The organism is Kibdelosporangium philippinense, assembly GCF_021390435.2.
In the GTDB taxonomy this organism is placed as follows: Bacteria; Actinomycetota; Actinomycetes; order Mycobacteriales; family Pseudonocardiaceae; genus Kibdelosporangium; species Kibdelosporangium philippinense.
The window spans coordinates 1,137,804-1,368,489 of record NZ_JAJVCN010000002.1 but is presented as its reverse complement, the minus strand read 5'-3'; the positions used below and the strand labels follow the sequence as shown (position 1 = coordinate 1,368,489).

The 230,686-nt window shown below is 65.8% G+C and carries 207 protein-coding genes (2 of these 207 only partly in view); 97 read left to right on the top strand and 110 right to left on the bottom strand.

Going from position 1 to position 230,686, the window contains the following annotated elements; genetic code table 11:
* On the bottom strand, positions 1-1,199 hold the 5' portion of the coding sequence (locus LWC34_RS25455; protein WP_233727665.1) for a carboxyl transferase domain-containing protein. The gene continues 415 nt to the left of window position 1, outside the view; only the first 1,199 of its 1,614 coding nucleotides appear in the window; the start codon lies at positions 1,197-1,199; its stop codon lies beyond the left edge, outside the window.
* A gap of 137 nt (positions 1,200-1,336) precedes the next feature.
* Positions 1,337-2,131, bottom strand: a complete 795-nt coding sequence (locus LWC34_RS25450; RefSeq protein ID WP_233727664.1) for an SGNH/GDSL hydrolase family protein — start codon at positions 2,129-2,131, stop codon at positions 1,337-1,339.
* A 151-nt stretch (positions 2,132-2,282) separates the two neighbouring features.
* Between LWC34_RS25450 and LWC34_RS25445 the strand changes: the two genes are divergently transcribed.
* The 4 genes from LWC34_RS25445 to LWC34_RS25430 all read left to right on the top strand — a co-directional run bounded on the left by LWC34_RS25445 (position 2,283) and on the right by LWC34_RS25430 (position 6,848).
* Positions 2,283-2,879 carry an SACE_7040 family transcriptional regulator gene (locus tag LWC34_RS25445; protein ID WP_372496581.1) on the top strand — a complete coding sequence of 199 codons (597 nt, stop codon included), beginning with the start codon at positions 2,283-2,285 and terminating at the stop codon, positions 2,877-2,879.
* 30 nt (positions 2,880-2,909) lie between these two features.
* On the top strand, positions 2,910-3,776 hold the full coding sequence (locus LWC34_RS25440; protein WP_233727662.1) for an SAM-dependent methyltransferase: 867 nt from the start codon (positions 2,910-2,912) through the stop codon (positions 3,774-3,776).
* A gap of 357 nt (positions 3,777-4,133) precedes the next feature.
* Positions 4,134-6,272 (top strand): EAL domain-containing protein, encoded by a 2,139-nt coding sequence (locus tag LWC34_RS25435; RefSeq protein WP_233727661.1) that lies wholly within the window; start codon positions 4,134-4,136, stop codon positions 6,270-6,272.
* A 90-nt stretch (positions 6,273-6,362) separates the two neighbouring features.
* Positions 6,363-6,848: a hypothetical protein gene (locus LWC34_RS25430; protein WP_233727660.1), complete on the top strand. Its 486-nt coding sequence runs from the start codon at positions 6,363-6,365 to the stop codon at positions 6,846-6,848.
* Positions 6,849-7,401: 553 nt separating this feature from the next.
* On the opposite strand, the gene metX is transcribed toward LWC34_RS25430, so the two are convergent.
* Together metX and LWC34_RS25420 are read right to left on the bottom strand one after the other, a co-directional pair.
* Positions 7,402-8,463 carry a homoserine O-acetyltransferase MetX gene (gene metX, locus LWC34_RS25425; protein ID WP_233727659.1) on the bottom strand — a complete coding sequence of 354 codons (1,062 nt, stop codon included), beginning with the start codon at positions 8,461-8,463 and terminating at the stop codon, positions 7,402-7,404.
* A complete protein-coding gene (locus LWC34_RS25420) occupies positions 8,460-9,761 on the bottom strand; it encodes a bifunctional o-acetylhomoserine/o-acetylserine sulfhydrylase (protein WP_233727658.1) in 1,302 nt (433 codons plus the stop codon). Before LWC34_RS25420 ends, metX begins: the two co-directional genes overlap by 4 nt.
* Before the next feature lie 111 nt (positions 9,762-9,872).
* Here LWC34_RS25420 and rdmE point away from each other — a divergent pair, with 111 nt between their 5' ends.
* Both rdmE and LWC34_RS25410 read left to right on the top strand, forming a co-directional pair.
* Positions 9,873-11,390 carry an aklavinone 12-hydroxylase RdmE gene (gene rdmE, locus LWC34_RS25415; protein WP_233727657.1) on the top strand — a complete coding sequence of 506 codons (1,518 nt, stop codon included), beginning with the start codon at positions 9,873-9,875 and terminating at the stop codon, positions 11,388-11,390.
* Positions 11,391-11,399: 9 nt separating this feature from the next.
* Complete coding sequence (locus tag LWC34_RS25410) at positions 11,400-12,275, top strand: SGNH/GDSL hydrolase family protein (protein ID WP_233727656.1); 876 nt, start codon at positions 11,400-11,402, stop codon at positions 12,273-12,275.
* On the opposite strand, the gene LWC34_RS25405 is transcribed toward LWC34_RS25410, so the two are convergent.
* The gene (locus LWC34_RS25405) at positions 12,266-13,384 is read right to left on the bottom strand and encodes a DUF5925 domain-containing protein (RefSeq protein ID WP_233727655.1); all 1,119 of its coding nucleotides are present in this window, start codon (positions 13,382-13,384) and stop codon (positions 12,266-12,268) included. The genes LWC34_RS25410 and LWC34_RS25405 overlap by 10 nt on opposite strands.
* 29 nt (positions 13,385-13,413) lie before the next feature.
* The gene (locus LWC34_RS25400; protein ID WP_233727654.1) at positions 13,414-13,815 is read right to left on the bottom strand and encodes a VOC family protein; all 402 of its coding nucleotides are present in this window, start codon (positions 13,813-13,815) and stop codon (positions 13,414-13,416) included.
* Between the two features lie 61 nt (positions 13,816-13,876).
* Here LWC34_RS25400 and LWC34_RS25395 point away from each other — a divergent pair, with 61 nt between their 5' ends.
* The 12 genes from LWC34_RS25395 to LWC34_RS25340 all read left to right on the top strand — a co-directional run bounded on the left by LWC34_RS25395 (position 13,877) and on the right by LWC34_RS25340 (position 30,393).
* The gene (locus tag LWC34_RS25395; protein ID WP_233727653.1) at positions 13,877-14,227 is read left to right on the top strand and encodes a PadR family transcriptional regulator; all 351 of its coding nucleotides are present in this window, start codon (positions 13,877-13,879) and stop codon (positions 14,225-14,227) included.
* Entirely contained in the window at positions 14,224-14,667 is a 444-nt protein-coding gene (locus LWC34_RS25390) for a VOC family protein (protein WP_233727652.1), read from the top strand. Before LWC34_RS25395 ends, LWC34_RS25390 begins: the two co-directional genes overlap by 4 nt.
* A gap of 246 nt (positions 14,668-14,913) precedes the next feature.
* Positions 14,914-16,446, top strand: coding sequence for a PucR family transcriptional regulator (locus LWC34_RS25385; protein WP_233727651.1), 1,533 nt, complete (start codon positions 14,914-14,916; stop codon positions 16,444-16,446).
* 113 nt (positions 16,447-16,559) lie between these two features.
* Positions 16,560-17,672: an alanine dehydrogenase gene (gene ald, locus LWC34_RS25380; RefSeq protein ID WP_233727650.1), complete on the top strand. Its 1,113-nt coding sequence runs from the start codon at positions 16,560-16,562 to the stop codon at positions 17,670-17,672.
* A 490-nt stretch (positions 17,673-18,162) separates the two neighbouring features.
* Positions 18,163-18,354, top strand: coding sequence for a hypothetical protein (locus LWC34_RS25375; RefSeq protein ID WP_233727649.1), 192 nt, complete (start codon positions 18,163-18,165; stop codon positions 18,352-18,354).
* Positions 18,351-18,761: a hypothetical protein gene (locus tag LWC34_RS25370; RefSeq protein WP_233727648.1), complete on the top strand. Its 411-nt coding sequence runs from the start codon at positions 18,351-18,353 to the stop codon at positions 18,759-18,761. The genes LWC34_RS25375 and LWC34_RS25370 overlap by 4 nt, the downstream gene beginning before the upstream one ends.
* A gap of 39 nt (positions 18,762-18,800) precedes the next feature.
* Positions 18,801-19,790, top strand: a complete 990-nt coding sequence (locus LWC34_RS25365) for an ABC transporter ATP-binding protein (protein WP_233727647.1) — start codon at positions 18,801-18,803, stop codon at positions 19,788-19,790.
* A complete protein-coding gene (locus LWC34_RS25360; RefSeq protein WP_233727646.1) occupies positions 19,790-20,623 on the top strand; it encodes an ABC transporter permease subunit in 834 nt (277 codons plus the stop codon). The genes LWC34_RS25365 and LWC34_RS25360 overlap by 1 nt, the downstream gene beginning before the upstream one ends.
* 106 nt (positions 20,624-20,729) lie before the next feature.
* Positions 20,730-24,461: an ABC transporter ATP-binding protein gene (locus LWC34_RS25355; RefSeq protein WP_233727645.1), complete on the top strand. Its 3,732-nt coding sequence runs from the start codon at positions 20,730-20,732 to the stop codon at positions 24,459-24,461.
* A 516-nt stretch (positions 24,462-24,977) separates the two neighbouring features.
* Positions 24,978-28,682: a multifunctional oxoglutarate decarboxylase/oxoglutarate dehydrogenase thiamine pyrophosphate-binding subunit/dihydrolipoyllysine-residue succinyltransferase subunit gene (locus tag LWC34_RS25350; RefSeq protein WP_233727644.1), complete on the top strand. Its 3,705-nt coding sequence runs from the start codon at positions 24,978-24,980 to the stop codon at positions 28,680-28,682.
* A gap of 63 nt (positions 28,683-28,745) precedes the next feature.
* The gene (locus tag LWC34_RS25345) at positions 28,746-28,925 is read left to right on the top strand and encodes a DUF6104 family protein (RefSeq protein WP_233727643.1); all 180 of its coding nucleotides are present in this window, start codon (positions 28,746-28,748) and stop codon (positions 28,923-28,925) included.
* 82 nt (positions 28,926-29,007) lie between these two features.
* On the top strand, positions 29,008-30,393 hold the full coding sequence (locus LWC34_RS25340) for a PhoX family protein (protein WP_233727642.1): 1,386 nt from the start codon (positions 29,008-29,010) through the stop codon (positions 30,391-30,393).
* A gap of 56 nt (positions 30,394-30,449) precedes the next feature.
* Here the strand turns inward: LWC34_RS25340 and LWC34_RS25335 are convergent, their stop codons facing one another.
* The 4 genes from LWC34_RS25335 to LWC34_RS25320 form a co-directional block, all read right to left on the bottom strand.
* Complete coding sequence (locus LWC34_RS25335; protein WP_233727641.1) at positions 30,450-31,220, bottom strand: ABC transporter permease; 771 nt, start codon at positions 31,218-31,220, stop codon at positions 30,450-30,452.
* A complete protein-coding gene (locus tag LWC34_RS25330; RefSeq protein WP_233727640.1) occupies positions 31,192-32,142 on the bottom strand; it encodes an ATP-binding cassette domain-containing protein in 951 nt (316 codons plus the stop codon). Before LWC34_RS25330 ends, LWC34_RS25335 begins: the two co-directional genes overlap by 29 nt.
* Positions 32,143-32,302: 160 nt before the next feature.
* Complete coding sequence (locus LWC34_RS25325) at positions 32,303-33,142, bottom strand: DUF4097 family beta strand repeat-containing protein (protein WP_233727639.1); 840 nt, start codon at positions 33,140-33,142, stop codon at positions 32,303-32,305.
* Positions 33,143-33,169: 27 nt separating this feature from the next.
* Positions 33,170-33,664 (bottom strand): hypothetical protein, encoded by a 495-nt coding sequence (locus LWC34_RS25320; protein ID WP_233727638.1) that lies wholly within the window; start codon positions 33,662-33,664, stop codon positions 33,170-33,172.
* Positions 33,665-33,993: 329 nt separating this feature from the next.
* On the opposite strand from LWC34_RS25320, the gene LWC34_RS25315 reads away from it, so the two are divergent.
* Positions 33,994-35,214 carry a chymotrypsin family serine protease gene (locus LWC34_RS25315; RefSeq protein WP_233727637.1) on the top strand — a complete coding sequence of 407 codons (1,221 nt, stop codon included), beginning with the start codon at positions 33,994-33,996 and terminating at the stop codon, positions 35,212-35,214.
* 156 nt (positions 35,215-35,370) lie between these two features.
* On the opposite strand, the gene LWC34_RS25310 is transcribed toward LWC34_RS25315, so the two are convergent.
* The 8 genes from LWC34_RS25310 to LWC34_RS25275 form a co-directional block, all read right to left on the bottom strand.
* Positions 35,371-36,267, bottom strand: coding sequence for a DUF559 domain-containing protein (locus tag LWC34_RS25310; protein ID WP_233727636.1), 897 nt, complete (start codon positions 36,265-36,267; stop codon positions 35,371-35,373).
* Positions 36,268-36,470: 203 nt separating this feature from the next.
* Complete coding sequence (hutI, locus tag LWC34_RS25305; protein WP_233727635.1) at positions 36,471-37,619, bottom strand: imidazolonepropionase; 1,149 nt, start codon at positions 37,617-37,619, stop codon at positions 36,471-36,473.
* Complete coding sequence (locus tag LWC34_RS25300; RefSeq protein WP_233727634.1) at positions 37,616-38,896, bottom strand: formimidoylglutamate deiminase; 1,281 nt, start codon at positions 38,894-38,896, stop codon at positions 37,616-37,618. Before LWC34_RS25300 ends, hutI begins: the two co-directional genes overlap by 4 nt.
* The gene (locus LWC34_RS25295; protein WP_233727633.1) at positions 38,893-40,098 is read right to left on the bottom strand and encodes an allantoate amidohydrolase; all 1,206 of its coding nucleotides are present in this window, start codon (positions 40,096-40,098) and stop codon (positions 38,893-38,895) included. Before LWC34_RS25295 ends, LWC34_RS25300 begins: the two co-directional genes overlap by 4 nt.
* 7 nt (positions 40,099-40,105) lie before the next feature.
* A complete protein-coding gene (hutU, locus tag LWC34_RS25290; protein WP_233727632.1) occupies positions 40,106-41,749 on the bottom strand; it encodes a urocanate hydratase in 1,644 nt (547 codons plus the stop codon).
* A complete protein-coding gene (hutH, locus tag LWC34_RS25285) occupies positions 41,746-43,251 on the bottom strand; it encodes a histidine ammonia-lyase (RefSeq protein ID WP_233727631.1) in 1,506 nt (501 codons plus the stop codon). The genes hutU and hutH overlap by 4 nt, the downstream gene beginning before the upstream one ends.
* 126 nt (positions 43,252-43,377) lie before the next feature.
* Entirely contained in the window at positions 43,378-44,337 is a 960-nt protein-coding gene (locus tag LWC34_RS25280; RefSeq protein WP_233727630.1) for a hypothetical protein, read from the bottom strand.
* Positions 44,334-44,813, bottom strand: coding sequence for a SigE family RNA polymerase sigma factor (locus LWC34_RS25275; protein ID WP_233727629.1), 480 nt, complete (start codon positions 44,811-44,813; stop codon positions 44,334-44,336). Before LWC34_RS25275 ends, LWC34_RS25280 begins: the two co-directional genes overlap by 4 nt.
* A gap of 54 nt (positions 44,814-44,867) precedes the next feature.
* Here LWC34_RS25275 and LWC34_RS25270 point away from each other — a divergent pair, with 54 nt between their 5' ends.
* From LWC34_RS25270 to LWC34_RS25260, 3 genes are all read left to right on the top strand, one after another.
* Positions 44,868-45,644: an IclR family transcriptional regulator gene (locus LWC34_RS25270; protein ID WP_233727628.1), complete on the top strand. Its 777-nt coding sequence runs from the start codon at positions 44,868-44,870 to the stop codon at positions 45,642-45,644.
* A gap of 233 nt (positions 45,645-45,877) precedes the next feature.
* Positions 45,878-46,819 (top strand): S1 family peptidase, encoded by a 942-nt coding sequence (locus tag LWC34_RS25265; protein ID WP_233727627.1) that lies wholly within the window; start codon positions 45,878-45,880, stop codon positions 46,817-46,819.
* 33 nt (positions 46,820-46,852) lie between these two features.
* A complete protein-coding gene (locus LWC34_RS25260) occupies positions 46,853-47,632 on the top strand; it encodes a Rossmann-fold NAD(P)-binding domain-containing protein (RefSeq protein ID WP_233727626.1) in 780 nt (259 codons plus the stop codon).
* A gap of 54 nt (positions 47,633-47,686) precedes the next feature.
* Here LWC34_RS25260 and LWC34_RS25255 read toward each other — a convergent pair whose 3' ends face one another.
* From LWC34_RS25255 to LWC34_RS25230, 6 genes are all read right to left on the bottom strand, one after another.
* Entirely contained in the window at positions 47,687-48,604 is a 918-nt protein-coding gene (locus LWC34_RS25255) for an ABC transporter substrate-binding protein (RefSeq protein ID WP_233727625.1), read from the bottom strand.
* 13 nt (positions 48,605-48,617) lie between these two features.
* Positions 48,618-49,337: an ABC transporter permease gene (locus tag LWC34_RS25250; protein ID WP_233727624.1), complete on the bottom strand. Its 720-nt coding sequence runs from the start codon at positions 49,335-49,337 to the stop codon at positions 48,618-48,620.
* On the bottom strand, positions 49,334-49,990 hold the full coding sequence (locus LWC34_RS25245; RefSeq protein WP_233727623.1) for an ABC transporter permease: 657 nt from the start codon (positions 49,988-49,990) through the stop codon (positions 49,334-49,336). The genes LWC34_RS25250 and LWC34_RS25245 overlap by 4 nt, the downstream gene beginning before the upstream one ends.
* Positions 49,987-51,081 carry an ABC transporter ATP-binding protein gene (locus LWC34_RS25240; protein WP_233727622.1) on the bottom strand — a complete coding sequence of 365 codons (1,095 nt, stop codon included), beginning with the start codon at positions 51,079-51,081 and terminating at the stop codon, positions 49,987-49,989. The genes LWC34_RS25245 and LWC34_RS25240 overlap by 4 nt, the downstream gene beginning before the upstream one ends.
* Positions 51,082-51,810: 729 nt before the next feature.
* The gene (locus LWC34_RS25235; protein ID WP_233727621.1) at positions 51,811-54,522 is read right to left on the bottom strand and encodes a bifunctional diguanylate cyclase/phosphodiesterase; all 2,712 of its coding nucleotides are present in this window, start codon (positions 54,520-54,522) and stop codon (positions 51,811-51,813) included.
* 136 nt (positions 54,523-54,658) lie between these two features.
* Positions 54,659-55,834: an NAD(P)-dependent malic enzyme gene (locus tag LWC34_RS25230; protein ID WP_233728878.1), complete on the bottom strand. Its 1,176-nt coding sequence runs from the start codon at positions 55,832-55,834 to the stop codon at positions 54,659-54,661.
* Positions 55,835-56,150: 316 nt separating this feature from the next.
* Between LWC34_RS25230 and rfbC the strand changes: the two genes are divergently transcribed.
* Positions 56,151-56,744 (top strand): dTDP-4-dehydrorhamnose 3,5-epimerase, encoded by a 594-nt coding sequence (gene rfbC / locus LWC34_RS25225; RefSeq protein WP_233727620.1) that lies wholly within the window; start codon positions 56,151-56,153, stop codon positions 56,742-56,744.
* Here rfbC and LWC34_RS25220 read toward each other — a convergent pair.
* Entirely contained in the window at positions 56,729-57,016 is a 288-nt protein-coding gene (locus LWC34_RS25220) for a S26 family signal peptidase (RefSeq protein WP_308200133.1), read from the bottom strand. The two genes, rfbC and LWC34_RS25220, sit on opposite strands and share 16 nt — an antisense overlap.
* Before the next feature lie 109 nt (positions 57,017-57,125).
* On the opposite strand from LWC34_RS25220, the gene sodN reads away from it, so the two are divergent.
* The gene (sodN, locus tag LWC34_RS25215) at positions 57,126-57,539 is read left to right on the top strand and encodes a superoxide dismutase, Ni (protein WP_233727618.1); all 414 of its coding nucleotides are present in this window, start codon (positions 57,126-57,128) and stop codon (positions 57,537-57,539) included.
* A 54-nt stretch (positions 57,540-57,593) separates the two neighbouring features.
* Here sodN and LWC34_RS25210 read toward each other — a convergent pair whose 3' ends face one another.
* On the bottom strand, positions 57,594-58,121 hold the full coding sequence (locus tag LWC34_RS25210) for a GNAT family N-acetyltransferase (protein ID WP_233727617.1): 528 nt from the start codon (positions 58,119-58,121) through the stop codon (positions 57,594-57,596).
* A 70-nt stretch (positions 58,122-58,191) separates the two neighbouring features.
* Entirely contained in the window at positions 58,192-59,244 is a 1,053-nt protein-coding gene (locus LWC34_RS25205; protein WP_233727616.1) for a glycoside hydrolase family 19 protein, read from the bottom strand.
* A gap of 288 nt (positions 59,245-59,532) precedes the next feature.
* Between LWC34_RS25205 and LWC34_RS25200 the strand changes: the two genes are divergently transcribed.
* Together LWC34_RS25200 and LWC34_RS25195 are read left to right on the top strand one after the other, a co-directional pair.
* On the top strand, positions 59,533-60,150 hold the full coding sequence (locus LWC34_RS25200; protein ID WP_233727615.1) for a histidine phosphatase family protein: 618 nt from the start codon (positions 59,533-59,535) through the stop codon (positions 60,148-60,150).
* 54 nt (positions 60,151-60,204) lie between these two features.
* Positions 60,205-60,615: a DUF4259 domain-containing protein gene (locus LWC34_RS25195; protein WP_233727614.1), complete on the top strand. Its 411-nt coding sequence runs from the start codon at positions 60,205-60,207 to the stop codon at positions 60,613-60,615.
* Here LWC34_RS25195 and LWC34_RS25190 read toward each other — a convergent pair.
* The 3 genes from LWC34_RS25190 to LWC34_RS25180 form a co-directional block, all read right to left on the bottom strand.
* On the bottom strand, positions 60,605-61,267 hold the full coding sequence (locus tag LWC34_RS25190) for a tRNA-dependent cyclodipeptide synthase (RefSeq protein WP_233727613.1): 663 nt from the start codon (positions 61,265-61,267) through the stop codon (positions 60,605-60,607). The two genes, LWC34_RS25195 and LWC34_RS25190, sit on opposite strands and share 11 nt — an antisense overlap.
* A gap of 104 nt (positions 61,268-61,371) precedes the next feature.
* Positions 61,372-62,097: a S1 family peptidase gene (locus LWC34_RS25185; protein ID WP_233727612.1), complete on the bottom strand. Its 726-nt coding sequence runs from the start codon at positions 62,095-62,097 to the stop codon at positions 61,372-61,374.
* A gap of 120 nt (positions 62,098-62,217) precedes the next feature.
* Positions 62,218-62,616 (bottom strand): hypothetical protein, encoded by a 399-nt coding sequence (locus tag LWC34_RS25180; protein WP_233727611.1) that lies wholly within the window; start codon positions 62,614-62,616, stop codon positions 62,218-62,220.
* A gap of 287 nt (positions 62,617-62,903) precedes the next feature.
* Here LWC34_RS25180 and LWC34_RS25175 point away from each other — a divergent pair, with 287 nt between their 5' ends.
* Positions 62,904-63,824 carry a diacylglycerol/lipid kinase family protein gene (locus LWC34_RS25175; protein WP_233727610.1) on the top strand — a complete coding sequence of 307 codons (921 nt, stop codon included), beginning with the start codon at positions 62,904-62,906 and terminating at the stop codon, positions 63,822-63,824.
* Positions 63,825-64,038: 214 nt separating this feature from the next.
* Positions 64,039-64,293 (top strand): WhiB family transcriptional regulator, encoded by a 255-nt coding sequence (locus tag LWC34_RS25170; RefSeq protein WP_033381942.1) that lies wholly within the window; start codon positions 64,039-64,041, stop codon positions 64,291-64,293.
* A 144-nt stretch (positions 64,294-64,437) separates the two neighbouring features.
* Here the strand turns inward: LWC34_RS25170 and LWC34_RS25165 are convergent, their stop codons facing one another.
* Positions 64,438-65,949, bottom strand: a complete 1,512-nt coding sequence (locus LWC34_RS25165) for a sensor histidine kinase (protein ID WP_233727609.1) — start codon at positions 65,947-65,949, stop codon at positions 64,438-64,440.
* An 86-nt stretch (positions 65,950-66,035) separates the two neighbouring features.
* Here LWC34_RS25165 and LWC34_RS58865 point away from each other — a divergent pair, with 86 nt between their 5' ends.
* A complete protein-coding gene (locus LWC34_RS58865; RefSeq protein WP_370591786.1) occupies positions 66,036-66,110 on the top strand; it encodes a 50S ribosomal protein bL37 in 75 nt (24 codons plus the stop codon).
* 35 nt (positions 66,111-66,145) lie between these two features.
* On the opposite strand, the gene rsrA is transcribed toward LWC34_RS58865, so the two are convergent.
* Both rsrA and LWC34_RS25155 read right to left on the bottom strand, forming a co-directional pair.
* Entirely contained in the window at positions 66,146-66,460 is a 315-nt protein-coding gene (gene rsrA, locus LWC34_RS25160) for a mycothiol system anti-sigma-R factor (protein WP_233727608.1), read from the bottom strand.
* On the bottom strand, positions 66,457-67,047 hold the full coding sequence (locus LWC34_RS25155) for a sigma-70 family RNA polymerase sigma factor (protein ID WP_233728877.1): 591 nt from the start codon (positions 67,045-67,047) through the stop codon (positions 66,457-66,459). The genes rsrA and LWC34_RS25155 overlap by 4 nt, the downstream gene beginning before the upstream one ends.
* Before the next feature lie 198 nt (positions 67,048-67,245).
* Between LWC34_RS25155 and ybaK the strand changes: the two genes are divergently transcribed.
* Positions 67,246-67,728, top strand: coding sequence for a Cys-tRNA(Pro) deacylase (ybaK, locus tag LWC34_RS25150; protein WP_233727607.1), 483 nt, complete (start codon positions 67,246-67,248; stop codon positions 67,726-67,728).
* A 47-nt stretch (positions 67,729-67,775) separates the two neighbouring features.
* Here the strand turns inward: ybaK and LWC34_RS25145 are convergent, their stop codons facing one another.
* The 3 genes from LWC34_RS25145 to LWC34_RS25135 all read right to left on the bottom strand — a co-directional run bounded on the left by LWC34_RS25145 (position 67,776) and on the right by LWC34_RS25135 (position 69,605).
* Positions 67,776-68,180 carry an Asp23/Gls24 family envelope stress response protein gene (locus tag LWC34_RS25145; protein ID WP_233727606.1) on the bottom strand — a complete coding sequence of 135 codons (405 nt, stop codon included), beginning with the start codon at positions 68,178-68,180 and terminating at the stop codon, positions 67,776-67,778.
* A gap of 61 nt (positions 68,181-68,241) precedes the next feature.
* Positions 68,242-68,853: an alpha/beta hydrolase family protein gene (locus LWC34_RS25140; RefSeq protein WP_233727605.1), complete on the bottom strand. Its 612-nt coding sequence runs from the start codon at positions 68,851-68,853 to the stop codon at positions 68,242-68,244.
* Positions 68,850-69,605 carry an SOS response-associated peptidase gene (locus LWC34_RS25135; RefSeq protein ID WP_233727604.1) on the bottom strand — a complete coding sequence of 252 codons (756 nt, stop codon included), beginning with the start codon at positions 69,603-69,605 and terminating at the stop codon, positions 68,850-68,852. Before LWC34_RS25135 ends, LWC34_RS25140 begins: the two co-directional genes overlap by 4 nt.
* Before the next feature lie 72 nt (positions 69,606-69,677).
* Here LWC34_RS25135 and aroA point away from each other — a divergent pair, with 72 nt between their 5' ends.
* Together aroA and rsgA are read left to right on the top strand one after the other, a co-directional pair.
* Positions 69,678-70,943 (top strand): 3-phosphoshikimate 1-carboxyvinyltransferase, encoded by a 1,266-nt coding sequence (gene aroA / locus LWC34_RS25130; protein WP_233727603.1) that lies wholly within the window; start codon positions 69,678-69,680, stop codon positions 70,941-70,943.
* A gap of 1 nt (position 70,944) precedes the next feature.
* Positions 70,945-71,982, top strand: coding sequence for a ribosome small subunit-dependent GTPase A (gene rsgA / locus LWC34_RS25125; RefSeq protein ID WP_233727602.1), 1,038 nt, complete (start codon positions 70,945-70,947; stop codon positions 71,980-71,982).
* 213 nt (positions 71,983-72,195) lie between these two features.
* Here the strand turns inward: rsgA and LWC34_RS25120 are convergent, their stop codons facing one another.
* The 4 genes from LWC34_RS25120 to LWC34_RS25105 all read right to left on the bottom strand — a co-directional run bounded on the left by LWC34_RS25120 (position 72,196) and on the right by LWC34_RS25105 (position 76,844).
* The gene (locus tag LWC34_RS25120) at positions 72,196-73,065 is read right to left on the bottom strand and encodes a 1-aminocyclopropane-1-carboxylate deaminase/D-cysteine desulfhydrase (protein WP_233727601.1); all 870 of its coding nucleotides are present in this window, start codon (positions 73,063-73,065) and stop codon (positions 72,196-72,198) included.
* Positions 73,066-73,313: 248 nt separating this feature from the next.
* Positions 73,314-74,942 (bottom strand): L-glutamate gamma-semialdehyde dehydrogenase, encoded by a 1,629-nt coding sequence (pruA, locus tag LWC34_RS25115; RefSeq protein WP_233727600.1) that lies wholly within the window; start codon positions 74,940-74,942, stop codon positions 73,314-73,316.
* 11 nt (positions 74,943-74,953) lie between these two features.
* A complete protein-coding gene (locus LWC34_RS25110) occupies positions 74,954-75,445 on the bottom strand; it encodes a DUF6912 family protein (protein WP_233727599.1) in 492 nt (163 codons plus the stop codon).
* 4 nt (positions 75,446-75,449) lie between these two features.
* Positions 75,450-76,844 (bottom strand): WS/DGAT/MGAT family O-acyltransferase, encoded by a 1,395-nt coding sequence (locus LWC34_RS25105; protein WP_233727598.1) that lies wholly within the window; start codon positions 76,842-76,844, stop codon positions 75,450-75,452.
* A 228-nt stretch (positions 76,845-77,072) separates the two neighbouring features.
* On the opposite strand from LWC34_RS25105, the gene LWC34_RS25100 reads away from it, so the two are divergent.
* Positions 77,073-77,828, top strand: a complete 756-nt coding sequence (locus LWC34_RS25100; protein WP_233727597.1) for a TrmH family RNA methyltransferase — start codon at positions 77,073-77,075, stop codon at positions 77,826-77,828.
* 562 nt (positions 77,829-78,390) lie between these two features.
* Positions 78,391-78,837 carry an Rv3235 family protein gene (locus LWC34_RS25095; protein WP_233727596.1) on the top strand — a complete coding sequence of 149 codons (447 nt, stop codon included), beginning with the start codon at positions 78,391-78,393 and terminating at the stop codon, positions 78,835-78,837.
* Between the two features lie 466 nt (positions 78,838-79,303).
* Here the strand turns inward: LWC34_RS25095 and secA are convergent, their stop codons facing one another.
* The 11 genes from secA to LWC34_RS25040 form a co-directional block, all read right to left on the bottom strand.
* Complete coding sequence (gene secA, locus LWC34_RS25090; RefSeq protein WP_233727595.1) at positions 79,304-82,660, bottom strand: preprotein translocase subunit SecA; 3,357 nt, start codon at positions 82,658-82,660, stop codon at positions 79,304-79,306.
* A 376-nt stretch (positions 82,661-83,036) separates the two neighbouring features.
* Positions 83,037-83,717, bottom strand: coding sequence for a ribosome hibernation-promoting factor, HPF/YfiA family (hpf, locus tag LWC34_RS25085; RefSeq protein WP_233727594.1), 681 nt, complete (start codon positions 83,715-83,717; stop codon positions 83,037-83,039).
* A 640-nt stretch (positions 83,718-84,357) separates the two neighbouring features.
* Positions 84,358-84,945: a ComF family protein gene (locus LWC34_RS25080; RefSeq protein WP_233727593.1), complete on the bottom strand. Its 588-nt coding sequence runs from the start codon at positions 84,943-84,945 to the stop codon at positions 84,358-84,360.
* Positions 84,946-85,305: 360 nt separating this feature from the next.
* Positions 85,306-87,027 carry an LpqB family beta-propeller domain-containing protein gene (locus LWC34_RS25075; RefSeq protein ID WP_233727592.1) on the bottom strand — a complete coding sequence of 574 codons (1,722 nt, stop codon included), beginning with the start codon at positions 87,025-87,027 and terminating at the stop codon, positions 85,306-85,308.
* Positions 87,024-88,676, bottom strand: a complete 1,653-nt coding sequence (gene mtrB / locus LWC34_RS25070) for an MtrAB system histidine kinase MtrB (protein ID WP_233727591.1) — start codon at positions 88,674-88,676, stop codon at positions 87,024-87,026. The genes LWC34_RS25075 and mtrB overlap by 4 nt, the downstream gene beginning before the upstream one ends.
* 10 nt (positions 88,677-88,686) lie before the next feature.
* Entirely contained in the window at positions 88,687-89,364 is a 678-nt protein-coding gene (gene mtrA / locus LWC34_RS25065; RefSeq protein WP_033392556.1) for an MtrAB system response regulator MtrA, read from the bottom strand.
* 145 nt (positions 89,365-89,509) lie between these two features.
* Entirely contained in the window at positions 89,510-90,142 is a 633-nt protein-coding gene (locus LWC34_RS25060; protein ID WP_233727590.1) for a dTMP kinase, read from the bottom strand.
* 57 nt (positions 90,143-90,199) lie between these two features.
* Positions 90,200-90,856 carry a M15 family metallopeptidase domain-containing protein gene (locus tag LWC34_RS25055; RefSeq protein WP_233727589.1) on the bottom strand — a complete coding sequence of 219 codons (657 nt, stop codon included), beginning with the start codon at positions 90,854-90,856 and terminating at the stop codon, positions 90,200-90,202.
* 5 nt (positions 90,857-90,861) lie between these two features.
* On the bottom strand, positions 90,862-91,269 hold the full coding sequence (locus LWC34_RS25050; RefSeq protein ID WP_233727588.1) for a hypothetical protein: 408 nt from the start codon (positions 91,267-91,269) through the stop codon (positions 90,862-90,864).
* A gap of 22 nt (positions 91,270-91,291) precedes the next feature.
* Positions 91,292-93,646 (bottom strand): glycoside hydrolase domain-containing protein, encoded by a 2,355-nt coding sequence (locus LWC34_RS25045; protein WP_233727587.1) that lies wholly within the window; start codon positions 93,644-93,646, stop codon positions 91,292-91,294.
* Positions 93,647-93,929: 283 nt separating this feature from the next.
* A complete protein-coding gene (locus LWC34_RS25040) occupies positions 93,930-94,178 on the bottom strand; it encodes a hypothetical protein (RefSeq protein WP_233727586.1) in 249 nt (82 codons plus the stop codon).
* Positions 94,179-94,395: 217 nt separating this feature from the next.
* Between LWC34_RS25040 and LWC34_RS25035 the strand changes: the two genes are divergently transcribed.
* Positions 94,396-95,361, top strand: a complete 966-nt coding sequence (locus tag LWC34_RS25035) for a helix-turn-helix domain-containing protein (protein WP_233727585.1) — start codon at positions 94,396-94,398, stop codon at positions 95,359-95,361.
* A 56-nt stretch (positions 95,362-95,417) separates the two neighbouring features.
* Here LWC34_RS25035 and ahcY read toward each other — a convergent pair whose 3' ends face one another.
* Positions 95,418-96,908, bottom strand: coding sequence for an adenosylhomocysteinase (ahcY, locus tag LWC34_RS25030; protein WP_233727584.1), 1,491 nt, complete (start codon positions 96,906-96,908; stop codon positions 95,418-95,420).
* Between the two features lie 86 nt (positions 96,909-96,994).
* Between ahcY and LWC34_RS25025 the strand changes: the two genes are divergently transcribed.
* Positions 96,995-99,271: a lipase family protein gene (locus tag LWC34_RS25025; protein WP_233727583.1), complete on the top strand. Its 2,277-nt coding sequence runs from the start codon at positions 96,995-96,997 to the stop codon at positions 99,269-99,271.
* On the opposite strand, the gene LWC34_RS25020 is transcribed toward LWC34_RS25025, so the two are convergent.
* The 9 genes from LWC34_RS25020 to LWC34_RS24980 all read right to left on the bottom strand — a co-directional run bounded on the left by LWC34_RS25020 (position 99,264) and on the right by LWC34_RS24980 (position 108,558).
* On the bottom strand, positions 99,264-100,046 hold the full coding sequence (locus tag LWC34_RS25020) for a class I SAM-dependent methyltransferase (RefSeq protein WP_233727582.1): 783 nt from the start codon (positions 100,044-100,046) through the stop codon (positions 99,264-99,266). The two genes, LWC34_RS25025 and LWC34_RS25020, sit on opposite strands and share 8 nt — an antisense overlap.
* An 11-nt stretch (positions 100,047-100,057) precedes the next feature.
* On the bottom strand, positions 100,058-101,320 hold the full coding sequence (locus tag LWC34_RS25015) for a glutamate mutase L (protein WP_233727581.1): 1,263 nt from the start codon (positions 101,318-101,320) through the stop codon (positions 100,058-100,060).
* Positions 101,298-102,815 (bottom strand): amino acid permease, encoded by a 1,518-nt coding sequence (locus tag LWC34_RS25010; protein WP_233727580.1) that lies wholly within the window; start codon positions 102,813-102,815, stop codon positions 101,298-101,300. The genes LWC34_RS25015 and LWC34_RS25010 overlap by 23 nt, the downstream gene beginning before the upstream one ends.
* A gap of 360 nt (positions 102,816-103,175) precedes the next feature.
* Positions 103,176-104,099, bottom strand: a complete 924-nt coding sequence (locus tag LWC34_RS25005) for a cation diffusion facilitator family transporter (RefSeq protein WP_233727579.1) — start codon at positions 104,097-104,099, stop codon at positions 103,176-103,178.
* Positions 104,100-104,190: 91 nt separating this feature from the next.
* Complete coding sequence (gene manA, locus LWC34_RS25000; RefSeq protein ID WP_233728876.1) at positions 104,191-105,414, bottom strand: mannose-6-phosphate isomerase, class I; 1,224 nt, start codon at positions 105,412-105,414, stop codon at positions 104,191-104,193.
* Between the two features lie 17 nt (positions 105,415-105,431).
* Positions 105,432-106,523 carry a phosphoheptose isomerase family protein gene (locus LWC34_RS24995; RefSeq protein WP_233727578.1) on the bottom strand — a complete coding sequence of 364 codons (1,092 nt, stop codon included), beginning with the start codon at positions 106,521-106,523 and terminating at the stop codon, positions 105,432-105,434.
* Positions 106,524-106,528: 5 nt separating this feature from the next.
* A complete protein-coding gene (locus LWC34_RS24990) occupies positions 106,529-106,738 on the bottom strand; it encodes a Trm112 family protein (RefSeq protein ID WP_233727577.1) in 210 nt (69 codons plus the stop codon).
* A gap of 30 nt (positions 106,739-106,768) precedes the next feature.
* Complete coding sequence (locus LWC34_RS24985) at positions 106,769-108,118, bottom strand: phosphomannomutase/phosphoglucomutase (RefSeq protein WP_233727576.1); 1,350 nt, start codon at positions 108,116-108,118, stop codon at positions 106,769-106,771.
* 80 nt (positions 108,119-108,198) lie between these two features.
* Positions 108,199-108,558, bottom strand: coding sequence for a DUF3499 domain-containing protein (locus tag LWC34_RS24980; protein WP_233727575.1), 360 nt, complete (start codon positions 108,556-108,558; stop codon positions 108,199-108,201).
* Between the two features lie 164 nt (positions 108,559-108,722).
* Here LWC34_RS24980 and LWC34_RS24975 point away from each other — a divergent pair, with 164 nt between their 5' ends.
* Positions 108,723-109,127 (top strand): metallopeptidase family protein, encoded by a 405-nt coding sequence (locus LWC34_RS24975; protein WP_233727574.1) that lies wholly within the window; start codon positions 108,723-108,725, stop codon positions 109,125-109,127.
* On the opposite strand, the gene LWC34_RS24970 is transcribed toward LWC34_RS24975, so the two are convergent.
* Both LWC34_RS24970 and LWC34_RS24965 read right to left on the bottom strand, forming a co-directional pair.
* Positions 109,085-112,231, bottom strand: a complete 3,147-nt coding sequence (locus LWC34_RS24970) for a glycosyltransferase family 2 protein (protein WP_233727573.1) — start codon at positions 112,229-112,231, stop codon at positions 109,085-109,087. The two genes, LWC34_RS24975 and LWC34_RS24970, sit on opposite strands and share 43 nt — an antisense overlap.
* 259 nt (positions 112,232-112,490) lie before the next feature.
* The gene (locus LWC34_RS24965) at positions 112,491-112,805 is read right to left on the bottom strand and encodes a WhiB family transcriptional regulator (RefSeq protein ID WP_233727572.1); all 315 of its coding nucleotides are present in this window, start codon (positions 112,803-112,805) and stop codon (positions 112,491-112,493) included.
* Between the two features lie 231 nt (positions 112,806-113,036).
* On the opposite strand from LWC34_RS24965, the gene LWC34_RS24960 reads away from it, so the two are divergent.
* Positions 113,037-113,792, top strand: coding sequence for a site-2 protease family protein (locus LWC34_RS24960; RefSeq protein WP_233727571.1), 756 nt, complete (start codon positions 113,037-113,039; stop codon positions 113,790-113,792).
* Here LWC34_RS24960 and LWC34_RS24955 read toward each other — a convergent pair.
* Entirely contained in the window at positions 113,718-114,602 is an 885-nt protein-coding gene (locus LWC34_RS24955; protein WP_233727570.1) for a helix-turn-helix transcriptional regulator, read from the bottom strand. The genes LWC34_RS24960 and LWC34_RS24955 overlap by 75 nt on opposite strands.
* Positions 114,603-114,704: 102 nt before the next feature.
* On the opposite strand from LWC34_RS24955, the gene LWC34_RS24950 reads away from it, so the two are divergent.
* From LWC34_RS24950 to LWC34_RS24940, 3 genes are all read left to right on the top strand, one after another.
* Positions 114,705-115,439, top strand: a complete 735-nt coding sequence (locus LWC34_RS24950) for an SDR family oxidoreductase (RefSeq protein WP_233727569.1) — start codon at positions 114,705-114,707, stop codon at positions 115,437-115,439.
* Between the two features lie 73 nt (positions 115,440-115,512).
* Positions 115,513-116,499: a 2-phospho-L-lactate transferase gene (gene cofD, locus LWC34_RS24945; RefSeq protein ID WP_233727568.1), complete on the top strand. Its 987-nt coding sequence runs from the start codon at positions 115,513-115,515 to the stop codon at positions 116,497-116,499.
* On the top strand, positions 116,496-117,833 hold the full coding sequence (locus tag LWC34_RS24940; protein WP_233727567.1) for a coenzyme F420-0:L-glutamate ligase: 1,338 nt from the start codon (positions 116,496-116,498) through the stop codon (positions 117,831-117,833). Before cofD ends, LWC34_RS24940 begins: the two co-directional genes overlap by 4 nt.
* On the opposite strand, the gene LWC34_RS24935 is transcribed toward LWC34_RS24940, so the two are convergent.
* On the bottom strand, positions 117,820-118,146 hold the full coding sequence (locus LWC34_RS24935; protein WP_233727566.1) for a hypothetical protein: 327 nt from the start codon (positions 118,144-118,146) through the stop codon (positions 117,820-117,822). The two genes, LWC34_RS24940 and LWC34_RS24935, sit on opposite strands and share 14 nt — an antisense overlap.
* Positions 118,147-118,192: 46 nt before the next feature.
* Here LWC34_RS24935 and LWC34_RS24930 point away from each other — a divergent pair, with 46 nt between their 5' ends.
* Positions 118,193-118,756 (top strand): NUDIX hydrolase, encoded by a 564-nt coding sequence (locus tag LWC34_RS24930; protein WP_233727565.1) that lies wholly within the window; start codon positions 118,193-118,195, stop codon positions 118,754-118,756.
* Here the strand turns inward: LWC34_RS24930 and LWC34_RS24925 are convergent.
* Positions 118,701-119,597: a DNA-3-methyladenine glycosylase family protein gene (locus LWC34_RS24925; RefSeq protein ID WP_233727564.1), complete on the bottom strand. Its 897-nt coding sequence runs from the start codon at positions 119,595-119,597 to the stop codon at positions 118,701-118,703. The two genes, LWC34_RS24930 and LWC34_RS24925, sit on opposite strands and share 56 nt — an antisense overlap.
* A gap of 86 nt (positions 119,598-119,683) precedes the next feature.
* Between LWC34_RS24925 and LWC34_RS24920 the strand changes: the two genes are divergently transcribed.
* Both LWC34_RS24920 and LWC34_RS24915 read left to right on the top strand, forming a co-directional pair.
* The gene (locus LWC34_RS24920) at positions 119,684-120,778 is read left to right on the top strand and encodes a mannose-1-phosphate guanylyltransferase (protein ID WP_233727563.1); all 1,095 of its coding nucleotides are present in this window, start codon (positions 119,684-119,686) and stop codon (positions 120,776-120,778) included.
* A gap of 116 nt (positions 120,779-120,894) precedes the next feature.
* The gene (locus LWC34_RS24915; protein WP_233727562.1) at positions 120,895-121,308 is read left to right on the top strand and encodes a hypothetical protein; all 414 of its coding nucleotides are present in this window, start codon (positions 120,895-120,897) and stop codon (positions 121,306-121,308) included.
* Positions 121,309-121,370: 62 nt separating this feature from the next.
* On the opposite strand, the gene LWC34_RS24910 is transcribed toward LWC34_RS24915, so the two are convergent.
* The 3 genes from LWC34_RS24910 to LWC34_RS24900 all read right to left on the bottom strand — a co-directional run bounded on the left by LWC34_RS24910 (position 121,371) and on the right by LWC34_RS24900 (position 124,584).
* On the bottom strand, positions 121,371-122,231 hold the full coding sequence (locus LWC34_RS24910) for a glycosyltransferase family 2 protein (protein WP_233727561.1): 861 nt from the start codon (positions 122,229-122,231) through the stop codon (positions 121,371-121,373).
* Between the two features lie 14 nt (positions 122,232-122,245).
* Positions 122,246-123,376, bottom strand: a complete 1,131-nt coding sequence (locus tag LWC34_RS24905) for a glycosyltransferase family 4 protein (RefSeq protein WP_233728874.1) — start codon at positions 123,374-123,376, stop codon at positions 122,246-122,248.
* Between the two features lie 71 nt (positions 123,377-123,447).
* Positions 123,448-124,584 carry a glycosyltransferase family 4 protein gene (locus tag LWC34_RS24900; RefSeq protein ID WP_233727560.1) on the bottom strand — a complete coding sequence of 379 codons (1,137 nt, stop codon included), beginning with the start codon at positions 124,582-124,584 and terminating at the stop codon, positions 123,448-123,450.
* Positions 124,585-124,622: 38 nt separating this feature from the next.
* On the opposite strand from LWC34_RS24900, the gene LWC34_RS24895 reads away from it, so the two are divergent.
* Entirely contained in the window at positions 124,623-125,477 is an 855-nt protein-coding gene (locus LWC34_RS24895) for a glycosyltransferase family 2 protein (RefSeq protein WP_233727559.1), read from the top strand.
* A gap of 111 nt (positions 125,478-125,588) precedes the next feature.
* Here the strand turns inward: LWC34_RS24895 and LWC34_RS24890 are convergent, their stop codons facing one another.
* Positions 125,589-126,179, bottom strand: a complete 591-nt coding sequence (locus LWC34_RS24890) for a DUF7850 domain-containing protein (RefSeq protein WP_233727558.1) — start codon at positions 126,177-126,179, stop codon at positions 125,589-125,591.
* A 49-nt stretch (positions 126,180-126,228) separates the two neighbouring features.
* Here LWC34_RS24890 and LWC34_RS24885 point away from each other — a divergent pair, with 49 nt between their 5' ends.
* Genes LWC34_RS24885 through LWC34_RS24870 form a run of 4 tightly spaced genes read left to right on the top strand, consistent with a single transcriptional unit; the run spans position 126,229 to position 134,245 of the window.
* Positions 126,229-128,745: a glycosyltransferase gene (locus LWC34_RS24885; RefSeq protein ID WP_233727557.1), complete on the top strand. Its 2,517-nt coding sequence runs from the start codon at positions 126,229-126,231 to the stop codon at positions 128,743-128,745.
* Positions 128,746-128,751: 6 nt separating this feature from the next.
* Positions 128,752-129,834 carry a glycosyltransferase family 4 protein gene (locus LWC34_RS24880; RefSeq protein WP_233727556.1) on the top strand — a complete coding sequence of 361 codons (1,083 nt, stop codon included), beginning with the start codon at positions 128,752-128,754 and terminating at the stop codon, positions 129,832-129,834.
* 20 nt (positions 129,835-129,854) lie between these two features.
* On the top strand, positions 129,855-130,322 hold the full coding sequence (locus LWC34_RS24875; RefSeq protein WP_233727555.1) for an SLATT domain-containing protein: 468 nt from the start codon (positions 129,855-129,857) through the stop codon (positions 130,320-130,322).
* On the top strand, positions 130,319-134,245 hold the full coding sequence (locus LWC34_RS24870; protein ID WP_233727554.1) for a phosphorylase family protein: 3,927 nt from the start codon (positions 130,319-130,321) through the stop codon (positions 134,243-134,245). Before LWC34_RS24875 ends, LWC34_RS24870 begins: the two co-directional genes overlap by 4 nt.
* On the opposite strand, the gene rfbD is transcribed toward LWC34_RS24870, so the two are convergent.
* Together rfbD and rfbB are read right to left on the bottom strand one after the other, a co-directional pair.
* Entirely contained in the window at positions 134,177-135,070 is an 894-nt protein-coding gene (gene rfbD, locus LWC34_RS24865) for a dTDP-4-dehydrorhamnose reductase (protein WP_233727553.1), read from the bottom strand. The two genes, LWC34_RS24870 and rfbD, sit on opposite strands and share 69 nt — an antisense overlap.
* Positions 135,067-136,062 (bottom strand): dTDP-glucose 4,6-dehydratase, encoded by a 996-nt coding sequence (gene rfbB / locus LWC34_RS24860; protein ID WP_233727552.1) that lies wholly within the window; start codon positions 136,060-136,062, stop codon positions 135,067-135,069. Before rfbB ends, rfbD begins: the two co-directional genes overlap by 4 nt.
* Before the next feature lie 220 nt (positions 136,063-136,282).
* On the opposite strand from rfbB, the gene LWC34_RS24855 reads away from it, so the two are divergent.
* Genes LWC34_RS24855 through LWC34_RS24845 form a run of 3 tightly spaced genes read left to right on the top strand, consistent with a single transcriptional unit; the run spans position 136,283 to position 139,677 of the window.
* Positions 136,283-137,761, top strand: a complete 1,479-nt coding sequence (locus LWC34_RS24855; RefSeq protein WP_233727551.1) for an LCP family protein — start codon at positions 136,283-136,285, stop codon at positions 137,759-137,761.
* A gap of 51 nt (positions 137,762-137,812) precedes the next feature.
* A complete protein-coding gene (locus LWC34_RS24850; RefSeq protein WP_233727550.1) occupies positions 137,813-139,000 on the top strand; it encodes an LCP family protein in 1,188 nt (395 codons plus the stop codon).
* Complete coding sequence (locus LWC34_RS24845) at positions 139,000-139,677, top strand: TIGR03089 family protein (RefSeq protein ID WP_233727549.1); 678 nt, start codon at positions 139,000-139,002, stop codon at positions 139,675-139,677. The genes LWC34_RS24850 and LWC34_RS24845 overlap by 1 nt, the downstream gene beginning before the upstream one ends.
* Here the strand turns inward: LWC34_RS24845 and LWC34_RS24840 are convergent.
* Positions 139,664-140,683: an META domain-containing protein gene (locus tag LWC34_RS24840; protein ID WP_233727548.1), complete on the bottom strand. Its 1,020-nt coding sequence runs from the start codon at positions 140,681-140,683 to the stop codon at positions 139,664-139,666. The genes LWC34_RS24845 and LWC34_RS24840 overlap by 14 nt on opposite strands.
* A 75-nt stretch (positions 140,684-140,758) precedes the next feature.
* On the opposite strand from LWC34_RS24840, the gene LWC34_RS24835 reads away from it, so the two are divergent.
* Positions 140,759-141,208 carry a hypothetical protein gene (locus LWC34_RS24835; RefSeq protein ID WP_233727547.1) on the top strand — a complete coding sequence of 150 codons (450 nt, stop codon included), beginning with the start codon at positions 140,759-140,761 and terminating at the stop codon, positions 141,206-141,208.
* Between the two features lie 78 nt (positions 141,209-141,286).
* On the opposite strand, the gene LWC34_RS24830 is transcribed toward LWC34_RS24835, so the two are convergent.
* Positions 141,287-142,846 (bottom strand): class I adenylate-forming enzyme family protein, encoded by a 1,560-nt coding sequence (locus LWC34_RS24830; RefSeq protein ID WP_233727546.1) that lies wholly within the window; start codon positions 142,844-142,846, stop codon positions 141,287-141,289.
* Between the two features lie 103 nt (positions 142,847-142,949).
* On the opposite strand from LWC34_RS24830, the gene LWC34_RS24825 reads away from it, so the two are divergent.
* A complete protein-coding gene (locus LWC34_RS24825; RefSeq protein ID WP_233727545.1) occupies positions 142,950-144,107 on the top strand; it encodes an acyl-CoA dehydrogenase family protein in 1,158 nt (385 codons plus the stop codon).
* 139 nt (positions 144,108-144,246) lie between these two features.
* Here the strand turns inward: LWC34_RS24825 and LWC34_RS24820 are convergent, their stop codons facing one another.
* From LWC34_RS24820 to LWC34_RS24795, 6 genes are all read right to left on the bottom strand, one after another.
* Positions 144,247-144,522, bottom strand: coding sequence for a hypothetical protein (locus LWC34_RS24820; protein ID WP_233727544.1), 276 nt, complete (start codon positions 144,520-144,522; stop codon positions 144,247-144,249).
* Positions 144,523-144,641: 119 nt separating this feature from the next.
* Positions 144,642-145,121, bottom strand: coding sequence for a 5-(carboxyamino)imidazole ribonucleotide mutase (purE, locus tag LWC34_RS24815; RefSeq protein WP_233728872.1), 480 nt, complete (start codon positions 145,119-145,121; stop codon positions 144,642-144,644).
* 23 nt (positions 145,122-145,144) lie between these two features.
* A complete protein-coding gene (locus tag LWC34_RS24810) occupies positions 145,145-146,332 on the bottom strand; it encodes a 5-(carboxyamino)imidazole ribonucleotide synthase (RefSeq protein WP_233727543.1) in 1,188 nt (395 codons plus the stop codon).
* A 7-nt stretch (positions 146,333-146,339) separates the two neighbouring features.
* Positions 146,340-147,533, bottom strand: a complete 1,194-nt coding sequence (locus tag LWC34_RS24805; protein WP_233727542.1) for a glycosyltransferase family 87 protein — start codon at positions 147,531-147,533, stop codon at positions 146,340-146,342.
* A complete protein-coding gene (locus LWC34_RS24800) occupies positions 147,530-148,885 on the bottom strand; it encodes a glycosyltransferase 87 family protein (protein WP_233727541.1) in 1,356 nt (451 codons plus the stop codon). Before LWC34_RS24800 ends, LWC34_RS24805 begins: the two co-directional genes overlap by 4 nt.
* A gap of 121 nt (positions 148,886-149,006) precedes the next feature.
* Positions 149,007-149,825: a GGDEF domain-containing protein gene (locus LWC34_RS24795; RefSeq protein ID WP_233727540.1), complete on the bottom strand. Its 819-nt coding sequence runs from the start codon at positions 149,823-149,825 to the stop codon at positions 149,007-149,009.
* A gap of 205 nt (positions 149,826-150,030) precedes the next feature.
* Here LWC34_RS24795 and LWC34_RS24790 point away from each other — a divergent pair, with 205 nt between their 5' ends.
* The 3 genes from LWC34_RS24790 to LWC34_RS24780 all read left to right on the top strand — a co-directional run bounded on the left by LWC34_RS24790 (position 150,031) and on the right by LWC34_RS24780 (position 153,684).
* Positions 150,031-152,283 carry a sigma-70 family RNA polymerase sigma factor gene (locus LWC34_RS24790; RefSeq protein WP_233727539.1) on the top strand — a complete coding sequence of 751 codons (2,253 nt, stop codon included), beginning with the start codon at positions 150,031-150,033 and terminating at the stop codon, positions 152,281-152,283.
* Between the two features lie 306 nt (positions 152,284-152,589).
* Positions 152,590-153,144 (top strand): GtrA family protein, encoded by a 555-nt coding sequence (locus LWC34_RS24785; RefSeq protein WP_233727538.1) that lies wholly within the window; start codon positions 152,590-152,592, stop codon positions 153,142-153,144.
* Between the two features lie 9 nt (positions 153,145-153,153).
* Positions 153,154-153,684 carry a GtrA family protein gene (locus LWC34_RS24780; protein ID WP_233727537.1) on the top strand — a complete coding sequence of 177 codons (531 nt, stop codon included), beginning with the start codon at positions 153,154-153,156 and terminating at the stop codon, positions 153,682-153,684.
* Here the strand turns inward: LWC34_RS24780 and LWC34_RS24775 are convergent.
* The 3 genes from LWC34_RS24775 to LWC34_RS24765 form a co-directional block, all read right to left on the bottom strand.
* The gene (locus LWC34_RS24775; protein ID WP_233727536.1) at positions 153,681-156,791 is read right to left on the bottom strand and encodes a hypothetical protein; all 3,111 of its coding nucleotides are present in this window, start codon (positions 156,789-156,791) and stop codon (positions 153,681-153,683) included. The genes LWC34_RS24780 and LWC34_RS24775 overlap by 4 nt on opposite strands.
* 171 nt (positions 156,792-156,962) lie before the next feature.
* Positions 156,963-158,237: a sensor histidine kinase gene (locus LWC34_RS24770; protein ID WP_233727535.1), complete on the bottom strand. Its 1,275-nt coding sequence runs from the start codon at positions 158,235-158,237 to the stop codon at positions 156,963-156,965.
* A gap of 8 nt (positions 158,238-158,245) precedes the next feature.
* Complete coding sequence (locus tag LWC34_RS24765; protein ID WP_233727534.1) at positions 158,246-158,926, bottom strand: response regulator transcription factor; 681 nt, start codon at positions 158,924-158,926, stop codon at positions 158,246-158,248.
* A 12-nt stretch (positions 158,927-158,938) separates the two neighbouring features.
* On the opposite strand from LWC34_RS24765, the gene hisN reads away from it, so the two are divergent.
* Positions 158,939-159,724: a histidinol-phosphatase gene (gene hisN / locus LWC34_RS24760; RefSeq protein ID WP_233727533.1), complete on the top strand. Its 786-nt coding sequence runs from the start codon at positions 158,939-158,941 to the stop codon at positions 159,722-159,724.
* Positions 159,725-159,876: 152 nt separating this feature from the next.
* Positions 159,877-160,617: a hypothetical protein gene (locus tag LWC34_RS24755; RefSeq protein ID WP_233727532.1), complete on the top strand. Its 741-nt coding sequence runs from the start codon at positions 159,877-159,879 to the stop codon at positions 160,615-160,617.
* On the opposite strand, the gene LWC34_RS24750 is transcribed toward LWC34_RS24755, so the two are convergent.
* The 7 genes from LWC34_RS24750 to LWC34_RS24720 form a co-directional block, all read right to left on the bottom strand.
* Positions 160,614-160,892 carry a hypothetical protein gene (locus LWC34_RS24750; protein ID WP_233727531.1) on the bottom strand — a complete coding sequence of 93 codons (279 nt, stop codon included), beginning with the start codon at positions 160,890-160,892 and terminating at the stop codon, positions 160,614-160,616. The genes LWC34_RS24755 and LWC34_RS24750 overlap by 4 nt on opposite strands.
* Positions 160,882-162,987 (bottom strand): TNT domain-containing protein, encoded by a 2,106-nt coding sequence (locus LWC34_RS24745; RefSeq protein ID WP_233727530.1) that lies wholly within the window; start codon positions 162,985-162,987, stop codon positions 160,882-160,884. The genes LWC34_RS24750 and LWC34_RS24745 overlap by 11 nt, the downstream gene beginning before the upstream one ends.
* A 1-nt stretch (position 162,988) precedes the next feature.
* Positions 162,989-163,300, bottom strand: a complete 312-nt coding sequence (locus tag LWC34_RS24740) for a WXG100 family type VII secretion target (protein ID WP_233727529.1) — start codon at positions 163,298-163,300, stop codon at positions 162,989-162,991.
* Positions 163,297-163,731, bottom strand: coding sequence for a YbaB/EbfC family nucleoid-associated protein (locus LWC34_RS24735; protein ID WP_233727528.1), 435 nt, complete (start codon positions 163,729-163,731; stop codon positions 163,297-163,299). The genes LWC34_RS24740 and LWC34_RS24735 overlap by 4 nt, the downstream gene beginning before the upstream one ends.
* A 160-nt stretch (positions 163,732-163,891) precedes the next feature.
* The gene (locus LWC34_RS24730; protein WP_233727527.1) at positions 163,892-164,818 is read right to left on the bottom strand and encodes a hydroxymethylglutaryl-CoA lyase; all 927 of its coding nucleotides are present in this window, start codon (positions 164,816-164,818) and stop codon (positions 163,892-163,894) included.
* On the bottom strand, positions 164,819-165,355 hold the full coding sequence (locus LWC34_RS24725; protein WP_233727526.1) for a PH domain-containing protein: 537 nt from the start codon (positions 165,353-165,355) through the stop codon (positions 164,819-164,821).
* A gap of 81 nt (positions 165,356-165,436) precedes the next feature.
* Positions 165,437-166,198 carry a biotin--[acetyl-CoA-carboxylase] ligase gene (locus LWC34_RS24720; RefSeq protein ID WP_233727525.1) on the bottom strand — a complete coding sequence of 254 codons (762 nt, stop codon included), beginning with the start codon at positions 166,196-166,198 and terminating at the stop codon, positions 165,437-165,439.
* A 75-nt stretch (positions 166,199-166,273) separates the two neighbouring features.
* Between LWC34_RS24720 and LWC34_RS24715 the strand changes: the two genes are divergently transcribed.
* Entirely contained in the window at positions 166,274-167,920 is a 1,647-nt protein-coding gene (locus tag LWC34_RS24715; protein WP_233727524.1) for an acyl-CoA carboxylase subunit beta, read from the top strand.
* Positions 167,917-168,135, top strand: a complete 219-nt coding sequence (locus LWC34_RS24710; protein WP_233727523.1) for an acyl-CoA carboxylase subunit epsilon — start codon at positions 167,917-167,919, stop codon at positions 168,133-168,135. Before LWC34_RS24715 ends, LWC34_RS24710 begins: the two co-directional genes overlap by 4 nt.
* Positions 168,136-168,220: 85 nt before the next feature.
* On the opposite strand, the gene LWC34_RS24705 is transcribed toward LWC34_RS24710, so the two are convergent.
* On the bottom strand, positions 168,221-169,039 hold the full coding sequence (locus tag LWC34_RS24705; RefSeq protein ID WP_233727522.1) for an NAD(P)H-binding protein: 819 nt from the start codon (positions 169,037-169,039) through the stop codon (positions 168,221-168,223).
* A gap of 82 nt (positions 169,040-169,121) precedes the next feature.
* On the opposite strand from LWC34_RS24705, the gene LWC34_RS24700 reads away from it, so the two are divergent.
* From LWC34_RS24700 to LWC34_RS24685, 4 genes are all read left to right on the top strand, one after another.
* Positions 169,122-169,832 (top strand): helix-turn-helix transcriptional regulator, encoded by a 711-nt coding sequence (locus LWC34_RS24700; protein ID WP_233727521.1) that lies wholly within the window; start codon positions 169,122-169,124, stop codon positions 169,830-169,832.
* A 63-nt stretch (positions 169,833-169,895) separates the two neighbouring features.
* The gene (locus tag LWC34_RS24695; RefSeq protein ID WP_233727520.1) at positions 169,896-171,794 is read left to right on the top strand and encodes a Xaa-Pro dipeptidyl-peptidase; all 1,899 of its coding nucleotides are present in this window, start codon (positions 169,896-169,898) and stop codon (positions 171,792-171,794) included.
* A gap of 73 nt (positions 171,795-171,867) precedes the next feature.
* Positions 171,868-173,772 carry a Xaa-Pro dipeptidyl-peptidase gene (locus tag LWC34_RS24690; RefSeq protein ID WP_233727519.1) on the top strand — a complete coding sequence of 635 codons (1,905 nt, stop codon included), beginning with the start codon at positions 171,868-171,870 and terminating at the stop codon, positions 173,770-173,772.
* Positions 173,773-173,876: 104 nt separating this feature from the next.
* Positions 173,877-175,235 carry a DHA2 family efflux MFS transporter permease subunit gene (locus LWC34_RS24685; protein WP_233727518.1) on the top strand — a complete coding sequence of 453 codons (1,359 nt, stop codon included), beginning with the start codon at positions 173,877-173,879 and terminating at the stop codon, positions 175,233-175,235.
* On the opposite strand, the gene LWC34_RS24680 is transcribed toward LWC34_RS24685, so the two are convergent.
* Complete coding sequence (locus LWC34_RS24680; protein ID WP_233727517.1) at positions 175,216-176,031, bottom strand: serine hydrolase; 816 nt, start codon at positions 176,029-176,031, stop codon at positions 175,216-175,218. The genes LWC34_RS24685 and LWC34_RS24680 overlap by 20 nt on opposite strands.
* Before the next feature lie 63 nt (positions 176,032-176,094).
* On the opposite strand from LWC34_RS24680, the gene LWC34_RS24675 reads away from it, so the two are divergent.
* Together LWC34_RS24675 and LWC34_RS24670 are read left to right on the top strand one after the other, a co-directional pair.
* Positions 176,095-176,703 carry a Maf family protein gene (locus tag LWC34_RS24675; RefSeq protein ID WP_233727516.1) on the top strand — a complete coding sequence of 203 codons (609 nt, stop codon included), beginning with the start codon at positions 176,095-176,097 and terminating at the stop codon, positions 176,701-176,703.
* 199 nt (positions 176,704-176,902) lie between these two features.
* A complete protein-coding gene (locus LWC34_RS24670) occupies positions 176,903-178,177 on the top strand; it encodes a dicarboxylate/amino acid:cation symporter (RefSeq protein ID WP_233727515.1) in 1,275 nt (424 codons plus the stop codon).
* On the opposite strand, the gene LWC34_RS24665 is transcribed toward LWC34_RS24670, so the two are convergent.
* Entirely contained in the window at positions 178,174-178,818 is a 645-nt protein-coding gene (locus tag LWC34_RS24665; protein ID WP_233727514.1) for a hypothetical protein, read from the bottom strand. The genes LWC34_RS24670 and LWC34_RS24665 overlap by 4 nt on opposite strands.
* Before the next feature lie 103 nt (positions 178,819-178,921).
* Between LWC34_RS24665 and LWC34_RS24660 the strand changes: the two genes are divergently transcribed.
* The 7 genes from LWC34_RS24660 (at position 178,922) to LWC34_RS24630 (ending at position 184,912) form a co-directional block, all read left to right on the top strand.
* Positions 178,922-180,700, top strand: coding sequence for an acetyl/propionyl/methylcrotonyl-CoA carboxylase subunit alpha (locus tag LWC34_RS24660; protein WP_233727513.1), 1,779 nt, complete (start codon positions 178,922-178,924; stop codon positions 180,698-180,700).
* 18 nt (positions 180,701-180,718) lie between these two features.
* Positions 180,719-181,111: a DUF1707 SHOCT-like domain-containing protein gene (locus tag LWC34_RS24655; RefSeq protein WP_233727512.1), complete on the top strand. Its 393-nt coding sequence runs from the start codon at positions 180,719-180,721 to the stop codon at positions 181,109-181,111.
* Between the two features lie 458 nt (positions 181,112-181,569).
* Positions 181,570-182,046, top strand: coding sequence for a DUF1707 SHOCT-like domain-containing protein (locus LWC34_RS24650; RefSeq protein ID WP_233727511.1), 477 nt, complete (start codon positions 181,570-181,572; stop codon positions 182,044-182,046).
* Positions 182,047-182,262: 216 nt separating this feature from the next.
* Entirely contained in the window at positions 182,263-182,787 is a 525-nt protein-coding gene (locus LWC34_RS24645) for a GNAT family N-acetyltransferase (protein ID WP_233727510.1), read from the top strand.
* Between the two features lie 54 nt (positions 182,788-182,841).
* Positions 182,842-183,129, top strand: a complete 288-nt coding sequence (locus LWC34_RS24640; RefSeq protein WP_233727509.1) for a PE domain-containing protein — start codon at positions 182,842-182,844, stop codon at positions 183,127-183,129.
* Positions 183,126-184,103: a PPE domain-containing protein gene (locus LWC34_RS24635; RefSeq protein ID WP_233727508.1), complete on the top strand. Its 978-nt coding sequence runs from the start codon at positions 183,126-183,128 to the stop codon at positions 184,101-184,103. Before LWC34_RS24640 ends, LWC34_RS24635 begins: the two co-directional genes overlap by 4 nt.
* 2 nt (positions 184,104-184,105) lie before the next feature.
* On the top strand, positions 184,106-184,912 hold the full coding sequence (locus LWC34_RS24630) for an ESX secretion-associated protein EspG (RefSeq protein WP_308200131.1): 807 nt from the start codon (positions 184,106-184,108) through the stop codon (positions 184,910-184,912).
* Positions 184,913-185,110: 198 nt separating this feature from the next.
* On the opposite strand, the gene LWC34_RS24625 is transcribed toward LWC34_RS24630, so the two are convergent.
* Positions 185,111-185,785, bottom strand: a complete 675-nt coding sequence (locus tag LWC34_RS24625; protein WP_233727506.1) for a response regulator — start codon at positions 185,783-185,785, stop codon at positions 185,111-185,113.
* Positions 185,782-186,969 carry an ATP-binding protein gene (locus LWC34_RS24620; RefSeq protein WP_233728870.1) on the bottom strand — a complete coding sequence of 396 codons (1,188 nt, stop codon included), beginning with the start codon at positions 186,967-186,969 and terminating at the stop codon, positions 185,782-185,784. Before LWC34_RS24620 ends, LWC34_RS24625 begins: the two co-directional genes overlap by 4 nt.
* A gap of 168 nt (positions 186,970-187,137) precedes the next feature.
* Between LWC34_RS24620 and LWC34_RS24615 the strand changes: the two genes are divergently transcribed.
* A complete protein-coding gene (locus LWC34_RS24615; protein WP_233727505.1) occupies positions 187,138-188,409 on the top strand; it encodes a PspC domain-containing protein in 1,272 nt (423 codons plus the stop codon).
* Entirely contained in the window at positions 188,402-188,611 is a 210-nt protein-coding gene (locus tag LWC34_RS24610) for a hypothetical protein (protein WP_233727504.1), read from the top strand. The genes LWC34_RS24615 and LWC34_RS24610 overlap by 8 nt, the downstream gene beginning before the upstream one ends.
* Here LWC34_RS24610 and LWC34_RS24605 read toward each other — a convergent pair.
* The gene (locus LWC34_RS24605; protein WP_233727503.1) at positions 188,576-189,496 is read right to left on the bottom strand and encodes a DMT family transporter; all 921 of its coding nucleotides are present in this window, start codon (positions 189,494-189,496) and stop codon (positions 188,576-188,578) included. The two genes, LWC34_RS24610 and LWC34_RS24605, sit on opposite strands and share 36 nt — an antisense overlap.
* A gap of 132 nt (positions 189,497-189,628) precedes the next feature.
* Between LWC34_RS24605 and LWC34_RS24600 the strand changes: the two genes are divergently transcribed.
* The gene (locus tag LWC34_RS24600; protein WP_233727502.1) at positions 189,629-190,534 is read left to right on the top strand and encodes a LysR family transcriptional regulator; all 906 of its coding nucleotides are present in this window, start codon (positions 189,629-189,631) and stop codon (positions 190,532-190,534) included.
* Here the strand turns inward: LWC34_RS24600 and LWC34_RS24595 are convergent, their stop codons facing one another.
* The 4 genes from LWC34_RS24595 to LWC34_RS24580 form a co-directional block, all read right to left on the bottom strand.
* Positions 190,535-192,196: a serine/threonine-protein kinase gene (locus LWC34_RS24595; RefSeq protein WP_233727501.1), complete on the bottom strand. Its 1,662-nt coding sequence runs from the start codon at positions 192,194-192,196 to the stop codon at positions 190,535-190,537.
* A gap of 85 nt (positions 192,197-192,281) precedes the next feature.
* Positions 192,282-193,595 carry a serine/threonine-protein kinase gene (locus LWC34_RS24590; protein ID WP_233727500.1) on the bottom strand — a complete coding sequence of 438 codons (1,314 nt, stop codon included), beginning with the start codon at positions 193,593-193,595 and terminating at the stop codon, positions 192,282-192,284.
* Between the two features lie 283 nt (positions 193,596-193,878).
* The gene (locus tag LWC34_RS24585) at positions 193,879-194,739 is read right to left on the bottom strand and encodes a hypothetical protein (RefSeq protein ID WP_233727499.1); all 861 of its coding nucleotides are present in this window, start codon (positions 194,737-194,739) and stop codon (positions 193,879-193,881) included.
* A gap of 162 nt (positions 194,740-194,901) precedes the next feature.
* Positions 194,902-195,822: a hypothetical protein gene (locus tag LWC34_RS24580; RefSeq protein WP_233727498.1), complete on the bottom strand. Its 921-nt coding sequence runs from the start codon at positions 195,820-195,822 to the stop codon at positions 194,902-194,904.
* 331 nt (positions 195,823-196,153) lie between these two features.
* Between LWC34_RS24580 and LWC34_RS24575 the strand changes: the two genes are divergently transcribed.
* Complete coding sequence (locus LWC34_RS24575; protein WP_233727497.1) at positions 196,154-196,303, top strand: hypothetical protein; 150 nt, start codon at positions 196,154-196,156, stop codon at positions 196,301-196,303.
* Positions 196,304-196,519: 216 nt separating this feature from the next.
* Here the strand turns inward: LWC34_RS24575 and LWC34_RS24570 are convergent, their stop codons facing one another.
* The 3 genes from LWC34_RS24570 to LWC34_RS24560 form a co-directional block, all read right to left on the bottom strand.
* Entirely contained in the window at positions 196,520-196,828 is a 309-nt protein-coding gene (locus LWC34_RS24570) for a hypothetical protein (protein WP_233727496.1), read from the bottom strand.
* Between the two features lie 74 nt (positions 196,829-196,902).
* Positions 196,903-197,175: a chorismate mutase gene (locus tag LWC34_RS24565; protein ID WP_233727495.1), complete on the bottom strand. Its 273-nt coding sequence runs from the start codon at positions 197,173-197,175 to the stop codon at positions 196,903-196,905.
* A 156-nt stretch (positions 197,176-197,331) separates the two neighbouring features.
* The gene (locus LWC34_RS24560) at positions 197,332-198,000 is read right to left on the bottom strand and encodes a DedA family protein (RefSeq protein ID WP_233727494.1); all 669 of its coding nucleotides are present in this window, start codon (positions 197,998-198,000) and stop codon (positions 197,332-197,334) included.
* A gap of 712 nt (positions 198,001-198,712) precedes the next feature.
* On the opposite strand from LWC34_RS24560, the gene pcrA reads away from it, so the two are divergent.
* The 3 genes from pcrA to LWC34_RS24545 all read left to right on the top strand — a co-directional run bounded on the left by pcrA (position 198,713) and on the right by LWC34_RS24545 (position 202,363).
* Positions 198,713-201,046, top strand: a complete 2,334-nt coding sequence (pcrA, locus tag LWC34_RS24555; protein WP_233727493.1) for a DNA helicase PcrA — start codon at positions 198,713-198,715, stop codon at positions 201,044-201,046.
* 149 nt (positions 201,047-201,195) lie between these two features.
* Positions 201,196-201,909 carry an aspartyl/asparaginyl beta-hydroxylase domain-containing protein gene (locus tag LWC34_RS24550; protein WP_233727492.1) on the top strand — a complete coding sequence of 238 codons (714 nt, stop codon included), beginning with the start codon at positions 201,196-201,198 and terminating at the stop codon, positions 201,907-201,909.
* A 199-nt stretch (positions 201,910-202,108) separates the two neighbouring features.
* On the top strand, positions 202,109-202,363 hold the full coding sequence (locus LWC34_RS24545; protein ID WP_233727491.1) for a hypothetical protein: 255 nt from the start codon (positions 202,109-202,111) through the stop codon (positions 202,361-202,363).
* Here LWC34_RS24545 and LWC34_RS24540 read toward each other — a convergent pair.
* Complete coding sequence (locus LWC34_RS24540; RefSeq protein WP_233727490.1) at positions 202,353-203,135, bottom strand: M23 family metallopeptidase; 783 nt, start codon at positions 203,133-203,135, stop codon at positions 202,353-202,355. The two genes, LWC34_RS24545 and LWC34_RS24540, sit on opposite strands and share 11 nt — an antisense overlap.
* A 1,223-nt stretch (positions 203,136-204,358) precedes the next feature.
* On the opposite strand from LWC34_RS24540, the gene LWC34_RS24535 reads away from it, so the two are divergent.
* From LWC34_RS24535 to purH, 8 genes are all read left to right on the top strand, one after another.
* Complete coding sequence (locus LWC34_RS24535; RefSeq protein ID WP_233727489.1) at positions 204,359-206,164, top strand: hypothetical protein; 1,806 nt, start codon at positions 204,359-204,361, stop codon at positions 206,162-206,164.
* The gene (locus LWC34_RS24530) at positions 206,161-206,511 is read left to right on the top strand and encodes a hypothetical protein (protein WP_233727488.1); all 351 of its coding nucleotides are present in this window, start codon (positions 206,161-206,163) and stop codon (positions 206,509-206,511) included. The genes LWC34_RS24535 and LWC34_RS24530 overlap by 4 nt, the downstream gene beginning before the upstream one ends.
* Before the next feature lie 135 nt (positions 206,512-206,646).
* Positions 206,647-207,825 (top strand): ADP-forming succinate--CoA ligase subunit beta, encoded by a 1,179-nt coding sequence (gene sucC, locus LWC34_RS24525; RefSeq protein WP_233727487.1) that lies wholly within the window; start codon positions 206,647-206,649, stop codon positions 207,823-207,825.
* A gap of 5 nt (positions 207,826-207,830) precedes the next feature.
* Positions 207,831-208,715: a succinate--CoA ligase subunit alpha gene (sucD, locus tag LWC34_RS24520; RefSeq protein ID WP_233728869.1), complete on the top strand. Its 885-nt coding sequence runs from the start codon at positions 207,831-207,833 to the stop codon at positions 208,713-208,715.
* Between the two features lie 284 nt (positions 208,716-208,999).
* Entirely contained in the window at positions 209,000-209,620 is a 621-nt protein-coding gene (locus LWC34_RS24515) for a DUF5336 domain-containing protein (RefSeq protein WP_233727486.1), read from the top strand.
* 153 nt (positions 209,621-209,773) lie between these two features.
* On the top strand, positions 209,774-211,279 hold the full coding sequence (locus LWC34_RS24510; RefSeq protein ID WP_233727485.1) for a cell division protein PerM: 1,506 nt from the start codon (positions 209,774-209,776) through the stop codon (positions 211,277-211,279).
* Between the two features lie 41 nt (positions 211,280-211,320).
* Positions 211,321-211,953, top strand: coding sequence for a phosphoribosylglycinamide formyltransferase (gene purN, locus LWC34_RS24505; protein WP_235729935.1), 633 nt, complete (start codon positions 211,321-211,323; stop codon positions 211,951-211,953).
* On the top strand, positions 211,950-213,515 hold the full coding sequence (gene purH, locus LWC34_RS24500) for a bifunctional phosphoribosylaminoimidazolecarboxamide formyltransferase/IMP cyclohydrolase (protein ID WP_233727483.1): 1,566 nt from the start codon (positions 211,950-211,952) through the stop codon (positions 213,513-213,515). The genes purN and purH overlap by 4 nt, the downstream gene beginning before the upstream one ends.
* A gap of 52 nt (positions 213,516-213,567) precedes the next feature.
* Here purH and LWC34_RS24495 read toward each other — a convergent pair whose 3' ends face one another.
* Complete coding sequence (locus tag LWC34_RS24495; RefSeq protein WP_233727482.1) at positions 213,568-216,297, bottom strand: S8 family serine peptidase; 2,730 nt, start codon at positions 216,295-216,297, stop codon at positions 213,568-213,570.
* A gap of 22 nt (positions 216,298-216,319) precedes the next feature.
* On the opposite strand from LWC34_RS24495, the gene LWC34_RS57080 reads away from it, so the two are divergent.
* Together LWC34_RS57080 and LWC34_RS24490 are read left to right on the top strand one after the other, a co-directional pair.
* On the top strand, positions 216,320-216,451 hold the full coding sequence (locus LWC34_RS57080) for a hypothetical protein (protein WP_284051642.1): 132 nt from the start codon (positions 216,320-216,322) through the stop codon (positions 216,449-216,451).
* Positions 216,452-216,829: 378 nt separating this feature from the next.
* Complete coding sequence (locus LWC34_RS24490) at positions 216,830-218,002, top strand: phytase (RefSeq protein ID WP_233727481.1); 1,173 nt, start codon at positions 216,830-216,832, stop codon at positions 218,000-218,002.
* 95 nt (positions 218,003-218,097) lie between these two features.
* Here the strand turns inward: LWC34_RS24490 and LWC34_RS24485 are convergent, their stop codons facing one another.
* The 3 genes from LWC34_RS24485 to LWC34_RS24475 form a co-directional block, all read right to left on the bottom strand.
* Entirely contained in the window at positions 218,098-219,366 is a 1,269-nt protein-coding gene (locus tag LWC34_RS24485) for an IS110 family RNA-guided transposase (protein ID WP_233723845.1), read from the bottom strand.
* 268 nt (positions 219,367-219,634) lie between these two features.
* Positions 219,635-220,402 carry a putative hydro-lyase gene (locus LWC34_RS24480; RefSeq protein ID WP_233727480.1) on the bottom strand — a complete coding sequence of 256 codons (768 nt, stop codon included), beginning with the start codon at positions 220,400-220,402 and terminating at the stop codon, positions 219,635-219,637.
* Entirely contained in the window at positions 220,399-221,652 is a 1,254-nt protein-coding gene (locus LWC34_RS24475) for an MFS transporter (RefSeq protein WP_233727479.1), read from the bottom strand. Before LWC34_RS24475 ends, LWC34_RS24480 begins: the two co-directional genes overlap by 4 nt.
* A gap of 77 nt (positions 221,653-221,729) precedes the next feature.
* Between LWC34_RS24475 and LWC34_RS24470 the strand changes: the two genes are divergently transcribed.
* The 6 genes from LWC34_RS24470 to LWC34_RS24450 all read left to right on the top strand — a co-directional run bounded on the left by LWC34_RS24470 (position 221,730) and on the right by LWC34_RS24450 (position 229,136).
* Positions 221,730-222,422: a GntR family transcriptional regulator gene (locus tag LWC34_RS24470; protein ID WP_233727478.1), complete on the top strand. Its 693-nt coding sequence runs from the start codon at positions 221,730-221,732 to the stop codon at positions 222,420-222,422.
* A gap of 112 nt (positions 222,423-222,534) precedes the next feature.
* Positions 222,535-223,302, top strand: coding sequence for a DnaE2-dependent mutagenesis accessory factor ImuA' (gene imuA', locus LWC34_RS24465; protein WP_372496578.1), 768 nt, complete (start codon positions 222,535-222,537; stop codon positions 223,300-223,302).
* A 712-nt stretch (positions 223,303-224,014) separates the two neighbouring features.
* Positions 224,015-224,212 (top strand): hypothetical protein, encoded by a 198-nt coding sequence (locus LWC34_RS24460; RefSeq protein ID WP_233727477.1) that lies wholly within the window; start codon positions 224,015-224,017, stop codon positions 224,210-224,212.
* A gap of 438 nt (positions 224,213-224,650) precedes the next feature.
* Positions 224,651-226,195: a DNA polymerase Y family protein gene (locus LWC34_RS24455; RefSeq protein WP_233728866.1), complete on the top strand. Its 1,545-nt coding sequence runs from the start codon at positions 224,651-224,653 to the stop codon at positions 226,193-226,195.
* A 362-nt stretch (positions 226,196-226,557) separates the two neighbouring features.
* Entirely contained in the window at positions 226,558-226,680 is a 123-nt protein-coding gene (locus LWC34_RS57075; RefSeq protein WP_284051641.1) for a hypothetical protein, read from the top strand.
* A gap of 65 nt (positions 226,681-226,745) precedes the next feature.
* A complete protein-coding gene (locus tag LWC34_RS24450) occupies positions 226,746-229,136 on the top strand; it encodes a YcaO-like family protein (RefSeq protein WP_233727476.1) in 2,391 nt (796 codons plus the stop codon).
* A gap of 175 nt (positions 229,137-229,311) precedes the next feature.
* Here LWC34_RS24450 and LWC34_RS24445 read toward each other — a convergent pair whose 3' ends face one another.
* Both LWC34_RS24445 and LWC34_RS24440 read right to left on the bottom strand, forming a co-directional pair.
* Positions 229,312-230,091 carry a helix-turn-helix domain-containing protein gene (locus LWC34_RS24445; RefSeq protein WP_233727475.1) on the bottom strand — a complete coding sequence of 260 codons (780 nt, stop codon included), beginning with the start codon at positions 230,089-230,091 and terminating at the stop codon, positions 229,312-229,314.
* Positions 230,092-230,287: 196 nt separating this feature from the next.
* Positions 230,288-230,686 carry the 3' portion of a hypothetical protein gene (locus LWC34_RS24440; RefSeq protein WP_233727474.1) on the bottom strand. 345 nt of this gene lie beyond the right edge of the window, so only the last 399 of its 744 coding nucleotides appear in the window; its start codon lies off the right edge, out of view; it ends in the stop codon at positions 230,288-230,290.

Genomic DNA, 230,686 nt, shown 5'->3' with positions numbered 1-230,686 from the left:
ACCATCTTGGCGCCGTGCTTGGCGATGCCACCGGCCTCGTAGTCCTTGCCGACCATGAAGCCGGTGATGTTCTGCAGGAACACCAACGGAATCCGGCGCTTGTCGCACAGCTCGATGAAGTGCGCGCCCTTCAGCGCCGACTCTCCGAAAAGGACACCGTTGTTGGCGATGATCCCGACCGGGTGCCCGTGGATCCGGGCGAAGCCGGTGACCAAAGTCGTGCCGTACTCCCGTTTGAACTCACGGAACCGGCTGCCGTCGACCACACGCGCGATGACTTCCCTGACGTCATAAGGAGTCCGCGAATCGGTCGGCACGACACCGTACAACTCGGACGGATCGACGACGGGTTCTTCGACCGGCGCGACGTCCCACGGTTTGGGAACACGCGGCCCTGCCGTGGACACGATCGACCGCACGATACGCAACGCGTGCGCATCGTCCTCGGCCAGGTGATCGGTCACGCCGGAAACCCGCGAGTGCACGTCACCGCCGCCGAGCTCCTCCGCCGTGACGACCTCGCCGGTCGCGGCCTTCACCAAGGGCGGCCCGCCAAGGAAGATCGTGCCCTGGTTACGCACGATCACGGCCTCGTCGCTCATCGCCGGGACGTACGCGCCACCGGCCGTGCAGGAGCCAAGGACAGCGGCGATCTGCGGGATGCCGCGGGCGGACATCGTGGCCTGGTTGAAGAAGATCCGGCCGAAGTGCTCGCGGTCCGGGAAGACCTCGTCCTGCCGAGGCAGGAACGCGCCACCCGAGTCGACGAGGTACACGCACGGAAGGTTGTTGTGCAGCGCTACTTCCTGCGCGCGCAGGTGCTTCTTGACGGTTACCGGGTAGTACGCGCCGCCCTTGACCGTGGCGTCGTTGGCGACGATCACGCACTCACGGCCGGACACCCGGCCGACGCCGGTGATGATCCCGGCGGCTGGCGCCTCGTCGGAGTACATCCCGTTGGCAGCCAACGGGGACAGCTCAACGAACGGCGAACCGGGGTCGAGCAGCGAATCCACCCGGTCGCGCGGCAGCAGCTTGCCGCGCTCGACGTGCCGCTTGCGCGCCTTCTCCGGGCCGCCTTCACGGGCTTTGGCGAGACGTTCACGCAGGTCATCGACCAGTTCGGCATGCTCTTTGACGTAGCGCTGGTAGGCCGGATCCGACGGGTCCGCCTGGCTGCGCAGCACGGGCGCGTCCATCTCGGCTCCCTGTTAGTCAGCGTTAACCTCTCCGGCAATGTTAGCGCTGACTAACGTCGGAGTCCAGCTGGCGGGCCCTGCGGGCAGCCTGGTCAGCCCTCGTGAGTGGTTAGCAGGGTTAGAACACGGCTAACCACTCACGAGAGTGAGAGGGCTGCGTTGAGTGCGGGCAGGTAGCCGCCGGATTGGCCGTTGCGGTTCGGGTGGTATGACTCGTCTACTGGCCATGTCAGGCTGTTGAGCCACCTGTCGCTGGCGCAGATCTCGTGGCCGGTCCATATGGGGCGGATGTCCACGAAACGGAATCCGGCGGCAGCCGCGCGCTGCGCGGTCACCTCCGCGAGCGCGTCCGCTCCGCTGTTTATTGCCGCGCGCTTGGTGTCCGACAGCCCGACACTGCAGGACCCAGGCACCTTGTAGAACCTTGGGTAGCCGAGCACGACCACGCGTGCGGAGGGCGACCGCTGCTTGATGGCGTTGTAGGTGTTGTCCAATCTGGCCGGCAGGGTGTCGCGGACGAACGTTTTGCCTTGCTCGACCCGGTTGACGCACGCCGAATCGCCGTTGAGCGTGCAGGTGGTGATCACGTCGACGAAACCGGCGTCGTTGCCGCCGATCGAGATGGTCACCAGTGTCGTACTCGCCGACAGCGAGTTGACCTGACTGTTCAGCACGTCCGACGTGGTCGCGCCGGAGCATGCGGCGAAGGAGAAGGACGCGGGCGAGTGGCTGTTCGCCCACAGTTGCGGGTACGCGCCGGTGCTGCGCTTGCAGTTGCCGCCGCTGTACGGGCCGCCGGTACCGAGGCCGGATGAGTAGGAATCACCCAGTGCCACATAGTTCTCGGCTGCCGCGTTGGCAGGTACCGACAGGACAGTCAAGCCCACGGCGGTAGCCGCGAGAGATAACAGGACACGGAACGGTCGCCTCATTGAGCCCTCCGCGATTCACATGTGCCCGATGGCAGGGATCGGACTCTCATCATCAGCGCAGGTAGGCCCGCTAGGGAAGAATCTGGTGAATTGTTAACCCGACCGTATGTACGAGTCAGGTGTTAGTACTCGCTAACGTCACCCGGCTAGCATGACTCCCGTGTCGTCACAACCGGTGCCAGCGCCAGCACCGCCGAGCCGCCGCGAGCAGATCCTCGCCGCGGCGGCGGAACTGTTCGCACGGCATGGCTTCCACGGTGTCGGTATCGATGACATCGGTGCCGCGGTCGGCATCTCCGGCCCCGCCTTGTACCGGCATTTCCGCAGCAAGGACGCGATGCTCGGGGAGATGCTGACGTCCATAAGCGAGGAGCTGCTCGACGGCGGCCAAGCCCGCGCGCAGCGTCACCGCGACCCGGCCGAGCTGCTGGTCGAACTCGTTCGCTTCCACGTGGACTTCGCACTGGACAATCCGGCGCTGATCACGGTCCAGGAACGCAACCTCGGCAACCTGACCGACCCGGACCGCCGCCGGGTGCGCGCGTTGCAGCGCAGGTACGTGGAAGTCTGGGTACAGGCCATCCAGGACGTTGTGGACGGCGCCGACGAACCGTCCGCGCGTGCCGCCGCGCACGCGGTGTTCGGCCTGATCAACTCGACGCCGCACAGCCGTCACCTCGATCGCGGGCAAATGGCCGGATTGCTGCGCAAGATGGCTATCTCAGCGCTTCGCGGGCACCAGGAGTAAGATTTCGCCGCTTTCGCCAAATTCAGACGAATGGGTTCTTCCATGGCCAGCGGCACCGGTTGGATTCCAGAGAACCTCGACCCAGCGCGCCCTTCACCGGCGCGGATCTACGACTACGCGCTTGGCGGTGGCCACAATCTGGCCAGTGACCGGGCGGTGTTCGACCAGCTGATCAAGATCCAGCCGAACGCGCGGCAGATCGCGTGGAGCAATCGCGCCTTCATGCGCCGAGCCGTGCTTTTCATGATCGACTCGGGAATCCGGCAGTTCCTCGATCTCGGCTCGGGTATCCCGACCGTCGGCAATGTCCACGAGATCGCGCAGAAAGCCGCGCCGGAATGCCGGGTCGTCTACGTGGACATCGAAGAGGTCGCGATCGCGCACAGCAGGTTACTGCTCGACGGCGAGGAGAAAGCTGCGATCGTGGAGGCCGACTTCACCCGTCCGGACGACGTCCTCAAGCACCCCGAAACGCGCAGGTTGATCGACTTCAGCGCGCCGGTCGGCGTGCTCGCGATCGCCAGCGTGCACCACGTGGCCGCGGAGATCGACGTGTACAGCGCGTTCGACCGCTACCGGGAGAAGGTCGTGCCCGGCAGCGCGCTGGCGATCAGCCACTTCACCGCGGACTTCGAGAACGTGCACGCCAAGGAGATTATCGAGACAGTGCAGGCAAGCGCGCACAATCCGGCCTGCCTGCGCACCCGCAGCGAGATCGTCGACCTGTTCGGCGACTTCGAACTGGCCGAGCCCGGTGTGGTCGCCGTGTCGAACTGGCGCCCGGACATCACGCCACCAACCGGCGTGCAGCCGGAGGAGGACGGCATCTGGGCCGGGGTGGCTGTCAAGTGCCCGTCAAGAATCTCATCGACGACTGCGGAACGAACAGATTCTTAGCCGTTTGAATCGGAAGTGTCGGCCTCGGTTCATTCGATCGGCGTAACACACGCTACGGTGAGCAACTGTTTGCTGGCGCCTACTCGCCTGAATGGGCCGGGAGGGTGCGCCCGTCTACCGGATGAGTACTCCGCTGAGTAGCCTGGCCATCACCAGAACGGACCGAGAGGTGTGCTGCAGTCGTGAATCCTTCGATCGTCACGTCCCGACCGTGCCGATTCAGCGGTCGATTGCCCGGACGGCGGTAATCCCACGACTGTTCCAGTCCGATATCTGCACTAGATCACTGAGAGTTCCAGGATTGCCCGTTGCCCCGACCGCAAGAGGACGCGTCGTGACACCGCAGGACAACGGCCGGTGAACCCACCGGGCCCACTCGACCCCGAGCGCGCTCGCAGGCGTGCCGAGGTCGCCAAGGCATGGGCGCATGTGATCGGCAGGACCGCCTACGTCCCGATGACCGCGGACGAGATGGAACTGTTCCTGCTTGAACAGGTGCATACCCTCGCGGACACCCTCAACGCCGAACTGTTCGACCCCTCGTCGGCGATCAACGTCGGCGCCTCGTTGGTACGCAACGACTTCACCGGCCCGGACAGCCTCCAGGTCACCGTGGAGATCCTGGCCGCGGCACTGCTGCTGGACTCGGAGAAGCGGGCGGAACGCCGTCTCGCCGAGAGAGTCGTCGGCCTACTGTCCAACCTGGCCACCGGCTACTCCAACGCGATCCGCCACCGCACGCTTGATCAGCAGGAACACATCAAGCAGGCGCTGCTGAAGTCCAAGCGGGAAGCCGAGCGGCGCGAGCGCGCCGCGACCGAGCGGTTCGAAGAGGTCTTCCACGCCTCGGCGATCGGTATGGCGCTGACCGACATGTCCGGCAACTTCGTGCAGACCAACTCCGCGCTGGCACACATTCTCGAGTGCCCGGAGTCCGAGCTGGCCGGTCGTAACGTGCGCGAGCTCTTCCCGCCGGAAGACGCCGACGACGTGGTGATCTCGTACCGCGAGGTGACCGAGGGCCTGATGCCGCGAGTGCGGGAACGCAGGCGAATGGTCCGCCACGACGGCACCATCGCGTGGGTCTACCTGGTGATCTCGTTGCTGCGGGACGTCAACGGCGTGCCCGCGTACCACGTCACGATGGTCGAGAACCTCAGCGAGCTGCAGGCGCTGCAGAACCAGCTTGGCCAGCAGTCTGTCCGTGACATGCTCACCGGCGTGGCGAACCGCCAGCACTTCCAGTCCAAATTGGACGCTGTACTGGAAGGAGCGGGCCCGGAGACATCGATCACGCTGTTGCACGTCGGCATCGACTCGTTCTCGGTGATCAACAATGGTCTCGGACACCTTGCCGGTGACCGGATGCTGCAGGTGGTGGCGAACGAACTGCGCGGGATCGTCGCGGACTACAACGCGGTGATCGGCCGCGTCGGCGGTGACGAGTTCGCGATCCTGATCGAGAACACCCCGGAAGTCCCGCACTACCAGGTCCTGATCGACAAAATCAACGAACGCCTCGCCGAACCGACGTTCATCGGCGACACCGGCGTCGCAGTCTGCGTGAGCGTCGGCGTCGCGAAGCACGTCGGCCGCGCGTACGGCAGGCTGGACCTGTTGCGCGCCGCGAACTCCACGATGCGCCGCGCGAAGGCCGTCGGAAAGCGCCAATGGGAAGCCCACAACGTCCACGAAGACGCGGAGCAGAAGGAACTCTTCGCGCTGACCGCGGCGATGCCCGGTGCGTGGGAAATGGGCGAACTCGACTGCGAGTACCAACCAGTCGTTGACTTGGCCGACGGCAGCGTCGTCGCACTGGAAGTCCTGCTGCGCTGGAACCACCCCACCGAGGGCGTGATCGGCCACTACCGATGCCGTGACATGGCCGAAAGCACAGGCATGTCGCTCACAATCGGACCGTGGGCAGCGCTGCGCGCCGTCCAGGAAGCCGCCGAACACGGTGACAGCGACGTACGCCTGCGCTTCCGTCTCACCCAAATGCAGTCCGCCGACGGCAACCTCGCCGCGGTGGTCAACCGGATGCTCGCCGTGAGCAAGCTGCCCGCATCGCGGCTGGAAATCGCGCTCGACACCCGTGCGGTGATCGCGAACCGCGGTGAAGCCCAGTCGAACCTGCAGGCACTGCACGACAACGGCGTTGTGACCGGACTGCACGAATTCACCGGCAGCCAGACAGAGTTCGCACTGGTGGAAGACGAAGCGATCCAGTCGGTGATCCTCGCGGGCTCGTTGGTGACGAACCGGCCAGACCGCCGCAAACCGGACTCGATGCTGACGAAGGTGACCCGGGGGATGGTCAAGAACCTCCGGCAGACGGGCGCGGTGGTGAGTGTGGTCGACGTGCCGACGTCACAGGACGCGGCATGGTGGCACGCACTCGGCGTAGCCCGCGGGCAAGGTGACTTCGCCGGAGTTCCGGGGGATTTGGAGAGTGTGCTCCCTGAACGCTCGGCCCCGTCAGTGAACGGGGCCTGAGGTTACCGGCAATCGTAGATCATCCAACCGGGTGACGGATCACATGCCCGGTCTTGTCATCCGGCAGCCAGGCTGTTGGAAGATGTCCTAGTGGACCCGAACTCCGAGCAACCGCAACGCATCATCGAAGCGGCCAGCCAAGCGCTGGCGTCGATGCACGCCGGTGAAGACACGGCAGCAGTCGAACGAATGACTGCCTTCGCCGAGGACAGGGGCCGCGACGAAGCCACCGAGCTGATGCTGATGCTGTTCAGAGAATGCAGCGCGATGGTGGCGACCCTGGGCTCAGGCGGAACAGCGCCGGTGAAGATGCAGGTCTACGACGACGACGGAAAAGAAGTCCCGATAGACGAAGCAGACCCACCAGTCAGAACAGCGGTGCGAACCCTGCTGGCCGAGGTGCACGGGGACACCGAAGCCGCGAAGGACCAGATAGAGATCGCACTGGTCAACGCGGCGCCAGCAGAAGTAGCCATGGTGATGATGCAGGCCTTGCGCTGGACGATAAAACTGGCGGCCGAGTGCACGAGCCGGGACTTGCCCGTGGCCGAGTGGATCACCGAGGCACTGTCTTAGGTTGCGGTGTGGTGGTGCCAGGGGGTTGCTTCGGGAGGATCCGTTGGCTGGGGTGCGGTGGCGGCTTGCGGGCAATCCATTGCAGAGCCGTAGAGCTTGCGGTGACCCGTTGGCCGGGACGGTAGGCCACACACTGCATTCGCCGGGTGATGCCTGACTGAGTGCGGTAGCGATCCGGTTGGCTGGGCATCAGTGCTTGAGGCCGGTCGGTTGCCCGGGGGCGTGAGCCCAAAGGGGTGCTTCGTGGGTGTTTCCCTCCGGTTCGGCCTGGGCTTGTCTAACCACAGGGTGTCAAGGGGACGGCCAGCGCAGCCCAGCCAGCCACCCAGGCCCTACCGACTCCGTGACGCTCCGTGGTTCCGTGAGGCAGGCCGGACCAGGGGCACGCCCGCGCCACCCAAAACCGAAGAATGCAAGCTGAAAGGACAACATCCCCTCTGGGCGGTCTGCCGTCCAGCGAGGACAAGTCGTTGAACACTCCAGAACGACAAACCCCGCCACCAGGGGAGCCCCTGATTTCCACGTTACCGAAGGGGTACGACAGTTCCGGACCTCAACCCCGCAGCAACTCCTTGACCAACGCCGAAACCTGTCCCGTTTCGATCAGAAAAGCGTCATGTCCATAAGGCGAGTTGACGACCCGGACGTCCCTAGAGCCCGGAATCCCCTCAGCCAGCTCAACCTGCTGAGCTAGCGGATACAACCGATCACTGTCAACCCCAGCAACAAGAGTCCGCGCCTGAACCTCCCCCAAAGCGGCCGAAACCCCACCGCGCCCCCGACCCACGTCATGCGAATTCATCGCCTCCGTGAGCACGACATAACTGCCCGCATCGAACCGCCGGACCAGTTTGGCCGCATGGTGATCCAAATAGGACTCAACGGCAAACCGCCCATCGCCCTGAGGAAATCGGCCAAAACGCGCCGCGAGCTCCGACTCCGTCCGATACGTGACCTGAGCAATCTGACGAGCGATCCCCAACCCAGCCACAGGACCAGCGGAACCATGGTAATCCCCACCCAGCCAACCAGGATCAGCCCGAATCGCACGCAACTGAGGCGCGGCCCAGGCGATCTGGTCGGCCGAAGCCGCAGCGGGACAAGCCAGCAGCAACAAGGAAGAAACCCGAGAAGGATGCATCACGGCCCATTCCAAAGCCCGCATCCCACCCATCGAGCCACCGACCACGGCAGCCCACGAAGAAATCCCCAAAGCATCAGCAAACAGCGCCTCAGCCGCCACCTGATCCCGCACGGTCAGCGAAGGAAACCTACTACCCCAAGGCTTTCCATCCGCACAAGGTGAAGAAGGCCCAGTACTCCCCTGACACCCACCAAGCACATTCGGTGCCACCACAAAGTACTCATTCGTGTCAATCGCCTTGCCCGGTCCAACGAGTCCCTCCCACCACCCCGGCGACGAAGTCCCCGCGACATGACTATCCCCAGTAAGCGCGTGCAGGATCAGAACCGCGGGCGCCGAAGGCGAACCCCAAGTCTCATAGGCAATCCGCACATCCGGCAGCACAGACCCGGACTCCAGAACCAACGGCCGCGGAAGGTGGACCCAGCGACGACCTTCCGCCGGGTCCCCTTCTCGCCAGCCTCCACTCACGTGTCGGCCTTTGCCGCGCGGAAGCCGGCCTCCAGGTCCGCCTTGAGGTCCTCGATCCCCTCAATCCCCACCGACAGCCGGACCAAGCCCGGAGTCACGCCCGTGATCAGCTGCTCCGATGGCGTCAGCTGACTGTGGGTCGTACTCGCCGGGTGCACGATCAGGCTTCGGACATCGCCGATGTTCACAAGCTGTGAGAATAGCTCGGTACCGTCCACAAAGGCCCGTCCAGCTTCAACGCCACCGCGAAGCTCGAACGAAACCACGGCACCGGCGCCACGAGGCAAGTACTTCTGTGCCGCCGAATACCACTTGCTGCCAGGCAGGCCCGCGTAGTGCACTGCCAGAACCTCGTCCCGCGAAGAGAGCCATTCGGCCAGCGCCTGCGCGTTCGCCACGTGCCGCTCAATCCGCAGCGACAATGTTTCGATTCCCTGTATCACAAGGAAACTTGTCAGTGGCGCGATCGCGGCACCGGTATCCCGCAAGAGCTGGACACGTAGTTTCGCCGCAAACGCGCCATGCCCAAGCGCAGGCCAGTACTGCAAGCCGTGGTAGCTCGGGTCAGGCGAGTGGAAGTCCGGGAACCGTGCCGCGTTGGCGCCGAAGTCGAACGTGCCGCCGTCGACCACCACGCCCGCGATCGCGGTTCCATGCCCGCCAAGGTATTTCGTGGCCGAGTGGATCACGATGTCAGCGCCATGCTCAATGGGACGCAGCAAATACGGTGTCGGAACGGTGTTGTCGACCACCAAAGGCACGCCGACTTCATGCGCGACATCCGAAACCGCGGCGATGTCCAGCACGTTGCTACGCGGATTGCCCAATGTCTCACCGAAGAAAAGCTTGGTGTTGGGCCGAACCGCGGCCCGCCATTCGTCGAGGTTGTCCGGGTCTTCGACGAAGCTGACCTCGATCCCCAGCTTCGGCAGGGTGTAGTGAAACAGGTTGTACGTGCCGCCGTACAAGGACGCGCTGGACACCAGGTGGTCGCCGAATTGGGCCAGGGTAAGGATTGTGGCCGTCTCAGCGGCCTGCCCCGAGGCCAGCGCGACCGCCGCGACACCGCCTTCGAGCGCCGCTACCCGCTGCTCGAGGACATCCTGCGTCGGGTTGTTGATTCGCGTGTAGATGTGGCCGGGCTCCGCGAGGCTGAACAGGTCCGCCCCGTGCTGTGTGTCGCGGAAGACGTACGAAGTCGTTTGATAGATCGGAGTCGCGCGCGCACCTGTGGCCGGATCGGGTGCGGCACCGGAGTGGATCTGCTTGGTCTCAAAGGACCAGCCGTCGGTTGCCATGCCTCAAGAAGCTAGCCACGGCCACCTACCCCCACCACAGCGTCCACCTGCTGGAACCTTCACAAAAAATAAGTCTTGCAATCCAACTCTCTTAGTTTCTAAGATGCTCTCATGACTGATGCAATCGTGGTGGGAGCTGGTCTCGGTGGGTCGTCGACAGCGATGTTCCTGGCCAGACGTGGGGTGGACGTACTCGTCGTCGAGCGGCACGAGAGCACGTCGCCGCACCCGAGGGCCGCCGGGCAACAACCGCGGACCATGGAGTTCCTCAAGATCGGCGGCGTGGCCGACGATGTGCTCGCGGTCAGCCATCCGCCGTCCGCATTCAAGATCAAAGTCGCGGAAAGCCTGCGCGGCACGGTGATCCATTCGATCATCGAGAACTACGGCGAACTGCTCGACCAGGTCAGCGTGCTCAGCCCGGCCGGATGGGGATCGGCCACACAGGACCAGACCGAGCCGCTTATGCTGGCACAGGCCAGAAAGCATGGCGCCGACGTCCGGTTCGCCACCGAACTGGTGTCCTTCGAACAGGATGGCGACGGGGTCACCGCGCAGCTGCTCGACCTTACTTCCGGCCGCACACAGCGAGTAAGAGCGAAATACCTGATCGGTGCGGACGGAAACCGCAGTCCGGTAAGGGAAAGACTGGGCATCCCCAGATCAGGGTTCGGCCGGTTGTCCAACCACATCGGGATCGTGTTCGACGCCGACCTGTCCGATGTCCTGCCCAAGGGCGAGCAATGGCTGTACTACTTGCAGAATCCGGCTTTCACGGGTGCGTACATCAACCTCAATCTGCCCAACCGGCACATCTTCTCGATCGAGTACCACCCGGAGAACGGCGAATCCTTCGACGACTACCCGGAAAGCCGGATCGCCGAGCTGATGCGGATCGGCCTTGACTCGCCAGACCTCGAACTCGAGATCATCTGGAAAGGTCCGTGGGAGATGGCCGCGCGCATCGCGGACCGGTGGCGCGACGGCCGCGTCTTCCTGGTCGGTGACGCAGCCAAAGTCACGCCACCAACCGGCGGGCTCGGCGGAAATGCCGCTGTATGCGACGGTTTCGACATCGCATGGAAGCTCGCGGCGGTCCTGCACGGCGAAGCAGGCCCTGGCCTGCTGGACTCCTACGAACCGGAACGCAAGCTGGCCGCGCAGATGATCGTCAACGAATCACTGTTCAACTACGTCCACCGGATGGCGCCGCACCTGGCAGGCCCGGACATCCCTGAGCCAGTCGGGCCGATCGAGGCCGTGCTGGGGGTACGGCACACGTCCAACGCGGTGATTCCCGAAGACAACGACGGTTCGCCGACGATGAATCCCTTCGAAATCGCCGGAGAGCCAGGTTTCCGTGCGCCACACGTAATTCTGCCGTCCGGTGAGTCCACACTGGACGTATGGGGCGCGGGCTGGGCACTGCTCGGCGGTCCAGACGGAAACTGGGACAAGATCGATGCGGGAATCCAGTACCGGTCGCTCGGCGAGCAGTACGACCGGTTCGGCGTCGGCCGCGAAGGTGCGAGCCTGCTCCGGCCGGACGGCGTCGTAGCCTGGCGGACCAGGTCGAATGCCGACGAGGACACCCTCAAGAACGTGCTGCGCGAGGTGTTGTGTTGTTAGATTGTCGGCATGCGAGTCTTCGTGCTGGTGGTGACGCTGCTCAGTCTGCTCGTGGCTCCGGCGTCAGCACAGCCGAAACCCGGTGGTCTGTACCGCACGTATGTGGCATTGGGTGACTCATACGCGTCCGGTCCCGGTATCCCGCAACAAGTAGGGCAGCCAGCCGGATGCGCGCGCTCGGACCACAACTACCCCGCGCTGATCGCCAAATGGCTGCGCATTCCCGGTCTCACCGACGTCACCTGTGGTGGCGCCAGGACGGTCGACATGACCAGGCCGCAGCAGGTCTCCGGCGGGACGAACCCGCCGCAGCTCAACGCCGTGAAAGCCGACACCCAGCTGGTCACGCTGATGATCGGCGGGAACGACATCGGGTTCGGCGAGATCCTGGCGACCTGTGGCCGTCTCGCAGCCAAGGACACGCAGGGAAATCCGTGCGAACGGCAGTACACCGCGGGCGGCAAGGACCAGTTGGCGGCCAGGATCACCGCGGTCGGCCCGAAGATCTCCGCTGTGCTTGGCGGGATCCGCAAGCGCGCACCACGCGCCCACATCGTCGTGGTGAGCTACTTGCGGATCCTGCCCGCGAGCGGGACCTGCTTCCCGCAGGTCCCGTTCGCCGCGGGTGACGTGCCGTACTTCGACCGCACCTCGCGCATGCTCAACACGGAGCTCGGCGCACAGGCCGCGAAGCACAAGGCCTCGTTCGTCAACCCGTATCCATATTCGTATGGGCACGACGCATGCCAGCCCACCGACCGCAAATGGGTCGAGGGCCTGTTCCCCTCTTCACCGGCCGCCCAGATGCACCCGAACGCCAAAGGCATGCAGGCGGTTGCCGCGCTGAGCGTTCCGGCTGTCCTGTTCGGACGGTTTCAGAGGTAGAGACCACCGTGGTCGTCGGTCGTCTCTGCGGTCATCGGCGCCGATCCCGCCACCATCGCGTAGAGCTCGGCGAGGGTCGCACCGTGACCGGGCGCGGTGGCCTTGCCGTCCAGCCAGGTGTTCGCCTCGGCCTGTGACAGTGGACCAACCTCGATCTGGGCAAGGCACCGGCCAGGTCGAGTGACTGCGGGGTGCAGTCGCGCCAGGTTCTCGTTGGTGGTGATGCCGATGATCGTCTGGCAGCCCTGCCCGAGCAGACCGTCGGTGAGGTTGAGCAACCGGGACAACGCCTGCCCGGTCGACGCCTTCGCCTCGCCACGGATCAGCTCGTCACAGTCCTCCAGCAACAGCAGCCGCCACGGCTTGTCGTCGTCCTGGTTGTTCTCCAGCGCGACATGCAACAGATACGACGGCTTGTCGAACAGCCGCTCCGGGTCGAGAACGCAGTCGACCTCACACCATTCCCGCCACGACTGCGCGATCGCCCGCAGCGCGGTGGTCTTTCCCGTGCCAGGTGGACCGTGTAACAGCAACAACCGTCCGCTGAGATCGTCGGATGTGGTCGCCATCAGCTTGTCGAACGCCGTGCCAACGCTCGCCGTGTAGTTGCGACGGATCTCCGCCCAGTTCGGCGCCGTGATGTCACGGTTGCGGCGGTGCGGACCGTGGCCGCTCAGGTACCAGAATCCAATCCTGACAACGTCAGCGTCGTCCGACGGCTCCGCTTTCACACCCTCGACCGCTTCGGCGAGCACCTTTTCGGCGATCTCGTCAGTGACCGCGGTGACGGACACGGTCACACTGTCATCCCAGCGATGTGACAGCAGCATCCAGCCTTCACCGGTTGCCAGCACATAAGTTCGCGCGTCACCGCGTGCCTCCCGCAGAACTGTTGCCCCGGAAGGCAGAAACGTCGCATCCTCCTTGATGGGATCGATCCTCGTGGTACGGGACGCCGTGTGCTCGCCTGTGGTGTAGAGGCTGATGAACAAAGCGTCCAAGACGTCGAACGAGCTGTCGTCCGAGTCGAGGGACATGCGCGTCGGCACAACGGACACCGGCTCTGGCGCGGTGACCGTCTTCACGACATGCAGCTGCTGCTTGGACACCCCGATATGATCTCGCGATTTCCCGTCTGCTACAACGGATTATTCGTACCCCACTGTTCGCCGAGCGCGTACCGGGTGCCTTCGTCGTCTTCGAACACCGACCACCAGCCGAAGAACATTTTGCTTGGCGCAGTGGGAAAATTGACGCCCTTCGCGGTCAGTTCCGCGTATGTGCGCTGGACATCATCGCTGTAGAACATGATGTTCGAAGTCGGCATGCCGTCGGGCGCTTTGGGCTCCTCGTAGCCGGGTTGCCTGAGCGACAACACCATTCGCATGTTGCCGTCGGGCGACGCGACCGCGATCCACCGTTCCTTCTCGCCGTACGGCGAATCCTCGGCGACGGTGAAGCCCATCTTCTCCACCCAGAACTGCTTGGCTCGTTGCTGGTCGGACACGTAGAGCACGACCTGGTTGACACCGCGGATCATCTCTATCACTCCCGGATATAACCATCATGGATATAACGGGGCTGGACTGTATACTCCGGACATGGCGGACCGCAATGCCCCACCGCTGACCCCCGCCGGGTTTCAGGTCCTGCTGGCGCTGGCGGGAGGCGCGGCGCATGGCTACGCGGTCATGCGCTTCGTGGAGGACGTCTCGGACGGCACCGTCCGGCTCGGACCCGGCACGCTCTATCGGACGTTGCAACGGCTCGTAGCCGACGGCCTTGTGGTCGAAGTGGCCAGCGAGAGCCCGGATCCGCACGACGCACGCCGTCGTTACTACGAGCTGACCGAACTCGGCCGGATCGCCGCCAGCCGTGAAGCCGAACTGCTCTCACGTCTCGTGGCCGTCGCGTCCGACGCGGGTCTGCTGGGAAGGCGGCGATCAGCGTGACTCCCAGCCGGGCTATCAGCCTGACGCCGCACATCTTCGTCCGCGACGTACCCGCCGCGCTGGAGTTCTACCGCAAGGCGTTCGGCGCCGTGGTGGTCTTCGTCAATCGCCTGCCGGACGGCACGCTGCTGTTCGCTGACGTGGCGATCGGCGGCGGCAGGCTGCTCGTCAGCGAGGAGACGCCGAATCTCAACGCACTGAGCCCGCAGACCATAGGCGACTCGCCCGTCCTGCTGTCGCTGGATGTCGAGGACGTCGACGACCTCGCGAGGCGGGCGGTCTTCGCGGGCGCGACCGTCGAGTTGCCCGTCCAGGAGGCGTTCTGGGGCGAGCGCTACGGCATCGTGCGCGACCCGTTCGGACACCGCTGGGCGCTTTGCTCGGTCCGCGACGAGATCTCACTCGATGAGGTACTTCGTAATTCACCCGAAGAGGTGTAGGGGCTTTGGTGCGGTGGTGTGGCCGCCCCCGATGACGACCACACCACCGCTCGAATACCCGGCAGGCCGGGTGTGCGAGCCCCAGACGGTCACCCTGAGCTGTGGACCGCTTACGCAGTACCCCAAGGTGCGCGTTACTAAACCCTCTGACCGAAAGACGACGCAACACTGTTAAAGGTTGCGTGTCGCGAGGACCAACTTTCCCGGCAAACGGCCCACACTGGAGTCCAAAGACGGGAGGGATCTGTGATCACGGTGCAAGGGGTGGCCGACCGGGTCGGCCCCACGCTCCTGCGCACCGTGCTGCCGAGCGACCGGGGCGTCACCGACGTGGTGATCGCTGAGCTGGGCAGACGCACGCATGTGGCCGACGGCGACCTCGTTCTCGGAGTCACCGTGAACTCCGCGGGCAAGGCCGCTGAGCTTGTCGAATACTGCGGATCTCACGGCGCCGCCGCAGTGCTGCTCAAGCCACCGCTGGCGAGTTCAGCTGGCGTGCTCACAGCGGCCCGTGACACCGGAACGGCCGTCATCGAAGTACACAACGCGACCGCGTGGGCCCAGTTGGTATGGCTGCTACGCACGGTCCTCGACGCGGCCGCCGACGACGAACATGCGACCGAACCGGGCAATCAGGGCCTCGGCGACTTGTTCCGGCTCGCGGACGCGGCCGCCGCGGTCGTCGACGCGCCAGTGACCATTGAGGACGCCAACTCGCGGGTGCTGGCGTATTCGGCTCGCCAGGACAGGACCGACCCCGCCCGCGTGTCGACGATCATGGGCAGGCGCGTCCCCGATGACGTACTTGCCCGATTCCGGTCCCGCGGCGTGTTCCGTGACCTCAGCCGTGGCCGGACCACGATTTTCGTTCCCGCCCAACGAGATGGGACGCTGCCGCGGCTGATCGTGCCGATCCGGATGGGCGGTGAGCTGCTCGGTTCAATGTGGGCGGTCGTGGCCGGTCCGGTGTCCGACGAGCGCGCCGCCGCGTTCGCGGACACGGCTCCCGTCGTCGCGTTGCACCTGCTGCGACGCCGCGCGCTGGCCGACGCGGAACGGCGCCGGTCAGCTGAGCTCGTGCGAACGGTCTTGCAAGGCAAGGGAAGCGTCCGGTTGGCGGCAGCCGAGCTGGACCTCGACGAGGAACCCCATCGGGTGGTCGCGATCGACGTGCAGACCACGGACGCCCTCGATGCCGAGGGCCTGCGGCTCGCGTTGTGGGAGCGGATCACCGCGGGCGTCGGCCGTCGGCCCGCGGTCACCGAACTGCACGGCATCCTTTACGCGATCGTGCCTGATCAAGCGGGGTGGCCCGCGTTGAGCGAGGCTCTACGCAACGAGACCGGTGCCTTCGTGGGCGTCGGATCGCCCGCGGAGATCACGGACCTCGCCGAGTCACGGGCCCAGGCTGAGGAAGCGCTCGGTCTCGTACGAGCCCGGTTGGTCGACGGTCCCGTAGCAACGCACGACGAGGCATGGCCAGTTGTTGCCTTGCACAGGGTTGCCGCGGCCGCGTCGCCGACGGGAGCGGCGGAGCTGGGTCCGCTGGCGATCCTGCGCACCCACGATGAGCAGTCCGGATCTTCGTACGTCGACACGTTGTACGAGTGGCTGCGGCATCCCGGCGACCCGAAAGCCGCTGCTCGGGCGCTACGAATCCACGCCAACACGCTTCGGTACCGGATGACCCGGCTGATCGAGCTGACCGGCCTGAACCTGGACGATCCGGACATCCGGCTCGCGGTGACCGTCCAGCTCGCCACGACTCGATGGGCCTAGCGACTTGTGCTCGTAAAACAACGCTTAGGGGCCGCACTAGTGCTGTGAGAACGATGACAGGGCGGAATGTGTGCCGCACCGTGGGATAAGACACCCGGATGGAGGAGCACGCCGTGAAGATCGCAGTCCCTCGCGAGGTCAAGAACCACGAGTATCGAGTCGCCCTCACCCCAGCAGGCGCGCACGAGCTGACCTCACGCGGTCACGACGTGTTCGTGCAGGCCGACGCGGGCGCGGGCTCGGCGATCCCGGACGAGGAGTTCCTCGCGGCAGGCGCCAAGATCCTCGCCACGGCCGAAGAGGTCTGGGCCGAGGGCGAAATGGTCATGAAGGTCAAGGAGCCGATCGCCTCCGAGTACCAGTTCCTGCGCAAGGACCAGGTCCTCTTCACCTACTTGCACCTCGCCGCGGACAAGCCGCTGACCGACGCGCTGCTCGCGGCGGGCACGACGGCGATCGCGTACGAGACCGTGCAAACCCCGAACGGCGCCCTTCCGCTGCTCGCTCCGATGTCCGAAGTCGCAGGCCGCCTCGCCCCGCAGGTCGGCGCGTACTCCCTGATGCGCCCGTCCGGCGGCCGCGGCGTGCTGCCCGGTGGTGTCCCGGGCGTGCACCCCGCGCGGGTTGTCGTGATCGGCGGTGGAGTCGCCGGTATCAACGCCGCCCGGATCGCCCATGGCATGGGCGCTGACGTGGAAATCCTGGACACGAACGTGGACCGGCTGCGTCAGATCGACGTGGACTTCAACGGCCGGATCCGCACGGTCACGTCCAACCGCCTCACCCTCGAACAGGCAGTGCTTGAAGCCGACCTGGTCATCGGCGCGGTGCTCGTGCCAGGCGCGAAGGCCCCGAAGCTGGTGACAAACCAGCTGGTCGAGCGGATGAAGCCAGGTTCGGTGCTCGTGGACATCTCGATCGACCAGGGCGGCTGCTTCGCCGACTCCCGGCCGACGACGCACGCAGACCCGACGTACATGGTCCACCAGTCGGTGTTCTACTGCGTCGCCAACATGCCCGGCGCCGTGCCGCGGACCTCGACCTACGCCCTGACCAACGTCACGCTGCCGTACGCGGTCGCGTTGGCTGACAAGGGATGGCACACCGCGCTTCGTGACGACCCGTCGCTCGCACTGGGTCTGAACATGCACGGAGGCGCGCTCACGAACGGCCCGGTGGCAGCCGCTCACGATCTTGCACACACGCCACTGGCCGAGATCGTTTGAGATCTCGATCACGTTTACCAGGGCATATTGGCTTTTCACCACTGGTAGCGGGGTTCTGTCAAAAAATACCGACCACCCCGATGCAGCGGAGACGAGCTTTATTGCTTAAGCTGTAGAAGACGGTCCGCTCCCGGTGACCCCCAGGCTGGTTGAGCGGACCGTCCTCGACTCAGGGCGATCCTGCTCGTTGCTTCGCAACTCGCCGGGTCGCCTCGAATTATGTTGGGGGGCCGAGCCCCCAGACCCCCCACGGTGCGAGCTCCTCGCCTTCCAGCGCTGGGCACGTTGGACTTGGAACCAGCGCCTCTTTGTTGGGGCCGATTCCTCTCGCCGTTCGTGCCGCTTGCCGCTTGTCTTCACAGTCTTCTCGCTGCCTTACTCGCGAGTTGGTGTACCAATCCTTGTCTAACTTGTTCCGGTCGGGCTGGTGGCGCCCTTCAGTCCGGGGGGTGACTTGTCGATGGATTCAGGGTGATGTTTCGAGGCTTTCGTGGCTGAGCCGCGATGGGACGTCCAGTGCCATGATCCGTTCGGTCGGGACCGGGCACTGACGGTGATCGTGGAGCGCGGCAAGGTGGTGCTCGTACCGCCTCCCGGCGCGTCAGCCGTGCTGTCCGCGCAGCAGACCCGGAGACTCCGGCAAGCCCTTGACCAAGCGGCAGGACGGGCGACCGAGCCATGAGCCATCCTTTGGACGACATGCTCCGGGCCGCGGTACTGCGTCGGCTCGACCTGCTCGACCAGGTCGCCGACCAAGGCGACCCGGCGACCCTGCTGCCGCTGGCACGCTCGGAGATCAGCCGTCTCGCGGACGGCTGGCGGCTCCTGCTGACCGTGCACCAACCCGGCCCTGACCGCCGCTGCAACGCCTGCCCACGCGGCTGGCGAGGCAAGAAATGGCCATGTCAGGTGTGGCGGATGGCGCACGAACACCTGATCGGCGAAGGCGTGCCGCACCGGCAACGCCGTCGGCCGCTGCGCAACTCGGTCCGCCGGGCGCTGCGTAAATCCAAACACCCGGGCACATCCACGCACCCGGAGACACCCGCCGAGCAGACCATGGAGATCCCGCCCGTCCCACGCACCTGATGGCAGGATGTCGCCCACCAGTCGAGTGGGAGGACACGCGTGCACGACGGAAGCGGGCGGGTCGTAGTCCAGAACCTGACCAAGACGTTCGGCCAAGTTGTCGCCGTCCAGAACCTCAGCTTCACGGTGGAACCCGGTTCGGTGACCGGCTTCCTCGGCCCGAACGGCGCCGGTAAGACCACCACGCTGCGAATGTTGCTCGGGCTCGTCACACCGACAGCCGGTTACGCGACGATCAACGGGCAGCCGTTCCACAACCTCGGCAACCCAGGGCGCGTCGTCGGTGCCGTGCTGGAAGCACAGAGTTTTCACCCGAACAGGACCGCACGTAACCATCTGCGCGTGTACGCGGCCGCGATCGGCGTGCCTGACGAGCGCGTGGACACAGTGCTGCAACTGGTCGGGCTGGCATCGGCGGCCGACCGTGGTGCGGGCGGATTTTCCATGGGTATGCGGCAAAGACTCGCGCTGGCGACCGCGCTACTGGGTGATCCGCAGGTGCTCGTGCTCGACGAACCCGCCAACGGCCTTGACCCGGAAGGCATTGTGTGGCTGCGAACGTTCATGCAGAACTTCGCGCGAACCGGCCGAACCGTCCTGGTCTCCAGCCACCAGCTCGCCGAGGTCGAGCAGACCGTCGAGCAGGTCGTCATCCTCAGCCGCGGCCAGGCCATGTACTACGGCCCGCTCGACCAGCTGCGGAAATCCCAGCAGGGCAGGGTGATCGTGCGACCGTCCGACCCGCAACGGCTGATCACGGCGTTGCAAGAGGCCGGGCACACGGCCATCGAACACCTGCCGGACGGCATGATCGCGGTGACCGGCGCCGAACCGGAGCAGGTCGGTGACCTCGCGCTGGCGGCGAGCGTGGCGATCTACGGCATGTACTCGCAGCACGCCGACCTTGAACAGATCTTCTTCCAGCTCACCAGCGGCCAGTTCGCGGGCAACCACTACAACGCGACCCAGCAGCAACCACCGCCGGAATGGCATCAACAGTGGCAACGGCCGCAGGACGGTGGTCAGTGATGAAACAGTTGATCACCGCCGAGTACCGCAAGATCTTCTCGGTACAGCTGTGGTGGGCGCTGCTCATCCCGGCTGCCGCGATCAGCCTGCTGTTCACGTGGGGCGGCGCGCTGCTGGACAACATCGGCCTCTTCGGGCGCGCAACCGGCGAGAACAGCCTGTTCGCGCTGCCCGCGTTCGCACAGGGCATCAACCTCGCGTCCGTCTTCGGCCTGATCCTCGGCGCGACCGCGGTGACCGGCGAGATGCGGCACAAAACGATCACCACCAGCTACCTGACCGGGCCGACTCGTGGTGCCGTACTGGCCGCGAAGCTGTTCACATACTCCACAATCGGCGCCGTCTACGGGGTCGTGTGCATGCTCGCCGCGACCCTCGGGGCCTTGCTGGGCGACAACTTCCCTGACGGCGCCGGGTGGTTCACGCTGGCGTCCGCCGGTGTCGTCGCGATGATCATGTGGACGCTGCTGGGTGTCGGCGTCGGCGCGCTGATCGGCAACCAGGTCGGTGCCGTGGTCGGCGTGCTGGTCTACGTCCTGGTCGTCGAGCCGATCATCGGCGTGGTGCTGCGGACCAACGACGCCCCAGAGATCCCGCCGTACCTGCTGAACACCGCGGGCAGCAACATGACGCTGCACCTCGCGTTCGAACTGTTCCTCGCCGATGTGCCCGCCCGGGCAAGGCGATTCGACCCGAACCTCGACGAGGTCCGTTCCATCCTGGGCATGACCTACGCGCCGCCGTGGTGGGGCAGCGGGCTGATCTTCGTGGTCTACGCGCTCGCGCTCGGCATGGCGGGCTGGCTGGTCGCGCGCCGCCGAGACATAACCTGAGGTCAGCCCTCGTGAGTGGTTACGCCGGTTAGAACCGGCGTAACCACTCACGAGGGCTGACCTGCTGAAACGCGGTTTTGTCGTAGGGTGCGCATAACCTGGTCGAGTGCCCGAAAACTCACCAGGCTGGATCCGGCGTCTGACGCGCGCGTGCTGGCAGCACCGCCGTCTCGTCCTGCTGTCCATACTCGCCTCCCTGATCGGAGTCGGGTTCCAGGCGGTCGGCCCGATCCTGGTGAAGATCGCGGTCGACGGCGCGGTGGCCGGGCACACGAACGGCCTCGCGGTCATCGTCGCGGTGCTGATCGCGTTGGAGCTGCTGACGTTCGGCTCCGCGTTCCTGCGCCGTTACCTTGGCGGACGGCTCGCCCTCGACGTCCAGCACGATCTGCGGCAGCAGGTTTTCCAAGCGGTACAACGACTTGACGGCGCCAAGCAGGACGCGTTGCGCACCGGCCAGGTCGTTTCCCGCTCGATCACCGACCTCCAGTTGGTGCAGGGCCTGCTGTCGATGGTTCCGCTGTCGATCGGCACCCTTTTCTTCGGGCTCATCGCGATCGGCGCGATGATCTGGCTGTCGCCGCTGCTGACCGTGGTCGCGCTCATCGTGGCGCCGCTGGTTGTCGTGGTCGGCGTCCGTACTCGCCGCAGGTTGTTCCCGGCGACGTGGTCGGCGCAGCAGCGGGCCGCCGATCTGGCGCAGCACGTCGAGGAAACCGTCACTGGCGTGCGGGTTGTGAAGGGATTCGGCCAGGAGTTCCGCGAGGTCTCGCGGCTGGAAAAGGCGGCGCGCAAGCTGTTCGCCGAACGAATGCGTGCCGCGTCGCTGACGGCCAAACCGGCGGCGACGTTGGTCGCGTTGCCTGCGTTCGGCCAGGTTGGCGTGCTCGCGCTCGGCGGTTGGATGGCGCTGAACGGCCAGGTCACGCTGGGCACCTTCCTCGCGTTCACCAGCTATGTCGCCAACTTGGTCGGTCCTGCGCGGCTGTTGTCGAACCTGGTGATCAACGCGCAACTGGCCAGGGCAGGCGTGGACCGCGTGTACGACCTGATCGACTCGCAGCCCGAGGTCAAGGAATCGCCGGACGCGCGCGCCGTTCCAGACGGCCCACTGGATGTCTCCCTTGAGGACGTGGAATTCGGGTACACGCGCAGCGAGCCGGTGCTAGACGGCTTGTCGTTGCACGTGGCCCCAGGCGAGACGTTGGCGCTCGTGGGCACGGCCGGATCCGGCAAATCGACGATTTCCATGCTGCTGCCTCGGTTCTACGACGTGCACGCAGGCGCGATCAAGGTCGGCGGCGTGGATGTCCGTGACCTGAAGCTGCGGTCGTTGCGGCACGCGGTCGGCGTCGTGTTCGAGGAGGCATTCCTCTTCTCCGACACACTCAGGGCAAACATCGCCTACGGCCGCCCGGAAGCCAGCGAGGAAGAAGTGATCGCCGCCGCCAAGGCCGCGCAGGCGCACGACTTCATCACAGAACTGCCCGAGGGCTACGACACCATCGTCGGTGAACGCGGCCTGACGTTGTCGGGCGGGCAACGTCAACGCGTCGCTTTGGCTCGCGCGTTGCTGACCGATCCGCGTGTGCTGGTGCTCGACGACGCAACGTCCGCAGTGGACACAGCAACGGAAGCCGCGATCCATGACACCCTGCGGGAAATCACCGCGACCCGGACGACTCTGCTCGTCGCCCACCGCCGGTCAAGCCTGCAACTGGCCGACCGGATCGCCGTGCTCGACGGCGGCAAGGTGGTGGACGTCGGCACGCACGACGAGCTGACCGCGCGCTGCGCGCTCTACCGCAACCTGCTTGCCAGCCAAACCGAGGCGATCGAAGACGAGTGCTGTTGCTCGCCGGACGAACTCAGCCCGGACGGCGTGACCGGTGCACTCTGGCCAGACGACGCACCGGAAGCCGAGCACGCGACGGCCACCGCGTCGAGCGTGCGAATGGCAGGCGCACGAGGTGGCCCAGGTGCGGCCGCGGTCGCGATTCCCGCGACGCCTGAGTTGTTGGCGCAGATCGAAGCCCTGCCGCCAGCGACCGAAAAACCCGACATACCAGGCGAAGACCCAACCACACCGGACCCACAGTTCTCGTTGCGCAGGCTGTTGCGCCCGGTCCGGTGGGCGCTGGTGCTGGTGGGCGGGCTCGTCATCGCCGACGCCATCCTGTCGATGGCGCTGCCTTCGCTGGTCCGGGTCGGCATCGACGACGGTGTCGTGACCGGATCGCCCAACGGTCTCTGGTTCGCGGCCGGACTGGGTGCCCTGTTGGTCATCCTCGGCTGGGCATCCAGCGCGGCAGCCACAGTATGGGCCGCCCGCGTCGGCGAACGGCTGCTGTTCCTGTTGCGGGTCAGGAGTTACGCGCACCTGCAGCGACTCGGGCTTGACTACTACGAGCGCGAGATGGCCGGCCGGATCATGACCCGGATGACCACGGACGTCGACGCTTTGTCGACGTTCCTGCAGACCGGCCTGGTGACGGCGGTAGCCAGCCTGCTGACCGTCGTCGCCGTGACAGTGGCGTTGCTGGTAACCGACGTCTCACTGGCGCTGGTCGCATTGGCCGTGCTGCCGATCGTGATCATCGCGACCGTGATCTTCCAGCGACTGTCCTCAGTGGCCTACGCGGAAGCCCGCGAGCGAGTCAGCGCGGTGAACGCGGACATGCAGGAGAACGTGTCCGGCCTCCGGGTCGCGCAGGCTTACACCCGCGAAGGTGTTTCAGCCCAGGCATTCGCGGAGCGCAGTGACGCGTACCGCCGCTCCCGCGTCCGAGCGCAGCGATACATCGCGACGTACTTCCCGTTCGTGGACATGCTTTCCGGGGTTGCCAGAGCCGCGGTGCTGGTGGTCGGCGCGACGCGGGTCGCCGAAGGTTCGTTGAGCCCAGGCGTACTGCTGGCGTTCCTGCTGTACCTCGGGTTGTTCTTCGCCCCCGTACAGCAGCTCAGCGGCGTGTTCGACGGATACCAGCAGGCGCGCGTCGGTTTGCGCCGAATCGGCGACCTGCTGCGCACGCCAAGCTCCCTGCGCCCCACCCCAGACCCAGTGCCCACGCCCGCCCACCTTCGCGGGGAGGTCGAGCTGCGGGACGTGTCCTTCCACTACCTCGGCGTCGAAGAACCCGCACTGGCGAACGTGACCTTACGCGTGACCCCAGGTGAAACCATCGCACTCGTCGGCGCGACCGGCGCGGGCAAATCCACACTGGTCAAACTGGTCGCCCGCTTCTACGACGTCACGTCAGGCACAGTCCTGATCGACGGCGTGGACATACGCGACTACGACCTGACCTCGTTCCGCCAACGCCTCGGCGTCGTCCCACAGGAAGCGCACCTGTTCACCGGCGACGTCGCGCACAACATCGCGTACGCCCGCCCCGACGCCTCCCGCGCCGAAATCGAGGACGCCGCCCGGTCAGTCGGCGCCCTCCCCATGGTCGCCTCCCTGCACGACGGCTTCCGCCAACAGGTCGGCGAACGCGGCCAGGGCCTGTCCGCAGGCCAACGCCAACTCGTCGCCCTGGCCCGCGCCGAACTCGCCCAACCCGACGTCCTCCTCCTCGACGAGGCAACCGCGGCCCTCGACCCCTCAACCGAAGCCCAAGTCCTCGCCGCCAGCGAGCACCTCACCCGCTCCCGCACAACATTCGTCGTCGCCCACCGCCTCGCCACAGCCGCCCAAGCAGACCGAATCGTGGTCCTCGACGGAGGCCGCATCGCCGAACAAGGCACCCACACCGAACTGCTGAACGCCAACGGCCACTACGCCCGCCTCTGGCAATTCGGCACAACCGAATCCCCAGCGGACATGCTCGTGGACTAACCCCAAGCCCCAGCCCAAGCCCAGCCCAAAGCACGCGCGTGTCCACCATTCCGTCACACCGTGTCCACCGTTCCTGAAGGCCGTGTCCACCGTTCCGGCACACCGTGTTGCACGTTGCTTGCGACCGTGTCCACCTTTGCGGCACACCGTGTTGACCGTTCCTTGCGCACTTTTGCCTCAGGGCATCTTGCATTGCACCGCCCTTGGCGCGGGAGCCGGTGGACGCGCGTAAGTCGCGCCCTCGCCCGAACCCGGCCGTTCTTTTGTTCACTTGGCGTACGAACTTCGGGTGGGCGGGTAGGGGCTAGACCAGTCGGGTCGTCGTCCGACGAACGTCTGGCGATGGGTCAGATCTCCTGGGAGAATCGATTCATTGATCGATTCAGTGAGCAATACCCCATCATTGGCATGCGCACAAGGTTCAATCGGGTCACACACAGCCCGAGCGGGGTACTAGCCTTGGTTGGCGAGTGTGTTCAATATCGAGAACGAGATGGATAGAGGCGAGTGCCAGCCGTGTCCAGCAGCAGCCCTGCGTCACAGTTCGGCCCCAATGAGTGGCTCGTCGAAGAGATGTACGAGCAGTTCCTCGCGGATCCCGCGTCAGTAGACCCCGCGTGGCACGACTTCTTCGCCGACTACAAGCCCACGCAGCAGCGGACTCAGGGTGTGTCGAGCAGCAGCGCCACAGGTGCGACCAAGACGGTCACCAAGATCGAGCCGCCTGCTCCCGACACCAACGGCCAGGCGCCAGCCGCACCCAAGGCCGCGACGACCCCCAAGGCGACAGCGCCGGCTCCCCCGAAGCCGGCGGTGAAGCCGACAACGACCCCAGCGCCGAAGCCAGCAGCCGCGAAAAAGGCCGACGACGGCGACACCAGCAAGCCGATCCGCGGCGCCGCCGCCGCGATCGCCAAGAACATGGAACAGTCGCTGACGGTCCCCACCGCGACGAGCGTCCGTGCTGTCCCGGCCAAGCTGCTGTTCGACAACCGGGTTGTGATCAACAACCGGTTGCGCCGGACCCGCGGCGGCAAGATCTCCTTCACGCACCTGATCGGGTACGCCCTGGTACGTGCGCTGAAGGACTACCCGAACATGAACCGGCATTACGCCAACGTGGACGGGAAGCCACAGCTGGTCACGCCGGAGCACGTCAACCTCGGCCTGGCGATCGACCTTCCTGCCAAGGACGGCGGGCGCACCCTCGTGGTCGCGTCCATCAAGAACTGCGAGGAGATGACCTTCGCGCAGTTCTGGCAGGCCTATGAGGACCTGATCCGCAAGGCCCGTGGCGGTCACCTGACCACTGAGGACTTCTCGGGCACCACGATCTCGCTGACCAACCCGGGCACCATCGGCACCAACCACTCGGTGCCACGGTTGACCGCCGGTCAGGGCGCGATCATCGGTGTCGGCGCGATGGAGTACCCCGCGCAGTACCAGGGCACCAGCGAGAAGGCCCTGGTCGAGATGGGCATCAGCAAGATCATGACGCTGACGTCCACCTACGACCACCGGATCATCCAGGGCGCGGAGTCCGGCGAGTTCCTCCGCCGGATCCACCAGCTGCTGCTGGGTGAGGACAAGTTCTTCGACGACGTCTTCACCTCGCTGCGCATCCCGTACGAGCCGATCCGCTGGGTGCAGGACATCCCGGAGGGCACGCTCGACAAGGCCGCGCGCGTCATTGAGCTGATCGACGCGTTCCGCAACCGCGGTCACCTGATGGCCGACACGGACCCGCTGAACTACCGCCAGCGCAGGCACGACGACCTGGACATCCTGTCGCACGGTCTGACCCTGTGGGACCTGGACCGCGAGTTCGCCGTCGGTGGCTTCGCTGGCCAGGAGCGGATGAAGCTGCGGGACGTGCTGAGCGTGCTGCGTGACTCGTACTGCCGGACGGTCGGCATCGAGTACACGCACATCCTCGACCCGGCCGAGCGTACGTGGATCCAGGAGCGCGTCGAGATCCCGCACGAGAAGCCCGACGCGGCCGTGCAGAAGTACATCCTGTCCAAGCTCAACGCCGCCGAGGCGTTCGAGACGTTCCTGCAGACCAAGTACGTCGGCCAGAAGCGGTTCTCGCTCGAGGGCGGCGAGAGCGTCATCCCGCTGCTGGACACGGTCCTGGACAAGGCCGCCGAGTACGAGCTGGACGAGGTCGTCATCGGCATGCCGCACCGCGGCCGCCTGAACGTGCTCGCCAACATCGTCGGCAAGCCGATCTCGCAGATCTTCCGTGAGTTCGAGGGCAACCTCGACCCCGGCCAGGCGCACGGCTCCGGTGACGTGAAGTACCACCTCGGTGCCGAAGGCAAGTACTTCCGGATGTTCGGCGACGGCGAGACCAAGGTGTCGCTGACCGCCAACCCGTCGCACCTGGAGACGGTCGACCCGGTGCTGGAAGGCATCGTGCGGGCCAAGCAGGACATCCTGGACAAGGGTGGCGACGTCGGCGGCTTCTCCGTCCTGCCGGTCGCGCTGCACGGTGATGCCGCGTTCGCTGGCCAGGGTGTCGTCGCCGAGACGCTGAACCTGGCGCTGCTGCGTGGTTACCGCACTGGCGGCACGGTGCACGTGATCATCAACAACCAGGTCGGTTTCACCACCGCGCCGGAGCACTCGCGCTCCAGCCAGTACGCGACCGACGTGGCCAAGATGATCCAGGCGCCCGTCTTCCACGTGAACGGTGACGACCCGGAGGCCTGCCACTGGGTGGCAAGGCTGGCGATGGACTACCGCCAGGCGTTCAACAAGGACGTCGTGATCGACATGCTGTGCTACCGGCGCCGTGGCCACAACGAGGGCGACGACCCCTCGATGACCCAGCCGGCGATGTACGACATCATCGACACCAAGCGCAGCGTGCGTAAGACGTACACCGAGGCCCTGATCGGCCGCGGCGACATCTCGGTCGACGAGGCCGAGAAGGCACTGCGTGACTTCTCCTCGCAGCTCGAGCACGTCTTCAACGAGGTGCGTGAGCTCGAGAAACACCCACCGGTGCCGAGCCCGTCGGTCGAGGAAGAGCAGCAGGTCCCGGCCCGCGTGCCGACCGCGGTGGCGCGCGAGGTGATCGAGATCATCGCGGACGCGCACATCAACCTGCCGGAGGGCTTCACCCCGCACCCGAGGGTCAAGCCGGTGCTCGAGCGGCGCGCCAAGATGGCTCGCGAGGGCGACATCGACTGGGCGTTCGGCGAGCTGCTGGCGTTCGGGTCGCTCAACCTCGAAGGCAAGATGGTCCGCCTCGCGGGTCAGGACTCCCGTCGCGGCACGTTCGTGCAGCGGCACTCGGTGGTCGTGGACCGCAAGACCGGCCAGGAGTACACGCCGCTGCAGAACCTGAGCGACGACCAGGGCAAGTTCCTGGTGTACGACTCGGCGCTGTCGGAGTACGCGGCGGTCGGCTTCGAGTACGGCTACTCGGTGGCTAACGGCGACGCGCTGGTGTTGTGGGAAGCCCAGTTCGGTGACTTCGTCAACGGCGCGCAGTCGGTGATCGACGAGTTCATCTCGTCGTCGGAGGCCAAGTGGGGCCAGCTGTCCGACGTCGTGCTGCTGCTGCCACACGGCCACGAAGGCCAGGGCCCTGACCACACCTCTGGCCGCATCGAGCGGTTCCTGCAGCTGTGCGCAGAGGGCTCGATGACCGTGGCGGTGCCGTCCACGCCGGCGAACTACTTCCACCTGCTGCGCAGGCACGCGCTGGACGGCGTGACCCGTCCGCTGATCGTCTTCACGCCGAAGTCGATGCTGCGCAACAAGGCGGCGGTGAGCGCGGTGGAGGACTTCACCTCCGGCCGGTTCATGTCGGTGCTCGACGACCCGACGCAGCCGGACCCGGCGAGCGTGCGCAAGATCCTGTTCGTGTCCGGCAAGCTCTACTACGAGCTGGCGGCCGAGCAGGCCAAGCGCGGCGTGACCGACACGGCGATCGTGCGTGTCGAGCAGCTCTACCCGGTGCCGGTGAAGAAGCTCGGCCAGATCTTCGACAAGTACCCGAACGCGACGGACGTGCGCTGGGTGCAGGAAGAGCCGGCCAACCAGGGCTCGTGGCCGTTCTACGGCTTGTTCGTGCGCGAGAAGTTCCCGGAGCGCATGGGCAACATGAAGCGCGTCTCGCGGCGCCCGATGTCGGCCCCGTCGGTTGGTTCGTCGAAGGTGCACGAGGTCGAGCAGCGAAGCCTGATCGACCAGGCCTTCGCCGACTGACGTCTTGTATAAAGATGGCTCCCGGGGCGCGTGCCCCGGGAGCCGTTTGTGTATGGAGAACCTATGTACTTCACTGACCGGGGAATCGAAGAGCTCGAAGGGCGCCGCGGCGACGAGGAAGTCACCCTCGGCTGGCTCGCGGAGAAACTGCGCGCCTTCGTCGACGCCAACCCCGACTACGAAGAGGCCGTCGAGCGCCTCGCCACGTACCTCGCGCGCGACGACGAAGACATCGACGACTAGAAACGTGGTTATCGGGCACATTCATTGAACCGTTGGGCTGATGTTGCTTAACGGCCATGGTGTGCGACAAGAGTCTCGCTTTGTGACCGAGCACACAGAACCACCACGTCCTGATGTTGGCCGTCGTGCATTGCTTGGCGGGGCGGCTGTTCTGGCCGGTGCCACCGCGTTGGACGCGCTGGCCACGAGATCAGCGATGGCCGCCACAGAGCGGAACACCAGACGCCCGCACAGCCCGGACTATGGCCCACTGGCGCCGGTTCGGGACCACACCACCGGACTTCCCTTACTACTTCTGCCTCGCGGGTTCGAATACATCAGCTACGGCTGGACCGGCGACCTGATGGACGACGGGATCCCGACGCCGTCGTTGCATGACGGGATGGCGGCGTTCCGCGCCGGGCGACGGGGTGGCGTGCATCTCGTCCGCAATCACGAAGTTGGCGGCTTCAACGGCAAATTCACTGATCCCGCTTACGATTCCGACGCGGGCGGCGGCACGAGCACGATCGTGTTCGACCCTGATGACGGCAAGTTCGAACACAGTTTCGCCAGCCTGTCCGGCACTGTGCGCAACTGCGCGGGCGGGCCGACGCCGTGGGGCACCTGGTTGACGTGCGAGGAGACGCTGGACGTCAACCCGACCACCGGTCGTCAGCACGGCTACATCTTCGAAGTTCCCGCGACCGGCAAGGGCGATCCGAAGCCGCTCAAAGAGATGGGCCGGTTCGAGCACGAAGCTGTCGCGATCGATCCGGACACCGGCTACGTCTACGAAACCGAGGACGACGGCACGGCGGGCCTGTTCCGCTTCCGCCCCAAGGTTCGTGGGCATCTGCGGGCCGGTGGTGTGCTGGAGATGCTCAAGATCGGCGACGCCACCTACAGCACCAGCGCCGACCCGGCGGGAACGGTCTACCACGAGACCAGTTGGGTCCGGATCGACGAACCGGACCCAGGCCCTGACGTGCCTCGGCCAACGGACCAAGGAATTGCCAAGGGTGGCGCGACATTCTCCCGGCTCGAAGGCGCGTGGTACGGCAACGGCCGCATCTACATCGTGTCCACCAGCGGCGGACCGACCGGCCTTGGCCAGGTCTTCGAGTTCCATCCGCGCAATGGCCGGTTGCGGGTGTTGTTCGCGTCGCCTGGGCAGGATGTTCTGTCCAATCCGGACAACATCGCGGTCAGCCCGCGCGGCGGGATCGTCCTGTGCGAAGACGGCAGCGGTGTGCAGTTCATGCACGGACTAACCGGCAAGGGAGAGATTTTCCCGTTCGCTGCCAACAATGTCGTCATCCCGAACGGTGTGCCTGGCAAGCCGGCGATCCGGCCGGGTGACTACTCGACCAGGGAATGGTGCGGATCCACATTCGACCCCATTCGTGGCAAGTGGTTGTTCGCCAACATCCAGACTCCGGGGATCACGTTCGCGATCACCGGTCCGTGGCGCGACGGCTCGCTGTGACACAGACGAGCACCTCACTGTCCGGTGTGGACAGTGAGGTGCTCGTACCCCAGCTTCTATTTGGCTTTGGGACGGTTGTAGAGCTTGCGGGCCCAGAGGTAGCCGACGGCACTGATCACGACCGCCCAGATGACCGCGATCAAGGCGTTGTTGCCGATCGGGCCGCCGGTGAGCAGGCCGCGGATGGTTTCGATGGCCGGGTTGAACGGCTGGTTCTCGGCGAACCAGCGGACTGGCGCGGACATCGTCGCCGGGTTGACGAACGCGCTGCTGATGAACGGCAGGAACTGCACGATCAGCGTCAGGCTGTTGGCGCCAGCCGGTGTGGCCGCCTTGAGTCCGAATGCGACGGCCAGCCAGGTGAGAGCGAATGTCAGCAGGACGTAGATGCCCAGCACCGCCAGCCATTCACCGACACTGGCCGTCGGACTGAAGCCAAGCAACAGCGCCACTCCGACGACGAGCACCGCGCTCAGCACTGTCCTGATCACACTGCCGACCACCTGTCCGATCAGGACGGACGAACGGGCGATGTCCATCGTCCGGAAGCGGTCGATGATTCCTTCCGCCATGTCCTGGCAGACTTTTACGGCTGTCGCCGCCGAGCCGGTGCCTGCCGACATGATGATGATTCCTGGGGCTAAGAAGTCGATGTAGTCGATTCCTTGTGGCCCTATCGCGCCGCCGAACACCCCGGCGAACAGCAGCATCATGAACACCGGCGTCGCGATTCCGCTGATGGTCATCATCAGGTTGCGTTTGGAGTGCGTGAAGTCGCGGCGCAGCATGGAGCTCGAGTCACGCACCGCGAGTGCCAGTGTGCTCATCGGCGGTTTCCTTTGCGGTCATGGCGAAGAACACATCGTCAAGGTCTGGCAGGTGCACCGACAGGCTGTCGACCTCGACCAGATCGATGGCCAGCTGGTCCAAAAGAGACCGTAGGGATTGGACTCCGCCGTCGGACGGCACGCTCAGCGTCAGCGCGTCGTCGTCACGGGTTCCGCCCAGCACATGCGCGGCGTGGTTGAGGCGTGGGATGTCCGCGAACTGCAGTCGGACGTGACCGCCGGGGATCAGCCGCTTGAGTTGGTCCGCGGTGCCTTCGGCGACCAGCTTGCCGCCGTTCAACACCGCGATTCGGTCCGCGAGTTGATCGGCTTCCTCCAGGTATTGTGTCGTAAGGAAAATCGTCACGCCGTCCTTGACCAGCTGGCGAATGATGTCCCACATCGTGCGGCGGCTGCGGGGGTCCAGCCCGGTGGTCGGCTCGTCGAGGAAGATGATCCTCGGGTTGCCGACCAAGGTCATCGCCAGGTCGAGCCTGCGGCGCATGCCACCGGAGTAGGTCATCGGTGTTTTGCTGGCCGCGTCGACCAGATCGAACTGTGCCAACAGTTCCGCAGCACGCGTGCGTCCCTCTGCTTTGGACAGGTGGTGCAGATCTGCCATCAGCAGCAGGTTTTCCTCGCCGGTGAGCATGTTGTCCACTGCGGAGAACTGACCCGTCACTCCGATCGAACCGCGCACGCCGCTCGGGTTAGCGGCTAGATCATGGCCTGCCACAACGACTTTGCCGTCGTCCGCGGTCAGCAGGGTGGACAGGATCTGCACGGTGGTGGTCTTGCCGGCGCCGTTCGGGCCGAGCAGGGAGAAGATCGTTCCTTCGGCGACTGTGAGGTCGATGCCGTCAAGCACCACCTTGTCGCCGTAGGACTTCCGCAGTCCCGCCACATTGATCGCAAGCGTCATGGTTCCTTCCTTGGCTGATGAAGGGCATAGCTCCGCCCCGGCATGAATTCAGAGAATGAGAAAGAAAAGATTAAATAGGCTGCAGCCACAAGCTCGATTCAGGCACCACAGGCCATGCCGAGAGTCACTGCCTGGTTCGAGGGATCATGCGTGCCCATACTCAGGCCGCGCGGTGCACCTTGATGTTGCCGAATCCCGTGTGGACACGAACTTCCACGGTCTCTTCGGTGTTCCCCGGCGCCTCGGTCGTCTCAAGGTTGTTGCGAACCGTGCCGTGCTTGGTCTTGAGCTCCAGCCAGGCCGCGGTTCCTTCGCGTACGCCGAATTCCACGCCGCCGTGGTTGGTGGTCAGCGAAACCGTGCCACGGACGACCTCGCCGATCCGGATGTCACCGTGCGAGTTCTTCACGGTCAAGCCAGCCGCGGCCGACTCGACCTCGACCTCACCGTTGGCCGACGTCACCTTCAGCTCGCCGGAGACCTCGCCGATGCTGATCCGGCCGTTGCTGTTCTTGACGTTCGCGGTGCCGTCCACCCGGCCGACCTTCACGTCGCCGGACCCGGTGCGCAGCTCGGCGTGTCCGGTGACCTGACCGACGACCACCTTGCCGTGCCCGCTGGTCACCGTCAGCACTCCGGTCTGCTCGAACTTGACGCCGCCGTGATCGGTCTCGTAGTGCACGTCGCCGAGCCGGCCCTCGGCGTAGAGCTCGGCCACCTGCCCGTCGGCCCTGAGCCTGCTGCCGGCGGGCAGCTCGATCGTGATGTCGAGCGTGCCGCCCTTGCCGACCATCGGCCATTTCGGTGTTTTGACGACCAGCTTGCCGTCGGAATACTCGACGATTGTTTTTTCGGCCGCCTTCCGGTCGTTACTACTGGAATCATCCCGTGGCCGGACGTCCACAACAGTGTCAACGCGATCGCTGGCGAAGATCCGCGCTTCGCCGACAGCGAGATCGAGCGTGACGAAGATCGGTTCCGGGGTCTGGAAAACAGTCATGACAGCATTTCCTTTCGGGGTGATTGATCAGCGGACCCAGCCGGAGAAGGATTGTCCTTCCCAGGTTCCGCCACGTTTCTTGGTGGCACCATCGCCGTCGACCATGGCCGCGACGGCGCGCACGAGCCAGGTGTTGATCGACACGCCGTCCCGGTTGGCCGCCTGCTCGACTCGTTGTTTGAGCTGGTCAGGGAGCCGGAAGTTGATCCGCGCGGTGGCCGCCTCGTCCGCGAGTGGCGCCATCACCGGCGCGGGCTCCGGCTCGGCGGGGCCTGGTGTCACCGGTGGCACCACGACGAAAGTGGGGTCCATCCCGCGCAGCCGGACGTCAACCGAACCGGGAGCGAGATCGCGGGTGATCTCCTCCGCGGCCGCCGAGAGGGCGCTCAGCAGGGTCAACCGCACTGCCGAGTCCAGCGGCGCGGTGAGCCGCTCAGCCAGTGCCTTTGCCTCCTCGCCGCCAGCTTCGGCAGCGACGGCCAGCTCGGCTCGGAGGTTCTCGACGTATGGGGTGAGGTCCATGGCGCTAACCATGGCACCACGATGGCACCACTGCAACCCCAAACTGATGCCACTCAGAGTTTTCACAGGTCAGGGCATCGAAATTCGTGGTGCCACGCGTGATGCCACGTGATGCCACCGCCGCGCCTTCGGGCCGCCCGATCGGGCGAGGGGAAAATACCTGATTGCAGCCGTTTGCATTATGCCCGGTAGCGCGTTGACATTCATCGAGCAATCGCCGTACCGTCGCGATCCGCGTCGTTGAAGCACGGTGATGACCGGTTCGAAAAGCACCGAAATTCCGACATACGTCGGTGTTGTTGTCATGCCTTTTTTCAAAGGGAGGATTTATGTTCCGAAAAAACGCTGTTCTGGCAGTGGCAGGTATTTCCATTCTCGGAGTACTCGCCGCGCCTGCGACCGCGGCGCCGGCGAAGGTGGCGTACGACTCGGGCACCGATGCCGTCGCGACGATCGCGCAGGCCTATCTGAAGTCCCACCCTGACCTGTCACCAGCCAAGGCACGCGCCGCGGCGCAGGCCCAGTCGGCCGGTGAGGACCTCAAGGCCGAGGTCAGCAGACAGTGGAAGTCGTTCGGCGGTGGCTGGTTCGACCCCTACACGGCGACCTACCACCTGGCCGTGACCTTGGCGTCGACCGGAAAGTCCCTCGCCGCGATCGGCGCGAGCAAGGGCGTGAAGGTCGACACCCCATTAGTGGCCCGCAGCTTCGACCAGCTCAACGCCGAAGCCGAGGCACTGCGCACCGGCACCTCCGCGCTCGCTAAAGCAGCCGCGGGCAACATCGGCGTGGACGTGCAGAACAACCAGGTTGTGGCCGCTGTCCCTGCTGCTGCCCGGCGAGCAGAGCTGAGCCAAGCCGGTGTCGCCGTCACGAACAACCAGAACCCGGCCGTCGAAGCCGACGCCTGCACCGACCGTGCGAACTGCGACGACTTCCTCGCCGCAGGCCTGATCATGCGCAACGGCACAGGCCAGCACTGGTGTTCGATCGGTTACACCGCACGCAACTCAGCCAACCAGCGGATCACCCTCACCGCGGGCCACTGCAGCACCGGCATCGGCGAGAACTGGTCCAACGGCACGGCCGTCATCCGTGGCGTCGGCTCGGTGAGCGGCCGGATCGACTCAGGCGTCTCGGACGTGACCCGAATCGTGTCCACGAACGCGTTCTACGGCAACGTGAACAGCGGCCGAATCTACATCGGAGCAGGGTCGAACACCTCCCCGGTGAAGGGCAAGTCGTTCTTCCTGGTCAACGACGTCGCCTGCCTGTCGGCCAGCTACACCAACCCGGCCCGAGCCGGAAACCCCTGCGCCACAGTCACAAGCACAAGTGACGCGGGAACCCGCGGCATGGTCCGGATCTCCGGCTACGACGCCTGCGGCGGAGACAGCGGCGGCGGCTGGTACTGGCTGGCAGCAAGCGGAAACCGCTACGCCACAGCCCTGCACAGCCGCAGCAACACCGGCTGCAACGTCGCCAACGGAACCTCATGGGCAAGCCCATTGACCGCGTTCTACTCGGACCTGACCTACGAAATCAGCTAACCACCCAAACAAGCGCGCCCGCTGAGGCCCCTCACTCAGCGGGCGCGCACCCCTCCCACCCGTGTCCACCGTTCCTGAAGCCTGTGTCCACCGTTCCAGAACACCGTGTCCACCATTCCGGCACACCGAAATACACGTTGCCGCACACCGAAATCCCTAGACCGCGACGCGTCGACGGAGGAACGCCTGCCGAATCTCCGCGATGAGCCTGATGGGGTCCTTCAGGTCAGCAACCGTCGCGCGAACCACGATCCAGCCACGCCGAACAAGGTCCTGCTCCCGCTCCAGATCGCGCGACTCCCGCCCCTCATGGGCCGCATACCCGTCGTATTCCAGTGCGACGCGCAAGTCCGGCCACGCGAAGTCCAGTCGATACCGTTCACGCCCGTCTATTCCGACGACGGCGAACTGCGGCACTGGCTCAGGGATGCCAGCGTCCGCCAGCTGCACCAGCAACCAGCCCTCCGCCGGCGACTCGGTCAAGCCGGTCGCGAGCTCAAGGAGCATCTTGGCGCGCCGATATCCGCGTTTGTCGAGTCTGGCCAGGACGCATTCCGCCACCAGATCCCGGAACCGCTCACGAGCTTCGTCCTTCTGCATCGCAAGCGCTTGCTCAAGACAGGCGAACGCGCCAGCGGGTCGCGCCCGGCACAGCATCTCAGCCAGCGAATACTCGAGGGCCAGAACTGGCAGTCCGTGCACTGTCTCAACCCGCCACGCTGCCATTCCACTGTGGTGCACGGCCATACCTTCGCGAGAACGCAGCCGACGTCTGTACGGGAGCAAAACGTGGATGGGGGCGTCATCGGCTGCCTCGCAACCGTAGAGACGCGCCGAGGTATGGCTGCTCAGGGCAGCTGGCGGGCCAGCGTGCAGGATGGCGGCGGCGGCGCGAGTCAGGAAATCAGCCGCCCGATGCCGTTCGACCAGTACTTCCTTGCTGAAGTGAACGAAAAACCCGTTGTTGAGCTTCGCCCGGATCTCGTACACACCGAACGCCTCAACCAGTACGTGCTTGAGGTGGGCGCCGTGCAGACCGCTGTTGATGTGCATACGGCCACGGTGGCCGGTCAGGTGTCACCGTGGCCAGACTGCCCGGCGCCAGGCTGTGGACAACTCCTCACCTGTGGACAACTCGCCGGAATCGCGCGGTGTGGATTTGACTGTTCAGCAACGTGCATTTCGGTGTGCCGGAACGGTGGACACGGTGTGTCGGAACGGTGGACACACTCTTCAGGAACGGTGGACACGGTGTTTTAGCGGGCGCGAGTTCCTTTGCGCCATACGGCGTGGGTTAGGGGGACGCCTGGGCGGTAGGCGAGGTGGGTGATTGAGGGGGCGTCGAGGACGTGGATGTCCGCGCGGGCGCCTTGGCGGAGGATGCCGATCTCGTGCTCGCGGCGTAGGGCTCGGGCGCCGCCCCAGGTGGCTGCGCGGACGGCTTCGGAGACGCTCATTCGCATCTGGAGTACGGCGATGGCGACACAAAAGGCCATTGAGGTTGTGTACGAGGAGCCCGGGTTGCAGTTCGAGGCCAAGGCAACTGTGGCGCCAGCGTTCAGCAGGGATTGCGCGTCTGGCAAGGGTTGGCGGGTCGACAGGTCGCAAGCGGGCAACAAGGTCGCCACGGTTTCCGAGCTGGCAAGGTCGTCCACATCGGACTTTGTGAGGTACGTGCAATGGTCGACCGAAGCGGCATTCAGCTCGACGGCAAGACGCACGCCCGGGCCATAGTCGAGTTGGTTGCCGTGGACACGAAGGCCGAGGCCGTGTTTCGCGCCTGCCTGCAACACCGCGCGTGACTGCTGGCCATCGAATGCTCCGGTTTCGCAGAAGACGTCAATCCACCGGACGTGGGGCGCGACTGCGGCAAGCATTTCGCCGCAGACAAGGTCCACATAGGAATCCGCGTCCCAGCCCTGCGGCACCAGGTGTGCGCCGAGGAACGTGACTTCGTCCACTTCGGACGAGGCCAAAACCGCGGAACGCAGTTCGTTCGGGACATCGAGGCCGTAGCCGGTCTTGGTCTCGATGTACGTCGTGCCCTGGGACACGGCTTCGGCGACGTGCTTACGGATCACCGCGGTCAGTTCTTCGTCTGATGCCGAACGGGTTGCGCCGACCGTAACGGCGATTCCGCCCGCACGGTAGGCTTGTCCGGCCATTCGGGCAGCGAATTCTGTTGTCCTGTCTCCTGCGAAGACCAGGTGGGTGTGGCTGTCGACCCAGCCGGGCAGGACCGCGCGGCCTTCCAGGTCCACCGCGTCGTCGGCCGCGGGTGCTGAGGATGCCGGGCCTGTCCAGACCACCGAGTCACCGTCGATCACCAACGCCGCGTCGTGCAGTGTGCCCAGTTCGTCGTCGTTCGTGGTCAGCTCGCCGATACCGGTGAGCAGCAAACTCATCGCCACAACTCCTCAATCGCCGCGGCCAGCAGCCGACCGACGTCGCCGACGCGATGGTGCCCGTCCTCGACTATCACCTTGCCACTGGCGATGACCGTATGCACGTCTGCCCCGGTCGCCACGAGCATCGCCTGCTCGGGCAGGCACCCCGCGGTTCGCGGGGTGTCCAACGAGATCGCCACCAGGTCGGCGAATCCCGGTTGCCAGCCGAGGCTGGCGTGTGCCGTCAGCGCCGAGAACAGCTCCGCGGGCGTGAACCGGCCGCGCTGACCCGTACGCAGCCGTTCGCCGTGTTCCAGGGCACGGGCTTCCAGCAAAGGATCGATCACCGCGTGCTGGTCGCTGCCGAGCGACAACGGTGAACCCGCGTCAACGAGTTCACGCGCTGGCCCGATCCCGTCGGCCAGGTCAGCCTCTGTCGTCGGGCAGAAGCACGCGCCGGTCCCTGAAGATCCAAGCAGCGAGATGTCCTTGGTGGACAAATGCGTCGCGTGAACTGCGGTCGTACGCGGTGACAGCGCGCCAGCCTCCGCCAGCAACTCGGTTGGACTCAGACCGTAAGCCGAAAGACACGCTTCGTTCTCCGCTGGCTGCTCAGACAAATGCACATGCAGCGGGCCAGTAGGCCACGCGGAAACCAAAGCAGACAAGGACGATCGCGGCACCGCACGGACCGAGTGGATCGCAGCGCCCGCAAGCAACGTCGAGTCGGACCGCAACGAGGAAACCCGAGACGTCCAAGCATCCACTGAGCCATCCGAAAAGCGCAGCTGCGAAGGATCAAGCGGCTGGTCGATTCCGCCTGCCAGATAACACGTGTCCAGCAGCGTCACGCGGATTCCGGCCAGCGAAGCCGCTTCCCGCAACGCCTCGGACATCGCATTAGGATCGGCGTAGCGGGATCCGCCGGGCGCGTGGTGTACATAGTGGAACTCGCCGACACATGTCACCCCGGCCAACGCCATCTCGGCGTACACGGCCGTCGCCAGCTTCAGATAGCTGTCCGGATCGAGCTTCGAAGCCAGTGAATACATGCCGGTGCGCCAGGTCCAAAATGTACCGCCGTCCGCGTGTGTACGGCCGCGCAATGCGCGATGGAAAGCGTGCGAATGCGCGTTCGCGAAACCCGGCAGCACCAAGCCAGTGAGCCGGTGCGCGTCGGGCGGGCACGGCGAATCGGGCACGACAGCAGTGATCCTGCCGTCGGCGACGTCGACAACAACGCTGGAACGCACGCCTGACGAGTCCAGCCAGGCGTGCTCACACCAATATCTCATTCGGCAGCTAGCTTCTCGAGAACCTTCGCGAGCGCTTCGACACCCGCCTCACAGTCGTCGGGCTCGGCATGTTCCTCTGGCGCGTGACTGATGCCAGTCGGGTTACGCACGAACAACATCGCGGTCGGCACATGAGCAGCCAGAATCCCGGCGTCATGACCGGCGCCAGTCGGCAGCGCGGGCACTGTGCCAAGGATCTCGGAAAGCTCGTCCCGCAACGAAGCATCAAAGTGGACGGTGTCCCCATAGGACTCTTCGGTCACGGTCAGCTCGCAGCCCTCGTCTCGGGCTGCCTGCGTGGCGGCCGCGGTGATCCGCTCGACGACCGATCGCGTCCGGCCGTCGTTGGGAGCGCGCGCGTCGAGCCAGACATCCACCGCCGAGGCGATCACGTTCGTACCACCAGGTGTGGGCACAATGCGGCCGACCGTGGCCCGTGCTCCGTCCACACTGGACGCGGCCCACCGTGCGGAAAGGATCAGCTGGGACGCTGGGAGCATCGGGTCACGCCGGATGCCCATCGGAGTGGCGCCAGCGTGGTTGCCCTCGCCGGTGAACCGGAACCGCCAGCGACCGTGCGCGAGGATGGACGTGGCCACGGCGACTGGCGCGTCCAGATCGATCAGCGCACGGCCCTGTTCGACGTGCAGTTCGACAAAGCGCCCGATCCGGGACAACGCCTCGGAGTCTTTACCGATCCGGGAAGGATCGAGCCCGGCGGCCTTCACGGCGTCCGCGAACGTGTTTCCGGCATTGTCTTTCAGATTCAACGCGACGTCAGCGGGAGTCGCACCGCTGAGCAGCCGGGAACCGAGGCATGGCACGCCGAAGCGGCCGCCCTCCTCCTCAGCGAACACCATCAGCGCGAGCGGCCGTGACGGCTGGAAACCCTTGGCCTGCAACACGTCCACCGCGGCGAGACTGGACACGACGCCGAGCGGGCCGTCGAAGGCGCCGCCACCGGGCACGGAATCCAGGTGGCTGCCGGTGACCAGGGCGTCTGGGCCTGGTGTGCCCCACCAGGCCCAGATGTTGCCGTTCCGGTCGACTTCGACCTCAAGGCCGCGTTTGCCCGCTTCGGCGGTGAACCACTCCCGTAATTCCAGCTCCGAGGTGTCGAAGCCGTGCCGGGAATACCCGCCGCGCGCCGGGTCAGTCCCGACGTCTTTGATGGCGGTCAGCAGCTCGGTCGCCGTGCTCATAGCAAGATCATGCCCGGGTCATCGGAATATGCACACCCCGTGATTGGGCAATTTCCCCCGCACGGTCGTATCCAGCGTCCACATGGCGTAGTACGCCCATCCCGGGATCATTGGTCAGCACGCGCTCGATCTTCTGCGCGGACAGGTCCGTTCCATCTGCGACAGTCACCTGTCCGGCGTGGATGGACCGGCCGATGCCGACGCCGCCACCGTGGTGAATGGACACCCACGTCGCACCGGACGCGGTGTTCACCATGGCGTTGAGCAGCGGCCAGTCGGCAATTGCGTCCGAGCCGTCAGCCATTGCCTCGGTCTCGCGGTAAGGCGAAGCCACCGAACCACAGTCGAGGTGGTCACGGCCGATCACGACCGGCGCGGACAATTCCCCGCTGGCCACCATTTCGTTGAAGCGCAGGCCGGCGAGGTGCCGTTCGCCGTAACCGAGCCAGCAGATCCGGGCGGGAAGGCCTTGGAACTCAACACGTTCCTGAGCCATCTTGATCCATCTGGCCAGCGACTCGTTCTCCGGGAACAACTCCAGGATCGCCTGGTCAGTAGCAGCGATGTCCTTGGGGTCGCCGGACAGTGCCGCCCAGCGGAACGGACCCTTGCCCTCGCAGAACAGCGGTCGGATGTACGCGGGCACGAAGCCGGGGAAGTCGAAAGCCCGTTCGCAGCCACCGAGTTTGGCCTCGCCACGCAGGGAGTTGCCGTAGTCGAACACCTCGGCGCCCTTGTCGAGGAAGCCAAGCATGGCGTCGACGTGCTCGGCCATCGAGTCGCGTGCGCGGTCGGTGAACTCGTCCGGCTTCTTGGCCGCGTAATCCGACCAGTCCTCAAGCGCTACGCCCTTTGGCAGGTACATCAAGGGATCGTGCGCGGACGTCTGGTCGGTGACGATGTCGACCTCGACCCCGCGACGAAGCAGTTCCGGCAGGATCTCGGCGGCATTTCCTACCACACCGACGGAAAGTGCCCGTCCTTCCCGCTTCGCGGCTTCGACCCGCGCGATCGCACGGTCCAAATCGGACGCGAGCTCGTCCAGGTACCGCGTCTCAAGTCGCCGTTGCGCGCGGTGCGGGTCGACCTCGATGACCAGCGCGACGCCGTCGTTCATGGTCACGGCCAACGGCTGGGCGCCGCCCATGCCGCCGAGTCCCGCGGTGACGGTCAGGGTGCCGCGCAGCGAGCCGCCGAACCTCTTGTTGGCGATCGCGGCGAAGGTCTCGTACGTGCCCTGCAGGATGCCCTGGGTTCCGATGTAGATCCACGAACCCGCGGTCATCTGGCCGTACATGGTCAGTCCGGCGGCTTCCAGCCTGCGGAACTCCGGCCAGCTGGCCCAGTCCGGCACCAGGTTGGAGTTGGCGATCAGCACGCGCGGCGCCCATTCGTGGGTACGCAGCACGCCGACCGGACGCCCGGACTGCACCAGCAGCGTCTCGTCCTGGTTGAGCTCGGTCAGCTCACGGGTGATCGCGTGGAAGCTCGGCCAGTCGCGCGCGGCCTTGCCCGTGCCGCCGTAGACCACGAGATCCTCGGGGCGCTCGGCGACGGCCGGGTCGAGGTTGTTGTGCAGCATGCGAAGCGGGGCCTCGGTTGCCCAGCTCTTCGCGGTCAGGGTGGTGCCGGTGGCAGCCCGAATGGTCACTTGATGCCTCCAGAGCGGATCAGTTCTTCGGCAGCGGCGATTTCGGGCGCGAGGTGCCGGTCCGGCCCTGGCCCGGGAACACGTGTACGCAACGCGGCGACGGCGGCCGCGGTCGCCGTCGATGGTTTGAGTGGGGCACGCAGGTCGAGCGCGCGTGCGGCGGTGAGCAGTTCGATCGCGAGGACCGTGGTCAAGCCGTCGACCGCCTTGCGCAGCTTGCGCGCGGCCGCCCAGCCCATCGAGACGTGGTCCTCTTGCATGGCACTGGTCGGGATCGAGTCGACCGACGCGGGCACCGCCAGCCGCTTGAGCTCGGCGACCACGGCGGCCTGCGTGTAGTGGGCGATCATGTGCCCGGAGTCCACGCCAGGGTCGTCGGCGAGGAACGCGGGCAGTCCGTGCGAACGGGAAACGTCGAGCATCCGGTCGGTGCGCCGCTCGGCCATGCTGGCCACGTCAGCGACCGGAATAGCCAGGAAGTCCAGTACGTAGGCGATCGGCGCGCCGTGGAAGTTGCCGTTGGACTCGACGCGGCCGTCGGCCAGCACGACCGGATTGTCCACAGCGGACGCAAGTTCCCGGTCCGCGACGAGCTCAGCATGGGTCAGGGTGTCCAGCGCGGCGCCGTGCACCTGCGGAGAGCAACGCATCGAGTACGCGTCCTGGACTCGCGTGCAGTCCGGGCCGCGGTGGCTGGCGACGATCTCGGAGTCGGCCAGGATCTCGGCCATCCGGCGGGCGGATTCGCCCTGGCCAGGGTGCGGGCGCAGGGCGTGCAACTCGGCCTGGAAGACCCGGTCGGTGCCGAGCAGGGCCTCGATGGTCATCGCCGCGGTCAGGTCGGCGATCTTCATCAGCTTGCGCAGGTCAGCGCTTGCCATGATCAGCATCCCGAGCATGCCGTCGGTGCCGTTGATCAGCGCGAGGCCCTCTTTCTCGGCCAGACTGACCGGTGTGATCCCGGCTTCCCGCAAGGCATCGGCCGCGGGCCGCAGTACCCCGTCCACCCGCACGTCGCCTTCGCCGGTGAGAGCGAGCGCGATCGAGGAAAGCGGCGCGAGGTCGCCGGAACACCCGAGCGAGCCGTATTCCTGGACAACCGGGACGATCCCGGCGTTGATCATGCCAGCGAGGGCTTCCACTGTGGACGTTTTGACGCCACTGTGGCCCATCGCGAGCGTGCGCAGCCGCAGCAACATCAGGCCACGGACCACTTCGGCCTCGACTTCGGGACCCGCGCCTGCCGCGTGCGACCGCACGACAGCGTGCTGCAGCGCGGTCCGCCGTACCGGTGGGATGTGGCGGACCGCGAGCGCGCCGAAGCCGGTGGACACGCCGTAGGTCGGTTCAGGCCGGGACGCCAGTCGTTCGATGTGCTCGCGCGACCGCGCCACGGCGCGCAGGGCGTCGTCAGTCAGACGAACGCCTACGCCATCACGAGCGACCGCGACCACGTCGGCGCGGCTGATCGGGGTGAGACCCAGGGCTACCGGTTCTGCCATTGGCCCATCACACCGCGCTGGCGGCTTTGGCACGACCTGGTAAGCGCTGATGGTGTCTGGTATCTCAGACGTTCTGCTCGTGAGTGGTTATCCATGCTCTAACCCTGATAACCACTCACGAGGGGCTTACTTGCCGACCCAGGAAAGGTCGGGCGCGGGTTCGACGGCCAGGTTTTCGGCGATCCTGCGCAGCTGGTCAAGCGGGATACGTGGGCTGCCGGACGCCTGAATCTGCACCTGGCGCCCATCGGGCAAGGTCACGGCGAGCATGCCGCTGCCTGGCTCGTCCACCGCCTTGGGCACGATCCTGGCCTCCACATCGCCCGCGCGTGCATTGTCAGGCTGCGCTTGGATCCCAGGCTCGGCAGTCGACGGCGAACCGCCCCGGACACCCACAACGGTTCTGGTGAACCCGGCGGGCAACCAGCCGAATGACAAAGCGGGCTGTACGGCCGTGGTGTTGTCCACGCCGATCGTGCGGGCCAGCTCGATGATTTTCCGCCTGGTGTCCCCCGCGGGATCGAACAGGCTCAGATGCAGCACTGTGTCCGGCCCAGCCGGCCGCAGAGTCAGCTTGGCCATCGTCTGCCGGGCATCCACCCACACCCGGGCCTGTCCCGCACCGATGACGACGCTGTCGCCTTGCGACTGGGGCGTGTCAGCGAAGTAAGGGTGCTTGGCCGTGTACATGAGCAGGCTCAGGCTGGCGACGCACTCCGGGCCGTGCTTGCCTTGCGGACAGATGTCCTTCATCCAGGTCCTGACCTGGTAGCTGCCATCCAGGCTCGCCGCGCGATTGCGCTCGGTGAACCCGGGCAGGGGCTGCAGGACGTACCGCATCTTGATGCCCTTGCTTGGCTCGACAGGCATCGGTGTGTGCGCTGGCGGAGCCGAGGCTTCGGGTTTCTGCATGGCGATCGGCAGCGCGATGCCCACGGCGACCGCGGCTGCGGCGATGATCGCGATCAGGGTCGGTCGGACCCGGCGCCTGCGCGTGCTCAACGCGTTCAGGATCGGGCCGGGGTGTGGAGTGCCTTCGACGTGCTTGGTCAGCGCGGCTTTGATCAGTTCTTCGGTCTCGTTCATGCGACTGGCTCCGTGTTGGCGACGCGCAACGTGCCGAGCGCGCGGGAGATGTGGCTTCGGACCGTGGTCACGCCGCAGCCAAGGAGTTCGGCGATCTCCTGGTCGTCGCAGCCTTCGTAGTAGCGCAGGACCACGGCGGCCCGCTGTTTGCGTGGCAACTGCGCGATTCGGGCGAGCATCGCGTCGCGCAGGTCGTAGCTGGCGATCGGGTCAGTCGTCTCGCTGACGATCTCCAACTGCGATACGGCCACGTCCCGTCTGGCCTTGCGTCTGCGCCACGACAGGTACTCGTTCGTCACCATTTTCTTCACGTAAGCAGCCGGGTGATCCAGCGCGCTGATGCGTGACCACCGCACTTGGGCACGCAGCAACGTCTCCTGCACGACGTCCTGCGCCAGGTGCGGGTCGCAGCTCAGCGCCATGGCGTAGCGCAGCAACGCGTCCAGCCGGGCGCTGACGAACTCTTCGAAGTTCACGCGCCTCCAATGCTCGGCTGACCGGATTTGTTGAGCCGGGTTAGCGTGACATTTGTGGTGACCAGTTCGGACGTGCCCGCGTTGCGTCGCGGCCTTGCCGTGCTGCGCCTGATCGCCGGGCGCCCAGGGCCCGTGTCGGCCGCGACCGTGGCCCGTGAGCTGGGGTTACCTCGTTCGACCACGTATCACCTGCTCGCTGAACTCGCCGAGGCCGGGTTCGTCACCCACCTGCCGGAAGAACGCAGGTACGGCCTTGGCGTGACGGCTTTCGAGGTCGGTTCGGCCTACCTGCGCCAAGACCCGCTCGAACGACTCGCGCGGCCATTGTTGCGCCGGTTCGCCGACCGTGTCGGGCATACCGGGCATTTGGGCGTGCTGCACGGCGCCGAGACGTTGTACGTGGTCCGCGAGCAGCCGTCCCATCCGCAGTCGCTCGTGACCTCGGTCGGTGTCCGGCTGCCCGCTCAACTGCCCGCCTCAGGCCGGGCGATACTGGCTTTCTTGCCTGCCGCCCAGGTCAGGGCCTTGTTTCCGTCGAAGGACAGCTTTGTGGCACGGACCGACCGTGGGCCGCGCGACTTGCCTTCGTTGCGTCGGATGCTCACCGCCGAGCGCCGACGCGGTTGGGCGGTGGAGGACGGGTACGTGACCGCTGGGTTCGCTTCGGTCGCCGCGCCGATTTTCGACCATGGTGGACGGCCGATCGCGGCGATCAGCGCGACCTTCCGGCATTCGTGCTCGCCCGAATGCGGGGAGACGTGGCCGGACCTGGCCGCTGAGGTGCAGAAGGTCGCGCAGGAGATGACGATCCGGGTCGGCGGGAAGAATTAGATCCGTATCCCTACGGATGACTGCCCCGATTGTTCGCGTGACCGGTTCGCTCGACAGTGGAAGAACCCTGCGTCGAGAGGATATCCGGTGAAACGAACCCTGGTGGGCTTGCTCGCGCTCACTTTCCTTGCCTGTCCGGCCGAGGCCTCGGAAACCGCTGTCTCGTTTGAAGGTGACGTGATCCCGCGCTCGTCGGACGCGGGCGCATCTTCTACAATGGACAGGATGCGACCGTGGACGAGTTCCCGGCGATCATCGCCGGGCTGCGCGAAGGCGGATCACGACCGCAAGGCCAGTCGTGCAGTGGATCCGTTGTCGCGTCACGGAAAATCGTGATCGCCGCACACTGCGCTGATGCGGCTGGTCAGAAGTCGTTCCTCTATGGACTCGATGATCTCAACGCTGGCGGCGGTTTCCGCACACAGGTTGTCGAGTACAAAAAGCACCCTCGGTACGTGAACTTCGATCAAGGTTATGACGTGGCCGTGGTGACCACAGCCGACGATATCCCTGTGCGCGGCGGGAAGTACGCGACCGTCGCGACCTCAAAGGACGCTGGTTTGGAAGCGCCAGGCAAGAACGGGCTCGGCTTTGGTTACGGCAAGAAGGATTTCGACGACGCGTCCCGTGATGTGACCCTGGACAAAGCGTTGCTGCCGATCGTCAACGGGGCGCAGCAATGCCAAGGCGTCGGCGCCGGATTCAAGGCCGCGACAATGATTTGCGCCGGGTACAACGACGGGCGCGTGACAATCCTGCCTGGCGACAGCGGCGGTCCGTTGATCGTCGACGGGAAAATCATCGGTTTGGCTTCGTGGAGCCGAAGCGACTTCAAGTGGTACAGCATCTACGCGCGCCTGACCAACGACATGGGCGACTGGGTGGCCGCTGAGATCGGCAACAACAACCCGCCTGGCGAAGGCAAGTTGACGGTTTCGCCTGCATCGGGAACTGCTTCGCCGGGCGGATTTCTCAACGCGACCGTGAGCGTCGAGGGTGTCTCGGTCACTTTGGACGCGACCGGCGTGCAGTTCAAACCGTTCTTCAATCCGCAGTCGGTCCACGCAGGCGGGACTTCGCGGATGACCGTGATCGCGCCATTCCAGCGTGGCACGTATCCGATCACGATCACTGGCGGTGCGCTGAAAACGACGTACACACTGACCGTGTCTTGACTTGAACCGCGGTTGAGGTTGCACGGTTGGGGCATGACGATTCTCGTGACCGGGGCCACCGGCCAAGTCGGCGGCCAAGTCGTGTCCCAGCTCTCGGTCTCCGTCCGGCGCTTCTCCCGCAGCACCGGCGGGGACATCACCTCAGCCGCCAGCGTCCGCGCGGCACTGGACGGCGTGTCCTCGGTTTTCCTGGTGTGGCCGTTCTTTCACACCGAAGGCTTTGAGTCGATCATCGACGTGATCGCGGCTTCGTCGGCCCGCCGGGTCGTGTATCTGTCGTCAGCTGGCGCTCCGGACTGGGCGTTGGGCGTCGAGAAGCAGATCGAGGCGTCCGGTCTGGAATGGACTTTCCTGCAGCCGACGGGATTCGCAAGAAACGCACTGGGATGGGCCGAGGAGATCAAGACGACCGGCGTCGTTCGCGCGCCTTTCGGCGCTATGGCAAGGCCATTGATCCACGAGTACGACATGGCCGCTGTCGGCGTCCAGGCTCTGTTGTCCGACAAGCATGTTGGCGCGCGGTATGTGCTGTCCGGTCCCTCGTTGATTTCTCAGGTTTCGCAGGTCGAGGTGATCGGCGAAGTCATCAGGCGGGAATTGCGGTTCGAGGAGCAACCTGCCGAGGAGGCACAAGCCGAGATGCTGGCGGCCGGGTGGCCTGAGACCGTTGCCAATGAAGCATTGGGCGCGTGGGCCGCGATGACCGCGCACCCGGAGCCGATCACGTCCACTGTGGAAGAAGTGACGGGCGCACCCGCCAAGACGTTCCGCGAATGGGCCCAAGACCACATCGCCGACTTCACAACCTCGTGAGTGGTTAGCCGTGTTCTAACACGGCTAACCACTCACGAGGCCTGAGCTGGGAGTTTAGATTCCCGCTGAGGCCAGCCAGTCCTGGGCGACCTTGGACGCGTCCGGCTTGTCCGGGGCCGCCAGCTTGGTGTTGAGATCCTGCAGAGCCTTCGTGTCCAGTTTGGCCGAGATCTTGTTCAACGTGGTCTTCACGACGTCGGTCGCCTTCGCGGTATTGATCACCGGGATGACGTTCTGTGCCGCGAAGTTGTTCTTCGGGTCGTCGAGCACGACGAAGCCGTTGGCCTCAATGGACGCGTCGGTCGTGAAGATGTCCGCGGCCTGGATGTCGCCGTCCAGCAACGCTTTCGTCGTGATCGGGCCAGGCTCGAGAGACTTGTAGCCCTTGAAGTTCAGGCCGTAGCGCTCCTTCAGGCCCGGGATGCCGTCGGGCCGCTGCTGGAACTCCGGCGGCCCGCCGAACGTGATCTCGCCCGCGTGCGCGGTCAGATCGGCGATGCTCTTGGCGTTGTACTTCGCCGCCGTTTCCTTCGTGATGACGACCGCGTCCTTGTCCTCGGCCGCGGCTTTGTCCAGCACGGTCAGCGACTGTGGGACGACCTTCTTCAGTTCGGTGTAGACCTCGTCCGAGCTGGTCGCCGTCGCCTGCTTGTTCAGGTACTGCAACAGGACGCCGGTGTACTCGGGCACGAGGTCGATCGAGCCGTCCTGGATTCCGGGGAAGTACGTTTCCCTGCTGCCGATGCCGAGTTTCTTGTCGACCTTCACGCCCTTGGCGCTCAGCGCCTGTGCGTAGATCTCCGCCAGCAGCCTGCTCTCGGCGAAGTTGGCCGATCCCACGATGATCGTGTCGGTCGGCGCGGGGTTGCCGGTCGCGTTGTTGCCTGCCAGCGGGTCTGATGAGCCGCCGCATGCAGTGAGCGCGAGCGCCGCCGCCACGACGGTCGCCAGCCCGGCGAGTGTGCGCTTCATCGTTGTTCTCTCCTCATGCGGTTTCTATTGCTACTTCCACCGGCACGACCTTGCGGTCGCGGCGGCGGGTCGGGTTGCGGCGCAGGCCGCGGGACACCACGAGCCACTGGACGAGAATCAGCAGCCCTTCGAGTGCGAGAGCGAGAACGGCGATCACGTACGTACCGCCAAGGGTCTGCGCGAAATCACGCAGGTACAACCCGTCAATCACGAACCTGCCGAGGCCACCGAGGGAGACGTACGCCGCGATGGTCGCGGTCGCCAGCACCTGCAACGTCGCCGCCCTCAAACCGCCGAGGATCAACGGCAGCGCGTTGGGAAGTTCGACGCTCCACAGGATGCGGCCTTCCTTCATCCCCATCCCGCGTGCGGCGTCCACAACGGACCGTTCCACATTCCTGATCCCGGAATACGTTCCGGCAAGGATCGGCGGAATCGCCAGGATTACCAAGGCAAGCGTGACCGGCAGCAGGCCGATGCCCATCAGCAGCACGAGCAGGATCAGCAGGCCGAGCTCAGGGATCGCGCGCAGAGCGTTGACCGCGCCGACAAGGAACCCGCCTTTGCCGCTGTGCCCAATCGCCATCCCGATCGGCAGGGCGATCACGAGGCCGAGTAACACGGCCAGCGCGGTGTATCCCAGATGTTCGAGCACGCGGGTAGGAATCCCACTCGGGCCGGACCATTGTTCGGGTTCGAACAGCCAGTTGAAAGCGTTCCCGAAACTGTTCACTTGGCCGCCTCCACCGCTCGCCCGGCCCTGGCCCACGGCGTCAGCAACCGCCCGACCAGAAGCAAAAGGCCGTCGAAGATCATCGCAAGCAGGAAGATCAGCAGGATCGCGACGATGATCTCGTCATAGTTCTCGACCGCGAACCCGTCCGTGAACAACGCGCCAAGCTGCGGCACTCCCAGAATCGCCGCGACGCTCGTCAGGCTGATGTTCGACACCGTCGCCACACGCAAACCGGCGATCAGCACAGGCACCGCGAGTGGCAACTCCACGCCGAAGAACCTGCGCACCGGCCGGTACCCCATCGCGTTGGCCGCGGCGATCACGTGCGGCGGGACAGCCGCCAGCGCGTCCGCGACCGACCGGACGAGCAATGCGACGGTGTAGATCGTCAGGGCCACGATCACGTTGATCTCGTCGAGCACCCTCGTACCCAACAATGGCGGCAGGATAAGGAAAAGCACGAGCGACGGGATCGTGTACATGATCCCCGCGACCGGGACGAGGATTCCACGCGCGACCGGCCAGCGGTTGGCCACCCAGCCCAACGGGATCGAGATGACCAGGCCGAGCACCACCGGGAGCAGGGAGATCGCCAGGTGGTACCCGGTCAGCTCGAGAACGTTCTCGAAGTTGCGGGACAACCAGTTCATGGCTTGCTCACGGCTTCAGGGTGGCCTTCGATCAGGTCAAGCACCTGGCGCGCCGTGATCACGCCGACGTACTTGCCGTCGCCGTCGATCACCACGCCCTTGCTGGACGGCGAGGACAATGCCGCGTCCAGGGCTCCGCGCAGGGGCGTGCCGGTCGTGTACAGGGATCCGCCTGCCACTAGGTCCTTTTCGGCCAGTGGGCCGTCCACTGTGGTCCTTGGGGCCAGCCAGCCGTGCGGGCATCCTTCGGCGTCGACCGCGAGCACCCAGTCGGCGCTGGCCTCGGGGTATGGCTCACCAATCGTCGCGGTCGCGACCTGGTCGACACTGATGCCAGTGGACTCCAAAAAGGACAGTCCACGGTAGCCACGGTCCCTGCCGACAAAGCTGGCCACGAACTCGTCGGCGGGATACCGCAACACATCCGCCGGCGTGCCGTACTGGGCGAGCACGCCGCCCTTGCGGAACACGGCCACCTTCTCGCCGATCCGCACGGCCTCGTCGATGTCGTGCGTGACGAACACGATCGTCTTGTCCAGCTCGCCCTGCAGGCGCAGCAACTCGTTCTGCAGGTCTTCCCTGACCACCGGGTCGACCGCGCTGAACGGCTCGTCCATCAGCAGGATCGGCGGGTCCGCCGCCAGCGCCCGCGCGACGCCCACTCGCTGCTGCTGCCCACCGGACAGCTGCACAGGGTACCGGCTGCCCATCTCCGCGGGCAGGCCCACGGTCTCCAGCAACTCGGCTGCCCTGGCCCTTGCCTTGCGCTTGTCCCATCCGGACAGCAGCGGCACGGTCGCGATGTTGTCCAGCACCGTCCGGTGCGGGAACAGCCCGGCCTGCTGGATCACGTAGCCGATGCCGCGGCGCAGGGTCGCGGGTTCGGAGTCCTTGATGTCCTTCCCGTCGATCAGGATCGTGCCGGATGTCGCCTCGATCATCCGGTTGACCATGCGCAACGACGTCGTCTTGCCACAGCCGGACGGCCCGACGAACACCGTTATGGTACCGGCCTCGACCGTCAGGTTCAGCTTGTCGACGGCAATGGTCCCATCGGGGTATTGCTTCGTCACGTCCCGGAACTCGATCACCGGGGCCCCGTTCGTCGCGGCGACCTCCTGCCGGCCGCCTCAAGTCTGATCGACCCTATCCCGAGGTACCGACAACGGCACGGAATTCCAGCATACGAGCAGCGCGCGGGCGTTAAATCTGGATCACTGCTGCCCTGCCACCCGCGCGCCTTCCGAATCGGCAACGAATTCGATGGGCGTCTGGTTCCGGCTCGGACAGATCTCGTCGGTATGTGTAACGAAGTTTCGGCTCGGGCGATCAGGGGCCGAATGTGTGAGGGTTCCCAGGTCCGATGCCATGATCATCTCTCGTGCAAGGGTCCAAATTTGACACCGTCGCGGCTCGCAACGGGCGCGGCGCGCAGACCTTCGCGGCTCGAAACGGGCCTGGGGCGAGCAGCGCCATGTACTTGCAACGGCCCCAGCAGCCGACACAGCTCGTGCAAGGGTGCCCGGGTCCAGCAGGCACTTGCCGAGGCGCAGGTCCGCACCACCATTGCCGCTCGTGCGGCGGCCCAGGCCCAGCACGCACCGAGGCCAAGTCCCATCGCGGCGCGTGCGGCGCCCCGGCCCGGCAGCACCGATCACGGCACGGGGCCGAAGGCTCCCGCAACCCCAGGGCCACAAGATCCAGCAGCAGTCACGGCATCTGCAAGCCACAAGGCGAAGCAGCGCACCTGCGAGGCTCAAGATCCGGATGCAGCGCACTCACGGCACCTGCAAGACCCAAATCCCGCAGCAGCCACGCGGTCACGAAGGAACGTGCAGCGGTCCCAGGTCCAGCAGGGCACGGAACTCATCAACCGGCACAGCCCGAGAAAGCAGCCAGCCCTGATAGGCCTCGACACCGATGTCGCGGAGCATGCAGAACTGCGTGGCCGTCTCGACGCCCTCGGCGACGCAACTGCGTCCCATTGCTCTTGCCAGGTCCACCACCGCCCGGGCAACAGCGAAGTCCGAGGGATCTGTGCCGATCCCGGCCACGAATCTTCGGTCGACCTTGATGATCTGCGCGGGCAGATCCTTCAGCCGGGCCAGCGATGAATACCCCGTGCCGAAATCGTCCACAGCGAACCGGACGCCCCGGGATACCAGGTCTGCCATGGCCGTACGGCTCCGGGAAGGAAGGTCTACGAAGCTCGTCTCCACGAGCTCGAGGACAACCCTTTCCCATTCGACCCCGGATCCGGCGATCGCGGTCGCCACAACGTCCACGAACTCCGGGTCGCCGGGCACGAGACCCGCGAGGTTGATCGCGACCGAGACCTGGCGCCCGTTGACCTCCGGCCAAGTTTTGGCCTCCTGCAACGCGGTCCGCAGAACCCAGCGGTCCAAGTCGCGCAACAGATCGCCCTGCTCGGCCACAGGCAGGAACTGGGCTGGCGAAAGCAAACCCCGATCCGGATGCGGCCAACGCACCAAAGCCTCGGCGGTCAGGATCGTCCCGTCGACACCGACAACAGGTTGGTAGTGCAGAACAAGCCCATCATTGCCCAACGCCTCACGCAGTTGGCCTTCGAGAACCATCTGGCTGTCGGCTGACGCCATCAGGGCCGCGTTGGCGAGTGAAACCCTTCCGGCGCCACGCCTTTTCGCCTCGAACATCGCCGCGTCCGCGAACCTGAGCAAGTCGGCGCCGGTCGTCTCCGGCCCGCTCGGCACAGCCGCGCCGACGGAAGCCGAAACCCGCAAAAGCTGTCCCCGCACGGGAACCGCGGTCCGGAACAAGTGCGCGACCTTCGTCGCCAGCTCATCCACGCCGCCGACTTCGTCGTGGTCAGGGCAGATCACGACGTACTCGTCGCCGGACATCCGCGCGGCGGTGCAGCCTTCCGGCAATCCGTCTTCGAGACGCCGGGCCAATGCGACCAGCAACTCGTCTCCGGCGTCGTGGCCGAGAGAATCGTTTACTCGCTTGAAATTGTCAAGATCGCAGAACAACAGGGCGACGTTTTTCGCACACGGAGCCGTCAGCAATTCGGCCAGCAGGTCGTTGACCGCGGCCCTGCCGGGCAAACCAGTCAGGTCGTCGTGGGTTGCCTGATGCCGCAACAACTCCGCGGCACGCAGCCGTTCGGTCACGTCCTGGAAGACCACCAGCCAGAACCGCTGACCATCGTCCGCGACCGATGACACCACGTTGAGCTCGCAGTACACCGGATCGCCCGCGGCCGTCACCATGACGCGCTGCCCGGCCGCGAGCCGGGCCTCCGGGTCGTGCTCCGGGTGCGTGAGCTTCTCCGCGGACATTCCACGCAGCCGCTCCAGATCCATCCCGAGCAACCTGCACAAAGCGTCGTTCGCGTCGACCAGTCGCTCGCCCGCGTCGAACAGGCCGATGCCGACCGGCGTGATCGCCACGAGGTCCGTGAACCGCTGGCTGGACCGCTGCATACGGGATTCCGTCGACCGCTGCTCGGTGACGTCCTGCGCCGTTCCCACCATCACTGGGCCGTCCGTGCGGCCTGCGAACGAGGCGCCGCGGCAACGGAATACGCGGATCGTGCCGTCCGGGCGGACGATCCGGTATTCGCAGACGACCGCCTCGCCGGTTTCGGCCAGTTGCCGCCATGTCCGGTCCACCCAGCTTCGGTCGTCCGGATGGACGAACTCCAGGTAGTCGTCGTAGGTCATCACCGGGCGCGGTTCGACGCCGAACAGCTCGTAGAGCATCGTCGACCAGACGCATTCGCCGGTCGCGGTGTTCCACGCCCAGGTGCCCAGCAGGGCTACGCGCTGCGCGTCCTCGAAGAGCCTGCGGTCGAGGCCGCGCTGCCGGTCCGGCTCTCGCAGCCTGGAGATGTCCTGCACGATCCCGCGGACTTGGTGCACCACGCCCTGCTCGTCGAACACCGGCTGGGCACGCACGAGGAAAACCCGGTCCGTATCGCGTTCCCGCAGTTCAAGCTCGATCGGCTGACCGTCGGTCGACTCGATCAGCCGTTCACGGAACTCGATGACCGCCGGCAAGTCGTCCGGGTGGGTCTTGAACAGCAGCGCGGCCTCGGTGTCCTCGTGCCCGTGGCCGACGCCGAGCAGCTCGTAGAGCGGTTCGCTGTAGTGCGTGCGGCCCTCGGCGACGTTGTGCACGAAGCTGCCGAGCGCCGACACACGCTGGACTTCGATGAGCTCATCGACGTCGAACAGGCCGCCTCCGTTCACCGCTGGCGCGAACACGACCGTGGTCCCGGCGCTGCCCTGATCCACGCGCAGGGCCGTGACCTCGACAGATGTCCCGTCGGGGCGCAGTACTCGCTGACCGAGCTCGTCCTCGGCGAGCAGACCGGCCAGTGATTGGCCGATCAGCTCCTCCGGGGCAGGCACACCGGCGAGCACGGCCGCACCCAGGTTCGCCTGCACCACCAAGCCATCCGAACAACGGACCCAGCCCGCTTCGGCAGACCATGAATCAGTCAGAGCCGATTCACGTGCCGATCCCGCAGGCTCGACCAGTTCGGCCACGGTGCCACCCTTCCCGCGCCTCAACTCGGGCGGGCCGAGCGCCATCCTGGATACGTACCTCCCGCCGCGCGATCAGGCTACCGTCCTGTTCTTAACAATCAATCCCTGGCTGTGATCAGAAATCAATCAGGCCAGGTTAGGGCGCCACACCGTCCCGCACAGCGGCATCCGCGACGGCCTGCGCCACCTCAGGTGCCACACGCGGGTCGAGCGCGCTCGGCATGATGTGGTCGGCGTCCAGCTCGTCGAGCGCGACCGCGTGGATCGCCTCGGCGGCGGCCAGCTTCATGTTCTCGGTGATCCGGGTGGCACCCGCGTCCAGCGCGCCACGGAAGATGCCGGGGAACGCGGACACGTTGTTGATCTGGTTCGGGAAGTCGCTGCGACCGGTCGCGACGACGGCCGCGTGCTTGCGCGCGACCTCCGGGTGGATCTCCGGGTCCGGATTGGACAGTGCGAAGACGCTGGCATTGGGCGCCATCGTGGCAATGAGCTCCTCGGGCACCTGTGATGAGGAGAGCCCGATGAAGACATCCGCGCCACGCAAGGCTTCCGCGATCCCGCCACGCAGCCCGCTCGCGTTGGTGATCTCGGCAAGCTCGGCCTTGTAGGGGTTCAGGCCGTCGCGGCCGGGGTGGATGATGCCGCGCGAGTCGAGCAGCGTCACCTCGCCGACGCCAGCGGCGATCAGGATCTTGCTGCACGCGATGCCGGACGAGCCCGCACCGGCGATGACCACCCGCAGGTCCTTCAGCGCGCGGCCGGTAACCGTTGCGGCGCCACGCAAAGCGGCGAGCACGACCACGGCGGTGCCGTGCTGGTCGTCGTGCATCACCGGGCAGTCAAGGGCTTCGATCAACTTGGCTTCGAGCTCGAAGCAGCGCGGCGCCGAGATGTCCTCGAGGTTGACCGCGCCGAACGACGGCCGCAGCCGAACGAGCGTCTCGACGATCTCGTCGACGTCGGTCGTGTTGATCACCAGCGGAATGGAGTTCAGCCCGCCGAACGTCTTGAACAGCGCGGACTTGCCTTCCATCACCGGAAGCGACGCCGCGGCGCCGATGTCACCGAGTCCCAGCACCGCGGTGCCGTCGCTGACCACCGCGACCAGGCGGTGCGTCCAGGTGTGCGTACGGGCGACCGTCGGGTCCTCGGCGATCGCGCGGCTGACCTTCGCCACACCAGGGGTGTAGGCGATGGCGAGCGTGCGCGGATCGGAAATCGGCCGAGGGACCCCGATATCCAGTTTTCCGCCTTCGTGCGCGCGGAAAATCTCGTCGTCGGTCACCGGCTTCGCCAAGTCTTCATCCATTGCAGTCACAGGAGGCGTCCTCAAAAGTCAGCTGTTCGTGGAACGACGCTGAAAAACGGCGCGGTGGCACCGAATGTTCGAGCGGCGTCGACCGCCCGGCCACACTCATCCGCTGGTTGGATGAGGCAACCGCGGACGCTGCGGTTCGGACAGTGTGGCACCTGCCGACAGGAGTGTCTGCGGTGGGGATCACAGTTTTCCCCATGATTTCCGCATGTCAGGCCTTATTTTTGCAAGACGTCCGTCCGGTTTGTACACAAGATCCGCAGGCGGAGCGCCTCACGATCGGTCAAGTTGGCTGCCTAGACTGACCGGCATGCACGTACGCGAGTTGTCGATCGCCGGGGTCTTCGAGTTCAGTCCGCAGACCTTCGAAGACAACAGAGGATTGTTCTCGGCGCCATTCCAGGGTGACGTGTTCGAGAAAACGGTCGGCCACCCGTTGCGGCTCGGCCAGACCAACCACAGCGTGTCCAAGCGTGGCGTGATCCGCGGCATCCACTTCGCCGACACACCCCCGGGACAGGCGAAGTACGTGTACTGCCCGAGGGGCTCGATGCTCGACGTGGTCGTCGACATCAGGGTCGGCTCGCCGACGTTCGGCCAGTGGGACTCGGTCCTGCTCGACGCGAACTCCTACCGCGCACTGTATGTCCCGGAGGGAATCGGTCACGGCTTCGTGGCGCTGGAAGACGACACGGCGATGTCGTACATCTGCTCGATGGGCTACAACCCGGGCGGCGAGCACGGCATCACACCGCTGGACCCGGCGCTGCAGCTGCCGTGGCCGGTCGACATCGAGCCAATCCTGTCGGACAAGGACACCAAGGCGCCGACCTTGGCCGAAGCGCAGATCGCAGGCCTGCTGCCGAGCTACGACGCCTGCGTCGAGCACTACCGGAGCTTGTAGATCATCACCCCGAGCACCTCGGCCATCCCGAGCTCACGTGAATCGGTTGACGCGAACGGGTTGTCACCGACAACGAAGTAACCAGGCTGTTCCACCCGTTTGATGGACAACTGGTGCGGCCGCGCGGGCCACCGGACAAGCACGACGTCACCCGCCTTCGCCCGCTTCGCCCGGCGAATGAGCACAACGTCGCCGTCCTTGAGCGTTGGAGCCATGGAAGGGCCCCGGACGGTGACGAAGCGTATCGGCCACCAGCCCAACGGATGGGTCACCGATCACCTCCGACTGCCAGGCACCGGATGCGCGAGTAAGGTCCACATTGTCGGAGCATCCGTTAGTTCATCGTGCGTCTGCGAGACGCATATTGCCAGGGAGGCACCCATGCGACTGCCGTCGCTCAGGGCGCTCGTGCGCCCGAAGCTGGAGGCAAGCGCTCACTGCGACCTGCCGTGCGGCGTCTACGACCCCGCCCAGGCCCGGATCGAGGCCGAATCGGTCAAAGCGGTCCAGGAGAAGTACCAGGCCAACGAGGACCCCGAGTTCCGCACCCGCGCGATCCTGATCGCGGAGCAGCGCAGCGAGCTCGTCAAGCACCACCTGTGGGTGCTGTGGACGGACTACTTCAAGCCGCCGCACTTCGAGAAGTACCCACACCTGCACGACCTGTTCAACCGCGCGACGAAGGCCGCGGGAGCAGCGGGCACAAAGGGCTCGATGGACCCGGCCAAGGGCCAGGCACTGCTCGACCTGATCGCCGAGATTGACAAGATCTTCTGGGAGACCAAGCAGGGCTGAGGTCAGTTGACCTGAAACGGCGTCCACCTTCCCCAAGGTGGACGCCGTTGTCCGTTACTTGAACTCGTGCAACTGGGCCACGGCCAAAGTCTGCTCGGCCTCGTGCTGCTCGAACGTGTCAACCTTCGTGAAGCCGAGGCGCGCGGCGAGCTTGAGCGACCGCGTGTTGGCCGACTGGGTCACAAGCACCACGGGCTGGTCAGGGAGCTCGGCGGCCGTGCGCAACAAGGCCGTCGCGGCTTCGAAAGCGAGCCCCTTGCCCCAGGCGTCGCGCCGCAGGACGTACGAAAGCTCCAATTCCGACCCACCCTCGACCACGTGACCAGGCACAGCGGCATCCCGCCTGCCGAGCGCCATGGTTCCGGCGAACTCGTTCGCCGCCTCGATCACGTAACTGCCGGGTATCACGGCCGAGCCGAGCGCGTCGAGCATCCGGGTGACATCGTCGAGCGGACGAGGGCCGCCAAGATACGTCCGGACCTCAGGGTCGGTGAAGATCTCCACGATGCCCGGGCGATCGGATTCTTGGTGGGGACGCAACAGGAGACGCTCGGTGGCGATCTCGACAGCGGACAGAGTCATACCGCCATCTTTCCGGAAAACGGAATTGGAACGGTGCCCGCGCGCCTCGGGCACCGTTCGGCAACGAACCTCAGCAGTAGAGGTTGTTGCCTGCTGGCACGCCGAGGATTCCGACGAACCGGTTGTAGTTGTTCACGCGGCTTTGCACCTGCGCGGGATTACGGCCGTTGCATTCGAGTGAACCGTTGATGCTTCGGATCGTCTCGCCGAAGCCGGCACCATTCACCATCGCGTTGTGCGGGGTCATCGTGCCCGGGCCGTTTTGGGTGTTCCAGTACCAAAGGCCGGTCTTCCACGCTACCGCCGCGTCGTTCTGGACCAGCCACGGGTTTGTCAGCAATGGCAGCCCGAGGGCGATGCCCGCCGCGTTGTAGTTGAAGTTCCAGCTGAGCTGGATCGGGCCACGGCCGTAGTACGCGGCTTGCCCGGCCGGGCAGCCGTAGGGCTGTGACGCGTCGCAGTAGTGCGGGTAGTTGGCTTGGTTCTGTTCGACGATGTGAACCAGTCCACCGGTCTCGTGGGACACGTTCGCCAGGAACGCCGCAGCTTCCTGCTTACGCACCACGTCGCTGCCGGTCTTCGCGAAACCTGGGTACGCCGACAAGGCCGCGACGAGGCCGCTGTATGTGTAGAACTGGTTGCGGCTTGGGAACATCTGGTTGAACTGCGCCTCTGTCACCACGAAACCCGATGGGTCCGGCGGGTTGGTTCCGCCGCAGGTGTAGGGCTCCCAGTACCAGGTGCTGATCACCGGGTCGTAGCCTGGGTTGTCGTGCTCCGCTATGTAGTAGCGGCCGTCCGTGTATTTCACGATGTTGCCGGTCACGTAGTTCTGACCGGCCACCCAGTTCGGATAGTTACAGCTCGAAGGCGGCGGGGTTGAGCCTCCGCAGGCTCCTTGGTCGGCCCAGACGTCCGCCGTTCCCGGGGTTTCGTTCTGTGTCCACCATTTCGCGGACCAGTTTTTTCCGTTGTGTGAGGCGGTCATTCCGCCCGTGTAGACCTGCGACGCACTCCACGCTGAGACACAGGCGGGTGCCGCGGTCGCTGATGGTGACACGACAACCATGGCGCCGATGGCCAGGCATGCGGCCATGGCCGCGATGAGGCGGCGTAACAACACGGTCAACTCCTTAGGCAGGGTAAGGAATGTCGGTGTCACGTGACTCAGACCACTAAACCTCAATTGGTCTATACCAGTCAACCCTCATGCGCGCGGTTCAACCCCGCCACGACCGGGAACCCTCAATCATGGTGTTCCAGCTGGTATGGACGGTTCTCACGGCGATGTCCAGACGCCGCCACAAAAGCAGTCGCAAGGTCTTACCGGACAAGCGTTTTGTAAGGGGTACGACGCAGCTCACACCGCGAACTCCCAGCGACTGACCGACTCCGCTCTTACGATCGGCGAGTGGCAGACGAAAAAGGCTCTGACGCGGGCGCTGTGTACATCCTCCGCCATGGCGAGACCCAGTGGTCGGCCAGTGGCCAGCACACGGGCGTCACCGACATCCCGCTGACCGCCAACGGCGAACAGCAGGCGCGGCGCGCCGGGCTGGTGATGAGCGCGCTGCGTGGCAGCGATGTCCCGCCGTATCGGGTGCTCACCAGTCCCCGCCAGCGCGCGGTACGGACCGCGGAACTCGCCGGCTTCACCGTCGACGAGAAGCTCGAAGAGCTCGCTGAGTGGGACTACGGCGACTACGAAGGCCTGACCACCGCCAAGATCCGCGAAACGGTTCCCGGTTGGACTGTGTGGACTCATCCGTCACCCAATGGCGAGGAGGCCAAACAGGTCAGCGACCGGGCCGACGCGGTCCTCGCGCGGGTCAGGGAACTGCTCCCGTGCGGCGACGTAATCCTTGTCGGGCACGGACATTTCAGCCGCGTGCTGATCGCCCGCTGGCTCGACCTGCCAGCCGCCCACGGTGTCCATTTCGGACTCGACCCGGCCGGTACCGCCGTGCTCGACCACGAGCGGGGCGAGCCGAGGATCGCTCGATTGAACGTGCCGCCGCTGGACGTCTGAGGCACCAGAGTAGGTTTGCGCCGCGCACGATCTAGTTACGCGAGGAGCAAGCCGATGGGTGCCTGGGGCACGGGTGCTTTCGACAACGACGACGCGGCGGACTTCGCCGGGGACTTGAACGACGCGGCTCCGGCCGACCGGCCGGATCTGATCCGCGAGGCGCTGGAAGCAGCAGCCGACGCCGACGACATCGAGATAACCGAGGCCAACTCGGCGATCGCGGCCGCCGCGATCGTCGCGTCACAGCAGCCGGGCGGCCCGGAGGTCGATTCGGCGTACGGCCCGGACTTCCTGATCGACGGCGGCACCGTCGACCTGCCGGACGACTTCGTCGAACTGGCGGTGCGGGCGATCGGCCGGGTCCTGTCGGACGAGTCCGAATGGCGTGAGCTGTGGGACGAGGCGGAGTCGCTCGAAGAAGCGATCGCCGCCCTTGAGCCGATCCGCGCGGCGCTCAACCGTTAGGCCGGACCAACAAGTACCCCTGGTTGGCTGACGGAGCCAGCCAACCAGGGCCGGTCCGCAGCACGTCGGCGAACGCGAGCACGCGGTGGTACGCGCACAGCGACTCGGTGACACCGAGGATCGACGGAGTGTCCATTCCGATCGGAAGCTCGTTCAGGAAGTACTCGCTGGCCGTGATCACCTGCTGCACGGTCGGCGACTCGCCGCGGTGCGTCAGATAGGCGCGCGACACCTCAAGGCACGACGCCCGGAACCGCTCGTCGCTGTCGAAGGCGTCGCGCACGAGGTCTCGTAGCTTCAAGTAACCGGGGTTCTGCTCGAGATCGCCCCAACCAAGCACCTGCGCGTCCGGTTCGGTCGCGCCCGCGTCGCTGAGCGCGCGCCACACGCGGTTGCGGACCATCCTGGCTTCTTGCGAAACCTTGGCAGCAGCGCGTTCCGGCGAATAGCCCAGTGCGATGAGGGTGTGCGTGCTCGGCCGGTCGGCGACGAGGAAATGCACCGAGTCGAAGCGCACGAGGGCCCACGACGCGAGCTCACGCAGCCGCGTCTGGGAGAAGAAACTGTTGAACAGGCTGACCCCGAACAACATGTGCCTGCCACCGGCCAGCAGGCGCTGGCAGTTCGGCGACGCGGCGACCGCCTCACACATACACTCCACAATGGACTATCCGAACCGGACAGACGAGTCCCCTAACGGGTGGACACAAAAGAAAACGGGCCCGGGGTTCCGGGCCCGTTTTCGTTGAACTACGGTCACACACCGGCGATGGACTGGATCCACGGGCGGTACCGCGTGATGTTGGTGTACGCGGTGCGGGTGGAGCGGTCACTCGTGGACGCGACGCCGACCTGGCGGCCGTTGGAGAACATCGGGCCACCGGAGTCGCCGCCCGCGGTGATGCCGTTGATCCGGCTGGCGCACACGGCGATGCCGCCGCGGTAGTCACTGCAGCCAACCGAGGTCACGCGGACGTCGGCGACCTTCAGGTACCGGGACTGGCAGTTGATCTCGGGCTGGCCGGTGCACGTGGCACCCCAGCCGTAGACCTGGACGGTGTTGTTCACGGCCACGTTCGCCGTGGTGCCCAGCGGCGAGTAGGTGCCCGTGTACGGCTGCGAAAGCCGGGCGATGGCCAAGTCGGCCGACGGGTGCTGGGTGATCTGGGCGGCCGTGCGCATCTGGCCACCGGTGGTCTGGTCCAGACTGCCGATCCGGAACGTGTACGTACCGCTGCCGGCCACACAGTGCTGCGCGGTCAGGACGTAGTTCGGGGCGATGACGGTGGCCGTGCAGTTCTGCTGGCCGTTGCGGAACAACCGCGCCGCCCACGGGGCGTTGGAGGCGTTGCCGCCACCGATGATCATCGGTGTGACATCAGTTGGCTCCGCGACGGGTGCCGCTGAGGCCATCGGAGCGGCGATGCCCATGACGGACAGGGTCACTCCGGCCAGAGCCATACCAAGACGCGCAAACTTCATGGAGATCACTCGATTCCGCGGCGGTGTAACGCCGCTTGCAGGGTGGAATCAGGGACCTACCTAGAGTCACCTGTTCGAGTGAGTCCATGTACCCGTCAAAAGTCGGGTTTGTGACGCGTGTTACTTGGCCTGTTCGTCCGTAACGCCGTCAGCCCAGATCCTGGATGGGCCACGGAAAAGCAGCACCAGCACGGCGATGCACACCAGACCGGCTGGAACTCCGTACAGCGGCTGGCCGGACGGCACCGCCGCGTAGTAGGACACGCCGAGTAGCAGGATCTGGATCGCGGTCGACGGGCCGCGCGCCCAGCGCTTGCCGAGCAGCAGGCCGATTCCACAGGCCAGCACGCCGCCCGCGATCACGACGAAGTAGCCGGCCTGCGCGTAGATGTTGATCCCCGACTGCGAGCTGCCGCCGATCAGCAGGACGACCGCGAACGCGACGCCGGCCAGTCCCTGGATGCCGACAAGGACGCCGGCCGCTTTGACCGTGCCAGGCACGGCTGTGTCACTGGTCACGAAACTTCCTGGTAGCTGGGGGATTGTGACGTTCGGTACGTGGTAACCGATCGTATGCCACCCGGTTGGTCGGTCCCATCGGCCTGCGATTCGGGCGATGATCCTTACCAGGTTGTCGTCGAGCGGATTGGTCGTCCGGGTGCACTCGTCACGACAGCGAACGGATGTCCGGACGAAGGGAGCACGATCACTGGTAGCCACCAGATGACTCGGCCGGGTTACCCCGTAACCCTCCATCGAGCCACGTGCTGGGCGGAGACGCCTACGCACTGTTTTACGCTGCGGTTATGCGTGCAGTCCTGGTAGTCAATCCTCAGGCGACGGCGACGACGGCCGCCGGGCGGGACGTGCTCGCGCACGCCCTGGCCAGCGAGGTCAAGCTGGACGTCATCGAGACCGACTATCGCGGTCACGCGATGAAGGCCGCGCGCAAGGCGGCGGAGGACGGGGTGGACCTCGTCGTCGCCCACGGCGGGGACGGAACGGTCAACGAAGTCGTCAACGGCATGCTCACCGCGGGTTCGCCCGCGCCGATGCTGGGTGTGGTGCCAGGCGGATCGGCGAACGTGTTCGCGCGCGCTCTGGGATTGCCGCGCGATCCGGTCGAGGCGACCGGTGTCCTGCTCACCGCGATCGATGCTGCTCGCTCCCGGACTGTCGGTTTGGGCCGCGTTTCGTGGCACGACGGCAGCCGATTTTTCACATTTAACGCAGGAGTTGGCTGGGACGCGGACGTCGTCGCATGGGTGGACCGCAAACGGGGGAAGCAAACCAGCCCGTACCTCTACGCCAAAGCCGCTTTGGCGTGCTACCTCAAGCCGTCGCACGGTCAGCCGCGGCTGCAGATCGAGATCCCGGGCGAGCAGCCGCACCAAGGCGGCAAGCTGGCGTTCGTCTCCAACACCGATCCGTGGACCTACCTGGGCAATCGTGCCGTTCATCTGAACGCGGACTGCACTTTCGACAGCGGACTCGGACTGTATTCGCTGAGCACTTTGCGGTTGCCGACCGTGCTGCGCGCACTTCGCCAAGCCGTGTCCAAACGGGGAAATCAGCGCGGCGGGAAGGTTTTGCGGCGCGACGATGTTGACCTGGTCAGGGTCACCGCCGAGGAGCCAGTTCGCCTCCAAGTCGATGGTGACCTCGTCGGCGAGCGGACGAACGTCGAGTTCACGTCGGTTCCGAGGGCGTTGAGGGTTGCCGTCTGACCGATTGGGTACTTGAGATACCGGGCGTGTGATGCGAGGTCACACTAGGTCCGGTAGATACCTCCTGCCGTCGATCTTTTGGGTGAGTTCACTCACCGGCCACAGAACACCTCTTGACATCCGGCTGGTTCGTGAAAGCATTCACAAGCACCCCGAACGACCGATATGACGACGACTGGCGCGCCGAAGCGCGCCTGGCAAGGAGCAAGGAAAAATGGACTGGCGCCACGAAGCGCTCTGCCGCGACGAGGACCCCGAGCTGTTCTTCCCCGTTGGGAACAGCGGTCCCGCACTGCTGCAGATCGCCGAGGCGAAGGCCGTTTGCACCCGCTGCCCCGTGACCTCCTCTTGCCTGTCCTGGGCCCTGGAAAGTGGCCAGGACGCAGGCGTATGGGGCGGAATGAGTGAGGACGAGCGACGCGCTCTCAAGCGGCGCAACGCTCGGACCCGGGCGCGCAGCAACGCCTGAGGCTCTGGCTATCCGCGCAATTCAAAGCGCTTGAAGGCCCGGTACCGACACCCTCGTCGGCACCGGGCCTTTAAGTTTTCCCCAGGTCAAAGCTCGTGAGTGGTTAACAGCGTTAGAACACGACTAACCACTCACGAGGGTTGATCAGCGGCGATGGGACAGCGGGACCCGCAGGACCGCTTCCGTACCACGAGGTTCGCGCCTCCGAAGCGACAACGAGCCGCGAAGTTCCGATTCCACAAGGGTTCGCACGATCTGCAGACCGAGCCCGTCGGTGCGTTCCAATGAGAACCCGCGGGGCAATCCCTTGCCGTCATCGGAGATCACGACGTCGAGCCAGCGCGCCGATCGGTTGGCGGAAATAGTCACTTCGCCGCCCTGACCGGCCGGATATGCATGCTCCACCGCATTTTGGGCGAGTTCCGCGACGACCATCACGAGCGGTGTCGCCAACTCCGCGGACACGACGCCGAACTGCCCGCTGCGCCGGACTTTCACGTGCGACTCGGCCACCGCGACGTCACCGACCACCGGAATCACCTTGTCCAGCAACGTGTCCAGGTCGACCCGTTCGTCGACCGACATGGACAGTGTTTCGTGGACCATCGCGATCGCCGCGACCCGGCGAACGGACTCAGCCAGCGCGGCCTTGGCCTCCGGGCTGTTCGTCCGCCGGGATTGCAGGCGCAGCAACGCGGCCACGGTCTGCAGGTTGTTCTTCACCCGATGGTGGATCTCGCGGATCGTGGCGTCTTTGGACAACAGCGCGCGGTCACGCCGTTTCACTTCAGTCACGTCTCGCACGAGCACCAGCGCGCCAGCCGGAGTGTCCATGGGGCGCAACGGAAGCGCGCGGAACAACACGACAGCGCCACGACGCGATTCCACTTCGGTACGCATACTCGGCTGGCCGTCGATCGCGGCGAGCATCCGTTGCGCGATTTCGGTGGCGTCGAACGGATCCGCGATCAACGAACGAGTCAACGGCGCCAGTCGGACGCCGACCAGATCGGCCGCGTGTCCCATCCGGTGGTACGCGGAGAGCGCATTCGGGCTGGCGAAAATGACGGTTCCGTTGGCGTCCAAACGGATCAGGCCGTCACCGACCCGCGGGCTCGTATGCACGTCCGCGGTCGGCTCGACACTCGGGAACGTGCCGTCCGCGACCATCTGGCACAAGTCACCGGCACTGCCGAGATACGCGATTTCCAGTGGCGAGGGCACCCGCGGAACGGCCAAGTTGGTCTCACGGGACAGCACGCCGATCACGTCGCCCTCGTAGGCCACCGGGATTGTCTCGCGGCGCACCGGGACCCCGAGATACCAGTGCGGGTCTTCCTCGCGGCACACCCGCCGCTCGACCACGGCCCTGCGCAGCTGAGGGTGGTCGGCCACCTTGATGAAGGTGCCCACGATGTCCTCGGGATGTGCGGTCGGCGCCGTGGTGGGCCGGGCGTGGGCGACACAGAGGAAGTCCCCGCCGAGCCGGTCGGCGGCGTTGTTGCCGTCATCCTCGACGTACGGCACCCACAGCAGGAAGTCCGCGAAGGACAAGTCGGAAAGCAGCTGCCATTCGGCCACGACTTTCTGCAGGTGATCGACGGCACCACCGGGCAGCCCGGTGTGCTCGGCCAGCAGATCGGCGAGTGTCGACAAAGCGCGTTCCCTCTCCCGTGGGCAGGCATGTCCCGTTGAGGTGTCACAATGGTTCGACAAAGCAAACCATGCAGTAGGAGATTCGCATGTCGAAGCGCGCACGTAAGCGTCGCGACCGCAAAAAGGGTGGCGCCAACCACGGCAAGCGCCCCAACAGCTGAGCGCGAAACGGCCCCGGGATCCCGGGGCCGTTTTTTCACTGCGTCTTGCGTGTCTCCACCTGGGCTCTGGTGACCTCGACCGAGACACCGCCCTGTTCGACCACGGTCTTGCGGATCGTCGCGCGCAGCCGCTCCTTGAGCGCTTCCGGCGCGTGATCCCCGCCGCACTTCTTGGCCAGCAGTTCCTTGAGGTGCTCGTCGATGCCGTACTCGGCCAGGCACGGGCTGCATTCGTCGAGGTGCTGTTTCAGCAGCTCCTTGCGGCCCTTGTCGCATTCGTTGTCCAGGAACAGCCAGACCTCGGCCAGTACCTCAGAGCAGTCCGTTTCGTGGTTGTCGCCGCAGCTCACGACCCCGACACCTCCGCACGCACGAAGCCCCGCTCCTTGGCGACGCCGGCCAGCATGTCGCGGAGCTGACGACGTCCGCGGTGCAGGCGCGACATCACGGTCCCGATCGGGGTCCCCATGATCTCGGCGATCTCCTTGTAAGCGAATCCTTCGACGTCGGCGAGGTAGACAGCCAGCCTGAACTCCTCAGGCAGCCGTTGCAAGGCCTGCTTGACGTCGTCGTCCGGCAGGTTGTCCATGGCCTCGACCTCGGCCGAGCGAAGGCCGCTCGACGTGTGGCTCTCGGCCTGCGCCAGCTGCCAGTCGGTGATCTCGTCGGTCGGCTGCTGGATCGGCTGCCGCTGCCGCTTGCGGTAGCCGTTGATGTACGTATTGGTGAGGATGCGGTACAGCCACGCCTTGAGGTTCGTGCCAGCCGAGAACGACTCGAAGGCGGCGAAGGCCTTCAAGTACGTCTCCTGCACCAGGTCCTCGGCGTCACTCGGGTTGCGGGTCATCCGCAACGCGGCCGAGTACAGCTGGTCAAGCATTGGCATGGCGTCACGCTCGAACCGAGCCGCGCGTTCCTGCGCGTTCTCCGGTTCCATGTTCACCTGGGTTTCGGTGCCCGGCACCGCGCTCCCTTCCCACCGACCAGTACGGATCCCGGTCGACGCTCGCGACTTCATCGAGGATACGCGGCCTGTGATCGGCAGGCTTGGCGCCTTGCGCGGGGCGGTCTTGGTCAGCACATCCAGCTCAACACGCTCGCCGGTGTCCTCATTCCCGACCGTAAGCTGCCCCACATGGCGGGCAAGGGAACTCCGGGGACAGCGCTGTTGGCCAAGCAGAAGGTGCCGCACACCCTGCACTCCTACCCGCATGACCCGCGTGCGGCCTCGTACGGGCTGGAGGCGGCGGAGGCTTTGGGACGACAAGAGCCCGCCAGGGTCTTCAAGACGCTGTTGGCCGAGGTAGACGGGTCTTTGACGGTAGGAATCGTGCCTGTCACGGCCCAGCTGGACCTGAAGGCTTTGGCCGCGGCGGTCGGCGGGAAGAAAGCCAAGATGGCCGAGGTCGCCGCGGCCGAACGAGCCACCGGGTACGTCGCTGGCGGGATCTCGCCACTCGGTCAGCGCAAGCGCTTGCCGACCGTATTGGACAGCTCGGCCATGGGTTTCGAGACCATGTACTGCTCAGGTGGGCGGCGCGGGCTCGAGATCGAGCTCGCGCCGCAGGACCTGGTGCGGCTGACGTCAGCTGTCGTCGCCGACATCGCGGCGAGCTGACTCTTTCTCCTGATCGGTCAGTTCGACCAGGAGCACGATGTTCTTCATCACGTAGAACAGCAGGCAGCGCGACCAAGCCACCGAGGAACATCAACGGTGCGCCGCCGATATCCGCGCCGATGACGCCGGTTGTCGCGATCCGAGCCACGTATCCGATGACAACACCGAAACCGATCATCGGGAGCACCACCCGGCTCCCCCCAACGCCGGTCAGCCTTGCCCATGATCAACACCAGGATCGCGCTCACGACGAGCACAAGGGCCACTGCGAGGCCCACGATCCCGATCCATGTCCGAACCGCCGGATCCATGTCGGGCCGCCAGGCGTACTCCAGTGTCGGGTCGAACGGATCGAACGGGATGAACCCCCAGATCGCCGCCGGAACTCCGACGGCAAGACCGACGACAGTCGTCCACATCAAAGGTGGCCGGAACTTGTTTCTACTCCCCATGGACGCACTGTACGGACACGCTGTTCAAACAAGGCTTGCGTTTTTCTTCCGATCAGCCGGATCAGTCAAGCGGCCGCAATACGCGGTCCAGCCACTCCTGGACGTTCTGGGACACGCCTTTCACGTCCGCCTTCAGGCTGTGATCCCCCGCCAGCAGCACGACCTCGCGGTGATGCGCGGGCTCCGGCCTGCCGAACGTGTCCTTCTCGCCCTGAAGCACCAGAACAGGCACGTCAACGCCGTCCAACTCGGGCTGCCTGGTCTTTTCCGGCTTCCCCGGCGGGTGCAGCGGGAACGCCAGGCACAGCACCGCGACCGCCTCGCCCTCCGAAGCCGTCCGGCACGCGACCCGCGCGCCCGACGAGCGGCCGCCGAAAACCAGCGGCAGATCCACGAACCACCGCTCGGCCAGATCGTCGACCACGGCGAGCCAAGCCTCATCCAGATGCCCGGACGGCGCCGGAGCGCGACGTCCAGCAACCCGATACGGCTGCTCAACCAAAGCCACATGCACGCCAGCGGCCGTCGCACCACGGGTGGCGGCGACCAGGTCAGGCGCGCCGATCCCGCCGCCCGCGCCGTGGCCGAGCAGCAGCGCCGCCCGGCCTTCCACGGCGCAGTGCAACTCCGCGCGGGCCAGCCCGCGCGGAGTCTCGATCTCGGCGGTGGTCATCGGCCCAGGTCGAACAGGGCGGGCTCGTCCTGTTCGGTCGCCGGGACCATCAGTTCCGGTCCGTTGTTCTTGATGCTGTTCACCGCGGGGGACACCGGGCGCAGCTCCAACGCCGCGAGGAAGTCCTCCGACGGCGGGGTGATCAGGCCGGATGGGTCGAAGTTGTCCGGGTCCAGCCAGGTCGCCCAGCGGTCCGGCGGCATCAGGACCGGCATCCGGTCATGGATCTCCGCCAACTGGTCGGCCGCGGGCATCGTGAGCACCGAGCAGGTCACCAACGGCTCGCTGTCCGGGTTCTCCTTGTCACGCCACACCGTCCACAGACCGGCCATGGCCAGCGAGGCGCCGTCCTTGCGGGTGGTGAAGTACGGCTGCTTCACCTTGCCGTCGCGCTGCCATTCGTACCAGCCGTCGGCTGGCATCAGGCACCTTCGTTTGGTCCACGAGGTGCGGAACGCCGGTTTCTCCGCCGCGCTCTCCGAGCGGGCGTTGATCATCTTCGCGCCGCCCTTCGGATCTTTCGCCCACGCCGGGACCAGGCCCCACTTCATCACCCGCAGCGTGCGCTCCGTGGTGGACATGTCGGGCTCGCCGTCCTCGCCGCGCGGATGCCGTTGCACTACCGCGACAACGTTGCGAGTCGGCGCCACGTTGTAGTCCGGGCCCTTGATCGCGTCCTCCGTCGCGTCAACGGCATCGAACTCCGCCGCGAGCGTGGCGGGATTCTTGGTGGACGCGTACCTACCGCACAATTCGACAACACCTCCAACCGAATCGTGACACGTGCGCGCTGGCCTGGCGAGTGCATAGGGGATCATCGACCCATGACGCAGCCTTGGGTCGCCCCTGTCTCGGCCACGCCGGTCCGTGCCACCGTGTCCATTCCCGGGTCCAAGTCGATCACCAATCGTGCCCTGATCCTGGCGGCGCTCGCCGACGGACCCTCCGCTATCCGTACCCCGTTGCGCAGCCGCGACACCAATCTGATGGTCGAGGCCCTGCGCTCGTTGGGCGCCAAGATCACCGACGATGGCGAAGACTGGCTGGTCACCCCCGCTGCCCTGCACGGCCCAGCGGACGTCGACTGCGGCCTGGCGGGCACGGTCATGCGGTTCCTGCCCCCGGCGGCTGCGATCGGGCAGGGCGAGATCCGGTTCGACGGCGACGAGTACGCCAGGGAACGTCCGATGGAGACGATCCTGAACGCGTTGCGCGGACTCGGCGCGGACATCACCGGCGACCGGCTTCCGTTCACCTTGCACGGAAAAGGCTCGCTGCCCGGTGGTGAAGTCGTGATCGACGCGTCCGGGTCATCGCAGTTCGTGTCCGGTCTGTTGCTCTCCGGCCCCAGATACGACAAGGGTTTGACGATCCAGCACGACGGCAAACCAGTCCCGTCCATGCCGCACATCGAGATGACCGTGCAGATGCTGCGCGCGGCAGGCGTGGACGTGAACGACTCGTCGGCGAACACCTGGCAGGTGCAACCCGGCCCGATCCGCGGCCGCGAATGGGTCATCGAGCCCGATCTGTCCAACGCGACACCGTTCCTGGCGGCGGCAGCGGTGACTGGCGGAACCGTGACGATCACCGGCTGGCCCGCGGAGACCACTCAGCCAGGTGACGACATCCGAGGCATCCTGTCCCAAATGGGATGCGAAGTGACGCTCGACGCCAACGGACTCACCGTGACCGGCCCAACCCGACTGTCCGGTGTGGACGTTGACCTGCGTGACGTCGGCGAGCTGACGCCAACCATCGCCGCGCTGGCCGCATTGGCCGAAGGACAGTCCGTGCTGCGCGGGATCGCACACCTGCGTGGCCACGAGACGGACCGACTGGCCGCGCTGGCCGAGGACCTGAACGGCATCGGCGGCGACGTGACGGAAACCGAAGACGGCCTGATCATCCGCCCACGCCCATTGCACGGCGGTGCGTGGAAAGCCTTCGCCGACCACCGGATGGCGACAGCGGGCGCGATCCTCGGCCTGGTCGTCGAAGGCGTCGAGGTGGACGACATAGCGTCGACGACAAAGACGATCCCGGACTTCCCAGGAATGTGGCAGCGAATGCTCGGCGGAGGCCAGTGACGTGAGTCCGCGGGACCGGCGCCGCGACTGGAGCAGGCTCGACGAGTCGGACGTACGCGTCCGCCCAGGTCGCGGCACCAGACCACGGACAAAAATACGCCCAGAGCACGCCGATGCGGTGACAGCGATGGTCGTCGGCAAAGACCGCGGCCGTTGGACATGCGCGCTCGACAGCGACCCCAAGCAAATCGTGGTCGCGATGCGCGCGCGTGAACTGGGCCGTACACCGGTCGTGATCGGGGACTACGTCGACTTGGTCGGTGACACGAGCGGCAAGCCGGACACGCTCGCGCGGATTGTGCGCGTCGCGGACCGCACTTCGGTCCTTCGGCGCACAGCGGATGACACGGATCCTTTTGAGCGTGTCGTTGTGGCGAACGCGTCGCAGTTGCTGATCGTGGTCGCGTTGGCGGATCCTCCGCCTCGGAAGGGCTTTATCGACCGTGCTTTGGTCGCAGCTTACGCGGGTGGTCTTGAACCCGTGTTGTGCTTGACGAAGTCCGATCTGGCCAGCCCGGATTCTTTGATAGATGCTTACGCCGACTTGGCTTTTCCGATCCTGGTGACCCGGCAGGATGAGGAGCCATCGGCAGTGGCCGAGCAGCTGCATTCGCAGGTCACGGCGCTGGTTGGGCATTCTGGCGTCGGCAAGTCGACTTTGGTGAACAAGCTCGTGCCGGACGCTGACCGGCAGACGGGTGTGGTGAGTGCGGTGGGGAAGGGCAGGCACACGTCTGTCACGGCCGTCGCTTTGCCGCTGCCTGACGGTGGTTGGGTGATCGACACGCCGGGGATCCGGTCGTTCGGGCTTGCCCACATCTCGCCGGACGACATCGTGTCGGCTTTCCCTGAGTTTGTTGAGGCTGCGGAGGAATGCCCTTCGGGCTGCGGGCACTTGGGGGCGCCGGAGGACCCGGATTGCATGCTGGACACCGTGGTCGCGGACGGCACAGCGACTCAGGGCCGGTTGGATTCGCTGCGGCGGCTGTTGGCTTCCCGTGCCGGGCTTGAGGATGCGCGCGAACAGCCTGCCGAATAAGGCCCTTTCCATCCTCCGGCCAGCCCTCATCGCACCATGAATTCCCCCAAGGGGATCCCTTATTTCAACGTTACCGCAGGGGTACGACATTTTCGTATCGCCGCAGGTCCCAAGCCACACGCCACCGCAACAACAATTCCCCGAAGGGGATCCCTTGTTTTTAACGTTACCGCAGGGGTCCGACAGTTCCGTATTTCCGCAGGTCAGGGCCAGTCAACCGGTGACAACGGCCACGATGCGCGACCCCGGAGGGAAGAACCCGCGATCGGCCAACGCGTAGATGCCGTACATCATCTTCGCGACATAAACCCACTCCAACGTCACCCCGTGCCGTCGACCGAAGTCCTGGATGAAGGTATCGAGTGCCGCGGTCCGCTTCGCGAAGCCGCCGAAGTGAAACTCGGTGTTGATCGACCAGTTGCCCAGCGGCTCGCCGAACGAATCACGTTGGAGCCGTACAACATCCGCTGCGAGAAAGTCGCCCTTCAAGGCAGCGAACCCCAGCGCACGCTGACCGGGGTTGAGGCCAGCGGAGATCCCCGCGAGTGTCCCACCGGTGCCACACGCGCAGCACAGAACGTCGAAGGGGACGTCGATCTCGCCCGTGAGTTCCACACAACCGCGCGCAGCCGCGCTGTTGCTACCGCCCTCAGGGATGAGATAGCAGTCCCCGAACCGTTCGAGCAGCTTGGTGGTCACCTCCGGCGAGGTTTTGCGCCGGTAGGTCGTTCTGTCCAGGTAGACCAGAGACATGCCACGGCTTGACGCGTAGGCCAACGACTCGTTCAGCGGCAGATGCTCTTCGCCCCGAATCACGCCGATGGTCTGGAACCCGTAGTAATGGCCGACCGCCGCGGTGGCTCGGATGTGGTTCGAGTACGCGCCGCCGAACGTGAGCAATGTGGACACTCCGGCGGCCTTCGCGACAGCGATGTTGTACTTGAGTTTCCGCCACTTGTTGCCAGGAATTTCCGGGTTGATCAGGTCGTCCCGCTTCAGGAACAGGCGAAGGCCGTGTCTCGCGATCCGCTCGTCGTCCAACTCCACGAGCGGCGACGGCAGCCGCAGCGAAACGCCCTCCACGATCGCGGATCATACGGACCCGCCTGAAAGCTGAGCGTGCACGCCGACAGCTGCCCCAAGCCCCGGACAGCCTCCCCCGCAACAACAATTCCCCAGGGGGACCCCTGAATTTCACATTACCAGAGGGGTCCGACAGTTCCGTATCGCCGCAGAGCCCGAGCCGCGCGCCACCGCAACAACAATTCCCCCAAGGGGATCCCTATTTTCAACGTTACCGCAGGGGTCCGACAGCTTCGGGTTTGCGCAGCTCAGCCCATGTGTGGGTACGTGTGATCGGTCGGCGGGACGAAGGTCTCCTTGATCGAGCGCGGACTGATCCAGCGCTGCAAGTTGAAGATGGACCCAGCCTTGTCATTCGTGCCCGAAGCCCGGCTGCCGCCAAAAGGTTGCTGCCCAACAACTGCGCCCGTCGGCTTGTCGTTGACGTAGAAGTTCCCAGCCGTAAACCGAAGCGCCCGTTGGGCTTCCTCAACCGCATGCCGGTCCGTCGCGAACACCGCACCCGTCAGCCCGTAAGGCGAAGCGGAATCCACAGCCTCCAGCACCTTCGGGAAGTCGGCGTCATCATAAACATGTACCGCCAAGATCGGCCCGAAGTACTCGCTCCGGAAAACCTCGTGGGTCGGGTCATCGCCGACCAAAACCGTTGGCTGCACGAAGAAACCGACGCTGTCATCGGCCACGCCGCCGGTCAGCACCTCCAGCTTGCCCTCGGCCCGCACCTGAGCGAACAGCGACGAGTGCTTGGCAAAGGCGCGCGAGTCGATCACCGCGCCCCCGAAGTGCGAGAAGTCCGTGACATCGCCATAGGACAACGACTGCGCCACGTCCACAAGCCCGTCACGCACGCCGCCGTCCCACAGCGAACGCGCGATGTAAGCACGCGAAGCCGCCGAGCACTTCTGGCCCTGGTACTCGAAAGCACCGCGAATCAAACCGGTAACCAAAGCCGCGGGATCCGCGGAAGCGTGCGCCACAACGAAATCCTTGCCGCCCGTCTCGCCGACGATCCGCGGATAGGCGCGATACGTATCCAGATTCTCGCCGATCGTGCGCCACAGGTGCTTGAAAGTCTTGGTAGAACCCGTGAAATGCAGTCCGGCGAAGTCCGGATCCGCGAGAGCGATCTCGCTGACCGCTGGTCCGTCCCCGGTCACCAGGTTGATCACGCCGGGCGGCAGGCCCGCCGCTTCAAGCAAGCGCATGGTGTGGTGCGCGGCGAGCGACTGGGTCGGCGACGGCTTCCACACCACGGTGTTACCCATCAATGCTGGCGCCGTCGGCAGGTTTCCGGCGATCGCGGTGAAGTTGAACGGGGTGATCGCCACGACGAATCCGTCGAGCGGGCGGTGGTCGAACCGGTTCCACATTCCTGGGCTGGACTCCGGCTGCTCGGCGAGGATCCGGCGGGCGAACGTCACGTTGAAGCGCCAGAAGTCGATCAGCTCGCACGCGCTGTCGATCTCGGCCTGCTGCGCGGATTTCGACTGTCCGAGGATCGTCGCCGCGTTCAGTTTGTCGCGCCACGGGCCGGAAAGCAGGTCCGCGGCGCGCAGCAGGATTGCCGCGCGCTCTTCGAACGGCAGGTCACGCCACGCGGGCGCGGCGGCTTTGGCTGCCCCGACCGCCGCACGGACGTCTTCGTGCGTTGCCTGCGCGGTTTGGCCGAGGACGTGTGCGCGGTCGTGCGGCTGGACGACGTCGACGCGGTCGCCGCCTGCCATCCATTCCTCGCCGCCGATCGTCATGGTGAACTCGGTCTGTTCACCTTCCAATGCCGCGATGGCGGCTTGGAGGGTCTCGCGTTCGGGTGTTCCCGGCGCGTATGACCTGATCGGCTCGTTGCGGGCGTTGGGCACGGCCGAGACGGCGTCCATCGAGCGCTCCTCTACATCAGCTCCAGCAAGAACGGCAGCTCCTGGGTGGCATACCAGGCCAGTTCGTGGTCCTCGGCGTCACCCAACACGAATTCTGCGTCCTCATCACCCATGTCCGCAGCGTCGATCACCGCCACGGCCTTGGCCACGGCGTCCTCGGCCTCGGACGAGTCCAGGTGGATCGCCTTGATGTCCTTGAGCACGATCGCGCCGGACAACCGGACCACCGAGTGGTCGAGGTCGGGACGCGGGGTCGCACCGTCCACATCGGCCGCGATCACCACCCGGCGGCGCATCGCCTCCGGGTCGGCGTTGAGCAGGCGCAGCGACGCGCGGGCCGCGTCGGCCATCGCGACGTACTCGAGGTCCTCGGCTGAGCCCTCGGTATACGACTCGCGCAACGCCGGGGTCAACGCGAACGCGGTGCCGTTCAACGGCTTGAACTCGCCAGCCGTGTTGAGCTCGTGCAGCATCGTGACCGTGGCAGGAAGATAGACCCGCACGACTTCACACCCTTACCGTAGAAAGCAGTTCTTCCAAGGACTCCTCGACCATCCTGGCCAGGTTGTCCACATCGGACATGGCGCCCCGGTCCCCGTTGAGTCCGAAGTAGACGCCACCGTCGTACGAGGTGACCCCGATCGCCAGCGCCTGGTTGCGCACCAGCGGGACGACCGGGAACATCTCCATCATCTTGGCGTTGCCCGCGTACAGCGACTCCTGCGGGCCAGGCACGTTGGTGATCACCACGTTGAAGATCTTGCGGGAGAACGAGCCCGCGGCGCGCGCGCCGAGCGAGTGCAACGTCGGCGGCGCGAAGCCGCTCATCCGCCGCAGCGCGCCAGCCGCGACTTTGCTCGCCGAGTCGTTGTGCACGCGCATCGCGTGACTCACGTGATGCAGCCGTACCACCGCATTCGGTTCACCCACAGGCAAATCAACCAGCTTGGCGGTGACCGTATTTCCCAGCATGCCCGGCACGGTTTCGTCAGACTCGTCTTCCCGCACGGCTAAAGGAACTAACGCACGCAACGTGGTCGACGAGGTGACCGTCTGACCGCGTGAGAGCAGCCAGGTCCGCAAGGCGCCAGCGAGCGTGGCCAAGACGGCGTCGTTGACCGTGCAGTTGTGCTCGTTACGGATGGCGCGGAAGTCTTCCAGGCTCGTCCTGGCGACGGCGAACCGTCGCTGTGGCGAGATCCGTACGTTCAGCGGCCCGCTCGGCGCTGTGCTCGCCGTGCTGATGGCCGTGACCAGGCCGCCCGCTGTGTCCGCGAGGCTGGCCACCAGGTCGCCCGCGACGGCGCGCGCGTTCTCGACCAGCTCACGCGGGCTCTGCACGGCGTCTTTCAGCGCGTCGATCAGCAGTTTCGTTGACGTTGGCGCGCGCCGTGGGATCCACGCACCGTCACTGTTGTGGCCGACCGCCGGGGACGTGTCGAGGATGAGCTGGCCGATGTCGATCGTGCCGATCCCGTCGACCAGCGCCAGATGGGTCTTGGTGATGATCGCGAACCGGCCCTTGGCCAGCCCCTCGACCAGGTAGGTCTCCCACAGTGGCCTGGCCGGGTCCAGCGGCCTCGACATCAGCCGCGCGACCAGGTCGTGCAGCTGGTCATCGCTGCCAGGGCGGGGCAGCGCCGAGCGCCGCACGTGATACGTCAGATCGAAGTCAGGGTCGTCGACCCACACTGGCCTGGCCAGATGCCCCGGCACCGACACCACGCGCTGGCGGTAGCGCGGGATCAGATCGAGCCGCTGCCCGATGATCCTGACCAGCTCGTCGTAGTCGAAACCGCCACGCGGCCGACGGAACACAGCGACCCCGCCGACATGCATTGGCGTCGCCTGGTCCTCCAGGTAGATGAATGACGCGTCCACCGCGGACAGGCGATCCGGCATGCTCAAAGCTTAATTGCTGTGCCGATTGCCCTCGCTCCGCTCGGGCGTGGCTTGGTCGCCACAGCCGGTCATTTCCACCCCGCCCCACGCAACCGACACCGCTCAGTGCCTGCTCAACGCCCTGGTTGGGGCGGCGTCGGGCGTGTTGCGTGGCGCAAATGACCAGCGCGACCAAGCCGAGTCCGACGCCGCATACCCGCCATTCCGGCGTACTGCGATCCTGTGCGCATGGCTTCACCCAAGGACAGATTCGTCACGGTGTACGGCCGCAAGCCGGTGCTGGAGGCGCTCGGCGACGCGACGCTGCAAGTGGACAAGGTCGTCCTGGCCGACACCGCACGCGGTCCGGCAGCGCGAGAGATCATCGACGCGGCGTCCGCGCGCGGGGTTGACGTCCAGCGCGCGTCCGCGCACCGCGTCAAGGTCCTCGCAGGCAATGGCAAGCAGGACCAGGGCGTGCTCGCCGACGTCGTCGCGCCGCGGATGAAGTTGCTTTCGGACGCTTTGTCCGGACCGCGACCACCGCGCGGGGTGCTGTTGCTTGACGGGATTACAACGCCCGCGAATGTGGGCATGATCCTGCGCACCGCGACCGCCGCCGGGATGGGCGGGATCGTCGTGCCACGGCGCGGGGTCGCGTCTATCGATCCGTTGGTCGTGAAGGCCTCCGCTGGCGTTGCTTTCCACGCGCCTGTGCTGCGCTGCGGTACGGCCGCTGAGGCCGCGGCGGAACTACGCGCGTCGGGATATCCCATCTTCGGTCTGGACGCGGGCGCGCCAACGTCGCTGTTCTCCGCTGAGCTGCCGTCGCGAGTCGCGTTTGTACTGGGCAGTGAGACCGCTGGCGTGAGTCAGGACGTCGCGTCACACGTGACGTCATGGGTGTCGATTCCGATGCGCGGCGGCGTGGAATCACTGAACGTAGCGAGCGCGGCGGCAGTGTTGTGTTTCGAACACCTCCGCCGCGACCCGGCGACATATTAATATATTAGCGTTCGTCTACGTGATAACCCACAACGCGGGCCGAAACGAGCAGACTTCCCCGACATTCCGCACTGGACGGACCAAAACCAGGCTCAACCCAATAGCCCAGTTCGTACCAGAAAGAAGAACCAGCGGCGCAGTGTGCGACGGCCCGATATAGATAGGGTGGGTACGGCAAATAATCACAGAACACCGAAACGCCCTGACCGGCCAGTACGCTGTACCTGTAGTGGTCACAGTACGGCGGCGGGAGATCTCGGGCGGACGCCGGCAACCCGATCATGAGGGTTCCGACGGAAATGACAGAGGCAAGTAAAGCAGCCAATTTCCTGCGCATCTGCTCTCCCCTTTCGAAGCGATGACTCACCGAGCGTAACCACGTAGCGCAATTGCTGACAATTAACCGGGCAAGTGAAAATAAAACGCACCCGGTGACGTTCACTGCTCCAAACGACTGATTACAGGCGCGACAGTGGTGTCATCCAGACGAGGGAACCTTGTCCGGATCGGACGGTCCGGCGGCTCTGTTGGACGACCAATCCGACAGGGGGAGACAGAAAGTTTGATCACACCAACCCTTCGACCGCTGCATACGTACGAGCCGGTGCACGGCCAGATCCTCAAACCGGCAAGGCGCCCGCCCGCGCAGCCACCAGTGGTAGAACCCCTGGTCACCCCGGACAACGCCCAGTTCATGCCAACGGTGACCAAGATCCTCGAAGTCTTGGACGGCCGCAGGCCGCTAGGGCAGCTGACAGCGCTGGTGGCCGAGCCGGTTTATCAGGCGACCGTGACGCGGCTACGGACAACGCCGCCGGTGGGGATCCGTTATCAGCTGTCCTCAATGCACAGTTGCCAGCCGAGCGCTGGCGTTGTCGAGGCTTGCGGCGTTGTCGAGATTGCCCGGCATGGGGTTCGGGAGCGACGGGCTCAGGCGCTCGCTTGCCGCTTCGAGTTTCGGGAGGAGAGGTGGTGGTGCGTGTACTTCCGGATCCTTGTCAGTAGGTAGGTAGGGCTTGGCTTGGGGCGCGGGGCAGTTCGGCTGGGGCTGCTTCCGCGCCACCGGGCCGATCTGCGCTCACGGTGCCAGGCCACTCCGCGCTCCCGGACTGCCTGCGGCTAGGGCTCCTTTGCGCTGCGGGGTTGCTCTGCGCTCTGGCGGCGCCTCGGGCGACTCAAGGCCTGACAACCCAATCGGGCGCTGAGGGCCGCCCAACGCGTTTCCAGGCCGCCTACCTGGGCTTACTGGCCGTGGCACCGGTCGGAGCGCGGCCTGCGGCCCCCGGAAACCAGCGTAACGATGACTACCGACGAAACCTTGGCATGGAGATCGACTACAGCTCAGTTGTCCACAAGCCGAGGCTGGCTATGGCACGGCTCAGGTGCGGCTTTCGGCCCTGAGGTTGCTTTGGATATGCCACTGGGGCGAGCCCGGTGAACGGGTCCGCCCCAGCGGTAAGGGTCGAGCCAGTCAATCAACGGCGGGGGCCCTTGCGGCCTTTCTTCGCGTTGGCGCGGGCGGCTGCGCGGCGCTCGCGGCGGGTGCCGGACTGTGAGCCATCGCCGCCGCCGTCTGCTCCCTCGGTGTGGGATTCGACGCCGCCGTCTTCCGACGGGCCGCTGTAGTTCAGTTGCTGCGGTTGTTGGTTTCCGCCGCGGAACGCGGGCGGGACCTGCGGCTGTGGGGGTGCGGGCGGCGGGTCTTGCAGGCGGTGCCTGCCGTTGCTGTCGTCCGCTCGGGCTTGGGCTGCTTGCGCTGCGCGGGCGAAGGCGGCGGGGACTTCTGCTGGCTGCACCGGTTGTTGCTGGGGTGGGGCTTCCGCTTCAATCCGCACCGAGAAGAGGTGCTGGACTGTTTCTTCTTTCAGGCCGTCCAGCATTGACTGGAACATGTCGTAGCCTTCCCGCTGGTATTCGATCAGCGGGTCGCGCTGCGCCATCGCGCGCAGGCCGATGCCTTCTTTCAGGTAGTCCATCTCGTAGAGGTGCTCGCGCCACTTGCGGTCAAGGACCTGCAGCAGGATCTGGCGCTCCAGGTTGCGCATGACGCCTTCGCCGAACTGGCCGTCGATGCTGGCTTCGCGTTCTTCGTACGCGCGCATGATGTCCTGGCCGATCGCCTCCTTGAGGTGTTCGGCGTCCAGGTCCATCTCGTCGTCCTCGGCCAGCTCCTCCCAGGTCACCTTGACCGGGTAGAGCTGCTTGAACGCGCTCCACAGCCGCTTGTGGTCCCAGTCCTCGGCGTAGCCGTCCGAGGTCTCCTGGTCGATGTAGTCCGAGACGACGTCACGCATCATCGTCTCGATCTCCGGCCGGACGTCGTCGCCTTCGAGGACCTTGCGGCGCTCGGCGTAGACCACCTTGCGCTGCTCGTTCATCACGTCGTCGTACTTCAGGACGTTCTTGCGGATCTCGAAGTTCTGCTGCTCGACCTGGGTCTGCGCGCTCTTGATCGCACGCGTGACCATCTTGGCCTCGATTGGCATGTCGTCGGGCACGCGCAGGGTCGTCATCACGCGCTCGACCATCACGGCGTTGAACCGGCGCATGAGCTCGTCACCGAGCGAGAGGTAGAACCGCGACTCGCCTGGGTCACCCTGACGGCCGGAGCGGCCACGCAGCTGGTTGTCGATACGGCGTGACTCGTGCCGTTCGGTGCCGAGCACGTACAGGCCGCCGAGTTCTGCGATCTCGTTACGCGACGCGCTCGCGGTCTCGTAGGCCTCCGTGTAGGTGGCGTCGTAGACCTTCTGGTCGAACATGCTGCCGCGGACGGCCTGGAACTGCTTGTCATAAAGCGCCGTGTGCACGACGTCGTACACGGCCGAGCCCACGGCCTGTTCCAGCTTGGCCTCGCGCTCTTCCTCGTCCACGCCACGGTCGCGCTTGGAGGAACGCTCGGTCTGCTTCTTCACCACCGTCAGCGCCTCGTCGGCGGCCTTGTCGGCGACGCCGTCGGTCGGCAGGTCGGCGTGCTTGCGCAGAACGCGCTCAACGCCGTCGCGGACCTTCAGTTCGAGCTGGTCGAAGGCGGTGTCGCGGCGCTTGAAGTAGATGTCCTCGACCTTGCCTGAGCCGCCGACGCGGGCGACCATCGTCTTCTGCTCGGCCACGGCGTCGGTCGCGTTCAGGATCTCGCGCAGCGTCCTGCCCAGGTTGCCGAGGGCCTCCTCGCGCGCGTCCGTGGCGATCGGCTTGGTGTTCTTCTCAGCCGCCGCGCGCGCCTTTTCCTCGGCGCGCTCGGTGGCGATACGCGTCGCCTGTACGTGCGCCGGGTCACCGGCGAGGTCGCCTTCGCGCTCCTCCTCCGGCACGTCCTCGTCGTGCTCGACGTGGATCTCGCCACCACCGAGCACGATGTCAGTACCACGACCGGCCATGTTGGTCGCGATCGTGACCGCGCCCTTCTGACCGGCCTGCGCGATGATCGCCGCCTCGCGCTTGTGGTTCTTGGCGTTCAGGACCTCGTGCGGGATGCCCATCTTGAGCAGCAGCTTCGACAGGTACTCCGAGCGCTCCACGCTCGTGGTACCGACCAGCACCGGCTGGCCCTTCTGGTGCCGCTCGGCGATGTCCTCGGCGACCGCCTCGAACTTGGCCTGCTCGGTCTTGTAGATCAGGTCAGACTGGTCCTTGCGGATCATCGGCTTGTTCGGCGGGATCGGCACGACCGGCAGCTTGTATGTCTGGTGCAGCTCGGCCGCCTCGGTCTGCGCGGTACCGGTCATCCCGGCGAGCTTCTCGTATAGGCGGAAGTAGTTCTGCAGGGTGACCGTGGCGAAGGTCTGGCTCTCCGCCTTGATCTCGACCCGCTCCTTGGCCTCGATCGCCTGGTGCATGCCCTCGTTGTAGCGGCGCCCGGCCAGCACACGGCCGGTGAACTCGTCGACGATCAGGACCTCGCCGTTGCGGACGATGTAGTCCTTGTCGCGCTTGAACAGCTCCTTGGCCTTCAGCGCGTTGTTCATGTACCCGACGAGCGGCGTGTTCGCCGAGTCGTACAGGTTCTCCATGCCGAGCTGGTCTTCGATCAGCGCGACACCGGCCTCGGTCACACCGACCGTGCGCTTGCGCTCGTCGACCTCGTAGTGGATGTCGCGGCGCATCAACGGCGCCAGCCTCGCGAACTCCTGGTACCAGCGCGACGACTGGTCGGCGGGGCCGGAGATGATCAGCGGCGTACGGGCCTCGTCGATCAGGATCGAGTCGACCTCGTCGACGATGGCGAAGTAGTGCTCGCGCTGCACGCACTCGTCGATGCTGTGCGCCATGTTGTCGCGCAGGTAGTCGAAGCCGAACTCGTTGTTCGTGCCGTACGTGACGTCGCAGTTGTAGGCCTCGCGGCGCTGCTCCGGCGTCTTGTCCGACAGGATGGTGCCGACCGTGAGCCCGAGGAACCGGTGGATCCGGCCCATCCACTCCGCGTCACGTTCGACCAGGTAGTCGTTGACCGTGACGACGTGCACACCGCGACCGGCGATCGCGTTGAGATACGCGGGCAGCACACAGGTCAGCGTCTTGCCCTCACCGGTCTTCATCTCGGCGACCATGCCGAGGTGCAGTGCGGCGCCACCCATGATCTGGACGTCGTAGTGGCGCTGGTTGAGCACCCGCTTGGCGCCCTCCCTGACCACGGCGAACGCCTCGGGCAGCAGGTCGTCGAGGTCCTCGCCCTCTTGGAACCGGCTCTTGAACTCGGCGGTTTTCGCGCGCAACTCGTCATCAGTGAGGTTGACGACGTCCTCTTCGAGGGCGTTGATGTGGTCCTTGATGTTGCGCAAGCGCTTGAGCGTCTTACCTTCGCCCGCACGGAGTATCCGAGCCAGCACCATGTTGCCCTGACCTCATTACCTGATCGACTGTGCGCCCGCCGACGAGGGCACCTCTCCCCCATCGTAGGGAACGGGCATGACACGATGCACGGCCATCTGTCCTGACCGCGCTCCACATACAAGAACGCCCCGGGAACGCGAAGGTTCCCGGGACGGTGCTTATTTGTCCTCGCTTCGCTCGGACGGGCTTAGCCGCCGGAAGCCAGCCATTTCCACCCCACCCCACGCGACCGACACCGCTCAGTGCCTGCTCGCCGCCGTCGGTGGGGCGGCGTCGGGCGTGTTGCGTGGCGTAAACGGCCGGCGCGGCCAAGCCGACATACAAGGACGCCCCGGAAGCCGCTGGCAACCGGGGCGTCCTGCCTTATATGAGGCTCTAGGACATTCTGATGACGCCGTAGTCGAAGCCCTTGCGGCGGTAGACCACGCACGGCCGGCCTTCATCGACGTCGAAGAAGAGGTAGAAGTCGTGCCCGACCAGCTCCATCTGATACAGAGCCTGGTCGACGCTCATGGGGGTCGCGGGGTGCTCCTTCTCCCGCACGATGCGACCTGGCCTGGGGTCTTCCAGACCGTCGTCCCAACGCTGCTCGGGTACGACGCCCTCGTACTCCGGCGCTTCCAGCAGCGCGATCTGCGCGACTCGCTGGCTGTTGGTCATGTTGCGCGCGCGTAGTTCCGGCGCAGCGTCAACGGAGCCGATCGCTGGCGAGGCAGTCGCCTCGGCCATTGAGGTCGGGCTGCGTCGCCCGTGGTGCACACGCCTGCGGTCGTGCAGTCTGCGCAACCGGTTCTCGAGCTTGTTCACCGCGGAGTCGAGCGCGGCGTAGAAGTCGCCTGCGCAGGCCTCGGAGCGGACAACGGGTCCGCGCACCTTGGCGGTGATCTCGACACGCTGGCAGTTCTTCATCTGCCTGCGGTTGGGCTCGTGGAACAACTCCACATCGAAGCGGATGACCTTCTTGTCGTACCGCTCGAGTCGGGCGAGCTTGTCCGTCACGTGTACCCGGTAGTGATCGGGTACTTCGACGTTGCGCCCCTTAACGACGATGTCCATACACGACCTCCTCGCTGTTTTCTGCGAGCCATCTGATCGGCGAAAACATGGCGGCCGGGGTCCTGCCGAGCTGAGCCGTTGCCTCTGTGAGACTCAACTCCCCGCCGGCGCCAGGGTCATGGGCTGATCGCCTCCTCCCTCATGCCGGGGCTGATAGCGCTGCACGTTAGCCCGGGTTGCGGTTCAGCAACAGTCCCCTTGGCGGGCGAACTCACGCCGCGACGGAGAGTGATGCCGGACACAGCGAAGGACCCATCGTGATACCGGAGTGTTGGCGTGCAGTCCACACGACGAGGGTGGTTTTCACCCTTGTGGAGGAGCGATATGCCCAGCACAGTCGCTGTCCGGGCTGGCTCTAACGGGTCCCGCTGTCCTTCCAACGGGCCCACCGGCCGTTCATCCCGGCTTTCCATACCGTTCCAACGGTCGAATGCCGATCTTGGTTCCCGGTCAGGATTCACCCATGTGGGGGTATGCAGACGATCTAGGTAGCAGACAGCGCAACAACGGCGTTGATCTTGAGGTCTGCCCTGGTGAGGACGGGGGTACGGGGAGTAGCGGAGTGGCCGACGGTAACAACGTCATCGATCAAGATGGCGGATCGGGAAATGCGGGGTTTTGCCGCGGCGGATTCGGATAATCAGGTGGCCGTCAACGCGAGGACGCCGACGACTTTGGCTCCCGCGTTGGTCAGGGCCGCACAGCAGGCCGCGGCGGTCGCTCCCGTCGTGATGACGTCGTCGATCAACACCACCTTTTCCCGGATCGGCGTACACCGCAGACGGCCCGCGAGGTTACGCATCCGCTGATCAGGGTCCAAACCGACCGAATCCTTCACCCGACGGTCCAGCTTCAGCACTGGGCGCACGGGAGCCGCCATGGCCTCCGCGATCAGCCGCATGTGGTCGTAGCCGCGCTGACGAAACGCCGCAGGTCTCGACGGCACTGGGACCACGGCGGCTGTGGGCAATCTGGCCAAAGCTTCGGCGAGCAGGCTGCCGAAGTGGGCCGCCAGCTCTCTGCGACCGCGTTCCTTGTACGCGATCACGGCTCTTCTGGCCGCGCCGGAGTATTCCGCCAGCGCATACATCGGCGGCAGGCCATTCCTACGGCGCACCGGCATCAAGCTGGTCATGTCCACACTGCATGGCGGGCAGAGGGCGTCGCCGGGTTCGCCGCAGCCCGCACAGCAGGAGGGCACCAGCAGTTCGAGCAACGCCTTGAGCACATGTCAGACGATGGCACACCCCACCGACAATTCCGGGTGGCGTTCCCAGCTGTGTGAACTCCTGGCCGCTGTGAAGGGAAGATCCAGGGCGCCGTGAAGGCCACCTTCGCGGCGTTGAACGCACCAAACTCGGCCCTCACAACCCTGAACGGCGAGCAATGCCCGCACCCCTCGCCACGGCAGCCAGTCCCAGCACAACCCACGCCGTGCCAGCCACAAATCCTCGCAGGTCAACGGCTCGCGCCCGGCCCTAGTATCGACCAAACCCCGAACCCTGAGTTCCTGGCATTGGCATCCAACGCGACAAGGGAGGCCCTCGCGCGTCTAACGCCGCGAGGGTGGCCTTCACGGCACAAGAGGTCAGCCGGGGTAGAAGGGGCGGGCTCCTGGGCCTTGGGCTTGGCTTTGCGGGTGCGGCAACCAGACCTGGCCGATGTCCGACGCTGTCCACATCCCGACCGCGTCCGTCACGACGATCTGCCTGCTCGGTGCGGCCGTGATCGACGACAGCGGCAAAGTCAGGTTCGCCAGGTTGTAGCGCTGCGCCTGGATCCCGTCGACCGGAACCTGCCACACAGGACCCGTCGGGCTGTTGGTTGCCACGACAAGACGGCTGTTGTCGAGCCAGTCGACCCCGACAACGTTCGTGATCGACGGCAGCAGCTGCTTCGGCGCGGAAATCGCCACATCCGTCGAATTGTTGGCCCGCACGACCGCGCCGACCACGAGCTTCCCGTCGGCCACGACCGCGACCCGCACACCGTCGCGGGACAGGCGAAGCTCGGTGATCTTGCCGAACCCCTCGATCTCGGACTGGTTCACCGGCAACGGCATCCATGTCCCCTCGCGGTTGCGGACCGCGCGGTTGATCGTGTTGTTGGCCACGACCCAGACTTCTTTGCCGATCTCGTTCGAGGCCACCGGGTATTGCCAGGTTGGCCGGGTCATCTCGGTCCCGGTCACCTGGATCGCGCGCAGGCCTTCGGTCAGACCGCCCACCCGCAGCTGCATTTCGCCGTTGTTCAGCCGCTCAACCACAGCCAACTGGGAGCCGTCGACCGATTGGGCCGCGCTTTCCACGCGGTATTCGCCGCTTCCCGCGGGGTTGGCGATCGGTTTGCCGTCCCGCAGGTCCTTCACCCGGTTTCCGACCACCATCATGCCGTTGAGGCCGGGTCGCGGCGTCGTCCGGCCGCCGTCCGCCTGTACGTCGCTGACCTTCCAGTCTGGCTGGTCGGGCACCAGTGGCATGTCTTCGACCTGCAGTCGCACGGTCGTCGTCGGGACGTCCTGCAGCGATAACACGATCTGGGTGGCGATCGCGCGTTTCGTCTCGATGGTCTGGTCGCCGAGCATGCCGAGGTTGACGATGGTCGCGCCGTCTCTTGTCGAGGTTGTCGCGTTCGTACGCTGCACCGCTGACGAGGGTATGGCGCTGTGCACGGCGCCCTGCAGTCCCGTCGCGGGGCCTTGCAACAGCAGGCTGATGATCTCGCTTGCCGACGGCAGCGGCGAGCCGGGCAGGAATCGCTGGTCAGGGACCGGGACTTCTTTCGACGTGTCGTAGAAGTAGAGCTTGACCGGCCGGTAGTTGTTGGTGAACGACGAGATCGGGATGATCATGGCGTTGTTCGGCGTCTCGCTGATTCGCCACTGGCCGTCCTTGCGCACCAGTTTCACGATCCCGCTGTCCTGCTTGACCTGGGGAATGAAGGACTTGTGCGAGTCGAGCCGTCCCTTGGTCGTCGACTTCACCTCGACGCTGGCCGTCTCCGGGTCCGCGTCCTTCGCCTGCTGCCTCGGCACCGTGCTGAAGTCGTCGTCGACGATCGTCGGCTGGCTGTCCGGGCGCCACAAGCGTTTCGCTTCGTCGGTCAGGTACGCCTCGGCCATCGCCGTGTCGCCGCTGTCCTCGATGAACTTGCGGACCACCATGATCGGGTCGGCGTCCCGGTCGGGCAGCTGGACCCGCTGCTGTGGCTGCGCCGACGAGTTCGGGATGACGTACGCGTTGGTCTGCTCGGGAATGTTGGCGCAGGACGCCACCAACAGCAGACACGCCACTGCCACGATCAGCCTCACCGGACCTCCTCCAGTGGCGATTCGGCCGGGACGTCGTCCTCCGGCCGCAACGGCAGCGGGCTGTCGCCGAGTTCGACGTCTTGCTGGCGGGGCAGCAACAACCGGAAGTTCGCGCCGTGCCCCGGCTCGCCCCATGCTTCGAGGCGTCCGCCGTGCAGCCGGGCGTCCTCGACGCTGATCGCCAGGCCCAGCCCGGTGCCACCGGTGTGCCGGTTACGGGACGGATCGGCGCGCCAGAACCGGTTGAACACCAGGTCCGCTTCGCCGGGACGCAGGCCGACGCCGTAGTCCCGCACGGTCACCGCGAGGGTCGAGTCGTTGAATGCCATCTTGAGCCGGACCGGGTGGCCTTCGCCGTGGTCCACCGCGTTGGCCAGCAGGTTTCGCAGGATCCGTTCGATCCGGCGGGCGTCGACCTCCGCGGTCGCGGCCGCGGCGGGCAGTTCGAGTTCGATCCGGCTGCCCGCGTTCTCCGCGACCACCCGCACGGAGTCCAGCGCGCGCTTGGCGATCGCGCGGACGTCGGTGTATTCGGCGACGAGGTCCTCGACGCCCGCGTCCAGCCGGGAGATCTCCAGCAGGTCGCCGAGCAGCGATTCGAACCGGTCCAGCTCGTCGACCAGCAGCTCGGTCGACCGGGCGAGCCCGGCGGGGAACTGGGCGCGCGAGGCGTGCAGCACGTCGGCGGCCATCCGCACGGTCGTCAGCGGAGTGCGCAGCTCGTGCGAGACGTCCGAGGTGAACCGGCGTTGCAGCTGGCCGAACTCCTCCAGCTGCTGGATCTGGTACTTGATGCTCTCGGCCATCTGGTTGTACGACTCAGCCAGCTTGGCCACGTCGTCCTCGCCGATCACGGCCATACGTTCGTCCAGCTCACCAGCGGCGAACCGTTCCGCGGCCTCGGCCGCGCGCCGCACCGGACGAACGACCTGCCTGGTCACCAGGTTGGCCACGCCAGCCAGCAGCACCAGCAGCACGAGCCCGCCCACGATCAGCGTGCTCTGTACAACGCTGATCGTGTTCTGCTCGGTGGTCAACGGGAACAGCAGATACAGCTGCAACGGCCGGTTCGCGCTGGTCACGGGCGCGCCGACGAACAGGAACGTGGTCCGTACGCCGCCGCGGTCCACCGTCGCGATCTGGCGCGCCAACTGACCGTTCTGCACGAACGCGCGCAGCGATTCCGGCACGTCCGAGTAGTACGCGCCGGCTTGGATGCTGTCCGGGACGCCCCTGCCGTCGTAAGCGAGGATCGGGTTGAACGCGCCAGCGACCGTCTCGGCGCCCTGTTCGTCCGACGACGAGCTCGACAGCTTGTTGATCGCGCCGCTGAGCCGTTCGCGGAAGCCGTCGGACAGCACGTTCACGCCGAGCAGCTCGCGGTTGGCGGTGGTCACCGCGGCATGCGTCTCGGCGATGGCGGCTTCCTGCTTGGAGGACAGCAGCCGGTCGGTGATCTGGTTCTGCAGGACCATGCCGAGCACGAACACCACCGCCGACGACAGCGCGAGCGTGCTCACCACGACCCTGACCTGCAGCGAACGCCGCCACAGTTCGCTGAACCGGACGGCCCGTTCGCGGCCGAACGCCACCGCGCGGCCCAACTGCCGGATCACCAACCGGCTGGACCGCGCGAAGAAACGCCTCATAGGCCCAGTATCACGGAGGCCCTGCCTTGTACCCCACGCCCCTGACGGTCAGCACGACCTCGGGGTGCTCGGGGTCCTTCTCGACCTTCGAGCGCAACCGCTGGACGTGCACGTTCACCAGCCGGGTGTCCGCCGCGTGCCGGTAGCCCCAGACCTGCTCGAGCAGGACCTCGCGGGTGAACACCTGGCGCGGCTTGCGGGCCAGCGCGACCAGCAGGTCGAACTCCAGCGGGGTCAGCTGGATCGCCTTGCCCTCGCGGGTCACCTCGTGGCCGGGTACGTCGATGGTCAGATCGCCGATCGCCAGCACCTCGGCAGGCTCGGACTCGGTACGGCGCATCCGCGCCCGCACCCTGGCCACCAGCTCCTTGGGCTTGAACGGCTTGACCACGTAGTCGTCCGCGCCGGACTCGAGGCCGAGCACGATGTCGACGGTGTCGCTCTTGGCGGTCAGCATGACGATCGGGACGCCGGACTCTGCTCTGATCGCCTTGCAGACGTCGATCCCGTTCATGCCGGGCAGCATCAGGTCGAGCAGCACCAGGTCGGGCTTGAGCTCGCGCAGCGCGGGAAGCGCGCGGGAGCCGTCGGCCACGACCGCGGTGTCGAACCCTTCACCGCGGAGCACGATCGTCAGCATCTCGGCGAGGGCCGGGTCGTCGTCCACAACCAGCACGCGTGCCTTCATGCCCCCCATCGTCGCACTTTCCCCGCCGGGGGCGTACGCAACCCGCTGATCTTGCCGGTGTATCACCCATTCACTCCATTCGATCGCCTCGTTGCGACCAGCGCTGAGTTCGATGGTGTCGTATCCGTATCAGCAGGCTGGAGCGTTACGCGTCGGCCACGAGAGCCTTGCTGAGCTGGTCGAAATCCTGGTCGGTGCTGCCGTCGAGGACCTGCCACGGCGCCAGCCAGCCGATCCGGGCAAGCCCGTCGTAGAGGGCGGCGCAACGGGCTTGCAGGCCGCCGTCCTTTTCGTACGTGTCCCTGACCCGGTCACGCGTGGCGGCGCGGGTGGCGGCCAAGTCGACCGGAACGCGCAGGAGCAGCTGCCGGTCGGGCACGGGCAGGCCGAGCCGGTCGACTTCGAGCTGACGGATCCACTCGACGATCTCCCCGTGCTCGTCCTGGTGCAGCCGTGCGGCCTGGTAGGCGGCGTTCGACGCGATGTACCGGTCGACGAGCACGATGTCGTAGTTCTCCAGGTCTCGCAGCAGCTCATCACGCGCGCCGTGACGGTCGAGTGCGAAAAGGACGGCCATGCCGTGCACCGAGTCAGACACGTCGCCGAGGCGGCCGTGCAACGCCTCGCTCACCAAGTCGGCGTGCACGCTCTCGCCGTAACGCGGGAACGCGTGCTGCGCGACTTTGGCGCCACGCTTCTGGAACGCGTCCACGAGTGCGGCGCCGAGGGTGCGTTTCCCCGAGCCGTCCAGACCTTCGATCACCACAAGTCGACCCACGCGGCAACCCTACGTGCACGGATGGCCGGTGGCTCAGCCAAGCCACCGGCCACACTCTCACCCGGCCTGTCGAGTGGCCAGTTCGTTGGCAGCCTTACGGCGGGCGGGCGCGAACACGTCGGCGGGCACACCAGCGCCTTGCCCTGCCGAGCTGTCCCATCCGGCGATCTTGCCCGCGACCCGGGCCAACGCGGCACTTCCCTGCGGCACGTCGATCTGGAAGTGCCCTTCCTTCGGCGTCTTCTTGTCGTCGCCGCCCCATCGCACGACACCCTCGCACTCGGCGAGGATGTCCCGGACAGCCGCGATTTCGTGCGGGAACAGGTTGCCGCGCGCGCCAGCCGGATAGCACGCGGGCTTGATCGCGATGGCCGTGCCGGACCGGTAGTTCGATTCGAACGGCACGCCACTCACGGCCGCGGTGTACCCAGTGACGTCCCCGTCCTGCAACGTGCCGATCTCGTAGTTGAAGCGTCGGGCGACGTGCAGCAGCACGGTCGCGACAGCGCCGGAAAGAAGCGTGACCGACGCGTTCGATCCCTCGATCCGGTGTGACGCCAACGCTCCAGCGGTTTGCGGCTGCACGGCCCAGCCGTTCTGCGACATCCCGGAAACCTCGGCTGCCAGCGCGGGCACCCCGGCTGTCCACGTGGCCGCGACCCCACCGGCCACCCCAGCGAGGAACAACCTGCGGCCCACCTTCGATCCATCCATGGCTTTCAGCCCTTCGAGTCAAGTGACTTTCGGTTCACAAAGGCCTTGTACAGAGCCAAGATCGTGAACAGGACGGTCACCGCGAACAGGCCGATGACCGCCGGGTTCACATACGAAGGGACAAGGTCGTAGTCGGCGTTGCACTTCTTCGACAGCGGGAACATCGACGTGTCGAGAACGAACCGCGGCTCGAACGACTGCCCGGCGAGCGTGCACGTTTCCTCGATGTCCCAAGCGAACATGTGCCACGCGCCCCACGCGTACATCAGCACCGTGGCCAACAGCGCGAGGATCGCGGTCTCCGTGAACACTCGGGCCGGTCCACGCATCCGGCGACCGACCATGATGTGGACCACGGCCGCTACCAGAACCACTGGCGCGAGAACGACAAACCCGCCGACAACCCTGTCCATGCCTCATCCGATCAGTTGCTTGTCACGAGGTGCCCCGCCTGGCGTTCTCCTGGCCGACGACGCGCAAGATCGTATCGGCGTAGCCCTGCAGGAACGGGTTGAGCTTGTCGGCGGGCATGTGGCCCGGCAGCAAGGTGTTCCAGCCACCGGTTTTCTTGATCGCGGCGGTGCGCAGCGCGGCGAGCGTGGTGTCGCCGTCGACATCTTCGAGCATATGCCGGGCGCATTCCACGATGTCGCCGCCTTTTCCTTGGTACCGGTCCTCGAAGAACCGCTTGAACCGGGACAGGTGGCCGCTTCCGCCGATGTGCGCCCGGATCTGCTGATCGATTCGGGCGCCGTTCTTGCACGCCATCCCGATCAGATAGCCGTCGACGTCCTCGATCAAGTCGCCGAAGGAGAACGACGAGACAACCGTGATCTTGGCAAGGCGATCCATGCAGAACGCGTAGCCGGAAGCGTATTCGTCGCCGTTGGCGCGCCATTCGCCGTAGAAGGTGCTCAGGTCACCGCCCCAGCCACCGAAGTCACCCCGGTTGGCCGCGACACCGTCGCCGCGTCCCTTGAGAAAGACGGCGTTGGCTGTGGCTCCGAAGTGGTCGACGTTGATGGTCACGCCGTACGACGGATCCTTGAAACTGTGCACCTTGGCCGGGCCGTTCGCCTCGGCGTACCTGATCCAGTCCCGGTCGACGTCACCGATCAGCGTCTCCCAACCGGAATACACGTCGACATAGTTGGGATAACGCAGGTACTCCATCACGCGCAGACTCGGGTTGCCCTTGTTGTACGCCACCGCGGTCTGATACAGCCGGTCGATGTAGGTGAGGTACGCGTCAACCGGCGTTTCGCTGCTGCCGATGCCGTCGCGTCCGACGCCAGGGTCGACCGTTGAGCGGTGCACGACGCGGTCGAGGTCGAAGACGTCCCCGTTGGCCGAGAACTTGAACTCCTTGATCTGGTTGAAGGACCAGTTCGACGGCATCGGGAAGCCGAGGTTGCCGGAGAAGCCGTACGACATCCCGGAAACGAAGGAGAACCTGGCGTACGCCTCGCTGCTCACCCGCGCGCACACGTTACGAGACCCGTAAACGCCTGCGATATAACGCTTTCCTTGCGACGCGAGGCCTGCCTGGACACCGTTGAAGTAAGGCACGATGTTGCTGGAGATCTCCGGGTCGGTCGCGTCGTAGTCGACCGCGAAGTAGATCACTGTGCCGCGGTTGAAGCCGTATCCGACCGCACGGTTGTGCGCCTTCAACGCGTGCTGGTAGCCCTGCGTGTAGGTGAAGTCGCCGACTTGGCGGGCGTTGTACTGGGAGATCGGGAAAACGCGCATGCCGCCGGTGAAGATGGCCTCGAGTTCGCCTGGCTGGATCTCCTTGTCGAGCGTGCTCGTCGGGTCCTCGTCGAGGTACCGGCCGACCACCTTGTACCCGGCGGCCACCAACGCCCGCGCGCGAGCCACGCTGATGTGAAACCTGGTGTCGCACGCACCCGCCGGGCGGTCCGGGTCTCCTGTGGACACAAGAAGTTGCGCCCATGTCTGATAGTCGCCGCGCCCGCTTTCCGACAACATCGAGAACTTCTGGAACGCACGGATGTACTGCTCCAGCTCACCCGTCCAGTTCATGGTGAACTTCGCGGTCACGCCGCTGGTCGTGCCGTTGAAGACACAGGCGGCGCTGAAGAGCCGGTACCACGTGTCGGTCGGCATTCCCGGAGCGACAAGAGTGCGCCGCAGTCCTGCTTGTGTCGTCGGGCCGAACGCGCCGGTGGCCTGGTCGGGTGGCACCCCGAGTTCGTACTGGATCGCTTTCATCAGCGCGGTTTGCACGTCACGGGTGTAGTGACCGTCGCAGGGGCTGAGGAAGAACGTGGACCTGTCGAAGTAGACCCCGTTGAGATACTGCTGAATCATCCGGACTTCTTCGTTCCCGCCGGACAGCAGGACGTAGGCGTCCATGTTCAGCAGCGCTTTGAAGATCTTGGGCTGGACCCAGCTGTCCGGGTCCGGGCCGAGTCCGGCGCGTTCCTTGAGCGACCGGATGGCGACCATGGTGGTGGTGTCGTAGTTGCCGTCGGCGTTGCCGCCCCAATAACCCTTGCAGAACAACGCGTGCTGGATGATCCGGATGATGTTCTTGTTGGGGTGGTCGGGTTTGATCGGACCCCGTTCGGTGAGCTTGCCGAGTGTGGTCGGGCCGAAGGAATCCGACAGGGTGGTGATCCCTAATTCGTGCTGCAGCCCACGGGTCAGCGAGTACATCGTGAGCCAGCCGGTTTTGCCGTTCTCCGGGCATCTGTTGTAGCCGGAAACGGCTCCGTAAGTCGCATTCACCCACTGCTGCGCCGCGAGCACCTTTGGGTCAGACATGGAAGGCTTCCTTCCCGAGCTGTGACAACGGATCTTGTGCGCGCTGGGAGAAAGGGCGCGTCAGCGTTCCCCGCGCACAGTAAATCGCTCACTCATGCCGGGATATACGGCAAAAAGTGAACGCAGACGTATCGAGGAATGTCGCTCAACGAATAGGTGAGTCACCGAGACATCGACAGGGTCGGACCTTTTCGTGGCCAGTCATAACTCCCCCAGTTCATTAGCCCGAAAACCGCGTCCAGTTGACCACAGGCGCGACGAGGGCGTCCAGAGCCAGTTGGCCCTAACGCTGCGCGCGGCGGACGAGGACAAGGCCCCCAGCGCCGATGGCCAGACCACCCATTGCCACCACAAGCAGCAGCAGTTCCCGTGTCGCTGGCGCCTGGTCGGCGCTCATCTCACGTTCACCCCTGGCGGTCACTTTGGCCATCGGCGCCGGTTCGGCGACGGCCGGCTCGGCCGTGCCGAGGGCGAGACCGACACCGAGGATCGCGGTCGCGGGCAGACACCGCGTGAGCCTGAGCGCCGGCATGGGCTTGGGTTCCCTTCTCGCCCTCAACGTGCCGGACCAGACGCCACCCGACCGGTTGCAGGGAGGCCGGTCGAAACGCTGGTACGGCTTTGATGAAACACAGTGCGATCAAACGATCCCGGAGGGCAACCCCGCTGAGCGGGAAGGGGGATCGTTCGCACCTACCTCTCGTTCCCATCACGAACTACTGTGAACGTTCACGGTTCATTCACAGGTCGTGAACGCCCGCGCGATTGGAGAAGGGTTGGACAACGGGCCTTTGCCTGAGCGCCTCAGCGACGCGCTGCGTTACGGACCTTTCCACCGTGCGCTGCGGGAGGCGATCGAGTACCGGGGTCTGTCGCTGACCAGGATCACCGCGCACCTCGAGCGGCTCGGCGTGAAAATCGGCCAGTCCACGCTCAGCTACTGGCAGCGCGGCCTGCGGCATCCCGAAGTCCCGCGGTCGGTCGACACGGTCCGCGCGCTGGAAACGGTGCTGCGGCTGCCGTCGGACTCGTTGGTCGTGCTGATCGGGCCACGGCAGCGCTCCGGCAAGCCGGATGAGGTCGTGCCGAAGTTCATCGAGGTCAGCAAGGCCTTTGTGGACGCGCCGACGCTGCTGGCGGAATTCGACGCGGCGCCGGAGACCCGGACGAACGCGGATCTGAAGATCGACGCCGTGCACGACTTCGTGCAACTGGGACCGCATCAGGAGCAGCGTTCACAGACCACGCGGTTCGTGGTGACGGCCGCGCACTCGGGCCCGGACCGGTATTTCGCGACCTATGGCGGCGACGAGGGCTGCTTGATCGATCGCGCGGAGATCACCACCGCTGAGGGCTGCAGGCTTGGCCGGGTTCGCCGGCTGGCCGCGTCCGGCGTGATGGCGATGGAGTTGCTGTTCGACCGCAGGCTCGCCGAGGGCGAGACGCACGTCTTCTGCTTCACCGTCACCGACGGCTCCGGCGGTCCGTCGCCCGGGATGGAACGGACTTTCCTGCGCGGCATCGGGACTTATCTGGTGCAGCACTCGTTTCACCGCAAGGCCATGCCCGCGCGCGTGACCCGGCAGTTCCGGGCGCGGGTCGGCGCGCAACCGGTGGGGTCGGAAGGCCTTGTGTGCGGGCTGGGCCGGGTGACCAGCGGCTACTTCACCAACCTGCCAGCAGGTCTCGCGGAGGTCCTGATCGAGTGGACCTGAAGACCCTCGTGAGTGGTTATGCGCGTTCTAACGCGCATAACCACTCACGACCTACCTCAGTACCGGTAGTGGTCGGTCTTGAAGGGCCCATCGACGTCGACGTCGATGTACTCGGCCTGCTCCTTGGACAGCTTGGTCAGCTCGCCGCCGAGGGCTTCGAGGTGGATCTTGGCCACGTACTCGTCGAGCTTCTTCGGCAGCCGGTAGACCTCTTTGTCGTACTCCTCGTTCTTGGTGAACAGCTCGATCTGCGCGATCACCTGGTTGGAGAAGGAGTTCGACATCACGAACGACGGGTGCCCGGTCGCGTTGCCGAGGTTGAGCAGGCGGCCTTCGGACAGCACGATGATCGACCGGCCGGACGGGAACACCCACTCGTCGACCTGCGGCTTGATGTTGATCCGCCGGATTCCGGGGTAACGGGCCAGTCCCGCCATGTCCAGCTCGTTGTCGAAGTGGCCGATGTTGCCGAGGATCGCCTGGTGCTTCATCCGCGACATGTGCTCGGCGGTCACCACGTCCTTGTTGCCCGTGGTGGTGATGACGATGTCCGCCTCGCCGATCACGGTCTCCAGCTTGCGCACCGCGTAGCCGTCCATCGCCGCCTGCAGCGCGCAGATCGGGTCGATCTCGGTCACGATCACGCGCGCGCCCTGGCCGCGCATCGACTCGGCCGCGCCCTTGCCGACGTCGCCGTAGCCGCAGACCACCGCGACCTTGCCGCCGATCAGCACGTCCGTGCCACGGTTGATGCCGTCGATCAGCGAGTGCCGGATGCCGTAGCGGTTGTCGAACTTCGACTTGGTCACCGAGTCGTTCACGTTGATCGCGGGGAACAGCAGCTCACCCTGGGCCGCCAGCTGGTAGAGCCGCAGCACACCGGTGGTGGTCTCCTCGGTGACGCCCTTGATCTCGTTCGCGATCTGGGTCCACTTGGTCGGGTCGGCCGACAGCGACGCCCGCAGGGTGTCGAGGATGACCTTCCACTCCTCGGAGTCGTCGTCCTCCGCGGAGGGAACCACTCCGGCGGCTTCGTACGCCTTACCCTTGTGCACCAACAGCGTCGCGTCACCGCCGTCGTCAAGCAGCATGTTCGGCAGCTTGCCGTCCGGCCAGGTCATCATCTGCTCGGTGCACCACCAGTACTCCGGCAGCGTCTCGCCCTTCCAGGCGTACACCGGAACACCCTTGGGCTCCTCGGGCGTGCCATGCGGGCCGACGACAACCGCGGCGGCCGCGTGGTCCTGGGTGGAGAAGATGTTGCACGACGCCCACCGGACCTCCGCGCCGAGCGCGACGAGCGTCTCGATCAGCACCGCGGTCTGCACCGTCATGTGCAACGAGCCGGAGACCCTGGCCCCGCGCAGCGGGTAGACCTCGGAGTACTCCCGGCGCAGCGCCATCAGTCCCGGCATCTCGTGCTCGGCCAGCCGGATCTCCTTGCGGCCGAACTCAGCGAGAGACAGATCCGCCACCGCGAAGTCGACGTCGCCGATCTTGCCTGCGTACCGAGCTCCGGTCACGTTCCGCGTGTCTTCAGCGGTCATCGCCCAATTCCCTCCAAACTCGTTAAGCCGAACACTACCGCCGCGCTTGTGATGGAGCCTCGACACTCAACGGAGTCACCTTGCTAATGCCCGGATCCGACACACGCGTCGTCGAACTCCGTGTGCACGGCATCATGGGCACGACGGCGGAATCCCTGGTCGGGGCGGTCGCCGCGGTCGATGTCGCCGGTGACGGCGTCGGCCGGATCGTGCGCCCCGCCGACCGTCTGCTCCGGCCGGGACCGGGTCCGCTGCTGCGGACTCCCGACCGGTCGATACCCCGCGTGATCGAGGGCTACCTGTGGAGCGGGATGACGTCCGGCGGCCTGAGCAAGTCCACCTGGGCCCTGATGTTCCCCTTCACGCTAGCCAACCTGGCGCACTGGATGTTGCCGCCGGTACCGCACGACAACCGGCCCGCGGCAGCGTTTGGCCTGGTAGCCCGGTCGTTGTTGCGACTGGCGGCATTGCTGCTGACTGTGCTCTTCGTCACTCAGGTCGCTGTGGTCAGCTTGGATTTGCTGGCCGCGCAATGCCTCGCGCCTGGGGCCGCGTGTATGAGCGGACTCGTGCCGGATTGGCTACGTGAGCTACGCGGGTTTCGTCCGGTGGTCGGGTTGCTGCCTGCGTTGCTCGTGGTGCTGTTGCTGGCCCGCGTGTCGGCGGTGACGTGGTCGGTGAACGCGCCGCCGTTGCCGAGCCCGGTGCCCGGTAACCGTCCTCGCCGTATGCCGGGCGCGAGCCTTGTCGCGGATCCGGATACGCCCACGTTGCGTGCGTTGCACACCGTGGCTGGGCTGGCTGTGCTTTCCCTGCTGCCGTCAGGTGGTGTGTGGCAACGGGTGGCCGGTCTGACATTGCTCGTGCTCGCCGCGTTGGGCGTACTGCTGTTGGACGATCCGACAGGCGCGACGCCACATCGCGCGGGCCGTTGGTTGCGTGTCGCGTTGGGGCGCGTCACGCGACGGGTGTTGCTGTTCCTCAGTGTGGTTCTTGTGATCAGCACGGCCGTCTCGCTGGATCCGTTGCCCAATGAGCTGACTGGCACAGACGTCACCATTGAAGGCACGACCGGCGCGCTCATTGTCGTGTGCGTGTTGTTCGGCCTTGTGGTGATTCCGGCCGCGTTGCTGGCTCGTAAGGAGTTCTGGGCTGAGCAGCCGCGTGAGCTGCGGCCGTGGGCCGGCGGGTGGATGTCCCCGATCGTGCTGGTGATCGCCGCGCTGCTGGGCGGTGGATTCGGCGCCGGTGTGGCGATCACGGTACGGAAGCTGTTGGGCAGCAAAGGGTTGGAGCTTCCGGCAGGCTATGAACCGGTCACTCTGCTGTGGGGCGCCTCGGCGGCGTTCGCTTTGGTCATCGGACTGCTGCTTGGCTCGATCACCGGTGTGCACAGGTGGCGCAGGAACAGGCGCGGCGCCCAGCCGCCAGAGGCAAGCCTGCTGCACGCGGACTCACCACCCGCGGAACAAGCGACGGCCACACGTGCCTGGCGAAACGCGCGTTTCCAGCGCAATCACCTGCATCACGTGCTGCTGGCGTGCGGGGTCGCGCTGAGTTTGGGCGCGGGCGTGTCGATCTGGATGCGGCTGCGTGAAGTCGGGCCGCCGGAGTGGATGGGACCGTTCTCGGCGGTCGGCGTTTTCGCTTTGGGTTTCCTTGCCGCGGCGTTGATGCGCGCGGTGTACCAGGCGATCCGGCGCCCGGATCTGTCGCGTACGTTGGGAATCCTGGCCGACTTGGCGTGTTTCTGGCCAAGGGAGGCGCATCCCGTTGTGCCGCCGTGTTACGCGCTCAAGGTGATCCCCGAGTTGACCGAACGGGCCGCGGAACACTTGCAGGATCGCAGCACGCGGGTCGTGATCACCGGGCACAGCCACGGCAGCCTGATCGCGGTTGTCGCTGTGTCCCGGCTGATGGAGACGCTGCCGCCGGAGGACCGTGAGCGTGTCGGCCTCGTGACCGCTGGTTCTCCTTTGCAGTGGGCGTATCCGCGGGCTTTTCCCAGCGTCGTGCCGCATCGGGCGTTGGCGGAGTTGCATGGCGAGCTCGACGGCCGGTGGCGCGCGCTGTGCCGTGGCACGGATCCGTTGGGCGGGGCCGTGACCACGTGGCGGCGTCAGGTTTACGACTCGAAGATGATCGGCATGGGGTTCCGGCCGGACGGCAGCAGCGGCCCGCTTGCCCCGGCCAGGGCCACGGATTCGGGCGCGCTCGTGCTCGGCAGTGATCACTGGCTGCCCGATCCCCAGCTACAGCCCGTCCCAGGTTTGCGCTGGTCACCGGGTGTGCGACGGCATGGCGACTACTACGCCGACCCGGAGTGGGACGAAGCCGTCGCGATCGCCGCCGGGCTTATGTAGGTTTGCGCGCCCATGCCGTGACCAAGCCCATGCTGAGGTCGCTGAAACCCGGTTCCCGCATGGCTTTCATGGCTTCGTCGAAGGTTTCACGATCGACGTGGCCGTCGGCGAGGATCCGGTCGCGCAGGTGGTGGAACCCGAGCTGGAAGAACTGGCCCGCGGCCGAGGTACTGGTGATCGGCGCCTGGTACATCTCCACACCGATGTCCACGAACCCGGCTTCCGGCAACAGATCCGGATACCGGTAGCCCCACTGACCGTCCGTGCCGATGGAGCTTTCCAAAGTAAGCCAATGCTTTTCCATCAGCTGACGGAACGGGCTCGCCTGCGGGCTGATCAGCACGGGCGCCTCGACAGCTTCGCCGAGCACGAGCCAGCCGCCCGGCGCGACCAGGTCCGCGAGTCGGTGGAAAACCTCGGTACGGTCGCGTAGATGCATCAGGACAAGGCGGCTGTGCACGATATCGAACGTGCCGATGGCCAGATCTTCGGTGATGTCAGCCTCGGCGACCCGGACCGTCGGGAAGACCTTGTGCAGGTCGGCGAGCAGCCGCGTGTCCCGGTCGACCGCGATGACCTCCGAGCACACCTCGGCCAGCCAGCCCGAGATCCGGCCAAGCCCGGCGCCGACGTCAAGGCACCGCATGCCAGGCCGGGCGAACTGGACGAGCCGGGCGCGCATTACCGGGTCGAACATCCGGGACAGCGCGTCGAGGCGCATGGCTTCGAGGTCGTGGTCAGCCCCGAATACCGTCTCGCCGTACAACTCGGTCACAGCGGACGAAGCTACCGATCTTCCGCAAGCCTGGTCAACAGCTTGCGCGCCGCCTCTACCTGGCCGTTCTCCGCGAGCAAGCCCGCAGGGGCGAGTACGTAGTCCCGGTCGACCACGATCCGCGCGGTCTTGATCGCAGGCCGGAGCACGGGATCCGCCCTGAGTGCGGCAACGACCGTGCTGATGTCCTTGGCGTGCCGGAACACTCCGCCAGACAACACAAGCAGGCCGGCGCCGCGCGGGCCGAGTTTGCCTTCGACCAGTCGGAGATGCCTGCGGATCGCGATGATCGCGGCAAGCCCGGCCAGCTTCAGGTCCACTTCGGACTCTTCAGGCGTGACCGGCACGAAGCCAACGTCGGTCGCTCGGCGCGCGGCAGCATCGGCCAGGCCTTCGGCAGAAAGGCGTTCCGCTTCGGCCTCGGCCACAATTCCCGGTGCCGACCAACGCATCCCGATGTCGCCTTCGACCGTACGGCGGTCTTGCGGCAGGCCGACAGCGCGCTCTTCTTCGTCCCGTGTGGACACTGCTGAGTAGACATCGGTGGTCGCGCCACCAACGTCCACAACGAGCACCGCGTCCTCACTTGCCAACTGGGACACGCCGTTGAGCACGGCATCCGGCGTGACCGCTTTGACAAGGTCGCGGAATTTCGTGCCACGGGACAAGCCTTTGCCGCCGATCACGTGGTTCAGGAACACCTGCCGGATCGCCGCACGCGCCGGACCGGGCTCGAGTTCACCCACATCCGGCAGCACGTTCGCGGTCGGCACGACCGTGCGTCCATTCAGGATTTCGAGCGCTTCGAGGCGGGCGTGCTCATTGCCCGCGAGCACGATCGGCGGCCGGATCCGGTTGCGCGCCAACACGCTCGCGTTGTGCAGCAACACTTTCGCGTCGCCGCCGTCGGTCCCGCCGACCAGCAGCACGACGTCCGGCTCGGCGTCTCTGAGCGCCCTGATTCCCGCGCCGTCCAGTTCGCCCGCGGAGACGTGCACAACCTTGGCGCCCGCGGACAACGCGACCCGATGCCCGGCTTCGGCGCTGATCAGACGCTCGTGACCGACCACAGCGAGCCGTAGCCCGCCGCCTGCCGAGGAACACGCGAAGACCCGATCGGCGCCGCCGAGTTCACTGAGGACCGCCTTGACCCCGTCGAGAACTTCCGGCGGGGTCGTCGCGTGTTGTGCCGTGGCCAAAAGCGCGCCGTCGTCGCCGACGAGCGCGCCTTTGGTCCACGTCGAACCGACGTCAAGACACGCTGTCGCCGGCATCTTCCTTCATTCGCTTGCCCAGCAACGAGTTGCGGCGGCTGTAGGCGAAGTAGACGATCACGCCGAGGACCATCCAGGCCAGGAACCGCAGCCAGGTCAGCACCGACAGGTTCAGCATCAGCCACAGGCACGCGAGGATCGCCAGGATCGGAATCAGCGGCACCCACGGAACACGGAAGCCACGCGGCAGGTCAGGACGGGTCTTACGCAGCACCCAAACACCGGCCGAGACCAGGATGAACGCGAACAGCGTGCCAACGTTCACCATTTCCTCGAGCTTGTCGGCCTCGAAGAACGTCGCCGCGATACCGACCATGATCGCCACGAAGATGGTGGCGCGGCCCGGCGTGCCGTGCTTGCCGGTCTTGGCGAGGCCACGCGGCAGCAGCCCGTCCCGCGACATCGCGAACAGCACGCGAATCTGCCCGAGCAGCAACACCATGACGACCGTGGTCAGACCGGCAAGAGCACCGATCGAGATCACGTTGGCCGCCCAGTCCTGCCCGTTGACCGCGAACGCGGTCGCCAATGTCTTGCGCCCCTCGGGTTCCGCGCTGGTTGCCAGTTGCGTGTACGGCTGCATGCCAACCACGACAAGGGAAACCGCGACGTAGAGAACGGTCACGATCGCCAGCGAGCCGAGAATACCGCGCGGCACCGCGCGCTGCGGGTGCTTGGTCTCCTCGGCGGTCGTGGCGACCACGTCGAACCCGATGAACGCGAAGAAGACCAGGCTGGCCGCGGCAAGCAGACCGAAGACGCCGTACGTGCTCGTCGCACCTCCGGCGATCACCGAGAACAGCGACTGGTCCACACCCGTCGCACTGCTCGCGCCCGCGGGCGCGCCCTCCGGAATGAACGGCGTGTAGTTCTCGGACTTGACGAAGCTCAGCCCGAAGAAGATGACGAACAGGACGATCGCGACCTTGATGCCCGTGATGACCAGGCTGACCCGGCTGGACAGTTTGGTGCCGATGGTCAGCAGCAACGCCAGCACGATGACCAGCAGCAACGCACCCCAGTCGACCGTCAGCCCGAAGACCTCGGCGGTGGTTTTCACGTTCGGGCCGAAGATGTACCCGAGCACCACCTGGAGATAGGCGGACCAGCCTTTGCCAACCGCGGCCGCGCCGACCGCGAACTCGAGCACGAGGTCCCACCCGATGATCCAGGCGACGAACTCACCGAAAGTCGCGTACGAGAACGTGTACGCACTCCCGGCCACCGGAACAGTCGACGCGAACTCGGCATAACACAAGGCAGCCAACGCACACGCGATCGCCGCGAGCACGAACGCCAACGCCACCGACGGTCCGGCCAGGTCACCGGCCGTGCGGGCGGTCAGCGTGAAGATGCCCGCACCGATGACGACGGCGACACCGAACACCGTCAGGTCCCACGCGGTGAGGTTCCTGCGCAGTTTGGTATCCGGTTCATCCGTGTCCGAGATGGACTGTTCGACGGACTTGGTCCGCCACAAGCCAGTACCTGGCACCGTTGCCCTCCTAACACACACCCCGACTAGTGCGTGGCTGAGAGGTTACGGGCTGTCGATCACGATACGACGCACGAGGTACTGCGATCGGGCAGTCTGTCCAGTTCCAGCCACATCGTGTCCACCGTTCCTGAAGGGTGTGTCCACCGTTCCGACACAGCGAAATGCACTTTGCGGCACATCGAAATTCCCTCAGCTCCGCATCGGCAAGCCAAGGCAGGTCTCAAGATGCCGCAAAGTGCATTTCAGTGTGCAGGAAAGGTGGACACACCCTTCAGCAAAGGTGGACACGGTGGGCCGCAATGGTGGACACGGCCTTCAGGAACGGTGGACACGGTGTGCTGGAGTGGTGGACACGGCCTAGGTGGTTGCTTTGATGCTGCGGTCGAGGTCTGGTTCGAGGTAGATCAGGCGGGCCGATGGGACCTTGTTACGGATCCGCTGCTCCGCGTCGTCGATCGCCTGCGCGACTTCTTCGACCGACAGCCCGGGGGTCAACGCCACCTTGGCGGCGACGAGCAGCTCCTCCGGGCCCATGTACTGCGTCTTGATGTGGATCACGCGCTCGATCCGGCCAGCGGCGATCTCGTCGACGATCGTGTCCAGCTCACGAGGTGTCGCGCCTTCGCCGATCAGCAGGCTCTTCATCTCGATGATCAGGATGATCGCGATCACACCGAGCAGCACGCCGATCATCAACGTTCCCACCGCGTCCCAGATCGGGTCGCCGGTGATCGTCGCGAGGCCGACGCCGATCAGTGCGAAGACCAGGCCGAACAACGCACCGGCGTCCTCGAGCAAGACCACCGGCAGCTCGGGCGTGCGGGACTGGCGGATGAACCCCCACCAGGTCGCGTCGCCCTTGATCAGCCGGGACTCCACGATCGCGGTACGGAAGCTGTAGGTCTCCAGCCCGATCGCGACCACCAGGATGACGACCGCGACCAGCGGCGAGGACAGCGCCTCCGGCTCTTGGAGCTTGTGGATTCCCTCGTACAAAGCGAATGCCGAGCCAAGGGTGAACAGCATCAGCGCGACGATGAACGAGTAGAAGTACCGGTCCCGGCCGTAGCCGAACGGGTGGTCGATGTTGGCTTGCCTTCGGGCGGTCTTCTGCCCGAGCAGGAGCAGGCCCTGGTTGGAGGTGTCCGCCACCGAGTGCACGGACTCGGCCAGCATCGAAGAGGAACCCGTGATCAAGAACCCGACGAACTTCGCGATCGCGATGCCGGCGTTCGCCAGCAACGCGGCGATGATCGCCTTGGTGCCGCCCCCTGCAGCCACGTGCCCTCCCAGGAACCGTCCGGATTGTCCGAACGAACCCTAGACCACGCCAGGTCAAAGCTCGTGAGTGGTTATGCGTGTTCTAACCCGGCTAACCACTCACGACAGACCCTGGGGTCGCGCGGAACAGCTGGGCCGGTGCGCCTTCGACCGGGATCACCTGCACGTCCGGGTTGCACGCCGGCAGCCACACCGACTGGCCTCGGCCGAGTTCGACCTTGTTGCCGTCGGCTTCGAGCAGCCGGACCGCGCCGACCGTGCAGATCAGGATCTGCGGGCCCGCGCACACCAGGTCAACCGGGTCACGCTCGTCCGGCGCCCATTCCAACCTGGACAGCTCGAACTCCGGCGCGGGCGTCGGGTAGTTCCACATCCGCGGTGCCACGTGCGAACCGCGCAGAACCGGCATCTTGCCGCAGCTGAAGTCCAGTACCCGCAACAACTCCGGCACGTCGACGTGCTTGGGCGTCAGTCCGCCACGCAGGATGTTGTCCGAGTTCGCCAGGATCTCCACGCCCGTCCCGTGCAGGTACGAGTGCAGGTTTCCGGCCGAAAGGAAGATCGCTTCGCCTGGCTGCAGCACGATCCGGTTGAGCAGCAACGCGGCGAGCACACCGGCGTCGCCTTCGTGTGCCTCGCCGAGTTCCAGGATCGTGCGGCATTCCACGGAGAACTCGCCGTGGTTCTTCACGTGCGCGACGCAAACGTCCAGCAGTTCCGGCAGCAGCACGTCCAACGAGGTCTGCGGGAGCGTGATCCACGTCGTGAACAGCGCACGCAGCCCGTCGGAGTCCGGCTGGCCTTCCAGCAGCGAGATGTACGGCGCCAGTCCAGGCGTCTCCAGCGCGCGCAGCAGCCGCACGGTCTCGTGCGGATCGCGGAAGCCCGCGAGCGCGTGGAACTCCGTCAGCGCGCAGATCAGCTCGGGCTTCGCGGTCGGGTCTGGGTAGTTGCGGTTCTTCGCGTCACGCGGGACGCCCGCGGCTTCCTCGCGTTCGTAGCCTTCACGCGCCTGCTCGGCCGACGGGTGCGCCTGCATGCTCAGCGCCTCTTCGGCCGCGAGGATCTTCAGCAGGAACGGCAGCCGGTTGCCCCAGCGGTCCGCGCACTCCGTGCCGAGCTGGCCGATGGGGTCTTTTTCCACGACTTCGAGCAGGGAGCGGTCGTCGTCGATGCGCGACGGGTCTCCTGGGTGTGCGCCCATCCAGAGCTCCGCCTCCGGGTGTGGCGCCGGTACGGGCCTGCCCAGCAGCTCGGCAATGGTCGTGCGCGACCCCCACGCATAGGGCCGCACAGCGTTGCGCAGCAACTCCACTCTCAAACTCTCCCTCGTCAAACGCCAGCGGAGGCGTATCTGCCCGACCCGCCGATCGTCCCGGCCGCGAGGCCGAGATACAGCGCCGCGAGTTCGAACCGCAGCGCGAGCACGGCAGCCCTGACCGGCTCGTCCGCGCCGACCTCTTCGGCGGGGACCAACACGTCCGCTCCCGGCAACGTGTCCGCGGCCATGTGCCGCGCCGCATCCGCCGCCGGTCCGGAACTGATCGCAAGCAACTGCACCCGCAGCATCGCTGTCGGGTCGCCGGCGAAGTCGTCCGGATCGTCGAAGATACCCTGACCGGAGGTCGATCGTACGGCCGCCCGGTGCAACGCGAACCGGGTCTGCGCGTCGGCATATGAGCCGACATCACAGACAAACCCGGCATGCGCGGCCAGCACATGACGTGCGTGCGAAGCCACCGCAGTCGCCGCCGGGTCCAGTCCCCACAGTAGCGGGACTCGCTCGAACAAGCGCAGCGCCAAGGTTTTCGCCGGGTTGACGAACGACTCGTGCGCCGGGTGGTCCTTCTCGGCTTCCTTGTCCAGCTCGTCGGCCAGTTTGTCCACGTCCACCCGCAGCAAACCCATGGTGTTCAGGGTCAGCAGACCGGCCGCGAACGCCCTGGGGAACGCGAAGCCGGGCGGCACGGGCACACGTGGCGGCAGCAGGAACGCCCGACCAGCGCCAGCGGCGGCCACAGGGCCCTCGGGAGGCGCCGTGACCACGACTGTGGCGCCGTAGCGCGTGGCGCGGCCGATGGACTCCGCGAGGACTCGGTCGCCCGGGTCTTCTGTGTGCGTAATCACTACGTCGAGCGGACCGACCCAGCCGGGCACCTCGTCGACGACCACCACAGGCACCGGGCACGCCGGGCCGAGCAACGCCACCAGCAGATCCGCGATGGCGCCACCGTGGCCCGGCCTGGTCACGAGCAACAAAGCGCGCGGCCGGACGTCCGCCAGCGCCCGCTCGACGCCGAGCTCGGCCGCGGTCTCGATCACCGACCTGACCTGGGCACCGGCTCGCGCGGCGGCGCGCAGCACGCCGTCGGTGTCGACCTCGGAGAGCCGGGCGGGATCGTCCAGCAGGGTGTCGTCAGCCACCGGACTCACTCCGCGGGTTGCTGATCCGTCGGTTGCGTCGCCTCGTCGAGCAGCAGCACGGGGATGCCGTCGGTCACCGGGTACTGGCGACCGCAGGACGTGCACGTGAGCGCGTCGGCTTCCGGGTCGTCCGGGGTGCCGGGGCGCAGTGCCGCGTGATCGTCGGACGGGCAGGCGAGGATGTCGAGCAACTGCGGATCGAGCTGTACTGCCACGATGCCTCCTTCTCCCACTCTCAGTGTGGCCTAACCGCGGACGATGGCGAGTACCTCGTCACGCAGCGCGGCCACGGCCGCCTCATCCGCCGCCTCGACGTTGAGCCGCAGCAGCGGCTCGGTGTTCGATGGCCGCAGGTTGAACCACGCGCCGGAAGGCAGCTCGACAGTCAGACCGTCCAACTCGTCGATCGTGACGCCGTCCTGAGCGGAATAGGTGTTCTTGACCGCCTCGAGACGCGCCTTCTGGTCGTCGACCGTCGAGTTGATCTCGCCGGACGCGGCATACCGGGCATAGTCGGCCGTCAGCGCGGACAGCGGGCCGTCCTGCTCGCCGAGCGCGGCAAGCACGTGCAGCGCGGCCAGCATGCCGGTGTCGGCACGCCAGAAGTCGCGGAAGTAGTAGTGCGCGGAGTGCTCGCCGCCGAAGATCGCGTCGGTCTTGGCCATCTCCTGCTTGATGAACGAGTGACCGACGCGGGTGCGGACCGGCTTGCCGCCGTTCTCGGTGACGATCTCCGGGACCGCCTTCGAGGTGATCAGGTTGTAGATGATCGTCGAACCGGGCTCCTTGGCCAGCTCACGCGTGGCGACCAGTGCGGTGATCGCGCTCGGTGAGACCGGGTCGCCGTTCTCGTCGACCACGAAGCAGCGGTCGGCGTCGCCGTCGAACGCCAGTCCGGCGTCCGCGCCGACCTCGCGGACCTTTGCCTGCAGGTCAACGATGTTCTTCGGGTCCAGCGGGTTGGCCTCGTGGTTCGGGAACGAGCCGTCCAGCTCGAAGTACATCGGGATGATCTCGATCGGCAGGCCCTCGAAGACCTTGGGCACGGTGTAGCCGCCCATGCCGTTGCCCGCGTCCACGACGATCCTGAGCGGACGGCTGCCCGAGAGATCAACGAGCCGGTTCAGGTATGCGGCGTACGCGTCGAGCATGGAGCGCTCTTCGACCTCACCAGGCTGGGCGCCGTTCTCCGGCATGCCCTGCTCGACCTCGCGCTGCATGTCGGCGAGACCGGTGTCCTGGCCGACCGGCGCGGCACCGGACCGGCAAACCTTGATCCCGTTGTACGCGGCGGGGTTGTGGCTCGCGGTGAACATCGCGCCAGGCAGATTCAGGTCACCGGAAGCGAAGTACAGCATGTCGGTGCTCGCCAGCCCGATGCTGACGACGTCGACGCCCTCACGCGTGACACCCTCGGCGAACGCGCTGGACAGGCCGGGCGACGAGTCACGCATGTCGTGCCCGATGACGACGGCTGGGCCGCCGACAAGGCGCGCGAACGCGGCGCCGATCTCACGGACCACGTCGGCGTCGAGCTGCTCGCCCACCAAGCCGCGGATGTCGTATGCCTTGAAGATGGCGGACAAGTCACGCACAAGCTCTCCCCGGGTCGAATCGTCTGCCAGGGAGCCTATGCGGTGCCTATGCCCGACCCTGCAAGCAGGTCGGGGGCAGCCTACTCGGCGACGGGATCGGGCAGGACCCGCAGGTGACCACGCCTGCCAGAGGTCGGGTCGGGATCGGGTGCCGCGACCGGCCGGTCCGGCCTGCCTGCCTCGCGCACGGCCTCGGCCAACGCGGTCAGATCGTCGTGAGATGGCTCAGGTGCGGCGAATTCGCCGTCGTACCGGACCACGTCCCAGCCGCGGGGCGCGGTCAGCCGCATCGCGTGCTCTTCGCAGAGGTCGTAGCTGTGCGGTTCGGAGTACGTGGCAAGTGGTCCGACCACTGCGGTGGAGTCCGCGTAGGCGTAGGTCAGCGTCGCGACGGCCGGGTTCACACACCCGGTCCGCGAACAACGCCGCACATTCCGCACGATCGTGGACGATAGCGCGTTTCTCCTCGGCGGGCAGCCAGGCACACCGGCGACACGCCCCCAGTACCCTGTTTGTCCTAGAGCTATCCGTAGGAGGTGCTTGCGAGGTGGTCACGCCCCGTCGTCGCTCGTCACGTCGTGGACGAGATCGGCATGGTCGTGGCATGCGTGGGCCTCTCTACCCGTCGACGCTGCCTGCCGCAAGCACTCGCGCGGAGAAGTTCGACGCGCTCGTTCTCGACGCGCTCGAGCCGATCGAGGCACGCTGGCGGACCGAGTTGACCAAGCTCGATGTCGCGGTCGACGACGTCCCGGAGATCGAGGCGCCCGGCTCCCCGCCGCCGGACGGCATCCTGTCCGACGGTGGTGTCCCGTTGGCCCGGCTTGTCCCCGCTGGCATGGATCGACGCGGGAATCCCACCAGCGCGCGGATCGTGCTCTACCGGCGGCCGTTGGAGGCGCGCGCGAAGGACAGCGCGGAGCTGGCGGACCTCGTGCATGACGTGCTGGTCGAGCAGGTCGCGAACTACCTCAGCGTCGACCCGGACGCCATCGAGGGCGGCGCCTGAGTCCTGCGGCCGGGGATTGCGGTCAGCAGCGTGAACAGCAGCGCCGCACCCTGGATCAACAGCAGGAATGCCCGAAGGTCCGATGAATACTCCACGCGCACATCCGAAGCGCGCGCAGGCACTGCCACACCGACGAGGTTGCCCCACGCCCGGACGACAGGAACCTGACGGCCGTTGACTTCCGCGCGCCAGCCGGGTTCCTCGGCCGCCGCGATGACCAGCAGCCGCCCGTCGGATCCGTCGGACACGCGAACGGCGACTTCCGGCGGTCCCGCGTCGACCGGCACGATTCCGCCCGCGCCGAGCGCGGTCGGCGGGACTCCGCCCGTCACGGCCTGTTTCGCCAGTTCCGGGGCCAGCAGCACGGCCCGGCCCGCGGCGGGCTGCAGCCGGAAGACCGGCCGTCCGTCCGAAGTGGACGTTGTGGCGGCGACAAGATCGCCTGCCGCACCCTGCAATCGTTGACCCGATGTCTGGTCAGGCATGACCACGAACAGCACGCCAGCGGCAGCCGCCGACGAGACCGCGGCCTTGGCGAGGTCGGGCACGTCCGAGCGGAAGTCGTTGTCCCAGCGCAGAATCCGCGCTCGCGCGGACGCGACCGGAACGAGGTCGTCGTCGCCGAACTGCGGCATCCGGCCCGCGGCTTGGCGCGCGGGTTGATCGCCTCGCGACAGTACGAGCACACCGCGACCGGTTTCAGCCAGTTCACGCGCGGGCGCCGTACCCAACCGGACACTGTCTTGCGTGGTCAGCGACCCGCCGCGGCCGAGGAGGAAAGCACCGCCTGCCAACACGACCAACGCCGTGGCGCCGATCGCCATCGCCGGGCGTACCTTCAACGTCGTCCCGGTGAGTGCCCACAGCAGACCCCAGCCGACGACGATCAGCGGTGTCCCCAGCCAGCCTTGTTGCGGCGCACCGCCAATGACCGGCGCCATCGGCATGAACCGCACGACCGCGGCCGCGCCGATCCCCAAGGCGAGCAAACCCAAGCCTGGCAACGATCCCCGGCCCGGTTGGGCGACGAGGCCAGCGGCCGCGACGACGGCGACGACCAGCGCCAGCACGACCGACCCGAAGTCGTTGGTATACGGGACCCAGCCGCCGACGCCGTGCACCACGATGGCGGGGTTCTGAATCAGTACAGCGGGCCACGGCAGCAGCAAAGCCAGTGGTAGCAGCACAATCGCGAACAGCGCGGCGCCGCGGCGCTTACCGTCCCCGCGCTGCCCGGCGACCAGGACGAACCCGGCCAGCGCGCACACCAGGATCACCAAGTGGACCAACGGTGAGAACGCGCCGATCACGGCAAGGCCCAGCGACGATCCGGCCGCGACCGACAGCCAGGAACGCGACGCGCCCGTCAGCACTGAAACGATCCCGGAAACCACCACTGGCAAAAGGATGTGCACGACGACCGCGTCGAGCCTGCCTTGCGACACCGCCGCGATCGCGGGCGGCAGCAACGCGTACAGACCTGCGATGACGGCCCGGATTCCGCGCCGTACCCCCATTTTTCGAGTCGCGATATAAGCACTCAGACCCGCGAGGGGCAGGTCACCGATGAGCAGCAGCCCGGCCTGGCCGCCCAGAATCCCCAGTACCGCAAGGGCTGTCGGCGCGGGCGAGGCCGTACCACCGGAAACGGCGTGCCACGCGGACAGATACTCCGTCCATACATCCGATACCGGCAGCAGCCTTCCGCCGGTCAGCGAGAGGCTCAGCCGATTCCAGTTGATCACGAGTCCTCCCGCGACCAACCCCAGCACCAGCAACAATGGCGGCGCCAGCAGGATTTGTTTGAGTACGCGGCCACGGTCCACTTCGACCAGCAGCACTTCCGGCTGCGGACTTCCGTCTCGCGGCACGGGTGACGGGCGCGGCCGCGGACTCGGTCGTCGGCCTTTAGGACCTTTGGCGGCAGGCACGGACACAGTGACCGCGCTCGGTGGGCGACGCAGTCCCGCCGCCTTACGTTGCCCTGCGCGGCCCAACGCGCCCGCGGGCAATGCGTCCGGCCCAATTGGCTTTTGCGTCTCCTCAGGCGGGATCCAGACGGTCTCCGGCGCCTCGCCGAGGGCGACGTCGGCTTCCACGCGCCTGCGTACGAGGTAGGTGACCGCGGCCCGGAAGGTGTTGCGTAGCCGGGTAGATCGGCTGGTGAAGAGCCCGCGCACGCTGCCGGTCTGGCCTAGCCCGCGCCGCGCGCGACGGGCCCGCAGCAGCCGCATCCGGCCGCCGAGCAACCTGCCGGCCGCGGCGATTTCCCCGTGCGCACGGGAAATCCGGCGCAGTAGAAGAAACCCGAGCGCCCGCAGCAGGCACAACACCGCGAGCCTCGGTACACCGATGAGAAACGAAAAGAACCCGGAATTGACCAGAAATGTCCGGACACCGTTCGAGCGCGCTCGGATATTGTCCACCCGGCCCGCGTTCGCGTGTTTGATTCGCGCGGCCGGAACACACAATGCGACCGCGCCGGATCTGTTCGCGCGCCAGCCGAAATCGATGTCGTCGAACGCACCGGGCACTTCGGAATCGAAACCGCCGAGCCGTTCCCACAGCTCACGACGGACAAGCAAACCCGCAGAAGGTACGGCGAGAACTTCACTGCTCTGCTCGACCTGGCGTGCGCGCACCCATTCACCGGTGCCGATACCGGTTTGCCGATGACCTGAGGCGTCGGTCGACAAACCGGCTCCGACAATCAGCCGCGGCTCGTCCCAGTCATGTGCGACTGGTCCAAGCACGCCAGCTGACGGTGACAGTTCCGCCGCCGTCAGCAATGTGCCGAGACAATGCGGTTCCGGCGCGCAATCGTCGTGCAGCAACCACAACCAGCCACCAGGGTCGCCCCAGCGCTCGACCCCATACCGCAGAGCTGCCGCGACAGCGTCACCAAAACTCGACGAACGATCGAGTTCGATCACGCCGTCGACGACGTCCTCGCTGGCTGCCAGTAGTTTCGCGGTACCGTCGGCCGAGCCCGTGTCGACCGCGACCACGTGCCGTGGCCTTGGCGTGCTGCGACGCAACGCGGAAAGCGCCAGCCGGAGCCATTCCTCGCCGTCGTGGCAGACCAGGACCGCCAACACGGGCACAGTCCTGAACTGTGGGCGCACCGGCTACCTCCGTCGGCCTCTACTCACCTGGTCGCGAGCAGACACCGTACGCACGCATCCCGCGAAATCGCCGCCAAGGCCGCGTTTCTGCTGCCACGATCGCGATAGCGGGGCCGGATACGGCCCCTGGCGCCACCGCGGCAACGCCCAAAGACAACCAGTATTCGCGGCGTCGCCGCGGCGACGCCAGGAACCGCCCCGATCCCCGCTCTCATCGATCGGGTAGCAGAAACACGACCTAGACCACGCGTTTCTTCAGCTTGCGGCGCTCCCGTTCGGACAGCCCGCCCCAAATGCCGAAGCGTTCGTCGTGCCCGAGCGCGTACTCGAGGCACTCGGAACGGACCTCGCAGCCCTGACAGATCCGCTTGGCCTCTCTTGTCGATCCGCCCTTCTCTGGGAAGAACGCCTCAGGGTCGGTTTGCGCGCACAGGGCGCGCTCCTGCCACTCCTGCTCGTCCTCCGCCGTGTCGAAGAGATGTACCAGGACGCCCAGATCCTCAGTCGGCGCGTCCCCCCACTCCACGACTCGGTCCCCTTCGTCGGCCATCATGTCCGTCCACCTCCCCGCCTTCCACTCCCCGGTTGGCGGACGCCACCCGCCCTCCCATTCGGCGAATGACATCTCTGTGATTACACCTGTGTAGTCCCGGCCGGTCAAGCGAAGTACCCACGTGGGTGACGGGTATTTGCCGAGGAAAGTCCGGTTCTTTGCCCGATCGGGTGAAGTGGATCGACAGGCGGCGGACAGTAGGTGGATCTCTTTCGATGACACACTGGAGTCGTGCGGAGACAAGACACTCGTCCAAGTCCACTGTTCCTCGCCCTGCTCGCGGCCACCATCGGCGGCGGCGTGCTGACCATTCTGGAGAGTGAATTCGCATACACCGCAGGTGTGGTGATCCTCGTTCTCGGTGGCTGGGCGGTGTCACTCTGCCTGCACGAGTTCGGGCACGCGTTCGTGGCATACCGTGGCGGCGACCGTGAGGTGCGGTGGAAGGGCTACCTGACGCTGGACATCCGCCGGTACACTGACCCGTTGCTGAGTATCGTGCTGCCGCTGATCTTCCTGCTGATCGGCGGAATCCCGTTGCCTGGCGGTGCGGTGTGGATCAACCACCACGCGTTGCGCACCAAGCGCGTCGAGTCATGGGTGTCGCTGGCCGGGCCGCTGACCAACCTGTTCCTTGGTATTTTGCTGACCCTTTCAGTGGCCCTGTTCATGCCTGGCGAGTTGACGCCACTGTCCGCCGGACTGTCCTTTTTGGCCTTCCTGCAGATCTTCGCCTTCCTGCTGAACATCCTGCCCATCCCCGGACTGGACGGCTGGGGCGCGATCCAGCCGTACCTGTCGTACAAAACCCAGGTGTTCGGCCACAAAGCGGCGCAGTGGGCGCCGCTGATCCTGTTCGCGTGCCTGATCGGCCTTCCCGGTGTCGGCAGCGCGTTCTACGAGCTGGTTTCGTCAATCTTCGACGCGGTCGGCGGATCGAGCTACGCCGCCGCGCTCGGCCGCAACACGTTCATGTTCTGGCTGTGACCAACTGGCCAGCAGCGAGAGCTTGTCGGCTGTCGGTGAACCCGGCGTCGCCACGTACGTGACGAGAACCATGTCGGGTTCACCGGGCGGCGGGAAACTCTCGTAAGCCAGGTCAAGCGCACCGACGATCGGATGATTCATCAGCTTGCCGCCGAACGACTTCTCCTTGACGTTGTGCTTGGCCCACAGCTCACGAAACTCCCTGCTGTGGATGGACAACTCCCCGATCAGCGAAGCAAGCCCGGGTTCGGCGGGATTGCGCGTGGCCATCCACCGCAGCACGGCGACGGTGTCCTCAGCGGCACATGACCACTGTGGATAGAAATCCTTGGCTGCCGGATCGAGAAAAATCCCCCGGCACATGTTGGGACTCTCGATCAACGAGAACCCGATGAGCGCGTCACCGAGCCGGTTCCACGCGAGAACATCGAGGTTGGGCCCGAAAACGAACGCGGGTATCCGGTCCATCTGGTCGAGCACCATCTGAACCGCGGGCCGGACCTTTGGTGTGGCCCCGCGCGGCGACGGGCGCGCGCGCCGCGTGGGGCGCACCAGGATACGCAGGTGGTCTCGCTCGGTTTCGTTCAGGCACAAGGCGTTGCCGACAGCGTCCAGAACAGACTCGGAGACATTGGGGCTCCGCCCCTGTTCAAGCCGGGTGTAGTACTCGACGCTGACACCCGCGAGCCTGGCCAGTTCGTCCCGGCGCAAACCGGGAACGCGGCGGCGGCCGACGCGCGGGAACCCCACTTCTTCCGGCGTGATGCGCGCGCGTCTGGTCCGGAGGAACTCACCCAGCTCTTTGCTCACGTGACCCAGTGTGCATCGATCGTGCGGTGGAAGGGTGGCCCTGGCAGAACCAGTTAAACGCGGGCCTCGTACCCCGCTTGGCGCGGCGGCAGTGTCGTTGCCATGACATACGAGAACCTTGCTGGACGAACCGCCGTTGTGACCGGTGCGGCGAGTGGAATCGGCGCCGCGATCGCTGCCTCGTTGGCCGCGAGTGGCGCTCGAGTGGCTTTGCTTGCCCGCCGTACTTCCCGTCTTGCCGAAGTCGCCGAGAAGATCCAGGCCAATGGCGGGAAAGCGCTTACTGTGACGACGGACATCACTTCGTCCTCGTCGGTCGACGCGGCGGTGACTGCTGTGCACGAGGCTTTCGGCCGGGTCGGCCTTGTGGTGAACAACGCCGGGGTGACGATCCCCCAGGCGATCACCTCGGCTCCGTTCTCGGACTGGCAGCAGATGATCGACGTCAACGTGACCGGAGTGCTTCGGGTGTTGCGGGCTTTCACTCCGGACCTGACGGCTTCGGGGCACGCGGACTTGGTGAGCATCTCGTCCATCGGGGCCCACGAGTTCTTCCCGGACTACGCCGTCTATGGGGCCACCAAGGCCGCTGTGACGTACCTGTCGAAGTCCTTGCGGGCGGAGCTCGGGCCGCCTGGGGTCCGGGTCACCAATATCGAGCCTGGCCTGGTGGAAAGCGAGCTCCGGGCGGGCATCACGGGCGAGGCTGGCGAGATGCTGGACAACTGGATCTCGCAGGCGGGCATCCTGGCTGCCGAGGAGCTTGGGGATCTGGTTGCCTACGTGACCAGCAGGCCCGCCCACATCAATTCTCGTGAGTGGTTATACGCGTTCTAACCCTCCTAACCACTCACGAGGTGTGACCAGGGCGTTCGGCACGGGGGTGGTGGTCCGTGCAAGGATCGATTCCGTGAAGGTCGTCGTGGTTGTTGGCGGGGTCGGCGGAGCTCGGTTCCTGCTTGGCGTCAAGAAACTGCTTGGGCTTCCGGCCGTCGGGCCGGGTGAGTCCGAGCACGAGATCACCGCGGTGGTGAACACCGGTGACGATGTGTGGATGCACGGCCTGCGGATCTGTCCCGACCTGGACACGTGCATGTACACCCTGGGCGGCGGGATCGACACCGAACGCGGCTGGGGCCAGCAGGGCGAGACGTGGGTCGTCAAGGAGCAGCTGGCCAAGTACGGCGCTGACCCTGACTGGTTCGGGCTCGGGGACAAGGACATCGCGACACACCTGGTGCGCACGCGCATGCTGCGCGCCGGGTATCCGCTGTCAGCGGTGACTGAGGCGTTGTGTGATCGGTGGAAGCCGGGTGTCCGGTTGCTGCCGATGACCGACGACCGGGTCGAGACGCACGTGGTCGTCGACATCCCGGAGGAAGATCGCAAGGCGATCCACTTCCAGGAGTGGTGGGTGCGCTACCAGGCCAAACTGCCCGCGCAGTCGATCGTCCCCGTCGGTGCCGAGGAGGCCGAGCCGGGTCCCGGTGTGCTTGACGCGATCAGCGAGGCGGACGTCGTGTTGTTCGCGCCGTCCAACCCGGTGGTCAGCGTCGGGACCGTGCTCGCTGTCCCTGGGTTGCGGGAGGCGATCCGTAAGACGGCCGGGATGGTTGTCGGGGTTTCGCCGATCATTGGCGGGAAACCGTTGCGGGGCATGGCTGACGCATGCCTGACCGCTATCGGCGTCGAGACCAGTTCGCAGGCTGTCGGCCGGTATTACGGGTCGCGGCAGTGCTCTGATGACGGCGTGCTCGACGCGTGGCTCGTGCACACCGGCGAGGCCGCCGATGTTCCCGGGGTCGCGGTTCGGGCTGTTCCGTTGTTGATGAGCGATGTGGACGCGACGGCGGAGATGGTTCGCGCGGCGTTTGAAATGGCAGGGTTGGACGCATGAGCGATCACGCTCGCGGCGGTGACATCACCGTCAAGGCTGTGACCGGGTTGCCGGAGTTCCGGCCTGGGGACGATCTGGCCGGTGCCATCGCTGACGCTGCGCCTTGGTTGCAGGATGGCGATGTGCTCGTGGTGACGAGCAAAGTCGTGTCCAAAGTCGAGGGTCGACTGGTCACGGTCCCCGCCGACGCCGACGCCCGTGACGCCGAGCGCCGCCGGTTGGTCGAAGCCGAGGCCGTGCGGGTTGTCGCGCGCATCAACCGCACGCTGATCACCGAGAACAAGCTCGGCATCGTGCAGGCGGCGTCCGGGATTGACGCGTCCAATGTGGCCGGTGACGAGCTCGCCCTGCTGCCGGAAAACCCAGACGCGTCAGCTTTGGCTCTGCGTAAGGGGATTCACGCTCGCCTCGGCGTGGATGTGGCCGTCGTGATCACCGACACCATGGGCCGTGCGTGGCGCGTCGGCCAGACCGACGCGGCCATCGGATCATCCGGTTTGACCGTTCTGCACAAATACGCGGGCCAGATTGACCGGCAGGGCAACGAACTCGTCGTCACCGAGGTCGCGGTCGCCGACGAGATCGCAGCAGCCGCCGACCTGGTCAAAGGCAAGACCGGCGGCGTTCCCGTGGCCGTCCTTCGCGGGTTGTCGGTGACCGATGACGGGTCGACGGCCGCTGACTTGATCCGTCCTCTCGAACAGGACCTGTTCCGGCTTGGTACGGAAGAGTCGTTGGCGCAAGGGCGATCCGAAGCCGTTCTGATGCGCCGATCGGCCCGCTTCTACACCGACGAACCCATTCCCGAGGACGCGATTCGTAAGGCAGTGGGCGTCGCGCTGACCGCGCCCGCTCCGCACCACACGCGTCCGGTCCGGTTTGTGCACGTCAAGGAGCGCCGCAAGGAACTCCTTGACGCGATGCGGGCGCAATGGCGCGCCGACCTCGCTAACGACGGCTGGTCGGCCGAGCGGATCGACCGCCGCGTCCGCCGCGGCGATCTGCTTTACGGGGCCAAGGAAATCATTCTCCCTTTCCTGGTACGCGAAGGCGCACATACGTATCCGGACCCGCAACGGTCACAGGCTGAGCGGACGATGTTCACCATCGCCGGTGGCGCGGCTGTGCAGGGTCTTTTGGTCGCGTTGGCGGCCGAGGGCATCGGATCTTGCTGGGTTTCGTCGACGATCTTCTGCGCGCCCGTCGTACGTGAAGTCCTTGGGCTGCCTGCGGAATGGGAGCCGCTTGGCGCGGTCGCGGTCGGCTATCCGACCGACGGCCCACTCACGCCACGCCCGCCGCGCGATCCAGCCGACGCGTTCATGGAGCTGTGAAACCCTCGGACTGATCGAGCATGAACGGCTTGCCGGGGTTGGCTGGTTGCCAGCCTCCGGCGAGCGCGGCCCGGACCGCGCGGGCGACGTGACCAGGCAGGACCGGGCGCGCTGGCGCGCCGACCCAGTTGCTCGGGTGCGCCTGGTTTGTCGTCACGACCAACGTCGTGCCCGGTGTCTCGGCCAGTTCGACCGCGAATGTCATTGGTGCCCAGGCATTCGCCTGGCTGTAGGTCGGGCGGCCACGCAGCCGCCAGCGGTATTCCACTCCGTCGATGGCCAGGTATCGGGAACCTTTCTTCACCAGTGTCACGATGTCCACGATATGGCCGCCGTCACGTGAATTAAGGTTCTCCACTGTGGGTGTACACGCTGATGCTTTGACCGTGCTCGGGGACTGGGCGCCGGGTGATCCCAACCAGGAGTCGCTGCGCCAGGCCTATCTGGGTTTCCTTGCCGCGCGCGAGGATTCCTGCGATCGCTCGTGCGCGGCTGGGCACATCACCGCGTCAGCCGTGGTCCTCGACGGCGACAAAGTCCTGCTCACCCTGCATCCAAGGGTCGGCAAATGGTTGCAGCTCGGCGGCCACTGCGAGCCGTCCGACGAGACGCTCGCGGGCGCCGCGCTCCGCGAAGCGACCGAAGAGTCCGGAATCGACGGACTGACCATCGACCCTGTTCCCGTTCATCTCGAAGTTCACCCGATCACGTGTTCTTTGGGCGTGCCGACAAGGCATTTCGACGTTCGTTTCGCGGTGCACGCTCCCGCGGGCGCTCAGCCGGTGCGCAGTGACGAGTCCGACGACCTGCGTTGGTGGGACGTCAGCGAAGTACCGAACGACGAGCTGCTTCCGATGATCAATCTGGCTACATCGCGCGGTAGTCACGCGGCGAGAAACGGGGACCGCGCCGGGGCTTGGTGATTCCGGCCGCTTCGATGTAGCGCACGGCCCGTTGCCGTTGTGGCGCATAAGGTGCGAGGACTTCATGCATGCCCGCGTCGTCCAAAGGCTTGCCTGTCAAGGCATACCCGACGTTTCCGGCGATGTGGAAGTCACCGAAGCTCACCGCGTCGGGATCGCCCCAGGCTCGCTGGGCGACCTCAGCGGCCGTCCACACGCCGATCCCTGGGACTTTCCTGAGCAGCGCGCGGCCTTCGGCGCCTTTCAGTGAGGCTGCTTTCTCAAGGCGGTCAGCGACTTGGGCCGCCGCGATCAACGCACGGCGGCGGGCACCGTCCAAACCGGCCTTGTGCCACTGCCAGTCCGTCATCGCCATCAGCGCGCGTGGCGTCGGTGGCACCCACAGCTGCATCGGCCCTGATGCGACCGTGCCGTAACGACGACACAGCTCACGCCACGTGCGCCACGCTTCCTTACCGGTGACCTTCTGCTCAAGGATCGCGGGGAAGAGCGCGTCCCATACGCGCCGCGTGCTCCCGAGTCGCAGACCGGGCATCCGTCGGCGCGCTTCGGCGACGAGGTCATGGTGCGCTTGGAAGTCCGTGTCGTCGTCCAAGTCGCCCAATAGCGCGGGAAGACCGTCCAGGAGCCACGAGGCGCCCTCGCCCCAGGCTTCGGCGTGTACTTCGTCGCCCACGCGACGGATGGCCAACGTGCCTGGCCCGTCCGGCGTGCTCGACGCGCGGAACACCGCGCCGCCGGGCGTCTGGCCGTACGTGGGGTCGCCGCTGCCCCTGCGCAATGGGGCGAGGACGGAACCCAGGTCAAGCGCGTACCCAGGCCGCCAGACGCGGACGGACATGGGCTTCACCCTACGTTGGCACATGCGTTTTTCACCCTGCGGTGTACATGCATTTGGAGTACTGCCCTGCCGGTAGGGTGGCCCGCGTGGACCTCCATGTGGTTGTGCCCGCGGGCGGCAGTGGGACCAGGTTGTGGCCGCTTTCCCGGGCGACCGACCCCAAGTTCCTGCACCCGCTGACCGGCACCGAGCGCTCGCTGCTGCAGGCGACCTATGACCGGCTTGTGCCGCTGTCGTCCGCCGACCATGTGCACATCGTCACGGGCATCGCGCACGCCGCGGCCGTGGCCAGGCAGCTCCCGGAACTGCCGGAGCGCAACATCCTGGTCGAGCCGCTTGCGCGGGACTCGTGCGCGGCGATCGCGTTGGCCGCCGCCGTGATCCACAAGCGCAGCCCGGGTGCGGTGATGGCGTCGTTCGCCGCCGACCACCTGATCAAGGACACCGCGGCGTTCGCCGCGACCGTGCGTGAGGCCGCGCGTGGTGCCGCCGAGGGCAAGCTGATGACCATCGGCATCGCGCCGACGCGCCCCGAAACCGGCTACGGCTATCTGCAGTGCAGTGCGACGGCGGAACTCGGCGTGCAGCAGCAGGTGCTGGAGTTCAAGGAGAAGCCGGACCTGGCGACCGCGACGGAGTACGTGAACTCCGGGCGGTACCTGTGGAACGCGAGCATGTTCGTGTGGCGGACCGACGTGTTCCTCGGTGAGCTGGAGCGGCGCAGGCCGGACGTGTTCGAGCCGGTGAACAAGATCGCGCAGGCGTGGGACACCGACGAGCGCGCGGCCGTGGTCGACGAGTTGTGGTCAACGATCCCGAAGGTCGCGGTGGAGTACGCGGTGATGGAGCCAGCCGCGGCGGAGGGACTCGTCTCGACGGTGCCCGGCGACTTCGGCTGGAGCGACATCGGCGATTTCGAAACATTGGGCGAACTCTTGGCGGCGGACCAGGATGGCGCCCGCGTCGTCACGACGCCAGGAGCTGGCGACGTCGTCGCGGTTGACAGCTCGGACGTGGTGGCGGTGCCCGCGGGCGGACGGCTGGTCGCGACGCTCGGCGTGCAGAACTTGATCGTGGTCGACACGCCCGACGCGGTCCTTGTCTGCCACCGGGATCGGGCACAGGACATCAAACGACTCACCGAGATCCTGCGTGACACCGGGCGGACCGCGTACGTCTAAGATCAACATACTGATTTCAGTTCTTCCCTGACGCCAACCCTCTCTAGAGATACTCTGGTGGCGACGGGACAGCCGGTGGGAGTGCCGGCTCGAGGCAACGCGGGAGAGGCCGGAGCATGGATCCCCGGGAGCGAGCCGATGCCGCTCTGGCCCGCGCCCGCGCGCGCGGTGCCTTCGTAGTGACACCGGAAGACGCGATCTCCCCGATGGACGCGGCGAACACGCTGCAAATCCCTCGGGTTGTCGTGTCATCACTTGATGAGCAACGGGCGGACACCGACACGATGGTGGTCGGCCACCCGTTGTCGGACCCACAACCGACGCAGAGCCAGCCGTCTCCGCGCAGGCCGCAGCCCTACCCATCGGGCCAGCAGCCGCAAGCGCAGCAACAGCCACAACCGCAGCCGCCGCGCCAGGCCCCGCCGCCGGAGCAGGAGCAGGACCCGAAGCCCGAGGGCATGATCCCGACCGTGCAGAAGCGGCCACGCCCGAGCCAGTCGCTGTCCCAGCGCCTCGACGGAACCCTTTAACCCCAGGTCAAACCTCGTGAGTGGTTACGCCGGTTAGAACCGGCGTAACCACTCACGAGGGGCTAGCTGCGGGTTTCCAGTTTGAGGCGAATCTTCAGGCCTGCCTTGATCGCCGCGAGGACCGGCTTCCACTCCGGGCCCTGGTGCCGGTCGGCCAGATACTGATAGGCACTCGCGTGATGCGCGGCGAGCATTTTCGCCGAAGCCTTCGAAGTCGAATGTCCACCGATGTGGGTGACGGTCGCCGATGGCACGTATACGTTCTGCCATCCCGCTTTGCCGATCCGGTCCCCAAGATCGACATCCTCGAAGTACATGAAGTACCGAGGATCGAAGCCGTCCACCGAGTCGAAAGCCTCGCGGCGCAGCAACAGGCACGAACCAGACAGCCACCCGGCCGTGCGCTCACGCACGGAAGTGTCGGACTGGCGATAAGCCTTGGTCCACGGGTTGTCCTTCCACACGCGGCCAACGACCGCGTGCCCGACGCCCTTGCCCAACGAGGGCAGCAAACGCGCGGACGGATAAACCTCGCCATTCGGCTCGCGGATCAGCGGCCCGAAAGCGCCACCGCGCGGCCAACGGGATGCGGCCTTCAGAAGCTCGTCGATGGAGCCCGGACCGAATTCGATGTCGGGGTTGGCCACGACGACCCAGCCATACTCGTCGCCGAATTCGGCAACGCCACGGTTGGCTGCAGTACCGTAACCGAGGTTCTCGCCGGTCACGAGCAGGCGGACGCCTTCGCGCAGAGCCGCCTTCTCTGGCGCGCCGTCGGTTGACCCGTTGTCTGCCATGACGACCTGGATCGGTCGTTCGGTCGCAGTCGCCAACGTGTCGAGGAACCGCTCGATCGTCTCGCCCGGTGAGTAGGTGACGGTGACCACGGCCAGCTCGTCGCCATAACGTCTCGGTTCGGTCACGGCCGTGGATTCTGTCACAGACCCCGACGGTGGATGGCCATCGCCCTGCTGTAGACGGCTCTGTGCTGCGCGGCGCACAGTGACCAGGAGAATTCCTTTGAACGTCGTTGCGCGGCCGCTGCCAGCATTTCCCGGCGCGCTGGGGAGTCGAGGAGCTCGGCCAGTGCCGCGCCGATGTCGCCCGCTCCGACGCCGCAGTAGGCCACCGCGTCACCGCCGACCTCGGGCAGGGAAAGTCGACTTGTCGTCAAAACACACGCGCCGCACGCCATCGCCTCAAGCACCGGCAGGCCGAAGCCTTCGCCAAGACTCGGGTACGCGACCAGCTCCGAGCCGCCGAGGAACCCGGCAAGCTGGGAAAACGGCAGATAACCCGCTCGGATCACGCGCAACCGGTGCGGCAGAGCGTCCAACGCACGTTCAACCTGACCATCCCAGCCCGGTTGACCGGCCAAGACCAACGCGGGCGGGTCAGCGCGGCCTTCACAAGCCTTGGCGAAGCCTCGGATCAGGGCCGGAACGTTCTTCCGTGGCTCAAGAGCGCCAAGGAACGCGACGTACGGCATCCGAGGCAGGCCGATGGTGGCACGCGCGGCCTCGATCTCCTCGGGCGTTGGCTGGTGGAAACGGTCCACGTCGACGCCGTGCCGGACGATTTCCAGCACGCGCGGGTTGGCGCGAGCGACGCGTACGAGTTCGGCCGCGGTCGCGTCGCTGGGTACCACGCACAAGGACGCACGGTTGAGCGCTACGCGCGTCCAGCCGCGGAAGAACCGTGCCTTGACCGACGAGTGCAGCATCGGGTCGGTGAAGAACGTTGCGTCGTGCAGCGTGACCACGGAGGCCGCGGGGTTCGCGAGCGGTGTCGTGTAGTGCGGCGAGTGCAGCACGTCCACACGCAACCGCCGGATTAAGCCTGGCAGGGTCGTCTGTTCCCACGCGAGCCGCGCGGTCCGCGTCTCGATCGACTCACCGGTCGGCACGATCCGGGAGTTCGGCGCCAGCTTCGCGTACAGTTCCGCGTCCCGCTGCTGGCAGACCACCGAGAGGCGTGCGCCGTCGGTGTCCAAAGCGGACACCAACGAGTCGACATAGCGACCTACGCCACCGCGGTCCGCGGGGACAGCGGTCGCGTCCATCAGCACGCTGGGTTCAGGGCGAGCCACGCAAGCAGACTACGACGCGCCGCTAGATCAGATGGCCCAAACCCTCCAACTCAGGCGAAACCCGCATGTGCCGCGTGCGAGAGCTCGACATGCAGCTTCCACAGCGATTCCGCGGCACGATCCCACGTGAACCGAGCCGCTCTTGCCTTCGCTGCCTGCACCAACGTGGCTGTGTGGTCAGGAAACGCGACCACCGAATGCAGTGCGTTCGCCAGCGCCGCTGGGTCGTTGCGCCTGGCAAGGACACCGGTGCCACCGGCTACTTCAACCAGTGCCGGAGCGTCGGAGTGCACGACCGGAACGCCGACAGCCATCGCTTCCAGCACCGGAAGCCCGAATCCCTCGGCCATACTCGGCGCCGCGAGCACGGTCGCGCGATGGAAAACCACCGCGAGCTCGCTGTCGGTCAGCGCGCCAAGCAAGTGCAAACGCCCTGGTGGGAGTCCACTTTCGGCAGCCACCATGGCCAAGTCCACATTGCCCCAGCCGGGCGGGCCGGCGATCACCAGCGGCAAATCCGGCGCCGCTGGCCGTGCCATCGCCTCAACCAGGACATCCAGGCCTTTTCGCGGCTCGACCGTACCGACCGCGAGGACGTACTTTTCCGGCAGCCGCAAGCGTTCCACAACCCGCGCGACCTCGTCTGATGACGGCAAACGCGCGATCACGTCCGGAACTCCGTGACCGATGACGTGCACACGAGCGGGCCCTGGCGCGAATTGGCTAAGTTCTGCCGCAACGGCCGCGGTTGGCACGACCACCGCGGTTGCCTGTTGTGTCGCACGCCGGATCATCGCCTGATGCCACGCGGCACCGCGACGCGTCAGCGTCTCGGGGTGCGTGAACGGAACCGTGTCATGCACGGTCACAACGAGACTGCAGCCACGGCGTGCAATTGGTGGCGCCAACGGCGTCGGCGCGTGTACGGCATCACCGCCTGGCCATAGCCTCAGGCCGTGTTCCCACGCGAGCGTCAAAGCGCGCCGTGGCAAGGGGAGCATCCGAGGACCGTCGGCGCCGAACACCATGGCGGCGGCCGGATTGCGGTGTTTCGCGGTGACGCCGGTGACCGTCCAGCCCGCGGGTGCGTGCTTCACCATGGCGTGCAGCAGTTCCCGGGTATACCGCCCGGTTCCGCCCGGCACCGGGGCAAGCAACTGCTCGGTGAGCACTACCAGTTCAGGCACCGGTACAGGGTATTTGCTCTGCAGTACTGTTGCAGCCCGTGCGGACGACAGTTGTAGTGGTGACCTGGCGCGGCCGGGCGCACCTCGAGTCCTGCTTGGACGCTGTGGCGAAGCAGGAACGTCCACATCGGACCCTCGTGGTCGACAACGCGTCCGACGACGGCTCCGGCGAGCTCGCGCGATCCCATCACAGCAGGCCGGAAGTGCTGCGGCTGCCCGTGAACACCGGCTACGCGGGCGGCATCCAGGCCGCGCTGGAAGCCTGCGAAACGCCCTACATGGCATGGCTGAACGACGACGCGATGCCCAAACCGGGTTGGCTCGGGGCTTTGGAAGACGCGCTCGACGCGGATCCGCGCATCGGCGCGGCCAGCGCGAAGCTGCTCACCAGCACAGGAGAAATCCAGTCCATCGGAGTCGGGCTGACGCGCGACGGCCACGGCGTCGACCGGACTGCAGGCCCGATTTTCGGCTTCTGCGGCGGCGCAGCGCTGACCAGGGTCGAAGCCATCAATGAAGTCGGCGGCGTGCCCAGCGAGTTCTTTTGCTACTACGAGGACACCGACACGTCGTGGCGTCTGCGTCGGCACGGCTGGAAGATCGCGGCTGTTCCCGAGGCTGAGGTCGTACATCTGCATGGGGCGACGGCCAAGCCCGGCTCGGTCGATTTCCACAGATGGAACGAGCGAAACCGGCTGCTGACGCTGCTGCGGAACGCCCCACTGTGGATCGCGGCCCGCGAGGTGGCCAGGTTCGCGGTGATCACCGCGTTGATCCCGGTGAAGCGGGACGTGCCGGAAGCTGCAAACTTCCGGGTGAAGCTGCGCCTGAAAGTTCTCGGCGAGGTCCTGGCCCGCATCCCGCACATCATCAAAACCCGGGTTGTGCCGTGAAGGTCTTCTTACCTTCGCGGAGTTAGACGCGTGAGGGCCTCCTTTCGCGCGTTAGATGCCGCGAAGGTGACCTTCACGGCTCCCAACGCCAGTAACTAGGCCCTCATGGGGTTAGCGGGAGTCGGGTGGCGCGACCGTCAAATAGACACAGTCCCACTTGATCCAGTTCGCGTTGGTCGCCGCGAAGAACTTGATCATCGCTGTGTCCGCTGGCGCGTTGGTCGGCCCCAGGTCGAACCGGCCGAGCGTCTTGTCCGTGTCAATGTCGTGATCCGCCTGGACCGACCGTTCGGCGACCTGCCTGCCGTCCTTGTCGTAGAACCGCAGCCCGATCGGCTGGTTCTGCGAGATGTCGTGCGTGCCCGCCCACACGACCAGGTGATATTTGCCGTTCGGAATGACCGTGGGGATCGTCTCGTACGCGGTGCTGACCCGGCCTGGCGGCGTCGAGATCGTGGCGTTGAGCTGCCCGAACACCGGGTTGGACTTGTCCGCGAAGAGCTTCGGCTGCTGTTCGGCCGGGGTGCCGGGCGGGACCGACCAGGTCGGCTCGAACGTGTAACCGGACGGCTGGCCGTTGGCCGCGACTTCCTCGACGCTCGGGTTCGGCGCGAAGCCGCCCGCGCAGGTCGGCGGCTCTTCGGCAGCGGCCGGACCGGGCGGGATGACCAGCAGTACAGCGGTGATCACACGGGCCAACACCGCCGCAGGCTAACCACTGAACGGCCGCCGCGCTCGATGAGGCAGTCTTATGGAGTACGCCAGAACTCCAGGAGGTGTCGTGCCCGACGACTCGCTGCTACCGATCGTGTCGGTGGTCGTGGTCAACTACCGCGGCGCCGATGACACGATCACCTGCCTGCGCGCACTGGCCGACGACCTGGCGTATCCAGCGGACCTGCTGCAGGTCATCTGCGTGGACAACGCCTCGGGTGACGGCAGTGTCGAGCGGATCAAGGCGAACGCGCCGGGTGTCCAGGTGATCGAGTCGCCGCAGAACCTCGGCTTCGCCGGTGGCTGCAACCTGGGAGTTCAGCACGCCAAGGGCAGCGTGATCGCCTTCCTGAACAACGACGCCCGGCCGGACAAGCACTGGGTCAGCGCCGCGGTCAAGGTACTGCGGGCCGAGCCGACGATCGCCGCCGTCGCCAGCAAGGTGCTCGACTGGGAAGGCAAGCGGATCGACTTCGTCGACGGCGGCCTGACCTGGTTCGGCATGGGCTACAAAACCCATCAGGGTGAACCTGACGACGGCCAGTTCGATACTCCGCGTGACGTCCTGTTCGGCACAGGGTCAGCACTTTTCGTCCGTACGGCGACGTTCAAGCAGCTCGGCGGGTTCGACGAGCGGTTCTTCATGTTCTACGAGGACGTCGACCTCGGCTGGCGGCTGAACCTGCGCGGCTGGCGAGTTCGCTACGAGCCCGCCTCGATCGCGTACCACAAACATCACCGCTCGATGACCACTGTGGACAACTCGCGGGAGATGTATCTGCTTGAGCGCAACGCGCTCGCGTCGCTGTACAAGAACGTGTCGGACAAGGCGCTCGGCAAGGTCCTGCCTGCGGCGATCGCGCTGTCGATCCGCCGGGCGACCGCACGCGGCGGAATCGACCCGACGCAACTGGAGATCACCAACCGCCCGGCAACCGGTCCCGACCTGACCGACCCGATCGAGATGCCCCGCGTGTCCGTTGCCGCGATGCTCGCGATCGACCGGTTCGTGGAGATGCTGCCGTCATTGCAGGAATCCCGCGCGATCGAGCAGGCCGCCAGGGTCCGCTCCGACGGCGACTTGTTGCCGTTGATGCGCGATGCGCTTGAACCAGCCTGTCCAGAGGTGGAATACCTGAAGGCGCACCAGAAACTGGTCGCGACCCTCGACCTGGAAGAGCTGTATGCCCTGCGGCGCAACATTCTCGTGGTCACGTCCGACTCGATCAGCGAGCGCGTCGCCGGGCCCGCGATCAGGGCGTGGAACATGGCCGACGTGCTGGCAGGCGAGCACAACGTGCGGCTGATCACGATGAACCAGCACTCCAACCCGCCGCAGGCGCCGTTCGACGTGCGGTACGTCCGGCCAGCGGACATGGTGCCCGAGGTGAACTGGGCGGACATCGTGATCCTGCAGGGCCATGTGCTCGAGCAAGTACCGGTGCTGAAGACCAGCGCCAAGATCGTCGTCTGTGATATCTACGATCCGATGCATCTGGAACAGCTCGAACAAGGCAAGGACCTGACCGACTCGAAGCGCGCACACGTGGTCGAGGTGGTCACCGAGGTGCTGAGCAACCAGTTGCTGCGCGGAGACTTCTTCCTGTGCGCCTCGGATCGCCAGCGGCATTTCTGGCTCGGCCACCTCGGCGCGATCGGCCGCCTGTCACCGACCTTGTACGACAGCGACCCGTCAGTGCGCTCGCTGCTGGCGATCGCGCCGTTCGGCCTCTCAGCGAAACCACCGCAGCGCACCAGCCAAGGCCCGCGTGATCTCGGCGTGGTCGGCCAGGACGACAAGGTGATCATCTGGGCGGGCGGGATCTACAACTGGTTCGACCCGCTGACGCTGCTGCACGCGGTCGACCGTCTACGCAGGACCCGGCCCGACGCGAAACTGCTGTTCCTTGGCATGAAGCACCCGAACCCGGACGTCGGCGAGATGGACATGGCCGGTCGGGCGCGAGCGCTGGCGGCACGGCTGAACCTGGAAAACAACGTCATCTTCAACGAGACCTGGGTGCCGTTCGACGAGCGCCAGAACTGGTTGCTCGACGCGGATTGCGGTGTGACCACGCATTTCGAACACGTGGAAACAACGTTTGCGTTCCGTACCAGGGTGTTGGACTACCTGTGGTCCGGCCTGCCGATCGTGACGAGCGCGGGCGACTCGTTCGCGGACTTGGTGCAACGCGAGCGCCTCGGCGTGGTCGTGCCAGCGGAAGACCCGGACGCGTTGGCTCTTGCGCTGGAAAAAGCGTTGTATGACAAGGAATTCGCGCAGGCCTGCCGTGAACGAATCGAAATTGTCCGCGAGCGGTTCACGTGGGAAACGGTGATGGCACCGTTGGTGGAATTCTGCCGCAACCCGCGGCCAGCCGCGGACCGTCTGCCTGGAGCCGGACCGATGGTCGGCACCAAGCCACTCGGGGCGATGGCCGCGGCACGCCGGGATGTGGCACTGATGAAGGAATATCTCAACGCGGGCGGTCCGCGTGAGCTCGCCAAGCGAGCCAGCGGACGGCTCCGCAGGGTGTTGGGGCAAGGGAGGTAGCGCGCGTTGGCAAAGGGCAGGTTGCGAGTGCTGTTGGACGGGACCCCGCTGCTAGGGACCCGGACCGGAGTGGGCAGGTACACCTCTGCCCTGGCGGAAGAACTCGCGTCCATGCCCGAAGTCGATATGCGCGCTGTCGCCTTCACCCTGCGAGGCTGGCGACGGCTCCGCCGCGTACTGCCCCACGGTTCCCGAGCTCGTGGAATGCCGGTGTCGGCAAGGTTGCTGCGTAAATGCTGGCTGCGCGCGCCTTTGCCGCCGATCGAGCTTTTCGCTGGTTTCACGGATGTCATGCACGGCACGAATTTCGTTCTGCCGCCTTCGTTGCGTGCTTCGGGCGTTCTCACGATTCACGATCTGGCATTCCTGGACGCGCCAGACGAATTGGCGCCGAGCGACCGTGAATTGCCCGAGTTGGTACGGCGTTCCGCTCAGCGGGCCGCGATGGTTTGTACCCCGAGTCAGGCTGTGGCTGACGTTGTCGCGGAACGTCTTTCGCTTCCGGTTGAGCGAATTGCCGTGACGCCTTTGGGGGTTGATCCGGCTTGGTTCGCGGCTCGCCCGCCGGGTGAGCATGCGCGTAAACGCCTTGGCTTGCCTGAGGAATACTTGCTTTTCGTGGGTGCGGCCGGTCCACGTAAGCGGCTTGACTGGCTGTTGAAGGCGCACGAGGCTGCCCCCGATTTGCCACCGTTGGTTTTGGCTGGCCCTGGGCATACGGCGGTGTCGGATCGGGTACGTCCGGTCGGCTATTTGTCCGATGTGGATCTTAGAAACGTGGTCGCCGGGGCCTCGGCTCTGGTTTTGCCGTCGCGGGACGAGGGTTTCGGCTTGCCGGTGCTTGAAGCGATGGCATGCGACGTTCCGGTGATCTGCTCGGACGTGCCCGCTTTGCGTGAGGTCGCTGGCGGGCACGCGACCCTGGTGCCTTTCGGGGATTTGGACGCGATGCGGATCGCTTTGAGCGCCGCTTTGCAAGAGCCCCCAACTCCGGCAACCTTGGCCGCCCGACGCACCCATGCCGCCGAGTTCACGTGGCGACGTTGCGCGGAGACAACAGTTGCCGCTTACCGCCGCGCGACCTCGTAGGCCGGTGCTAAATTCGGCGGATGGACTCCGGCGGGGATGCGGGCAGGTTCGAGTTTGTCAAGTCCGAAGTGGACGGTCTGTTACGGCGGTTCCGGAAACGCCGTACGCGGGACAAACGCAAGGCATTCGGGTTGCAGATGGCGACCGTCACCCTCTCGGCGACGATCAGCGTCTTGCTGGGGCTGCGTAATTTCGGCGGGGCCGAGTCGTTGCTCGCCAACATCGCACTCGCACTCGGCGCGCTGATCGCGGTTCTCGCAGCGGCCGACGCGTTCTTCGGTCATCGGGATTTGTGGATTCTGCGCACGCGGACCGTGCGTGACCTGGAAGAACTTTCGCGGGATCTGGCGTACTACGAAAGCAGTCTCGGGACCGATCCGCCTGCGCGCGATGAGGTTGACGGGTTCTTCGACCGGCTCGGCGAGATCGTCAAGCGGGACAGCGAGGACTGGGGGCGACTGCGCACTCCGATGGTCCCGAACCAATGAACCGGCGCGCGGTGATCATCACCGCCCTGGAAGTCGAGTTCACGGCCGTCGCCGAGCAGTTGACCGGCAGCAGTTGGCAGGCTCATCCACAAGGCACCCGTTATCTCGTCGGCGAATACGGCGATTGGACGGTCGCGCTGGTCGAGATCGGCCGAGGCAACGAAGAAGCCGGACATTCGACCGAGCGAGCGCTTGAGTTCTTCAAGCCATCGGTCGCGTTGTTCGTCGGTGTGGCGGGCGGAATCAAGGATGTCCGTCTCGGTGACGTCGTTTTCGCCACGGAAGTCGTCGGATACGAGTACGGCAAAGAGACTTCGGACGCCTTCCTCCCGCGTGGCCAAGTCGGTTCGTCGTCGCACGAACTCATTCAGGCCGCGCGCCAACTCCGCCACGAACTGCGCCCGCGGAGTGACTACGGCGTCATCATTGAACCGATCGCCGCAGGTGGAAAGGTTGTCGCGGACGCATCGGCGCCCAGCGCGGCCTTGATCCAACGGCACTACAGCCAAGTCGTGGCCACCGAACAAGAAGGCCTCGGCTTCCTCAAAGCAGCCGCCGCACGCCAGACCGTGGCGGTCGGAGTCGTCAGGGGAATCAGCGACCTGCTGTCGGGCAAGTCGGCATCGGACGCGGCCGGGTGGCAGATCAAAGCCGCACACAACGCGTCCCAGTTCACCCTGCGGCTGCTCGACATTCTCGCGCCGCCCGAGCCGGTCACGCTGGAAACGGTCGCACAGCACATGATGGCCGCGTGGCTGCGTCTGCGCGGCTGGACGAACCCCGACTACACCAGCGGTATCACGGACAAGCTCGCCCGCCGACGAGCCCAGCGCTTGCTCGACGAGCTCCAGGACATCCTGGTGGATCGCTTGGAGCAGCGCTGGCCGAATGCCCGGCCCTCAGCGGCCACCGTGCAAGCGTTGGCACAGTTGACCCGTGAACCACCGGCCATTGTGGACATCGGGACGATCAGAGGCATTCTGACGCAACGGGATCAGGACGAGTTCGTTTCCGATGTGGCGGGCTTCCTAGTCGAGGCCTACCTGGCACTGCCCGAACTGCTTCCCGACAAGCTGGCTGGCTTGACCGGCCGCGCGACCGAACTGCGCGAGCGCCTCGAACGCGGTTTGAGCACGATGCCGCAGCGGCATATGTACTTCGATGAACACATCTCGGACGCGACCTACCGGACCGACTACCTGCGAGCAATCAGCCATCGTCTCGATACCTTGCAGATCCTGGGAATCGACCTGGCCAGATCCATCGAACGCTACTCACTGACCACGGCCTACGTGTCACTCTCCGCCGGGCACCACACCGATGTGGCGGACGTACTGGCCAGCTCGAAGCGGCTGCTGCTGATCGGTGAGGCTGGTTCAGGAAAGACAACGCTGTTGCAATGGGTCGCTGTCACGACGGCTCGCGAGCAGCAGCCGGATTGGGGTCCGGCCGCGGTCCCGTTCTTGATCAGGCTCCGCCGCTACATCAACGGGCCCATGCCGGACGTCGAAGACTTCCCCACCGAGGTCGCCGCCACCCTGGCCAGCCGAAAGCCGCCGAACTGGTGCTCGACCGTGCTGCGAGACGGCAACGGAATCGTGCTGATCGACGGTCTGGACGAGCTGCCCGCGGCCAGGCGCGCGACCGTACAGGAGTGGCTGGACGACCTCTTCTCAGCCTATCCCGACAACATCTTCATCCTCAGTGGACGCCCAGCTGCCCTGCGGGACAACAGTTTCCGGCTGACAGGCTTCGACCTCGCCGAGCTTCTCCCGATGGGCCCAGCCCAGATCACGGCCTTCATCAAGCACTGGCACGTATCGACAGGCGGCAACCTGCCAACGGATACGGACCGCGCCGACCACCAGATCAAAGGCGACCTCCTAGCCGAACACATCCTCGCCACCCCGCCATTGCGTGACCTCGCGAGAACACCGTTGCTGTGTGCGGTGTTGTGCGCCCTTGCCTACGCACGCAAAGGAGTCAGCAGCCTGCCGCGCCGCAGGGTCGAGCTGTACCAGGCAGCTCTGGAAATGCTCACCGGGCGACGTGATTCCGAACGTCAGATCGCCACATCGACGCTCGGCTCGACCGAACGCATTGCTCTGCTTGAGGACCTGGCGCAGTGGCTGATCCGGAATGGACAGTCGGAGATCTCCCGCGAGAAGGCACTGCGGCACGTCGACCGAGCACTCAGGTCCCTGCGAAACGTCACCATCACCGCGGAGGAGGCGCTACAGGACCTGATCGAGCGCTCGATCCTGCGTGAGCCCGCGACGGACTTGGTCGACTTCGTGCACCGAACATTCGAGGAGTATCTGGCCGCACGCTGGATGAACGACCAAGGAGATTTCGGTGCCCTGCTTGAGAAAGCAGGCGATCCCGCATTCAGCGAAGTGATCACCCTGGTCGCCGGTCTCTCCCGGCCACGAGATGCGAACGAGCTGATCGGTGAGCTGATCGACAAAGCCGAGACGACGGATCCAGATCTGTACCAGCTGGCAACCAGGTGCGTTGACGCTTGCCTGCGAGTCGAGCCGAAAGTCATCAAACGGCTGAACCGGTACTTCGCCCGATTGATCCCGCCAAAGAACTATCAGGCCGCCATGACACTGGCGACCGGCGGCGACACATCGGCGGCCCTCATCGAGGAGTACTTGAACAACCCAGCCGTTTCAATCGAGACCGCGGCCAAGCTGGATGGGTGGGTGGTGGCTCTCCGCCAGATCGGCAGTCCGGAGTCGCTGCGTGTCCTCGCCCAACTCCACATCGATCTGAGAACAGAAGTAGCACCGGCCCTTGTGCAGGCTTGGTCCTACTTTCCTCCCCTTGAGTACGCGCGCCGGGTTCTGATCCCGCTCAGCCGAGCAGTCCATGTCAGCATGAGCGATTTGAACCGGATCCCATTCACCAGACACCTGCCTGACGACTATCTTGTTCGTGCGGACCTGTCGGAATTCAGTCCAGCAGAACTGGCTTCACGACTGGCCCAGTCCAGGCTCCATGCGATCAGCACCGCTGAGACCGGCATCGACGGTTTCAACCTGCTGCTGGGTATCGACGGAATCACAAGCATCGCCACTGTGCTCCAAGTCGATGAGGAGCCGATTCAGTTTTCTGAATGCACCACCCTGGAGACGCTTCGCCTCACCCTGGCCCCCGCCTGGCGGCAGGGCGAGCTCGACTGCCACAGCTTTCTTCGCTTTCCGAATCTGACAGAACTGCAAGTACACCTGTACCAGCCGTCCGCCTCTGCCTACCAGTTGACCAACTTGCACGAAATCAACAACCTGCCACACCTACGGCATCTGGAGATCGACGGCTCCTTCAACCTGATGACTTACTTGCGGTTGCCCGCGTTGCGGACGTTGTGGCTTCGAGACTGGGGTACCGAAGATCTCACTCCGATCATCGGGTGCACCGCGCTGCAAGAATTGAACATCACCGGCTCTGTCGTCGCCACGCTTGACGATCTGCAGGGAATGACCGAGCTGCGCCGCATCACGGTCCGAAATTGCATGTACTTGATGGGCATCGGTGTGCTCACCGAGTTGCCACACCTCGAGTCTGTCGATCTCAGAGGATGTTTGGTGCTGGATGACAATGCCCAGAACGTCATCGACAGCTTGCCGAGCCGCGTCGAGGTCCTCCTGGACGGCTCACGGCTCGACCCCGATCTTCGCGATGCCTACCCACCGGAGTTCACTTCGGACTACGACCATGACTTCGATGAGGACAACGACGAGCACGTGCTCCGCTCAGTTCCCGACATCGCCCCCATCGATCAGGAAACCGCAGGAGGCTGGATCATCCGCACCATTGCCGAGATCGAGCAGTCCGAAGATGTTGATCCGCTACCGGGTGACGAGGTTGGTCTTGAAGGCTTCGGTGAGGGCTTCCCGCCAGGACCTGAGGGGCGTTAGCCCCGCATCCACCCACGAAGCCTGCGACAACACCGAATTCGCCGGACGCTTGGCTGGCCGGGGAAACTCCGCGCTGGTACAAGGCTTCACCCGATCAGGGTCCGCCCCAAGCTCCTCGAAAATGGCCCGGGCAAAGCCGTACCACGTGGTTTCCCCGCCACCCGCGCAATGCAGAACCCGAGCCGCGGGCCCGTCCCCGGAAACCACCTTCGACGCCAGCTCCAGGAGACCCGAGGCGAGATCCGCGGTCCACGTCGGCGAGCCGCGTTGATCGTCCACAACGGACAAAGTCTCCCGCTCACCCTCAAGGCGCACGATCGACCTCACGAAGTTCGAGCTCCCGAAAGCCCCATAGACCCAGGCCGTACGGACAACCCAAGCATCCGCGCCCGAGCGCAGCACCGAAGACTCCCCGGCCAGCTTCGTCAGGCCATAGATGGACTGCGGGCCTACCTCATCGTCCACTTCGTACGGTTCCGGCTTGTCCCCTGAGAACACGTAGTCCGTCGAAACGTGGATCAACGGGACCGAACGCGACGCACACACCGCTGCCAAGAGCCGAGGCCCGTCCCCGTTCACCGAGAATGCCGTGTTGCGGTCGTCTTCCGCCGCGTCAACCGCTGTGTACGCCGCCGCGTTGATCACGATTGGGGCACGGTCGCCTGCCTCTGCCACCAGAGCGTCGACCGCTTGCACCACCGAACCCGCTTGGGTGACGTCCAGCTCTTTCGAGCCTGGACTGTGTACGAGCGAGCCGGTTGGCGCCTTGGCCGCGATTTCTTGTCCCAGCTGGCCGTTTCCGCCCGGAACCAGGAGCGCGATCATCGGGTCGCGGCCTGGGCTACGCGCTTCTTCAGCGGTTCCCACCACGAACGGTTGTCGCGATACCACTCCACCGTGCTACGCAGTCCCTGTTCGAAGGACACCCTTGGTTCATAGCCGAGTTCTGTGCTGATCTTGGTGATGTCCACCGAATAGCGGCGATCGTGGCCTTTTCGGTCTTCCACCGGTTGGACCATCGAGAAGTCCGCACCGACCGCTTCGAGCAGCAATTCCGTCAGCTTGCGGTTGGTCAGCTCGGTTCCGCCGCCGATGTTGTAGACCTCTCCCGGCCTGCCTTTCGCGGCGACCAGTTGAATACCGTGACAGTGATCGTCCACGTGCAGCCAGTCACGGACATTCATCCCATCGCCGTACAGCGGCACCTTCTCGCCGTCCAGCAGATTCGTGACGAACAACGGGATGACTTTCTCCGGGAACTGGTACGGGCCGTAATTGTTCGAACACCGCGTGATACATACCGGCAGGCCGTACGTCCGATGGAACGATCGCGCGATCAGATCGGAGGACGCTTTCGACGCCGAGTAGGGAGAATTCGGCAACAGAGGGTGATCTTCCGGCCACGAGCCTTCATCGATCGAGCCATAGACCTCGTCGGTCGACACATGCACGACTTTGCCCACCGAGGCGTCCAGTGCGGCCTGCAGCAGGTATTGCGTGCCGAGAACGTTGGTCAGCACGAAGTCGGCGCCCGCGGCAATGGACCGGTCCACGTGCGATTCCGCCGCGAAGTGCACCACCAGATCCGTGCCCCGCATCAGCTCACTGACCAGACCGGCGTCACAGATGTCGCCGCGCACGAAACGCAGCCTCGGTGAATCGACAACCGGGAGGAGATTGGCCTCGTTGCCCGCGTACGTCAGCTTGTCCAGCACCACCACTTCGGCGTCGGCGAGCTCGGCATATGCGCCGGTCAGCACTTGCCTGACGTAGTGCGAGCCGATGAAACCCGCACCACCGGTGACCAGAACGCGCATTCGTCCCCTCCAGTGAGCTAGATGTCGGGCGGCAAGTCTGTCACGACGACTCAACCAACGGGCAACCCAAGGCGTATTAGAGGTGCGGGAAAGTCTGCGCGGCGACGCACGGCACTGCTTAACCAGTAATGTAGGCCAGACGGGGATTCGAACACGGGAGGGACGCTTGGGGAGCGGCGCGCGTCTAGCGCTGTATCTGTCCCGGTGCACAGTCGCACTGGTGTCTGTCGCTGTGCTCAGCGCGTCCGGGATCGTGTACGCGAAGTACAACGACATCAACGAGGGTGTCGTCACCACCGACGTGATCTCGCCGGAGGTCAGCAAGCCGGGCGTGAAACCGCTCGACGGCGCCGTGGACATCCTGCTGGTCGGTATGGACAGCCGGGAGGACGCGTACGGCAACCCGCTGCCCAAAGAGGTCATGCAGTTGCTGCACGCCGGGGTCAACGAGGGTGAGAAGAACACCGACACGATGATCCTCGTGCACATCCCGGTCGACGGCCGTCGCGCGGTGGCCATCTCGTTCCCCCGCGACAGCTGGGCGGAGATCGCGGGTGGCTTCGGCAAGCACAAGCTCAACTCGGCCTTCATCTACAAGTACAACGACGTCCTGCGCAGCGAGAAGTCGCCGACCGACAAGCAGGCCAAGGACAAGGCCAAGCAGGAGGGCCGCAAGAACCTCATCGCCACGATCGAGACACTGATCGGCAAGGCGGTCACGATCGACCGTTACGCCGAGGTCAACCTCGGCAGCTTCTACGAGATCACCAAGGCGATCGGTGGCGTCGACGTCTGCCTGAACAACCCGGTCGACGAATGGCGCTCAGGAGCCCGGTTCCCGGCGGGCAAGCAGACCATCGAAGGTGCGGCCGCGTTGTCGTTTGTCCGGCAGCGATACGAACTGCCCAACGGCGACCTCGACCGGATCGTGCGTCAGCAGGTCTTCATCGGCGCTTTGGCGCACAGGGTGTTGTCCACCGGCGTGCTCACCGACCTGACCAAGCTGAACAACCTGGTCGAGGCGATCAAGAAGTCCGTCGTACTGAGCACCGGCTGGGACGTCACCACGTTCGCCCAGCAGATGCAGGGCCTGTCCAGCGGAAAGATCGACTTCCACACGATCCCGACGCTCGGCGGCGCCAAGATCGGCGGTGCCGACGTGATCCGGGTCGACCCCCAGCAGATCAACGACTTCGTCAAGAGCCTGACGCAGGACGAGCGAACGGCGCCGTCTTCGTCCCAGCCGCCGAACCCGTCATCCTCGGCGACCGTTCCGCCCGATTCGGGCCCGAAGCCGACTGTCGATGTACGCAACGCATCGAGTGAGGTTGGTCTCGCCAGCGCCGTGCAGAACATCCTTGCGGGCAAGGGCTTCCAGCGTGGCCCGGTCGGCGACGCGCCAGCAAGGCAGCGTACGTCGACGCTGTTTTACCGACCGGGTGAGCAAGCGAGTGCGGAACGTGTCAACGTCGAGCTTGGCGGCCAGTTCAAGCTGACCGCGGACGCCTCGGTGAAGACCGGCCAGGTGCGCGCGGTGCTCGGCGAGGACTTCATCACCGCGTACGGCAAGGTTCTCGCCGGCCAGTCCGCTCCGCTGGCGCAGGGAAGTCCGACCACGCCGGTCCGGTCATCCAGCTCAGCGCCGCTCACTTCAACTCCGCCACCCATCAACGCCGATGGGGTGACCTGCGTCAATTAGGCGGCGCCAGTAGTTACCCTCATGGGAGTCAGAGGGGCTGGAGGAGTGTCGGTGAGTGACGAGACCGTTGCGCACGAGCCGGATCGGAAATCAGGGGGACGCCTGAAAAGCGCCGCGTGGATGACCGGCCGGGTGCTTGTGGCGTTGGCTTCCGCGGCCGCACTCGCATCGGCAGGACTGGCGCGTGACACCGTGCAGACGGTGCGTGAGAACGTGCCCACGTCGGACGTGTTCACCAAAGAGGTGGAGAAAACGGCGCCGCCGCAGGACGACGGCGCGGAGGACTACCTGGTTGTCGGCAGCGACACCCGGACCGACGCCAAGGGAAACCCGTTGCCGGAGCGGGTGTTGCGGCAGCTGCGCACCGAAGCGTCCGAAGGGCTCAACACCGACACGATCATCCTGCTGCGCATCCCCAAAGACGGCTCAAAGGGCTACGCGATCTCCATCCCGCGCGATACGTACGTGACGATCCCCGGCTACCAGGACGACAAGATCAACTCCGCGTACGGTGTGATCAAGTCCCGGACCGCGCAGAAGTTGCGCAGTGAAGGGAAAACCGACCGCGCCGAGGTCGAGCGACTTTCCGACACGGCCGGCCGTTCGGCGCTCACCCAGGTCGTCCAGGACCTGACCGGCATTCGCGTCGACCACTACGCCGAAGTGAACCTGTACGGCTTCTACCTGCTCACCGAGGCCATCGGGGGCGTGCGCGTGTGCCTGAACCACGCGACCAGCGACCCCAACTCCGGCGCGAGTTTCCGCAAGGGCGTGCAGAAGATCTCGGGCGGTTCCGCGTTGGCGTTCGTGCGTCAGCGTGACGGCCTGCCACGCGGCGATCTTGACCGAATCGTTCGCCAGCAAGCGTTCCTCGGCGCGGTGATGCAGCAGTTGCTGAGCGCGGGGACCCTCACCGACCAAGGGAAGCTGAAGGCGTTGACCGACGCGGCGTCGAAGTCCGTTGTGGTCTCCCCTGGTCTGGACATCGTGCAGCTGGCCAGGCATCTCGGGTCGATGTCGTCTGGGGCGGTCGAGTTCGTGACGATCCCGGTCGTGGCGGTCGGCGCCCGCAATGAGCGTGGTCAGAGCATTATCGCGGTCGACGTGCCGAAGGTGCGCGAGTTCACCAACCAGTTGCTCGGCAAACAGGCACCCCCGAGGTTCGCCGCACAGCGGCCGCTGATGTTGAATGGCGCGAGACAACCGGCCACAATAGACGGCGTGAGGTGCGTTGACTGATGTCAGTCACAGAAGCATTGTTCCGGCCGCTGCTCGCCGGTGACCGGTCCCGCCCGTTGATCACGCACTATGACGACGCGGCAGGCACCAGGGTCGAGCTTTCCATTGCCACACTGGCGAACTGGGCGGCGAAGACGGCGAACTGGCTGACCGAGGAGTTCGACGTCGAGCCGGGCACGCCAATCACGGTCGACCTGCCAGCCCACTGGCAGACCGCGGGCGTTCTGCTCGGTGCCTGGTGGTGCGGCGCCCACGTGGTCTCCTCGGGTGGCGCGGTCGCACTGACCACAGTGGACGCCCCCAAGCCCGACGGCTCGTGGGCCGTGGTTTCGTTGGACCCCATGGGTATGGGGCTGCGCGGCTCGCCGCCCGACGGAGCCGTGGACTACATCTCGGAATCCCGGATGTTCGGCGACGATTTCTTTCCGTTGCAAGACGTTCCGGACTCCACTCCGGCGCTGGGCCCGTTGACTGTCGCCGAAGTCGTCTCGGCGGCACGGGCCATGGCCATCACCGGGCGCATATTGTCCACAATGGAATGGACGTTTCCCGACGGCGTGCTCACCAGCCTGCTGTCGGTGTTGGCAGGCAAGGGTTCCCTTGTCCAGGTGTCCAATCCGAGCAAAGTGGACGCCCACATGGAGTCGGAACGAGCCACTTTGCTCACTGCGCCTTGAACATCATCGTGGTCTGACCGGACGACAGGGTGAAACCGGCATCGTTGAAGCCGAAGTCCGGCACGCTCTTGAGGAACTCGGTCAGCCGATCCTCCCGGTCCATCACCTCGGGCTCGCACGCTTTCCTTGTCTTGCCGAGGCTTTGCACAACGAGCTTGCCCTCGTCGGCGATCACCGTGCCGGTCATGTCGTTGCAGCCGACGGTCGCGGTCAGCTGACCGTTCTCGAAGGTCAGCTTCGTGCCGTCGTCGGACACGAATTGCTTGCCTGCCAGATTGCCGTCGACCGTGCCGACCCGCAGTTGCAGCCCACGGCCTGACGCGTGGGTCAGGCTCAGCGACTCGTTGTTGATCTTGTAGTTGAATTCGCCATCGAGTATGGGTGTGATCGCGTCGGCCTCGGGGCACGAACCGCCGGTGGACTTCAGGTCCCGGAAGATGATGGTCTCGGAAGTGGCCTGGTAGCTGCCTTCCACCGTGTTGCACCTGGTCGTGACCAGGACTGTGCCGCTGTTGAAGGTAAGCCAGGCGGGCACCTGAGCTGGCCTGGCGATGTCACTTTCGACAACGGTCGTCGTCACCCATGTGGGGCCCTCCAACTGGGTGGCCTGCTTTGCACCGAACACGATCTCGGTGTCGGCGGTCTTCAGCTTGAGCGTGTCACCCGTCAGCTCCCAGTTCGGCTTGGCCTCGACGATGTCCGCCAACCATTGGTCCTGGTCAAGACGTACCTTGTCGCAACCCATCTCGGTCTGGGTGAGGCTGGCGACGGCGAGGCGCGCGTTGCCGGTGTCGGCCGGACCGGACATGTGGTTGCACCCGGCTCGCAGCTGCAGTTCACCCTTGTCAGTGATCTCGAACTGGATCTGCGTACCGTCCGCGAGCGGCCGGGGTTTGCCCTTCTCCGTGACCGTCTGCGAGACGAAAACCCGGCCTTTGAGCGCGTCGCCGCTGCTGCCCGGCCCAGCTTGTTGCTGCCCAGCACAGCCAGCGACCAGCACTCCCACCGCTCCTGCAATCAACGCCGTCCTCATATCCCCAAGACGGAACCACGGGTCCGTCAGGTTGCCTAAGCTCCCCGCATGGCTCTCACTCGATCCGGTGACCAATGGCACGGCGAGACACACGAAGATCTAGTCGAGTACTTCCACGCCACCGCGGACGGCTATCCGGTCGACCACGTCAGGGAGTCGGTTTGCGCTGGGTGCGGTGGCCGGGTGTTCGTCATCGAGTTCGATGAATCCGGCTCGAACGCTCATCGCACGTGCACGTCGTGCGGACAGTTGGCCTATTTCCTGGACAGCGAGGAGTGGTGGCATCCGGATCCTGCCGAGGCCAAGGCGCACTACATCCTGGAATGCCCGTCCTGTGAGAATGACGAGTTCGAGGCCGCGGTGGGTTTCGAGTTGCACCAGAACGAGATCCGCGACATGGCGCTGGCCACCCGATGCACGGAGGATGGGCTGCTTGGCTACTGCCTCGAGCGCCGCAACCGGGTCTTCCCGTCCCTGCATCTGCTCGACAAAGCCTGATCAAGCCAGCCCCTACCGCAACACCAATTCCCCCAAGGGGATCCCTGTTTTTAACGTTACTCCAGGGGTACGACAATTTTAGGCCAGGCGTTCGCGCAACTCCCGCTTGAGGATCTTGCCAGCGGGCGAGATCGGGATCTGGTCGGTCACGACGATCTCGCGAAGCCGCTTGTACGGCACCACTTGCGCGTTGATGTCGGCCATCACCTGCTCGGCATCCACGTCCGGCTTCACGGGCACGATGAACGCCACCGGCCGCTCTCCGACCTCGACGTCCTTGCGCCCAACCACAGCGGCCAACGCGACATCGGGATGCGCGGTGAGCAGTTCCTCGAGCTCCCGGGGATAGACGTTGTACCCCTTGTAGATCAGCATGTCCTTCTTGCGATCCACAATGGACAGAAAACCGTCCTCGTCGAACACGCCGACATCGCCGGTGTGCAGCCAGCCGTCAACGAGCACCTCGGCTGTTTCCGCAGGCTGGTTGTGATAGCCGACCATCACCTGCGGTCCCCGGATGCAGACCTCGCCGGGCTCGCCGACGGGCACCGCCTCCGACCCACCTTCAACAGGCACAAGCTTGATCTCGGTGTCGAACACGGGCACGCCGACCGTCCCAACCTTCCGAAGGCCCGAAACGAAGGGCGGGGACGCCGCAGCGCCCATTGTCACTTCGGTAAGGCCATACCCCTCGATGATCACGGCGTTGGGCATGAGTCGCTGCAGCGCATTCGTCATCTCGTGCGGCATCGGGGCCGCGCCCGAGCCGATATTCAACACAGTCGACAGGTCACGCCGGTGGATGTCTGGGCACGCCAGCAGGGCCGCGTACAGCGCGGGCGCGCCGCCCATGTAGTTGATCTGGTACTTCTCGGCGTCAGCGAGGTAGGCGACCGGGTCGAACCGGTCGTGCAGCGTCGCCGTCGCCCCGCCGAGGACCAGGACGCTCAGACCGCCGACGGTGCCCATCGCGTGGAACCACGGCGTCAGGTTGATCAGCCGTCCCTCGCCGACGCGGTTGCGGTACTCGGCCGGGTCGCTGATCTGGTCGAGGATCAGGCCGCCTTCGTCATCCAGCGCGGGCACCGAGCCGGACTGCCAGCAGGCGAACTGCAGGCTGTTGACCACGACGTTGCGGTGCGGCAGGCACACGCCCTTCGAACGGCCGGTCGTACCGCCGGTGTACGCCAGATGCGCCAGGTCACGGTGGATGTCGATCTCCACGTCCGGCGGCGTGTCCGACTGGCCCGCGCGGATCTCGGCCACGTCATCGGCCTGGACCGTGAGCACGGCGCCAGCGTCCTGAAGTTGGGCGGCCACGATGGGCTCCGGCATCAGCGGGTTGACCGGCACAAATGTGGCCCCGGCCAGCAGCAGGCCGTAGTACGCCACCGGGAACGGCAGGCAGTTCGGCATCCGCAGCGCGACCCGGTCACCGGGCTTGATACCCCTGCTGACCAGGCCATTCGCGAATTGGCATGCCCCGCGCCAGAGCTCGGTGTACGTCAGTTCTGAGCCGTGGTGGCGGAAGGCAACGCGGTCACCGAAGCGGCGGGCTGAACCTGCGACGATCGCACCGACCGCGACCTCCGGGTAGTCGAGCTTCTTACCGAGGTGTGGCGGCCACGTAGCGCTCATTCGTGGAAGCTAACTGCAAGTGCGGGCCACGACACAACCGCCGAGTAGTGAACGAGGGCTAACATCAGACCGTTGTTACTGACCAGTCGGAAGGCGGAGCACGGTGAACGCGGGCGTATATCAGCTGTCGGAGGAGCACGAAGCTGTGCGCGAGGCGGTCCGCGCGCTCTCGGAGAAGGAGATCGCGCCGTACGCGGCCGACTGCGACGAGAACGAGCGGTACCCGGTCGAGGCCCGCGACGCGCTCGTCCGTTCCGGCTTCAACGCACCGCACATCGCCGAGGAGTACGACGGCCAGGGCGCCGACGCCATCGCCACCTGCATCGTGATCGAAGAGGTCGCGCGGGTGTGCGCCTCCTCGTCGCTGATCCCGGCAGTCAACAAGCTCGGCTCGGTGCCGATCATCCTCGCGGGTTCGGAAGAGCTCAAGAAGCAGGTCCTGCCGTCGATCGCGTCCGGCCAGACCTCGATTTCCTACGCGCTGTCCGAGCGTGAGGCCGGTTCGGACACCGCGTCGATGAAGACCCGCGCCCGCCAGGACGGCGACTCGTGGGTGCTCAACGGAACCAAATGCTGGATCACCAACGCGGGCGAGTCCGTCTGGTACACGGTGATGGCAGTGACCAACCCGGACGCACCCAAGCCGTCCCAGGGCATCTCGGCCTTCGTCGTACACGCCGACGACCCCGGTTTCTCGGTGGGACCGAAGGAGCGCAAGCACGGCATCAAGGGCTCGCCGACGCGGGAGATCTACTTCGAGAACTGCGTGATCCCAGGCGACCGGATCATCGGCGAACCCGGCACGGGCCTGAAGACCGCGCTGCGCACGCTGGACCACACCCGCCCGACGATCGGCGCGCAGGCCGTCGGCATCGCGCAGGGCTCGCTGGATGCCGCGATCGCGTATGTCAAGGAGCGCAAGCAGTTCGGCAAGGCGATCGCCGACTTCCAAGGCGTCCAGTTCATGCTGGCGGACATGGCAATGAAGATCGAAGCCGCCCGCCACATGGTGTACGTGGCCGCGGCGAAGGCCGAACGTGGCGACGCGGACGCCGGATTCGTTGCCGCTGCGGCAAAGTGCTTCGCATCGGACGCGGCGATGGCCGTGACGACGGATGCCGTTCAGCTGTTCGGCGGCGCCGGGTACACGCGTGACTTCCCGGTCGAGCGGATGATGCGCGACGCCAAGATCACCCAGATTTACGAAGGCACCAACCAGATCCAGCGCCAGGTCATGGCGCGCACCCTGCTCAAAGGCTGAGTGTGTGCTGGTTGCCGGGCTCGCCCCAGTGAGTCCGGCAACCACTTCTCACGCCTGGCCGACGAAAACGGCCTTGTCCGAGCCGAAGTCGGGCTGCAGCGCGATCTGCAACTCACCCGGCTGCGTGGCGACGACATAGTCACGTCGTAGCTGAAAGTCTTGCCCGGCAAGACAGTGGCCGACTCCATGCCAATCCCGCCTTGCAGGGACCGTCCACGTCGATCAGAGTCTCCGCCTTCGCGCCCGCGAACTGGACATCCGAGCCGACCGACAGCACCGACGGGCTGAACGGCTTGTCGGTGCCGTTCGTGATCTTGTACGTGACCTTCACGGCGCGTGCCGCGTTCTGCGGGAAGGCCGCCTCGCTTGGCTTGCACGCCACAAGTGCGGCGAGAGCCGCGAGCACGTGACGCATGAGTTTCCCCTTTTCTCTGTGCTGACGGCGGCATCGTGCCCAGGCACGCCACACGATCACTGCACAGACAAGGGAAAACCCTCGTGAGTGGTTAGCAGGGTTCTAACACGGCTAACCACTCACGAGTCTTGAGCTGCGGTTTTGCGTAGGTTCTCGTCCTTTTCCAGCACCATTGCCTCGAGGCTGGCCTGGAATTCGGCCATCTTCTTCCGCAGTTCCGGATTGGTCGCGGCCAGCATCCGCACGGCGAGCAAACCCGCATTGCGGGCCCCGCCAATGGAGACCGTCGCAACCGGCACACCGGCAGGCATCTGCACGATGGACAGCAGGGAATCCATGCCGTCCAAGTACTTCAACGGCACGGGCACACCGATGACCGGCAGAACTGTTGCCGATGCGACCATCCCGGGCAGATGCGCGGCGCCGCCCGCGCCAGCGATGATCACCTTCAGGCCACGGGAAGCCGCTTCCTGTGCGTACGAAAGCATCCGTCCCGGGGTCCGGTGGGCGGAGTAGACGCCGACCTCATAGGACACGTCGAACTCGGCCAATGCCGTCGCGGCCGCTGACATCACCGGCCAGTCCGAGTCGCTGCCCATGATCACGCCGACATCCACCACCGCTACTTCCCTCCATGAACGTCATAACCATCCGGCCAGGCACCCGCCGCGAGCCAGTCCGCGGCGAAGCGGGCGCGGCGGCGGACCTCAGTCAGGTCCTCGCCCAACACCGTGACGTGGCCGATCTTTCGGCCTGGGCGCTCGGCTTTTCCGTAATAGTGCACATGGACGTCCCGGTATCGGGCGAACAGGTGATGCACTCGCTCGTCCGGGCCCATGTCCGGTGTGGACCGTGCACCTAGGACATTCGCCATCACGACAACCGGTGCCACGAGGTCGGTTGAGCCCAACGGGTAGTCCAGCACCGCCCGCAGGTGTTGCTCGAACTGCGATGTTCCGGCGCCTTCGATCGTCCAGTGGCCCGAGTTGTGCGGGCGCATCGCCAGTTCGTTCACGAGCAGGCCCGCCGGCGTCTCGAACAGCTCGACCGCCAGAACACCAACCACACCAAGGGTTGACGCGATCCGCAGCGCCAGTTCCTGAGCCTCCTCGGCCAGTTCCGGCGACAGGGACGGCGCGGGCGCAAGGACTTCGACGCAGATTCCGTTGGACTGCACGGTTTGCACCGTTGGCCAGGCAGCGCCTTGGCCGAACGGGGAACGTGCGACCACTGCCGCGAGTTCGCGAGTCATGTCCACGCGTTCCTCGACCAGCAGCGGCGTTCCCGCTTCCAGCAGCTCTGCGACGAGAGCTTCGCCGGAGGACGGGACCATCCAAACGCCTTTGCCGTCGTAGCCTCCGCGCGCGGCTTTCAGCACGACTGGCCAGCCGTGTTTCTCACCAAATGACATCACGTCGGCGACCGTTTTGACCTCGGCGTAGGCCGGGATCGGCACGTCCATCTCGGCTAGCCGGTTGCGCATCACGAGCTTGTCCTGCGCGTGAATCAGCGCTTCCGGGCCCGGATGGACCGCGAAGCCTTCGGCGACCAGGGTTCGCAGGTGTTCGTTCGGCACGTGCTCGTGGTCGAACGTCATCACGTCGGTCGAGGAAGCGAAGGCGCGCAACGCGTCCAGGTCGGTGTGATGGCCAATGGTGACGTTCGGCGTCACCAGGGCCGCCGGGTCCGTCGGTGAGACGGCGAGCACATGCAGCGACTGGCCGAGCGCGATCGCGGCTTGCTGGGTCATCCGGCTGAGCTGGCCGCCACCCACCATTCCGACGACGGGAAAGCCGGTAACAGGGTCCACGAGCAGGTCAGCCTACCTGCGCCAGTTTGCGAGCCGGCCGCCAGGAGTACAACGCGGCTCCCAACAGGGCGATCGGGTAGATCAAATACCCCCACCGGGTCGCTGGCATCAGCACCATCGCCAGCCCAAGCCCGACGCCCGTACGCAGCAGGATCTCCGCGGTCGTGCGCGGCGGACGGGCCAACAGCCACCACAGCATCCCGAGCGCGGCCAACCCCATCAGGATCAACACCGTGGTATGTCCCAAAGGCCCGGTCTGTTCCAGCAAATGTCCTGGCAGCGGGCTTTGCGCCGGGGAACGAACGGCCGCCATGTTGCCGGGGAAACGGATCACGTTCTCCACGAACATGTCCCAGTTCACCGCCGCGGACAGCCCGTTGAACACGACCATTCCGCCGATGAACGCGGCAAGAAAGCGCCATGAGAACGCCAAAGCGATGGCCACGACGGCTGCCGCGGGCAAGGCCGTGAGCTTCATGCTCGCCGCGATGGCCAGCACCAACCCCGCCCATTCAGGCCGCGATCTCGTCGCGAGAACAGCACCCAAGATCAGCAACGCGACGACAGGCATGTCATTGCCCGCGACCGCGGCGGGAAGGGTCGTGAACGTCGTCAGCGTGATGAGCTGCACGGGCCGGACCGACAGTGACGGCCAGTCCAACGTCCGCAGGATCACCAGGAAGATCGCCAGCGTCACCACGAACGCGACGATCCTGGCGTCAGTGAGCACGGACCGGCCGAACAGCGCGTTGGGCAGGCCGAGCAGGGCCATCGCCGGGCTGTAGGGCGTGTAGTCGTCGACCACAGGCGGCCGGGTCAAAGTAGACAAATCGACATACGGCGAGCCGGTTGACCACAGCAGCCGCCCGGCGCGCTCGATCACCCAGACCTCGGGCTGCGCGGTCATCGAGTGCGCGGGCGAGCCCCAGTCGCGGCCGGTCATCCGCTTGAAGACCAGCACAAGCATCGGCACGAGCATGCCGAGCACGACCACGTACCCGACCGGGATCCAGCGGGATCCCTGCCGCCTGGTCAGCAGCAGGATCACGATGTGCAGAAACGCGAACGCGTAACCGACGACCGCGAAGTTGCCCCACACCCGGAAGCCGTAGAACTCCGAGAACGCCGCCGTGTACGCGGCATCGAGGCCGAACCCCAGGTAGAACGCGGCGTCGATCAGCCGCGAACGCTGCTCACTCACGTCGTCTGACCGGCCGGCACCTTCGGCTGCTCTTGATCAGCAGGCTCGGATCTGGCGCGCATCCGCCTGCGCAGCACCCGGATCGCGATCGCGATGCCCGCGCCGACCGGGACGATCATGTACGCGCTACCCGGGATGAACTCCCACCAGTGCCACAGCAGTTCCTTGCCGTGCCCGCCGCGCATCCACAGCAGCACGCAGCTGACGAACACCGCGAACACCGTCAGCGGCGCGACCGCGGCCCGCGTGACGCGCCAGAACCCGTGCGGCAGCGGGTCGGGCATCCGGGCGATCAGCATGAGCAGCAGCGGCACCACCCACACGTAGTGGTGCGTCCACGTGATCGGGCTGAACAGCAGCCCGAAGAACGCGCTGACCAGCAACGCCGTCACCGCGCGGCCGTGCCGGTGGAATCGGCGGACCAGCAGCATCGCCGGAATCGCCAGCACCGCACCGATCATGATGGCGATCTTGGTCGAGCTCGGGTCAAGCAGGGTGATCCGGTTGACCAGGCCGGTCAGCGACTGGTTGCCGTTCCAGTAGACCGGGCCGATCCGGCCGGGATCGCCGACGATCGTGACGGTCCAGTACTTGATCGTGTCGCTCGCGGAGATCGCGAACATCAACGCCTGCAGCGCGAGGAACGTGGCGAACGCCCGGACCGCCGACGCACGCTGGCCGACAAGCACCATATGCGCGACGAAGATCAACGGGGTCAGCTTGATCGCGAAGGCGATACCTACGAGGATCCCGCCCCACCTGGCGATCTTGGGGTTACCCGACGAGCTGATCACGAGCACGTCCAGGACCACGATGACCATCAGGATCAGGTTGATCTGGCCGAGGAACAGCGTCCGCCAGACCGGTTCCATCCCGATCATCAGCACCGAGAACCAGACCGTCGCCTTACGCGGGTCCAGCCAGCTCGGCAGCCTGGGCAGCTTGTCCAAGGTGACGCGGATGACGACGCTCATGGACAGCACGGAGATGAAGCTGAGCAGGCCCCACGCGACCGTGACCGGGACCAATGCCAGCGGAACGAAGAACAACGCTGCCGAGGGCGCGTAGGTGAACGGCAGTTGCGCCCACCACGGCTCGGCCAGGAGCGTCATCTTGTCGTAGAGCGGCTCGCCGGTGAGCAACGCGATACCGCCCGCCCGGTACACGGCGGAGTCCACACCCATTTTCCCATGGGCGATCCACACGACAATCCCGGTGATCAAGAACGCCGTGGGCACGGCAAGCACGATCCACATCGCACGCCATGACCCGACGAACCATTCGACCGCTGCCGTGACCCGACCTGTCGCCCGCGCGGGCGCACCCCCACGGCGCTCGTCCACGTCGCTCACGTAAACAGCAAATCACGAAGACAACCCGAACGTGCGCCAAGCCCCCAGGTCACCCCTCGTGAGTGGTTTTGCCGGTTCTAACCGGCGTAACCACTCACGAGTCCTGACCTGGGGTTTTGTTTTAGGTACGGCCGAGGGAGTCCACCAGTTCGCAGGCCTGGTCGTGGGTGGGCGGGAGGCGGTGCAGGCGGACTTCGACCGGGCCGAGGGTGTGCAGCTGCGGGTCGACCGAGAGGCGTTCGGCGAGCATGAGTTGGGCGTCGGCGCTGCGTTTGGCCAGTTCAGGCTCCCGCTCGGTGAGCACGACGGCCACAGAGGGCCCGAGCAGTGCCAGACTTTCGCCGCCGTCGAAGACCTGCCGGAGCACGTCAGCGGCCAGCACCATGGCCATCAACCGGGACCAGCCGACCACCGCGGACAGATCGATACTCACAGTGAGCAACACGTGGCCGACTTGCTGGCCGTCGCGGTCGGCCTGCCGATAGATCTCGCCGAGCCTTGTTCGCAGGTACGCGGCCGTGGACAAGCCGGTGAGGCTCTCTCGGACCTCACTGCGCGCGATTTCCTGCGTGGAGACATCTGCCCAGGCCAGGGCCGTCAAGCGGAGCAGGCGGGAGGGCGTGGCGTCCGGATTGGCCGCGACCAGGCGCGGGTCCGTGAGCACCGCGTGCAGCGCCGCGACGTCCATCAGGGTCTCGTCCAGCCCTGCCCCTGATGCCGCACGCGCCCGGCCGAGCTCACCGAGCGGGTCCGCCAAATCGGCTTTGACCAGCGCGGACGCGCAGACCACGTCGACTTCGGGCAGCGCCCAGTCGCTCGGGTAGCGCCAGCCGGCCGCGATGCTGGCCCGTCGCCATCTGGCACGTAGGGTCCGCAGGGCGGCCTCCGCGCCGTTGGCGTCGCCACGGGACGAGCGAGAACCCGCTTCGCGAACCGCCACAGTTACCAGTTCCTCTCCGCCGGTTATTGAAAGATCCGGATCTGAAACGTCGCTGGGCCTCAGGTGTGACGCGATTCCGGCCGACTTGTCATTCGAACGGGTTACCCGCTCACGCTCAGCTAACAAACGGCGTGACCGGGGAGATGACTCTGTGATGTGGGTCCTGCACACTTACCTGCATCACGGGCAGCGACGAGGGAGGCCAGTGTCCACAGTTCCCGCTGAGGTGCACGGCCCGAGCGACGCCGAGCTGATCGAATCGGTACGCAACGGCACAGTCTCGGCATACGGATCGCTCTACGAGCGTCATGTCGCAGCCGCCTACAACCTCGCCCGTCAGCTGACCCGGTCCCAGACCGAAGCCGACGACCTGGTCTCGGAAGCGTTTGCGAAGGTCCTGGACACCCTGAAAGCCGGTCGCGGCCCAGATTCAGCCTTTCGTGCGTATCTCCTGACCGCCCTGCGGCACACCGCCTACGACAAGACCCGCCGCGACAAGCGCGTCGAACTGTCCGACGACGTGACGACGGTCGCAGGCGCGGACACGTCGGTCCCGTTCTCCGATACGGCCGTAGCGGGGTTGGAACGGTCCCTCGCTGCGCGCGCGTTCGCACGGTTGCCAGAGCGATGGCAGGCGGTGCTGTGGCACACGGAGGTCGAAGGCCAGTCGCCCGCCGAGGTCGCGCCGATCCTCGGTCTGACGCCCAACGGCGTGAGCGCTTTGGCGTACCGCGCCCGGGAAGGCTTGCGGCAGGCGTACCTGCAGGTGCATCTGGCGGAGTCGACGAACGAGCGTTGCAAGGCAACCGCGGAGCGATTGGGTGCGTGGACGCGTGGCGGTCTTTCCAAGCGGGAGACGGCTCAGGTCGAGGCGCACCTGGATGAGTGCGAGCGTTGCCGTGCCTTGGCTATGGAGCTGGCTGACGTCAACAGCGGCATGCGCGTGGTCATCGCGCCGCTCGTGCTCGGCATCGGGGCACTTGGGTACCTCGCCGCGACGGGCACCAAGGCCACCGCGGCGGTTGTTGCGGGGGCCGCGGCGGGTACGGCTGCTGGCGCTGGTGGCGCTGCTTCGTCGTTGCCACGGCAGTTCCTGGGTGTAGGTGCGTCCGTTGCGGCCGTGGCTGCCGCGGTTGTGCTCGCGTTGACGGCTGCGGAGACGCAGGAGATCCCAGCTGCGCAACAACAGCCGCCGACTTCGCAGCCTGTCTTGCCTCAGCCACCTCAGCCGCCGCCTCCTCCACCGCCACCTTCACCTCCACCGCCGCAGAACTCGCCGACGACGCCGTCGCCTTCCAGTTCGGCGCCGTCCACCCCTGCGCCGACTCCTGCGCCTTCCCCGTCGCCCAGCCCTCCGCCCGCGCCGCCGAGCCTCACGGTCCCGTCGCCGCCGCCGGTCACTTTGGTGCCCGGCAGTGGCCCGACTGAGCTGCCGCTTTCAGTGACCAACAACGGTGGCACGGTGTCCGAGCCTGTTGTCGCGGCGCTGAACCTGCCTCCTGGCGTGAGTGCTGTTGGCACGTCACGGATGGCTGGTCCGGGTTTGCTTCGTCTGAATGGGGCTCAGGCTGCTGATCCCGTTTCGTGCCCTGGTGGTTCCGGGACCGTCACGTGCACGAGTGGACGTGGTCTGCAGCCTGGCGAGTCCGTGACGCTGGTGTTCCGGATCGTGGCCTCCGAGGAGAGCCTCGGCGGGACCATCACCGGGACCGTCAGCGCGGGGAGTTCGGTCAGCGTGTCGATCTCGGTGCGGGTCGACGTCCAGCCGCCGGTTCGTAAGGACGGCGTCTCGCTCTATGCCTTCCAGGACTGGCTCAGCATTCCGCTGCCGGGCCGGCACCGGATGGCAGGCATCCAGGCCGTGGTCAAGAACACCGGTGAGAGCACCAAGCAAGCGACCGTCACGTTCGACCAGCCCGCGACGATGCTGACAGCCTGGCCCGCGGCTTCGTGCACGACGAATGGCGCGACCACGAGCTGCGTGACTTCCGAGGCTTTGAAACCCGGCGACCGGTTCTATCTGCGGGTGCGTTTGAAGGACCGGCCCGGTGGCGGCGAGACGCGGGAGAAGCCGCCTTATTGGCAGTACAGCAAGGTTCTGGTCACCGCGTCGATCGGGACCGCGAACGCCAGCACGACGGTGAAGTTGCCGTGGTGGAGCTGGCCGGACCCGCCCGACCCGAAGCCAACGACCACCGCCAAGCCGCCGGCTTCCACAACCCAGCCGCCTCGGTCGACGACCAAGCCGCCCGTGACGACAACCACGCCGCCTCGGGTGACTCCGTCGACCTCAAAGGAGACTCCGCCTCCAGCGAAGACCACCGAGCCGAGCACTGGCGGGCCGACCACGACCCCACCCCGCTCAGAAACCCCCAAGCCCAGGGAAGACGAGTACTGCTCCGGGTTGAACGTGGTGGAACGGCTGCTCGAGGCCGTCGGAGGCCGCTGCCCGCCTTAACCCCCGCCGTGTCCACCGTTCCTGAAGCGTGTGTCCACCGTTCCGTGCGACCGTGTCCACCGTTGCAGCACATCGTGTCCGCCATTCCTTGCGACGGTGTCCACCATTCGTGCAGCAACGGTGGACATGGCCTTCAGCAACGGTCGACACGATGTGCCGGAACGGTGGACACGGTCTTCAGGAACGGCGGACACGCGCTTCAGGGTGCCTGATATGGGGGAATGCTCCTGATCTTGGGGTGGCCGGGCACACATGTCCGGAGACTGCTGTCAAGGGGCCGTTCGCTGATCAGTAGGCTCTGCCGCCATGGCCTTTGTGCGGAGCCTCCTCAAGCGTCTCCCTGAGCCGGTGCGCAAGATCATGCTCAAGCACCGTGAGTTGCTCAGATTCGCTGTCGTAGGCGGAATCTGCTTCATCGCGACCAACGTGGTGAACTACACGCTCAAGCTTACGATCTTGAACGCGCACCCCGTCACCGCCCTGTCCGTCGCGGTGATCATCGCGACGATCCTGTCGTACATCCTCAACCGCGAGTGGTCGTTCCACACCCGCGGCGGGCGCGAACGGCATCACGAGGCCGCTCTGTTCTTCCTGATCAGCGGGATCGGGGTCGCGCTGAACTCGACTCCCCTGTTCATCAGCAGGTATTTCTTCGACCTGATGGTGCCGAATGTGAGCCTGGTCACCCAGGAGGTCGCCGACTTCTTCAGCGGCATGATCCTCGGCACACTGCTGGCGATGGCGTTCCGCTGGTGGGCCTTCAAGAAGTGGGTTTTCCCCGAGGCGAACGCGCGCACGAGGACCACGCGCACCGGCCGCCAGCTGCGCGCTGTGCGGGACGACGAGGACCTCGCTGCTTAGACTGCGGAAGTGTCGATCGTCGAGAGCGTGCTGGCTCAGGTTCCCGAGCCGTTGCGTTCTCTGCTCATCCGGCACCGCGAGCTGCTGAAGTTCGCGATCGTCGGCGGCACGACGTTCGTCATCGACAACGGCATCTGGTTCTTCCTCAAGCTCACCATCCTGGAAAGCAAGCCGATCACGGCCAAGGCGATCGCGGTCATCATCGCCACGATCGTGTCGTACATCCTCAACCGCGAGTGGTCGTTCCGGACCCGTGGAGGCCGCGAGCGGCACCACGAGGCTGCTCTTTTCTTCCTGATCAGTGGCGGTGGTGTCGCGATCAACCTGGTGCCGCCGTATGTCTCGCGGTATGTGCTCGACCTGGAGGTTCCGTACGTCGACCGGTGGGTGCAGGAGCTCGCCGACTTCGTGTCCGGGTCGCTGATCGGCATGCTGCTGGCGATGTTCTTCCGGTTCTGGGGTTTCCGCCGCTGGGTTTTCCCGCAGGAGAACGCCCGCCCCCGGATCGTGCGGGACGATCCGGGGGACGAGGAACGTTAGCCCGTGGTGAACCGGGCGCGGTAGTACTTGTCGATGATGCGCAGGTTGCGTGCGGCCTCGGCGACCAGCGGCAACTCTTCCTTCAGCTGCCCTGACCGGATGTTGCGCGAGTGGATCTCGTAGCGCTCCGCCAGCCGCTTCGCGCGGCCGAGCAGGCTGTCACGCACACAACTGGCCACCGGGTCATTGCCCGTCAGCCAGATCAACTCGCAGAGCTGCGGCCCTTCCTTGTCCAGGTACGTGTTGTTCTTGCCGTACCCGCCGATCCGGAAGGTTCTGGCCTCCTCCGCGTAGATGGCCCCGGCATTGGCCACGGAGTTCGCACCAAGAAGCAAGGCCTGCATCTGGTCGTCGGCTTCGAGCGATCGAGGGAAGCCGATCCTGGTGTACGCCTCCAGCAACCGTGCGCTGTCCCTGAGGTTCAGCGCCGACTGCATGCCGTCCGGTCGCTGGAACTGCGAGGCGATCAGGTTGAAATACACCACTCGCCGATCGTTGAGCAGGCCATCGACGAAGTTGGTGCCCGTCATCTCGTCCCGCATGGTCACCTTCGGCAGGCCGAACGAGCCACTCATCTGCTCTGCGGCGTCGCCGCGGTCGGGACAGGTGGCCGGGGTGTTGTAGTCCTCGACACCGATGCTCTTCCAGAGGCACAGCCTGATGTGCCGGTTCGCCGTGGTGATCTGACCGGTGAAGTAGGCGCCGAAGGGACCGCTGGTGTTCTTGACCTGCTCACGGAAATCGGCCCGGTGCGGGGCGTACCGCGCCATGGTGTACTCGATCTCGCCCTTGTGCGGCCCGCTGGTGATCTTCTTCCACGAGTCGACGCCGTTGTACGGCTCCTCGTCCCATCTCGCGTTGAACCAGCACGGCAGGTACTGCCAGCGACCTTCCGGCCGGCTGTCGCCGGTCAAGTAGAGCCCGAACAACAACGGTTTCGGCAGGTTGGTCGTGGTCATGAAATCAGGCCGTTGGATCGACGGCTCACCGCCACAGCCCGGAATGGTGTCCGGCGGGGCAGGCAGCTTGCCGGTCATGTCGACCTGCTGACTGTAGTTCTCCCACAGCTTGAACTGCCGGTTCGGCGGCATCACCTCCGGCCGGTACTGCATGGTCCGCAGGTCGTCGATGAAGGCTTTGACCTTGTTCTCGTAGTCGGCAAGGCGATTCTGGAAGGTCGGATTGGTCGCCTTGTTCGGGTCGGCCTGCGGCGCGCTGATCCGGGCGGCCGCCTGCTGGATCTGATCAGCGTTGAGCAGCATCGACTTGATCCGCGCGCTACCGGTGCCTTCGGTTTCCTTCATCGCGTGTGCCGGGTTCTGCATGGACAGGATCGCGTACGCGCGCGCCGCTTCCGCCCAGAAGTCGGCATTCGGCACGACCTCGGTGGACCTTGGCAGATTGGCGCGCCCCAGCAGGTAGTCGATCGCCCCGGCCGGGCCGTTCTTCAGAGCCAGGTCCAGGTTGTGTTCGTTCGGGTTGGTGAACACCAGGCTGGCGTACCGGCTGACCATGGTGGCGGCATGGTTGTAGGTCGCCGCCGCCTTGGTGAAGCTGGCCTCGCCGGTGCTGTACTCCAGCGGGATCTTGTTCACGTGCTGGTAGTCGGTGTGCACGTCGGCTGTCTTGAAGAAGTCGTCACGCTCGTGGTCGGTGCCGATCTGCAACAGGTGCAGGTGGAATCCCTGCATGCTGGACATCAGCCTGAGCACGTTGTCGTGCACGACGTCCAGCTTCTTGTCGATCTTGTCCAGCTCGAGCAGAACCGTGCCGAAGTTCTCCATCATGGACTTGTAGATCGTGTCGAGACCCTGCTCGATGCGGTCGAACCGCTTGTTCATGGTCTCGTACATCTTCTCCATGTAGATCTGCATGGTCAGAAAGCCATGCCGGATCTCCTTCATCATCGCCAGCTGCACCTCTGCCGTCTGGTCAGAACCACTGAGCAGGCCACTGAAGACCTGGATGATCCCGATCACGGCACCGACCGCGGCACCGACCGCGCCGAGAGTGCTCGCCCCGAAGCCCGTCGCGGACGCCAACGTCACCAACGCGGTACCCAACTCGCTGACAGCGCCTGCGAACTGGAACGCGGATTCGCCGAATGCCTTGAGGTGCTTGGCGAAACCGGGATGCAGCATCTTCGCGATCCCGACGACCACGTCGAAACCGCCCTTGATGCCGTCGAGCACTTCCTGGCGTTCCTTCTCCGCCTTCAGTGCCGCGTCGACGGCTTCCTTCGGCACGCCACCGTTCTGCGCCCCCGGCAAGCCGAGCGAGTTGGCGAGTTCGTTGATCTTCTTGTACGTCTTGTCGTTCTCGTCCCACAGCTTGTCGCGCATCTTCATGAACTGCTTGCGCAGCTCGTCGTACAGCTGTGTCTCACCGGCCTTCGCGGCGTTGAGGATCGCGTCGATGTCGACCAGATCCTTGAGCACACCGAACTTCTTGAAGTCGCCGAGCGACCAGTTCGGGAAAAGGCCGTCCGGGTGCTTCGCCGTCGGCTTGCCGAACTCGCCACGCCACGCGGCGTTGAGGACCTGGTCGGTGAGTGCCTTGTCCCGCACCGCGGTCCACAACTCGCCGGATACCAGCGAGTAGTGCATGTCCAGGCCGAACCGTTGCTGCGCACCGCTGAGCCGCTGTCCGATGTGGAGGTTCACGGTCCCCGGCGCAAGATCCCGTGCGGTCAGCACGGCCATCAGGTTGGTGATCTGCGGACCCGTGAAGACCGCGCCCGGCGTGTCCTGGATGATCTCGATCAGCCGCGACTGCTTCTCGTTGCCGGGTAACCGCGAGTCGGCGTGGGAGAAGTTGTCGGTCATGCTCTTGGTGATCTTGGCGGCGTGGTCGGCGGCCTCGGCGGCCGTCGCGCCAGGGTTCTTCGCCCGCCAGTCGACGAGTTCCGCACTGCCGATCGCGGTTTTCTCGTAGTCGAAACCGGAGTCCTTGACCCGGACCGCGGCACCGAACAGCGCGGCCGTCAACTGCGCCTCGGACAGCGGCACAGGTGCCGCCGCGGCCGGCGTGACCAGGCTGGTCAGCAAGGCCGCCGCCGTACCGGTGGCGACCGCCGATCTCAGCGTCCTACGCCACCCTGTATTCACTATCGCAAATCTACTTCGCAAGGGCCCTCTACGCCTTCCCGGTTGGGTGATATCGCCGAACGGCTCGGCTCAAGAGTCGATCCTCGCGATCAAGCCACGTGCCGAGATGGGGGCAGAGTCCTATTCCTGGCGGGAATAATTCCCGGTAACGGCGCGTGTACTACGAATGGCCTACCTGGGTGACCGTTCAGCGGGCCACCGCACGCCACGCACATCGTCAACTCTGGGCACCGGCAAGAAAATCGTGAACGTCGCCGGGCGCGGCACGGACAGCTCCAGGCGTCCGCCATCGGACTCGACGAGCGCGCGTGCCAAAGCCAGTCCCACGCCGGTGGAGCCGACGCCGGACACGCCACGGTCGAAGATGTGGGCGACGAGCTCGTCCGGAACGCCGTAGCCACCGTCGGACACCTCGATGGCCACGGTCGCCTCGCTGGCGCGAACAGACACCGAGACGGGACCCGCGCCGTGACGCAAAGCGTTGTCCAGCAGCACGCCTATGGCCTCACGCAGCCTCGCGGTCGTCGCTTTCGCCAGCGGCCGACCGTCTACCCGTACGCGTAGCGCGCGGCCCTTGTTACGCAACGGTTCTCGCCATTCGTTGGCGATCTCCGGGAGCGCACGGGCCAGGTCGAGGGGTTCCGCGTCGGTCGCGCGGGCTTCACGGGCGGCGGCCAGCAGCTCGTCGAGCACGTCGCCTAGCCGTTCCGCCTGTTCCAACGCGGCTGCGGCGTCGGCGGCGTTCTCGGGGTCGCTGGTGAGCTGCAACGCTTCCAGGCGTAGCTGCAGCGCGGTCAATCTGCTGCGCAGCTGATGCGAGACGTCACCGACGAGGTCACGTTCCCGCTGCACGAGCTCAGCCAGCGCGCTGGCTGACGTATCCAACGCTTCGGCGACGCGGTCGAGCTCAGCGACGCTGTAGCGGCGCGGGTCGGGTCTGAAGTCGCCCGCGCCCAGTCGTCCCGCGCGGTTAGCAACGTGGCCAAGTGGCTGTGCGAGGCGTCTCGCGGTCACGATGGCCACGCCGCTCGCGATGACGATCGTGATCACGATGACCAGCACGACCAGTCCGGCGACCTGGGTTTGCCGGGCCCTGGTCGGACCGGCGGGCTGTTGGATGATGACCAATCCCTCGCGCAGGATCGGCTGCGACTCCTCAAGCACGTCCGTGCCCGGATCCGGACCGACGATCTGCGCGGGCTGGCCCGGCAGGGTCACGATCAGCCTGCGGTTCTGCGGAACCGGCTGGATGTCGTTCAGGTCGAGCGGGCGGTTGTTGGCCAGGTCGTCGTCCAGCTGCAGGCCGATCGTCTGGAGCGCGCCGCGCAGCTCCTCCCTTGTCAGGGTCTCCACCAGCTGCAGTGCCGTGTACCCAAGCGGAAGACCGAGCGCCATCGTGGTCACCGCGACCGCCAGCAGAATGGCCAGCAGGATCCGCCTGCGCATCGACGTCCCTAGTCGGAGTTGAACCGGAAACCGACGCCACGGACCGTGGCGATCCGGCGTTCGGTCGCCCCGCGCGGGCCGATGTCGCCGAGTTTGCGGCGCAACCAGGACATGTGCATGTCCAGGGTTTTGCTCGTCTTACGCTCCGGCGCGTCGTCCCACACCTCGGCGAGGATCTCCTCGCGGGTGACGACCTGGCCGGCGCGCTGGATGAGCACGCGCAGCAGCTCGAACTCCTTGTTGGCCAGCGTGATCTCCTGGTCGTCGACCGTGACCACCCTGGCGGCGAGGTCCATCTTCACGCCGTTGACCTCGACCGCGCCCGGTGCCTGGCGGCGCATCAGCGCACGGATCCGGGCGAGCAGCTCGGCCAGCCGGAACGGCTTCGCCACGTAGTCGTCGGCGCCCGCGTCCAAACCGACGACGAAGTCCACCTCGTCGGCCCGTGCGGTCAGCATCAGCACAGGCAGCCCGCGTCCCGACTGACGCAGCCGCCTGCAGACCTCGAGCCCGTCCATGCCGGGCAGCCCGAGGTCCAGCACCAGCAGGTCGGCCCGACCCGCGTCGGCGAATTCCAACGCGCTGACCCCGTCGGTGACGACCTCCACGGCGTAGCCCTCACGCTGCAGAGCGCGCGACAACGGGTCTGCGATCGCCGAGTCGTCCTCGGCCAGCAGCACCACACTCACGGTGACCACTGTATGCCTGGCAACATCAGGAACGTGACATCAAGCCTTGACTTCGCGTTGCGTCTCGCCGACGCGGCCGACGAGATCACCTCGGCGCGATTTCGCGCGCAAGATCTGAAGATCACTCGCAAACCGGACCGGACCCCGGTGACGGACGCCGACGTGGCCGTCGAGGACACTCTCCGGGCGCTGATCGCGCAGAGTCATCCAGACGACGAGATCGCAGGTGAGGAGCGTGGCGGCGACATCGGCAGCGGCCGGACCTGGGTGATCGACCCGATCGACGGGACGAAGAACTTTCTGCGCGGAGTGCCCGCCTGGGCGACCCTGATCGCCTTGGTGATCGACGGCAGCCCGGTCGTCGGAGTGGTCAGCGCGCCCGCGTTGGGCCGTCAATGGTTCGCTGAATCGGGTGAAGGTGCCTATGCCGAGGATGGCAGGAAGCTGTCAGTGTCGGGCGTCACTTCGTTGTCGGACGCGTACCTGTCCACGACGCACCTCGGGTCCTGGGTGGAGTACCACTCGCGCGAGGCGTATCTGCGGCTCGTGGACGCGTGCTGGGAGAACCGGGCGTTCGGCGACTTCTGGCAGCACTGTCTGGTGGCCGAAGGCGTGATCGACATCGCCGCCGAGGCGATCGTGAATCCGTGGGACGTCGCCCCGATCGAGGTCATCGTGAAGGAAGCCGGCGGCCGCTTCACCGATCTCAAGGGCGCGGACACGTTCCAGGGTGGCACGGCGTTGTCCACCAACGGTCATCTGCACGAAGCGGCCCTCGAGAAGCTCGATTCCCAGTAGCATCAACGGGATGCGCACCGCATCCCGTGCACTGGCGGTTCTGACGACCAGCGCGTTCCTCGTATCATGCGGCGGGCCGGACGGCCCTGCGCCGCCGGTTCCGTTGTCACAGCAGGAATATCAGGCCGCGTTGACGCCCAACAGACCAAGCCATGGCGGCTGCGGTCAACGCGGTCCAATTGGCAGGCAGCATCGACGCACTGCACGAGGCGCGCACAGCACTCGCCCAAGTGGAGGAAGCCGAAGGCCGCAAACTGGCAGCGCTCTTACCACCGACTGCTGTCGCCGAAGCGCATCAGAAACTGCACGCTGCCTTGACCTTCATGGGGTCCTACACCCGCGCGATGGACATCTCGACGCCGCCGAAGGCAGACGAATGTGGGTACGCGAAACCGCATTTGCCTTTGGCCAAAGACAATGTGAACATGACTATCCGGTCAAGGCGCGACGAATTCACGAAGCTGGCAACGAGCGGCTACCAAGTCGGCAGCTTCATACCCGCGGCGGCCGCACTGCCACCGCCTGAGCAGAATCGTCGCGGGGACAACGGAAAGGTGCTCATCCAGTCCGGTCCCCGTGGCGGCGGCAAGCTGACAATCAAGAACAAGCGAGCGAACGACGTCGTCGTTTCCGTTGTGACTGGAGGAGATCCAGCCGCACCGCAGGCGATGATCTATGTCCAGGCGTCGGGCGAGGCGAAGCTGACCGGGCTTTCCGGCACGTACACGGTGTACTACGAGCGCGGCGAGGACTGGGACGCTCACCGGAAGAGTTTCACCAGGAACTGCACGTACAAGAAATGGGCAAGGAGCTTCGACAAGAATGCGGATTGGGAGATCACATTCGGCGTGCCGGGCGGCAACACCACGCCTACCGACGTGCCGCCGTTCTAATCCGTCTTGAGCACTCCGACGGCACCTCGTGCGACCTGAGCCCAGGTCAGCCTCCCAAAAAGGTAGTGGCATGCGACCTGTTCGTTCGTGAACCGAGCCCAGTCGTAGCGGTTGCCCTGCTCGCGCCAGAAAACTTCCCAGCTGACCGTGCCGTGCTCGTCGGGTTCGTCCGACCGGATGAGGCACCACGCGTTGTCGGCCTCGGTGCCGACCGACACGAGTTCCTCCGGAATGCCGACGGCGCCGAGCCACCCGACAATCGACTCAGCCTTCATTGACTGTCTCCTCCGCGACGTAGCCGAGCGCGATCAGGTCGAGCGCCGGATGAGTGGTCCGATACCGCACGCCACCGCCGATCTGGCCGAACCAGGCGGCGGAAACGCCACGCCACACCGGAAGCGGCTTGAGCACGCGGTACCTGCGGTACTCGGCGTTGACGTGTGACGGCGGCAGCGAGCGTTGGGCGAACAGGGTGTCCGCGGCAGCGAACACGCGGCCGTCGGGCGTGCCGAACCGGTCGATGACCGTGCCGGGGGCGAGAACTTCGGGTTCACCTGGGGCCGTGGCGCCTTCCGGGAAGAGTTCGCTGGGCGGCCAGGCGTACTCGGTGTCCAAAGTGTCCCGTCCGGTGCCCTCGCGGACGACGAACCGGCGCGCCCAGTCCCGTTCGTGTTGTCCGGCAAGGGGATCGTGGTCGCTGATGATTTCGTCGGCGGGTGCGGGCGGTCCGGATGTGACTGCGTCGACGCCGTCGATGGCCCATGACAACGCTTCCGTGTCGTCGATGAGGTCGGCTTGCGGGTGGTCGTGCGGCTCGAAGCGCATTCCGGCGGCGTAGTCGAATTCCGCTGGCGGCGGTGGAAGCTGGCGGCTCGGCCGGTCGGCGGCGACGGGCATGTGTCCAATGGGGAACATCCGGACGAGCCAGAGCGCGATCACCGATTCCCGGTCCTGCTCCTGGCTTTGCGGCTGATAGGACGCTGGCGCCGCGGCAGCCATCATCGCGTGTTGTGGCGCCTGGCGGATGGGATCTGCCGTGACAGCGAATGGGACTGGGCCACGTACTGCCTGTTGCTGGGCGGGCTGAGGGGGCGGCGCTACGGGTGCTGCTGCCTGTGGTGGTGGCGGGGCTTGGAGTGGCGGCGGCGTTGCGCCGCCACCGCCGACGAACTGCGACGCGGGCGCAGGCTGGTTGGGCGCAGGCTGAGCCGCGATCGCGGGTGCCTGTTGTGCTGGCGCTTGTTGTGGCGCTGGGGCGTCGAGTACGGCTGAGGCTCCCGCGAGTTGGACGTGGTCAGGTCGCGGGATGCCGACCGCGGGCGTTGGCGCGTCGCTGCCGCCGATAGGCAGGGGCCCGGTCACGGGTTCCATTGGGGTTGGCGTCCCCGGTGGTGGCATGGGTCCTCCGGCGCCCAGGCCGGAATGGCCAGTGCCTGGGCCGAAATCGCCAGGTCCATGCTGGCCTGGCGGGAGGACGGGCTGGCCGGTCATTGGTGGCAGCTGGCCAGGGTTCGTGGAAGGCCCGCCTGGTCCGTGGCCGCCGGGATCCATCACGGGCGGGAGCGCGCCGGGGCCATGCCCGCCAGGATTCGCCACGCCAGCCACGGCGTCGACCACAGGGTTCGCGACGCCCGGCACTACACCGGCCGCCGGACTCGCCACTCCCGACACCGCATCGGTCACAGCCGGAAGCACACCCGACCCGTGCCCGCCAGGATTCGCCATGCCAGTCACCGCGTCGATCGCCGCTGGAAGCACACCTGGCCCGTAGCCACCGGGATACGCGGCTCCCGCAGCCAGATTCGCCACTGGCGCAAGCACATTCTGCCTGTGGCCACCGACAACCGGCTCGACCGTTTCCATCGCGACGCCTGCCGCTGGCCGCACCGCCGTGACCAAAGTGGACTGAACGTTCGCGATGTTCGCCGCGACGCCCTTGATCGCGGTATCCAGCCCCAGCAAAGCCGTGTGGTCGCCTGCTTGTGCCGCGCCTTCGGCGACGTTGATGTTCTTGGCCAATGGCGTCAGTTCACGAACAATCGCCAGTTTGGCCTGGCTGATCTGGTTGGCCGCGTGGTCCAGTTTGTCCGCGTTTGCCATGCAGCCCTTGGCAATCCGGGTCAAATGGCCCGTGTCTGGTTGCACGAACGTGCCCCAGTGCCGTCGTGCCGCGTCCGCGCTGGCACCTTCGGTTGTGCTCAAAGCCGCGCGTGCGGTGGTGTCGGCTTCGCTGATCAGGGTGGTGATCTTCTGGCCGGTGTCGCGCCAGGCTTGCGCGACTTCGCGCATCTTGTCCTCGTCCGCGGCCGGCCATTTGACGCCGGTTCTCGCGGCGACGTCAGCCAGTTCCGAGGGAAGCTCGATGCCCATGTCAGGCCTTGCCGTAGCCGTCGGCGACGGACTTGTCCACGTCGCGGTAGGCCTGTGCCATCGCTTTGAGCCGGTCGCCCATGTCGCGGACCTGCGCGGGCGCCGCGTCGAGACGGGTGCGTGTGTCGCCTGCCGGTCCGGCGTAGATCTTCGCGAAGCTTTGGCCCACTTCGTCTCTCCCCCATGGCTGGCCGAGTGAGTCGAGGGTGCGGTTCAGCTCGCCCGCGATGGTCGCGACCCGGTCGGCAAGGCCGCCGAACTCGCCAGCGTGCCTGCTCAGCCGCTCGTGGTCGGTGAGGAAACCGTCCTTCACACCGACCTCCTGGGGTTGTCCATCCAGCTCACGTCTTCGTAGCTGTCCTCGTCAACAGGTCGCTTGGGCGTCAGCTCGGCCTCCGTGAGGTCGGCGCGGCCAGCCAGCAACGCGGCTGGATCGGTCTGCACGGGAAGCAACGGGCTCACGGTCCGATTGGCGGTCTCGGAAGCCTTGGTCACGGCTGCCGCGACCGTCCGGAGCACGAGTTTTGCCAGGTCGGACGGGCGGTGCCGGATGTAGGCGTCGTCGGAGAAGGTCAGGTCGGTGAGCGTGCCGCGGCCGCCAACCGTGGCGACGACCGTGCCGTCGGAGCTGGCTGCGGACTCGTTGATGGCCGCGAGCGTCTGCTGCATCGACGCGAGCTGGTCGCGGCTGCGCCGATAGTCGGCTACGAGCTCCTCCACCTGGGCCCGATGATCGGAAGCCACGGCCACCTCCGGTTAGCGCCTATGTGCCCGGTCACGCGTTGGACGCGCGACGCCGCGATCCGGTTCCGACGGTTTTACGGACCAGCGCGCGCCGCGAGGCTAGAAGACCTCGTGAGTGGTTAGCCGTGTTAGAACACGCATAACCACTCACGAGGGGGTTTCAGCCGCGGAGGGCCTGGACGACCCGGGACGGGCTCGGCCTGCCCAACTGGGTTGCCATCCACGCGCTCGTGTCGGCGAGTTTGTTGAGGTCGACGCCGTGCGAGAGGCCGAGGCCGTCCAGCATCCAGACCAAGTCCTCGGTCGCCAGGTTGCCCGTTGCCGATTCGGCGTACGGGCAGCCGCCAAGGCCACCGGCCGACGCGTCCACGGTGGACACTCCACACTGGAGTGCCGCGAGGGTGTTGGCGAGCGCTTGTCCGTACGTGTCATGGAAATGCACGGCCAAGGCGTCCGGTGCGTCGAAGGCTCGGATGATCGCTTCGACCTGACCTGGCGTGGCGACGCCGATGGTGTCGCCCAACGACAGCTGCGAGCAGCCCATGTCGAGCAGGCGACGGCCGACCGTGACGACCTGGTCGATCGGCACCGGGCCTTCCCACGGGTCGCCGAAGACCATCGACACGTAGCCGCGGACGTCCATGCCAGCCGCCCGCGCCCGGCTGACCACCGAGTCGAACATCTCGAACTGGCTGTCCAGCGTCCGGTTCAGGTTCTTGCGCGCGAAGGTTTCCGTTGCGCTCGCGAAGATCGCGATGTGCGTGACACCGGCTTCCAGCGCACGGTCGAGCCCTCGGTCGTTCGGCACGAGCACGGGATAGCGCACACCGTCCCGTTTGGACAGTCCGGCGAGCAGATCCGACGCGTCGGCCAGTTGTGGCACCCATTTCGGGTGGACGAAACTGGTCGCCTCGATCGTGCGCAGGCCCGCGTCGGCGAGCCGGTCGATGAACTCCAGCTTCACCCCGAGGTCCACAATGGACTTCTCGTTCTGCAGCCCGTCGCGCGGGCCGACCTCCCAGATGGTGATGTCCGCTGGCAGATCGGCGCGCGACTTGACCTTGTCCGGCAGTCCCTCGGCGGCCACTCAGCGACCTTGGGCCGGGGGTTGTTCCTGCGTCGGCTGGACGAAGTCGTCCTCAGGGTTGTCGTTGATCTCCCGGTACAGCAACGAATGCACCTTCTCGACCTGCGGGATGTCGTCGAACTCGAGCGGCTCCTCGCTCGACGACTCGATGATCAGCGTCCCACAGCCGACGATCCGGTCGATCAGGCCGTGCTCGAAGCGGACACTGCTGATCCGGGAGAGCGGGATGTCGATCCCGGTCCGCTTGATCACGCCTTCCCGCGCCATCACCCGATCGGTGGTGACGATGAAGTGCGTGGTCCGCCACCGCACGAACGGCGCGAGGAACAGCCACACGATCAGGAGCAACGCCACGGCGCCGATCAGGATGAACGCGATCGTGCTCCACGACAGGTCCTGCGCGAGGATGGCGAGCCAGATCCCCACTCCCAGGGTGACGATCAACACGATGTACGGCACCAGCAGCATCTTCCAGTGCGGGTGCTTGTGGATCACGACACGCTCGTTCGCACTGAGCAGGTCGTCTGGATAGGCCACGGTGTCCTCCCGTACCTGACGATGACGCGCCTACCGTACCTGCGCCCGGCCCGGTCAACGTCAAGGATGGCGGATGTCGCCCTAAGTGGCGGTACGCAAGTGCACGACGTCACCCGCCGGGACCGGCCGATCGCGCCCGTCGGCATCCCTGACCACGAGTGTCCCGTCCGCTTCCAGGTAGCGCGCGGTCCCTTCGAACGAGCCGTCGATCAGGTCGACGCGGACTTCCTGGCCGAGGGTCTCGCAGCGTTCGCGGTACTCCTCGTGCAGGCCGCTGGCGACCGCGTCACCACCGGCCGCGCGCCATGGCGCTTCCCACTTGTCCAGTTCGAGCAGCAGCCGGTTCGCCAGCTCGGTCAGGTCGAGTTCGTCCGCGCCTTCCTCGACGAGTGACGTCGGCGCGAGGCCACCGGGCGCCAGTTCGGCCTGCACCGGTTGCACGTTCAACCCGATGCCGAGCACGACGCCCTGTTCGGTAGTCGTGGCCAGGACACCGGCGCCTTTCTTACGACCGGGACCCAGCAGCAGGTCGTTCGGCCATTTCAAGACCGCCTCGACGCCCGTCGACCGAGCGACGTTGACCAGCGCGACCCCGGCGAGCAGCGTCAACCACGGCCAACGATGCGCTGGCACGCCCGTCGGCACGTAATAGATGCTGACGTACAGACCGCCTGGCGGCGAGGTCCACGACCGCGCGCGACGGCCCTCACCTGCGGTTTGTTGCCGCGCGATGAGCACTGTCCGGTCCGGCGGCCGCATGCGCTCCAGGTCGGCGTTCGTCGAGGTGGTGCTGTCGACGACCGTAATGGCCGCGTACGGGCCGTTTGGCTGTTCGAGGTCCACCTCCGAAACATTAAGGGGTGACGTGAGCCTCGTCAGGAAACCGCTGTGGCGCGCGCGTGGCTAGGCTGCCGAGCCATGAGCAGTGCGTCACAACCCCTCGGGCCGCCACCCGGTGCAGACACGTCCGCCGACATCCACACCACGGCGGGGAAGCTGGCGGATCTCTACCGCCGCAACGACGAGGCCGTGCACGCAGGCTCGGCCCGAGCGGTGGAGAAACAGCACGCCAAGGGCAAGAAAACCGCCCGTGAGCGAATCGACCAGCTACTGGATCCCGGCTCGTTCGTTGAGCTGGACGAGCTGGCCCGGCACAGGTCCACGAATTTCGGGCTGGAACGCAACCGTCCGTACGGCGACGGGGTGGTGACCGGTTACGGCACTGTCGACGGCCGCTCGGTGTGCGTGTTCAGCCAGGACGTGACGGTCTTTGGCGGCGCGCTCGGCGAGGTATACGGCGAGAAGATCGTCAAGGTGATGGACCTGGCGATCAAGACAGGCCGCCCGATCATCGGCATCAACGAAGGTGGCGGCGCGCGGATCCAGGAAGGCGTCGTCTCGCTGGGGCTGTACGGCGAGATCTTCATGCGGAACACGCGGGCTTCGGGCGTGATCCCGCAGATCTCGCTGATCATGGGGGCCAATGCGGGCGGGCACGTGTACTCGCCCGCATTGACGGACTTCGTCGTGATGGTCGACCAGACCTCGCAGATGTTCATCACCGGACCGGACGTGGTGAAAACCGTGACCGGCGAAGAGGTGACTTTCGAGGAGCTCGGCGGGGCCCGGACGCACAACACGAAGTCCGGGAACGCGCATTACCTAGCGTCTGACGAAGATGACGCCATTGCGTACGTGAAGGACCTGCTTTCGTACCTGCCTTCGAACAATCTGTCGGACCCGCCAGTGTTTCCCAGCGAGGACACCGGGGACGGTTCAATCGCGGATGCTTTGGTGGATTCGGACCGCGAGCTGGACACGTTGATCCCAGACTCGCCGAACCAGCCGTATGACATGCACGAAGTGATCACCCGGGTGCTCGACGACGGCGAGTTCCTTGAGGTGCACGAGCTTTTCGCGCCGAACATCCTGGTCGGTTTCGGGCGAGTTGAAGGGCGCGCGGTCGGCGTGGTCGCCAACCAGCCGACCCAGTTCGCTGGCTGCTTGGACATTGACGCGTCGGAAAAGGCCGCTCGGTTCGTCCGGACTTGCGATGCTTTCAACGTGCCGGTGCTGACTTTTGTTGACGTGCCCGGGTTCTTGCCTGGTACGGATCAGGAGTGGAACGGCATCATCCGGCGCGGCGCAAAGCTTATCTATGCTTACGCCGAGGCTACCGTGCCCAAAGTGACTGTCATTACGCGCAAGGCTTTCGGTGGGGCGTATGACGTTATGGGCTCGAAGCACCTCGGCGCGGACATGAACCTCGCTTGGCCTACCGCGCAGATCGCGGTTATGGGTGCGCAGGGTGCCGCGAACATCGTGCATCGGAAGACTCTTGCCAAGGCCGCCGACGACGGCAAGGACGTCGAGGCATTGCGCGCGGAACTCGTGCAGGAGTACGAGGACACGTTGCTCAACCCGTATGCGGCCGCTGAGCGCGGGTATGTGGATTCGGTGATTCCGCCTTCCTATACGCGCGGGTATGTGGCGCGGTCGCTGCGAATGTTGCGCGACAAACGGGAGACTTTGCCGGTGAAGAAGCACGGGAACATTCCGCTGTGAGCGCCGAGGAACAGCGGCCGCTGCTGCGGATCGTCCGCGGCACGCCGGACGACATTGAGCTTGCCGCGTTGACGGCTGTGGTGGCTTCGTTGCCAGGTTCTCCGTCTGCAGAGCCTTCGGAGCCACCGTCAGGATGGAGCGACCGGGCTCGTCTGCTCGGCGCTCCTTTGCGGCATGGGCCGGGAGCGTGGCGCGCCTCCGGCTTCCCGCGCTGAACCGCAACAGCAATTCCCCAGGGGGACCCCTGATTTTTAGATTACTCCAGGGGTCCGACAGTTCAAGGTTCCCGCTGGTCAGGGCCTACCGCCACGCGCCCTCTGCCGCGGCACGGGCGACATACGTGTCGAAGTCGATAGGCTCGCGGCCAAGCACGCGCTGAACCCCATCAGCGGGAACCGTGTACAACCCAGCCTTCATCCCGTCGTACAAGGCATTCAGCTCGGCCGCGACCTCCTCCGAAGCCCCCTCCGCAAGCAGCGAAGCCCGGTACTCCGCAGCCGTAACCTCCACGAACTCCATGGAACGCCCAGTCGCCGCGCCAATCTTCGCCACAGCGTCAGCGAAAGTGATCCCACGAGGGCCGGACAGGTCGTACACCTGACCATGATGCCCGTCGGACGTCAGCAAAACCGCTGCCACGTCAGCAATATCCTGGGCGTCGATGAACGGCTCCGGGGTCGCATCCATTGGCAGCCCCAAGGAACCCGCGCGCAACGCAGAAGCCCAGATGTCCGAAGCCGAGAAGTTCTGGTTGAAGTTGTTCGGGCGAATGATTGTCCACTCCGCACCCGAATCCCGCGCGGCTTCCTCCGCAGCCGTCATCCCCAGGAAGTATCCGGGGAACTGGTCGATCGCGCGCCCCGACAAAGCCACGAAGCGCGTAACACCGGCCTGCACGGCCTGCTTCACGAACACCGAAGCAGCCGCAGGATCCTGCGGAGCCAACAAATACACCGCACGAACCCCAGCCAGCGCAGGCTCCCAAGTGGACGGCAAGGACCAGTCGAACGGCACCGAACCCGACCGGGACGCAGCCCGCACTTGTGAACCACCCGCGACCAAGGTCCGCACCAAACGGCTTCCGGTCTTACCTGTCGCCCCAAGGACCAAAATCGTCATGCCCCAAGGAAACAACTTCAGCCCCCACCAAACCATGCGGCGGAGTACACGGCACATGTCCAAAAGTCCGTAAACTGCAGGCATGGATCCGGTTGACGAGCTACTGCGCGGTGTCCGGTCGACGAACACCGGCCGCAAGCACCTCACCGGCACAATGCGGTTCACTGGCGAACTCACCTTGCTCGCGTCCCTCCAAGGCGAAGTCCACCTCGAAGACAACCACCTGAACACCCACGACCTGGCAATCGTGAGTGGCCCATTCGAGGCAAAGTCGACCGGAGCCGAGGTGCTCGTCGGCACGTATCACGCGCCCCAAGGCCTGACAAAACTCCTGCCGCCCATCCTCATCCACCACGAATGCGAAGCCCCCAGCTACGAACCAGGCAGCGAACTCGTCCAGAACCGCCTGGTCGAATGGCTGCTGGTATGCACGCTGCGCGCCTGGTTCGACCAGCAAAAAGTGCCACCTGGCTGGGACGACGCCACGGTCGGCCCCGTCCTCAAAGCCATGCACGCGGCGCCAGCCGAGCCATGGACGCTGGCGAAGTTGGCAGGTGAAGCAGGAGTGTCCCGCACGACTCTGGCCAACAGGTTCGTCAAGGTCATGGGCAAGCCGCCCCTCACGTACCTCACCGACTGGCGGATGTCCCTGGCCGCTGATCTGCTCGCCGGATCCACCGCGACCGTCGGATCTGTGGCGCGCAAGGTTGGGTACGCGGACGCTTTCGGCTTCAGCGCTGCCTTCAAACGGGTCTATGGCGTCAGTCCGACCGAGTGCCGCAAATCCTGTTAACTGGGAATCCGTTGCCACCTTCGGCCCTGACAATCCCGCTGACCGGCGTTTTAGCGTTCCGGCATGGCGATTCGTGGCTGGCTGACCGGTAGTTTGCTGGCGCTGTTCTCAAGCGTGGTCGTGCTGCCCGCCGAGGCGGCGGAACCGGCTTTCGTTGTCCAGGATGGTGTCACGCAGCCGATCCATGCCGACGCCATCCGGGAGAGCACGTGGGTCGATATCGGGTTGGACCTGGACAACAACGGCGTCGGCGATCGGGTTGCCGTCGACATCGTCCGGCCCGCCACGACTGACCGGGTGCCGGTGATCATCGACGCCAGTCCGTACTACTCGACCAATGGTCGCGGGAACGAGAGCGAGCGCAAGTCGTACGACGCGAGCGGCGTTCCCGTGAAGTTCCCCTTGTTCTACGACAACTACTTCGTGCCCCGGGGTTATGCCGTCGCGTTGGTGGACTTCAGCGGTTCCAACCGGTCGACCGGGTGCATGGATACCGGTGGACGGTCGGAGATCGCGTCGGGCAAGGCCGTGATCGATTGGCTCAACGGCCGCGCGACTGGGTATTCAGCCGCGTCCGGTGGTTCCACCAAAACGGCGTCGTGGTCGACGGGCGCCGCGGCGATGATCGGCAAGTCATGGGACGGCAGCATCACCCACGGTGTTGCCGCGACCGGTGTCGACGGGCTGCGCACGATCGTGCCGATCTCGGCGATCAGCTCGTGGTACGACTGGTTCCGCTCGGATGGCGTGTCGCTGCGGGGTTTCGGAACGCCGACGAGCCTGGCTTCCGGGTTCGAGAACGCCAACGCGCGCTCGCGTTGTGGGGCTGTGCGGACAGAAATGACCAACGGCGCGCCAGCCAATGGCGATTTCACCGCGATGTGGCAGCAGCGTGATTTCGTGCGCAATGCCAGTCAGGTCAGGGCTGCTGTCTTCTCGGTGAACGGTCGCGCCGACCTGAACGTCAAGCCGATCAACTGGGGTCAGTGGCTCGACGCGCTGCCCGCTTCGACGCCGCGCAAGCTGTGGCTGTCGCAGACCGGGCACATCGACCCGTTCGATTTCCGCCGGGCCGAATGGGTCAGCACACTGCACCGCTGGTTCGACCGCTGGCTGCTGAACATCCAGAACGGCATTGAGAACGAGCCACAGGTGTCCGTCGAACGCGGCGTGAACCAGTGGTCCGACTCGGCAACGTGGCCGCCTTCAGGCCTGAGCAACCAAAAACTCTATCCAGTCGCCGGGTCGGTCGCCGGTGTCGGCACGTTGCGCACGACCCCTGGCACGTCGACTTCTTCCTTCACGGACAACGGTTCCGGAACTCCGACGTCCTACATCGCTTCGCCGAACGCCACTTCGGCGCGTCGCGTGCTGTACAGCATGGGGCCGTTCAGCACGGACGTGCGGCTTGCTGGAATTTCCCGGCTGACCGTTGCCGTCACGCCATCCACGTCAACCGCACATCTGTCGGCATTCCTTGTCGATTACGGCCCCGCGACGATCCGCAGCACGACCGGCGAGGGAATCCGGACCTTGACCAACGAAACCTGCTGGGGCGAGAACCGGACCGGCGATGACGCCTGCTACAAGGAAACCGAAGCGACAACGTCTACTGTGGACGCCACGATCATCGCGCGCGGCTGGGCCGATCTCGCCAACCACCAGTCCCTCAGCACGCCACGCACGCTGACGCCGAACACCAAGTACACGATGACATTCCGGCTTTCCGCAGCCGACTACGTCGTGCCACGCAACCACCGGCTCGCGCTGGTGATCGCCGGGACTGACAGTTCGATGACCACGAGCCCGTCGCAGTTGCCGCGCGTCACCGTCGACCTGGCTGGAACCTCCATCCAGCTGCCGGTTGTCGGCCCGCTGCCACAGGCGGCAACCGGCACGTCAGCGCAAGCCACAAGGGTGCAGCAGGACATCGTTCCCGGCCAGTTGGACGGGAGTCGCTAATTTTCGCCAGTTTCAACGAAGTAACACTTTCGGCGCTGCCACAGGTCAGGGTGCGCGGCTTAGCGTCACCCGCATGTCAATTCGTGGGGTGTTGATCGGTGGCTTAGTCGGGCTGCTGTCTGGTGCGGTGGTTGTGCCCGCCCAGGCAGCAGAGCCGGCGTATACCGTGAAAAACGGTGTTACCCAGCCTGTTCATTCCTACCAGGATGCGATCCGGGAGACGGTCTGGGTCGACATTGGGCTGGACCTCGACCGCAACGGCGTCGGTGACCGGGTGGCGGCCGACATCATCAGACCGGCCACCCGCGGCAAGGTGCCGGTGATCATCGACGCCAGTCCGTACTACGCGACCGCGGGGCGTGGCAACGAAGCCGAGCGCAAGATTTACGACGCCAACGGCGTGCCCGTGAAGTTCCCGCTGTTCTACGACAACTACTTCGTCCCGCGCGGGTACGCGGTTGCCATGATCGACTTCAGTGGCACCAACCGGTCCACTGGCTGCTTGGACACCGGCGGGCGTTCGGAAGTCGCGTCGGGCAAGGCCGTGATCGACTGGCTCAACGGCCGCGCCACGGGATACTCGGCGGCGGCTGGCGGCTCGGCTGTCAAGGCCTCGTGGACGACCGGCGCCGCCGCGATGATCGGCAAGTCCTGGGATGGCAGCGTTGCCCAGGGTGTCGCTTCGACCGGCGTCGAGGGCTTGCGCACGATCGTGCCGGTCGAGGCGATCAGCTCGTGGTACGACTGGTTCCGGTCCGACGGAGTGTCCTTCGACGGCTGGGGCACGCCGACGGCCCTGGGCAGCAACTTCGAGAACGCCAATGCCAAGGCCAGTTGCGAAGCCGTGCGTACCGAGATGACCACGGGTGCGCCCGCCAACGGCGACTACACACCCATGTGGCAGCAACGGGATTACGTGCGCAACGCCAGCAAGGTCAAGGCCGCGGTGTTCTCGATCAACGGGCGCGCTGACCTGAACGTCAAGCCGATCAACTGGGGTCAGTGGCTGGAGGCGCTGCCGCGGTCCACGCCACGCAAGCTCTGGCTGTCGCAGACCGGTCACGTCGACCCGTTCGATTTCCGCAGGCCGGAATGGGTTCGGACGCTGCACCGCTGGTTTGACCGCTGGCTGCACAACGTTCGCAACGGTATCGAGCACGAGCCGCAGGTCGCGGTGGAAAGTGGCGTGAACCAGTGGACCGAGTACCCGGTCTGGCCCGCGCCCGCGCTGCCGGTCCGGCTGCACCCGGTCGCCGGATCCACGCCGGGCGTCGGCAAGCTCAGCTTCTTCGGTGGATCGTCGACTGAGTCCTTCACCGACCCTGGCACGACGACTCCCGAGTCGGCTATCAGCACGCCGAACGCGACCTCTGGCGAGCGTGTTCTCTACAGCACCGGCGAGCTGACCCATGACGTCCGGCTCGCGGGAATTCCGCGGGTCACTGTCAGCGCAACGCCGTCGACGCCGACCGCACACCTGACCGCGTTCCTGGTCGACTACGGCCCGGCGACTATTCGTAGCCGGACGGGCGAAGGAATCCGGACGCTGACCAACGAAACCTGCTGGGGCGAGAACCGGCCCGGCGATGACCCCTGCTACAAGGAAACCGAAGCGACTGTGTCCAATGTGGATGCGACGATTGTCGCGCGTGGCTGGGCGGATCTGGCCAACTACAAGTCGCTCAGTGCCGAGCAGCCGCTGACGCCTGGCCAGAAGTACTCGATGACCTTCCGACTGTCCACGGCTGACTATGTTGTTCCGAAGGGTCACCGGCTGGCGCTGGTGATCGCGGGCTCGGACACCAGCATGGTCCTGTCCCCGGCACAGCTGCCCGGCGTGTCCGTACATCTGGCCGAGACCTCGGTTCAGCTGCCGGTCGCGGGCATCTTCGGTGGCGCGTCGATCGCCGAGACGCAGCAGGCGCCGCAGGCCTCGCGTGTCCAGCAGGACATCACGCCAGGACGGCTGGACGGCTGAAAACCCCTCGTGAGTGGTTATCCGTGTTAGAACGCGGATAACCACTCACGAGGAACAGCCTGCGGTTTTGCGTTCTGATTGCGGCTGCTGGCTAGCTTCGCGCCATGGAGAAGAGCTGGGCTGCGTTGTTCGCGTTGTGCTTCGGGTTCTTCATGATCCTGTTGGACACGACGATCGTCCAGGTGGCGGTGCGGAGCCTGATGACCGGCTTGCCCGCCACCTTGAACGAGGTCTTCTGGGTCAACAGCGTCTATCTCCTGACGTTCGCCGTGCCGCTGCTGCTGACCGGGCGGCTCGGCGATCGCTTCGGGCCGCGCAGGCTTTACCTGATCGGCCTGGTGATCTTCACGGCCGCGTCGCTGTGGTGCGGCCTGGCCGATGACGCCGCGGACCTGATCGCGGCAAGGGCAGTGCAAGGGTTGGGTGCCGCGGCATTGACTCCGCAGTCGATGGCGTTCATCAGCTACCTGTTTCCGGCCAACCGCGGTGCGGCGATGGGCGCGTGGGGTTCGGTCGCCGGGCTCGCGACCGTCGCCGGACCGGTGCTTGGCGGCCTGTTGACCGAGCAGTTCGGGTGGGAATGGATTTTCTTTGTCAACGTGCCGATCGGGATCATCGCGATCGCGTTGGTGTTGCTGCTCGTCCCGAACTGGCAACCGCGGCACAGCCATCGCTTCGACGTCCCGGGGATCGTGCTGAGTTCGGTTGGGCTCTTCGCTTTGGTTTTCGGGATCCAGAACGGCGAGCTCTATTCACGGACCACGATCGCGGCGATCATCGCGACCGGTGCCGTACTCATCGGGATTTTCCTGTGGTGGCAACACAAGAATCCGAACGAACCGCTCCTTCCGTTGCGGCTGTTCGCCAGCCGGACCTTCTCGTTCGGCAGCCTGACCGGCGTGCTGATCGGGTTCGCGATGGCGGCGATGTTCATCCCGCTGATCATCTATTTGCAGACCGTGCTTGGCCTGACGCCGTTCGAGGCCGGGTTGTTCATGGGGCCGATGTCGATCGTCTCCGCGATCCTCGCGCCCTTCGCCGGGCGGCTGTCCGATCGGATCGACGGCAAGAACATCATCATTGTCGGGCTGATCGCGTACGCGGCCGGGATCGGCAGTGTCGCACTGATCGCCCAGCCAGGCTTGAACACCTGGGCGCTGGTGCCCGGATTGCTGCTGTGCGGCGTCGGCATCGGAACGATTTTCAGTCCGCTCAGCAGCACGACGATCTCCGGGCTCGCGCCGCAGCTGATCGGCGCGGGCGCGGGCATCTACAACATGGCCCGACAGGTCGGGAACGTGCTCGGCAGCGCCGCTGCCGGCCTGCTGATGCAGATCGCGTCGACCGATCTGCTCGAAGCCGCACGGATCACCATGTTGCTGCCCGCGCTCGTCCTGCTCAGCGCGGCTTTCACCGCCGCGCGAATGCGCAAGGAAACCGTCGTCAGCCGAAGTATCCGTTGAACATGATCCGGCTGATCTCGGTCGTGGTCTTCCTGCCGACGTCAAAACCGTTGTCGACGACCTGGGTGTTGTTCATGATCGAGAGCGTGTAGCGAGCGTCCGGGCCGACGAAGCCAACCGAGTTCGTCAGCCACGAACCATCGTCGTTGTCGTCGGACCAGCCGTTCTTGTTGCCCGGTTGGGCGGCGGCGCCGGCTCCCCATACGCCCCATTGCTGATTGGGGTCGACCGTGCGCATCTCGTTGACAATGTAATCACGATGGGCCGCGGGCATTTTGGCCAGAATGAAGTTCATCAGCCGGTCGAGGTCGTTGGCTGTGGTGAGAATCCAGCCCCAGTGGTGCGGGTGCTCATCGGTGAACCGCATGTCAGTCATCCCGTAGGACGGGAATCTGGTCGCGAAGTCCTCACCGCCATAGCGCCGCCACAGCGTGTGCGCCGCGTCATTGTCGCTGGTGTTGAGCATCAGGTGCATCAGATGACGGTCTTCGGCCGTCAACGAGATCGCACCGGCGTCATCGCGCAGCAACAGATCGACGACCATCGCCAGTTTCGGTGTCGAACAGGCCCAGATCAGCGTGTCCGAATGCCTGTTGCGCCACACCGCACCGGTTTTCCGGTCCCGCACCACAATTCCGGCGAACCCAGGACGGGTTGCCGCATAGGCGTTCGCATGGAGAATGCGGCTCAGCAGCTTCGGCTCGAAGTGTCTTTTATGATCAACCACGGCAAGAGCGGGCGCGACTACCGAAGTCAAGCTGACCACAAGCGCAACCAGAATCAATCTCTTCCGCATGACATCACAAATTACCAGTGCACCTACTTTGTCGGAGGGCAAGCACAGTGGTTACGCTGCGGCGTGCGTTTCATTCTCGCTTCAGCGTCGCCAGCCCGGCTCGGTGTGCTCCGCGCCGCTGGGATCGACCCGCTCGTCCATGTGTCCGGAGTGGACGAAGACGCGGTCACCGAGAGCCTGCCGGACGCGAGCCATCAGGAGCTCGTGACCGCGCTCGCTCGTGCCAAAGCGCAAGCTGTCGCTGAGGAAACGGCCGACCGGGACGCCGTGATCGTGGCGTGCGACTCGATGTTGTCGATCAACGGCGAGATTCTGGGCAAACCGGGCACGCCCGAACGCGCCAAGCAGCGCTGGGCCGCGATGGCAGGCAACAGTGGCGAACTGCTCACCGGGCACGCGGTGATCGTGATCGAGAATGGTGTAGCCACAAGGCAAGCCAGCGACTGGGAAAGCACGGTCGTCCGGTTCGCCAAGCCGACCGAGGCCGAGATCGACGCGTACGTCGCCAGCGGCGAACCGCTGAACGTCGCGGGCGCGTTCACCATCGACGGCAAGGGTGCGTGGTTCGTCGACGGGATCGACGGCAACCACTCCAGCGTGATCGGCATCAGCCTGCCGTTGACCCGCCGCCTGCTCGCCGAGGTCGGCATCAGCGTGACCACATTCTGGTAAGCCTGGCCACAACCTGGGACTTTACGGAAAATGTGACGGTCTAGACCACTGCTGCCTCAGCGGAAGGAACCGTCACAGTGCGTCGTGCCCTACTTCTGACGCAACGCCGCTACCTCGACAACTGCCGGCTCGCCAGCGCGATGTGTCGCTCTCGACAGCCTTGAAAGCCCTGTCGTAGACCCATCGCGAGGAGCGACCCATGTCCTTTGTCAGTACCTACTCAAAACCCAAAGTCTTCGGCCTTGTCACGCTCGGTGCGCTCGTCGCCGGTGCCGTGCTCGGCTTCATCGCCAAGGATTCCGGCGTCAAATGGCTGTCGGAGACACTCACGACCATTTCGACCGTTTTCACGAACCTGTTGCAGTTCACCGTGATCCCGCTCGTGTTCACGGCGATCATCGTCGGCGTCGACAGTTTGCGCGGCCTCGGCGGGCCACGAACCGCAGGCCGGTTAGGCGGGAAAACCTTACTGTGGTTCGCGATCACGTCGCTCATCGCCGTAGTTCTCGGCATCGTGATCGGTTTGATCGTCCAACCGGGCAGTGGCGTTCAGGTCACGCCGACCCAGGCGAACATCGCCAGGATCGAGGACCGCGCGTCCGGCAACTGGTGGACGTTCATCCAAGGTCTCGTGCCGTCGAACTTCCTTGAGGCGTTCACCGAGGGCGCGGTGCTTCAGGTCGTGTTCCTCGCGCTGATCGTCGCCGCGGCCACGTACACGCTCGGTGACCGGGTCCGGCCGTTCATCGCGTTCAACCAGGCCGTGTTCGACGTGATCCAGAAGGTGCTCGGCTGGATCATCCTGCTCGCCCCGATCGGTGTGCTCGGGCTGATCGGCAAGGCGTTCGCGACGTACGGAAACCAGTTCATCAAGCCACTGTTCTCCCTGGTCTGGACGGTCTACCTGGGTGCGGCGCTGATCATTTTCGTGGTCTACCCCGTGCTGCTGAAGTTCGTCGGCAAGATCGACCCGCGCCAGTTCTTCGCCAAGTCGTGGAACGCGCTGCAGTTCGCGTTCGTGTCCCGCTCGTCCGGCGCGACACTGCCGTTGAGCAGGCAAAGCGCGGTCAACCTCGGCGTCGATCCCGGCTACGCCGGATTCGCGGTGCCGCTGGGCACCACGACCAAGATGGACGGCTGCGCGGCGCTCTACCCCGCGCTGGCGTCGATCTTCATCGCGAACATGGCCGGGATCGAGCTGAGTGTGGCGCAGTACATCGGCATCATCGCGGTCGCCGTGTTCGGGTCGCTGGCGACCGCGGGCACGACCGGGTGGTTCACGATGCTCACGCTCACGCTGAGTGCGATCAACCTGCCGCCCGAGGTGACCGCGACCGGTCTGGCCATCGTGATCGCGATCGATCCGATCCTCGACATGGCCAGGACGGCGACCAACGTCGCCGGTCAGATCACCGTGCCTGTGCTGGTCGCCCAGCAGGAGGACCTGCTGGAACGCGAGCCCGTCACGGTCTAGTTAGGGCAGGGCCGCTGCAACTGGGCTTCGGTCGGCTTCACCTCAGTCGGCTTGCCCGGCAGCCTGTCCTGCCGCATCACGGCGGTGCACCCGAGATCGGCGCCTTCCAGCGTGAACACTTGCGCGAAGAAACCGCGCTGGACCGTGACGACCTCGGGTGCGCCGTCGCCGAGCACGTTGGTCAGCTTGAGGTAGTTGGCGGTCGACAGGTACGTCGGCGTGGTCACGTTCCACTTGCCGGACCGCCCGACGACCACCTCGCCGACCGTTCCGGTGTCCAGCTTCCCCTTGACCAGACACGCCGAGAGAGTGCCCGCGACGCAGTCGAGCGAGTCAGGGCCCAGCGTCGCGCCGCGACCGGGCAGCCGCGACTCGATCACCCGGTCATCGCCGACTTTCAGCCGCGCGCCCTGACCGCCCGCGTCCCTGATCAGCTCGATCCTCGTGTTGCCCATCATCGCCGTCGCGACGACCTCACACGGCTCGTGCCTGCAGATTCCCGACGACGCCTGCGGCTGCAGCGTCGGCGAGGCTGCGGCCTCGTCGTTCTTGCTGCGTAGATAGGCAGCGGTGCCCACCGCTCCGGCAGCCACCAGTAACGAGAGCAGCGCGGTGACTGTTACTGAACGCCCGTAGCCCACACCTAGAAGGGTAGGGGGCGGAGCGTGGCCTTGCTCGCAGTTGAGCGGGCGTTCAGGGTCCTAAACTGCTCGGTAACTAGTTCTCGCACAAGGAGGCAGGGGCGTGCCAGAGACGGCAGCAACGAGCGATCTGGCTTCGCTGCACAAGGTACTGATCGCCAACCGTGGAGAGATCGCCGTCCGGGTGATCAGGGCGTGCAAAGACGCCGGGCTGGCGAGCGTGGCCGTGTACGCGGACCCGGACCGAGACGCACCCTTCGTCCGGCTGGCCGACGAGGCGTTCGCGCTCGGCGGCTCCACTCCAGGCGACTCGTACCTCTCCTTCGAGAAGGTGCTGGACGTAGCCAAGCGCGCGGGCGCGGACTCCGTACACCCCGGCTACGGCTTCCTGTCGGAGAACGCCGACTTCGCGCAGGCCGTGCTGGACGCGGGCCTGATCTGGATCGGTCCGTCCCCACAAGCCATCCGTGACTTGGGCGACAAGGTCACCGCGCGGCACATCGCCACACGTGCGGGCGCGCCGTTGGTCCCGGGCACAAAGGACCCGGTCGCGGGGCCTGCCGAGGTCATCGCGTTCGCCGAGGAACACGGCCTGCCGGTAGCGATCAAGGCCGCGTTCGGTGGCGGCGGGCGTGGCCTGAAAGTGGCCCGCACGCTGGAGGAAATCCCCGAGCTGTTCGACTCGGCGGTCCGTGAGGCAGTCACCGCTTTCGGCCGTGGCGAATGCTTCGTCGAGCGCTACCTGGACAAGCCACGGCACGTTGAAGCCCAGGTCCTCGCCGACCAGCACGGCAACGTGATCGTGGTCGGCACCCGTGACTGCTCGTTGCAGCGCCGCCACCAGAAGCTGGTGGAAGAGGCGCCCGCGCCATTCCTGAACGATGACCAGCGCAAGACCATCCACACCGCCGCCCGTGACATCTGCAAAGAGGCCGGGTACTCCGGCGCGGGCACGGTCGAATTCCTGGTCGGCCAGGACGGCACGATCTCGTTCCTCGAGGTCAACACACGGCTGCAGGTCGAGCACCCGGTCAGTGAGGAAACCACCGGTATCGACCTTGTCCGTGAGCAGTTCCGTATTGCCGACGGGCAGCAGCTGCGGTTCACCGAGGACCCTTCGCCACGCGGCCACGCATTCGAGTTCCGGATCAACGGCGAGGATGCGGGCCGCAACTTCCTGCCCGCGCCCGGCACGGTCACGACTTTCGTCACCCCGGAAGGGCCTGGCGTCCGGGTGGACGCAGGTGTGGAGTCCGGCAGCGTGATCGGCGGCCAGTTCGACTCGCTACTGGCCAAGCTGATCGTCACCGGCTCGGATCGTGCAGAGGCTTTGCAGCGCGCCCGCCGTGCGCTCGACGAGATGGTCGTCGAGGGAATGGCCACGGTTTTGCCGTTCCACAAGGCAATCGTGCGCGACCCGGCGTTCGCCTCGGACTTCACCGTGCACACCCGATGGATCGAAACGGAGTTCGACAACAAGATCGAACCATTCACCGCTCCGGGTGAAATCTCCGCGGAAGAATCCCCCCGGCACACCGTGGTCGTCGAGGTCGGCGGCCGCAGGCTCGAAGTTTCCCTGCCCGGTGACCTGGCGCTTTCATCCCCCGGTTCGCCAGCCGCCAAGCCCCGAAAGCGCGGCGGCACAAAGGGCACGGCGGCCGTGTCCGGCGACGCTGTGGCCGCGCCCATGCAGGGCACCATCGTCAAGATCGCTGTGGAGGACGGCCAGCAGGTCGAAGCCGGTGACCTCATTGTGGTTCTCGAAGCGATGAAGATGGAGAACCCGGTGAACGCGCACAAGGCCGGGACAGTCACCGGCCTCGCTGTCTCGAGTGGCGAAACGGTCACACAAGGTAGCGTCCTGTGTGAGATCAAGGACTGACGTTTCTACAATTGCCTTATGGCACCGAGTGACGGCAACGTCCGGATCGGCACCTCTGAGCGGGAGGACGCCGTCCGGGCGTTGGCTGAGCACATGACCCAAGGCCGCCTCGACGTTTCGGAGTACGACCAACGCGTCGCACTCGCGAACGCCGCCAAAACCCGGGCCGAACTCGCCGAGATCTTCGAGGACCTGCCCGAACCCAACCCCGTGCGCGCGCTTCCGGTTCCCGTACCCGCCCAGGCCAGCCCGTTGGTTGAGAAGGAGAAAGGCAGCAACGCCAAGGCGATCATCATCGGGTTCGTGATCTTCTCAGTCGCCGCGATCATCACGGTGACCGCGATCCTCGGTGAGTGGTGGGCGCTGATACCGGCGTTCCTGATCGTGGTCGTACTGGCAATCGCTTCCTGAACACCTGGGTCGTGCCAGCGATCGCCTCTCGTGGCCATGCGGGCAACGGCCTCCCGAACCTTGCGATCATGCCTGGCGATGGCCTGATGAACCTTGGGTCATGCGGGCAACGGGCTCCGGAACCTTGAGGCCATGCGGACGATCAACTCCAGAGCGTTATGGTCATACGGACGATGGTTCCGCGAACCTTGTGGTCATGCCGGTCGATAGCCTGACGAACCCTGTGGTCATGCAGGCGAACAACTCCAGAGCGTTATGGTCGTGCTGGCGATGATCTCCTGAACCGGTGGCATTCCGGCTGTTTCGGAACTCGGCGCCAGCCTCGTTCGTTGCCGAATTCTGAAGGCGCGCGGGGGGCCAACGCAGCACCGCTGTCATCAGTCTTCGCAGGGCGCGCGGCGGCCAATACAGGACTGATGGCATCGGTTCTCTCAGCTTCGCGGTCGTACCATTGAGGTGTGAACGATCCGGAGATCCGTGTGGGGGACGCCGAGCGGGAGGAAGCCCTGCAGGCGTTGGGTGACCACATGAGCGCCGGTCGCCTCGACATCGACGAGTATGGCGAGCGCACCGCACGCGTCGCGGCTTCCAAGACCCGCGGGGATCTCCTTGAGCTGTTCAAGGACCTGCCCGACCCCAAACCGGCCTTCGCCGTCCGGATCCAGCCCTCGCCGCTGGAGCCAGCCGCCGCGGCGGGGCCTCCGCCGATGCAGCGGTGGGCCAATTCGCGCCCGGCGCTGCGGGCGTACGCGGCGTTGATCCCGGTCATCTGGGTGGCGACGGCGTTGCTGTTCGTCTTCGCTGTTCGGACGCCGTTCATCTTCATCGTGCCGTTCTTCGCGATGGTCGCCGGTGCCCGGATCTGGGGCGCCGACTGGCACTACGAGCGGCGGGCCCAGCGGCGCCACCGTGATCACCTGCGGCATCGCGGCTAGTGGTGACCCTGTGGCTCACGGGCGATGGTGGCCCCCTCAGCCGAGCGGCCACTGGTGGCCCTTGGGCCCGTAGGTCACTCGTGAACCCTCAGCCAATCGGGCCCTGGTGCGCACCTTGGCCAAGCCCCCCATTGGTGACTGAGGCGCGGCCAGTTCTGGGGGCGTGGGCAGTTCTGCCGACCAAGATTGTTAGCGGGTCGCACTAACGTTCTTGCCATGGAGCCCATCGAGATCAACGCAGGCGGCTACTACCTGCGTGCGTTGCGGGCGGATGACCTGCTCGACGACCGGCCCGCGATCCTGCGCGCGTTCGAAGATCCCGAGATGAAGCGTTGGGTGTCGGACTACCGGATCGGGGATCTGGCGGACGCGGGCGCCTACGTCGCGAATCGGGCGGACGAGTGGGCGCGGGATGTCCGCTGCTCATGGGCGGTCGCTGAGCCGACGACTGGGGCATTGCTTGGCGAGGTCAACTTGCGCGGGCTCGCGGAAGGTGATCCGCAGGCCGCGTGCTGGACTCATCCGGATCATCGCGGGCTTGGCGTCGCGACGACGGCTCTTGGTGCCGCGGTCCGGTTCGGGTTTGGTGCGCTCGATCTTCCTGAGATCGGGTACAAGCACGATCCCGACAACACCGCTTCCCTTCGTGTCGCTGAGAAGTGCGGTTTCCAGTTCGTCGGCGAAAGCGAGCAGGACGGAACCCGGTTGCTCCATTGGGTTGCGGTTCCGCCAACCCCGTGAACCGCTTGGCTGACCGGCACGTTGGTCTTCGCAAGTCGACGAGGGGAAAGTGACGTGGACGGCTTCCAGTTCGACCCACAGGTCCTGCCGCGGTTACACGCCGCCTTCGCGGACGCGTTGGCCAAGGTGGACCGGCAAATCGAGCTCGCGAAGGATGAGCTGCCATGGGCAGGTGATTCGGTCAGCGCGTACGCGGCCGAGCGGTTCAACGCACAGCAATCCAGTGCGCTGCAAGCACTTCAGGCATATCGGGGAACGCTGGACGAACTCGTCACCAAGCTCGCCATGTCCGCTGGCCAGTACCAGCAGACGGAGGACGCGACGATGCGGAGCGGTCAATGACGTACGAGGAGATCACTCGGTGGCGCGGGTTCAGCCACGCCGAGTTGTACGCCCAGCTGCACAGTGGTCCCGGCGCTGCCGCGTCCGCTGTTCCCGCGCAGCGGTGGACCGAGGTCGAGGAGATTTTCGGCACGATCAACCACGATCTGACCAAAGTCGTCGCGGACGCCCAGTTTGACTGGCAAGGCGGGGCGGCCACCGCGGCCTTCGGACAATTGACCGAAGTAGCAAAACGGGCCAGTCGGGTCAGCCAGAACGCGGCAAGCATGCGCACCAGCGTCGAACGGCAGGCCGACAACATCGGCACAGCAAGGGCAACCATGCCCAAGCCGGGCGAAAACCCTTCTGTGCAGCCAGATCCGAAAGACGCAGCGGTCATGCAGGTGCTGGCGACGCAGACCGATCACGAGCCGGTCGAACGTGCGACCTCCGAAGCCGCACGCGCGGCATACGAAGTGATGCAGACGTACCAGAACGACACCACAGCGACCACCGACGGTCTCCGCGAATTCGACGAACCTGTTGCCACTGCAGGAGTTCAGACCACTCAACCCAGCAGTCAACGCGAAGCCATCAACGCATTGCCCCAGAACACGGTTTCCGTTGCCTCCGCTGAATTCCTTGGCGCGACAACAACGGACGAGATGCGGGCGCGGCCATCCAGCGGTGAGCCCGTGGCCAACAGCGGCGGTTCGGTGGCCGCTGCTCTGTCGCCGCAACGCCGTTCGCCCGTTCGGCGGACACCTGTTCCCGTTGACACACACCCGATCGCGCCAATCGCGCCAGCGGCTGCAACAACCGGCAGCGGCACGGAACGCGCCGCTCCGAGGCGATCGGGCCATGTCCAGCACGCCGAGCTGGCACCGAAACGCAGGCGGGACTGGGCTGAAGAAGACAAGATAACCGAGCGTGTCGACGGCACCGACGCCGAGGTTCCCCCAGCAGTGATCGGAAACGGGCCGTATCGTCCATGACGATGTTCGACACCGGACTTGACGCGAGCGGCCTCGGTGAGCCGATCACCCTGACGCCGCTGGAGTTCGACGTGCTGTGGGAGCACCTCGACCTCGGCGATATGCCTCTCATCCTGAAAGTGCCCTCCCCTGGCCAGACCAACACCGAACGGGCGCAGTTGGTCGACCGCGCATGGCGGGCGCTGGACGCCAAAGGCCTCGGCAGGCCGGTCAGTCTCAACCCACAGCTGGCGGGCATGTTGCGCCTGATTTCCCGGCCACAACGCGAGGTGGACGGACGCCTGTGGCTCGGCCGCACGGTCCGCCTGCTCGCCGCGGCCGATGGTGAGGCGGGCGTCCTCGCGGTTCAGGAAACCGACCGGTTGATCTTCCGTCGCGCGGACGGATATGGGCTGCCCAGGCACGCGTTGTCCGTTTTGCCACAGGAAAAAGCCGGTCCCGGGTACTCGGTCACGTTGCCGACCAAGGATTTCGAGAGCGCGGCGCAGCAAGCGAAGTCGCCGAAGGAGTTCGAAGCCGCCCTTCGGCGCAACGGTCTACGCGAACGAGACGCGGACACGTTGCGCGAAATGATCGGCGACGTGCTGCACCAAGGCCAGTACGGTGCCGCAGCGCGCGACAAATGGGGCCGCCGGGTCCGGACGTCCAGGGTGATCAGCTTCTTCGACACCCCGGCCGGGCGTTACCTGCAGGTGCGCAAGGCGTCCGGCGGCGGGGAAGCGTGGACCACGATCTCACCCGCCGATCCCAAACGCCTCCTGCAGCACCTGACCGAGCTGTACGCCGAAAGCACCAAAAACCTCTCGTGAGTAGGACATGGCCCCTGGACGGCGCCGCCCAGGGGCCATGAAAATGGTGGGTGGTCCGGTAGGTCGTAACCACTTGGTGCCGGTGAGCCCGTTCGTGAGTATGACCGTGAAGCCTGTTCCTGGTCAGGCACCCAGGATTGCAGAAAAGCCAGTTACCGCAACGTAACCGTCAGAAGTAGGGAAGAAATCCCATTTGCCTCAAACGAGTCGGCGATCCGATGCCCACCGCGAGAGCTCGTACCGGTTCGACAGCTGGGTCTTGCGAAGCACGCTCGACACGTGTGTCTCCACGGTCTTGACCGAAATGAACAGCTCCGACGCGATCTCCTTGTACGCGTAACCCCGCGCCAGCAACCGAAGCACGTCACGTTCGCGCGGCGTCAGCAAGTCAAGCTCCGGGTCGCTGATCGGCGCCGAACCCGGCCGGTCGGCGAACGCGTCGAGCACGAAACCGGCCAGCCGCGGCGAGAACACCGCGTCGCCTTCGCCGACTCGCACGATCGCACGGACCAGTTCCTGGCTGGAGATCGTCTTCGTGACGTACCCACGCGCGCCAGCACGGATCACCGTGATCACGTCTTCGGCTTGGTCGGAGACCGACAGCGCCAGGAAAACCACGGCCGGGTGCGTCGGGCGGATCTTGCGCAGCACCTCCGCGCCGCCGCCGTCGGGCATGTGCACGTCCAGCAGCACCACGTCCGGCAGTTTCGCCGCGATCCCGGCGACCGCTTCGCCGACCGTGCCCGCTTCGCCGACCACTTCGACCTCATCGGTGATCGAGTCCAGTTCGGTGCGCACGCCCGCACGGAACAACGCGTGGTCGTCCACCAGGAAGACCCGGACCTTACGGGTGGTCTCCGTTGTCTCGCTCACGCCTTGGCCTCTCTTCCGGCATTGCGCGCCGAAGTGGCGCTCCTCGTCATCTCGAGGTGCACTTCGGTGCCTTCGCCGAGGGCGGTGCGAATGCGCACGGTGCCCCCGTTGCGGTCCATCCTGCCCCTGATGGAGTCGGCAAGGCCATGCCGGTCGGTCGGAACGGTCGTCTCGTCGAAGCCTTTGCCCCGGTCCCGCACGAAGATGTTCACCCGATCCGGTTCGACTTCGGCGTACACGCTGACCTCGGCCACCCCGGCGTGCTTGGCCGCGTTCACGGTCGCCTCACGGGTCGCCTGCACCAGCGCCGTCAGCTTCTCGTCCAGCTCACAGTCGCCGACAACGACCTGCTGGACCTTGATCGCGAACGTGTCCTCGACCTCACCACACGCTGCCTCGACGGCCGCGGAAAGCAGCGTCGGCTCGTTGCTGACGTCGCCGCGGCTGTACCCGGACGGCCCGTACAACCAGGTCCGCAGTTGACGCTCCTGGCCACGCGCGAGCCGGAGCACCTCGCGGGGAGTCTCGGCCTGCTTCTGGATCAACGCAAGCGTTTGCAACACGGAATCATGCAGGTGAGCCGCGATCTCGGCGCGCTCTTCGGTCCGGATGCGCTTGCGGCGCTCATCGCCAAGATCCCGCACGACACGCAGCCACCACGGCACGGTCACGGCCGCGACACCCAGCAACACGGCCAGAACCGTCGCGATGATGAACTGAGGTTGGTCGTAATTGCCGACGGCCTGCAACAGAAACGCGACCACACCCGACACGACCAGCCCGATACCGGACAACGTGCGGACGAAACCGCCCCGCTCGCCCTTGCGGCGCTCGTCGGCCTCCCGCCAGACGACCGCCGCGCCGACAACCGCCAACGCCAGCGCGGCGCCGGCCCAGCCGTTGAACGTGCCGGTCAGCGAACCACCGGCGATCGCGACGCCGACACCCAGCGCGATCAGGCCGATCGCCTGCTGACGCTCCTTGTTCGTGATCGGCGTGACGTCCGCCTCCGGATCCTGCTGCGGCACGAACGCCCACAACAGGCCGTAGACGATCACGCCGACGCCACCGGCGGCCGCCAACGCGGCGAACGCCAGCCGGACCCAGAGCACGTCGACATTCAGATGATCGGCGAGGCCACCCGCGATGCCCGCGATCGTCCGCCCTGAGCGCCGCCGGTACATCCGGTTGAACTCATAGCTGATCGCGGCGTTCGTGTCCCGCCTGAGCTGCAAACCCACACATGAATGGTCACACGTGCGCGCAAACTCCTCATCAGGGAACGTCCCGGGGACAAGCTCAGGGGCGGTCCCTGATGTGCCGGGTGGCCTGCTCGGTCAATCCTTGTCATCGTGAGTGGAACGCAGCGACAGCAAGGTCAGCCGTTTGCCGGGGCGGAGGACACGCTGAAGGACTTCTGGACCAACCGGCCAAGACGGCCGAGGCACGGCCGGAAGATCGCGGGTGTCGCGGCGGGTATCGCCAACCGCTACCAGATCGACCCGATCCTTGTCCGGGTCCTGCTGGTGGTTTCCGCCATCGTCGGCGGTGCCGGTCTGGTGATCTACGTCCTCGGCTGGCTGTTCTTCCCGGACGAGGCCGATGAGGAAGCGCCCTTGCCCGCGTTGATCGGCAGGGGACGTAGCCACACCGGCTGGTTCTTCACGCTGCTGCTGTGCGCCGTGCTGTTCGGAGCCTCGCTCTACACGTTCAACGGTGTGGGCGGCGAGGGAGTCGTCGGCCTGGCGTTGCTGCTGACGGCGTTGTTCCTGTTGCATCGCGGCAGGGGAGGGATCGCGCCGCGGCAGACCCCGCCACCGGCAGCGCCTTCCGCACAGCCGACGATGCCACTGGGGATGGACGTGAACGCCCAAACGACCGAGGTGCCGGTGCCTCCGCAGCCGGAACAGCGCACCAGCCCACCGGCATGGGACCCGCTCGGTGCCGCGCCGTTCGCCTGGGATCTGCCGGATCCGGCGCAGCCGTCACCAGAACCGCCAGCTCTGAAGCGCAGGCGTTCCCCGGTCGGCGGGGTCACGCTGGGTGCCGCGCTTGCCGTGGGTGGCGTGTGCGCGCTCATCGCTCCGCAGGTCTCCTGGCTGACACCGGGCCACATCATCGGGATCGTGCTGGCCATCATCGGCCTCGGCATGGTCGGTGGCTCGCTGATGGGCGGCGGCCGTGGCCTGATCGGTCTCGCGGTTCCGCTGGCGATGGCCGGTTTCGTCTTCACGACCGCGTCGAACGGGCCTGCATGGGTCGACTCCGGCCAGGAGTGGGGCACGATCAACGTCCGGCCGACGACCGTGGACATGGTCGCGCCCAATTACGGCGTCGGCGGCGGGACGATCGACCTCGATCTGACCGCGTTGCCGGACACCGGCGTGGTCCACACGTCGCTGAATGTGGGACTGGGCAACATCTCCGTGCTCGTCCCGCCGAACGCGGACGTGCACGTCACCTGTGACGCCGAGCTCGGCTCGGTGGCATGCCTCGGCAACGAACAAAACGCGACCAACGCGCATATCAGTACCGCCGACAACGGCACGGACGGTGCCGGCGGTCTCAAGATCTACCTGGACGCCCGGGTCAACACGGGTGACGTGGAGGTGCGCCGTGGCTGATGACACGGAGAAGACTGAGCGTAAGCGCGTCGACCTACTCACCCTGCTCGCCGGAATCGCGGCCTTGCTGATGTCGGCCTACGTGCTCACCGATGGCGCGTCCTGGCTGCCGTCCTTCGACCCGCGCTGGCTGCTCGCCGGTGGCGCGGTCCTGGTTGGCGTGCTGCTACTGGGCAGCTCGCTCAGGCGTCGCAACCGCTGACTGAGGCGTCGCCGGAACCACGAGTTCCGGCGACGCCACTGCCTTCGGCTGCCAGCGGGTCATGCCCACCCCCAGCAGGACCACGACCATGCCGACGACCACGCGCGCAGTCACCGGCTCGCCAAGGACAACCGCGCCAAGCAGCACGGAAACCACAGGTAGCAGGTAGCCGACAGCAGTCGCGGCAACCGCGCCCTCGTCGGCGATCAGCCGGTAGTTCAGGGCGAACGCGAAACCGGTGCCGAAGACACCGAGGATCACGACGGCGATCACGCCAAGCGGGCTCAAGGTGATCGGCTCGAAACCGTCGATCGGCAGCAGCAACATGCTCAGTCCGGACGCGGTGACCAGCTGGGCGGCCGACAAAGCGATCGGGGCCGTGCCCTTGCCGGACAGCTTCAGGCCGATGTACGTGTAGCTGACGGCGTAACTCGCCGCGGCACCGAGGATCGCGAGCGCGCCCCAGCTGGTCAGGCCGCCTGCCTGCCACGGCGCGAAGATCAGCAAAGTACCGGCGAATCCGACGACCATGCCGAGCATGCGCAGCGAGAACAGCTTGCGTTCCTGACGGATCAACACGCCGATCAGCAAGGCCCACAACGGGGTTGTGGCGTTGAGCACACCGGCGATGCCGGAATCGACTGTCTCCTCACCGAAACCGAAGAGGAAGAACGGCAGCGCGTTGCCGAAGAACGCGGCAAACACCAGGTGCGCCCAGATTTTCCGGTCCTTGGGCAGCCGCTGGCGGCCCGAGTAGCAGAGCACCACCAGCACGGCCGCGCCGAGCAGGATCCGGCCGATCGCGATCTGGCCCGGCGACATGGCCTGCAGCGCGAACTTGATCCAGAGGAAGCTCGATCCCCACAGCAGAGCCAAAATGCCCATCCGGACCAGTGTGCCCTTGCTGCCCACCACGCACTCCCATCGTCGACCCCGCGTCAACGATGCCCTCGCTAACTTGGCAGGACAAGTGAATATATGTGCATCAGCCATTAAGCAAAGCTGTATGGTTGACGCATGCTCGACGTACGCCGGATGCAGTTGCTCAGGGCGGTCGTGACCAGCGGATCCGTCACTTCTGCCGCAGGAAACCTCGGCTACACGCCGTCCGCGATCAGCCAGCAGCTGGCCGTGCTGGAGAAGGAAGCCGGTGTGGCCCTGCTCGAACGCGTCGGGCGTGGCGTGCGGGCGACCGCGGCAGGCCGTCTGCTGACCGAGCACGCGGCGATCATCAGCAAGAACCTGTCCGACGCCGAATGCGCGCTGCGTGACCTCAAAGAAGGCAAGACCGGGCAGCTGTCGATCAGGTACTTCTCCACCGCGGGCGTCGCGCTCGTCCCGCCTGCCATGGCCCAGCTGCGTAAACACCATCCCGGCGTGCAGATCGACCTCAAGCTGATCGACCCGGAGGACCCGCTGCCCGAGGTCGAGGAAGGCCGGGCGGACGTGGCGATCGTGGTTTTCCCCCGGATGAACCCGCCTCGGCGTGGCGTGCAGCTGATCCACCTGATGCACGACCCGCTGTGTGCCGTCCTGCCGCGCGGCCATCGCCTTGCGAACAAGCGGTTTGTCGACCTTGCGGATCTGGCTGAGGAACCGTGGGTGAGCACGGAAATCATGCCGGGGCCGTGTTCCGACCTGATGCTGAACGCTTGCGCCGCGGCGGGTTTCACCCCGAACATCACCGTGGAGTCGGAGGATTACGCGACCTCACAAGGCTTTGTGGCCGCGGGCCTTGGGGTCGCGTTGATTCCCAAGCTCGGCTTGGACACCACGCATTCGGGTGTCGTCGCCAAGCGGGTCCGTCGGCCGGAACCGACAAGGGAGATCTACGCCGCGATCCGTGAGACGGGCGCGGAAGATGCTGCGGTACAAGCGTTTCTCGCGGCCTTGCATGAGGTCGCGGCCCGCATCAAGAGCTGATCAGGTTGAGCCGAGCTTGAAATCGTCGATCATCAGTTTGCCGTTCACGACGACAACGGTGAACCGGTAGGGATCCCGCGTCTCCGAGCCATCTTTCTTCTTGAACCGTACGGTGCCGCGGACATTGCCTTTGCCGTCATCGCTGACGTCAGTGATCCGGACGTCCTCCATCTCGGCGTAGAAGCTGAAGTAGCCGTCCTTGCCCTGAGACAAAGCCTGTGCCTTCGGGGTGAGCAGCGCCCACCCCGCCTCAGGATTTTCCGGCAACAGGTCGTAGTAGGCCTCGACGAAGTTGCTCGCGTCCTCCAGCTGCTCGCTGTCGTCATCCTGCGTCGATGACGACGGAGGCGCGGACGAACTCGAAGGCGGAGGCGTGGTCGTGGACTTCTTGACCGTCGGTGGCCCGGTCTGCGTGACGGTCGCTGGCGGCGGTGGCGGCAGCGTCGTCGGGTTCGGCTGAGCGTTCGGTGTTTTGCTGGTGAACAGGCTCGCGACCAGGACACCGACAGCAGCCGCGCCGATGATCGCGAGGACCGTCAGCACGATCTTGCGAACGTCCCTGTTCTGTCTTGGCTCCGCGGACATCTGCTCGCGTCTTGGCGGCGGGGGCCCGATAGGCGGCTGGTTGCCACGCGGCGGCGTGCCGGGAGGCGGCGGACCCATCTGGAAACCCGACGGCGGCGTGCGACGCGGCTCCGCGAGCGGGTTGGCGTCGATACGCGTGGCCGGGTGGTTCGTGGGTTGCTGCATCACCGGCTGCGGTGGCATCGGCGCCTGGATGCGCTGCGCGACCGTCGGACCGTCGTAGTTGCCGCTGACGAGCCCAGGCTGCACAGGACGGCCCGCGGCGATCGCGGCCAGTGCTTCCTTGGCGGCGGCCATGGTCGGACGTTCTTCTGGCTCGGTCCGCAGCAGACGCATCAGCAGCGCGGTGAGCGGGCCCGCTTGCCTCGGCGGGGAGATCTTGCCCGCGGCGACCGCGTGCAGCAGCGCGAGCGTGTTTTCACTCAAACCGAAGGGCGAATGCCCCTCAACGCAGATGTACAACGTCGAGCCGAGCGAGAACACGTCCGACGCGGGCGTCGGTTCCATGCCCTTGGCAACTTCGGGCGCGAGGTACGCGGGCGTCCCGGCGAGCATTCCGGTGGCGGTCACCGTCACGTCGCCGACCGCGCGTGAGATGCCGAAGTCGGTGATCTTGACCGAGTTGTCGTTGCCGAGCAGCACGTTCGCGGGCTTGATGTCGCGGTGCACGATCCCGGCCGCGTGCGCGGCCACAAGGCCGGACGCCACCTCGGCGCCGATCCGCGCCGCTTCCTGCGGCGGGATGGTGCCCCGGTCGTCCAGCTCGGCCGCGAGGCTGCGGGACGGCAGGTACTCCATCACCAGCCACGGCTGGCCGTCGTCCTCGACCACGTCGTAGACCGTGATCGCGTTCGGATGCTGCAGCCTGGCCGCGATCCGGCCTTCCCGCATCGAGCGCAGCCTGCCTTCCTCAGCCTGCGCGGCACTCAGGCCGGGCTGCGTCAGCAACTGCTTGACCGCGACGGTGCGGTGCAACCGATCGTCTTGCGCTTGCCACACGACGCCCATGGCGCCGCTGCCGATGCGCTGTCCCAGTCGGTATCGACCCGCCACCAGGCGGTCTTCGTCGGAGGGCAACGCCTAACTCCCGTTACGGCTGGATGACTGCGACCAAAGGACCTTACTTATGTGTCGTTTGGACGCACCCGGAGGTTGCTTTGGTTTACGGAGTTGGTGGTTCTGTTGTTGAAGGTGTCGACCTCGGCGTCGAGCTCGTCGACGACGGCGGCCTCGAGCTGGACGGCGACGAGGACGATGAGCTGGACGTCGGCGAGCTGGACGTCGACCTCGGTGTCGACCTGGTGGTCGGCCGCTGTGAGGACGACGAACTCGTCTCGGTGTTCGTCTCGGTGTAGGTGAACGTCGGAGCCGAGGTGGTTGTCGTCTGTGAGCTGTTGATGTTCGACGGCTGCGGGTCGTTCCGCTTCTCGTCCCCGCTCGCCGCGATCAGCCAGCCGCCAAGGGCCAGCACCAGCGCGGCCATCACGGCGGCCAGGACGTACGGCCGCTTGGACTGCTTACGCGGCGGAGGCGGAGCGGCAGCGGGACGAACGCCCGTGCGCGACCGTGCGCTCGGCGGCGAGATGGCCCTCGTGCGCGGGTCGGTGTTCGACGGACCGGCGAACACAGTCCGCGTCTCCGGCACGTCCGGATGGTCACCACGAGCGACCGCGGCCAGCATGTCCCTGGCGTACGCGGCGGTCGGGCGATCCTCGGCTTCTGTGGCCAGCAGTGCGATCAGTACCGGCTCCAGCGGTCCTGCCAGCTGAGGCGGGTTGATCCGGCCAGCGGCCACCGCGTGCAACAGGCCGAGCGTGTTCTCGCTCAGGCCGAACGGTGGCTCGCCCTCGACCGCCGCGTACAGCGTCGAACCGAGGGAGAAGACATCTGTGGGTGGTGTCGGGTCCTTGCCGTACGCGACCTCAGGCGCCAGGTAGGCGGGCGTACCGGCGATCAGGCCGGTCTTGGTCACGGTGACGTCGTCACTCGCCCGTGAGATACCGAAGTCGGTGATCTTCACCGAGCCGTTGTCGGCGAGCAGGATGTTGCCCGGCTTGATGTCCCGGTGAACGATGCCCGCGGCATGCGCGGCGGCCAGCGCCGCCGCGATCTGCGCGCCGATCGCGGCGACTTCGAGCGGCGGCAGCGCCCCGCGCTCCTTCATCGCCGCGGCCAGGCTCTGGCTCGGGACGTACTCCATGACCAGCCACGGCGCGTCGTCCTCGTCGACGACGTCGAAGACCGTCACGGCGTTCGGGTGGTGCAGTTTCGCGGCGATCCGGCCCTCGCGCTGTACGCGTTCGAGTGCCTCGTTGATCTCGTCCTGTGACAGGCCGGTCTGCAGCAGGACCTGCTTGACGGCGACGACTCTGTTCAGCCGCTCGTCCCTCGCCTGCCAGACCACGCCCATGGCGCCGGTGCCGATGCGATGCACGAGCCGGTAGCGACCGGCTACCAGTCGGCCTTCGTCGCTCACGACACCTCCTTGCCCGCGAACTGCTCGCCGGCCATCTTCTCTTCTCAGGCGGACAACCCCATGGACCGCCTCCAGGCTATGCGCTCACTCTTCGCGCACGACCACAAGACCGTTACCTGGATACGAACGCCACCGGCGTGTCGGACTATCCGGCGCGGAGAATGAGACCAACGCCACACACCGGCCCATTCCTCGGGGCGCCGCCCAGCTTAGCCCGATCGGGGGTCACATTGGTGACACGAGGTGCTTGTCGCGTCTCAATCGGGCGTAACAGTTCGGCAGCCTAGCTCCGCTGAGCGGACACGATCTCGGCGCCGGTGATCCGCTTCGGTTGGCTGTCAGTGACCCTGAGCAGCTGCTGAACCCTCGCGGTGTCGCCGTCGGGCAGGATCATCTCGACGACGGCGAGCAACGCTCCGTCACCACGCGGCTGCACATCGACGACATGAATGTTGCGAGCTTGCGACCAAGAGTTCAGGAAGTGGGACAGATCGGTCTGCCGGAGCAGCCCGTCGAGCAGCCCGAGGGCCTGCTGCGGCTGGCTCGCCAGCAGCTTGTAGTACTCCCTGACCAACTCGACGTCGGTCGGCGCGGTGTTCGGGATCGCGGCCTGCGGCGTCGCGGGGCCGGACAGCTTCTTCGCGTCGACCGGACGGCGGCCGTTGTCGACGGTTGCCGAGGCGCTGCCCCTGTTGGGCGCGGGCATCTCGGTGGTGATCCGCGGCGCGTTGCCCGCGTTCAGCGTGAACATGTTCGGCAGCAGGGCCTGCTCGTTGGTCATCTCGGCAACCGGGCGGTCGACGACGTCCGGCTCGGACTGCCGCTTGGTGTTGATGATCGAGGCGGCGGCGACGGAAGCGACCAGCACCGCGGCGGCGACGCCGAGACCGGCGAGCTTGGCCAGCTGCCCGCTGCGGGCCGGCTGGCGGCGATGGTGGGTGTTCGGAGCCTGCGACGGCAGCGGCTGGGCCTCGCCCTGGTCGACCGGCGGCATCGGTTCCGTGTCGATGCCGGATGGCATCACTTCGGTGACGGCCTCGTCGCGGGCGGGGAGATGAACCGGGGTCGGCCGGTTCTTGATCAGCTCCGCAACGGTGATCGATCCGGCTCGGATGTGCCGGCGACCAGACGTCGGACGCTCCACTGGTTACTTCCTTGCGTGTGTGTCACTGCTACTCGGTTCATCGAGTCACGGAGGGCCACCTCAGGTTTCACCCGTTCGGGGATTTCCGTCGGCCTGTCTGTACCTCGACTGGGCCAGCGGTCACCGCTGGCACTGTCGGTATCGGCCTGTTCGGCCCAAGACTTAATGGGTAACTTCAGAACTGATTTTCGGATCTCTGCCTGACGTGAATTTCAGCCTCCTACGCTCGGTAAACGTAGTCCCGTCCCGTTTTGTGACGGTCACCTCACTGACCGTGGTCCCCTGGTTGGGGTCGATGCTGATCCGGCGGACCTGGACCTTCTTGATGTCGGCGTAGCGCTCACGAAACGCCTGCTCACCCTGACCGCGCATCTCACCGGTGGTCATCTGGTACGCCGCGTCCGGGTTGCTGGTGATGGCCGCGTAGAACGCCTCGGTCCGGTCACCGATCTGCTTCGCGTCGTTGGTCGCCAGCGCCCGCTTCGGCGTGGTCTCCCTGACCGGCGGGGTATAGGGCGGCGGCGCCGTGGAGCTGGAAGTCGGCGGGACGCTCGTGCGCACGCTGCTGCCCGCGGTCGGCGCGTTGCCTGAACCCCGGATGGACTGGCTGTGGCCCGGCACGACCGTGGACCGCTCCGCGCGGCTGGTGGCGGACCTCTGTTGGGAGCTTTGCGTGGCGCTGGGATCGTCGAGGTAGATCGCGCTCGGCACCCCGGGCAGCGCGTCGATGGTCTCGGTGCTCTTGGGCTGGCCGACCAGCGCGGCGGCCGCGAACACCAGGCCAAGCACGACGGCAAGCGACGAGCCGACGGCGAACCAGGCCGCCGTACGCCACGTCTTCGGCGGGGTGACGGAGGCGGGGATGGTGCCGAGGTCGAACTTGTGCAGGCCGGGAATGGTCGTCTCGGCCGCGGTCGGTGGCGGGACAGGGTCGGGGCGGGCGTGAGCGGGTGGGTGCACGTGCGTGACTTCAGGGGTCCACGTGCCCTGGGTATGCCGATGACGTCCGCGTTCTGGCTGATGCTCCCCGCTGGTCATGCTGATGTGACCCTTCTCACTGCCGGTCATGACGCGATTACTCATGATCACGACATGGCGACCGCACGAGTCGGAAGAAGGGACCCGGAAACGACGGGCCGCACGGGTCGCGCGCGGTCCGTTTCGGAGGGTCCGTCAGTGCTCACCTACGCCAGGGTATGCCTGACGCATCGCACGTAGAAACGCTGGTAAGCAACAACATTCGTTGCCACACGACCGGGTGAACTCCCTTGACAGTGTCTGATTGTCCGCGCTCCGCGCGGACGGGCTTTGTCGCCAAAGCCGGTCATTTCCACCCCGCCCCACGCTGCCGACACCGCTCAGTGCCTGCTTGCCGCTGTGGTTGGGGCGGCGTCGGGCGTGTTGCGTGGCGTAAATGACCGGCGCGACAAAGGCGCGGCTGGCGGGCAGGGCGGGATGGCGTGAGTGGCTGGCGCGACAAAGCCGCGGCTGGCGGGCAGGGCGGGATGGCGTGAGTGGCTGGCGCGACAAAGCCGCGGCTGGCGGGCAGGGCGGGATGGCGTGAGTGGCTGGCGCGACAAAGGCGCGGCTGGCGGGTAAGGCGCAGCCGGTGGTGTCAGTGGCTGGCGCGACGAAGCCGGGGCTGGTGGGCGCGGCGGGGCGGCGTGAATGACCGGCGTGACAGAGCCGAGGCCCGACACCCCGTCTTCTCTGCGGGGTGCCTGCGTTGAGGCCGGGCTCGGGGCCCCGGGTCCTGCTTCTTCGAGCTTGACCGGTCGGTCTACTTTTCGGTCTTGTACTTCTTCTGGGTTGACTCGAGCGACTTCACGGCTACGGCTCCCGAGCCGCCGCCGATCAGAATCGCCAGGATGTCGACGAACCCGCTGCCGCCGGTGAGCAACAGTCCGAGCAGGGCTCCGGCTGTCGTCACACCGGCGATCGGCCAGCGGGAACGGACGTATTGAGCGATCGGCCCGCCACCCGCGCGCTTGTTCGCCGCGTTGTTCAGCAGCGTCAAGTACCCGACGTGGGCAAGGGCGGCCACAAGGGCCACGATGACGATGATCACGGCGATCAAGTCCAGCACCATGGTTCCAGTGTGCCTCGTCCGCTCGACTGCTCGGATGGGTGATCGCCCTGATATTTAGTTGAGTTTGATCGGGCTTAGCGCCCTAGTCGGCCTCGGCCGAGGTTGAGCAGAGCCATCGCCAGCTGACGACCTTCCGGCCCAAGCTCCCGGTAGCGCGCCAGAACGTCCATCTCCCGGTTGTAGACGATGCGCGGGCCGCCCGCGGCCATCCGTGCCGCGCCGATCGTCTTCGACACCTCGACCCGGCGTTTCACCAGCCGCAGGATCTCGGCGTCGAGCCAGTCGATCTCCTTGCGGAGCGCGTCGATGTCTTCCGAGGCGGTGCCGTTCTCGGTGGTTGGGGTCATCGGCTTTCCTGTTCTACTTGGAGCCTGCCCCGGGAGTGCGAAACCCCCGGGGTCCGCGGACTCCGGGGGCTTCGTGGTGTCTGGTGGCGTCAGAGAACCACGGGAGCCGGAGTCCGGGTCCCGTAGAAAAAGTAAAAGCGCTCTGTCCGCACCCAATCATCTTGACACAACCGCGGTGCGCACGTCGAGCGCAGGCCTCCGTTCTTGGTCAGCGCGCTCGTCGGCGGCCTTGTCGAACCGGCGGAGCAGCTTGGTCATGATGATCCCGCCGATGATCACGCCACCGCCGACCATCGCGAAGGACAGCAGGCCAGGGTCGATGATCTGGCTCGCGCCCGACAACGCGGCCCCGACCGCGGTCCACAGCGCCGCCCACACCACCGCGGAGATGGCCGCGTACGCGGTGAACTTCCGCAACGGCATCCGCAACGTCCCGGCGAGCACCGGTGCCAGCGTGTGCGCCACAGAGACGAACCGCGCTGTCACCAGGAGCCAGCCACCTGATTCCCCAACCAGGTGCTCGGCTTGTGCCCACCGCTTCGGGCCAGCCTTGCGACCGACCCAGCCGTGCTTGATCGCGGGCCCCGACCAGCGACCAAGCGCGTAACCACCCAACTGGCCCGCAAGGCATCCCACGGCCGCCACCGCCCCGGCTAGCGGCGACCATGCGACGTGCAACACCCCGATGCACGCGCCAACGAGCACTTCCCCCGGCAGGACGACGCCGATCACGACGCTCGTCTCGAGGAACGACAGCACGAAGATCGTCACCAGCACCGCGACCGGTGACAGCGCGGTGAGGTCTGGCATCAGGTCTTCGAACACGTTCCCCACTCCCCGTCCGTTGCTCTGGCCAACTCCTGTTCAAGACTGTCGCCCGCGGCAGGCGAATGGATCAGGGATGAGCCCCGGAAAACCCCGGAAACAGACCCCGAACTCCTGATGAAGCCCCCTGAGCACAGAAGTACTCCGCCACACGCCACTCGTGCGAACCATTTATGAGCTGGTTCTATGCCTGACGAACTTGGCAAGTCCGCGCCACGGGCTTCGTTGCCGTGAAGGCCACCTTGGCGGCGTTAGACGCGCGAGGGCCTCCCTTCGCGCGTTAGACGCCAATGTCAGGAACTAGGGTTCGGAGTTTGGTTGATACCCGAGGCGTGCGCGAGCCGTTGACCTGCGAATATTTGTGGCTAACGCGGGTGGGTCGCTGCTGGAACTGACTACCTGGGCGAGGGGTGCGGGCATCGCGTGGCGTTCAGGGGTGCGAGGGTCGAGATTGCTGCGTTGAACGCCGCGAGGGTGGCCTTCGCGGCACTACGTCCCGTAATAGGTGGGGCTGATGTGACATGTGTGACTGACGAGGCGAATTCCTGTCCTTAATGGACCTTGAGATGCTCGCAAGCGGCCAGCGCAAGGACTTGGTTAAGTTCCTGGCATTGGCGTTCAACGCGCCAAACTCGGCCCTCACAAAGACCGAGTGCACACATGTGCGAGGCGGTCCCAGATTTGTCGGCACGGGCGAGTACCTTTAATCGCGATGAGCGCCTTGTTCGAGCTTCCCGGCACCACACCTGTCAACCCGGCCGTCGCCGCCCTGCTTGAGGGACTCAACGACCGGCAGCGTCAGGCTGTCGAGCACGCGGGTACCCCGCTGCTCGTGGTCGCGGGCGCTGGCTCGGGCAAAACCCGGGTACTGACAAGGAGAATCGCCTACCTACTGGCCGCGCGGGACGTGCATCCCGGCCAGATCATGGCGATCACGTTCACCAACAAGGCCGCCGCCGAGATGAAGGAGCGCGTCGCCGATCTGGTCGGCGGGCGCGCCAAGTCGATGTGGGTCTCCACGTTCCACTCGATGTGTGTGCGGATCATGCGGCGCGAAGCCAAGACCATCGGCATGTCGTCGAACTTCTCGGTGTACGACTCCGACGACACCCGCAGGCTGATCACGTTGGTGGCCAGGGATCTCGACCTCGACCCGAAGCGGTATTCCGCGCGGTCGCTCGCCGTGCAGATCTCGAACCTGAAGAACGAACTGATCGACTACGAGGCCGCGGCTTCCCGTGCGTCCAACGACTTCGAGCGCCGCACCGCCGAGGTGTACGCGGTCTACCAGCAGCGGCTGCAGCAGGCGAACGCGTTCGACTTCGACGACCTGATCATGAAGTCGGTCGAGCTGCTGCAGACGTTCCCCGAGGTCGCCGAGTACTACCGGCGCCGCTTCCGGCACGTGCTGGTCGACGAGTACCAGGACACCAACCACGCGCAGTACATGCTGGTCCGTGAACTGGTCGGGGTCGGCGCTGGCGACATCCCGCCCGGCGAGCTGTGCGTCGTCGGTGACGCGGACCAGTCGATCTACGCCTTCCGTGGCGCGACGATCCGCAACATCGAGGAGTTCGAGCGGGACTATCCGGACGCGACCACGATCAAGCTCGAGCAGAACTACCGCTCGACGCAGACCATCCTGTCCGCGGCCAACGCGGTCATCTCGCGCAACCCGGGTCGTATCGACAAGCGACTGTGGACCGACTCCGGCGAGGGCGAGCGGATCGTCGGCTATGTCGGCGACAACGAGCACGACGAGGCGGCTTTCGTCGCCGGTGAGATCGACAAACTGGTCGACCACGGCGACGCGCGCAACGGCGACATCGCGGTGTTCTACCGGACCAATAACCAGTCCCGGGTCTTCGAAGAGATCTTCATCCGGCTCGGGCTGCCGTACAAAGTCGTTGGCGGAGTTCGGTTCTACGAGCGCAAGGAAGTCCGTGACGCGTTGGCGTACCTGCGGGTGCTCGCCAACCCCGAGGACACGGTGTCGCTGCGCCGGATCCTGAACGTGCCGAAGCGCGGCATCGGTGACCGGGCGGAAGCCGTGGTCGCGACGCATGCCGAGCAGCAGCGGATCTCGTTCAACGCGGCGCTGCGCAAGGCCGCTTCCGGCGAGGTCCCGCTGCTCAACCCGCGCTCGGAGAAGTGCATCGCCGGGTTCGTTGAGTTGCTGGACTCGCTGCGTGAACTGGTCGACGACGGCGTGGCCGAGTTGCTCGAAGCGATCATCGACCGCACCGGCTACCAGGCCGAGCTCGAGGAAAGCGAAGACCCGCAGGACGCGACCAGGCTGGACAACCTCCGCGAATTGATCACTGTGGCCAGGGAGTTCGCCGAACTCCCGCCCGCGATCGAAGACGAGGAGACCGTCACGCCGCTCGGCACCCTCGAAGGATTCCTTGAGCGCGTGTCGTTGGTCGCGGACGCCGACCAGGTGCCGGACGCGGATTCCGACGGCGTGGTCACGCTGATGACGTTGCACACCGCCAAAGGCCTCGAATACCCGGTTGTGTTCAGCACCGGCTGGGAAGATGGGATCTTCCCGCACATGCGGGCGTTGTCCGACCCGGTCGAGCTGGCCGAGGAACGCCGCCTGGCGTACGTGGGCATCACGCGAGCCCGTGAGCGGCTGTACCTGTCGCGCGCGGTGATGCGGTCAGCGTGGGGCCAGCCGTCGACCAACCCGGCGTCCCGGTTCCTCGACGAGATCCCGGCTGAGCTGATGGATTGGCGTCGTATCGAGTCGTCACGCCGCACGTCCGGCCCATCGACGGCGACGACGTGGAGCCGCTCGGGCTCAGACTCTGCGCAGGCCAGGATCGCCAAGCAGGGCATGCGATCCACGTCGTTCAAGGGCTGGCAGGACACGCCAGCGTTGAAGCTCGAAGCAGGCGACCGCGTCAACCACGACAAGTACGGCCTCGGCACAGTCGTCGCGGCCGACGGAACGGGCCCGCGCGCGACCGCCACGATCGACTTCGGCAGTTCGGGAACGATCCGGCTGATGCTGATCGGCAGCGTGCCGATGGTGAAGCTCTGACAATGTAGCTAGCCCCACCATTCGACCTCTGGGCAACCCGACTCCTAAGGGTTTGTTCAGGGGTCGTTGCGGGTGTTCCCCGATGCGTCTCCCCGCCGCCTGCGGCCAGTATCGAGATCACTGGTCGTACTTTTCTGCAGGGGGCAGATGTGAATACCAAACCCGTTCAAGAAGCTGTCAGCAAGTGGTTCAGGCAGACGGCAGGTGGTGACCAGCGTCCGGTACTTTTCGACATCGACGAGACATATCCAGCGCTGCGGAGCCTGGACAATTCTTACGCTGATATCCGCAGCGAGCTCGACGAGGTCCTCGCTGATCGTACGACGCTGCCCGCGTATCACGATTTAGACCCTGACCAGGCAAGCATCTCGAACGCGACGCCGAACGAGTGGAAGATCTTCTACCTGTGGGCGATGGGTGAGCGGGCTGAGCCGAACGCCTCGAAATGCCCTCGGACAACGGCGCTTTTGGCATCGATCCCTAACGTCTTTCAGGCGTTCTTCTCCATTCTTGAGCCCGGGAAGTCAATTCCTGAACACGAGGGCCCGTACTGTGGGTACTTGCGCTACCACCTCGGGCTGAAGGTGCCGGAGGATGCGCCACCGAGCATTCGCGTAAAGGACCATTGGTACACCTGGCAAGAACGGCAGAGCGTCCTGTTCGACGACAGCTGGAACCATGAAGTCGTCAACGAAAGCAGCGGTGAGCGAATTGTCCTGATTGTCGACGTGCTGCGACCGATGCCGCTGCCTCAGACGATCGTGAACAAGGGCGTCGCGCTCGCCGCCCGCTACGTCTACGGCCGCAAGGTCCTCGAACGAGCGGCAAAGCCCAGTGAGCAGCCAACCCCGGCCACGGCCTGACCGGCAAACAAGCGCCTCAGTCAGACCGGCCCTGCACGCCAACATCCGGGAGCCGCGGTCAGACCGGTGCCGAGACCGTGAAATCTTGCCGACGAGCGCCAGTCCGGCCAGAGCCATCGACCATCAGTTCTAAAATTGTCAGACCCCTGTGCTTGACTGCGGTCATGCCAAAAAACAGCACCAAGCAAGGGGTAACCCAGTGGACGACATCTTGTTCCGCGCGCTTGCGGACCGCGTGGGTGGCTATCTGGACGGCGTCGAGCGCCTGTCTGCGGCGCAGCCTGTCGAAGTTGGCCGGGAGCTACGCAGACTCGTCGGAGCCTGGCGGTCATTGCTTGGCCAGCACGCGCCCGCTGGTCGTAAACGACGTTGCGTCGGCTGTCAGTCGCCCCGCGGCTCGCCTGCCATCTGTTCGGCCTGGCGGGTCGCCGGGGCGTGGTTCGTCAGAGCCTGATGCCCTTCTGGGCGCACCAGCTGGCCGGGTTCATCTTGCGGCCGTTGGCGTCCCAGATCTCGAAGTGCAGGTGCGGGCCGGTGGACTGGCCACGGTTGCCCATGCGCGCGATCTGGTCGCCCGCCTTGACCTTGGCGCCTTCACGCACGCCGATGGTGTCCATGTGGCCGTAGACGCTGATCGTGCCGTCCGCGTGCTGGATGCGAACCCAGAGGCCGAAACCGCTCGCCGGGCCTGCCTCGATCACGACACCGTCGGTGACCGCGCGGATCGGGGTGCCGATCCGGTTCGCGATGTCGATGCCGAAGTGGGTCGTGCCCCACCGGGCGCCAAAGCCGGAGGTGAAAGCACCTTCCGCTGGCCGGACGTACTTGACGCGGGCCTTCTCGGCAGCCTCAGCGGCTTCCTTCTGGATCTTGGCCGTGCGGTTGGCGATGAGCTGCGCGCTCTGCGTGAGCTTGCGGGCTTCTTCGCCTGCGTCGCTGACCTGCGCGACGGTGAGGATCTCGGGAGCGATGGTCGCGCCGCGACTGTCGCCACCGACGCCGAGTGCGGCGGAGGCGTCCTGCGCGTTCGCGAGCGGGGTGACGTCACCATCGGTCGTGGCGGCGCCGCCTTTGAGCGTTTGACCAGCTGCTGCAGCTGCGAACGCGCCAAGCGCGACAGCTGCGACCACAACACGACCGCGGAGTGCGGACGGTGGCGCCGGAAGCCGGTGCGCACCACGCTCTACGCGATCGTCGGCGGAGGGGCGTTCAAGCGCCTCCACCATCACTGCAGACTGCTGCGGCCCGCCGGGGGAGCGGTGTCGAGACAAAGCCTGCCCTTCTGCCTCGGGGAGATCCGGGCGGCAACCTCGGCTCGCGGGGACGAGCTCTGGCGTGGACACCGGGCGGGGGATCCCGGGTGAGTGGTTTCGGGGGAACCACTCGTGTCCTGAGCCGTGACCGGACCGTGACAACGGACCGGGGGACAGTAACCAAGGGAGACAGCGGAGGGCAACTTCCCTGAAGGATCTTCTGCCGATCGAGGGGAGCCCATAAGTCACTGATCAGTAACTATTACCCAAAGTTAAGGCGATATAACACGCCAGGATGTGACCTGCGTTACGCCAACCGGGCGGTTCTGGACGTTCCCCGGTCGCCCCCGACCGCTCACCGCACAACCGGCGCCGCTACTCGATCCGAAAACACGCCATGCGCCACATGCAACCCGCCGGCGACTTCACCCCGCGTCGCCGGCCATCCCCGCATGCCCGTTACCCCGTCCGGCAGACCTCCCGACCATTTCCCCTGGTCGCCAGGCCTACTGCTTGCCTCGTGCCCTTAAGACGCCCCGATGACCGAGAAGGTTGTCACCGTCAACCCACGAACTCGAAGAAAGATTCCCACCGCCAACCCACACAGACCACACCAACGATGAGGTACTGCCCTTTCCCCCACCCTTCGAGGGGATAAAGGGCATGCCCTGGAATGTGCGGCATGCACCCGGGTAACCACGTGACGTATCGCCGTGAGCGCAGCGAACAGGCGGGAAGTCGGTGACGGGTGCCCGCGCGTGTCTGCCGCTCCGGCATGGCGTGTTGAACGCGAGCGGCGCACGGCGGCGAGTGACCCGGCTGGTGGCGAGTCGAGCAGTTTGACTCGCCGTGCCGGTGGGGCGGACACGCGGTAGTTCATCCCAGCCAACCCGGCTGGACCTGGAAGGCAGCCGGAGTTCGGGTCTGTCGGTATGGCGGGTTCGACGAGGTCGGGGCTTCCACTCGCACGGTCTCTGGCCTTGCTCCGCCCTGGCGCGTGTCCACCGTTCCGTCACGGTGAGTCAAACTGCTCGACTCGCTGTCGCTGTGGCTTCTTGCCGCCGTTGCGCCGCTCGCGGGTTCAACTCACCATGACGGAGCCGGTGGACACGCGAGGCTGCGCGTGACCTGGTGTGTTGGGTTGTGCAGGTGTGGCGGGAGATTCGGGGTGTGATCGCCTTGCTAGGTTCGGGGTGATGAATTCGCGGATCCGATCCTCGGACACTCAGGTGGGGACCGGCCCGACTGCTGGTGAGACTGGAGACCTGGTGCCGGAACGGCTTGAGGTACCGGCGTTGTTGAAGGTGGCCGTCGTGGTGGCCGCCGCAGGCGCGGCTTTGCTGGCGGCAGGTCCCGGTGTCGGCGTGCTGCAAGGCGCGCCCCCGGCGGCGTACGCCAGCGGCCCTCTCCTTATTGCTCTCGCTGTGGTGCCGGTCCTTGTCGCCATCGCCCTTCTGATCGCCCGTAGGCCGGTGGGCGCGGCTGGCGTGTTGGTTGGTGCCGCGTTCCTCGCCCCGGGCCGGGCATTCGTCGACCTTCAGCTCGCGGCGGATGCTTTGGTGGCGTCACGGCCGGAACTGGTTGTGCCGACCGAGCTTGTGCCGCTGTCGGCTGCGACGGGCACGTGGTTGTTGATTGCCGGGCATGTCCTCACGTTGGTGGCGGGCGGCATGGTGATCGTGCGTGCGGGCGCTCAGCCTGGGACGCCGGTCGCCGCGGAATTTGAAGACTCCGAGCCGCGGAAGCGGCTGCTTGGGTGGGCTCTGGTGTTCGGTGGGCTCGCGACCGTCGGGTTGTTGATGCCGCCGTACCAGTCGGGCAACGCCTTCCTTCTCGACCTCGATCTGACGAACGGGCCGGGGCTTGTGATGGTCGGCGGGCTGCTGATCGCGCTCGCGGCCTTGCTCGGCTGTGTGTTCGCCGGTACCGCGCGGACGCCGAAGATGGGTCGCGGTGTCCTTATTGGTGTCGCGGTCGCGATCCTTGCTGTCGTCCTTCCTGGACAGATCGCCGCGCTCACAGTGGACTGGCTTGAGGCCGACTGGCGCTCCTATATGGCCACTGTCGGCGCCCTCGGCTTGATCGTCGTGGCTGTGTGGCCAAGCGGGCTTGCTCTGAAACGCAAGGAGAGCCAACCGCTCCAAGAGAGCCGGGCGCACGTGATCGCCGGTGTTCTGGCAGTGATAGCTGGAATCGCCGCGATCCTCGGGCAGGCGACCTCTCTGTTCGTCGTCGAGATTCCGACCGACGTTCCGATCAACCAGACCGATGAGCTGATCATCCTTTCCGGCGCGCGCCCTGATTCGTTCGCGAACCGGCTGCTGTTGCCCGCCGGGATCCTGGTGATCGTGCTCGGTGTGCTGCTTCTCATCAAGCCGATCTCCCGGATCTTCCGGCCGATGCTGAGTGTCGCGTGGGTCGGCATCCCGCTCGCGGGTTTCCTGGCGTTGGACGCGGTTGTCACGGCCACGTCCACAAGCGGTGCGATCCGTGCGGGTGCCGCGACATGGTGGACGTTGGTCGCGGTCATGTTCGCCGTCGCCGCCGCGATTACCGCTGGCGCTGCCGGTGCGATCGAACGGGACGACGTCGATCTGACCGAACGCTCGTCGAACATCGTTTTGATGGCGCCCATCGCGGCCGCGATGTTGTTCGCGGTCGGTGCGTTCGGATTGCCCGCGATGCGCGCTGATCACTATGCGGCGCCGGGGATCTGGTCGAACTTCCGTGTCGCGTCCTGGGGTTTGATCATCGCCCTGTTGGCGGTCCTCATCGCTGCCATCGTCGCGTCACGCAGTCGTCCGGCGCGCGGAGCGGCGCTGTTGTTCGGCGCGGCTGGGCTGGTCGCGGTTCATGCGTTGGAGGTTCCGATGACGGGTGCGCGCGCCGAGGGCGCGACGGCCGCCGCGGGGACATGGTTGGCGCTAGCGACGATCGCGGCCCTTGTAATCAGTGCCTTCGTGGCTTTGGCGGTACGGCCAGAGCCTTCGAAACGGCGATGATCAGACTTCTGCTCGTCGAACTCGAACCCGACGACATCGAGACCCAGACGTTGGCACGCGCGCTGCGCGACAGCGGTGTCGAGGTCGTCTACGCCAAAGCCGGGTCGGCCGACGAGATCGCGAGCGCGGCCGAACAGGAGGACGTCCGCGCGGTCGGACTGGTTGTCCGGAGCGACGAACATCGCCTGATCGGTACAGAACTGGCCGCGCGGACCGTGGTGTTCGCCACTGCGGAGGGCGACGAACAGGCCCTCAAAGCCGCCGGAGTCAACGCGATTTTCCGGCCAGGCAACGCAGAGGGCGTTGTGAGCTGGGCAAGCGCGCTCGCGCCCGATCACGAGCGGTGACCGACCTCACCAGTACCCAAGGCCCGGCCGAAGAAGCTGGTCGCTAGGGTCGACAGGTCCCAGCGCAGTTACATACCGACCCCCTGCGGGGGTCGCCCACCCCCACCGCGGGCAACGGTGGAGCAGGAGCTCTCAGTGGACCTGTACGAGTACCAGGCGAAGGACGTCTTCGCCGCCCACGGAGTGCCGGTGCTGCCGGGCTCCGTGGCTGACAACCCCGAAGACGCCAAGGCGATCGCGGCCGAGCTCGGCCAGCGCGTCGTCGTCAAGGCGCAGGTGAAGACCGGTGGCCGGGGCAAGGCGGGCGGCGTCAAGCTCGCCGACGACCCCGAGGACACCAAGGCGAAGGCCGAGGCCATCCTCGGACTGGACATCAAGGGCCACGTGGTCCGCCGGGTGTTGGTGACCCCGGCGTCCGACATCGCCGAGGAGTACTACTTCTCGTTCCTGCTCGACCGCGCCAACCGCAAGTTCCTCGCGATGGCCTCCGTCGAGGGCGGAATGGACATCGAAGAGGTCGCGGCCACCAAGCCGGAGGCGCTGGCCAAGGTCCTGATCGACCCGATCGAGGGCGTGGACCTCGCCAAGGCCAACGAGATCGTGGCGCAGGCGAAGTTCCCCGAGGCGATCGCGGGCCAGGCCGCCGAGGTCATCGTCAAGCTGTGGGAGACCTTCGTCGCCGAGGACGCGACGCTGGTCGAGGTGAACCCGCTGGTCCGTGACCCGCAGGACAAGATCATCGCGTTGGACGGCAAGGTCACGCTGGACGACAACGCGTCGTTCCGGCACCCGGGCCACGCCGACCTCGTCGACATCGCCGCGGAGGACCCGCTCGAGGCCGCGGCCAAGGCCAAGGACCTCAACTACGTCAAGCTCGACGGCCAGGTCGGCATCATCGGCAACGGCGCGGGCCTTGTTATGTCCACTTTGGACGTCGTCGCTTACGCGGGCGAGAAGCACGGCGGGGTCAAGCCTGCCAACTTCCTCGACATCGGTGGTGGCGCGTCGGCCGAGGTGATGGCCAACGGGCTGGAGATCATCCTGTCCGACCCGGACGTGCGCAGTGTCTTCGTGAACGTCTTCGGCGGCATCACCGCGTGCGACGCGGTCGCCAACGGCATCGTGCAGGCCTTCGCGCTGCTCGAGTCGCGCGGCGAGGCGGTCAGCCGCCCGATCGTCGTCCGGCTGGACGGCAACAACGCCGAGGAGGGTCGCCGCATCCTCACCGACGCCGCGCTGCCCGGCCTCGAGCAGGTGGACACAATGGACAACGCGGCCGACAAGGCTGCCGCACTTGCACATGCGGGGGCGTGAACGAGATGGCCATCTTCCTCAACGAGAACTCCAAGGTCATCGTCCAGGGCATGACCGGCTCCGAGGGCACCAAGCACACCAAGCGGATGCTCAAGTCGGGCACGAACATCGTCGGCGGCGTGAACCCGCGCAAGGCTGGCACCGAGGCTGACATCGACGGCACGCTCGTACCGGTGTTCGGTTCGGTTGCCGAGGCGATGGAAAAGACCGGCGCGGACACCTCGGTGATCTTCGTTCCGCCGAAGTTCGCCAAGGACGCCGTGATCGAGGCGATCGACGCCGAGATCGGCCTCGCTGTCGTGATCACCGAAGGAATTCCGGTGCACGACTCCGCCTACTTCTGGGCGCACGCGGTCGCGAAGGGCAACAAGACCCGGATCATCGGCCCGAACTGCCCCGGTGTGATCTCGCCTGGCAAGTCCAACGCGGGCATCATCCCCGCGGACATCACCGGCCCCGGCAAGATCGGCCTGGTCTCCAAGTCCGGCACGCTGACCTACCAGCTGATGTACGAACTGCGCGACATCGGCTTCTCGTCCGCGGTCGGTATCGGCGGCGACCCGGTCATCGGCACCACGCACATCGACGCACTCGCGGCCTTCCAGGAGGACCCCGAGACCGAGCTGATCGTGATGATCGGTGAGATCGGTGGCGACGCCGAAGAGCGTGCAGCGGCGTACATCAAGGAGAACGTGACCAAGCCGGTCGTCGGCTACGTCGCGGGCTTCACCGCGCCCGAAGGCAAGACCATGGGGCACGCCGGTGCGATCGTGTCCGGTTCGGCCGGTACCGCGCAGGCGAAGAAGGAAGCCCTTGAGGCCGCTGGTGTGAAGGTCGGCAAGACGCCAAGCGAGACCGCCGCGCTGGCACGGGCCATCGTCGAAGGCTGACTTGACAGCACACCGACACGAAGAGTGATTCACTGACAGGGCCGGGCGCTGGTGTAGCGTCCGGCCCTGCCCTATGCAGTAACCGGAACAATCGGGAACCGCGTTGTGCCGGACTGCGTCAAAGGTGGAAAAATTCATCCGAACTATCGCGGTGAGCAGCAGCTGAGGAGAACCACGCGATGACCTACCCGAGCGGAGCGCCGGGCGGTTACCCGGGTCAAGGCCCGCACCAGCCCCCGCCCGGCCCACCTGGTTACGGTCCACCGCCCGGTCAGGGCGGCGGAATGAAACTGAGCCTCCCGCAGATGCTCGCGCTCGGTGCGGGCGGTCTCGGCGTGCTGAACCTGTTCCTCGGCTTCGCGCCGATCAGTTCCGGCGCCAGTTTCTACGAGGGCGGCCTCGCGTGGGTCCCGGCGCTGCTGGCCGCTGGCGGTCTCGCCGCGCTGCCGGTGATCCTGCCTGGTGACAAGGACAAGAAGGCAGGTGTACTGCCGATGGCGCTGACCGTCGGCGCCATGCTCGCCTTCCTGTTCGTGGTGTTCTCCTTCGGTGGGAGCCTTGCCGCTGGCGGAATCATGGTGCTGATCTTCAGCATCCTGCAGGCCGGTGCCGCGGTTGCCGCGTTCCTGTTCGAAGAGGGCATCATCAAGCCGCCAGCGCCGAACCCGTACGGCGCCCCGAACACCGGTGGCTACCCGCAGCAGCAACAGCAGCCGCACGGCGGATACCCGCCAAGTGGCCAGTTCCAGGCGGTTCCGCCGCCCGGTGCCGCGCCGACCGTGCAGCACCCGCAGCCCGGACAGTTCGGCGGGCCTGGCCAGCAGACGCAATTCGCGCCGCAGCAGGGCCAGTTCGGTGCTCCCGGCACCCCGCCGGGTGGCTACCCGCAGCAGCCGCCGCAGTAACGATCTTTGCCGACGGGCGGGCCGTGATCTTCACGGCCCGCCCGTCGTCTTATGTAGACACTCTGTGAGCAGCGCCGACAGGGGTTCACTTGATCGGCTGACGAGCGGCGCGTTGTCCGGCGGCTGGCCCGCGACGGCTGTCAGGGTGCGTGCATGTCGCTGTACCCGCCCGATGTCGACGACGACGTGGACGAGCCTGTCCGCAGCCGGGCGCGGGTGCTGTTCGTCGCCGGAATCGGCCCGCTGTTCGTGGGTTACGTGGGTGTGGTCGTCACGCTCGCGCTGGTGATCTCGGTCGCGACAAAAGCCGACGTCTCCACGCTGGCCGTGTTGTCCGCGGCGATGCCGGGCTGGCTGGCCGCGTATCAGGTGCCGTTGACGCTCGATGGGCATGACCTGGGCGCCTTGCCGCTCCTGCCGACGCTGTTGATCATGATGCTGATCGGCCGTGCGGTCACGAACGCCGCCGATCGCCTGGGGATCGAGTACGCGCGTGACACCTTGCCGATCATCGCGACCGTCACGACAACGCACGCCATCGCGGGCGTTGTGCTCACCGAGGTCACGTCGCTGTCGTCGATCGCGGCCGGATTGCTTGTGCCAGCTGGGATTGCCGCGTTGTCTGCGGTGATCAGCCTTGCCAGGCAAGGGTATCTGGATGATCTGTTCGACCGGATCGACGAACTCGCGGTACACGGCTTGTGGGCCGGGCTGATCGGTCTCGGCGCGATGATCGGTGTCGGCACCGGGGTTTTCCTGCTGGGGCTTGGCATGTCCTTCACCACGGCCGCCGATTTGTTCGCGCCGGGGATCGGCGACAGCGTCGGGATGCTCTTGCTGTCGGTCGCGTACCTGCCGAACGCCATCGTCGGCGGGATGTCCTTCGCGGCAGGGCCTGGCGTGACGATCGGCCAGCTCACCGCGACTCCGCTGCATTTCGCAGGTGGTCCGTTGCCTGGCGTGCCAGTGCTTGCCGCCGTGCCGGAGTCGGGCGCGCCTTGGTGGCCGTTGTTTTTCCTGCTCCCGCTTGGGGTCGGCGCTTTCGTCGGCTGGTTTTTGCGTGACGTCAGCGAAGATCCGATCGCGCGGCTGCGTGCTGTGGGAGCGGCTGCTGTCGTCGTGGCCGGTGGTTGCCTGCTTCTTGCCATTGGCGCAGGTGGGCGGCTCGCGGAGGGGATTTTCGATCCGCTGAGCATGCATCCGTGGAGTCTTGGCTTGGCGATGTTGTTGTGGATCGCCCTGCCAGCGGCGACCGTGGCCTGGTGGGCCGGGCCACGCCTGGTGCTGGAGCCGTCGCGCGGGTTGCTCGACGACGCCATCGAGGCCGAGGCAGCCTCGGATGCCGAAGACGATGACGCTGAAGAAGATGACTCCGAAGAGCCCGGCGACCCGGAGGAACCGGCCGCCGAAGCCGACGACGAGCCCGAAGACCCGGAAGACTCAGAAGACCACCCCGAGCCGGAAGGCACGGCAGAGTCCGGAGGCCTGCGAGACAAGTCCGGCGCCGGGCCGGAAGACAAGACTGATACCGCGGCTGGCGGCCTGCGCGACAAAACTGACACTGTGCTGGAAGCCGAGCCCGCAAGCCGCCAGGACAAAACCGGCACCGCGCCCGACGCTTCCACCGAGCCGGACCTGCCGGACGAGATCGACAAGTGAGCACATAGGCTGGCCGTATCCGACCAGGCCAGGAGATCACGCTGAGCGCTCACCCGACATCTCTGCCCACCCCCGCCAAGGTCGTCGTGCTCGTCTCCGGATCGGGCACCCTGCTGCAGGCGCTGCTGGACGAGACCCGCGACGAGACGTACCCCATCGAGGTCGTCGCGGTCGGTGCCGATCGCACCGATATCGAAGGGCTCGCGCGCGCCGAACGCGCCGGAGTGCCGACGTTCGTTGAACGCGTGCGTGACCACGCCGACCGGTCCACCTGGGACCAGGCGCTCGCCAAGACCGTCGCGGCCTACGAGCCCGACTTGGTCGTGTCGGCCGGCTTCATGAAGATCCTGGGGTCGGCGTTCCTGACCCAGTTCGCTGGACGTGTCATCAACACGCATCCCGCGTTGCTGCCCGCGTTTCCCGGCGCGCACGCGGTCGAAGACGCCGTCGCGTACGGCGTGAAGGTCACTGGCTGCACCGTGCACCTGGTGGATACCGGTGTGGACACCGGACCAATCCTCGCCCAGGAGGCGGTGCCGGTCGAGTCCGGCGACGATGTGGCCGGATTGCACGAACGGATCAAGACGGTGGAGCGTCGGCTGCTGGTCGACGTGCTCGCGCGGCTGGTGCGCGACGGCTACACCGTGGATGGACGAAAGGTGAGCATCCCGTGAACTCAGAGACACGTCCGGTGCGGCGTGCGCTGATCGGCGTCTCGGACAAAGCCGGTCTGCTCGAGCTTGGGACCGGGCTGCACGCGGCCGGAGTGGAGATCATCTCCACCGGCGGGACCGCGAAGGTGCTCGCCGACGCCGGCGTGCCCGTGACGCCGGTCGAGCAGGTCACCGGCTTCCCCGAGTCGCTCGACGGCCGGGTCAAGACCCTGCACCCGCGTGTGCACGCCGGTCTGCTGGCCGACATGCGCCGCCCAGAGCACGTCCAGCAGTTGGCTGACCTGGACATCAAGGCATTCGACCTGCTCGTGGTGAACCTGTATCCGTTCGAGCAGACGGTTGCTTCTGGTGCGTCGCCCGACGAATGCGTCGAGCAGATCGACATCGGCGGCCCAGCGATGCTGCGCGCGGCGGCGAAGAACCACGCGTCGGTCGCCGTGGTGATCGACCCGTCCCGATACAACTGGGTTCTGGAGAAGGTCAACTCCGGCGGCTTCACCCTCGAAGACCGCAAAGCCCTCGCGCTGGAGACCTACCGGCACACGGCGTCCTACGACATCGCGGTCGCGTCGTGGATGGGCAGCGTGCTGTCGCCGGATGACGAAGGCAGCAACTTCCCCGGCTGGGTCGGCGCGAGCTGGAAGCGCTCGAACGTCCTGCGCTACGGCGAAAACCCGCACCAGGGCGCCGCGCTGTACACCTCAAGCCACGGCGGATCCGGCCTGGCGACCGCAGAACAGTTGCACGGCAAGGAAATGTCGTACAACAACTACGTGGACGCCGATGCCGCGTACCGCGCGGCGTACGACCACGCCGAGCCTTGTGTCGCGATCATCAAGCACGCCAACCCTTGCGGCATCGCAGTGTCCACAGTGAACATCGCTGAGGCGCACCGCAAGGCGCACGAGTGCGACCCGGTGAGTGCGTACGGCGGCGTGATCGCCTCGAACCGCGAGATCTCACTGGACATGGCCGAGCAGGTCGCCGAGATCTTCACCGAGGTGATCCTGGCGCCTTCGTACGCCGAGGGCGCGGTGGATGTGTTGACCCGCAAGAAGAACATCCGCATCCTGGTCGTACCGGAGCCCCGGCGCGGCGGAGCAGAGATGCGTCCGGTGTCCGGCGGACTGTTGCTGCAGACCAAGGACACGCTGCAGGCAGACGGCGACGACCCGGCGAACTGGACGCTCGCCACAGGCGAGGCCGTTGACGAAGAAACATTGGCGGACTTGGCTTTCGCTTGGCGCGCTTGCCGTGCGGTGAAGTCCAACGCGATCCTGCTGGCGTCCGGTGGCGCGACCGTTGGCGTCGGAATGGGCCAGGTGAACCGGGTCGACTCGTGCCGCTTGGCGGTGACGCGGGCCGGGGATCGGGCCAAGGGTTCGGTGGCTGCTTCGGACGCGTTCTTCCCGTTCCCTGACGGACCACAGGTTTTGATCGACGGTGGCGTGAAGGCGATCGTGCAGCCCGGTGGTTCGATCCGGGACCAGGAGACCATCGCGGCGGCGGAGGCCGCGGGCGTGGCGGTCTACCTCACCGGCACCCGCCACTTCGCGCACTAAAAGCTCGTGAGTGGTTAGCCGTGTTAGAACACGGCTAACCACTCACGAGGGTTTACCTGAGCAGGAACGCGCGATAGGTGGTCTGTTCGACCCCGTTTCCTTCCGTATCCTTCGCGGTTGCCCTCAACGACACCGTGTCCGCCGTGCCCGGATGCGACACAACGGTGAACCACTTGCCGTTGAAGTTCGCCACTGGCGCTGTCTTCCAGGTCAGGCCGTCGTCATGGGAGACCTGCACTGACAAGGACCGCACCTGTCCGCCGGAGTTGTGGTCGATCTGAACCGGGATCACAGTCGGCACAAGCCGGGAAACCCGTTGCCGGGCATCCACATGAGGCGCGAACCGCACGGCCATGAGCGGCAACGCTTCCTGTGAAGTCGTTGTCCCCGAACGGAACGTCCAGTCCACGACGACCTTGGTCGAAACCTCAGACGGGTTGCTCGCCTCGGTGTGCAGCCGGAACTGGCCATCCCCGGCGGGCACGGTGTGCAAACCGTAGCCGGACCAAGGTTCGGTGCCGATCTGTTCGCCGTTGCGGTACAGGGTCGTTGACCCCGTGTCGTTCGAATAGCCGACCCTGCGCGGATCCGGGTCCGCGAAGAGGCCCATGCTGAACAGCATCACATCGCCCGCGCGGGCTGCCGACGTGTTGACCGTGTTCGGCAGTGGCACGAAAGCGGGACCGAAAACCCCGAAGTTCCACCGTTCGGTGACAGCCTGCCCTGCTTTGAACGACCGACGTACCTGGAAGTTCATCGACGACTGAACGCTCCCGTCAACGCCGTACTGAGCAAACTTGCTGTACCACGGGAAATCCGGCGTGAAGAATTCATCCAAAGTGTACGGAAGCGGCCGGGTGACGAAATCGTCACGTCGGCCGAAGCTACCCGCTGCCGTGATCCCGTGCTCGGACCGGACCTTGGCAAGCTGACCGTCCCGCACAGTAACCATCAGCGAAGCGGGAACACGGCCGTCGATATCGGTACGCAGGTTGTACATGTAAGGACTGGTTGTGAAGCCGCCATTGCCGTCTGGTTCGGCCATCCGTGCTTGCGTCGCGTAGGTGAACTGACCAGGCGCGGCAGCAGTTTCGGACGGCATGACATACACGCCGTCGAAGTTCGGCCATATGAAACTGGAGCCGGTCCCGCCCTGCCAAGTGGTCTTACGCAAGAACGCGAAGTACGCCGAACCAGTCTTTGCCCCAGGTTTGTCCACAATGTACCCAATGGGACGGGCCTTCCTGGCGTCGAGAACCAATGCCCTGTTCCCGGCGACGACGAACTCGGGTTCCATGTGCAGGTTGAGCCGAGTCTGCGCACTGCCGGAGCCACCGTCGACAAAGTACCGGCCCTTCGGCAACCGGGCCACGGGCGAACCCGTCGGGTTGTCTGGGATGAAAGCCCTGGGCACATCGATGTCAACGAACCGAATCGACGACTCAGGAGTCAGGTTCCCGTTCTCGTCAAGGAACTTCACGGCAACGTCATAGCTCTCGACCTCACGGTTGACAGAGATGGGCGTACGAACCCCGCCCGCCTCGACTACGCCGCTGTAGATCCCATCAGGGCCATTCACGCGAGTGTCGATCGTGACAACGACCTCGGCCGCACCACCGGCAGGCACGGTCAAAGTGGCAGTCGAAACAGTGAACATCCCAGCGGGAGCAGGATTTCCGCTAGGGTCACGCACCAAAGCGGAAACCCCGGCAGACACCGGAGTCGAGCCGGAATTGTGGTACTTCAAGGTTTTCCGGATCGGCTCGTCGTCATTGTGCGGCCACAAAGCCACACCAGCGCTGACGCTAGCCGGAGAAGAACGCAGCGGCTGCTTGACAGCCTTGGCCACGTCAAGCCGACCGGCGCCCTGCTCGAACACAGTCAACGAAGGATGTGGCTTGGCGCTACCCATCAGCGCGGACTTGAGTTCGGCGGCAGCCCAGGAGGAGTGCGTTGCCGCCAGGATCGCGGCAGCCCCAGCGACGTGCGGCGCGGCCATCGATGTGCCGGACAGCCGGACGTGCGTGGGATCCACAGGCGTGCCGATCCGGCCGTGAGTAGCCTTCGCGGCCGCGATATCCACGCCAGGCGCGGTGATATCGGGCTTGATCGCGTTGTCGGTCCAGCGCGGCCCACGGCTGGAGAATTCGGCGAGATTGTCGCTGTGATCAACCGCGCCGACCGTGAGCGCCGCGTCCGCGGCGGCTGGACTTGGCGGCATGCCGCCAGTGTTGCCCGCGGCGACAACGAACAGTGAACCCGTCTCAGCCGTCAACCTGTTCACGGCCTGGGACAGCGGATCGGTGCCGTCGCTTGGCATCGAACTGCCAAGGCTCATGTTGATCACGTCGGCGCCCTGCGTGGCCGCCGCCCACTCCATTCCGGAGATGATCCACGACTCCTGACCGGACCCGAAGTCGTTGAGCACCTTTCCGTTCAACAGCTTGGCATCCGGCGCGACACCGCGATACTTCTCGTGCTCACCGGTGATGATCGAGGCAACATGCGTCCCATGCCCGTCACGGTCGTCGGCACCACTGGCGGAACCAGTGAAATCCTGCGCGCCAACGACAGCGCCAGTCAGATCGGGATGTGTGGCGTCGATGCCGGTGTCCAGCACGGCCACAGTGGCGCCTTTGCCGGTGTGCCCGGAATTCCACGCCTCCGGTGCACCGATCTGCGGGATGCTCTTGTCCAGGGACGCCCGAACCGGGCCGTCCAGCCAAATCTTTGTCCGCGGTCGCGAATGTCCGCAGCCCAGCAGCCTTGTCCACGCGGACAACGGATGCGTTCAGGCTCGGCAGATGGCGTTCCTTCGCGAGGCCGACACCGCCGCTCACGATCAACGGGATGTCGGGCCGCGTCTTGTCGTCGTATCCGTTGTCGATCAGCTGCGTGACGTTGAACAGCCGCTGATCGAGCTTGTCCGCGCGTAAAAGCGGTCGTACATCCTCAGGGATCACGTGGATGTCGCCGCGTTCGTCGGTGTGGAAGGAGAAACGCGTCCCCTCGCGCCCTTTACCTGCGAGCACAGTGACTCCGTGCTCACCGTCGAGAACAACCTTGTCCCCAGTGAACAACGTGACCGCACGGTCTGGTGATGCTGCGCCGGTGACCGGAGCGGCGGTCGCCGTCCCACTCACCGGAACGGCGAGACCGCAAGCCACTAGACCAGCCAACAGAGCTGTGGCAGAACGTTTGTGACTCATGCACTCACACTTGCCATATGACGCCAGTTTGTGGCGTCCTCCGTTAGGAGGATTCGACGTCTGCTGTTAGGCAGCCGTTCACAGTCGGCGGGAAGGATTCCTGGAATGCGTAGAGTCCTGCTCTTAGTGCTCGTGACGATGCTTGCCGGGCCATCAGCGTTCGCGGCCGGTCCTCCGGTGGTCAAGGCACAGGTTGAGACGCCTGGCCTGTTCGACGACGAGGAAGGCGGCAACGCGGACGCCGACGACCCGGCGATCTGGGTGAACGAGCGCGATCCCGGCCGGAGCATCGTGGTCGCGACCGCCAAGGAGGGCGGGCTGCACTCGTACCGCCTGGACGGCACGCAGATCCGGCACGTCCCCGCGCCGCCGCGACCAGGCCCTGAACACGCGCCGGGCCGGTTCAACAACGTCGACATCGTCGGCGATCTGGCCATCGTGTCCGACCGCGGCCGTGACCACATCCGGTTCTACCAGGTCAACGGGCTTGTCGACGTGACGGCGCCGGACGTTCCTTTTGTCTTCAACAGCACCCAGTCCGAAGTGGACGAGCAGAAGACGGCTTATGGCCTGGCGGCGTGGAATTCCGATGGCGCCACCTATGTCCTGGTCAGCCGTCGGTCGACGACCCAGGTCGCGCTGCTGAAAGTCGAGTCGCGCGGTGGGATGTACAGCTACCGCGTTGTCCGGAAGCTGGATCTGCCAGCGTCCTTCACTTTGCCGAACGGCACGACGTGGCAGCCGTGCGACGAGCCTGGGGTGCTGCCGCAGGTCGAAGGCATGGTCGTGGACTACCGGACCGGAACGTTGTACGCCGGTCAGGAAGACGTTGGCATCTGGCGTATCTCCGCCAATCTGACGGGTCGTCCGGTGCTGATCGACAAGGTCCGCGAGTTCGGTGTGCCTGGCAGTTATGACCCTGCGACCGAGGAATGCGTTCCTGGCAAGGATCCTGGCTTCGGCGGCAAGCACATCTCGGCCGATGTCGAGGGTCTGACCATCCACTATGGACGTAACCTGCTGCTGGCATCGAGCCAGGGCGACAACACGTTCGCGGCCTACGACCTGCCAGGCAAGTACAAGACGTCGTTCCAGATCAAGCTGGGTGACGACCTGGTGCAGGAAAGCGACGGCGCCGCGGTGATCGGCACCGGCCTCGGCCACCGGTTCCCGCACGGACTGCTGGCCGTGCAGGACGGTGACAACGCCGGTGAATCAAGGGAAAGCACCAACTTCAAGTTCGTCCGCTGGGACGATGTGGCACGTCAACTCTCGTGAGTGGTTAGCCGTGTTCTGATCCGAAAATCGATGGTGAGTGGGCAGGCCGAAGGCACCCGGCGTAGCGCAGCGGAGCCGGGTTGGTAGTTGGGTTGTCAGGCCGCGGGTTCGAGGGTGACGCGATAGCCCAGAGCGGCCAGTTGGCTGATGTGGTTGCGGACCTTGCGTTGAGTGTTGGTGTGCTGGACGAAGTAGTCGGCGCCGAGGTCACGGAACCGGGCGTTGGGGTCGGATAACAGGTGCCACATGATCACGAGAATGGAACGGCCGACCGCGACGATGGCCTTCTTGGCGCCACTGCGGCGAGCGATGCGCCGGTAGCGTTCGCCGAGAAAAGTGTTGGTCCTGCTGGCGGACACTGCGGCCTCGCCCAGGATTCGGGCCAGGTAAGGGTTGCCGTGCCCGGTGGCAGCTTTGCCTTTCTTCTTGCCGGCCGACTCCGACACCCCGGGAGCGAACTTGGCCCAGGAACACAGGTGGCCCGGAGTTGGGAAGCGTGCCATGTCCAGCCCGATCTCGGCGATGGCTACCTGGGCGGCGGTGCGCCCGACGCCGGTGATCTCATCAAGCTGGTCGACCGCTGTGGCGAAAGGGGCGATCAACTCCTCGATCGCGGCATCCACTCGGGCGACGTCAGCGATCCCGGCATCCACCCGGGCCAGCATGGTCGACAACAGGAACGCGTGATGATCGGTGAAAAACCCGGTGAACGCCTCTTCCAGCCTGCCGATCTTGCGCCGCATCGAGGTGCGGGCCAGCTGCGCGAGTACCTTCGGGTCCCGCTGCCCGGCGACCAGCGCGGCCAGCATGGCCCGGCCGGACACCCCGAAGATGTCCGAGACCACCACCGAGAGCTTGATCTGGGCATCTTCCAGGAGCTTTTCCACCCGCTGCTTCTCCGCGGTGCAGACCTCGACCAGGTCACGCCGATACCGGGTCAGATCCCGTAGCCGGCGGATCGGTGACGGCGGGACAAAACTGGGCCGGATCATCTGCCGCTCGGCCACCTTGCACAACCACACCGCGTCCAATCGATCCGTCTTCGGCCGGCCGGGCAGATGCTTGACATCGCGGGCGTTGACCAGCCAGGTCTCGAACCCGTGCGCCTCCAACAGGTAGAACACCGGCTTCCAATAGTCCGATGTGGACTCCATGACCACCCGGGTCACGCCCAGCCCGGCCAGCCGATCAGCCAGCACCAGCAACGACCGGGTCATCGTCGAGTACGGCCGGACCTCCTGCAGCCGCTTACCCGGACGCGCCTCATCGGGCACCCGGACACAACACATCACCTCGGCCTTACCGATATCCAACGCGGCCACCCGCGCGATGATCTCCTCGTTGTCCTGTGTCTGCTCCAACATCGGCCTCTCCCCGAGCGTCCGGCGGGGCGGCTACCCGCGGGAGCCCAGGCAACAACGAATCTGATCCGCGTGCTCGAAGCAACAATCAAGGGCCCACCAAGGGCTCCCAGCGTCCGACTAACGCACGGCCTTCACAGACCATAGAGACAACGACGTCAGCGGGCAGCCAACACCGATTTTCACCCCTCAACGGGCGTCTTCACCAGAGGACAGACTGACTAACGCGTGTTCTAACGCGGCTAACCACTCACGACCCCCACCCTGGGATTCAGGCGATCCGGTAGGACTCGTCCGGAACGTCCGTGATGAACATGTGGCCGGGCGAATGCGTGATCGCGAACGGCGGACACGAGGTCATCAGCGCGGCCTGCGGGGTCACCCCGCAGGCCCAGTACACTGGAACGTCACCGGGCGCCGCGTCTACGGCGTCCCCGAAGTCCGGTGTGGACAGATCCTTGATGCCGAGCCCGCCGGGATCGCCGACGTGCACGGGCGCACCGTGCACGTCCGGCATCCGGCTGCTGATCGTGCTGGCCAGCTTCACCATGTCGGCGGGGATCGGCCGCATCGACACCACCATCGGCCCGCGCAACCGGCCGGCAGGCCGGCAATCCCGGTCGGTGATGTACATCGACACGTTGCGCCCCTGCTGCACGTGCCTGAGCGGGATTCCCGCCGCGGTCAAAGCGTGCTCGAACGTGAAACTGCAGCCGATCAGGAACGCCACCAGGTCCGAGCGCCACAGCCGGGCCGCGTCGCGCACCTCACACACCAGCTCGCCGTTCTCCCACACCCGGTAGCTCGGGATGTCCGTACGCAGGTCCGCGTCGGGCGCCAGCGAAGTGCTTGTCACGCCAGGGTCCGTGACGTCCAGGATCGGGCACGGTTGACGATTCCGTTGCGCGAAAAGGAGAAGGTCGTACGCCCAGTCACGCGGGACCGCGATCAGGTTCGCCTGCGTGTACCCAGGCGCCCAGCCGCTCGTCGTCGAGACTGTCCCGCCCCGGAAGGCTTTCCGGGCTTGGTCCGGGGTCATGTCAGCTCCCTTCCCACGGTTTCCGGCAGCCACAGCAACGCGACAACCGCGATGCCGTACGCGACCGCTCCGAACACCATTGCACCACCAACCCCCCAACTGGTGGCGAGGAAACCGACCAGGGTTGGGAAGAGCGCGCCGACCGCGCGGCCGAAGTTGTACGTGAAGCCCTGGCCGGTGCCGCGCAGCGCGGTCGGGTACAGCTCAGCGAGGAACGAGCCGAACCCGCTGAAGATGGCCGACGCGGAGAAGCCGAGCGGGAAGCCAAGGAACAGCACCAAAGTGTTGGCGCCTTCGGGAATGTTGATGTACCCGATGATCAGCGCGGCGGACAGCACCGCGAAGAGCGTGAAGGTTTTCTTACGCCCCAACCGGTCGGTGAGGTAGCCACCGGTGACGTACCCGATGAAGGCACCCGAGATGAGGAATGCCAGGTATCCACCGGTGCCGACGACCGTCAGGTTCCGTTCGTCCCTGAGGAATGTCGGCAGCCACGTGGCCAAGGTGTAGTAGCCACCTTGCACGCCGGTTGCCAATAGCGCGGCGAACAACGTGGTCTTGGTCAGCTCGCCTTTGAAGATCGCCGCGAACGAGCCACGGCTCTTGTTGGCCTGACGTTGTTCGGTGACGTGCGGCGCGTCGGTGACGTTGCGCCGGACGTACCAGATCAGGACTGCTGGCAAAGCGCCTGTCCAGAACAGGATTCGCCACGCGATGTCCGGGTCGGCGATGCTGAACACGATCGTGTAGACGATCACCGACAGGCCCCAGCCGACCGCCCACGCGCTCTGGATGAACGCGACCGCGCGGCCGCGGTACTCGGGTTTGGCGTATTCGGCGATCAGAATGGCGCCAGCGGCCCACTCGCCGCCGAAACCGAGGCCCTGGAATGCCCGCAGGACAAGCAAAGTCTCGTAGTTAGGGGCGAATCCGCACGCCACCGTGAAGACCGCGTACGTGATCACCGTGATGATCAGGGTGCGGACCCGGCCGATTCGGTCGGCGAGGATCCCGGCGACCGCGCCACCGATCGCCGACACCACCAGGGTGACCGTGGTCAGCAGGCCTGCTTCCGGCCTGGTGAGGCTGAAGTACGCGGTGATGGCCACCATGCCGAGCGGCAGCACCTGGAAGTCGTAGGAGTCGAGGCCGTAGCCGCCGAACGCGCCGACAAAGGCGCGTTTTCCCTGCTTACCGAGCGACCGGAACCACTCGAACGGCCTGGCTTTGTCCTGGGTCGTCGTGCTCATCGGCACCTCCCGAGGATTCAGTGAGTGTGTTGACTGTAAGGATCGTTCAACAATCCTTCAAGAGGTAAGATGGGCGAATGTCGCTCGAAACGTCCGGACTGATCGCCGATCGAGCACTGCTCAGCCGGACCAGCACCGCCGAACGAGTCGCTGACGTGCTGCGGACGCGGATCAGCGAAGGCTTCTTCACACCAGGCACGCGGCTGGCCGAAGACGCGATCGCCAGCGCGCTTGCCGTCTCCCGCAACACTTTGCGTGAGGCCTTCCGGCTGCTGACGCACGAGCGCCTGCTGACTCATGAGCTCAACCGTGGCGTGTTCGTCCGAGTGCTGACTACCGACGACGTGATCGACATTTACCGCGTGCGCAAGTTCATCGAGTGTGCCGCGGTCCGTGACATGACAGAACCGCCTGCCGGGTTGGATGCACTCCTTGCCGCCGTGTCCGATGGTTCGGCGGCGGCCGAGCAGTCCGATTGGCGTGCGCTCGGCACCGCGAACATCCGGTTCCACCAGGTGATCGCGTCGTTCGCGGGCAGCCCGCGGGTCGACGAGATCATGCGCGGCATCCTCGCCGAGCTGCGGCTGGTGTTCTACGTGATGGAGGACCCGCGCTGGTTCCACGAGCCGTACCTGGTGCGCAACGGCGAGATCGCCGCCCGTGTCCAGCAGGGCGATGGAGCGGGTGCGGCAAGCATGTTGGCGACATATCTGAACGACGCGGAAAGCCAGCTAGTGGGCGCATATTCAACCCACAACCCATCAGAGTGACCCGCCTTGCGGTCCGCGGCGAAACCCCGATAAGCTAACCTCAGCGCTCGAACAAATGTTCGAGACGCGCCGGCTCCCCACGGCGGTCGTTCGGTGTGCGGGAGGTGTTCCGGTGTCAGGGTCGGCAGTGACGAGAGCGGCGTCGCTGAAGTCCGTGGCCATGCCCAACGGGGTGGGGGTGGCCAGCGGCCTGACCCTGACATCGGTCGATCGGGAACGAGTGCTGCCGGTGCCCCGAGCACTGGCCGGGCTCTTCCCGTGGGGTGGCTTGCGGCGTGGCAGCACAGTGGCGGTACGCGGGTCCGTCACTGTGCTGCTCGCGCTGCTCGCCGAAGCCACGGCCGGCGGGTCGTGGGCGGGGGTGATCGGCATGCCTCGATTGGGGGTCGTGGCCGCGGCGGAGCTTGGTGTCGCCGTGTCCCGCTTGGCGCTGGTTCCCCGCCCCGGGCCCGACCTGCCAGCCGTGGCAGGCGCACTGTTGGACGGAGTGGACATCGTCGTCATAGCGGCGGCCGGAAGACTGCAAGAGTCCCACGCCCGCCGCCTGTCAGCGCGCGCCCGGCATAGAGGAGCAGTCCTGATCCCCTTTGGCCCCTGGCCAGGCGCCGACCTGGAACTGGCACACGTCCAGTCACAGTGGACAGGCCTGCAAGACGGCTACGGCCATTTGTATGCGCGGGAGATGACCGTGTCCGCCCGTGGCCGAGGCTCGGCGGTCCGACCGATCACGACAACGGTTTACGTTGGCCCAGAAGGCCTTTCCGAACAACCGATCCCCAGCCTGACCGAAACCATGTGGCCCCACCAAGAAGAGAAGGCATCCCGCCCCATCGAATTGGCCGCAGTAGACGGCGTGGCCCGGCGAACCAGCAAGGCTTAAGCCACATGGTCATGGATGAACGGCACCGATGTCGGTTTGCCTGTAGCTCGCCGTGGATGAAGCGTGTCAATGTCGGCTTGCCGTAGCCCGCTGCGGATGAACCGTGCCGGTGACGGCTTGCCGTAGCCCGCCATGCACCAGCGGCACTGGTGCACTTTGTCCACCATGAACCAACGATGACCGTGCCCGCCAGGCCGAGCCCCACGCCTCAGTACTTCAGCATCTCCGTACCTCAGCACTTCAGTACATGCTGAGCCACTGACATCCCGCGTGGCCCTCGAACCTGAACACAACGACGCCATCCGCAACCATCGCCCGTGTCCCCGTGCATCGCACCTGAATAGATCGTCGCCATCACCAAGGCTCCACGCCCAGCATCGCCACCGAACATGCGACGCCATCCTCAACCGGAGCCCAAGCCCGCATTGCAGCCGAGCAACAACGCTCCCCCCGAGTCATGCCCACGCCCGCCATCGCGACCGAGCGCAACGATGCCAGCCCCGGTCGGAGCCCATGTCGGCGTCGCAACCGAACAAATGCCGCCATCCCAACCAGCGCCCATGCGGCATCTCCCATCGGAATCCAAGAACGACAGCCACGCTTGGCCTGCCGCCCACGAGCCGGGGCAGACCGGTCAGGAATCAAGAAGCATCACCTCCCAGCCGGAACTAGCGTGACAGCAACAAAAAGGCCCTGCACCAAGGAGGTTCCGATGAGCTGGAGCAAGCAAATCCGACAAGGCCACCGGTGGTTCTCGATGTTCTTCGTGGCAACCGTCATCATCACCACAGTCGTCGTCGGAGTCGGCGCGGAGACCAGCTGGGTCGTCTATCTTCCGTTGCTCCCACTCTTCTTGCTCCTGTGCAGCGGCCTGTACATGTTCGTCCTTCCGTACCGCACCAAGAAATAAACAACCTCGCTGTTCGAGGTGACGCAAAACCCACAGCCGCAATCACGGTGTCAGCGCTAGGTGGTGTGCCATCGGACGTCCTGACGCGTATCCGTGTGACACCTGGGGCGCCTGGGTTTTGGCGAGGTCCTCAGCTCCACACTGGACTCGCCGACGTGGTTCTGGTGAGGACCGAAAGGGACTTGACCAACCTGACTTGGTTGTCCCGGCGGCAGATTCTGGGCGATGGCCCGGCGTCAGTCTGCCAGGCTCGCGGTCGGGTATGGACTGTTGCTTTCCGTGCTGTCATTGGGTTTGCTGAGTATCAGGTTTCTCGTCGTACCGTGGCCGTCCGGTCCGATGTGGCCGATCATGACGGTTGAGCGGCCGATCAGGAAACACCTACCTGATCGAGTGATTGACGTACAGATAATCCGAACCTATGTTCGAATCATGCGCATGCTAGTGCTCTGGTGCCCGGACTGGCCGGTGGTGGCGGCCGCGTCGGGTGCCGGGCTGTCCTTGACGATTCCCATGGCAGTGGTGGCGGCCAACCGCGTGGTCGCCAGCTCGGCCGTGGCGAGGGCGGAGGGCATCCGGCGGGGCATGCGCCGCAGAGAGGCGCAGGGCCGGTGCCCTGAACTGGTCGTGTTCGAGGACGACCCGGTTCGGGACGCGCGGCTCTTCGAGGCGGTCGCGGCGGCGGTGGAGGAGCTGGCTGTCGGCGTCGAGATCGTCCGGCCGGGGTTGGTCGCTGTGCCCGCGCGGGGGCCGGCTGGCTACTTCGGTGGTGAGGAGGCGGCGGCCGAGCGGCTGATCGATCAGGTCGCCGACCGGGCCGGGGTGGAGTGTCAGGTCGGTGTGGCCGACGGCCTGTTCGCCGCCACCCTGGCCGCGCACCGGGGATTAGTGGTCCAGGAGGGGCAGAGCGCGCAGTTCCTGGCGCCACTGGCGGTGAACGAGCTGCAGCAACCAGGTGGTCCGGACCGCACAGAGCTGATCGATCTGTTGCGGCGCCTGGGATTGCGGACCCTCGGTGCGTTCGCCGACGTCACCGAACGCGACGTGGCCACCCGGTTCGACGCGGGCGCGGTCCGGGCGCACCGATTGGCCCGAGGGCTGGACGAACGGCCACCGTCCAGACGAAGACCACCGCCGGATCTCTCGATCAGCACCGAACTCGACCCACCGGTCGAGCGGGTGGACGCGGCTGCCTTCGTGGCCAAATCCCTCGCCGAGCGATTACACGCGGGCTTGGCCGCGCACGGGCTTGCCTGTACCCGCTTGGGAATCTACGCGCGCAGCGAGCGGGACGAGGAGCTCGGGCGGGTGTGGCGGTGCGCGGAACCGTTGACACCCAACGGGATCGCCGACCGCGTGCGTTGGCAGTTGGATGGCTGGTTACGTGTCGGCGGGCCGACCGCCGGTATTCGAACACTGTGGCTTGAACCAGAGGAGGTAGTCGAAGGCAAAGCACTACAACTGGATCTATGGCGAGGCGAAGGGCACGCCGAAGCCGCCGAGAAGGCCGGCCGGGCGATGGTCCGCGTGCAAGGCTTACTGGGCCCAGAAGCCGTGTGCACGCCGGTCCTCGGCGGCGGGCGCGATCCCGGCGAGCGTGTGCGGCTGGTGCCGTGGGGCGAGGAACTCACCCCGGCGGCCGACCCCGACATGCCTTGGCCAGGGCAGCTTCCGGCGCCATCACCCGCGGTCGTGTTCCCCGACCCGGTCCCGGTGACCGTCTTTGCCGAGTCTGGCGAGCCTGTGCACGTCACCGACCGCGACATGCTGACGGCCACGCCCGCCACGGTCGGTGTCAACGGCGGCGCCCCGCGTCCGGTGACGGCCTGGGCTGGGCCGTGGACCGCGAACGAGCGGTGGTGGACCCACGCCTCGACTTGTCAAGCCCGGCTCCAGGTCCTGATCGGCGCCGAGCCGCCGCAGGCTGCCCTGCTACTTGGCTACCGGCAGGGGAAATGGGCGGTCTACGCCCACTACGACTGACCATTGTCCAGTCACTCCGCGCTGCCATTTGACAGCGAACGTTCACTTTTGTGACACACGATTGTCTTTCCCGGCCGTGCATTGCGGAGGCAATCGGACAAATCGACGGACATTTCTCGCCGTCCGGTCGAGTGTCATATTTATTATACGGTCGATGGAATTCTCGATACGTGAGATTGGAGATCGGTCGCGCACGTTGAAAATCGTCGGATCGGATGAATCGATGAATTCGGGTCGACTGACCAAAAGTCGCCACCACCTTGACGTTTGCCCTGGGCGAGGAGTCTATTCGTAGGACGAATGCTCGTGTTCGCATTCGCCGGGAAATGTCCCGAACGGAAATGTGAAAGGGAGTGGATGTCATGGGTGGAGCGCAGGATCTGGTCGGCTGGGATGTGTCCGAGCTGAAGCTGGGCGAGGCCGAGCGTCGAATTCTGGCCGAGCTGGCAAAGACCGGCAAGACCCCGGTTACGCAGGAGGACTGAGACCATCGTGGCCGCCGAGCGTGACTGTCGCGCACTCGGCGACCACGCCTCGATCGGGAGTTGTCATGTCCACATTTGTCAGTCCCGTCGGCGTGCAATTCGGCGAACGTGACGCGTCGCTGGCCGACGCCTGGCAGCACGGTCTCGCCGCAGCCGCTGAACTCGGCCTGACCGTCCATGTGCGTCCCGTCCCCGCAGAGGAACCCGGTGCCTGGCGTTGCACGCTGTACCGCGACGGCGACCCGGTGGGTGTCGGCTTCGGCGAAGGCCAGGCAGACGTCGCGGAAGTCGGCGCGCTCTACGAAGCGCTGGAACACCACGTCTTCTCCGCCGTCCCGGACAGTCCACAAGCCCGCACCGCGCACGAAGTCGGAGACACCCAAGACGCCGCGCTCGCCTTGTTGCTCGAAGGCCCGGACGAGCCCGTCAGCTGCATCCAATACCGCTCGCTGATCACCGGCGACGAACGTGACGTTCCACTGTTCCTGTTCAACCCGAACTACCTGAACGATCCCAACGAGACCTACGACTACACCGCGCTGAGCCGCTACTCGTGCAACGACGGCTGGGCCGCGGGCACAACCGCGACCGAAGCCATCGTGCACGCCTTGAACGAGGCGATCGAGCGCGACGCGATGTCCCTGTTGCTGATCGACCAGTTCCTGGCGGCGCACCCGCACCCCTTGCGCGTGGTCGACCCGGCCACGCTGTCTGCAGACCTGCACGACCTGTGGTTGTCGGCACAAACCCAGCTCAGCAGCCCGGTGTGGCTGCTCGAAATGCCGTCCGACCTCAGCGTGCCGGTCTTCTGGGCGTACACACCGGTCAAAGAACCTGGCCAGCCCCCAATGGTTCGCGGCAGCGGGGCTTCGCTCTCGTGGCGGTGCGCGATCGAGCGAGCATTGACCGAGTTGATCCAGAACCACTCGATCGCCAAGACCGAGCCGGAACTACTTGCCCCACGCCGAGTCTGGACCGAGTCGTACCCAGCACTGCACCAAGCTCATCTCGCCGACTTCACCGAGCGGCTGGTGACCGCCACAGTCGTACCGTTCATCGACTCCGTCGCGCCGGACACGCCACAAGGGCATCTCGTCACCTTGGTGGAACTCCTGCGGAGCAGAGGTTTCGACGTTCTGGTGTGGGAGCGTTACGTAAGCAGGCACTTGGCTGTGCTGAACGTGTTCGTCCCTGGACTTGAGCGGTTCGACATGGTCACCACCGACGGTCAGGTGGTCGTCCCTGGCCCGCGCGGCCGTGCGCTGCTCCGGACCGGACAAGCCGGTGAACGAGTGACCACGCTCGACCGAGCAGCCAGTCACGGATGGGCCGCAGTCGCCGAACTTGGCCTGACCGCCGAAATCCACCCCGTGCCCCACGACGATCCAGTCGCGTGGCACTGCAGGCTCTACCGCGACGAACGCCCCACTCAATACGGAATGGGAACCGGCAAAGGCGCACCAGAAGCCGCCAAAACCGGCGCGGTCTTCGAAGCCCTCGAACACCACATCAGCCTGCAATCACCATCCCAAGACCAGGTCGTGATGCGCGCGGCGAAGGACATCGTCGTACAGGACGCAGGCCGCACAACCGCGCTCACGCTGCTCAGTGACGGCGAGGTCGGTTGCGCCCGTTACGTTTCACTCGTCAACGGCGCCTCAAGGAATGTGCCACTATTTCTGTCCATTCCGGACTATGAAGACTCATACGACTACTCGACCGTCGCCAGGTACTCGTCAAACAACGGCTGGGCCGCAGGAGTAGACGTCGTCGAAGCAATCGTGCACGCGATCAACGAAACGATCGAGCGCGACGCGATGTCACTACTGCTCATCGAGCAGTTCCTGACCCCGTCGAAAGCATTGCGAGTGCTAGACACCCGCACGCTGCCGACTGACCTAGCGCAGTTGCACATCGAAGCCGAGGCCCGCCTGAAGCAACCAGTCTGGCTGCTGGACATGACAACAGACCTCGGAGTGGCGGCCTACTGGGCATACACCCCCGCCGCAGCGGGACAGCCAGCCACAATCAGAGGCTGCGGTGCATCACTGTCAGCACACTACGCCGTCGAACGAGCACTGACCGAGCTCATCCAACTGCACACCACGGCACGCCACAAACCAGACCTGATCCCGAAAAGCGCAGTGTGGACAGAGCCATACCCGGCGCTGCATCGCTGCTATCTAGCGGACTTCAGCACACGCATGACTGAGGCCCGCGAAGTCGCCTTCGCCTCGCCACCGCATCCCGCAACCCCACAGGGACACCTCGACACGCTGGTACACCGGCTGAGCAGGCACGGGTGCGACGTCTTGGTCTGGGAACGGTACGTCAGCGCGAATTTGGCTGTGCTGAACGTGTTCATCCCCGGCGCGGAGAACTTCATGGCAGTGACCGATGGCCAAGTGGTCATCCCCGGCAGGAGAGGAAGAAGGCACATGGCCGCGGCACATTGACGGCGGAGAAGGCCAGGGTTGAGCCGATAGATGGTGGCGACGGACAGAGGGTAGCTAGTTGGCTGAGGTGCCAATGGCGCAACGGTTCGATGGTGGTGGAGCCAGAGTTGGGTGGTGCCAAGGGTTCGATGGCGGTGATGGATTCGGAGTCGGGTCGCTAGGCGGCCCGTGACTGCTACTCCTTCATCGCTGCCATGAACCAGGTCAGGGCCGGACCGAGGGGGTCTGGCCGTGGCCAGCCATTCACCGTGGCCACCAACTCCATGTACCTGTCCCGCCGCGCGTCGTTGAGAATTTCCAACTTCGCCACCAACTCCCGGCGCGGACCATGGGCTTTCACGATCCTCGTTGCGATCGCGACTGCTTCGGCCGAGTCTGGCGCGAGATCCAGGTCTGCCTGGTCACGGACCATGGCCGCGGCATCCGGCCGGAGTGGTTGGTCACGGTAGTACCCCGCGATCCGGCGCATCCTTGCCTGAAAATCTTTGTCCTCCGCCAAAATCGCCAGTTCCAGCCAGGCTTCGAGCTGTGCGGCCGATGGGGTTGCGGGGAGCTGGGGAGTCAGGGTGACCGCCACCCCGGGGGCCAAATCCAGTGTTGCCGCGAACGACACCACCGTGGCCAGTGACTTCAGCGCCGCGTGCTGGGCTTGCAGGGTACGGATCTGTTCCGCGATCGCTTCGGCTTGCTTTTCCGCTGCTTCGGCCAAGGGGGTCTCCTGGGTCAGGATCTTGTGGACGGTGCGCAGATCCATACCGAGCGCGCGGAGTTCTCGGACTAGTTCGAGCCGCGCCCTGGCTTCCGGTGAGTACTGGCGGTGGCCGGCTGGGCTTCGGTCTGTCGGCGGGACTATGCCGCGGTCCGCGTAGAAACGGATCGCTTTCACCGTCAGGCCGGTTCGGCTCGCCAGCTCTCCGATCGTGTAGCGCACTCCGCCACTCTCCGACCTCCCCATGGGGGAGACTCAAGCACATTCACCACAAAGGGCGGTCGTGCTCGGCACGACCGCCCTTTGACTTGACCAAGGTGACCCGTAGGGACATACTCGAACACATGTTCGAGAACTTCTCTTCACTGTCCCGGTCCGACCGGGACATGGCCCAGGATCTGCTGGCCGAGCTGATCCCGGCGCAACGCCGACCGATGGATGATCAGCCGCGGAAGTTCTGGGGCCCCGGTCCTGGTGGTGGCGGGTATCCCGGTCCGGCCGACGCCGACTTGAAATAGGCGTTCGACTCGGGCTGGAACAGGAAGTACATCGTCGCGGCGAGCGCGGCGAGCTGCACGATCAGCACGATCAGCAGCACCGCGCCGAACCCGCCAAGGACCGTGAACAGCAGGCCGACGCCGAACAGCGCGATCAGGCCGAACAGCAGGCCGAGGCCGGTGAGGATCGCCAACACGATCCGTGCCCACTCGGCGCCGTTGCGCATCATCACAGCGAGCACGAACAGGCCCGCCGCGATCAGGACGCCAAAGACGATCGAGCCGCCGTTGTAGAAACCGCCGTAGTAGCTGGAGAAGCCGATCGCGTAGATGATGTTGTAGAG

Excerpts from the sequence above, each read along its gene's own strand:
- LWC34_RS25450 (WP_233727664.1), bottom strand. The coding sequence starts at position 2,131 with ATGAGGCGACCGTTCCGTGTCCTGTTATCTCTCGCGGCTACCGCCGTG.
- LWC34_RS25445 (WP_372496581.1), top strand. The coding sequence starts at position 2,283 with ATGACTCCCGTGTCGTCACAACCGGTGCCAGCGCCAGCACCGCCGAGC.
- LWC34_RS25440 (WP_233727662.1), top strand. The coding sequence starts at position 2,910 with ATGGGTTCTTCCATGGCCAGCGGCACCGGTTGGATTCCAGAGAACCTC.
- LWC34_RS25420 (WP_233727658.1), bottom strand. The coding sequence starts at position 9,761 with ATGGCAACCGACGGCTGGTCCTTTGAGACCAAGCAGATCCACTCCGGT.
- rdmE (WP_233727657.1), top strand. The coding sequence starts at position 9,873 with ATGACTGATGCAATCGTGGTGGGAGCTGGTCTCGGTGGGTCGTCGACA.
- LWC34_RS25410 (WP_233727656.1), top strand. The coding sequence starts at position 11,400 with ATGCGAGTCTTCGTGCTGGTGGTGACGCTGCTCAGTCTGCTCGTGGCT.
- LWC34_RS25400 (WP_233727654.1), bottom strand. The coding sequence starts at position 13,815 with ATGATCCGCGGTGTCAACCAGGTCGTGCTCTACGTGTCCGACCAGCAA.
- LWC34_RS25395 (WP_233727653.1), top strand. The coding sequence starts at position 13,877 with ATGGCGGACCGCAATGCCCCACCGCTGACCCCCGCCGGGTTTCAGGTC.
- LWC34_RS25370 (WP_233727648.1), top strand. The coding sequence starts at position 18,351 with ATGAGCCATCCTTTGGACGACATGCTCCGGGCCGCGGTACTGCGTCGG.
- LWC34_RS25360 (WP_233727646.1), top strand. The coding sequence starts at position 19,790 with ATGAAACAGTTGATCACCGCCGAGTACCGCAAGATCTTCTCGGTACAG.
- LWC34_RS25345 (WP_233727643.1), top strand. The coding sequence starts at position 28,746 with ATGTACTTCACTGACCGGGGAATCGAAGAGCTCGAAGGGCGCCGCGGC.
- LWC34_RS25335 (WP_233727641.1), bottom strand. The coding sequence starts at position 31,220 with ATGAGCACACTGGCACTCGCGGTGCGTGACTCGAGCTCCATGCTGCGC.
- LWC34_RS25330 (WP_233727640.1), bottom strand. The coding sequence starts at position 32,142 with ATGACGCTTGCGATCAATGTGGCGGGACTGCGGAAGTCCTACGGCGAC.
- LWC34_RS25325 (WP_233727639.1), bottom strand. The coding sequence starts at position 33,142 with ATGACTGTTTTCCAGACCCCGGAACCGATCTTCGTCACGCTCGATCTC.
- LWC34_RS25320 (WP_233727638.1), bottom strand. The coding sequence starts at position 33,664 with ATGGACCTCACCCCATACGTCGAGAACCTCCGAGCCGAGCTGGCCGTC.
- LWC34_RS25315 (WP_233727637.1), top strand. The coding sequence starts at position 33,994 with ATGTTCCGAAAAAACGCTGTTCTGGCAGTGGCAGGTATTTCCATTCTC.
- LWC34_RS25310 (WP_233727636.1), bottom strand. The coding sequence starts at position 36,267 with ATGCACATCAACAGCGGTCTGCACGGCGCCCACCTCAAGCACGTACTG.
- hutI (WP_233727635.1), bottom strand. The coding sequence starts at position 37,619 with ATGAGTTTGCTGCTCACCGGTATCGGCGAGCTGACCACGAACGACGAC.
- LWC34_RS25300 (WP_233727634.1), bottom strand. The coding sequence starts at position 38,896 with ATGAGATATTGGTGTGAGCACGCCTGGCTGGACTCGTCAGGCGTGCGT.
- LWC34_RS25295 (WP_233727633.1), bottom strand. The coding sequence starts at position 40,098 with ATGAGCACGGCGACCGAGCTGCTGACCGCCATCAAAGACGTCGGGACT.
- hutH (WP_233727631.1), bottom strand. The coding sequence starts at position 43,251 with ATGGCAGAACCGGTAGCCCTGGGTCTCACCCCGATCAGCCGCGCCGAC.
- LWC34_RS25280 (WP_233727630.1), bottom strand. The coding sequence starts at position 44,337 with ATGAACGAGACCGAAGAACTGATCAAAGCCGCGCTGACCAAGCACGTC.
- LWC34_RS25260 (WP_233727626.1), top strand. The coding sequence starts at position 46,853 with ATGACGATTCTCGTGACCGGGGCCACCGGCCAAGTCGGCGGCCAAGTC.
- LWC34_RS25255 (WP_233727625.1), bottom strand. The coding sequence starts at position 48,604 with ATGAAGCGCACACTCGCCGGGCTGGCGACCGTCGTGGCGGCGGCGCTC.
- LWC34_RS25245 (WP_233727623.1), bottom strand. The coding sequence starts at position 49,990 with ATGAACTGGTTGTCCCGCAACTTCGAGAACGTTCTCGAGCTGACCGGG.
- LWC34_RS25230 (WP_233728878.1), bottom strand. The coding sequence starts at position 55,834 with ATGGATGAAGACTTGGCGAAGCCGGTGACCGACGACGAGATTTTCCGC.
- rfbC (WP_233727620.1), top strand. The coding sequence starts at position 56,151 with ATGCACGTACGCGAGTTGTCGATCGCCGGGGTCTTCGAGTTCAGTCCG.
- sodN (WP_233727618.1), top strand. The coding sequence starts at position 57,126 with ATGCGACTGCCGTCGCTCAGGGCGCTCGTGCGCCCGAAGCTGGAGGCA.
- LWC34_RS25210 (WP_233727617.1), bottom strand. The coding sequence starts at position 58,121 with ATGACTCTGTCCGCTGTCGAGATCGCCACCGAGCGTCTCCTGTTGCGT.
- LWC34_RS25195 (WP_233727614.1), top strand. The coding sequence starts at position 60,205 with ATGGGTGCCTGGGGCACGGGTGCTTTCGACAACGACGACGCGGCGGAC.
- LWC34_RS25190 (WP_233727613.1), bottom strand. The coding sequence starts at position 61,267 with ATGTGTGAGGCGGTCGCCGCGTCGCCGAACTGCCAGCGCCTGCTGGCC.
- LWC34_RS25185 (WP_233727612.1), bottom strand. The coding sequence starts at position 62,097 with ATGAAGTTTGCGCGTCTTGGTATGGCTCTGGCCGGAGTGACCCTGTCC.
- LWC34_RS25175 (WP_233727610.1), top strand. The coding sequence starts at position 62,904 with ATGCGTGCAGTCCTGGTAGTCAATCCTCAGGCGACGGCGACGACGGCC.
- LWC34_RS25170 (WP_033381942.1), top strand. The coding sequence starts at position 64,039 with ATGGACTGGCGCCACGAAGCGCTCTGCCGCGACGAGGACCCCGAGCTG.
- LWC34_RS25155 (WP_233728877.1), bottom strand. The coding sequence starts at position 67,047 with ATGGAACCGGAGAACGCGCAGGAACGCGCGGCTCGGTTCGAGCGTGAC.
- ybaK (WP_233727607.1), top strand. The coding sequence starts at position 67,246 with ATGGCGGGCAAGGGAACTCCGGGGACAGCGCTGTTGGCCAAGCAGAAG.
- LWC34_RS25145 (WP_233727606.1), bottom strand. The coding sequence starts at position 68,180 with ATGGGGAGTAGAAACAAGTTCCGGCCACCTTTGATGTGGACGACTGTC.
- LWC34_RS25140 (WP_233727605.1), bottom strand. The coding sequence starts at position 68,853 with ATGACCACCGCCGAGATCGAGACTCCGCGCGGGCTGGCCCGCGCGGAG.
- aroA (WP_233727603.1), top strand. The coding sequence starts at position 69,678 with ATGACGCAGCCTTGGGTCGCCCCTGTCTCGGCCACGCCGGTCCGTGCC.
- pruA (WP_233727600.1), bottom strand. The coding sequence starts at position 74,942 with ATGGACGCCGTCTCGGCCGTGCCCAACGCCCGCAACGAGCCGATCAGG.
- LWC34_RS25105 (WP_233727598.1), bottom strand. The coding sequence starts at position 76,844 with ATGCCGGATCGCCTGTCCGCGGTGGACGCGTCATTCATCTACCTGGAG.
- LWC34_RS25100 (WP_233727597.1), top strand. The coding sequence starts at position 77,073 with ATGGCTTCACCCAAGGACAGATTCGTCACGGTGTACGGCCGCAAGCCG.
- secA (WP_233727595.1), bottom strand. The coding sequence starts at position 82,660 with ATGGTGCTGGCTCGGATACTCCGTGCGGGCGAAGGTAAGACGCTCAAG.
- hpf (WP_233727594.1), bottom strand. The coding sequence starts at position 83,717 with ATGGACATCGTCGTTAAGGGGCGCAACGTCGAAGTACCCGATCACTAC.
- mtrB (WP_233727591.1), bottom strand. The coding sequence starts at position 88,676 with ATGAGGCGTTTCTTCGCGCGGTCCAGCCGGTTGGTGATCCGGCAGTTG.
- mtrA (WP_033392556.1), bottom strand. The coding sequence starts at position 89,364 with ATGAAGGCACGCGTGCTGGTTGTGGACGACGACCCGGCCCTCGCCGAG.
- LWC34_RS25055 (WP_233727589.1), bottom strand. The coding sequence starts at position 90,856 with ATGGATGGATCGAAGGTGGGCCGCAGGTTGTTCCTCGCTGGGGTGGCC.
- LWC34_RS25050 (WP_233727588.1), bottom strand. The coding sequence starts at position 91,269 with ATGGACAGGGTTGTCGGCGGGTTTGTCGTTCTCGCGCCAGTGGTTCTG.
- LWC34_RS25045 (WP_233727587.1), bottom strand. The coding sequence starts at position 93,646 with ATGTCTGACCCAAAGGTGCTCGCGGCGCAGCAGTGGGTGAATGCGACT.
- LWC34_RS25040 (WP_233727586.1), bottom strand. The coding sequence starts at position 94,178 with ATGCCGGCGCTCAGGCTCACGCGGTGTCTGCCCGCGACCGCGATCCTC.
- ahcY (WP_233727584.1), bottom strand. The coding sequence starts at position 96,908 with ATGACCGCTGAAGACACGCGGAACGTGACCGGAGCTCGGTACGCAGGC.
- LWC34_RS25025 (WP_233727583.1), top strand. The coding sequence starts at position 96,995 with ATGCCCGGATCCGACACACGCGTCGTCGAACTCCGTGTGCACGGCATC.
- LWC34_RS25015 (WP_233727581.1), bottom strand. The coding sequence starts at position 101,320 with ATGCCGGCGACAGCGTGTCTTGACGTCGGTTCGACGTGGACCAAAGGC.
- LWC34_RS24975 (WP_233727574.1), top strand. The coding sequence starts at position 108,723 with ATGCGTGGGCCTCTCTACCCGTCGACGCTGCCTGCCGCAAGCACTCGC.
- LWC34_RS24965 (WP_233727572.1), bottom strand. The coding sequence starts at position 112,805 with ATGATGGCCGACGAAGGGGACCGAGTCGTGGAGTGGGGGGACGCGCCG.
- LWC34_RS24950 (WP_233727569.1), top strand. The coding sequence starts at position 114,705 with ATGACATACGAGAACCTTGCTGGACGAACCGCCGTTGTGACCGGTGCG.
- LWC34_RS24940 (WP_233727567.1), top strand. The coding sequence starts at position 116,496 with ATGAGCGATCACGCTCGCGGCGGTGACATCACCGTCAAGGCTGTGACC.
- LWC34_RS24925 (WP_233727564.1), bottom strand. The coding sequence starts at position 119,597 with ATGTCCGTCCGCGTCTGGCGGCCTGGGTACGCGCTTGACCTGGGTTCC.
- LWC34_RS24915 (WP_233727562.1), top strand. The coding sequence starts at position 120,895 with ATGGATCCCCGGGAGCGAGCCGATGCCGCTCTGGCCCGCGCCCGCGCG.
- LWC34_RS24885 (WP_233727557.1), top strand. The coding sequence starts at position 126,229 with ATGGAGTACGCCAGAACTCCAGGAGGTGTCGTGCCCGACGACTCGCTG.
- LWC34_RS24875 (WP_233727555.1), top strand. The coding sequence starts at position 129,855 with ATGGACTCCGGCGGGGATGCGGGCAGGTTCGAGTTTGTCAAGTCCGAA.
- LWC34_RS24870 (WP_233727554.1), top strand. The coding sequence starts at position 130,319 with ATGAACCGGCGCGCGGTGATCATCACCGCCCTGGAAGTCGAGTTCACG.
- rfbD (WP_233727553.1), bottom strand. The coding sequence starts at position 135,070 with ATGATCGCGCTCCTGGTTCCGGGCGGAAACGGCCAGCTGGGACAAGAA.
- rfbB (WP_233727552.1), bottom strand. The coding sequence starts at position 136,062 with ATGCGCGTTCTGGTCACCGGTGGTGCGGGTTTCATCGGCTCGCACTAC.
- LWC34_RS24845 (WP_233727549.1), top strand. The coding sequence starts at position 139,000 with ATGTCAGTCACAGAAGCATTGTTCCGGCCGCTGCTCGCCGGTGACCGG.
- LWC34_RS24835 (WP_233727547.1), top strand. The coding sequence starts at position 140,759 with ATGGCTCTCACTCGATCCGGTGACCAATGGCACGGCGAGACACACGAA.
- LWC34_RS24830 (WP_233727546.1), bottom strand. The coding sequence starts at position 142,846 with ATGAGCGCTACGTGGCCGCCACACCTCGGTAAGAAGCTCGACTACCCG.
- LWC34_RS24820 (WP_233727544.1), bottom strand. The coding sequence starts at position 144,522 with ATGCGTCACGTGCTCGCGGCTCTCGCCGCACTTGTGGCGTGCAAGCCA.
- purE (WP_233728872.1), bottom strand. The coding sequence starts at position 145,121 with ATGGGCAGCGACTCGGACTGGCCGGTGATGTCAGCGGCCGCGACGGCA.
- LWC34_RS24785 (WP_233727538.1), top strand. The coding sequence starts at position 152,590 with ATGGCCTTTGTGCGGAGCCTCCTCAAGCGTCTCCCTGAGCCGGTGCGC.
- LWC34_RS24770 (WP_233727535.1), bottom strand. The coding sequence starts at position 158,237 with ATGCGCAGGCGGATCCTGCTGGCCATTCTGCTGGCGGTCGCGGTGACC.
- hisN (WP_233727533.1), top strand. The coding sequence starts at position 158,939 with ATGCCTGGCAACATCAGGAACGTGACATCAAGCCTTGACTTCGCGTTG.
- LWC34_RS24755 (WP_233727532.1), top strand. The coding sequence starts at position 159,877 with ATGGCGGCTGCGGTCAACGCGGTCCAATTGGCAGGCAGCATCGACGCA.
- LWC34_RS24750 (WP_233727531.1), bottom strand. The coding sequence starts at position 160,892 with ATGAAGGCTGAGTCGATTGTCGGGTGGCTCGGCGCCGTCGGCATTCCG.
- LWC34_RS24745 (WP_233727530.1), bottom strand. The coding sequence starts at position 162,987 with ATGGGCATCGAGCTTCCCTCGGAACTGGCTGACGTCGCCGCGAGAACC.
- LWC34_RS24715 (WP_233727524.1), top strand. The coding sequence starts at position 166,274 with ATGAGCAGTGCGTCACAACCCCTCGGGCCGCCACCCGGTGCAGACACG.
- LWC34_RS24705 (WP_233727522.1), bottom strand. The coding sequence starts at position 169,039 with ATGACGATTTTGGTCCTTGGGGCGACAGGTAAGACCGGAAGCCGTTTG.
- LWC34_RS24700 (WP_233727521.1), top strand. The coding sequence starts at position 169,122 with ATGGATCCGGTTGACGAGCTACTGCGCGGTGTCCGGTCGACGAACACC.
- LWC34_RS24695 (WP_233727520.1), top strand. The coding sequence starts at position 169,896 with ATGGCGATTCGTGGCTGGCTGACCGGTAGTTTGCTGGCGCTGTTCTCA.
- LWC34_RS24690 (WP_233727519.1), top strand. The coding sequence starts at position 171,868 with ATGTCAATTCGTGGGGTGTTGATCGGTGGCTTAGTCGGGCTGCTGTCT.
- LWC34_RS24685 (WP_233727518.1), top strand. The coding sequence starts at position 173,877 with ATGGAGAAGAGCTGGGCTGCGTTGTTCGCGTTGTGCTTCGGGTTCTTC.
- LWC34_RS24680 (WP_233727517.1), bottom strand. The coding sequence starts at position 176,031 with ATGCGGAAGAGATTGATTCTGGTTGCGCTTGTGGTCAGCTTGACTTCG.
- LWC34_RS24670 (WP_233727515.1), top strand. The coding sequence starts at position 176,903 with ATGTCCTTTGTCAGTACCTACTCAAAACCCAAAGTCTTCGGCCTTGTC.
- LWC34_RS24655 (WP_233727512.1), top strand. The coding sequence starts at position 180,719 with ATGGCACCGAGTGACGGCAACGTCCGGATCGGCACCTCTGAGCGGGAG.
- LWC34_RS24645 (WP_233727510.1), top strand. The coding sequence starts at position 182,263 with ATGGAGCCCATCGAGATCAACGCAGGCGGCTACTACCTGCGTGCGTTG.
- LWC34_RS24635 (WP_233727508.1), top strand. The coding sequence starts at position 183,126 with ATGACGTACGAGGAGATCACTCGGTGGCGCGGGTTCAGCCACGCCGAG.
- LWC34_RS24630 (WP_308200131.1), top strand. The coding sequence starts at position 184,106 with ATGTTCGACACCGGACTTGACGCGAGCGGCCTCGGTGAGCCGATCACC.
- LWC34_RS24620 (WP_233728870.1), bottom strand. The coding sequence starts at position 186,969 with ATGTACCGGCGGCGCTCAGGGCGGACGATCGCGGGCATCGCGGGTGGC.
- LWC34_RS24605 (WP_233727503.1), bottom strand. The coding sequence starts at position 189,496 with ATGGGCATTTTGGCTCTGCTGTGGGGATCGAGCTTCCTCTGGATCAAG.
- LWC34_RS24600 (WP_233727502.1), top strand. The coding sequence starts at position 189,629 with ATGCTCGACGTACGCCGGATGCAGTTGCTCAGGGCGGTCGTGACCAGC.
- LWC34_RS24580 (WP_233727498.1), bottom strand. The coding sequence starts at position 195,822 with ATGAGTAATCGCGTCATGACCGGCAGTGAGAAGGGTCACATCAGCATG.
- LWC34_RS24575 (WP_233727497.1), top strand. The coding sequence starts at position 196,154 with ATGACCGGCGCGACAAAGGCGCGGCTGGCGGGCAGGGCGGGATGGCGT.
- LWC34_RS24570 (WP_233727496.1), bottom strand. The coding sequence starts at position 196,828 with ATGGTGCTGGACTTGATCGCCGTGATCATCGTCATCGTGGCCCTTGTG.
- LWC34_RS24565 (WP_233727495.1), bottom strand. The coding sequence starts at position 197,175 with ATGACCCCAACCACCGAGAACGGCACCGCCTCGGAAGACATCGACGCG.
- pcrA (WP_233727493.1), top strand. The coding sequence starts at position 198,713 with ATGAGCGCCTTGTTCGAGCTTCCCGGCACCACACCTGTCAACCCGGCC.
- LWC34_RS24540 (WP_233727490.1), bottom strand. The coding sequence starts at position 203,135 with ATGGTGGAGGCGCTTGAACGCCCCTCCGCCGACGATCGCGTAGAGCGT.
- LWC34_RS24535 (WP_233727489.1), top strand. The coding sequence starts at position 204,359 with ATGAATTCGCGGATCCGATCCTCGGACACTCAGGTGGGGACCGGCCCG.
- LWC34_RS24530 (WP_233727488.1), top strand. The coding sequence starts at position 206,161 with ATGATCAGACTTCTGCTCGTCGAACTCGAACCCGACGACATCGAGACC.
- sucD (WP_233728869.1), top strand. The coding sequence starts at position 207,831 with ATGGCCATCTTCCTCAACGAGAACTCCAAGGTCATCGTCCAGGGCATG.
- LWC34_RS24515 (WP_233727486.1), top strand. The coding sequence starts at position 209,000 with ATGAAACTGAGCCTCCCGCAGATGCTCGCGCTCGGTGCGGGCGGTCTC.
- LWC34_RS24510 (WP_233727485.1), top strand. The coding sequence starts at position 209,774 with ATGTCGCTGTACCCGCCCGATGTCGACGACGACGTGGACGAGCCTGTC.
- LWC34_RS57080 (WP_284051642.1), top strand. The coding sequence starts at position 216,320 with ATGGCGTTCCTTCGCGAGGCCGACACCGCCGCTCACGATCAACGGGAT.
- LWC34_RS24490 (WP_233727481.1), top strand. The coding sequence starts at position 216,830 with ATGCGTAGAGTCCTGCTCTTAGTGCTCGTGACGATGCTTGCCGGGCCA.
- LWC34_RS24485 (WP_233723845.1), bottom strand. The coding sequence starts at position 219,366 with ATGTTGGAGCAGACACAGGACAACGAGGAGATCATCGCGCGGGTGGCC.
- LWC34_RS24480 (WP_233727480.1), bottom strand. The coding sequence starts at position 220,402 with ATGACCCCGGACCAAGCCCGGAAAGCCTTCCGGGGCGGGACAGTCTCG.
- LWC34_RS24475 (WP_233727479.1), bottom strand. The coding sequence starts at position 221,652 with ATGAGCACGACGACCCAGGACAAAGCCAGGCCGTTCGAGTGGTTCCGG.
- LWC34_RS24470 (WP_233727478.1), top strand. The coding sequence starts at position 221,730 with ATGTCGCTCGAAACGTCCGGACTGATCGCCGATCGAGCACTGCTCAGC.
- LWC34_RS24460 (WP_233727477.1), top strand. The coding sequence starts at position 224,015 with ATGAGCTGGAGCAAGCAAATCCGACAAGGCCACCGGTGGTTCTCGATG.
- LWC34_RS24455 (WP_233728866.1), top strand. The coding sequence starts at position 224,651 with ATGCTAGTGCTCTGGTGCCCGGACTGGCCGGTGGTGGCGGCCGCGTCG.
- LWC34_RS57075 (WP_284051641.1), top strand. The coding sequence starts at position 226,558 with ATGGGTGGAGCGCAGGATCTGGTCGGCTGGGATGTGTCCGAGCTGAAG.
- LWC34_RS24450 (WP_233727476.1), top strand. The coding sequence starts at position 226,746 with ATGTCCACATTTGTCAGTCCCGTCGGCGTGCAATTCGGCGAACGTGAC.
- LWC34_RS24445 (WP_233727475.1), bottom strand. The coding sequence starts at position 230,091 with ATGGGGAGGTCGGAGAGTGGCGGAGTGCGCTACACGATCGGAGAGCTG.